The following is a 226,456-nucleotide window of genomic DNA, read 5'->3' on the forward strand; positions in this document are numbered from 1 at the left end:
GACCTTGTATCCGAGCTTGACGCAGCGCCGGTGAACGCGGCTGCAACGGCGGCCGAACGGGTCCTGCAGCGGATCGAAACGATCCTGTCCGCCGAAAGCGCCGAAGCGCTGCCCGAGACACTGAACGCGTCCCTAACCGAGCTGTCGGCCATCCTTGCCACGCTGCGGGAAGGCGGGGCCGCCGAAAACCTCACGGGCACGCTTGCCTCCGCAGATGCAGCGTTCTCGGCGCTTGAAGCTGCGGCCGAACAGGTACCCGCTATCGTGACACGCCTGAATTCCCTTGTTGGGTCGGTGCAGGAATTGGCTGGCAATTACAGCGATGATTCAAGCGTTTATCGCGAATTGCGCGCTGCGATTGCTGATATTTCGCAGGCTGCCGACGCGTTCCGTTCCCTTGCGCGCGCGATTGAGCGCAACCCAAATTCCATCATAACGGGGCGATAAGATGAAAGCTGCACGGATCATGACATTCTTCGTGCTGGTCCTTGCCGGATGTGGCGGCACGCCAGGGCGGCTATCGGTTCCGGCCGCGCCATCGGAGATGCAGGTGCGGGTGTCTGTGTCGTCTGTTGTCGTAGGGGAGATTTCTCTCCCGGAATACGCCAACGCATCCGAAGTGGTCCGCGAAACCGAAGTCGGCTTGATCGAGACGGTGCCGGACCTGATTTGGGCGGACGTACCGGAAGATGCGATGACCAATGCCCTGGTGCGGCACTTGTCGCAGATCACCAATGTGCCCGTCGCCCGTGCGCCGTGGCCGCTCAGCTCGTTTCCCGATGCGGAACTGACGGTCCGGACGGAGCGTATGTTGCTGCAAGCGGATGGGCAGCTACGGTTGAGTGGGCAATACGCGATTCGTCGTGATGACGGTCCATGGGCAGAGCGGATCGGGGATTTCGACCTGAGTGTGCCGGTGCGCGGTGACGATTTGCCAGCACTTGCCGATGCCCATGCGGTTGCGTGGCGCCAACTGGCCGAACAGATCGCCGGTCAGCTCTGACACTCGGCGCAATTCTGCGAAGCGATGCGGTCTATACACATGTTTTGCCTCAATCCCGGCCGCTTTCGCCTGCGAGAACAGCACACAGGGCGCGCGCGCCGGTCATGCGGGGTGCGCTGGCCTTTTACATTGTCAGTTTTGGCATCATTGCCCGGCAGTCCATCCAAGCTCACATTGCCGAAACACGGCCAAATATGCGGTTTTTTTGGAGTTTTGGCCGCGTCACACCCTTGGCTCAGAGCAAGAGTGGCGAAATCGGGGAAGGTTCCGGGGAACTCCGGGACCAACACCCTGCAACCTGTGCGAGAAATCTATTGACGTGACCAAACATCGGCTCCTACCAATTTTGACGCGCGGAAGACTTTGCCGCGTTGTGAAGACGAACAATGAGACAGCCCGGCTCAAAGACGGGGGTCGATAATGGGTCCGCCCGGGTTCGCCCATCGGACACCAACAGGAGAGAACACATGAAAAAGACAATTGCCGCGCTGCTGGCAGGCACCGCCACTCTGGCGAGCGGTCAGGCTGCTTTGGCCGACGGCCACATCGAAGAGATCACGGTTGCCTACTTCCTCGAATGGCCAATGCCGTTCCAGTTCGCCAAGGTGGAAGGCATGTACGAAGAGGCGATGGGTGTCTCGATCAACTGGGTTGCATTCGATACCGGCGTTGCGATGTCCGCCGCCATGGCATCGGGCGACGTGCACCTGTCCGTCAGCCAGGGTCTGCCGCCGTTCATCGTCGCAACCTCTGCGGGACAGGACCTTGAGCTGCTCGACGTGGCCGTTTCCTATGCAGACAATGACAATTGTGTTGTGGCCGAAGCGCTTGAGATCGACGCATCGAACGCCGGTGATCTGGCGGGACTGACCGTCGGTGTGCCGCTTGGCACCGCAGCGCACTACGGCTTTCTGGCCCAGATGAACCACTTCGGTGTGGACGTTGCCTCCATGAACGTCGTCGACATGGCGCCGCCCGATGGCGCGGCTGCATTTGCCCAGGGCGAGCTGGACATGGTCTGCGGCTGGGGCGGTGCGTTGCGCCGCATGCTGGAGAACGGGAACGTGCTTCTGACCGGTGCTGAGAAGACAGAGCTTGGCATCCTGGTGTTCGACGTGACCTCGGCGCCTGCGTCGTTCGTCGCTGAAAACCCCGAACTGGTTGAGCAGTTCCTGGCCGTTACCGCGGAAGCCAACGCCATGTGGGCGGCTGGTGATAATCGTGACGCGATGCTGGAAGTGATCGCAAACGACGCCGGTATGGACCTCGAAGCGACCGCCGAAACCATCGATACCTTTGTCTTCCCGACTGTGGACGAGCAGCTGTCCGAAGCATGGCTTGGCGGTAATGTCGGCGAGTTCATGGACGGCGTGGCCACCGTCTTCGCGGACGCAGGCTCGATCGACGGCACGCTCGACGATTACTCCGGCCTGGTGAACACCGCGCCGTTGCAGGCCGCCGCTCAGTAAGCGGACCTGGGTTAACACTGGCCCGCTGCGATACAAGTTTCGCGGCGGGCCTTTCCATATCCGCCGGGCCGAAAGATCGGCCCCCACGCGCCGGAGAACACCCCGCCGATGTCGGACCTTCTGATCAACAACATATCCATGCGCTTCGAGTTGCCGGATGGCGGCGCTGTGCAGGCGTTGGAGGATGTCAGCCTTAACCTGAAACAGGGGGAGTTAATGTCTGTCCTCGGCCCGTCAGGCTGCGGCAAGACAACCCTTTTGAACATCGTTGCGGGCTTTTTGGCCCCGACCGACGGCACGATCGAGATCAATGGCCACGCGGTCACCGGCCCCGCACCCGAGCGCGGTATGGTGTTCCAGAAGGGTGCTTTGTTCGAGTGGATGAGCGTGCGCAAGAACGTCGATTTCGGACCCCGGATGAAAGGGATGCCCGAAAAAGAGCGCCGAGAGACGACCGATCACCTGTTGGATGCGGTCGGTCTTCAGGAATTCAAGGACAAGGCCATCTACGAGTTGTCGGGCGGTATGCAGCAGCGTGTGGCCCTGGCCCGCTGTCTGGCAAATGATCCCGACGTGATCCTTATGGACGAGCCGCTGGGTGCGCTGGACGCATTGACCCGTGAAAAGATGCAGGGGCTGGTGCTCAAGCTGTGGAAAGAGACTGGCAAGACCATCATCTTGATCACGCACTCCGTGGAAGAGGCCCTGCTTCTGGGGCAGCGGCTTGTCGTCATGGCGCCGCGTCCGGGCCGCATTCATTCGGTCTACGATCTGCCGTTTGCCGAAGCCGGTGTCGGCAAGGACCTGCGTGAAGTCAAACTTCACCCCGAGTTCAATCCGACGCGGGAAAAGATCCTCTCCCTTATCTGGGAGATGGAAGAAGAAATCATGGGCCGGAAGGAGGGCTGAGGGATGATTGTACTCGCATTCTACGTAGCGCTCTTTGTGGGCTGCTTTTTTGTTGTGAAGCTGATCCGATCGCGGATGGATGCAGCTAAAGACTTCCGCTCGCTCAAGACCGTGACCTTCGGCGACGAAAGCGCGGTCGAGCCGGATCGCATCGCATCGGTTCTGTCCATCGTGTGCCTGTTCTTCATCTGGGGCGCGTTCACCAATTCGGCCCTCGTGCCGCTGCATGTGCCTGGGCCGTATTCCGGTGATACGCAATTCGAATACACCGCCGAAACCTCTGACGGTGAAATGGCCACCGCCACCGTTTTCGTGCGTGTCTATGGACGTGACGAGGATGAAGGTGACCCACCTGAGATTGACGCAGGCGAGGGCCTGGCCCTCAATGATGCGGCTTCTGCTGCGGCCTGGGGCTCGACCTTGGTGCGGGCGCCGCGCAATGACCCCGGCGCGGAGGGTGATGACGGCTACGGCATCGTCGCCATCAACGGGCAGCCGATCGCGGCCAGCGAAACCATGCGCGTGGACAATGGGCAAGTCACCCTGACAGCGCGCGGATCACTGAACTTCACGCCCGACGCAGGGATGCAGATGCAGCCGATCTGGCTACCTGCACCCGAAGCGATCTGGTTCCGCCTGAAGGAAATCTGGACGGACGGCTATCAAAACTCGACGCTGCTGGAGCATCTCTGGGCCTCGCTTTATCGCGTGCTTGGTGGCTTCTTCTTTGGTGCATTGGTGGGGATTCCGCTTGGCTATGCCATGGGCCTGAGCGGGTGGTTCCGCGGATGGTTCGACCCAATCGTCGAATTCATGCGACCTGTCCCGCCGCTTGCTCTTATTCCGCTGGTGATCATCTGGTTCGGCATTTTCGAGACGGGCAAGATCGTGCTCCTGTTCCTCGCCGCGCTATGGATCATGACGATTGCGGCCCGGGCCGGGGTGGCCGGTGTGAACATCTCCAAGATCCATGCAGCCTATTCGCTTGGGGCGTCGAAATGGCAGATCCTGCGCCATGTGATCGTGCCAAACTCTCTGCCCGAGATCTTCACCGGCGCGCGGGTTGCGATGGGCGTCTGTTGGGGCACGGTTGTGGCCGCCGAACTTGTTGCGGCGACGCAGGGTGCGGGCATGATGATCATCGCGGCCTCGCGCTTCCAGCTGACCGATATCGTGATCCTCGGGATCATTCTGATCGGCATCATCGGTTTCGGGATCGATATCCTGATGCGTGTGGCTGAAAACTGGCTGGTGCCTTGGAAAGGCAAAAGCTGATCTGACGCGCAATGCATCGCAAGCAAACGGCCCAAGCCCCGTCAAGGCTTGGGCCGTTTTCCGTTCAGGGGTAGTCCGGTTATCCCCGGCCCGCAACACTTGCATCGTAGCGATCAAGCTCCGCCTTCAGGTGCCGGCCGGTCAACGCATCGTTGCGGGCACAGAATTCGGCCCAGACCGCCCCGTGGGGCAGATCCTTGTGCTCTTCGGTGAGGATCATCCGCGCGGTGTTGTCCATTGCAGCCTCTGCCGATTTCAGCTCGGCCTGCGGCATCAAAAGCGCGCGCAGCAGCGCCTTTTGCATGTTGCGCGTCCCAAGAACCCACGCGGCGGTGCGGCTGATCGTGGCGTCGAAAAAGTCGAGGCCGATTCGCGTGCGCTCCAGCAGGTCGCTAAAGACAAGCTCTTGCGCCATGGATTGGATATCATCGTTGAGCAGGATCACGTGATCGCTGTCCCAACGCATCGGACGCGAAACATGGAGCAGGATTTCTTCCAGTGACAGGGCCACCGCGCTCAGTTTGTCGGCGACATTTTCCGTCGGGTGGAAATGCCCCATATCGAGACACAACAACGTCCCGCGCCGGATCGCGTAGCCGAGGTAGAACTCATGGCTGCCAACGGTGCAGGCCTCCACACCGATCCCGAACAATTTGCTTTCAACCGCGTCGCGCATATGGCCCGCGTCGTGGGTTTCGGACAGCATCGTGTCAAGGGACGTCTCAAGCCGTTGTCGCGCAGCCATGCGATCCACAGGGACGTCTTTGAACCCGTCGGGCACCCAGATGTTATTGACGCAGGCGCTGCGCAATTCGGCACCCATACGCGCGGCAATCTCGCGAGAGCGGCGGCCATGTTCGATCCAGAAGTCGCGGATGCCCCGATCGGGATGGCTGAGCGTGAGGTTATCGTCGGCCTTGGCGTGCGCAAAGAAGGTCGGGTTGAAATCCAGCCCAATGCCACTGTCGCGCGCCCAATCCACCCAAGGGGCGAAATGCGAAAATTCGATCTCGTCTCGGTCCGGTGTCGTGTCAGTGTCCATATACATCGCGTGCAGGTTCAGCCGGTGTCGCCCGGGGATCTGCCCATAGGCGAAGTCCAGATCCGCGCGCAGCTCATCTGGCGTGCGGGCCCGGCCAGGGTGGTTGCCGGTGGCCTGAATGCCGCCGCCCGAGGCGCCTGTTCGGGTTTCAAACCCCACCACGTCATCGCCTTGCCAGCAATGCATGGAGATCGGGATGCCGGACAGACGGTCGATGGCAGCGTCGGTGTCGACACCCCAATCGGCAAAGGCGGCTTTGGCGGAAGCGTATGTCATACCGGCCCCCTAGCGCGTGAACGCCTGGGCATTGCCCGCGTCGACATTGATGATGTTTCCGGTCGATTTGGCCGACAGGTCGGCGGCAAAGAAATACGCCGCTTCCGCGATATCCTCGGGCAAGACCGAGCGCTTCAGCATCGAACGGTTGCGGTACATCTCTTCTAGGCCCGCTTTGTCGGTGCCATAGGTCGAGGCGCGCTGATCCAGCCATTCGCCTTGCCAGATCTTCGATCCGCGCAAGACCGCGTCGGGATTGACGACGTTCACGCGAATGCCCACCTCCGCGCCCTCAAGTGCCAGACACCGCGCGAGGTGCAACTCGCTGGCTTTGGCCGTGCAATAGGCGGCCGCATTGGGGCTGGCGGCCAACGCATTCTTGGATCCGATGAAAACGACCGATCCGCCGATCTCTTGCGCCCGGAACAGTTTGAAGGCTTCGCGGCTGACGAGAAAATACCCCGTGGAGAGAATGTCGATGTTCTTCTGCCAAAGCGCGAGCGAAGTCTCCTCCACCGGCGCCGAGGAGGCGATCCCGGCGTTCGACACAAGAATGTCGATGCCACCATATTCCACGGACGCCGCGTGCATTGCCGCCGTGACAGCCGCCTCATCGGTGACGTTCATCGCAACCTTGCGCACGACATCGTCAGAGAATTGGTCGCTCAACACGTCGGACGCGCTGCCGAGCGCGTCTTCGTCGATATCGGCGAGAACCACGCAGGCCCCCTCGGCCAGATAGCGCGCCGCGGTGGCCATGCCGATCCCGCCCGCGCCGCCGGTCACCAGGGCCACGCGACCCGCAAGGGATTTCGGCTTGGGCATGCGTTGCAGCTTGGCCTCTTCCAGAAGCCAATATTCGATGTCGAAGGCTTCCTGCTCGGGCAGGCCTTGATATTCGCTGACGGCCGAGGCGCCGCGCATCACGTTAATGGCGTTGACGTAGAACTCGCCCGATATCCGGGCCGTGGCCTTGTCCTTGGCAAAGGTGATCATGCCGACCCCGGGTACCAGATACACGACCGCATTGGGGTCGCGGATGGCGGGACTATCGTCATGTTTGCACCGCTCGTAATAGGCGGCGTAATCGTCGCGATAGGCGGCGACCTGATCGGGCAGGGCGGCGAGAACCGCCTCGACATCCGGTGAGGCGGGGTCAAACGCCACGACGAGCGGACGGATTTTCGTGCGCAGGAAGTGGTCTGGGCAGGACGTTCCAAGTGCTGCCAGCGCCTCCATATTCGCCGAATTGACGAACTCCAGAACCGTATCGCTGTCTTCGAAATGGCCGACCATGTGCTGTTGGCCGGATACCATGCCGCGGATCGCGGGCATCAGGCGTGCGGCGATCGCGCGGCGGTCATCGGCGGGAAGGCTGCTGTGGACGGCACCACCGAATGCAGGCTGGCCGGCGGTCTTGTCGGCGAACCAATCCATGGCGCGCTGGATCACGTCGAGGGTCAACTCATAGCAAGCCTGCGCGTCGTCATCCCATGTAAACAGGCCGTGGCTTTCCAGAACCACACCCTTGGCATCGGGGTTTTCGACACAGAATTTCTCAAGCCACAGACCCAATTCATAGCCCGGCTTTTTCCAAGGCAGCCACCCGATTTCGTCACCGAAGATCTCTGCCGTCAGGGCCTTTGAATCCTTGGCGGCCGCGATGGCGATGATGGCATCGGGGTGCATGTGATCGACATGCGCGCGCGGCACGTAGGCGTGCAATGGCGTGTCGATGGAGGCCGCTCGGGCGTTCAGGTTGAAGGTGCAATGGGGCAGGTAGCCGACCATCTCATCCTCGAAGTCGACCCCGCGATAGATGCCTTTGAGCGCGCGCAGCTTTTCCATGTAGAGCGTCGCGAAGCCATCTATCTTGATCGAGCCAACATCGCCGCCCGATCCCTTGACCCACAACACGTCTACAGGCTTGCCGGTCAGCGGATCGGTTTCCGTCACCTTTGCAGAGGTGTTGCCGCCCCCGTAATTGGTTATGCGCTTGTCTGACCCCAGCAAATTCGAGCGATAAAGCAGCTTTTCCGGCTCCGACATGGTCGCGGCCTTGGCCGTATCCCACTTGTTCAAAAGGCGTGATTTTTCGGCGGTTTCCAACATGCGACCTCCCCGTTGGGCGTGTTCGCCCTGCATATGGTTCCCGCGTAAGTTGCGAATGAACTCTCCGAAAGTCAATCAAAAACAATCACAATCAATCATGCTGCGGTGCAGAATGATTGAATTTGACATTTAATGATTGACACATGTGCGAAATACAATTCACGATTGAGGAAAGCTGGGAGGATTCGATGCACGAGAAAGAACGCCACAACGTGATACTCAGCGCCGTGCAGGAACGGCCTGTTGTCACCGTGGCCGACATCTGTGCGATGACCGAAGCCTCCGAAGCCACGGTGCGCCGCGACATCAACACGTTGCACACGGAAAAACGCCTGCGCCGGGTGCGTGGGGGGGCAGAAGCGATTAAGCCGCCGCAATTCGTCGGGCTGGCTGGCCGCACGTTTGCAGTCAACGAAGCGCTGCGCAGTGCCGAGAAACACGCTATTGCCCGCGCGGCGGTCGATCTGTGCGAAGAGGGTGACGCGATCATCATCAACGGCGGCACGACCACATTTCAGATGGTCCATCCGCTGGCCACGCGCCGCATGCAGATCTTTACCAATTCGTTTCCGATTGCCGAGCACCTTCTCAAGCATTCCAAGAACACGATCATGCTTTCGGGGGGCGCGATTTACCGTGAGCAAAACATCATCCTGTCGCCCTTCGACAATGACGTGACGCGCAATTTCTGTGCACGCCGCATGTTCATGGGTGCGCAGGGTCTTGGGCCGCTCGGGTTGATGGAGGCCGACCCGCTGCTGATCCAGGCCGAAACCAAGTTGATCGGGCAGGCCGACGAACTCGTCGTGTTGGCCGACAGTTCAAAATTTGAAAACCGGTCGAGCCTGGTTTTGTGCCCGCTTGAACGGATCGATGTCGTCATCACCGACGATGGCATATCCGACCGCGCTGCGGCGATGCTGGAGGCGGCGGATATAAACGTACTCGTGGCGGGTGTAACAGCCCCCGCGCAGACCGGATCGGGCTGAAGCCTGGATCTATTGTTTGTCAAAAGGGAGGAACAAACATGAGCCTTACACGTAGAATTTTCGGAGGAACGGCACTTGCCGCCATGATGATGGCCGGTGGCGCGGCTTATGCGGACGGACACGAGCCGGTTCGCATCGCGCTTGTCGTCAAGGCGCTTGGCATCGGCTTCTTCGAGGCGGCCAATGAGGGCGCGATGGAAGCGGCCGATGAGCTTGGCAATGTCGAGATCATCTACACCGGCCCGACCTCGACCACGGCGGAAGGCCAGATCGAAGTCATCAACTCGCTGATCGCCCAGGGCGTGGATGCCATTGCCGTTTCGGCCAATGATCCCGACGCGCTGGTGCCGGTTCTGCAACGTGCCATGCAGCGCGGGATCACAGTAATCTCGTTCGACAGTGGCGTCGCGGAAGAAGGGCGGATGATGCACCTCGCACCGTCCTCCGACGCGTTGATCGGCCGCACGATCATCCAGCTTGCAGCAGATCATCTGCCCGATGGCGGACAGGTTGCCCTTTTGTCGGCAACGGCCACATCGACGAACCAGAACACATGGATCGCCGAGATGAACGCGGTGATGGGCGACTATCCCAACATCGAAGTGGTCGCGACTGTTTATGGCGATGATCTTGCGGACCGGTCTTATCGTGAAGCGGTTGGTCTGATGCAGACCTATCCCGATCTGGACGCCATCATCGCGCCGACCTCGGTCGGTATTGTTGCGGCGGCGCAGGCTGTGGTCGACCAGGATATGGTTGGTCAGGTCAACGTTACGGGTCTTGGCCTGCCGTCCGAGATGGCCGGTGCCATCGAAAGCGGCGCCTCGCAGAGCTTTGCGATCTGGAACCCGATCGATCTGGGCTATGCGGCGGCCATGCTTTCGTACAATATCGCAACCGGCGAAGCGACGGCGGAACCTGGTGCCAGCATCGGCATGGGACGCATGGGCGAGGTCGAGCTTGACGACACCACAACCGGTGCCATGGCCAATCCGTTCACCTACGACGCCTCCAACATCGAGCAGTTCCGCGAAATCTTCTGATCGCTGGGTCTCTCCCTGGTCCCGGCGCACGGCCTCGGCTGTGCGTCGGGACACTTTCTCCCAATTTGCAATCGGATGGTCCTGATGCAACAGCTCGCCCCAAGCCCGGATGCGGCGCACGATGTGCCTGTCCTTGAGCTTTCAGGGATCACAAAGACCTTTCCGGGCGTCAAAGCGCTCAACAATGTGTCGCTCGATCTTTACCCGGGGCAGGTCACAGCCCTTATCGGTGAAAATGGCGCCGGAAAGTCGACCATCGTGAAGGTGCTGACTGGCATCTATCAACCCGATGGTGGGGCGATCGAGGTCGACGGCGCGTCTGTGCAGTTCCGCTCCGCCGAGGCAGCGACCGCTGCAGGTATCACAGCGATCCACCAGGAAACCGTTCTGTTCGACGAGCTTTCTGTAGCCGAGAACATCTTTATAGGGCATGCGCCACGCGGGCGTTTTGGCCTGATCGACACCGCTGCCATGCATACAAAAGCGCGCGAGATCCTGGGCCGGATCGACGCCCCGTTTGACCCCTCTACGCCGCTCAAGGATCTGGGGATCGCGAGCAAACACCTTGTAGCCATCGCGCGCGCCCTGTCGGTCGATGCACGGGTGGTCATCATGGACGAGCCGACCGCGGCCCTTTCGCAAAAGGAGATCGAGGAGCTTTACGAGCTTGTCGACCGCCTGAAAGCCGAAGGGCGGGCGATCCTGTTCATCTCGCACAAGTTCGACGAAATTTTCCGCATAGCAGACCGCTACGTCGTCTTCCGTGATGGCGAACATGTGGGCGCGGGTCTCATGGCCGATGTGCGCGAGGGAGATCTCGTGCAGTTGATGGTCGGCCGCGCCGTCGATCAGATCTTTCCCGAACGCACCCATCAGGCTGGTGATGAAGTGCTACGGGTCGAACGGTATTGCCACCCCACCGAGTTTGACGGCATCAACCTGACCCTGAAGGCGGGAGAGATCCTTGGCTTCTACGGCCTTGTCGGGGCCGGGCGTTCGGAATTGATGCAGGCGATTTTCGGCATCACGACACCGTCCGCAGGCCAGATATTCATCGAAGGCGAGGCACGCAGCATCCGCTCGCCCGCTGACGCGATTTCCAATGGCATCGTTTATGTGCCCGAGGATCGCGGAAAGCAGGGCGCCATTCTGGGCCTGCCGATTTTCCAGAACGTCACGCTGCCCTCGCTTGGCCGGACCTCGCGCAACGGGTTTCTCAAACTCGCGCAGGAATTCACGCTGGCGCGGGAATACACCGAACGGCTGGAATTGCGCGCCGCCGCCCTCGATCAGAATGTCGGTAACCTGTCGGGCGGCAATCAGCAGAAAGTGGTGATCGCCAAATGGCTTGCCACGCAGCCGCGTGTGATCATCCTCGATGAGCCGACCAAGGGCATCGACATCGGATCGAAGGCGGCCGTGCACGCGTTCATGGCCGAGCTGGCTGCGCAGGGCTTGGCCGTCATTATGATCAGCTCGGAAATCCCCGAAATCCTGGGCATGTCGGACCGTGTCGTGGTTATGCGAGAAGGCTTGATCGCGGCAGAATTGTCACGCGATGAACTCAGCCCTGAGGCGCTCGTGCGTCATGCGGCGGGCATCGGAGGAGACCAGACATGATCTTGCGCATCCTGAAATCGCGCGAGGCACTTCTTATCGCGGTGATTGCCGCGCTTCTTGCTCTGATCGCAAGCAGGTTTCCGGCGTTCATTGAACCGACCAACCTTGTGAATGTGCTCACCGACACGTCGCCGCTTATCATTCTTGCGTTGGGGCAGGCGATTGTGATCCTCACCCGCTGCATCGACCTGTCCGTGGCCGCGAACCTTGCGCTTGTCGGCATGGTCTGCGCGATGCTGAACGTGGCCGTTCCGGGTCTTCCGATCCCGTTGATCATCCTGATCGCGCTGGGGCTTGGGGCTATTCTGGGGGCCTTCAACGGCATTCTGGTCTGGAAACTGGGCATTCCACCGATTGTGGTGACATTGGGCACGCTGACCATCTACCGAGGCCTAATATTTGTCATTTCAGATGGCGCCTGGGTCAACGCGCATGAGATGAGCGCGTCCTTCACCGGATTCCCTCGGGCCGAGATCCTCGGTCTTCCGATTCTGGCGTGGCTGGCGATCCTTGCCTCCATCGCCTTCCTTATCATCATCGCGCGCACCCCGCTTGGCCGGGCCTTCTATGCGGTCGGCGGCAACCCGCATGCGGCGGTCTATACCGGCATCAACGTGGGCAAGACGCAGTTCTGGGCCTTTGTTCTGTCGGGCACGCTGGCCGGGTTGACCGGCTATCTCTGGGTCGCGCGGTATTCGGTGGCTTATGTCGATATCGCCCGCGGCTTCGAGCTTGAGGTTGTGGCCGCCTGCGTGATCGGTGGGATCGCCATCGCAGGCGGCGCAGGCAGCATCCTGGGCGCCATCTTGGGCGCGCTGTTTCTCGGTATCATCAAGAACGCCTTGCCGGTCGTCGGCATCTCACCGTTCTGGCAATTGGCCATTTCCGGCGCGGCCATCGTGATTGCCGTGGCCTTCAACGCGCGGGCCGGACGGGCGAAGGGGCGTGTCATTCTGAAACGCGCCGAGGCGGAGGCCCTGACATGAATGAGACTGTGCGCAGCATTCCGGACCGGTTGGAAAACCCCGCGCTGAAAGCCTTCAAATCTTGGGAAACCCTGCTTCTGGCGGTGGCCATCGCGATCTTTATCACGAACTCCTTCCTGTCGCCGTATTTCCTGAATGCCTGGAACCTGAGCGATGCGACGTTCAACTTCACCGAAAAGGCCATGATCGCCTTTGCCATGGCGCTTCTGATCGTCGCCGGTGAGATTGATCTGTCCGTCGCCTCGATCATTGCGCTGGCTTCGACCGCGATGGGTTGGTCCCTGCAATTCGATCCAAGCGTCGTAACGCTGGTGCTTATCGGTCTTGGAACAGGCCTGTTGTGCGGTGCCTTCAACGGCGCACTCGTTACGGGGCTCGGCCTTCCGTCGATTGTCGTCACTATCGGCACGATGAGCCTGTTTCGCGGCATCTCTTATATCGTGCTGGGGGACCAGGGTTATCGCGGCTATCCCTCGGAGTTCAGCTTCTTTGGTCAGGGCTATGTCTGGTGGGTCATTTCGTTCGAGTTCGCCCTGTTCGCCGCATTGGCGGTGATCTACTACGTGCTGCTGCACCGCACGAATTTCGGGCGCACGGTTTATGCCATCGGCAACAACCCCACCGGCGCGCTGTTCTCGGGCATTCGCGTTGCGCGCGTGAAGTTCATCCTGTTCCTTCTCACCGGGCTGATGGCTGGTGTGGCCGCTGTTTGCCTAACGGCGCGACTGGGCTCGACCCGGCCCACAATCGCACTGGGATGGGAGTTGGAGATCGTCACCATGGTCGTTCTGGGCGGCGTTAACATTTTGGGTGGATCCGGCAGCATTCCCGGCGTTGTGATCGCGGCCTTCGTGATGGGGCTCGTGACCTTTGGCCTGGGCCTTTTGAACGTTCCGGGCATCGTAATGTCGATCTTCATCGGCGCGCTCTTGATCGGTGTGATCGCCTTGCCCCGACTTTGGGCGATGCGGAGGGGATAATGGAAAAGTTTGCGTTCAAGATGCAGTTGAACCCGGGCTGTGCCGAGGAATACATCAACCGCCATGATGAGATCTGGCCGGAATTGGTCACGCTCCTGCGTAAGGCCGGGGTGTCGGATTACTCGATTCATCTCGATGAAGAGACCGACATCCTCTTCGGGGTGCTTTGGCGCACCGATGATCATGGGATGGATACGTTGCCGGAGCATGAGGTGATGCAACGATGGTGGGCGCATATGGCTGATATCATGCAGACAGCGCCCGACAACGCCCCGGTGGCGAAACCGCTGCGGCCGATGTTCCACATGCCATGACCCACGTCGCCGTCATCGATATCGGCAAGACCAACGCCAAACTCGCGCTTGTCGACGGCGAAAGCCTCGAAGAGATTGCGGTCGTCACGCGGCCCAATACGGTGCTCGCCGGCCCGCCGTGGCCGCATTTCGATCTAGAGGGGCATTGGCGTTTCATGCTGGTGCACCTTTCGGCGTTTCAGCGTGAGTTTGGCGTCGATGCGATTTCGATCACCACCCATGGTGCGTCATGCGTGCTTCTGGACAAGGACGGCGGACTGGCCGCGTCGATGCTGGACTATGAGCATTCCGGGCCGGATGATCTGGGTGCGGATTACGATGCACGACGACCGCCCTTTGTCGAGACCGGCTCTCCTCGATTGGCGGGTGGGCTGAACGTCGGAGCGCAAATCGCGTGGATGTTTGCGCAGGAACCCGGGCTCAGGGACCGCACTGCGCAGGTGCTGACCTATCCGCAATACTGGGCTTACCGTCTAACCGGCGTCGCCTCGACCGAGCGGACATCGCTAGGGTGCCACACAGATCTTTGGCAGCCCGCCGAGGACAGACCTTCGTCACTGTCAGACCAGCTTGGCGTGACCGATAAGCTGGCACCGGTGCGTATGGCCTTCGATGTGTTGGGACCGGTCAAACCGGACATTGCCGCCGCAACCGGGTTGAAACCGGATACGCCAGTGACCTGCGGCATCCACGATTCCAATGCTTCGCTTCTGCCGCATCTTCTGGGACGGGCCGCACCGTTTTCGGTCGTTTCAAGCGGCACTTGGATCATCGCCATGGCCATCGGGGGCGCGGCGGTCGAGCTTGATCCCGAACGCGACACGCTGGTGAATGTGAATGCCCGTGGGGAGCCTGTGCCATCGGCGCGTTTCATGGGCGGGCGCGAATACGACACGCTGATCCAGGGCGCGCGCGTCTCGACGACAGATGCAGATCTGGATCATGTGTTGGCAACGCAGCTTTGGCTGACCCCGTCGGTCGCCGGCGATACTGGACCGTTTCGGGGACGCATCGCGCGGTGGAGCCCGTCGGAGCCTGCGGTCGGCTCCGCAGAGCGCGACGTTGCGGTGGCGTTCTACCTCGCGCTCATGACCCAAACCTGCCTTGAGCTGATTGGACATCGCGGCGCGATCATCGTGGAGGGGCCGTTTGCGCACAACGGCGTCTACCTCTCGATGCTGAGTGCGGCCAGCGGCTGTGACGTCATCGCGACCAGCACCGCAACCGGAACCAGTCAAGGCGCGGCGTTGCTGACGGATTGTACGCCACCGGGCCTTGAGAGTGATCCTTGGCTCGTTTCGGAGGATCTACGTGCTGCGATGGCGGGCTACGCCGCCGCCTGGCAAATGGCAGTCGCAAAAGGTCAATAGGCGTCCCGAGAGCACCCTTGTTAGTTACAAAAGCAACTGTTACCCCTGCCTGCGACAGGACGAGGGAGATTTGCCGTGAACGAACAATCGACGCCGCGCCCCATGGTGCAGGCCCCCAGCCACCCCGGCGCGCATGAGGGCTACATGCCGGGCTTCGGCAATGACTTTGAGACCGAAGCGCTGCCGGGTGCGCTGCCGCAAGGCATGAATTCACCTCAGAAGGTCAACTACGGCCTTTATGGCGAGCAATTGTCTGGCACCGCGTTCACCGACATTCGCCCGGAGCGCACCTGGTGTTACCGGATCCGGCCATCCGTCAAGCATTCCAAGCGCTACGAAAAGATCGACCTGCCGCTCTGGCGAAGTGCGCCGAATGTGGACCCGGATGTCGTGTCGCTTGGCCAGTATCGCTGGAACCCGGTCCCCCATTCCGACACGCCACTGACGTGGCTCACCGGGATGCGGACGATGACCACGGCGGGCGATGTGAACACGCAAGTCGGTATGGCCAGCCACGTCTACCTTGTGACGAGCTCGATGGTGGATGAGTATTTCTATTCTGCCGACAGTGAGCTTCTGGTGGTCCCGCAGGAAGGACGTTTGCGATTCTGCACGGAACTGGGGATCATCGATATCGAGCCGCAGAATATCGCGATCCTGCCCCGGGGGCTGGTGTACCGGGTCGAGCTGCTCGATGGCCCCGCACGTGGGTTCATCTGCGAGAATTACGGTGCCAAGTTCAACCTGCCGGGCCGTGGGCCCATCGGGGCCAATTGCATGGCCAACCCGCGCGATTTCAAGGCACCCGTCGCCGCCTTTGAGGACCGCGAAGTCCCTTCCACCGTGACAATCAAGTGGTGCGGGCAGTTCCATCGCACCGAGATCGGGCATTCGCCGCTCGACGTTGTCGCGTGGCACGGCAACTACGCTCCCTACAAATACGATCTGAAGACCTATTGCCCGGTCGGCGCGATCCTGTTCGATCATCCTGATCCGTCGATTTTCACCGTTTTGACCGCGCCATCGGGGCAGCCGGGCGTGGCCAATATCGATTTTGTCCTGTTCCGTGAGCGCTGGATGGTGGCCGAAGACACGTTCCGCCCACCATGGTATCACAAAAACATCATGTCGGAGATGATGGGCAACATTTACGGGCAATATGACGCCAAGCCGCAGGGCTTTGTTCCGGGTGGGGTGAGTTTGCACAACATGATGCTGCCCCATGGCCCCGATCGCGACGCGTTTGAAGGGGCGTCAAACGCCGATCTGAAGGCGGTGAAGCTCGACAACACCATGTCCTTCATGTTCGAGACCCGGTTTCCCCAGCATTTGACCCCGTTTGCCGCGAATGAGGCCCCATTGCAGGACGATTACATCGATTGCTGGGATAGCCTTGAGAAGAAATTCGACGGGACACCGGGCAAGAAATGACCCCAACCGCGTGGATTCTGATCGGCATCGCAATCGCCGTTTCCATCGCGTTTCCGGTGGCACTTGTGGTCATTGCGAAAGTGTTGAGCGGCGGGCGGTCGGGCAAGGAATCCGGCCAAGATGGTGGGGGGTAGTCCATGCCGCTGACCTTGTTCTCCTACTGGCGGTCCACGACGTCCTACCGCGTGCGTGCCGCCCTGAACCTCAAGGGCGTCGCCTACGAACAGGTTTCCGTAAACCTTCTACGGGGCGAGCAGCACGGCGATACCTACCGTGCCGTTAACCCCGGCTACGGCGTGCCAACGCTGATCCTCGAAGATGGCACAGCCCTGACCCAGAGCCTTGCGATTATCGATTTTCTCGATGCGACCTATCCCGATCCACCGATGCTGTCAGGGGATGCGCTGAACCGCGCGCGCCAATTGTCGGTGGCGCTTGTGGTGGCGACGGATATCCACCCGGTGAACAACCTGCGCGTGCTGTCTCAGCTTGAGGCCCGCTTCGGCGCCTGCGCCGATGCTAAACGCGATTGGATACAGCATTGGATGGCCGAAGGCTTCGCCACGCTTGAGGCGATGCTGCCCGACCGCGATGGCTTTGCCTTCGGTGATACGCCCGACCTCGCGGACCTCTGCATCGTGGCGCAATGTGTCAATGCGCATCGTTGGGGGCTGTCGCTTGCTCCTTATCCAAGGGTCGCAGATGTCGAAGCGGCCTGCCTCGCGGTGCCGCAGATCCAGGCCGCCGCCCCGGAAAACCAACCCGATGCCAACACCTGACCTCATTCAACAACTCCATTGTAGGCCCTCATGTCCGACCTGATCCGATCCTGGCTGCCCTCCGCCAACACCTCTGACACCGATTTCCCGGTCAACAACCTGCCCTACGGCGTGTTCTCCGTCGGGGATGGCGACCTGCGTTGCGGCGTCGCCTTGGGCGACCGGATCGTTGATGCGACCGGGTTGGAGGCGGCGGGGCATTTGCGTGCAGATCCGGCGGCGGATGTGCTCGACGCGCCGTATTGGAACGACTTCATGGAATTGGGACCGGAGGCCTGGGCCAGCTACCGCGCCGCCCTGACGGCTATGCTGGTCGACGGCGCAGATGACGCAGCGCAGGATACGATCATGACCTTTTCGGTCCAAAGGTCCGAAGCCACCCTGCATCTGCCGTTTCGTGTGTCCGAATTCACGGATTTCTACGCCGGTCGCCATCACGCGACCAATGTGGGCACGATGTTTCGCGGAGCGGAAAACGCGCTGCCTCCGAACTGGTTGCACATGCCCATCGGCTACAACGGGCGGGCCTCTTCGGTGGTGGTCTCGGGCACCGACATCCAGAGGTCCTGGGGGCAGGTGAAGGGACCGGGTGAAGACGCTCCGCGTTGGGCTCCGTCTGCCCGGTTCGATATAGAGCTTGAGATCGGAGCGCTTGTCGGGATGCCGTCAACCGGCCCGCTGAGCGTCGATCAGGCCTTCGCAAACATCTTCGGCTACGTTCTTCTCAACGATTGGTCAGCGCGCGATATTCAGGCTTGGGAATACCAACCGCTTGGCCCGTTTCAGGCCAAGGCCACGGCCACAACGATCAGCCCCTGGATTGTGACTGCTGAGGCGCTGGCAGCCTTTCGGACACCAACGCCGCTGCGCGAACGCCCGTTGTTGCCGCATCTGCGTGACACCGGGCCGATGAACCACAACATCGCCTTGTCGGTCCTGCTGAACGGGGACACGATTGCCCGGACCAATGCGAACGAGCTTTATTATTCCAGCGCGCAGCAGCTCGCCCATCACACCAGCTCTGGCTGCCCGATGCGGGCGGGCGATCTGCTTGGCACCGGCACGATCTCCGGCCCGGAAACGCATCAACGCGGCTCGCTTCTTGAGTTGAGCTGGGGCGGCAAGGAGCCGATCGAGACCTCCTCTGGCCCGCGCAGTTTCATCGAGGATGGCGATACTCTGACCCTGCACGGCGTCGCAAAGGGCAACGGCTACAGTATCGGCTTCGGCCCCTGCACCGGTAAGGTCTTGCCTGCCGCCAGCGATCCCTTCGCGACCTGACCCCTTTTATCTTGCCCAAACAACCTCAGCCGGAGGCTTGTTCAAGCCGCCAAAGGCACATCGATAAGGAAACGCACCATGGCCAAAGCCTTCGCATCCCAAGGCGACATGACCGAGAAGACAATCACCTTCGACGAGATCGGCGACGGCCTATACGCCTTCACCGCTGAAGGCGATCCCAACTCCGGCGTCATCATTGGCGATGACAGCGTCATGATCGTGGAGGCGCAGGCCACGCCCCGCCTCGCCCAAAAGGTTATCGACTGCGTGCGCACCGTCACAGACAAGCCGATCTCGCACCTCGTGCTAACCCATTATCACGCCGTCCGCGTGCTGGGTGCTTCCGCCTACGACGCCGACCAGATCATCATGTCCGATGCCGCGCGCGGCATGGTGATGGAACGCGGCCAGGAGGATTGGGACAGCGAATTCCAACGCTTCCCTCGCCTGTTTGAAGGGCATGAATCCATTCCCGGTCTGACCTATCCCACCACCACCTTTTCGGACAGCATCACCGTCTACCTCGGCTCCCGCCGCGTCGATATCGCTCACATCGGCCGCGCCCACACTGCGGGTGACGCCGTCATCCATGTGCCCGACGCCAATGTGCTGTTCACCGGTGACATCGTCGAGGACCACTCGGCGTGTTACTGCGGCGATGGCCACTTCGCCGACTGGGGCAACACCCTCGACAACATCGCGGCCTTCCAGCCTGACGCCATCGCACCGGGCCGGGGCGGCGCGCTGCTCGGAGAGGACGCCGTCGCCCGCGCCATCGCCTCCACCCGCGACTTCGTCGAAAGCACCTACCGCCCGGCTGCCCGCGTTGCTGCCAAAAACGGCACCCTAAAAGACGCTTGGGACGCGGTGCGCGAAGCCTGCGATCCCAAGTTCTCCGACTACGCCATCTACGAGCACTGCCTGCCGTTCAACGTCGCCCGAGCCTACGACGAGGCGCGAGGCATCACTCACCCCCGCATTTGGACCGACAAACGAGACATCGAGATGTGGGAGCAACTGCAGGGATGACCCTGTCGGAACACATTGCAAAGATGGCCACCGGAGAGTTTCTTGCAACAAGGACCACCGCAGAGATCCTTGCCTTTTCGATCCAAATGGTGGGGCTCGTTATATTGCTCCCCGCGATTGCCATATTCTGGGGCAGCGCCTTGCGGTGGATGTTCAAGACGGTGACGCATCCGGATTTTGGGCCGTCCTCGGTCTCCGGATCGCGGATTCCGATGGAACAGGGCAAAGTGCAATTGGCCCGCATTCGGGCAGGACGCGCAGCTCGCATCGCCAAATGGTCTGGCCTCGTCGGGATGGCCTTCATCATTGCGGGGGCCCTTATTATCGTCAATTTCACGGATGGAACGTATTGATATGGTCGGAGCTACCTACGCCCTTGCCCACAAACTGTACCCCTATGCCCCGGTCCCCGACCAACAGCGCGTGGCCCACCACCCGGTCATCATCATCGGCGGCGGCCCCATCGGCGTGGCCACGGGCCTTGACTTGGCGCAAAAAGGCACGCCTGCCCTGATCCTCGATGACCACGAGGGCGTCGGCCAAGGCTCCCGCGCGATCTGCTTCGCCAAACGCACGCTGGAAATCTCGGACCGCCTCGGAGCTGGATCCGCAATGGTGGACAAGGGCATCGTGTGGAACGTCGGCAAAGTGTTCCACGGCGATGAGAAGGTCTTCGAATTCAACCTTCTGCCCGAAGACGGCCACAAGAACCCCGCCTTCATCAACCTTCAGCAGCCCTACTTCGAGAAATTCCTGATCGACGCCCTGCGCCGGGCCGAAGATGCGGGTCAGCCGATTGAGATCCGAGGCCGGAATGTCGTGACTGGCCTGTCCCAAACCGAGACCCATGTGATCCTCGACATCGACACACCCGACGGTCCCTACAAGGCTACCGCCGATTACGTTATCGCCTGCGATGGGGCTCGCTCGCCCACCCGCGAACTGATGGGGCTGACCTTCGATGGACGCGTGTTTGAGGATAACTTCCTGATTGCAGACGTGCGGATGACGGCTGAATTCCCGACAGAGCGGTGGTTCTGGTTCGAGCCACCGTTTGAGGGTGCGGGTCAATCGGCGCTTCTGCACAAACAACCCGATGATGTCTGGCGCATCGATTTTCAGCTTGGCTGGGACATCGACCGCGACGCGGAGTTGAACGAAGGCCGCATTCGGGAGCGGATCGATGACTTCCTGCCCGATGGTACGGAGTATGAATTGGTCTGGACCTCGATCTACACGTTCCAATGTCGCCGAATGGATCGGTTCCGCCATGGTCGCGTGCTGTTTGCAGGTGACAGCGCGCATCAGGTCAGTCCTTTTGGTGCGCGCGGGGCGAATTCGGGCATGCAGGATGCCGACAACCTCGCCTGGAAGCTTGATCTTGTGCTCAAAGGCCTGGCCTCGGAGGCCTTGTTGGACACGTATCACGAAGAACGCGCCCACGGGGCGGACGAGAATATCCTGAACTCCACCCGCGCCACGGATTTCCTGACGCCGAAATCCGCGATCTCCAAGATCTTCCGCGACGCCGTTTTGACGCTTGCCCGCGATCATCCCTTTGCCCGGCCGATGGTCAATTCCGGGCGACTTTCGGTGCCCTGCACCTATGATGGCCTGTCGCTGAACACGTCCGACGAACTTCCCGGTGGACCGGTCCGGTCCCGACCCGGAAGCCCGTGCCCCGATGCTCCAGTGACGGACGGCTTTCTTCTAGATGATCTCAAGGGGCGCTTCACGCTTCTTGCCATCGATATGGACCTGCCCGCACACGCGGAATTACCCGGCATCCGCTTGAATACGATCCGCCTGAGTGGCGCGGGCGTCTCGTCCCTGCTGCGCGAGCGCTACCTTGGTGCCGCGCCCGGCGCTCTCTACCTCATCCGACCCGATCAGCATGTCGCCGCACGGTGGGAACGCGCGACATCGGAGCAGGTCCTTCAAGCCCTCAAAACTGCGATAGCCCAGACATGACGCTCAACACCGAACCGAACATCCCCGACGCGGATGGCTTCTATGACGAACTGCTCGCGGCCCATCATGGCCTTACGAAGGACCAATCCGATGCCCTGAACGCGCGGCTGATCCTGATCTTGGCAAATCATATCGGGGATCGTGACGTGCTGCGTACGGCTTTGAACGCGGCGCACGGTTGAAAGCGGCTATTGCCAAGCCCGTAGAATGCGGTCGACACTGCGCAGTGCGGACGTGACCTCAAGACTTGGACAGCCCCCGATGGGTATGCGTATCTTCTCTGACAAGAACCGGCCTGTGCATCTTGGACGACATCGGCTCGAAACCTGTGCAAGGATCGCGGTTGCGGACCTGTCCCAAGCCCCGCCGTTCTCGCCGCTGTCGTTTGCGCATGACCATCGTCCGGCGTCCATCGTAAACGCCATGCGCGACCATGCCGCGATGCTCGACGCGATCCGCGATGGGCTTATCAACAAGGCTGTTGCCGTCACGCCCGATGACGCGAACGAACGGGCCAACCACCTCAAGGCGTTTGGATATTTCTCGGACGCGTCGCTGGTCGGCACCTGTGTCTTGCCCGACGAAGCCTTGCTCGATCCGCCGTATCTCAACCCAGACATAGCGCGCTTGGCCGAGGATCTGCGCACGCGGCAGACCAAGACGCTGGCCTCGGGGATCGACCTGATCATGGCCGATCTGAAGGAGTCGATGGAGGCGCCGCCCACTACCATCGAAGGCCACACCCATGCGATCGTTTTTCTCTACGCCCATCCCCGCGCGCCGAAACCGGATGAGCCCGGAACCGATTGGATCGCCGATGCAATGGACCACCGCTCCTGCCTGCTCGCCGCGGAGACGGCAGTTGTCATCGCGAATTACCTGCGGGTTCTGGGGCATGACGCGCGCGCACACACCGCTTCGACTTCCGATGTCGATCTGAACTGTCTGGCGGTCGCTGCCGGTCTTGCGGTGCCTGGGCAGGGCGGTCTGATTGCACCGTTCATCGGGGCGGAGTTCGGCATCGCCGCAGTCACCACGTCCTATGTTATCGCGCCGGACCGCCCCCTTGATCCCGCCGCGGATATGCGGCTGGAGCCACGCCCCTATGCCAAGCGACGGTTCGTCGATGGGGCGCATTCGTTCGAGACCCTGAAACGCGTGGACGATCCAACCACCTTCATCGACGAGGCGCGCGTTCCGCGTGTTCCGAAACGCTCGGACATGTTCGCGCGGGCGCAATTCGGGGACATGGGCAAACCGATTCAGGATGGGGCGAAGGGCGGGTATTATGTCCGCAAATCGGCACCCTCAGCCGCGCAGCGTCGTGCCTTGGGGGCATTTGTTCTTCTACAAGATGGGGTAACCGCACCGGTCAAGCAGCGCCTTAACCCGCAGGACGCAGCCGAGCTCGTGAAGGCGACTAGCTACTTTCTTGGCGCTGACGCCGTGGGCCTCAGCCGCTGCCCGGATTGGACATGGTATTCCCATGATGCCGCAGGCGCGCCCATCGACCCGCCCCATGACAATGCAATCTCCATGATCATCGACCAGGGGTTCGAGACAATGGAGGGCGCATCCGGCGACGATTGGATCAGCGTGGCGCAAAGCATGCGCGCCTATTTGCGGTTCTCGCTATTGGGTGGTGTCATTGCGCGGCAGCTGCGCAACCTCGGTTACAAGGCCAAGGCCCATAGCGTGATAGATGGTGAAGTGCTGCAACCGCCGCTGCTTTTGCTGAGCGGCCTCGGAGAGGTCAGCCGGATCGGCGAGGTGATCCTGAACCCTTACCTTGGTCCACGGCTGAAATCCGGCGTTGTCACCACCGACCTTCCGTTGGCCCACGACAAGCCCATCGATTTCGGGCTGCAGAGCTTTTGCGAGGCGTGCAAGAAATGTGCCCGCGAATGCCCATCGGGTGCGATCACGGCGGGTCCGAAGTTGATGTTCAACGGCTATGAGATCTGGAAATCCGATAGTCAAAAATGCGCCACTTACCGGATCACAACCGAAGGTGGCGCGATGTGTGGACGTTGCATGAAGACCTGCCCATGGAACCTTGAAGGGGTCTTGGGCGACGCGGTGTTTCGCTGGACGGCGATGAATGTGCCCGGTACCGCGCCCGTGTTGGCGAAGTTGGACGACCTGATGAACCGCGGCGACCTTAACCCGGTCAAGAAGTGGTGGTGGGATCTGCAGATTGAAGAAGACGGCGGGTATCGTCCCACGAAAAAGCCGGTAAATGCGCGCGGTCTGGAGAAGGATCTCGACCTGCGCTACGAGGATCAAACGCTCGCCGTCTATCCCGCGCCGCTTGTCCCGCACCCTTATCCTTATCCCTACCATATGGACCGCGAAGCCGGGATCGAAGCCTATCAGCAGATGATCACTGCCGACGCCTACAAGGCCCGGTTGGCCCGCGGCGAAGACCCGGCTCACAAGACCCGCGGCTACGACGAAAGCCCGGTGTTGCGTGTTCAGATCACCAAGGCCCGGCAGACCGCGAATGATATCACGGTCTACGAATTCGCCAGCCTCGACGGTTCTGATCTTCCGGCCTGGGAGGCGGGCGCACATCTGGATATCGTCGTAGCACCCGAATTCCTGCGGCAATACTCGATGTCCGGGGATCCCGCCGACCGGTCCAGATACCAGATCGGCGTGCTGCGCGAAGCGAATGGTCGTGGCGGCTCCGCCCTCCTGCATCGCATTTTTAGTGAAGGCCGCAAGGTCTTTATCTCCAAACCCATCAACCATTTTCCACTCCATGAAGGCGCCACGATGACTTACCTTATGGGTGGTGGGATCGGGATCACCCCGATGATCGCAATGGCCCATCGCCTTTACGCCTTAGGCAAGCCGTTCGAGATGCATTATTCGGGCCGCAGTCGTGATGTGATGGGGTATCTGGAGGTCCTTGCGGATGTGGTTTGGCGCGACCGGGTGCACTTGCATGTCTCGTCAGAAGGCGCGCGTGCCGATCTGGCTCGGATCGTGCAATATCAAGACGGCGCGCATGTCTATGCCTGCGGAGCTGAGCCCTACATGGCTGCCGTGATGGAGGCGGCTGAGGCGGCGGAGTTCCCCGAGGACAATCGGCATCTGGAGTATTTCTCCGTGCCTGATCTGCCGGAGTATGAAAACCACGCCTTTCGGGTCAAGCTGCTGAAATCCGATCTGGAATTCACGGTACCAGAGGATAAGACCGTGGCCGATATGCTCGGCGTCCATGGCATTCACGTTGATCTGAAATGCTCCGATGGGATCTGCGGCGTGTGCAAGTGTGGCCTTGTCTCCGGTGAGGTGGAGCACCGCGATTTCGTACTGTCGAAAGCGCAGCGCGAGACGACAATGATCACCTGCCAATCCCGCGCTAAGTTGGCCGGTGATCTTATCGAATTGGACCTATGATCGCACGCGGCGAGCGGGTGACCTGACGATGGAACAACACCGTGTCGATTAAGGGACTTGGCCATTGAAATCACGCACCAAGGTTGCCGTCATTGGCGGCGGCATCGCAGGATGTTCCACACTCTACCACCTCACGCAGGAGAGGTGGTCCGATGTCGTTCTGATCGAGCGCGATGAGCTTACGTCCGGCACCACGTGGCATTCCGCGGCGCAGGTGACGAATTTCGGGATGACCCAGACGATGGTGGGGCTCAAAAGCCATTCCATCGCGCTCTACAAAAAACTCCGCGACGATCCCGACTATCCGGTTGGATACCATCACGGCGACGGGGGCATTCGTCTGGCCAATACCGAAGCGCAGATGCAGGCGTATCGGCATTTTTCCTCCATGGCACGCGGGATGGGTGTGGAGTTCGAGGTGATCGACGCCGAGGAATGCGCGCGCCGCCATCCGTTGATCTCCACCGAAAACCTTCTGGGCGGGCTTTGGGATGGCGAGGACGGCGATATTGACCCCGCGCAGCTTTGTCAGGCGTTGGCGTTTCACGCCCGCAAGGCAGGCGCCGAGGTCTATCGCAGCACCGATGTAACCGCCCTGACCCAGCATGGCGACGACACCTGGACCGTGCACACCAACAGGGGCGACATCGATGCCGATATCGTCGTGAACGCCTGCGGGTACCGGGTGAACGAGGTGGGCACGATGATGGGTGTGCAGCACCCGGTCGCCTCGATGGAACACCAGTATTTCGTTACCGAGGACATCCCCGCCATCGCCGAAGCCGGGCATCGGATGCCGCTTTTGCGCTGCCCGATCAGCGATTATTATTCGCGACAGGAAAAGGGCGGTTTGCTGGTCGGATTCTATGAACAGGATTGCAAGACCTGGGGGATGGACGGGATCAGCCCGGCGTTTTCCAACGATCTTTGCCCCGACGATCTGGACCGGGTGATGGACGTGTTGGAAGGCGCGTTTGAACGCATGCCTGCGCTGGCCGAGGTTGGGATCAAACGCATCGTGAACGGCCCGATCACCTACACGATCGATGGGGCACCGCTGGTCGGCCCGATCCCGGGCAAGCGCAATGCGTTTTGCATCATTGGTCTGCGCGCGGGCGTGGGCGAGGGCGGCGGGCATGGCTGGCTTCTGGCGCAGCAGATCGTGCATGGCGAGGCCTGCTACGACACTTGGGTGATCGACCCGCGCCGGTTCACCGGCCATGCGACGGTCGAGTTGACGGCGCTCAAGGCCATCGAAGATTACCAGAACGAATTCCGCTTCCATTTCCCGCACGAGCACCGCCCCGCCGGTCGCCCGGCCAAGACAACGCCACTCACCCCGGTGCTGGCCGCTGAGGGAGCTGAATTTACCGTGGTGAACGGTTGGGAGAGGGTCGATTACATCAAGCCGTCGCCCGAATTTCACCCGTCCCTGAGTTTCGATTTCGACGAGACCTTTGACCTGATCGCCGCCGAGGTTGCCAATGTCCAGACCAACGTAGGCCTGTGTGAGGTCAATGGCTTCAACCGGTTCGAGATCACCGGCACCGATCGCCATACGTTCCTTGATCGGCTGTGTTGCGGCACTGTGGCCAAACGCGCAGGCCGGGTCGGGCTTGGTTATCTGCTGAATGCGCACGGAATGCTGAAAACCGAGGCGACTTTTGCCAATCTTCCGGCCAGTGATCGGGGTCCCGAGCGGGTCTGGTACGGGTCTGCCGCCGCGGCGGAATTTCACGATATGGACTGGCTCTTGTCGCATCCTGGGGCAGATGAAGATGTGCAAATCCGATCCCTGACCAACGATCAGACCATCCTCGTGCTGGCTGGACCAAAGGCGCGCGACGTGCTCAGCGCTTGCGCGCGCGGCGATTGGTCGGCGCAGGCCTTCCCGTGGTTGAGCGTGCGCGAGGCCTTTGTCGGGTTTGCCCCCGCAACAATCATGGCGGTCAGCTTTTCCGGCGAACTGGCCTATGAAATCCACGTCCCAAATGCTTCGCTTTACCCGGCTTACCTTGCCTTGCGCGAGGCGGGGTCGTCCCATGGTCTGAAGCTGTTCGGGGCGCGCGCCGTGGATTCCATGCGGATGGAAAAGGGCTTTCTGCATTGGAAGGCCGATATCCTGACGGAATTCGACCCGTTCGAGACCGGGCTTTCGCGCTTCGTGAAGCTCGACAAGGGCGATTTCGTCGGGCGTGACGCCCTGCTGAAGCGGCGGGAAAACGGCCCCACCAAGCGGTTGGTCACGTTGGAGATCGCAACCGACCGGGCCCCGGCCCATGGCGGCGCGTCCCTGATGCGCGATGGCAGGGTCGTGGGCACGATCACGTCCGGGGATTGGGGGCATCGTGTCGGCAAGAACCTCGCCTACGCCTTCGTCGAACCGGAGCTGTCGAACGCGGGTACAGCCATTGAACTGGACCTCTGCGGTGAGATGGTACCTGCCACCGTGATCCCCGCCACGATCTATGACCCCAAGTTCAGATTGCTGCGCGCCTAGCTCGTCGCTGATCCGGCCAGCAAAACCTCCGTTTGCCATGTGCGGCACGCAGTTGCGAGCGGTGCTGGAAGGACGCGATCGGTGACAAATGTGTGCATGTCGGCCAGCGAACATATCCGCCCCGGTGCACTGCGTTGGAATTTCGAATGGTCCGCGACCAGGATCGGTGCGCGGGTCTGCGCGATGATCGCCTGGCTAACGCCGACTTCCTGAATGTCGTAATCCAACACGTCGCCGTCCGGGTCCAGCGCCGAGCACCCCATCACCGCAAAGTCGAACTTGAACCGCCGGATCGCATCGACCGTCATCGCACCGATCAAACCACCATCCCCGCGGCGCAACGTACCGCCGGTGACGATGACCTCGCAATCGGGGTTGCGGTCCAGGGTATGCGCGACGTTCATGTTGTTGGTCACCACAAGCAGGTTCTTATGCGTCAGAAGCTCGGCCGCGACGGCCTCGGTACTGGTGCCGATGTTCAGGAAAACCGAGCAATCATTGGGGATCTGCGCGGCACAAAGCCGTGCCATTGCGGCTTTCTCCTCGGCCAGAAACGCGCGCCGTTCGCCATAGGCCAGGTTCGTTGTCCCGGACGCCAATACCGCGCCGCCATGCACCCGGCTGAGGTGGCGCGCCTCGTCCAGATCGCTCAGGTCGCGGCGGATGGTCTGGACCGTCACGTCAAAATGCGCGGCCAGCCCTTCGACCGTCACCTTGCCCTCGCGCCGGGCGATGTCGAGGATCTCTGTTTGACGAAAACTGCTTTTCATACCTGCACTCCCACAAATGTTTTGGCGGATGAAAGGCCCTGCAGGCAAGGGCCATTCGCCCTTGACCTCGTCCGGGGCGATGCTGGACACCTGCGGGGTCGCCGCTGATATGGACCTGCCCATGACCGCCTCTCACCGCGCCTATACCGGAGCCCGCGTATTCGATGGCGAGCGCGTCTTTGACAGCCATGCCGTTGTTGTTGATGGCGGTCTGGTTGACGGGATTGTCGATGCCCGCGATGTGCCGTCCGGGATCGATGTAGTGGAACTGGACGGTGGCCTTCTCAGCCCCGGTTTCATTGATCTGCAGGTCAACGGCGGCGGCGGCGTGATGCTCAACGACGCGCCAAACGCGACTACTCTTCGCAGAATGGCGCAGGCGCATGGGTCGCTTGGTGTGACGTCGTTCCTTCCCACGTTGATCACCGACACGCCAGAGCAGATACGTGCCGCGATTGAGGCGGTTGAAACAGGCGGCGTGCCTGGCGTCGTGGGCCTGCATCTGGAAGGACCGCATCTGGACCCGGCCAAGAAAGGGGCCCATAGCGCGGCCCTGATCCGGCCCATGTCAGACGCGGATCTGGCGCTTTATCAGGAGGCCGCGCAGTGTCTGCCATACCTGATGCTGACCCTTGCGCCCGAGGCTGTCACGAAGGCCCAGATCGCGGCTCTTGTTGAGGCGGGCGTTCGCGTTTCACTGGGCCATTCCAACGCCAGTTTTGCGGACGGTCAGGCGGCAATCGCCGCGGGTGCGTCGATGGTCACGCATCTCTTTAACGCAATGAGCCAGTTGGGCAGCCGCGAACCCGGCCTCGTCGGCGCAGCATTTGCCAGCGGGGCCGTCTCCGCGGGGCTGATCGCAGACGGCGTCCATGTTCACCCCGCAAACGTGCGCGCGGCGCTCGCTGCGAAAAGCGGCCCTGGGCAGGTGTTTCTCGTGTCCGATGCCATGGCTGTTGCGGGCACCGATGTTACTTCCTTCACGCTCAATGACCGCACGATCCAGCGGCAGGATAACCGTCTGACACTTGAGGATGGCACGCTCGCGGGGGCAGACCTCGACTTGCTGACCGCGGTGCGCAACATTGTGGACTGGAAAGCGGCGCCGCTAGAGCAGAGCCTCGCCATGGCGACCTCCATCCCCGGAGACTTGTTGCCCCAGTCACCGGGCCGGATCAGGCCCTGCGCTTCGGCGGATATGATCCATCTGACCAGCGATTTGACCGAAATTCAGGGCGTCTGGCGGGCCGGGCGGGCGCTCGATTAACCGCCATCGACAACGCCGTCCTCCGCCCATACCGTCCGTCAAACTACGGACGTCGGGGGCTGCGATGGATTGGGACGAATTCGCCGAATGGGGCACTAAGATAAGCCAATGGGCGGCCGAGTATCACAAGACGCTCGCCGAGCGTCCTGTACGCGCTCAGACGCGCCCCGGTGACATCGCCTCGCAATTGCCAAAGGCACCGCCCGACGCGCCGGAAGGCATGGCGCGCATCCTTGATGATTTCGAACGCATTGCCATGCCGGGCATCACCCATTGGCAGCACCCGCGCTTTTTTGCTTATTTCCCCGCGAACGCGGCCCCTCCGTCGATGTTGGCGGAGTTTCTTGTGACCACCATCGCCGCGCAATGCATGCTGTGGCAGACCTCTCCGGCGGCGACGGAAATCGAAGGCGTGATGATCGATTGGCTGCGGCAGGCTTTGGACCTGCCGGACGCATTCACCGGCGTGATCCAGGACAGCGCGTCCTCTGCCACGTTATCGGCGGTCTTGACGATGCGCGAGCGGGCGACCGGGTTTACCGGCAACCGGGAGGGCCTGAACGCCAAGGGCAACCTGCGCATCTACTGCTCGGATCAGGTGCATTCCTCGATCGACCGCGCCTGTTGGGTCGCGGGGATCGGGCAGGACAATCTGGTGAAACTGCCCACGCGAGGCGCACACTACGCCATGGACGCGCAGGCGCTCGAGGCCGCCATCGCCGCCGACCGCGCTGCAGGCCATGTGCCCGCCGGGATCATCGCGGTCACGGGAGCGACCGGCATTGGGGCGTGCGATGATTTGGAGCCTGTCGCGGACATCGCCGAACGGGAAGGGCTTTACACCCACCTCGACGCCGCATGGGCCGGGGCAGCGATGATATGCCCCGAATATCACGCGCGCTTCTGGCCCGGGGTGGCGGGTTTCGAGAGCATCGTGTTCAACCCGCACAAATGGATGGGCGCTCAATTTGATTGCTCGGTCCAGTTCCTGCGTAACCCGCAGGCGCAATTGAATACCCTCAAGATCGAACCGGAATACCTCAAGACATCCGGCAGCCCCGTGACCAATTATTCGGAATGGACGATCCCGCTTGGCCGACGGTTCCGGGCGCTGAAACTCTGGTTCCTGATCCGTGCCTATGGGCTCGACGGATTGCGCGCGCGGATCCGCAACCATGTCGCCTGGGCGGAGGAGATTTGCGATGCGATCCGGGCGATGGACGGCTTCGAGATCGTGAGCGAGCCGATCCTGAGCCTGTTTTCCTTTCGCTGTCCCGGCGATGACGCGCGGCAGCAACGCCTTGTCGATGCACTCAATGATGACGGACGGATCTACCTGACGCAGGGCTTGCACGAAGGCCGCAAGGTGATCCGGTTTCAGGTCGGCCAATTCGACACGACCCGCGATCATGTGATGATGGCTGCCGACGTCATCGCAGAGGTCAATTCCACCCTCGCCTAACCGGGGCATCCTTGGCAGAGTGAGGCAAAACGGGGGACGCGATCATGACACTGACCTATGAGGCGCTGCAGGCGCAGATCCGCTCAGGCGCGGTGGATACGGTGCTGGTCTGCCTTGTGGACATGCAGGGCCGATTGATGGGCAAACGTTACCATGCCGAGGCGTTTCTCGACATTGCCGAAGGGGAAACCCATTGCTGCACCTACCTGCTCGCCACCGACCTCGCGATGGCCACACCCGATGGCTACGCGTCGTCGTCGTGGGAAAAGGGGTACGGAGACTACATCCTGCGGCCGGACCTTGGCACCTTGCGACCGGTTCCGTGGCTTGAGGGAACGGCGATGGTTCTGTGCGACGTGGTGGACCATCACACGCACGCGCCCGTACCCCACGCTCCGCGTGAGATGCTGAAACAGCAGATCGCGCGCGCGCAGGCGATGGGCCTAAGCCCGGTCATGGCGACGGAGCTGGAGTTTTTCCTGTTCCACGGCACCCATGATCAGATTGCGGATGGCGGCTTTCGCGACCTCAAACCGATCAGCCATTACAACGAGGATTACAATATCTTCCAGACCTCCAAGGAAGAGCCGGTGATGCGCCCGATCCGCAATCATCTGCGCGCCATGGGGGTGCCGGTGGAGGGCACGAAAGGCGAGGCCGAGGCGGGCCAGGAAGAGCTCAACATCCGCTACGCCGACGCGCTGGCTTGCGCCGATCATCACACGTTGGCCAAGCACGCGGTCAAGGAAATCGCGCATCAACAGGGGTTTGCGGCCACGTTCCTGCCCAAACTAAGCGCTGATACGGTTGGCTCTGCGGCGCATATCCATCAATCGCTGTTCCGAGATGGAGCCAACGCTTTCCACGATCCCGCCCACCCGCTTGGCAAATCCGCCTTGATGGACAGCTACATGGCCGGTCTCCTGAAATATGCGGGTGAGGCGACGTATTTCCTGGCCCCCTACATCAACAGCTACAAGCGGTTCGCGCCCGGCACCTTCGCGCCGACGCGTCTGGTCTGGTCCGTCGACAACCGCACCGCCGCGTTCCGCCTGGTCGGTGACGGAACAAAGGGAGTGCGCGTCGAATGCCGCATTCCGGGCGCCGATATGAACCCGTATCTTGGCCTCTCAGCGATGCTGGCTGCAGGCCTTGCTGGGATCGAAGAGGGGCTCTTGCTGCCTGAGGCGTTCAACGGCGATGCCTACGGGGATAAAGACGCGGCAGAAATCCCGCGCACCCTTCGCGAGGCGCGAGATGCGCTGCTCGGTTCGGATATGCTGCGCAACGCGATGGGCGCGGACGTGATCACCCATTATGCCCGTGCAGCGGAATGGGAGATCGAGGACTTCGTGCGCGCCGTCACCGATTACGAGATCAAGCGAGGCTTTGAGAAGGCATGAATTTTCAAGGAAACTGGTCCTATCCCACCGCTATCCGGTTTGGTGCGGGACGCATCGCTGAGCTGGCCAATACCTGCGCAGAAGCCGGGATCAAACGGCCTTTGCTGGTAACGGATCGTGGCTTGGCGAGCCTGCCGATCACTACGCAGGCGCTCGATGTGCTGGAGGCCGCAGGGCTTGGCCGGGCGGTTTTTGCAGATGTCGATCCGAACCCGAACGAACTCAACCTCGCCGCTGGGGTCGCGGCCTACCGCTCCGGCGACCACGATGGGGTGATCGCCTTTGGCGGTGGCTCGGGCCTCGATCTTGGCAAGATGGTCGCCTTCATGGCGGGGCAGGTCCGGCCCGTGTGGGATTTCGAGGATATCGGCGATTGGTGGACGCGCGCGGATGCCGATGCCATCGCCCCCATCGTGGCCGTACCGACCACCGCCGGGACCGGGTCAGAGGTCGGGCGCGCTTCGGTTCTGACCGACAGTCAGACCCATGAGAAGAAGATCATCTTCCACCCGAAGGTCCTTCCATCGGTGGTGATCTGCGACCCCGAACTGACCGTCGGCATGCCGCCTGCGATCACGGCGGGCACCGGCCTTGACGCGTTCGCCCATTGCGTCGAGGCGTTTTCCAGCCCGCACTACCACCCGATGAGCCAGGGCATCGCGCTGGAAGGGATGCGGTTGGTGATCAACAACCTGCCGCGCGCCTATTCCAATGGCGCGGATATCGAGGCGCGTGCGCAGATGATGAGTGCCGCCGCCATGGGCGCCACCGCGTTCCAAAAGGGGCTCGGCGCGATCCACGCTCTGAGCCACCCTGTCGGCGCGATCTTTGGCACGCACCATGGCACAACCAATGCCGTCTGCATGCCCGCGGTTCTTTCGCTTAATGCGCCCGCAATCCGCGACCGTTTTGACCGGGCTGCTGGCTACCTTGGGATGGTTGGGGGCTTCGACGGGTTCTGTGCCTTCGTACAAAGTTTCAACGACAGCCTCGGCATCCCGCGCCGCCTATCCGAACTGGGTGTTTCGGCGGACGCTATGGACGACCTGATCGCCGGTGCGTTGCGCGACCCGTCCTGCGCTGGGAACCCGGTCGAATTGACCGAGCCCAACTTGCGCGCCCTGTTTGAGGCTGTGATCTGAACCATGAAACTCATAGACCCCACGCATCCATTCTACAAACCCGCGTGGCGGCGCTATCTCATTGTCATCGTGTGTTTTGCATGGGCCACGTTCGAGATGAGCCAAGGCAACAGCATCTGGGCCTACCTGTTCGCGGGGGTCGGCGGTTTTCTCGCCTACCACCTGATTTTCGCCTTCCCGAAGGAGCCGCCCGACGGCGAGGCCGATTAAAGCGCCACTGGCTGCCCGGTCTGACACGATTGTGTCGCTGCATCGGCCAGGATCTGCGCTTGCAACCCGTCGCGGATCGACGGGGTTGGCGTCTCCCCCGCCGCGATCGCCGCGATGAAGGCCTTCATCTCGGCTGCATAGGCCGCCTCATAGCGCTCAAGGAAAAAATGCAACGTGGGCGAGCGTTTGAACCCCTCCGCCGTGGCGCTTTCCACTGAGGTCTCCAAGATGTTCTCCGCCCGCAGCATACCGCGTTCGCCGTGCACTTCGATCCGCTGATCGTAGCCATAGGCCGCCCGCCGCGAATTCGAGATTAGGCAGATGCGCCCCGATGCCGTGGTCAGCGTCACCGCCGCTGTATCGACGTCGCCCGCCTCGCCAATCTCCGGGTCCACCAGGCTTGATCCCACAGCATGCAGCGTGGTGAATTCCTCGCCCATCAAGAACCGTGCCATGTCAAAATCGTGGATCATCATGTCCCGAAACAGACCGCCGGAGGTCTTGATGTAGTCGATCGGCGGCGGCGACGGATCGCGTGAGGTGATCTGGATCAATTCGACCGCGCCGATCTCACCGGCCCCTAATCGCGCCTGCAGGGCGGCGAAGTTCGGATCGAAACGCCGGTTGAAGGCGGTAAAAAACGGCACGCCAGCCGCCTCGATCCCGGCCATCAGCGTGCGGATATTGTCGACGGACATGTCCACCGGCTTCTCGCAGAAAATCGCTTTGGACGCCTGCGTGGCGGCCTCGATCTGCGCGAAATGGGTGATGGTGGGCGTGCCGATCACTACCGCGTCGATATCATCCGCGCTCAGGATCGCGTCGGTTTCGCGCAGCTCCGCGCCGGTGGCATCGGCCATGGCCTGTGCAGCCTTCGGTATCGCGTCCGCGACCGCCACGATGCGGGCGATGTTGATCCCCTTCAGCGTGCGGGCATGGACCTGTCCGATGCGTCCGCATCCCAGCAAGCCAATTCTGATCATGCGCATGCCCTTCCCGAAGCGCCGGTGGACCGGATCGCCAACCGCGCCGCCTCCATCACCGGGTCATGTGTGTCTTTGAGGATCTGCACGCGGTCAAACCGGTCAGCATCCGCGTTGACCGCACTGCGCAAGGCCGCGCCAAACGCCATGCGCAGCTCGGTCCCGATGTTGAATTTGCAGATCGCCGATTCTGCGGCCAAAGCCAGCCTTTGCGCATGCGGTACGCCTGATCCGCCATGAACAACCAACGGCACGTCAGTTGCGGCCTCTATGGCGCGAATGCGCGCCTCATCCAGACCGCCCTCGTGATTTTGTTGCAGATGCACGTTGCCGACGCTGATCGCCATCGCATCCACGCCCGTCTCCGTCGCGAAACAAGCGGCTTCTTCGGGGTCGGTTCCTGCGCTGTCCTCTCCGCCGGAATAGCCGACAAAGCCGATCTCGCCCTCGGCGGAAATGCCGGCGGAATGGGCCAGTTTCACAACCGCGCGTGTTTGGGCGATGTTGTCTTTCAGCCGCAGGCGAGAGCCGTCGAACATCAACGAGGTGAACCCCGCCGCAAGCGCCTCTTCGCATTCGTCTATCGTGTAGCCGTGATCCAGATGCGCCACTACGGGGACGTCGACCTCGCTCGCCAAAACCCGGAACATCTTGGCAAGCACCGGCAAGGGCGTGTGCTCGCGACAGGACGGCCCCGCCTGCAGGATCACCGGCGCGCGCTCCGCCTGCGCGGCCATCGCATAGGCTCGCATGTCCTCCCATCCCAGGCAAACCAGCCCCGGAACCGCGTAGCCCCCGATCAAGGCGGGCTTTAAGACGTCGTGCAAGGTGGCCAGCGTCATTTGAACTTGGCCACCATGTCCATGATGCCAGGGATCGTATGCAATTGCTCGGCGTGGGTGGGTTGGAAGTATTGCTTCAGACTCCGTTGGGACAATCCGCCCAAGATCGTGAAATAGTACATTTCATACCCCGGCAAGGCACAGCAGGGATGATAGCCCTTGTCGATCAGAACCGTGGATCCGTCCATGATGTGATAGGCGTCGCCGGGCTTATTATCCTCGCGCTGCAGCATCTGCAGGCCCGAGCCGTAGTTTGGCTTGAAACGGAAGTTGTAGCATTCGTCGTGGCGGGTTTCATCAGGAAGCTGGTCGGTGTCGTGCTTATGTGACGGGAACCCCGACCACCCTCCGGCGCCCACCGTGAACAATTCAGAGACCAGCAGGCGCCCAACCCGGTCATGGTGGTTCGCGCCAAGAATATGCTTGATTTTGCGATGCGTCTTCGTGTCATCGCTGCCATATTGCACAAGGTCCAGATCATCTGCACGCACAGCGAACGGGCTTAGCGTTTCAGCGAATTTAGCGCCTGCGATGAAGGTTTCGGTATCGGTCTGCGCGGTGATGCGCGCGCCCGTTGCCGTTGGCACGTACACACCCTCCGGGTCCCCGTCCCAGACGTCCTTACCCCGATTGCCGATCTGGTCGAACGCCGTGCCATCCACCTCGACATCCACCGTTCCGGTCGCGGGCACAATGCAGGTCTCGTAGCCATCAAGCTTGTAGGCGAAATGTTCGCCAGCTTTCAGTTTTACAATGTTGAAATATGTCAGCGGCACATGCGCGTCGTCCACATCCACGATGGCCTTGTTCTTGTTGTCATGCGGGGCGATGTGCATCCTGCGTTCCTTTTCAGGCAGCTGTCGGGCCGGGGTGATCGGCCAAGAAGGCGTTCAAAGCGGCGGTGTCTGGCATGGCGGGCGCGCATCCGGACCGCGCCACCACCATCGACGCACAGGCAGAGCCGCGCAGCACCGCGTCCTTCAGTCTGCGCCCGTCCGCGAGCCCGGCCATCAACCCGGCCATGAAGCTATCCCCGGCGCCGGTCGGTTTCACCGCGTCGGCGGGGTAGATACCGGTTCTGATTTCTGCACCATCCGCGAAAGTCACCGCGCCATCAGCTCCCATTTTGTAAACCACGATGGCCGCTGTTGTCTGCGCCAGCGTGCGTGCCTTGGCCAGGCCCTTGTCGAGATCGCCCGCCATGAACCCGAATTCCTCGTCATTGCCGACGATCACGTCCGACTTGGCCCCCGCACGGGACAGGACATCGGCGGCAACCTCCGCGGAGGGCCAGGAATAGGGGCGGTAATCCACGTCGAAGATGATCGGAAGACCCGCCGCGCGAGCCAGTTCGAACGCCCGAAATGCCGCGCTCCGGGAGGGCTCGGCTGCAAACACCGTGCCTGCAGTGATCAACGCCGAAAACATGCCGTAGTCCACGGCCTCGACATCTGCACGCGACATCTGGAAATCCGCGGCATTGTTGCGATAGATCACCGATTGATGGTCTTCCACCCGGGTCTCGTAAACCGCAAGCGACGTGCGTTCCTCGCCCCGGATCGTGCGCACGTGGGTGCGGCCAACGCCGTAAGCGTCGAGTTGGTTCACGCAATAACGCCCGACTGCATCGTCGGATACGCAGGTCACGAGATCAGCCTTGAGCCCGAGCTTCACAAGCCCCGCGGCGATGTTCGCACTCGACCCGCCCATCGCAACATTCATCTGCGTTGCGTCTTCGGTCCGCGCGCGATCGACGGGCGACAAGTCCATGCCAACGCGCCCGATCACCACGAAACGTCCCTTCCGGATCCCGTCGATCACGCGGTTGCCCATCACATGCCCTGCCGCTGCTTAACGCGCTCGGCTTCCCATTCCGCGTGTTTTTCGCGGACGTTTGCGTTCTCTGAAACCTCTGCGGTTCCGACCTCCCACCAGGTGTGGCCCTCATTCGTCCAGCCTTCGTACGCATCGACCTTCATGACGATCACACTTGTCTTGTCGGAGGCCTTTGCGCGTTTGAATGCCTCGCCCAATTCCGTGGGATTTGCTACCGTAACGGCATCCGCGCCCATCGACCGCGCATGGGCTTCGAAATCGACGGCAAAGGGGTCTGGTACGGTTGGGCAGTCCTTTATCAGGTTGTTGAAACTCTCGTTGCCGGTGTTGTTTTGCAGCTTGTTGATCACCGCAAAGCCGCCATTGTCGAGCACAAGGATGATCAGTTTCTTCTGGGTCAGGACACTTGAATAGATGTCTGAATTCATCAATAGATAACTACCGTCTCCGGCAAAAACGATTGTATCGGCTGTGGACTCACGTTCGGTTTGTGCAATGCGTGCACCCCAGCCTCCGGCGATTTCATACCCCATGCAGCTGAATCCGAACTCTACGTCGACCGTGCCGATGTCGCGCGTGCGCCAATTGGCCGTGACTTCCGCGGGCAAGCCTCCGGCGGCCGTCACAATCCGGTCGCGCGTGTCGCAAAGGTCGTTCACAACGCCGATGGCCTGAGCGTATGAATTCGGTCTGTTGCCATGGGCGACGTTATCGGCAACGTAGCTGTCCCATGTCGCCCGCTCGGCCTTTGCATGTTCGGTCCAAGCGATCGGTGCGCGATACTCGTCCAGCGCCTGACTAAGGGCGCGAAGGCTCTCCCGCGCATCCCCGATCACGGGTCGCGACAAATGTTTCGTCGCATCGTGGCGGCCAACGTTCATCCCGATGATCTGCGCGTCCTTGGCGAAGGCGGTCCAAGAGCCGGTTGTGAAATCCTGCAACCGTGTGCCAACCGCCAGGATTACGTCGGCCTCTGCGGCGATCGTGTTGGCCGAGTTCGATCCGGTCACGCCCACCGGCCCGATGTTCAGCGCGTGTTCGGCCACCATGTTCGCGCGCCCTGCGATGGTTTCCACAACCGGGATCGCATGCGTCTCGGCAAATGTCGTCAACGCGGCCACCGCGCCCGAATACTGGACGCCGCCGCCCGCGATAATCATCGGACGTTTTGCCTGTGCCAGAAGGGCCATGGCCTCTGCGATCTCTGCTGCATCCGCGGCCTGCCGCCGAATGCGGTGCACGCGCCGGTCGAAAAACGACACTGGATAATCGTACGACCACCCCTGCAAATCTTGCGGCAAGCCAAGGAAGGCAGGGCCGCAATCCGCCGGATCGAGCATTGTGTTGAGCGCGGCCGGAAGCGATTGGATCACCTGCGCGGGATGTGTGATGCGATCCCAATAACGCGTCACGGCCTTGAATGCATCGTTCAGGCCAAGCGTTGGATTGCCGAAATGCTCCAACTGCTGCAACACCGGATCCGGCAAGCGGGTCAGAAACGTATCCCCGCACAACATCAAAATCGGCAAACGGTTGGCATGGGCGAGCGCCGACGCTGTCAGAAGGTTCGCGGTGCCTGGCCCCGCAGACGCGGTGCAAAACATGAATCGCTTGCGCAGGTGATATTTCGCATAGGCCGCCGCCGCGAAGCCCATGCTTTGTTCGTTTTGGCCACGATAAAGCGGCATTTCATCTTGAACCGGAAACAGGGCCTCGCCGAGGCAGGGCACATTGCCATGGCCAAATATCCCGAAACCACCGCCGCAAATCCGCGTCTCGACACCGTCAATCTCGATGAACTGGTTCATCAGATAGCGTACGATGGCTTGGGCAACGGTCAACCGAATGGTCTGGCCTTGAGCGGTCATGATCTCTCCCCATGTCCAGGCGCTGCCGGCTTTGGTCCGGTCGATGGCTATTGCGCCGCTTAGGCCATCAGGATACGTGTTTTGCAACCGGTTGCAACTAGGATCAGCGAGAGGGCAACATGGCGGAGATCGGGATCGGCCTGATCGGCGGTGGCTACATGGGCAAGGCCCACGCTGTGGCTATGGCCTCGGTCGGGGCGGTGTTCAACACAGGCCTGCGCCCTCGGCTTGAGATGATTGCGGCGGCGTCCGACCAATCGGCAGAACGCCACCGCGCGGCTTACGGCTTTGCGCGCGCGACGGGCGATTGGCGCAAACTGCTGGCCGATCCGGCCGTTGAAGCCATTGTGATCGCGTCCCCGCAGACGACGCATCGCGCCATTGCCGAGGCGGCCTTTGCGGCTGGGAAGCCGGTTTTTTGTGAGAAGCCACTGGGGGCATCAATCGAAGACGCGCGCGCGATGGTTGCGGCGGCAGAGGCCAGCGGGTTGGTGAACATGATCGGGTTCAACTACGTCCGCACGCCTGCGACGCAGTTTGTGCGACAGCTGCTGGCGGAGGGTGCCATTGGCGATGTGACGTGGTTTCGCGGCGAGCATACCGAAGACTTTCTGGCTGATCCGAACTTGCCCGTGACTTGGCGCACGCAGGGGCGGGCGAATGGCTGCATGGGTGATCTTGCGCCGCACATGATCAATTGCGCGTTGGCTTTGGTGGGCCCGATTGCGGAGGTTTCAGCCCGGATCGAGACAGTCCATGGCCAGCGCTCGGGCGGCGAGGTCGACAATGATGACCATGCTCAGCTGATGGTTGAGTTTGCGGGCGGGGCCATGGGGCACCTCTATTTCAGCCGCGTGGCGACTGGGCGAAAAATGGGCTATGCCTATGAAATACACGGCACAAAGGGATCCATCCGGTTCGATCAGGAGGATCAGAATGCGGTCCATCTCTATTGCGCGGAAGGGCCTGAAGCGACGCGGGGGTTCGTGAAAATCCTGACCGGGCCGGAGCATCCGGATTACCTGCCGTTTTGTCAGGGTCCGGGGCATGGCACGGGGTATCAGGATCAGATCATCATCGAGGCGCGCGACTTTCTTCAGGCCATCGAAAATGGGGAGGCCGTATGGCCGACGTTCAGAGATGGGCTGGATGTGGCTTGCGTCATCGACACCGCCTTCATCGCTGCCGAAACTGGTGGCTGGGTCTCTATCCCTCAGAATTGAAGAGGAAAATCATGACTATCCGTATCGGAAATGCACCCTGTTCCTGGGGTGTGGAATTCGCGGGCGATCCGCGCAATCCGGCCTGGCGCAGCGTTTTGAAAGACTGCGCTGCGGCGGGGTATACGGGGATCGAGCTGGGGCCGGTGGGCTTCATGCCGGAAGATCCGGTGGAACTGGGCGAGGCGTTGGCTGAGCATGAGTTGCACCTGATCGGCGGAGTTGTGTTTCGCCCGTTCCACGACCCTGAGGCTTGGGACGATGTCCTCGACGGTGCCGTGCGGACCTGCAAGGCTTTGGTCGCACATGGCGCGCAACACTTGGTATTGATCGACTCCATTTCACCACGCCGTGCCCCCACAGCGGGCCGCGCGGACGCCGCCGAGCAAATGCGCGCCTCCGAATGGACGGCGTATCGCGACCGGATCGCGCAGATCGCGCGAATGGGGTCGGAAGAATATGGCCTGACCGTGGGCATTCATGCCCATGCGGCCGGGTTCCTGGATTTCGAGCCCGAGCTTGACCGCCTTCTATCAGAAGTTTCCGAAGATATTCTTAAGATCTGCTTTGACACCGGGCACCATTCCTATGCCGGATTTGATCCCGTGGCCTTCATGGCGCGCAACATGGATCGGATTTCCTACATGCATTTCAAAGACATTGATCCCGTCGTTAAAGCGGATGTCATCGCAAAAGGGACAGGGTTCTATGAGGCCTGTGGCCAGGGGATTTTCTGCAATCTTGGTCAAGGGGACGTGCGGTTCGAGGCCGTGCGCAAGGTTTTGCTGGATCACGGGTTCGAAGGCTGGTGCACGGTGGAGCAGGATTGCGACCCGACGCTTGACGTGCGGCCCGTGGACGATGCGGTGGCGAACCGCAAATATTTGGAAAATATTGGCTTTTAAGGGAGGGAGGTGCGGGCCATGGCAATGTTGAATTGGGGTATGATCGGGGGCGGTGAGGGCTCTCAAATCGGGCCGGCGCATCGGTTGGGAGCGCAGGCGGATGGCAATTTTGTGTTGTCTGCCGGGGCTTTGGATCACGACGCCGTGGCGGGCAGGACCTATGCACAGCGACTTGGGGTCGCCGCGGACCGGGCCTATGGCGATTGGCGCGAGATGTTGGCGGGCGAAAAGGACCGTGAGGATCGGGTGGATTTGGTGACGGTAGCCACGCCGAATGCCACGCACTTCGAGATCGCCAAGGCATTTTTAGAAAGCGGTTTCAATGTCTTATGTGAAAAGCCAATGACGATGAGCGTGGAAGAAGGCGAGGAGATCGTGAAGATCGCGGAGGCGTCTGGCAAGATCTGCGCGGTCAATTATTGCTACTCGGCCTATCCGATGGTGCGGGAGATGAAGCACCTCGTAAGTAACGGGCATATCGGGAAAATCCGGCTTGTGGTGACGAATTTCTCGCATGGCCACCATGGTGATGCGGGGGACGCGGACAATCCACGGGTGCGCTGGCGCTATGATCCGGCGATGGCAGGGGTCTCCGGGCAGTTCGCGGATTGCGGCATTCATGCACTTCATATGGCCAGTTTCATCTCCGGTCAGGAGGTCACGGAATTGAGCGCGGATTTCGCCTCGACCATCGACAGCCGGGCTCTCGAAGACGATGCGATGGTGAACTTTCGCATGGACGGTGGCGCGGTCGGGCGGCTTTGGACAAGCTCTGTCGCGATCGGTCGGCAGCATGGGTTCGACATCCAAGTATTTGGAGAAACGGGAGGATTCCGCTGGGCCAGTGAGCAGCCGAACCAGGTGTATTACACGCCTGTGGGCGGGCGGACGCAGATCATGGAGAAGGGCGAAGCGGGCTTGAGCGATGAGGCGCAGCGGTTGAGCCGGGTGGCGATTGCGCATCCCGAAGGCTTCCCGCTGGCGGTGGCGAATATCTACGTCGACCTCGCCGCCGCGATCCGCAATGAGTCCAGTGGTCATTACCCAACAGCATTGGATGGATTGCGGTCGATGGCGGCGGTTTACGCGGCGGTGGCCTCGGCCGGGGAGCGTGGAAAATGGGTCGATGCCCGGCCGCCGATGCTCCGCGTGCAGGGGTAAATTTTCCTGTAGTTTTTCTGTAGTTTTTTTAGAGCTACCAAATCGCGCACGAATTCTGGTCCTTGCGTCAATTTTGGTGCGTCAGGGCACTGGGCGCAGGGTTCCGCGCTCGACCACGCGGCAAGGGAACAGCCGGGTTTCGGGGTGGCGCTTGGGATCTTCGACCGTGTCGACCACCAGGTCGATTGAGGCGCCAATGATTTCGGCCACCGGTTGTCGGATGGTGGTCAGGTTGATGTTTTGCCAACCCGACATCTGCATGTCGTTCAGGCCGATGATGCCGATGTCTTCGGGGCAGCGCAGCCCGGCCTCCTGCACGGCGGAGAGCGCGCCGATGGACAGAACATCGTCGCCGCAGAAATACGCCTGAGCCGGGGCCTGCATCAGGCGTTTGGTCATCTCGACCCGGCCCGCGTCGAAGGAATAAGCGGAGGCGTAGCTGACGGAGACGTCGATGTCGGGATGTTCGCGCATTGCGGCCATGAACCCGAGCGCGCGGTCCTGGGTTGAGGTGGCATTTTCGGGCCCGCCGAGAAAGGCCACGCGGCTGTAGCCGCGCGCGATCAGCGCCTCGCCGGCCATGCGCCCGCAGGCGACGTTGTCGATGCCCACGACATGGACCTGCGGCGCGGTGGTGAAGCGGCCGAAGGAGTTCACGACGGGAATGCCGGCGGCGCGATAGGCCTCGGCGAACGACGGCGGCAGGGTGGAGGAAGCGACGATGGCGCCGTCCACGGAATATTGCCGGAGCATACGGACGGAGGCGTCGGGGTCGGTTTCCTCGGTGGACAGGTTGACGAGGAGCGGGCGCAACCCGCGATCCTGCAAGCCACGGGTGAAGCGGTCGAAGACTTCGAGGAAAAGCGGGTTGTGGAAGTTGTTGGAGACCAGGCCGATGAGCTTGGTGCGCCCGGTCGTGAGGCTGGAGGCGAGCGCGTTGGGCGAATATCCGAGCGCATCGGCGGCACGTTCGACCTTGGCGCGGGTCTTGGACGACACGGAGGCGCCTTCGGTGAAGGTGCGCGAGACGGCGGAGGTCGAAACCCCGGCTTTTTCGGCCACGTCCTTGAGGGTCACACCCATCCTATTGCTTTCATTTGCAAGGAATTGCAGCCCGTTAGGGCCGGTTTGCTAACGAGACGTAAATCGCATTTTGCAACCGGTTGCAACGAATCTGAATCGTCGCTACGTTTTTTCCAAGGTGGGCGCGAGCGACCCGCCCCATGAATATTGGGAGGACATCATGAATAGATTTCTGAAGACGGTTGCCGCAGCCGCGTTGGTTGCCGCCACGCCGTTCGCAGCCATTGCCGACGGCCATCAGGGCGGCGAGCGTTACATTCTGGTCAGCCACGCGCCCGATAGCGACAGCTGGTGGAACACGATCCGCAACGCGTTGAGCCTTGCGGGCGAGCAGATGGGTGTCGAGGTCGAGTACCGCAACCCGCCGACCGGCGACATCGCCGATATGGCGCGCATCATCGAGCAGGCCGCAGCAAGTGGGCCGGACGGCATCATCACGACACTGGCCGATCCGACGGTTTTGAGCGACTCGATCTCTGCGGCCGTGGATGCGGGCATCGACGTGATCATCATGAACTCCGGCACGCCCGAGCAGGCCGCCGAAGTGGGCGCGTTGATGTATGTCGGCCAGCCGGAATACGACGCGGGCCTGGCCGCCGGTCAGCGCGCGGCGCGTGATGGCGTCACGAGCTTTCTTTGCGTGAACCACGTGATCTCGAACCCGGTTGTGGCCGAGCGGTGCCAGGGCTTTGCCGATGGGCTTGGCGTCGAGCTGGGCGAGAGCATGATCGACGCGGGCCAGGACCCGGCGGAGATCCAGAACCGGGTCATGGCGTATCTAAACGCGAACCCCGAAACCGACGGTATCCTGACGCTGGGGCCGACCAGTGCGGATCCGACGATCCTGGCGCTGGAAGAGATGGGGCTTGCGGGCGACATCTATTTCGGGACTTTCGATCTGGGCGAGAACATCGTGCAGGGCATCCGCGACGGTGTGATCGAATGGGGCATCGACCAACAGCCGTTCTTACAGGCGTATCTGCCGGTTGTCGTTCTGACCAATTATCACCGTTACGGCGTGCTGCCGGGCAACAACATCAACTCCGGCCCCGGTTTCATCACCGCCGATGGGCTTGAGATGGTCGAAGCCCTGGCGGGCGAATTCCGCTAAGGCGCGGCTGACCTGAGCTCACGGGCAAACGGGGCAGGCGGCGGCGACGCGGCCTGCCCTTTTTCAATCCGGCGACATCTTTTTCGACACGCATGACGACATGGAGAGACGGGACATGGCTGAGGCAGAGGGTGCCGCGGGGGGCACGGACGAACGGGTCAAGGAAATCGGAGGGCTGCGGTCATGGTTGATCCGGCCCGAATTGGGCGGGATCGTGGGCACCATCGCGGTGTTCGTATTTTTCGGAATTCTCGCGGGCGACAGCGGCATGTTCAACGCGCAGGGCATCATGAACTGGTCGGTCGTATCGGCGCAATTCATGATCATCGCGGTGGGCGCGTGTATGTTGATGGTGGCCGGTGAATTCGATCTTTCGGTGGGCTCGATGATCGGGTTCGCGGGCATTTCGATTGCGATGTTCGGCGTGGTCTGGGGCTTTCCGATGTGGATGGCGATCCTGATCACGTTTGCGATCTGCATCTCGATCGGGGCGCTGAATGGCTTGATCGTGGTGCGCACGGGATTGCCGAGTTTCATCGTGACGCTGGCGTTTTTGTTCATCTTGCGCGGCTTCACGATCTTCATCCCGCAGACGGTGGAAAGCCGGACGATCATCGGCGGCATCGAGGAGGCGGCGGAGGGGGATTGGCTGGCGTCGATCTTTGCCACGGACATCATGGGATGGCTGTTCGTGTGGCTGGCCGACATCGGCTGGGTCGACACGTTCACGCGCGGCAACCGCGAGGGCGAGCCGGTCATCAGCGGCATCCCGATGCTGATCATCTGGGCGTTGGTGCTGGTGGTGATCGGGCATCTGATCCTGACGCGGACGCGGTTCGGCAACTGGATCTTCGCGGCCGGCGGTGACGCGCAGGCGGCGCGTTATGTGGGCGTGCCGGTGGACCGGGTGAAGATCTGCATGTTCATGACGACGGCGTTTTGTTCGACGGTTTTCGCATGCTGCCAGGTGTTCGAGTTCGGCTCGGCGGCGGCGGACCGGGGCATCCTTAAGGAATTCGAGGCGATCATCGCGGTGGTCATCGGCGGCGCGCTTCTGACGGGGGGCTACGGCTCGGTCGTGGGGGCGGCGCTGGGGGCGTTGATCTTCGGCGTGGTGCAGCAGGGGCTGTTCTTCGCGGATGTGGAATCGAGCCTGTTCCGGGTGTTTCTGGGCGTGATCTTGTTGTTCGCGGTGATCCTGAACACCTACATCCGCCGCATCATCACGGGGGAGCGTTAACCATGTCGGATGTGTTGGTTCATATGGAAGAGATCACCAAGCATTTCGGGCCGGTGATCGCGCTCAACGGGGTGTCGTTCGACGTGAAGGCGGGGGAATGCCACTGCCTTCTGGGCGACAATGGCGCGGGGAAATCGACCTTCATCAAGACGATGTCGGGGGTGCATAAACCGACGTCGGGCAAGATCTTGTTCGAAGGGCGCGAGATGAATTTCTCGTCCCCGCGCGACGCGATGGAGGCGGGGATTGCGACGGTTTATCAAGACCTTGCGATGATCCCGCTGATGAGCGTCACGCGCAATTTCTGGATGGGGCGGGAGCCGAAGAAGGGTCTGTTCATCGATTTCGACAAGGCCAATTCCACGACGATGGCCGAGATGAAGAAGATGGGGATCAACCTGCGCTCGCCCGATCAGGCCGTGGGCACCCTTTCGGGAGGCGAGCGGCAGACGGTTGCGATAGCGCGCGCGGTCTATTTCGGGGCCAAGGTCCTGATCCTTGACGAGCCGACGAGCGCGCTTGGCGTGCGGCAGACGTCGAACGTTCTGGCGACCGTGGACAAGGTGCGCAAGAACGGCATCGGGGTGGTGTTCATCACCCACAACGTGCGCCACGCGATGGCGGTGGGCGACCGGTTCACAGTTCTTAACAGAGGTAAGACTTTGGGCACGGCGGCGCGTGGAGAGATCACGCCGGAGGACTTGCAGGATCTGATGGCCGGTGGTCAGGAAATGGCGCAGCTTGAAGGCTCGCTTGGCGGGACCGTCTGAGATGGCGATGGCGGGGGGGTGGTTCGGCGAAGGCGCTCTGGACGTGGAGGCGTTCCGCGCCTTGGTGGGGCAAACGCTCGACCCTGCCCGCGTGCCCCATGCGCGGCGGATCGAGGCCAACGTGCCGGTCTATGACGTGGGCATCGGCACGGCGGGGCCGGGCAACACGATCCTGAACGAATATGGTAAATGGGCCCTGATGCAGGAATGGATGTGGGTCCTGCGCGACGGGCCGGGGGCGTTGAAGATCGAGAACGCCTATGCCGATACGGGCGTGATCGACGCGGCCACCGAGATCTTTGACAAGATCATCGCGCAAGAGGCCGAGGCGGGCCTTGGCGGCGGGGATCATTTCGCCAAGCCCGGAACGAATGCGCGGATCTGGAACGCGTTGGAAAAGCTGTGCCGCGCCGATCCGGAGGTCTTCGCGCGCTACCACGGATGCGCGGCGATTGATGCGGTGTCGCAGGCCTGGGTCGGGCCGTGGTATCAGATGACCGCGCAGGTCAACGTCGTGCGACCTGGCGGTAAGGCGCAATCCGCGCATCGTGACTACCACCTTGGTTTCATGGACAAGGTCCATGCGGGCGAATTCCCGCCCCATATCCATGAGCTGTCCCCGATGCTGACTCTGCAAGGCGGTGTCGCCCATTGCGACGTTCCGGTGGAGGCCGGGCCCACGAAGCTGTTGCCATTTTCGCAAGGCTTTGTGCCGGGTTACATGGCATTTCACGAGGCGGCATTTGCCGAGGTGTTCGAAGACACCTTCGTGCAGGTGCCGTTGGCCAAGGGCGATTTGGTGTTCTTCAACCCGGCGCTGTTCCATGCGGCGGGCGACAACCGCACGCCGGGCGTGCAGCGCATGGTGAACCTGTTCCAGGTGTCGTCGTGCATGGGCCGCGCGATGGAGGTCGTGGACCGTGATGCGATGTGCCGGATGTTGTATCCTGTGGTGCAGCGGATGCAGGTTACGGGCGGATTTGCGCCCGGCGGCATGGACGCGGTGATCAATGCGGCGGCGGAGGGCTATGCCTTTCCCACCCATCTCGACAGTGATCCGCCCAAAGGGGGACGGGCGCCGGAATCGATGGTGTTCCTGTTCCGACGGGCGTTGGAGCGGGGCATGCTGCCGGAGCAGTTCGAGGCGGAAATGGACAAGCTGAAGGAGCGGCGCAGGGCATGAGTTTACTGGTGAAACCCGAGGGCACGCGGGGCCGTGTTCATGCGATCACGCCCGAACGCGCCGGGTGGGGGTATGTGGGTTTTGACGTCTGGCATCTGGCGCCGGGTGAGGTGGCGGAGGGATTTGAGGCGGGGCGCGAGGTGATCCTTGTGTTGGTTGAGGGGCGCGCGGTGGTCGAGGGCTTCGGCGAGATGGGCGTGCGGATGAGCGTGTGGGAAAAGACCCCGCCTGCCTGCGCCTATAGGCCGGGCGATTGGCAGGTCACGGCGGTCAGCGATTGCGTGCTCGCGGTGTGTTCCGCGCCGGGTACGAGCGCGCGGCCTGCGCAGGTGTTGGGGCCGGATGGGATCGAGATGGTGGAGCGGGGGCAGGGCACCAACCTGCGCCATATCCACAACATCGCGATGGAGGATCGTGACGTTGCCGACAGCCTTCTTGTAACAGAAGTTTTCACGCCTGCGGGCCATTGGAGCAGCTACGCGCCGCATCGCCATGACGAGGATGACTTCCCGCGCATCACCTATCTGGAGGAGACGTATTATCACCGGTTGAACCCGGGCACAGGGTTCGGGGTGCAGCGGGTGTTTACCGAGGACGGGACGCTCGACGAGACGATGGCGGTGAGCGACGGTGACGTGGTGTTGGTGCCCAAGGGGCATCATCCGTGTGGGACGCCTTACGGGGTTGAGATGTATTACCTCAACGTGATGGCGGGGCCGCGTCGGGCCTGGCGGTTCGAGGCGCACCCGGATTTCGCGCATCTGATGTGAGAATTGGTACGATCCGGGGCGTCGCTGCGGCGTTGCGGCCTTACGCCGTCTCGCGCAGGAGGCGGCGCAGAATCTTGCCGGACGGTGATTTGGGGATCGCGTCAACGAAACGGACCTCTGCGGGCACCTTGTAGCTGGCCAGCCGGTCGCGCAAGTAGTCCCCGATCGCCTCGTCCGTCATGGATGTATCCGCCGCCAGAACGATATGTGCCACAGGTCGTTCCCCGGCCTCCGCGTCGGCACGTCCTACGACCCCGGCATCGGCGATATCCGGATGGGTCAGAAGGACGGCCTCGATCTCGGCGGGCGCGACCTGAAAGCCGTTGACCTTGATCAGTTCCTTGAGACGGTCATGCAGGGTCACGTAGCCGTCGGCGTCGATGCTGGCCACGTCCCCCGTCTTGAGCCAGCCATCCGCGCTCAGCGTTTGGGCGTTGTCTTCGGGGCGGTTGAGATAGCCGTTCATCACATGCGGGCCGTGGACCCAAAGCTCGCCCGCGGCGTCGACGGGCTGGTCCGCGCCCGTCTCGGGATCCACGATCCGGACGGCGGAATTGGGAAAGGCGACGCCGACGGTGCCCGGCCGGTTGTTGTGCGGAAACTGACAGGTGGCGACAGTTGTGACCTCGGTCATGCCCCAGCCTTGCAGAACTGCACATCCAAGGCGATCGGTGACCGCTTGCGCGACCTCTTCTCCGAGCGGCGCAGCGCCGGAAACGATGGTGTCCACGCAGGACAGATCATGGGCGTCGACCAGCGGGTGCTTGGCGAGGCCCACGATGATGGGTGGCACGACGTAGAGCAACGGCATGCGGTGCTCTTCGATCAGCTCAAGGAACCGCGGCAGGTCAAAACGCGGCAGGGTCACGAGGCAGCCCTGCTGTGCCAGCGTGACATTGGCGACGACGGTGAGACCGAACATGTGAAAGAAAGGCAGGACCGCGATGGTGGTGGCTCCCGCCGCGATCGTAGGCATGGCCGCGACGCATTGATCGATATTCACCACGAGATTGCGGTGGGTCAGGCACACGCCTTTGGGCAGGCCAGTCGTGCCCGAGGAATAGGGCATCGCAACCACGGTCTTCTCCGGATCGATGGGGGCCTGGGCGGGCAGCGCATCGCCCATCAGAGCCTCAAGCGAGGTGGCGCCTGGCGCCTCTCCCATCACGATGATCTCGGACACGACTGTGCCCTCGGCGCCGGCTTGCGCGGTCTTATAGCACTCGGGCGAGGTGATCAGCAAAGTCGCGCCACTGTCCAAAAGCTGTCTGTTCAGCTCGGCGCCAGAGTAGCTGGGATTGACGGTGGTCACGGTTCCGCCCGCATAGGCCGTGCCGTGGAAGGCCGTCACCCAATCGATGCAGTTCGGTGCCATCAAGGCTGTCACAGTTCCCGCGCCCTGACCGCGCGCCGTCAATCCGCCCGCAAGCTTCCGGATACGATCCATAAGGTCGCGCCCGGTCACCGCCTGCTGCGTGATGCCGTCGATCATGACCCTCTTGTCCGCGCGTGCCTCCAACCCCTGAAACACCCGTTCGGTGACCGACAGGTTGAGTAGATCGACCGGGGGGAGAGGACTTTCGAAGCTCATGTGCATAGCCTTTGAATGGGGGCGCATTGGATTGGTTTTGCGAGCCTAGCAGGTTGTCGGAGCATGACACGGAAAAATCTTGCAACGTCGCGCGCGAAATGCATTTGCCGGTTGGGTCGCCGTTTAGGTGATCCTAAGGCTCGGCCTTGCATCGCAGCCCTTCGAGCCGAAAGCAGCAATTGTTTGATTGGGCTTAAAGCCGTCGGTCGCGGCGCAGGCTTGGTGCGGATGAGTGCCACCTTTGCGGCGCTGTGGTAGGGTTGGCGGATGATCAAGTTCTCGCAACCCTTTGTCGCGCTGCCCGTGCCGTCGGTTGTCGAAGCGCAGGGATGGTATCGGGATCGCCTGGGGTTCGAGGTGCGGTGGCACAATAAGGGTGGGCGCATCGGCGGCGTGCCCCATGGTGAGGCAGCGGTGTTCTTGCCGGAGATCGAGGGGGAAGATCCAGCGCAATGAAGTGTGGATCTTTTGCCCGGATGTGGATGTGGTCCATGCCGATCTGGTGGCGCGGGGGGCGCCGATGACCGGGCGGCTGGCCGATACTCCTTTGGGCCTGCGGCGGTTTACGGTGACCGATCTGGCCGGTCACCAATTGAATTTCTTCCACTATTTGTGAGGGGGCGGGAAGGGGGATTGGCCCCCGTTTACTGGCCCATGATGATGGCCATGATTTCGGCCTGCCGACCCATCATGCGGGCCTGCATTTCGGGGGCGAGGTCGGCCATGATCGCGGTGAACATCGGCTGGGTCTGCACCAGGATCGAGCGGCCCACGTCGGAGGAATAGAACTCTATCATGGCGCTGAGTTCCTCGGTGGTGAAGGTCTCGGACATGGCGTCGATCATCAGCGCCTCAAGCCGGGGTTGAAAGCCGGTCAGCTCTTCGGAGAGCAGGTTGCCGAGATCGGTCAATTGGCTCTCGGAGAGCTCGACGCCGGGGGGCAGGGTGGCGGCGATCTGCGCGGCGGAGGCCTCGGGCGAGAACATCGCGGCGGTCATTTCCTGCACGGCGGGAAGGGCGGCGTATTCGCGAGCGAGGTCTTCGGTCGATTGGGCCGTTGTGGTGAGGGGCGTGAGGGCGAGGGCAAGGGCAAAGGGAAGGGCGCGCATAGGGTCTGCTCCTGTAAGGGACGGGTTGAGGTTGCGCTTATAGGTGGGGTGCGCGGCGGGAATCGCAAAGGAAATTTTGCGGCAATATCGGGGCAGTGGGCGATGGGCAATGGACGGGGGGCGATGGACGGGGGCAATGGACGGGCGCGCGCCGTGGGGGCGGGAGGTTGCGTCAGGTGGGCGGCGAGAAGCGCAGCGACAGGCAGGACATGCCGCCGTCGAGTTTGGCGGCCTCGGAATTGCCGATCTCGACCACGTTGTAGCCCGCACGGTCGAGCGCCGCTGCGGTGCGCGGGAAGCCCGCGGGAAACAGCACCGCATCGTTGAAGCGGATGGCGTTGGCGGATGCGTCTTCACCGTCTTCGGTGTAGATCAGGTCGTAGCCGTCAAAGCAGCCGGAGGCGGCGAGGCGGCGGGTGGTGAGGATCGTGTCGGCATCCAGAAGGCTGCAATCGGTCTTGAAATGCAGAACGTCGGGGGGCGTTTGCAGCTCGCGCAGCGTGTATCCCCAATCGGAAACGATGGCGCGCAGTTCCCAGACGCCAGCGGCATCGGTACGGGCGGATTTGCCCACGAGGATCTCGCGTTCGGTGACAAGGATATCGCCGCCTTCGATATGGCCGGGGCCGGAGATCTGGCGCATGTGCGGACCGTAGGCGGCTTCGATCGCGGGGCGGATCGCGGCGGCCTCGCCCAGACGGCTTGGCGCGCCGGGGCGCATGATCACGGCGCCTTTCGGCAGGCAGAGGGCGGCGTCCTCAACAAAGGTGCTGTCGGGGAAGTCTTCGAGCGCATCGAGCAGGGTAACGTTCGCCCCGGTGGCGCGCAGGGCGGCGACGTAATCGGCATGGTGGGCGCGGAAGGTGGCGAGATCGGGCGCGCCGGTGTCGACCGCGCGCAGGCCATCGACGCTGCTGATCGAGGGGGTGCGGCAGATGGCGTGGGTGAAGGTGAAGGACGCGGCCATGGGCCTAGCGCTTGCCGTAGTAGAGGCCCACGACGTGTTCGGCCTCGGCGAAGAAGAGCCAGCGGGCGGTGGCGACACCTGCGACGTGGCTGAGGATCGCGACGAGGGCCAGCGCGTGGCTGAACGGCAGGAGAAGCAGGATCAGCACTGGCAGCACAAAGGCCAGCAGACCCGCGATGAGGCGGAGTTTGAGGCTATGTTTGCGGCCCACGACGTGGACGAATTCGCGCAGCAGGTAATTGGTGCCGGTATGGGGCGGCTCGAACGCGCTGACCGTGCCGATGCGGCCCAGACCGGTGGCGGTTTCCATATCGGTGCCGGAGCGCGCAAACGCCCCGTCGCCGATGATCCAGGTGGCCAGCGTGATGGCGCCTGCGAGGACGAGAAGGATGACGGCCAGCGTGATCTGACCGGCCAGAAGCGCGCCGCCCGCAAGCGACAGCGTCAGGAACTTCGCAGGCGTCCAAGGCATGTGCCAGCGCGGGACGGTCTTCATCTGCGCGTAGATCATCGAGGTGGTGAAGACGGTGCCGAGCGACAGCGCTGCGCCGAGGTAGCCCAGGGGTTGCCAGACGGCGGAGAAGAAGACGAGGCCCGCGCCGAAAAGCGCCATCACCAGAAGCGCCGCGACGGCGCAGATGCCTTCGCGCGACAGCCAGCTTGAGCGCCATTGGCTGAAGGCTTTCCACGCGCGTTCTGGGTGGCCGAGGTGGAAGGTGGAGGCCATCAGGCCGCCCACGGCCAGCACATAGCCGATCACGAAGAACCAAAATGCGGTCATGCCGGTAACATCTGGCAGGCCCAGACCCAGGAAGGTCAGGAGGCCGAAGCCGAGCCCCGAAAGCGTGGTGAAGATGATGACAGAGGGGGCGGGATGCATGTTACGCGCTCTTTCCAGGGATCTTGTCGAGGGCCTTGTCGAGCCAGCCGATGAAGCCACCGGGGTTTTCGGCCACGGGCTCCAGATAGGGGGCGAGGACGTCGAACTCGGGCAGGTCATCCTTGGGCCGCGGCGGCAGGTATTGGTTCACGGGCTTGGTGCCCTGTTCGGGCATCAGGTCGATGCCGCCGCGCTCGGCGCTCAGGCGCGAGACGTGGCTGTCGGGGTCGGCGAAATCGCCGAAATGGCGCGCGCCCGCCGGGCAAGTGCGCACGCAGGCCGGTTCGCGGTCTTCCTCGGGCAGGTTTTCATTATAGATGCGGTCGACGCAGAGGGTGCATTTCTTCATCACGCCTTCGTCCTGATCCAGCTCGCGCGCGCCGTAGGGGCAGGCCCACGCGCACAGACCGCAGCCGATGCAATCCTTTTCGTTGACCAAGACGATGCCGTCCTCTTCGCGCTTGTAGGACGCGCCGGTGGGGCAAACGGTGACGCAGGGGGCGTCTTCGCAATGCAGGCAGGACTTGGGGAAGTGGATGGTTTGCGCGGCGGGGTGCGGCTTGGCGGAGGTCGCGAGCGGTTGCACGGAATAGGAGTGCACACGGTTGAGGAAGGTGCCGGTTGGGTCGGCGCCGTAGGCGTCCTGATCCGAGAGCGGCGCGCCGTAATTCTCGGTGTTCCAGCCTTTACAGGAGATCACGCAGGCGTGGCAGCCGACGCAGGTGTCGAGGTCGATGACTAGGCCGAGTTTCTTTTTGGTCGAGGTGGGAAGCTGGGTCATGAGTGCGGCCTGGCTGAAAGGGGGGCATGGGGGCGCTGCCCCCGTCCTGCGGACCCCCCCGAGGTATTTGGAAAGCAAAGAGGGGCGGGTTGCGCGTTTGGAGTGTTCATTGGCCCACCTTCCAGGCGAGGTCTTTGGGGCCTTTGCCGACCGGGGATTTGATCGGCGGATGGCTGGGTTGGGATTCCGTTTGCGCAGGCGCTTTCTCGATGCGGACCTTGAGGTCGAACCATGCGGCCTGGCCGGTAATGGGATCGGAATTTGTCCAGCGGTGGCCATCGCCCTTGGGCGGCAGCAACTCGTGGATCAGGTGGTTCAAGAGGAATCCTTTGGTCGCTTCGGGGGCGTCTTTGTCGAGCGCCCAGGCGCCCTTGCGCTTGCCGATGGCGTTCCACGTCCAGACCGTCTTTTCGTTGAGCGCTGCCATCTCCATCACGGGCACGGTGATGGTGCCGTGGGGCGAGGTGACGCGGGCCCAGTCGCCGTCTTTCAGGTCGTTTTCGCGCATCAGTTTTGTGGGCAAATACAGCGGGTTGTGACCGTGTAGTTGCCGCAGCCAGGCGTTCTGCGTGCCCCAGGAATGGTACATCGCCATCGGGCGCTGCGTCAGCGCGGTGATCGGGTAGGCGTCGCCGTGGTTCGCAGGCGCGGGGTCGGACCAGAACGGCAGCGGGTCCATGTTTTCAGCGACTTGCGCGCGCAGATGTTCGGGCGGCTGGATCGGGCCATGGCCTTGCGCGGCACGACGGAATTTCTGCATTGGCTCTACATAGAGGGTGAACAGATAGGGTTGCGGCGCGTCGTAAAGGCCCATCTCGACGGCCCAATCCTGATAGGCGGTGTTCCAGGGCTTCATGTATTGCGCGCCGTCGGGGACGTGGCTGACGAAAAAGCCACCGTTCTCGATGTAGCGGTCAAGCTGGTTCGGGTTGGCTTCACCGCGGCCGTGCTGATCGCCATTGCCGCGCCAGCCCGCAAGCGGGCCAATGCCGGGGCGGCGGATGTGGTTGGTGATGTAATCGCCGTAATCGGCGTATTTCTGGGTGCCATCGTCGTTCACGAAGCCCGGCAGGCCAAGCCGCGCGCCCAGATCGCAAAGCGCCGATTGGAAGCCTTTGACATCGCGGTCAGGTTCCACCACCGGCCAGCGGATCGCATCGGCCAGGCCATCGGCCTCGCAGATCGGGCGGTCGAGCAGCGAGATACAATCGTGGCGCTCTAGGTAGGTCGTGTCGGGCAGGATCAGGTCGGCATAGGCCACCATTTCCGAGCTGTAGGCATCGGAATAGATGATATGCGGGATAACGTATTCGCCGGTTTCATCATCCTCGTCGGTGAGCATCTGCATGACGCCGGTCGTGTTCATCGACGAGTTCCACGACATGTTCGCCATATACATGAACAGCGTGTCGATCTTGTAGGGATCGCCGGCGTAGGCGTTGGAAATCACCATATGCATCAACCCGTGGGCGGACATCGGGTTTTCCCAAGTGTAGGCCTTGTCGATGCGCGCGGGCGTGCCGTCTTCGCGCAGCGCGAGGTCTTCGGGGCCGTGGGTGAAGCCCAGGTGCGGGCCGTCGAGCGGCTGGCCCGGCGTGACCTTGCAATGGGGCTTGGGGTGAATTTTCGACGGCTTGGGGTAGGGCGGCTTGAAGCGAAAGCCGCCGGGCGCCTCGACCGTGCCGAGCATGATCTGCAACACGTGCAGCGCGCGGGCGGTCTGGAACCCGTTGGCATGGGCCGAGATGCCGCGCATCGCGTGCATGGAGACCGGGCGCGCGGTCATGGTGTTGTGCGTTTCGCCGCGGAAATCGGTCCATTCGATGGGAAGCTCGAAGCTTTCCTCAAACGCCACGCGGGCCAGTTCGGCGGCGATGGCGCGGATGCGGCTGGCCTCGATCCCGCAGCGTTCTGCGACGGCCTCGGGGGCGTAGTCGTCGGAAAGATAGCGCTCGGCCATGTGGTGCAGAACGGGCTTGTGGCCGTCGGGGTGGGTGGCCGACAGGTCGGGCTGCACGCCCTTCGCATCGAAGGCGGTGGGCTTGCCGGTCTTGCGATCGATGACCAGTTCCTTGCCATCCTTGTCGCGGACCAAAAGGCCGGTGTCCTTGTTGACGAGCACCGGCGCATTGGTCCACCGCGCGAGGTAATCGAGGTCGATCTTGCCCGCCTTCATCAGGCAATGCACGAGGGCGAGAATGAACAAACCGTCCGTGCCGGGCGTGATGCCGACCCATTCATCGGCGACCGCGTTATAGCCGCTGCGAATAGGGTTAACGCCGATAACCTTTGCGCCGCGCGCCTTGATCTTGCCCAGACCCATCTTGATCGGGTTGCTGTCGTGGTCTTCCGCCACACCAAACAACATGAACAGCTTCGTGTGATCCCAATCGGGCTGACCGAATTCCCAGAACGCGCCGCCCATCGTGTAGATGCCGGCGGCGGCCATGTTGACCGAGCAGAAGCCGCCGTGGGCCGCATAGTTCGGCGTGCCGAAGTTTTGCGCCCAGAAGGAGGTAAAGCTTTGGCTTTGGTCGCGCCCGGTGAAGAAGGCGAGCTTTTCGGGGGCCTCTTCGCGGATCGGGCGCAGCCAGCTTTCCGCGATGTCATAGGCTTCGTCCCAGCTGATTTCCTCGAACTCGCCGGAGCCGCGCGGGCCGACGCGTTTCAGCGGCGCGCGCAGGCGGGAGGGCGCGTTGACCTGCATGATGCCGGCCGAGCCCTTGGCACAGAGCACACCCTTGTTCACGGGATGGTCGCGGTTGCCTTCGATATAGGCAACTTTTCCTTCTTTCATGTGCACGTTGATGCCGCAACGGCAGGCGCACATGTAGCAGGTGGTCTTGCGGATTTCGTCGGAGACCTTCGGGGACAGGTCCAATGTCGGTTGTGCCATGTGTTCCGTCCCCTTGATAGGTATGCGTGACCCTGCCTTATTCCGGCAGCGACTGGAATTGCCATACGGCCAAATCGCGCAGGCCTTATGGCCAAGCGTGGCCGCAAGTAATGAGACTTTGGGTCTCAAGTTGCAATGGCGCGATTTCGTCGATGGCGGGCAATGACCACGAGACCGAGATCGCGCTGGTGCGTGGGCAATTGCAGGCGGTGGACCGGCGGGTCGCAAGCCGGGGTTGCGCCGCGTGACAGCAAGCCGGGGTTGCGCGGCGTAAGGCCGGGCCGGAGCTGTGTGGTTCGAGAAATGGGTTCGGGCGTTGACAGGCGCCCGACCGATCGCAGACGCTGCGCCCAGATGTTGAAAGGGTCCAGCCGATGATGAGCCAGGAATTGAACGATCAGATCACGCGGGTCGGGCCGGGGACCGGTGCGGGGGCCGTCTTGCGGCAATACTGGCAACCGGCGGCGCTGAGCGATGAGTTGATGGGCGCGCGACCGGTCGTGCCGGTCCGCCTGATGGGCGAAGATCTGGTCCTGTTTCGCGATGAATCGGGCACGCTTGGCCTGATCGGGCGGCATTGCCCGCATCGCGGCGCGGATCTGGCCTATGGGCGGCTGGAGGACAACGGACTGCGGTGTCCGTTCCATGGCTGGCATTTCGATTGCACCGGGCAATGCGTGGAGCAACCCGGTGAGCCGGAGGGCTCGCGGATGCACGAGCAGATCAAGGCCGTGAGCTATCCGGTGCAGGAAAAGAACGGGATTATATGGACTTACATGGGCGAAGGCGACCCGCCGCCCTTCGCGCAGTTCGACTGTTTTCGCGCGCCCGAAACCCATGTGTTTGCCTTCAAGGGCCTGTGGGAATGCAATTGGTTGCAGGCAATGGAGGTGGGGATTGACCCCGCGCATGCGTCCTTCCTGCACCGGTTCTTGCAGGATGCAGACCCCGCCGACAGCTATGGCAAGCAGTTTCGGGACAAGGCGGGGAACACCGAGATCCCCATGACCAAGCTGCTGCGCGATTACCCGCGGCCCGAGATCAAGGTGGACGAGACGGAGTATGGCCTGAAGCTGACGGCGTTGCGGCACCTCGACGACGGGCGGACCCATGTGCGCGTGACAAACCAAGTCTTCCCGCAGGCGATTTGCATCCCGATGAGCCGCGAGATGACGATCACCCAATGGCACGTGCCTGTCGATGACGAGACCTGTTATTGGTATTCGATGTTCACCTCGTTCAAGGCGCCGGTGGACAAGGCCACGATGCGCGATCAGCGGTTGGCCGAGCATCGGTTGCCGGATTACGCGCCGCTGAAAAATGCGCGGAACAACTACGGCTACGACGCGGATGAACAGGCCGCGCAGACCTATACGGGCATGGGGCTCGACATCAATGTGCATGACCAATGGGCGGTCGAGTCGATGGGGCGGATCCAGGATCGGCGGTTCGAGCATCTGGGCAAGACCGACGTGGGCATCATCAAATATCGTCGCATGCTGCGCGCCGCGATTGCAGCGGTTGAGGCGGGCGAGGCGAGCGGGTTGAAGATGCAGAATGGTGGGACGGAGGCGATCAAGGGCCCGCTGTCGAACGACGCGATTGCGCCGGACGAGGATTGGCAAGCGGCCTCGGTTGCGGCGGATCTGGAGCGTCGGGGCCAGTGTCCGTGGGATGCAAGCGTTTGACGGCAGACGATATTCTCAAGCAGGTGGCCCGCGACGGGATCGAGACGATCCGCGTCGTCTTTCCTGATCCGCATGGGGTTCTGCGCGGCAAGACGGTGACGGCGCGCGCCCTGCCGGGGGTGTTGGCGGAGGGTCTGCGCGTGCCGTCGACCCTTTTGTTGAAGGACGTGTCGCACCGCACGGCATTCCCGGTCTGGGCGGATGAGGACGCGCCGATGCGGGGGGCATCGGATGTCACGCTGCGTCCCGATCCGTCGACGTTCCGCAAGATCCCATGGTCACCGCAGTCGGCAATGATGCACTGCGATGTCGAGAGCCCGTTTTGCGCACGCGGCATCCTGCGCCGCGGCGAGGAGGCGCTGGCCGAGAAGGGGCTGCGCGCGACGATGGGCGTGGAGATCGAGTTTCAGGTGTTCCGCGTGCTCGACCCGTCGCTGGCGCCAGAGCAATCGACGATGCCGGGCGCGCCGCCTCAGGTGGAGAATACGACGCAGGGTTATCAATACCTGACCGAGACGCGATACGCGGAGGTGGAGCCGATGCTTGACCGGTTGCGGCGCGGGGCGGAAGAGATGGGGATCGACGTGCGCTCGGTCGAGGTGGAGATGGGGCCGTCGCAATATGAGGTGACGTTTGCGCCGGGCCCGCCGTCGCAGGTGGCCGAACAAGCGGTCAATTTCCGCATGCTCGCCAAGGCGTTGAGCCATCGCCACGGGATGCTCGCCAGTTTCATGCCGAAGCCCGCGCTGCCCAATGCGGTGGCCAATGGCTGGCATATCCATCAAAGCCTGTCCCCGGACTTCAATGCGCCGCATTGGATCGCGGGGCTGCTGCGCCATGGTCCGGCCTGCGCGCTTCTGACCAATCCGACGGTCAATTCCTACAAGCGGTTCACCCCGTATCAACTGGCGCCGACGCGCGTGGGGTGGGCGCGGGACAACCGCGGCGCGATGGTGCGGGCGCTGGACGGGCGGGTGGAAAACCGGCTGCCGGATTCTGCGGCGAACCCCTATCTGGCGCTGGCCGCGCAATTGATCGCGGGGCTTGCAGGGTTGGACGCGGCGCAGGATCCGCCGCCGGAAATGGATGACCCCTATGGTGGGCCCGATGGCGGGGAGGCTCCGGCGCTTCCGGCGTCCCTTGGGGAAGCGATTGGGGCCTTTGCGGCATCGGAGACGTTGCGCGCGAGCCTGACGCCGGAGGTGCACGATTGGCTGATCCAGCTCAAGCGGCACGAATGGGACCGCTACCTTGCCCATATCTCGGATTGGGAACAGACGGAGTATTTTGCCAATCTTTAGAGCCGGGCCTCTGATATCCGCTTTCTGGATAGCACATGCCGAAATCGACCCTTGCGGTTATACCAAAGCGGGGCAAACTGAGCGGCGAGCGACTTTGTGACGGATATCGGGAGTGACACGATGGGACGGCTGGCGGCCTTCAATTTCAAAGCCTGGATCGACGACCATCGGCATCTTCTCAAGCCGCCGGTGGGCAACAAGATGGTGTTCGAGGACAGCGACATCATGGTCACGGTTGTGGGCGGGCCGAACAAGCGCACCGATTACCACGACGATCCGGTTGAGGAGTTCTTTTACCAGCTGGAAGGCGACATGGTGCTCAAGCTCTACGACGGCGACGAGTTCTATGACGTGCCGATCCGCGAGGGCGAGGTCTTTCTGCTGCCGCCGCATGTGCGTCACTCGCCGCAGCGCCCGATGGAGGGGTCCGTGGGCCTCGTGATCGAGCCGAAACGGCCCGAGGGGGCGGTGGATGCGATCGAATGGTATTGCTTCAATTGCGGCGCGCTGGTGCATCGCGCGGAGCTGCATCTGACGTCGATCGTTGATGATCTGCCACCGGTTTATGCGGCGTTCTACGCCTCGGAAGAGGCGCGGACCTGTGGCGCTTGCGGCGAGGTGCATCCTGGCAAGGAGCCGCCCGAGGGCTGGGTGACGCTTTGACGGGCAAAGCGTTGCGCGGCGGGCCGAAATCCGGCTAGGCTTTGCGCAAATGAACCAAAAACACGCCCCGGCGCGCAAGGGACCGCGGGCAAACAGGGAGAGATAACATGAAGCGTTTCAACGCATGGATGGCCTCTGCGGCCATGGTTGTAACCGGATTTGCCGGGGCCGCGCAGGCCGAAGATTTCCGCCTCGGCCTGATCACACCGCCGCCGCATGTCTGGACGCTGGCCGCCGAGGACTTCGGCGCGGCGCTGAACGAGGCATCGGGCGGCGCGCACACGGTGACGGTTTTCCCCGCGCGGCAATTGGGCAACGAGGCGGACATGTTGCAGCAGCTGCAATCGGGCGCGCTCGACATGGCGTTCATGACGGTGGCCGAGATTTCCAACCGCGCCACGGATTTTGGCGCCTTCTACCAGCCGTTCCTGGCCGATGACATGGCGCATGCGGCGCGCATCCTGCGCTCGGATGAGGCGCGGGCGATGCTGGATCAACTGCCCGGCGCGCTGGGTGTCGTGGGGCTTGGATACGGCTCGGCGGGGATGCGGCATATCCTGACGAGCGGCGGTGTCACGGACGCGGGCGGCCTTGCGGGCCAGAAGATCCGGATCACGCCGTTCGAGGCCAATCTCGACTTCTACAATGCGATTGGGGCCGCACCCACGCCGATGCCGCTTCCGGCGGTGTTTGATGCGTTGGCCAACGGGCAGGTCGACGGGATCGACATGGATGCCGAGTTGATCGTGCTGCTGCGCTACCACGAGCATGCTGACACGATGCTGCGCACCAATCACATGATGTTCCCGATGGTTGGGCTGGTCTCGGCGCGGGTCTGGGCCGGTCTGTCGGAGGAAGATCGCGCGCTGATTTCCGAGCATATGGGCGCGGCCGTCGACGGTGTTCTGAGCACCTATGTCGAGCGGGACAACGGCTGGCAGGACGAGATCCGCGGCTTTGACGTGACCTATATCGATGCCGACCGCGACTTTTTCGGCGATGCGGTGGCCGAATGGGAAGGCATCTGGGAAGAGCGCGCGGGCGAGGCGTTGGAAACGCTGCGTGGTGTCGCCGAAGCGACCCGTCAATAAGCGTTTCGCCCGGCAGTACGCGTGCTGCGGGGCTTAAGTCATTGATGTTAAAAAAAATCTCCAATGCTTGGGCACGTGTCGAATTGGCCGCCGCCGCCATTCTGGCGGTGGGGGTGATGGTGTTGATCCTGCTCAACGTCGTGACCCGGACGGCGGGCGCGCCGATCTACTGGGTGGATGAGGCGGCGATCTACACGATGGTGTGGATGACCTTCCTGGGCGCGTCGGCGGCGATTGCGATGCGCCAACAGGTGGCGATCACGATCCTGACCGATGTCCTGCCGTCCAGCGGACAGAGAGTGGCCGCGAAACTGGTCGATCTGGCGGTATTTGTCTTCGCGGTGGCGATGGTGTGGTTCTGCTGGCGCTGGTTCAACCCATGGGCGCTGGCGCGGAACGGCTTTGACGTGATGGCGTTCCAGGGATCCACGTTCAACTTCATCTACGCGGAACCGACGAGCACGCTTGGCCTGGAGAAATGGATCATCTGGCTGGTGATGCCGATCTTCTCGGGCGGCGTGTTGCTGCACGCGACGGCGCATCTTTTGAACTTTGCGCCGCCCAAGACCCAAGGGGCGGAGATCGCGACATGACGCCTGCGCTGTTTTTCGCGAAGCTGTTGCTGGCGGTTCCGGTGGCGGTGGTGCTGGCGCTGACGGCGATGTGGTACATCTGGGAAAGTGACAACACGATCCTCTACGACAGTTTCGCGCAGCGGATGTTTTCGGGCGTGGAGGCTTACGGATTGCTGGCCATTCCGCTGTTCATGCTGACGGGTGAGTTGATGAACGAGGGCGGCATGACGCGCCGGTTGATCAACGCGGCGCGGGTGTTTGTGGGCGGGTTTCGCGGCGGGCTGGCCTATATCAACCTGCTGGCGAACATGTTCATGGCAGCCATCGTCGGTTCGGCGGCGGCGCAGATCGCGGTGATGAGCCGTGCGATGGTGCCCGCGATGGAGGACGAGGGTTATGACCGTGGCTTCGCGGCGGCAACGACGGCGGCGGGGGGCTTGCTGGCGCCGGTGATCCCGCCCTCGATGTTGTTCGTGATCTACGGGGTTCTGGCGCAGGTGCCGATTGGCGACATGTTCCTGGCGGGGATCATTCCGGGCCTGATCCTGGCGGTGTGTTTCGCCATTGTGATCGCGCTGATCGGGTTGAAACAGCAGTTCCCCAAGGGCGATTGGTTAACCGCGTCGCAGGCCGGCAAGGCGCTGCTTTATGCGCTGCCTGCGATGCTGATCCCGGCGGCGATCATCGGGGGGATCATCGGTGGGGTTGCGACGCCCACGGAAAGTGCTGCGGTCGCAAGCGTTGTGGCATTTGCGCTGGGTTGGCTGCTTTATCGGGAGCTGGAGCCGCGAAAGCTGTTCGATATGTTCAAGCGCACGGCGATGAATGCGGCGTTGATCATCTTCATGATTGCGGCGGCGAATGTGTTCGGATGGGTGATCATCTACGAGGCCGTGCCGCAAAGGTTGGCCGAGCTGATCACCACGATCACGGAAAATCCGTTCCTGTTTCTGCTGATCGTTAACGTTGTTTTGCTGTTCGTCGGCATGGTGATCGACGGGATTGCCGCGATCATTCTGGTGACACCGATCCTGTTGCCGATTGCCATCGAAAGCTACGGGATCAGCCCGTACCAATTCGGGGTGGTGATCTCGCTCAACTTGGTGCTTGGGCTGCTGACGCCGCCGGTGGGCGTGGGGCTTTATATTGCGAGTGCGATGGGTGAGACGCCGACGGGTCGCATCTTGCGTCAGCTTTGGCCGTTCCTGATTGCTGTGGCGCTGGTTTTGATCCTGCTGAGCTATGCGCCGATCCTGTCAACGGCGCTGATTGGGTGAAGCGGTCCTAGCCTGCGGCGGCGCGGCGCAACATGGCTGCTTCCTCTTGCAGCGCCAAGAGGAACAGCAGGGCCGCGGGCGACATCTGATCCTCGCCGCGATAGGTCACGCCGACAGGGCCTGACCCGAAGGGCAGGGCGTAGTCCAGCCGGGCCAGAACGTTGGTCGCCATGTCGAGTGCGGCGACCGCGCGGGGCACGAGGCCGATCAGCTCACCAAAGCCCAGAAGTGTCCGATTGCTCAGGTAGTTGACGCTTTCGACGATCTTGGGTGGCTGGTATTGCCCGGCTTCGACGAAGACCTCGTCAATCTGCCGACGCAAGGTCGTCTCGGGCGGGGGCAGGACCCAGCCGAAGGGGCGCAGGTCGTCGAACTCCAGCCCCGGTCGCCCGGCCAGCGGATGCGCGCGGCTCACCACAAGCACGACCTCGTCCTCGATCAGCGGCACCTGGATCAGGCCCTTGCGGTGACGGTGGTGCGGCAGGCGGCCCACGACCATGTCGATCTCGCCCGATTGCACGCCGGGCATCAGCGCATCGTTGGTGCCCTCGATGATGCGGACCTGCAGGTTGGGCCGCTCGCCGATGACGCGCTGGATCGCCATTGGAACCAGCTGCGCGGCCCCGGCCAGCAGCGTGCCGACCACGATGCGCCCCGCGTTGCCTTCGGTGATGTCCTCCATCTCCTGCGCGGCGTTGGAAAGCTGCGCGAAAATCAGCTGCGCGGCCCGTATCAGGGCCTGACCCTGGGCGGTGGGCACGGCGCCGCGGTTGGTGCGCTCGAACAGGATGGTGTCGAAATCGGCCTCCAACTCCTTGATCATGCGGGTCGCGGCGGGTTGGCTGATGTTCTCTGCCTGCGCAGCGGCCTGGATGTTGCCAAGCTGGCCGACCGCGACCAGCAGGCTGAGTTGGCGCAGCTTCAGCCGCTGCAGCGCCCGGTTGTAAAGACGCCCCATCTCAGGCGAACCGGATCGGGGCGGCGGCCTGCGACAGCGCCGCGACTGCCGACATCGCCGCCAGCGCGGATGAGCGTGGATTGTCCGGCAGACTGGCCCCGGTGATGGAGAAATTCAGCGTCCCGAAGGCCCCTTCGGCGCGGATGTCATGGACGTTGCCGGGCGCGTCGGGATCGGCGATCAGCGCGACCTGCGTGGCGTCGAACCCGGCCCCGGCCAGCGCCACGGCGGCGGCGACATTGGCGTTTTTCGGATAGGCCAGCGCGGCGGCGCGCGCGGTGCCGGTGAAATGGGTGGCGGCCGTGGTCAGCCGGTCGAGATCAAGCCGATCCTCCGCCGGGGAGCCACGCCAACCTGCGGGCGGTTTGCGTCCGGTGTACGTCACCGCGCGCAGCCCGCCGATCGCGCCCGCCCGCAGCGCATCCAGCGCGCCGATGGCACCCGACGCCAGGTGCAGCTGTGCCATGCCATTACGCGCGGCGCCCTCCAACTCCACCCTCAGCGCGTCATCGGCCAGCGCCCCGAGCGACAGGGTCAACACGTCGATACCGAGGGCCAGAGCGGCGGGCCCGTGCTGCGCCAGACCGGCGTGGCCCGCGCAATCGATCAGGAGGTCAACCGGCGGAAGATCGGCCACATCCGCGACCGCCGCACCCTCGGCCTGCCGGAGCACGCGGGCCACCAGGTGCAGGTCAGGCCGCTGTGCCACGGCGGCGGTTACAAAGCCCGCGATGGCCCCTTTTCCGACAATCGCCAGCCGCATCCACACCCTCTCTGGATATACCAAAGTCTTCGCATAAAGGTATATTGCTATCCGAAAAGTGGATAGCGGGCAATGCAGATGCGAGTCGCCATTCCGATGGCTGCGTGGGACAAATGGGCGATGTTTGATGACGGCAATGCGAAAATCGGCAGTTCCCTGACCGACCGGAAGGCGCCTGCGCGGCTGCGCGGAGCGGGCTGTTTCGTGGCGGATGTGGCGTTGACGGCGCCCCTTCATCTGAATTTCGCGCGGGCCACGACGGCCTCGGGGTCTCTTGGCGCATTGGATCTTTCGGCGGCGCGGGCCGTGGCGGGCGTGCATGCGGTCCATACGGGGACGGACGTGTCGGGCCTGGGTGTCCTGAGCGTCAACGAGGTGATCCCGCTCAGCCGCGTGCCGGGATTTCCGCTTTTGGCACAGGGGCAGATCGGGGGATTGGGCCAGGCCGTCGCGGCAGTTCTGGGCGAGACGCCGATGGCCGCACGCGACGGGGCCGAGGCGGTGCAATGGGACGTGGACGAGACCGGTGCAGACGGGCCGGATCGGTCGGTTGTGGCCGAGAAAAACTGGCGCACCGGGGATCCGGAGGCGGCGTTTGATGCGGCGGCGCATGTGGTCGAAGCGACGATAACGCATCCGCGCCTGTTTCCCTCGCCGATGGAGACGCGCGGGATTGCGGTGGAGTACGCCGACGAGGCGCTGACAATCTGGTCGTCGAGCCAGACGCCGCACCGGGCGCGAACCGAGATTGCACAGATCCTGCGCATGGATGCAGGGCGGCTACGGGTGATCGCGCCGGATGTGGGCGGCGCGTTCGGGATGAAAGGCTCGGTCTATCCGGAGGAGGTTTTTGCAGTCTGGGCGGCGATGACGCATCGCCGCTCGGTGCGCTGGATCGCGAGCCGGGGCGAGGATATGCTCTCGGCCACGCAAGGGCGCGGCCTGCGCAGTCGCGGGCGTTTGGCGCTGTCGGGGGATGGGCGGTTCACGGCACTGGAGGCGTGGATCGAGGCACCGGTGGGTGCGTGGTTGCCGAATTCGGCGCTGATCCCGGCATGGAACGCGGCGCGCATCCTGCCGGGCCCCTATGACATCGAAAGCGTCGCGATCGAGACCCGCGCGGTGCCAATCGCGCCCGCACCGATGGGGATTTACCGCGGCGCGGGACGCCCGGAGGCGGCATGCCTGATGGAACGTCTGGTCGAGCGGGCGTCGACGCAATTGAAACGCTGCGCAGTCGATTTGAGGGTGCAGAATGTGTATCCCTCTGGCGCACTTCCCACGCGGACAGTGACCGGTAACCTTTTGGATTCCGGGGACTATCCGACGACCCTTTTGCGAGCGTCTGACCTGATTGGATATTCCGCCCTGCGCCGTGAGCAAAGCCAGGCCCGGACCAAGGGGCGGTTGTTCGGGGTCGGCGCGGCATTGTATCTGGAGCCGTCGGGCGAAGGGTTCGAGACCGCGCGGGTGACGTTGTGCACGGATGGCAGCCTGCATGTGGCCAGCGGATCGTCCAGCCAGGGTCACGGGCGCGAGACGGCCTATGCGCAGATCGCGGGCGAGTTGTTCGATCTGCCACCGGACCGGGTCACGGTGATCCAGGGCGACACGGAAACCTGCCCGCCCGGGATCGGGGCGGTCGCCTCTCGCGGGACGGCGATTGGCGGAAGTGCGGTCTTCACGGCTGCGGAACGGGTCCGGGCGCGCAGCCTGCGCGGCGATACGCTGCCGATCTGTGAAGAGGTGCGGTATCAGAACGAGGGCCAGGCGTGGGGGCACGGCCTTTATGTGGTGGTTGTCGAGATCGAGCGCGAGACCGGCGTGCCGCGGATCCTGAAGGCGGCCTGCCTTGACGACGCGGGCCGCTTGGTGAACCCGGCTTTCGTTAAGGGCCAGGTGCGCGGCGGGTTTGCGCAAGGCCTGGGCGAGGCGCTGATGGAACAGGTGGTCTATGATGCGGACGGCCAGCTTTTGACCGGATCGTTGATGGATTACGCCCTGCCGCGGGCCACGGACGTGCCGTCGATCGAGATCTTTGCGCAGGAAACGCCGACCCCGATGAATGCGTTGGGCGTGAAGGGGGTGGGCGAGGCCGGGACCATCGGCGCGCCGGCCGCGATCCTGAACGCGGTTCTTGATGCGCTGGGGCCGTTGGGGGTAACGCATCTGGACATGCCCTTGACGCCCTGCAAGATCTGGACGGCGATCCGCGACGCGGAGGAGAAAACCCCATGAAATACAGTCGACTGGACGCCAAGGACCATGCCCGCGCGCACATGCGCGGGATTTGGGCGGCGTGCTTGAACCCGTGGCGGCCCGATGGCCGGTTCGACGAGCCGGGCTTTCGCGCCAACATCCGCCACTGGGTGGATGATCTGAGCATTGCGGGGCTGTTCATCGCGGGCAAGCAGGGCGAATTTTTCGCGATGACGCTGGAGGAGCGGAAACGCAACATCGAAGTGGCGGTTGACGAATGCGACGGCGCGGCGGGCACGATCTTTTCGGCCAGTGACCAGAATTTCGAAACGGTTGTGGAGCTGGCGCGGCACGCGCAGGATTGCGGCGCGGATTACGTTGTGGTCCATGCGCCGGTGCTGCATTTCGTGACCGAGCCGGACGAGGTCCTATACCAGTATTACAAGGCGATCTGCGAACGCGTGGACATCGGCATCGCGATGTGGAGCCACCCCGACAGCGGCTATATGATGTCGCCGCAATTGTGCGCGCGGATTGCGGAATTGCCGAATATCGTGGCGATCAAATACTCGGTCCCGCGGCCGATGTATGCGGAATTGACCCGCCTGGCGGGCGACAAGATCCACGTCTCGACCGCGTCAGAGGCGGAGTGGCTGGACAATATCGAGGAGTTGGGCTGGCAGCTTTATCTGTGTTCCTCGCCGCCCTATCAGCTTCAGTCGAAGGTCGACCAGCGGATGAACGACTACACAAGCCTGGCGTTTGAGGGGCGGTTTGACGATGCCCGCGCAGTGCGCGACAGCCTTGATCCGGTGCGCGATGCGTTCAGGCGGACGAAACCGGCGGACAAGCCGCAGGCGCATGGGAAATACTGGCAGGAGCTTTTGGGGCAGGTTGGTGGTCCGGTACGCGCGCCGATGCTGAACCTGACGGAGGCCGAAAAGGCGGCCACGCGCGCGGCGTTCGAAGGCTGCGGCCTTCGGGTGTGATCCGCGCCGCGCCTTCTGCGGTCTGACAAATGTCCGCGCAGCTTAGCCGGTGAAGGCGGCGGCGTTGCGGCAATCGGCCGGTGGGGCGTCGAGGGTGTCGGTCTCGGACTGAAGCCGGGCACAGGCGTCTTGATCGGTGCATCCGGTGCAGGACAGGACCATCTGTTTGAACTGCGACGCGTGCGTGGGATCGGTCAGATCGTGGCCCGTGCGCGCGGCCATGCCTTTGACCAGATCGGTGCTGCGGTCGAATTTCTCGAAGAACATCGGGGACCTCTTGGAACGATTGCATGCGCATCGAATATGGCGTGTGGGGGCGCGGTGTGCCTTGATCTGAGTCAAGCGGGGGTGGGGGGGTCATGAGAGGGTTGATCCCCGGGCGTGGTCCGGCGCTTTATGGGGTCTGTGGGCCACGAGCGGGAGAGGCTGCGATGAACGACGCCGGTGACAGCGATATCTATGCCCTGAAGGCGACCGCGCGCCCCGAGATTGCGGCGCCTGATTTGCCGTACAAGCCGCCGCTGCCGCAGCATTTGAAGCCGCGGATCGGGGTGATCGGGACGGGCGGGATTTCCGGCGCGCATCTCGATGCCTATCGCACGGCGGGCTGGCAGGTGGCTGCGCTGTGGAACCGGACGCCTCAGAAGGCCGCGCAGAAGGCCGCAAAATACTGCCGCGACGCGCGGATCGAGGCGGATTGGCGGGCGATTTTGGACAATTCCGAGATCGACGTGGTGGATGTCACGCTGCATCCCGAACACCGGGTCGAGATCATCGAGGCGGCGCTGCGGGCGGGCAAGCATGTGCTGAGCCAGAAGCCTTTTGTGACCGATCTCGACACCGGGATGGACCTTGTGAAGCTGGCGCAGGATCGCGGTGTGAAGCTGGCCGTGAACCAGAACGCGCGGTGGGCGCCGTATTTTGCCTATATGCGCGAGGCGGCGCGCGCGGGCCTCATCGGGCAGGTTTTGTCGGTGCATGTGAATGTGCATTGGGACCACGGGTGGACGGCGGGTACGCCGTTTGACGGGATCGAGGATCTGATCCTGTACGATTTTGGCGTCCATTGGTTCGACTTTGTGAACTCCATCCTCGGCGACCGGGTCGAGGCCGTGTATGCCACGGCGCTGCGCGGCGCGGGGCAAGCCAACAAGGCGCCGCTTTTGGCGCAGGCGATGGTGCGGGCGGATGGCGCGCAGGCCTCGCTGGTGTTCGACGGCGCGATCGCGCATGGGCCGCGTGACACGACATTCGTGGGCGGCACGGCGGGCAGTGTGCAATCGGACGGGCCGGATCTTGGACAGCAGCGGGTGACGTTGAACACGCCGGACGGGGTTGCGCGCCCGGCGCTGGAGGGGGCGTGGTTCAACGACGGGTTCATCGGGACGATGGGGGAATTGCTCTGCGCCATCGAGGATGACCGCGAGCCGTTGAACGGGGCGGCGGAGAACCTGCGCAGTCTGGCGATGGCGTTTGCCGCGGTGCGGTCGCGGATCACGGGCAAGGAGGTGCGCGTGGGCGCTGCGCGGCGGCTGGAGAGCTAGGCGCGCGCCATGGCGAAGACGCGGAACTCGGCCACCTCTGCATCCGTTGGCCTGTGCCCGGTGAAATGCTCCAGAAAGCCCGGCAACCTCTCCATCCGGAGCGTCATGTCTTCGCGGAGTTCCAGCGCGTGATAGCCGATCTGCATGAAATAGAGGATACGGGCACGGATATCGGCCTCCTCCGGCGGGTAGTCATGGGCGCCGTACATCGCCTTGATCGCGTTGAGCCGGGCGGTGTCGGCGGCGTCGATCCGGGCGCGCACCGAAGCATCGCGGCGAGACCATTCGCGGATCGCGAAATCGAGATGGGCGTCGAATATTGTGTCATCCACGAAGCAGCGGAAGAAGTTGCACAACGCGCCGGTGATTGTAGCGGCGGGCAGGGCGCAATGGTGCAGGATGGGGGCGGTGTTGCGCGCCTCCCAATCGCTCAGCAGCGCGTCCAGAAGCTCGGCGCGGGAGCCGAAATAGCCATAAAAGCTTGAGCGCGAGACGCCGAGTTGTGTGGCCAGATCCAGGACTTTCACCTCACCCGCACCCTTGGCGATCAACACAAGGCGTGCCGCGTTCAGCCAATCGCCGCGTGTCACCTTCACATGGCCGCTCAACTGGTCTTTCGCGGGATCGTCGCGGTGCAAAACGGGGGTGGGACGCGGCATGATCAGCTTTCCGGTGGCGCGCCGCCCGCGGCGGTCAGTCGCGCGATTTTTGCGCTCAGTGCGGCGCGGCGGTCGGGGTCCACCTGCGGACGGGTCGGGTCGGCGACGATGCCTTGCCAGACGTCGCGCGCGCGGGTCGAGGCATCCTTGCCGCCGCGCTCGGTCCAGGTGCCGAAATTGGCGTAATCGTGTACGATGGGTTCGTAGAATTCGGTCTGGTAGCGGGCCATGGTTTGGGCCGCCGCAAAGAAATGCCCGCCCGGCGGCGTCTCGGCGATGGCATCTAGCCCGATCTCGGACTCGCCCGCCTGCGCGCCCGCGCAAAGCTCGGCCACCATGTTGAGCACCTCGGCGTCCGTCACGAGTTTTTCGTAGGACACGCTCAGCCCGCCTTCGAGCCACCCGGCGGAGTGGATCACGACCGTGGCCCCCGCCATCAGGCACCCCCAGAGGCCGAATTGGTTTTCGTTCGCGGCCTGCACATCGTTAAGGTTTGCCGCCGACCCCGCCGCCGAGCGCCACGGCAGGCCGATGAAGCGGGCCAATTGTCCGGCAGCGAGCGAGGCTTGAAAATGGGCGGGGGTGCCAAAGGCGGGCGCGCCGGATTTCATGTCGACGTTGGAGGTGAACGTGCCGTAGCAGACCGGCGCGCCGGGGCGGGCAAGCTGCGTCAGGGTGAGGGCCGCCAGGGCCTCCGCATGGGACAGCGTGATGGCACCTGCGACGGTGATCGGCGCCATCGCCCCCATAAGCGTGAACGGCGTGATGATGGAGACCTGCCCCGCACGCGCGAAGTCGATCAGGCCCTGCGCCATGGGGATGTCGAGGGTGCGGGGCGAGTTGGTGTTGACGATCGTGTAGCACTGCGGATTGGCGTGGAATTCGGCGTCGCTCAGGCCTCGAAAATCGCGCAGAAGCTCAAAGCTTTCCATGACTTGCGGGGTGCCGCGCGCAAAGATGAAGGGGAATTTGTCGGACTCGGTGAGTTGCGTTTCAAGCGTGAAGTAATGCCGGATGTTGGTCGCCACGTCCTGCGGCTCCACCAGCGGCGGGAGCATCTGGAACACGTCGAAGTGCTGTGTCAGCTGCACCAATTCGCGGAAATCGCGCGCGCAACCGGGCCTGCGCCCGCGGATTTCGTCGGTGGCATGGGGTGCGCCCGCGCCGGGTTGGAACACAAGGCTGCCAAGCTCCAGCACCACGTCGCGGTCGCGCGACCCGGCGCGCCCAAGGATCCGCGTGGGGGCGGTTTGCAGAGCCTGGGCCACGATCTCGCGCCCGATATGGACCATCTCGCCTTTGACTGTTGCGCCCGCCGCCCGGAACAACGCGGCCGCCTCAGGCAGCAAGACCTTAACGCCAAGGTCCTCCAACACGGTTAACGCGGCCTCATGCATCGCCTCGATCCGGTCGCCGGTAAAGACATCCATCGGTGGAAAAGGGTTCTTCAGCTGCCGGTAGTTTGTCACCCGCGCCGAGGGACGCGGGCCGTTGGCATTGCGGGCGCGGTTGCGCCCCCTTGAACCCTTTGTCATGTTCATCCCCGCATGGCCTGACCCTGCGGATCGTAGGGCGAAGGTGCGATGACCTTGGCGGCGCGTTCCACGCCCACGACATGGACCGAAAGGTCTGTGCCAACGCCTGCCGCATCGACGTTGACCATCGCCATGGCGAGCGATTTGCCAAGCGTGTGGCCGTAGCCGCCGGAGGTCACGAAGCCCACCATGTCGCCGTTCTGCCAGATCGGTTCATAGCCGATGGCGTCGCTGTCGCCGTCCGCGATTTCCAGCGTTACGAGCTTTTGCACAGGCCCGTTGCCGTCGCGCTCGGCCAAGGCTTTGTCCTTTCCGATGAACGACTTGTCCCAATCGATCCAACGGTCCATGCCGGTCTGCGCGGCGGTGTAGCCCATGGTGAATTCCGCCGACCAGATGCCGAAGGACTTCTCAAGCCGGGTGGACAGAAGCGCGTTGAAGCCGACCTCGCGGATGCCCTCGGACGCGCCCGCCTCCAACAGCATGCGGCGCAGGGTGATGTGGTCGCCGTAGCGGCAATTGATCTCGTAGCCCTTTTCGCCGGTGACGGACATGCGCGCGACGCGGGCCTGGATCAAGCCCACGTCCATTGGCGCACAGCCCATGAATGGCAGGGTCACACCGCCGGGCACGAGCGTGTCGATCACCGCCTTCGACTTCGGACCGGAAAGCGAGAAACCGCAGATCTCTTCGCCCAGATCGCGGACCTGCACACCGTCGGTGAGGTGGTCGTTGAACCACCGCATGTGCCACGCCCGCAAGTAGTAGGAGCCCATGATCCACCACGTGCCGTCGCCCCAGTTGAACAGCGTCAGATCCCCCATCAGCCGCCCCGAGGGGGCCAGCATCGGCGCCAGTTTCGCACGGCCCGGTTTGGGCAGTTTTGACGCCATCAGATTGTCGAGCCAAGCCTGAGCATTCGGGCCGGAGACCTCGAACCGCGAAAAGCCGGAGATGTCCAAAAGGCCCACGCCTTCGCGCACCGCGCGGCATTCCTCGGCCACGATGTCATGGGCGTTGGAGCGTTTAAGGGTCAGATTTTCCTCGAAATCTTCGGTCGGCGCGAAGTAGAGCGGAACCTCCAGATCCCACGATTGCCCCCACCGGCAGCCCGCCGCCGACATGTCGGAATAGGCCGGGGCGCGTTTGAGTGGACGGCCCGCGGGGAGTTGTTCGTTGGGGTAGGACATCACGAAGCGGCGGGAGTAGAATTGGCCGGTGGTCTGCCGGATATACTCGCGGTTTTCGGCGAATTTCCCGTAACGCGCGACGTCCATGCAATAGGTGTCGGCCTCGGTTTCGCCCTCGACCATCCATTCAGCCAGCGATTTGCCGACGCCGCCGCCCTGCAAGAAGCCCGCCATCACCGCGCAGGCGCACCAATAGCCTTTGACGCCCGGCACCGGCCCGACGAGGGGGTTGCCGTCGGGCGAGAAGGTGAAGGCGCCGTTGACCCAGGTTTTCACGCCAGTGTGCTGCAGCGCGGGGTAGCGCTCGAACCCTAAAATCAGTTCTTTTTCAATGCGATCGGTCTGTTCCTGGAACAGCTCCATGCCGTAATCCCAAGGCGCGCCATCCATGGCCCAATGCTCGTGCTCGACCTCGTAGATACCAAGCAGAAGGCCTTTCTGATCCTGCCGCATGTAGGTGAAACCTTCGAGGTCCACGGTCATCGGCACCTCGAAATCCAGCGCCTCCAGCTCGGGGATCGTGTCGGAGATCAGGTAATGGTGCTTGAGCGGCGAGACGGGGAGTTCGATGCCCGCCATCCGGCCCAGTTGCTTGGCCCAGAGACCGGCGGCGTTGACCACATGCTCGCAGGTGATTTTTCCTTTGTCCGTAATGACTTCCCAGCCGTCGGCGGTTTGGATCAGCTCCTCGACCTTGGTGTGTTCGTAATACTCCGCGCCGCGTTTTTTGGCAGCGATGGCGTAGGCGTGCACGGTGCCTGTGGTATCTACATACCCCTCCCGGTCGGCCCAGAGTGCGCCGAGGACGCCGTCGGTGGACATGATCGGGCAGGCGTCCTGCGCCTCTTGCGGGGTCATCAGGTGGCAATCGTGGATGCCGATGGATTGGAACGTGCGGTAGGCCGATTGCAGCCATTCCCAGCGCTCGGGCGTGCCCGCCAGCGTCAGGCCGCCGGTCATGTGCAGGCCGATGTTCTGGCCACTTTCGGCTTCGATTTCTGACAGCAAATCAATGGTATAGGCTTGAAGGGCGGCCATGTTCGGATCGGCGTTGAGCGCATGGATGCCGCCCGCCGCGTGCCAGCTTGACCCCGCCGTGAGGACCGAGCGTTCCAGCATCACGCAATCCGTCCAGCCCAGTTTCGCGAGGTGGTACAGCACCGATGAGCCGACGACGCCGCCTCCGATCACGACAACGCGGTAGTGGGATTTCATGGGGGGCCTCCGACGTGGGACAGGGTTCTGCTGAAAGACAGGTTGGGAAGGTTTGGACAGTACTGTCCAATTCATTTGCGACATCCGATGGGACGCCCCGCGACACGGCGTTCGCGCATGCATTTTCCTGTAGTTTTTCTGTCGTTTTTTCCGCGCTACCAAAATTCGCACAGAACGGGAGGCTTTGCCGAATTTCGTGCGTGCGTGCGCGATCTAGCTGCAGGGCGCGTCCGGCGCGGGCACCCCCGGGGAGACCCACAGGCGCAGATCCACGTCGCGGAAATTGGCGGAATTGGTGCCGACGATCTGCGTGACGCCGCGCACACCGGTCGGATCTGTGCCTTCGCGGGGAAGCCATGCGGCGCGGTCGTCCCCCCCGGCGAGATAGGCCAGCGCCGTGTCGCGCCTGTCGAGCCGGACGTTGCCGCCGAGAAGGAAGGCGGCGGAGGGTTCATGGTAATCGACCAGCGCAACGGGGCCGCGCAGGCAGCTGTGCCGTGCCATGGCTTGGGCCAGCTGCGGGGCGATCCAGAGATCGCGCGCGGCGGGCAGGCTGCCGGCGCTCAATGTCCAGCCCATCGCGATCCCCGCCATGGTTAACGCGGCGGTCCCGGGCAGGGGGCGCGCGGTCCAGAACGCGAAGAGCGCCAGCGCCCCTGCCAACAGCGTGATGACCGCGCCCGACAGGCTCGGCCAATGCAAGCCGGGGCCGTAGACAATCGGGAAAGCCACCATCAATCCCGCGAAGAGGATCGCGAAGAGGCCGAAGCCAAGGCTGCCGATCCACGCGGGCCAACCGCGAAAGACGCGCGCACCGTCGACCAACGACAGGAGCGCCGCCGCGCAGAGCATCATCAGCGCGGGATAGAGCGGGAGGGTGTAGTGGATCAGCTTCACCGGCACCGCTTCGAAAACGAGCCAGCCGGGGATCAGCCAACCCAAAATGAACGCTGTTTCGGGCGTGCGGCGGTTGCGCCAGCCGTGGATCAGGCCCAGTGGGATCAGCAGGGTCCAGGGCCAGAAGGTGAACCATGTCGTCAGAAGGTAGAGGCCCGGCGGGCTGCCGGAATGCTCGCCCCCGGCGGTGATCTTGTTGCTCAAGTCAGAGCCGACCGAGGCCTGCCAAAAGGCGCCGTCGGTCACCAGCGTGATGGCAATGAACCACGGCGCGGTGAGCAGGGCGAACCACGCCAGGCCGGGCAGGGGCCGCAGCCCGGCAAGCCAGCGCAGTGAGCGAGCCTGCCAGCCGCACCACAGCACCACGCCCACCACGGGAAGTGCGACCATCGGGCCTTTCAAAAGGAACCCCGCGGCCAGCGCGGTCCAGAAGATTAACGGCGTTAACCAGTCGCGCGCGCGCGTCAGCCCCACGCGGCCCAACGCCCCCATCGCGAGGATCACCGACAGAAGCAGCGCAGCGTCGGTTTTGGCGGTGCGCGCCTCGGAATGCAGCATGTAGATCGTGGCGCACATGACCGCGGCCAGCAACGCCGCGCGCCGGCCCACGACCGGGCGCGCGGCCCAGACAAGCGCCAGCGCCGACAGCACGCCCGCGATGTAGGAGGGCAGGCGGTGCACCCAGATCGGCGTCGTGCCGTCGCTGCCGGTGATCCAAATGGCGGCGGTTTGCAGCCAGTAGATCAGCGCGGGCTTGTTGTGGCGCGGCTGATCCAGAAGGCGGATGTCAATGAGGTCGCCAGTCTCGGCCATCTGCCGCGCGGCTTGCGCAAACCGCGCCTCGTCGCGATCCTGCACCGGCAGTTCGGCCAAGCCGATCCCGAAGCTGAGTATGGCCAGCAGCAGCAGGGCCAGCGGCGCCAACCGATGCCCGAGCAGTGCCGCCACCTCAGGGTTTCTCATGCGCCGCATCGGCGGCGGCGGCCTGCGCCTTGTCGGCCTTGGCGGCGCGCCGGATCAGCATCAGGTTGCGTGCGTAAACGATCACGCCGGTCGATTGGCCGAGGATGAAAACCGGGTCCGCGCGGTAGATGGCGTAGGCCAGCATCAACAGCCCGCCCGAGATCGACAGGTACCAAAACGCGATCGGCACGTAAGAGCGCCCGGCGCGTTCGGAGGCCAGCCATTGCACGATGAACCGCGAGGCGAAAATGGCCTGCGCCACAAAGCCGAGCGTCACCCACCAGAATTCGCCCCAGTAGTCGATGTTCAGAAAATCAAACAGCCATTCCTGCATGTTAGCGCCCCTCCGGCCGGTCGATGCGGGTGTCCGAGGGATGCACCTTGCGCCGCCGCCGGATCAGCCATGCGACCCCGAACAGGTCCGAGGCCCCGACGATGGCGCGGCCCAGATTGGTGTATTTCGAGGCCCCGGCAACGCGCGGTTTGTGGGCGACATCGACATGCGCGATGCCCCAGCCGTCGCGTTGGAACAGCGCGGGCAGGAAGCGGTGCATGTGGTTGAAATAGGGCAGCGCGAGATAGGCGTCGCGGCGATACGCCTTGAGCCCGCAACCGGTGTCGCGGGTGCCATCCTTCAGGAGCGCCTTGCGCAGGGTATTGGCGGCCCTGGAGGCGATCCGCTTGGCCGGCGGGTCGTCGCGTTTGACCCGCTGCCCGGCGACCAGACCCAGCGTGTCCGGCCCGTCGAGCAGGGGGGCGAGCAGGTTGGGAAGCTCGGCGGGCGGGTTTTGCCCGTCGCCATCAAGTGTGGCGATGATCGGTGCCCGGGCGGCGCGCACGGCGGCATGAACGGCGGCGGATTGGCCGGCGGGCTTCGGGTGCGTGACGATCGTCAGGTTGGCCTCGGGATGCGCGGCGCGAAAGGCACGCAGGGCCTGATCCGTGGCATCGGTCGAACCGTCATCGGTGACGCAGATCTCATACGGCCCCAGCGGCGTGGCGGCGGCCACACATTCCCCCAGCAGATGCGGCACGGTATCGGCCTCGTTGAGCATCGGGATCACGATGGCGAAACGCGGGGCGGGGGCGTCATGGGGCGGGGTCATCAGGCGTTCCTTCACGGTCCCGAGCGCTTTAGGCCAAAGCTGCCCGGCCCGGAAGGGGGTGTATGCGCGGCGGTGCGTCAGAGTGCGGAAAGCCGCGCTTCCTGTCTGGCGATGAGCGTGTCGATCTCGGCCATTGCCGCGGGCGTGAGGGTGGCGCCGGCCTTGCGCGCCGTCGGGTGGGCAATCGCGCCGCGTTTGGCGAGGATGTACTTGCGTGCCGCGAGGCCCAGGCCCGGCTGACATTCGTAGCGGACCAGCGGCAGATAGGCGTCGAACAGGTCGCGCGCGCGGTCGATTTCGCCGCTGTTACAAAGGCTTACCACATCGCGCATCATCTCGGGATAGGCGAAACCGGTCATCGCCCCGTCGACCCCGCGCAGCATTTCTTCCAGCAGGAATTGCCCGCCATTGCCGCACAGGATCGAGACCCGGCGCGCGCCCTCGGCCTCGGCCTGCCGCAGGTCGGTAATCTTTTCCAGGCCGGGCCAATCTTCGTGTTTGAGCATCACGCAATTGCCGCAGGTGTCGAAAATTGCGCGCAGGACGGGGGTGGGAATGTGGATTTTCGTGACCAGCGGGAAATCCTGCAAGACCCAGGGAATATCGCCAAGCCTTTGAGAAACCGCCTGAAAATAGGCGGTGATGGCGTCGTCACCGACCAAGGTGCCTTGCGGCGCGACCATCACGCCCGCCGCGCCATGGGCCATCGCGGTCTCGCTGGTGCGGATCACGGCCTCCATCTGCGGGGCGGAGACGCCGACGACCACCGGCAGGTCGGTGCGGGCGATCACGCGGGCGATCACGGCCTCGGATTCGTTACCGCTCAGCTCTCCGGCTTCGCCCATGATGCCCAGGATCGTCAGGCCCGTCGCGCCACGTTCGGCATAGAAATCGACCATCGTATCGATGCTGTCGAGGTCGAGCGACCCGTCCGGACGGAACGGTGTGGCGGCGATGGTGAAGACACCGGCGGCGGTTGCATCAAGCATCAGGTCTCTCCGACTTTGTGGAATTGTTTCAAAGCGATACGGGGCAGGGCCATGGCCACGGCGGCCTGGCAGGGTTCGACAACGGGCATGCTGAGCGCCTTTTCCAAGGGCATGCGAAACCGCGCCATCCCGGCGCAGCCCATGATCAACACGTCCGCACCATCCTCATCGCGCAGCACGCGACCCACCTCGATCATCCGGTTCAGCGTTTTGCCCGCATCGCTGAGGTCGTCCACATGCAGGCCGATGGCCCGGTCACCGGCCAGCCGGTCCAGCACACCCATCGCGCCGAGGCTGCGCAGGTGGCGGGGGATCGAGCCCGGCAATATCGCAATGATCCCAAAGCGTTGGCCAAGCGTCATCGCCGTCAGAACCGCACTTTCCTGGATGCCGAGCACCGGCTTCGACGTCTGATCGCGCAGCGCATGCAGACCCGGATCGCCAAAGCAGGCGATGACGAAACCGGCGGCGGATTCCTCGACTCGCGCGGCCAATTTCAAGGTCTGCAAGATGGTCCGATCCGCCTGTGCCTGACTTTCGATGCCCTGCGGACCCTGCGCATTGCCCATGCAGATGATCCGCCGCCCGAACTCCTGCAGCGGGCGCACGGCCTCTTCTATGCCAAGCGTCACGTTTTCCGACGCGTTCGGGTTGATGACATAGAGGTATCGTTTGTCGGCCACGTCACGCGCCCTCGCGCGTCGCAGTCTGGATTTCGACCTGATAGCCCTCGGGATCGTCGAATACGAAGGCGCGGATCCCGATCGCGTCATTCACGAACATTTCGCTCAGGTTTTCAACGCCTTGGCTCGCGATATACGCATACCACTCATCCACATCGGGGACTCGGATGCAGAATTGCACAGGCCGCGTTTCGGCCCATTTGTGCATCCCATGTGCCTCATCCACCAACCCGATATGCGCATCGTCGCAAACCCGCATGATCTTGGCCAGGCCCTGTTGGTCGATCACCAGCGGGAAGCCCATGACATCGCGATAAAACGCCTCTGCCCGGGCGAGGTCCTTGTAGTACAGGAACGTGATCGCCAATTCGTTCGGGGCCGCAGGGCGTTGGGGCGTCGTTTCGGTCATGTCGGGCTCCGGTTGATCCATCGGCCTCGGCCGGGTTCGGTGGTCAGCGCGCCGTCGGACACAATCCGGTCGCCACGCAGGAAAACGTCTACTGGCCAAATGCTTACGCTGCGGCCTTCATGTGGATTGTAGCCCACATTGTCATGCAGGTCATCGGCGCCGTAGGTGTGGCCACGCGTCGGATCCCACAGCACGATATCCGCATCCGCGCCGACGGCAAGCTGACCTTTGCCGGGCAGGCCATAGATTTCGGCAGCGCGGCTGGCGGTCAGGCGCGGAAATGCCGTTTCCGACATCGTGTCATGCCGCAACAAGGCGTCAAACACCAGCGGCTGACGCAGCTCAAGGCCGGGCTGACCATTAGCAATGTCAGGGAAGAGCGGGTTTGGCCCGGCGCTGAGTTTTCCTGTGGCATCAAAGCGATAGGGCGCATGGTCAGAGGAGATCAGGTCCAGGTTCCCATCGTGCAACGCCTCCCAAAGTGCGGTCTGATCGGCGGCGTCGCGCTGCGGTGGGGAACACATCCATTTCGCCCCTTCAACGCCCGGCTTATCCAGAACTTCGGCGGTCTGAAACAGGTAATGTGTGCAGGTTTCCGCAAAGATGGGCGCACCGCGACTACGGGCGGCGCGCACGGCGTCCAGCGCCTCGACGCAGGTCACGTGGAAGATCATGACGGGCGCGCGCAACCGTTCCGCCATCGCGCAGATCCGCGCCACGGCTTCGGATTCCGCAGCGCGCGGGCGCGCGCGCGCGTGGTGTTTGGGGCGTGTTTTTCCCTTGGAAAGCAGAGCATTGCGGGCGTCTTGCAGGATTTGATCGTCTTCTGCATGCACGCAGGTCAGCGCGCCGGCGCCACCCGCGATCGAAAGGATCCGCGCGATTTGGTCGTCGTTCAGCGCGATGTTGTAGGTCGTGAACACTTTGACCGAGCGATGACCCGCCGTAATGAGCGCGCGCAGATCATCCTCGAAATGTGGGGCGTCCGGGTCGGACAGAGTGAGGTGAAAGGCAAAGTCGATCATCGCTCCGCGCCGGGCGCGCTGCGTGTAATCCGCGACAACATCTTGTAGACGCTCGCCTTTTCCCTGTGCCGCGAAAGAGATGACGCTTGTTGTGCCGCCCATCGCGGCGGAACGTGTTGCCGTCTCGAACGTGTCGGCGTTCCAAAGCCCCATGCCCGAGCGTTGTTCGATATGCGCATGGGGATCGACGCCGCCCGGTGTGGCGATCAGGCCGTCGGCGGCGTGGGTGGGAAGCGTCGGATCAAGCTCAGGGGCAATGGCGGCAATGCGACCATCGCGCACCAGGATATCGCTGCGGTGACGCCCCGTCCCGTCAAGGATCTCCGCGCCGCGGATCGCAAAGGCCGATGTGCTTGCCATGGGTCGGAAGATGCGGGCCCGCGCGAGGCTTGGCAAGCGAATGCGGCCTGTCGGAGGGATGGCTTATGGATAAACCTGTGGATAAGTGACAATCGCCGAGAGGGTGATTTTCAAATAGTATACAATTTAGAACGCAAAATCGGTTTGAAGATGCCTCATGTGCAGCAAAACTTTGTGATTTGCGACATTGATCCCCAGCTAGGCTTCGATAAGTTTGCTCAGCCGCCCAACCATCTCATCGACAAGCGCGACACTGCCGCGCGTCTCGACATTCAGCCTCAGAAGCGGCTCCGTATTCGACGCGCGCAGGTTCAGGCGCCAGTGTTCAAAACTCAGGCTGAGCCCATCGGTGTCATCGCGCGCAATGGCATGGGGGGCGTATTCGGCCTCGACCCGCGCCATCACCGCCGCGGCGTCGGACACCTTGAAGTTGATCTCGCCCGACGACGGGAATGCGGCCATCCGTTCAGCGACCAGTTCCTTGAGCCCCTGTCCGCGCCGCCCCAGCAATTCGCACACCAAGAGCCAGGGGATCATGCCGCTGTCGCAGAAGACAAAGTCGCGGAAATAGTGGTGTGCGGACATCTCGCCACCATAGACCGCCTGTTTATCCCGCATGATCTGCTTGATATAGGAATGCCCACATTTCGAAAGGATGGCATCTCCGCCTGCCTCTTCCACTATATGTTGTGTGCTCCAAACCACGCGCGGGTCATGGACGATGCCTGCGCCGGGCTCCTTTGCCAAGAAGACCTCGGCCAGAAGTCCCACCACATATTCGCCCGGAATGAAGTTGCCCTCGGCGTCGAAGAAGAAGCAGCGATCGAAGTCACCGTCCCAGGCAACGGCAAGATCCGCACCGATCTCGCGCAGTTTTTCCGCCGTCGGGGGCTGATTCTCGGGGAGCATCGGGTTCGGGATGCCGTTTGGGAAGCTGCCGTCCGGGGCGTGATGCATGCGTGTGAAATCCCATGGCGAGCCCTTCGCCGCCAGTGCGTCCGCCATCGCGTCGAAGGTCGGCCCGGCCGCTCCGTTTCCGGCATTCACCAGAATTTTCAACGGCTTGTGGTCCGCAGTCGATGTGAAGCCCAACACGCATTCCACATAGGCCGCACGGGTGTCGGACGCATCGACGACGCGCCCGCCCTCGCGCTCCGGTGCGAAATCGCCGCTTTCAGCCAACGCCTTGATCTGCGCCATGTCGACGGCGCCGTCCAGCGGCGCGGATCCGGCTTTGACCATTTTAATTCCGTTGTATTCCATCGGGTTATGGGACGCTGTGACGCAAATCCCGCCGTCCGCAGATAGGTGCGACACCGCGAAATAGACCTCTTCGGTCCCGCAGAGCCCCAGATCCAGCACCTCGACCCCCGCGGCGCGCAGCCCGTCGATCGCGGCGTGGGCCAAGCCCTCTGACGACGGGCGCACGTCGCGACCGACGACCACCCGCTTGGTGTCCAAAACCTCTGCAAATGCGCGGCCCACGCGGGTGACATTGTCTTCGGTCAGGTCCTCGTCCAGGCGGCCACGGATGTCGTAGGCCTTGAAGAATGTCAGGGGGTTCGCAAGCGGGGTCATGGCGCGGTTCCTTGTTAAGTCGCCCCGATATAGGCCGACCCACCCCGCGATGGCCAGTCACTGCGATTGGCGCGGCGGCGCGGCACGCTATACTCCTGTCCAAACAGCAACACTTGCGGGGGCCGTGCGCGGAAAATGATCATCCTCAGCCCGGAAACAATCACCAACGCAGGCGCGCTTGAAACGCGGTCGCTGCCCAAGAAGATCATCGGCAGGGTGCAAATCCTGCCACGCGGCGCGAGCCTGGGCACTTGGGCGCGGCTGTTGGTTGAAATGCAATTCCTGCGCTACATGGTGGCATTGGTGCCGTTCTTGATACCAATCCTTGTGTCGCGCGAGCTGGCGCTGCCGATCACGCAGGCACCGTTGGCGATGATCCTCGTGATCGGAGTGATCGAATTGAAGGTCCTGCGCCTGTCCGACGCTGCGCGCGCGCGCCTCATGGACGATGCCGAGGCCGACCGCATTCTCGACGCCTTCGCCTTCCGCGCCAAGGGGGTGTTGCGCCGGATCGCCGCGCGGCGGGGCCTTGCGGAGGGGGAATTGCGCCTCGTGGCTGAGCAATCCGAACTGGCCCGCGTGCCGCCGCTGACCTTCGTTTCGGTGCAATCCGCGACCCCCTCAACGCATGTTGTGCCTCTCGAAAAGGCGGATCGTGAGATCCTGTCCGAGCTGTTTGATGCGGAGCTGAGTGAACGAGATCTGCATCGGGCTCAACTGCGAAAAGAACAGCATATTCAAGATGTTGCCATTGAAGCCACCGGCGTATCGGCGCATGCGCGCCTGGCCGCGTGGATGGATGCGCAAGCGGCGGAGGCCTGAACGGATGGCAATCAATGCGACACGGATTTCGGCGGGCGGCGCCCTGGAGGTTCTGCGCGCCGCCTGGGCCGCGCAGCAGGCGGGTGGAATGACCGCGTCGTGGATGTTGCATGGCCGCCCCGGCGTCGGGAAATCCGAGATTGTAGCCCAATTGGCCGCCGAAATTGACGCCGAATTGCATGATCTGCGCCTGACCACGATCGAACCACAGGACCTGCGCGGCCTGCCGTTTTATGACCATGAGGCGGGCAAGACAATCTGGTATCGGCCCGAGGATTTACCCGATGGCGACCGCCCCGCGGTCTTGTTTCTCGACGAATTGACCGCTGCCGCGCCATCGCTTCAGCCCACCGTCTACGGCCTTCTGCAAGAGCGCCGCGTCGGGCGTCATGTCTTGCCGCAAAACGTGCTGATCGTGGCCGCTGGCAACATGGTCGAAGACGGGGCCGTCGCCTATGAAATGGGCACCGCCCTGTCGGACCGGCTGGTTCACATGGTCGTGCAAGCCGATGTTGACGATTGGCTGCGCAATTACGCCGCGCGGGCCGGCGTGCACCCGAGCGTCGCCGCTTTTCTCAAGACCCGCCCCGATCTGTTCGAGACGACCGAGGCCGCGCTTCGCCGCGGCGACGCCATTGCCTGCACGCCACGCTCGTGGCAGCGGGTCAGCGATATCATGCACCAGACCCTGCCGCGCGCCACTTGTCAGGTGATGATTTCGGGCACGGTCGGCGAAGCTGCTGGTGCTGATTTTTTGTTGCTGGCCGAAGAGTTGGCGGCCTGCGTGCATGTGGATAAGATGCTCGCGACCGCACGGGAGGACCGCGCCGAGCTGTACCCCGACACGCTGCACGGTATCACTGCGCTTCTCTACGGATTGGTCGGCGCAGTTGACGCGCGCACCATGCCCGCCGCCATCGAAATCATGTCCGATCTGCGCAGCATCGACCGTGCTGGCCTGCCGGTGTCCGAACTGTCGACCTTCGGCTTCGAATTGCTGATCGGGCGCGCGATGGAGCAGGGTTGGCAGGCGGCCTTCGTCGGGTCCGAGGCCTTCGCGAGCTATCAGAAAGACCGCGCCGCCGCAGGCCTGCCATGAGCCGTGAGCACCGCGCATCCCGGGCCCTTGCGCATTTGGGTGAAGTGGATCCGGCGCTTGCGGTCCTGGCCCTTTGGTGTCGCCATCGCGATGGGGCTGGCGCCACAAAAACGCAAGGTGCATCCATATCTTACGGACCTACCTTCGCGAGCCTTGGGTTGGCGGAGCAGGTCGGCCTCGTGGCTCATCACGTCTTGCATGTGGCGTTGCAGCATTCGGATCGCAAGGCCGCATTGGCGGAGCGTCTTGGCACTCGATTTGACGGCGGCCTGTTCGATTTGGCCGCCGACGCGATCATCAACGAGACCTTGCAACTCGCCGGTCACGCCCTGCCACGCCCGGCCGTTCTGGTGACCGATCTGCTGTCCGAGATCGGCGAGCCGTCCCCCTCGGCCGTAGCGGCCTTGTCGGATTGGGATGCGGACAGGCTAGCCATGCTACTACACGCCGATCCACAACGCGCTGAAAAGGCGCGAGATTTTGGGGCCGCGCGGGGCTTTGTGCAGGATCTTGAACTGGGCGAGCCCGACAATGAGGGCACGCCGCAAACGGCCGCGGATTGGCGTGGGCAGATGCTGCGTGCGCTTGAGGCGGGGCGCAAGGCTGGCACGGGGATCGGACGTTTGGGCGCCATTCTGGCCGATCTGGCACCCCCGACCGTTCCCTGGGAGGTTGAATTGCGCGGTCTGCTGGCCAAGGCGCTGTCAGATGCGCCGCGCGTGTCGCATCGCCGCCCCGCCGGGCGCTGGGTGGCCATGGCCGCCGACGCGCAGGCGCGGGCAAGGCCCGAGCCGGTCTTCGAGCCGGGCCGCGCCCGTGACGGCACGCGGTCCAGAGTGGTCGTCGCGTTGGATACCTCGAGCTCTATTGACCCCTTGGTGCAGTCTCTGTTTTTCAATGAAATACAAGGGGTTAAACGCCGCAGTGGGGCCGAGGTTCATTTGCTGGCCTTCGACGAAGAGGTGTTCGAGACGCGCCGAATTGATGGGCTCCGACCACCGCTTGCCGGCCTTGAGCTGCGCAACGGTGGAGGCACCGATTTCGCACCCGTTTTTGCCACAGCCCGTGGGTTGGATCCGTCCGTGCTGGTACTGTTGACCGACCTCGACGCGCCGCCTCCTGATGCGCCACGCTTTCCGGTGATCTGGGCCGTGCCGGGGCGCGTTCCGGTTGAGGCCCCGTTCGGGCGCGTGCTCAGGCTCGGCGATTAACCCTATTCCGCGGCTCTTTGGACGGCCTCACTTTCGCGTTGCGCATTCCGCCAATCTGGTGCGACCCAGGGTGCCAGGTTTTCTGCGGGAAGGGCACGGCCAAGGATGTGATCGGCGGCTTTTTCGCCCACCATGATCGAGGGCGCATTCAGGTTTCCGTTTGGAATCAAAGGGAAAACCGAACTGTCGGCAAGACGCAGCCCATCGACACCAATCACTCGGTTTTGCGGATCGACCACCGCACCGGGATCATCGACCCGCCCCATCCGCGCCGTTCCGCACGGGTGGTAGGCCGATTCCGCATGCGCGCGGATCACCGCGTCCAGCGCCTCATCCGACTGGGCAGCTTCGCCCGGCGAGATCTCGTGATCGACAAAGCCCGCGATGGGATCGGTCTGGAATATTTCACGCGTCAAACGGATCGCGCGGCGGAAATCACGCCAATCCTGATCGGTGGACATGTAGTTGAAGCGGATGTGCGGCGCGTCGGTCGGATCGGCGCTGCGCAGGCGAATTTCGCCGCGGGACGGTGAGCGCATCGGCCCGACATGCGCCTGAAACCCATGTCCACCGGGCGGCTTTCTGCCATCGTAGCGAATTGCAATTGGAAGGAAATGATATTGAATATCAGGGTATTCGACGCCGTTCTTCGACCGGACGAAGCCACAGGCCTCGAAATTGTTGCTCGCCCCAAGGCCCGACTTCGTCAGCAACCATTGCGCCCCCACCAAAGCCTTTCCCCCAAGCGACCAATAGGGCGCAATCGAGACGGGCCTGGAGGCGGCGTATTGCACATAGAGCTCGAGGTGGTCTTGCAGGTTTTGCCCCACGCCAGATCGATCCGTGACCACGGAAATTCCGTTTTCCGCCAGATGCTTGGCAGGGCCAATTCCACTCATCATTAAAATTTTCGGCGAATTGATCGCACCGGCAGCCAGCACCACTTCGGCCCGCGCACGCAGGACCTGCCCGCTTGCCAGCCGCACTCCGGTCGCGCGCCCCTCTTGGATCACGATTTTCTCGACCAATCCGTGTACCAGGTCGCAATTCGGCCGCAGCAACGCAGGCTTGAGATAGGCGGACGCCGCGGACCAGCGTTTGCCTTGCCAAATGCTCATCTCAAACGCGCCGAAACCCTCTTGCCGGTGGCCATTGTAATCCTCGGTGACGCCATAGCCCGCTGCCGCGCCGGATGCGATAAAGGCTTGAAACAAGGGATTTTTGCGTGGCCCACGGGTGATATGCATGGGTCCGGCATGGCCGCGATAGGCCGGATCGCCCGCCTCGCCGTGCCAGGTTTCGGCCCGTTTGAAATAAGGCAGGACATCCGCATAGGACCACCCGTCCGCGCCCATCTCGGCCCATGTGTCGAAGTCGCGCGCATGGCCGCGTACGTAGATCATTCCGTTGATCGATGATGACCCCCCGATCACCTTGCCGCGCGGCACCGCCATGCGGCGGCCGTTCATATGCGGCTCGGGATCGGTCGCGTAACCCCAATCGTAGCGCCGCATCGACATTGGATAGGAGAGTGCCGCCGGCATGTTGATGAAGGGCCCCCAATCCGACCCGCCATGTTCGACCACCAGAACCGATTGCCCAGCCTCCGTTAACCTGAAGGCCATCGCGCAACCGGCTGATCCGGCGCCAACAATCACGTAGTCGGCTTCCATGGTGTTAACCATCAAAACGCCGCCTCCACCGGGGACATGCCGACATAGACGGTCTTGATCTGGCTGTAATGCTCGATCGCGGCCTTCGCGTTTTCCCGCCCCACGCCCGAGCCTTTCATGCCGCCAAACGGCACTTCCACAGGCGTCAGATTATACTGGTTGATCCAGACACTTCCGGCGTCAATCGCGTGCACCACGCGGTGTCCGCGGGTCAGATCGGCGGTGAAAACCGCCCCCGACAGGCCAAGATCGGTGTCATTGGCACGTGCGATGACTTCGGCCTCGGTCGCGAAGTCCAGAACCGCCATCACCGGCCCGAAAATCTCTTCGCGCGCGATGGTCATGTCGTCGGTCACATCGGCGAAAATCGTGGGTTCGATGAAGTATCCGGGCCGCTCGATCCGGTTGCCGCCGCAGATCAAGCGCGCACCCTCGGACACGCCTTTCTCGATGTAGGAACAAACGATTGAGAGTTGATCTTCACTGACCATCGGGCCAAAATTCGTGGCCTCATCGCGCGGATCTCCGATCGTCGCATTGGCCGTTCGTGCCGCCAATCGCTCCAGGAAAACGTCCCTGATCCCGCTCTGCACAAACACGCGCGTCCCGTTCGAGCAGACCTGCCCGGAGGCGTAGAAATTCGCGTTGATCGCCGCGGAGACCGCCGAGTCGACATCCGCATCGTCGAAAATGATCAGGGGCGACTTGCCGCCCAATTCCATCGTTGCATGCTTCATCTGCGCCGCCGCCGAGGCGTAGACCTTCTTGCCCGTCGGTGCCGAGCCGGTGAGCGACACTTTCGCGGTGCGCGGATCCTCGACCAACGTCTCGCCGACCGCGCCGGCCCCTTGCACCACGTTGAACACGCCCGGTGGCGCTCCGGCTTCCAGCAGGATTTCCGCTATTTTCAAAGCACATAGAGGCGTTTGTTCAGACGGTTTGAACACCATTGTGTTGCCGCAGGCCAGCGCCGGTGCGCCCTTCCATGCGGCGATTTGGGTGGGGTAATTCCACGCGCCGATGCCCACGCAGACCCCCAATGGCACCCGCATCGTGTAGGCCCAATCGCCGCCCAACGGCACGTGTTCGCCGGTCAAGGTCGCGGCCAGCCCGCCGAAGTATTCCAACGCATCGGCCGCGGAGGTCGCATCGGCGACCAGCGTTTCCTGCAAGGGTTTGCCGGTGTCGAGCGTCTCCAACGCGCTCAACTCACGGTTGCGGGCACGGATGAGATCGGCGGCGCGGCGCAACACGCGGCCACGTTCGACCGGCATCCAGTCGGCCCAGTCTTTCTGCGCCTCAAAGGCGGCGTTCAGGGCGGCTTCGATCACCGCGTCGGTCGCCGCGTGCACCAATGCGATCTCTTCCCCGGTTGCCGGGAAAATCACCGGCATGCGCGCGCCGCCTGCGTCTTCCAGATAGGCGCCGTTTACGAAATGCGAAGCGACAGGTTGCATCATTCCCCTCTCGGAAAGCGTTGATTTTCCTCAACTTCATTGAGGTCCATATGGTTGCGCATATAGCGGTTGGAGGCGTCGCGCAGCGGCTGGAAATCCCATGGGTAATGCGCGCCGTTGCGCAGGGCCTCGTAGACGACCCAGCGGCACGCCTGGCTTTGGCGGACCTCCGCATCGAAGCGTTCAAGGTCCCAGCGCGCCGCCGCCATCCTGCGAAACCGCTCCAGAACCTCGGCGCAGGCCGGATCTTCGGCGCGGTTTGTCAATTCCTTCGGGTCGGCCGCCAAATCGAACAATTGCTCGGGATCAATCGCGCAATTGGTGTATTTCCAACGCCCTTCACGCAGTGCGATCAGCGGCGAATGGGAGGCCTCCGCCGCGTATTCCATGGCCACCGGGCTGATCCGCGTGCCGCCGCGCCCCAACGGTGTCAGGCTTTCGCCCTCTGTCCACGGCACGACCTCGGACATGTCCACGCCGGCCAGGTCACACAGGGTCGGGCAGAGGTCGATGGTCGATACCGGCGCCTCGACCAATCCCGGCTCCATCCCCGGCGCGGCGATCATCAAAGGCACCCGAGCGGAACCTTCGTAGAACGTCATCTTGAACCACAATCCGCGCTCGCCCAGCATGTCGCCGTGGTCCGACACGAAGATCACCACCGCGTCCTGACGGGTGCGCTCCAACACGTCGAGGATCCCGCCGATCTTTTCGTCGAGGTAGGAGATATTGGCGAAATACGCCCGGCGCGCCCTGTTGATATCCTGTGGAGTAATGTCAAAAGATCGCCAGTCGTTGGCATCGAAAATCCGTTTCGAATGAGGGTCTTGCGCCTCATATCCCAAGTCGGCCACATCGGGCGAAAGGTACTCACACCCCTCATACAGATCCCAAAACCTTTGCCGTGCCACATAGGGGTCATGGGGGTGTGTGAAACTCACCGTCAGGCACCAGGGCCGGGCGTCATGGCCCCGCGACAGGTCATAGAGCTTCTGCTCCGCCTCAAACGCGACCGCGTCGTCGTATTCCATTTGATTGGTGATCTCGGCCACGCCCGCGCCCGTCACCGAGCCCATGTTGTGGTACCACCATTCGATCCGCTCGCCGGGTTTGCGGTAATCTGGCGTCCAGCCGAAATCGGCGGGGTAGATGTCGGTGGTCAGGCGCTCTTCGAACCCGTGCAGCTGATCGGGCCCTACGAAATGCATTTTGCCCGCCAGCGCTGTGTAATACCCCGCGCGGCGAAGGTGGTGCGCATAGGTCGGCAGGCTCGACGGAAATTCCGCCGCGTTGTCATAAACCCCGGTGCGCGAGGGCAGGAGGCCCGACATGAAACTCGCCCGCCCCGGCGCACAAAGCGGCGAGGCCGTGTAGGCATTGGCGAACCGCGTCGACCGCTCGGCCAGCGCGGCCAAGTTTGGCGCATGCAGCCACGGGGCAGGGCCGTCGGGAAATAGCGTGCCGTTCAACTGGTCGACCATCACGATCAGGATATTCGGTTTGCTCATGCCAGCACCCCGTCCAGATACGCCTCGACCATCGCAATCGCGCCGGGTGCATCGGGCGTCTCCGGTGCGCTGAGCGCATGAATATACAGCCCGTCGATCAAGGCCGCCGCCGTGCGCGCGGCCTCTTCCGGCCTTGCGCATAGGGGCCTGAGCGCATGGGTCAGGTTCGACACCAGCCGCCGCTGATACACCCGCAACAGCCGCGCCGCTTCGGGCTGCGCCTGCGCCATGACGTAGAAATTCAGCCACGCCGCCACCACGTCCTCGCGGAAATTCGACGCCCCGAAACTCGCGGCTACAATCGCACTGGCCCGCCCGCGTGGCGTGTCCGCATTGGCCAGCGCCGCGCGCGTTTCCGCCCCGAACTGCGCCAGAACCCGGCGCATCGCGGCCAGCAGCAGATCATCCTTCGAGCCGAAGTAATGATGCGCCAGCGCACTCGACACCCCCGCCGATTTCGCGATCTGCCCGACCGTCACATCAAGCGACCCGGCCCGCCCGATCTCGGCAATCGTGGCGTTGACAAGCGCGTCCTTCCGTATAGCCATCATACCTGTGCGGGGCATCGCGGACCTCTGGTTCACCTCTACAGCCCCAGAAATCGCATTTTAATTGACTGGTCAATCAACAAAACGGCCAGCAACAGGAGAGACCCCATGTCATTGCTCAAGAAAACCACCGTCAGCGCCCTCGCGCTTACCCTCACCACCGGGGCGGCCCTGGCCGATGCCCACGCCGAATGCGGCACCGTCACCTTCTCCGACGTCGGCTGGACCGACATCACCGCCACCACCGCCGCCACCACCACCGTGCTCGAAGCGCTGGGGTATGAGACCGAAATCCGCGTCCTGTCCGTCCCCGTCACCTACACCTCGCTTGCCGAAGGCGACGTCGACATCTTCCTCGGCAACTGGATGCCCACGATGGAGGCCGACATCGCCCCCTACCGCGACGCGGGCACCGTCGATACAGTCCGCGCCAACCTTGAAGGCGCGAAATATACGCTCGCCACCAACGCCGCAGGCGCCGCGCTCGGCATCACCGATTTCGGATCCATCGCCAATTTCGTCGATGAGCTGAACGGCGAGATCTACGGCATCGAGCCGGGAAATGACGGCAACCGCCTGATCATGGACATGATCGAAGCCGACGCCTTTGGCCTGTCCGAGTTCGAGGTTGTCGAAAGCTCCGAACAGGGCATGCTCGCGCAGGTCGAACGCCAGACCGACCGCGACCAACCCATCGTCTTCCTCGGCTGGGAGCCGCACCCGATGAACGCCAATTTCGAGCTGACCTACCTGGAAGGCGGCGACGATTGGTTCGGCCCCAACCTCGGGGGTGCGACCGTCTTCACCAACACCTCCGCAGGCTACGCCGAGGCCTGCCCGAACGTTGGTGCGCTTCTGGCGAACCTCGAATTCAGCCTCGCGATGGAGAACGAGATCATGGGCGCGATCCTCAATGACGGTGAAGACCCGGCGGACGCGGCAACCGCCTGGATGGCCGCCAACCCCGAGGCTGTGATGGCCTGGCTCGACGGCGTGACGACGATCGACGGCGGCGACGCGGCAGCGGCCGTTGGTGAAGCGCTGGGGCTGTAAGCGGCGCTAGGTGCTGAGAGAGTAGGGGAGGCCCCGCCCGGGTTGGGTGGGGCTTTTCTTTTGGCCAAACGCACCAAGTCGCACCACCCGTAGGGCAAGACTTGTCATGCCGTCCGCCCACCTACGAAACCCGCGCCGACCCCGTAGGATGGGTGAAACCCCGCCAGCACCCCACCGCAAGTCGATCCACCGACGGGCCCCGGTGCGGCGACCCGATGGTATTTCTGCAGCGGTTTATGGCAGCCCAGTTTGGATTCTGCCCAAGCGGAGAACCAAGCCCAACCAGATCGCCGTGGCGTATTGCCAGAGGCAAACTTGCGGTTTGACTGAGCGGCCCGGCGATGGAACTGCGCCTTCGACGCGTATCGGTCTTGGCGCTTCGTGTGTGCCCTATGGGGTGTGCGAGCTGATGGTAGTGAAAGATTGGGCAACACTACAAAAAGCAGAGTTCTCCTCCAACCCCCTAACAAACCCTTAAAAAATCACCCTTTCCCAACAAAACCAACACCTTAACCCCCTTGTGCACGCGTGCACAAACCCGCCCCACACCCAACCCCTTTCCATCCCGACCCGCTCGCGCCATGATCGGCCCGAGCAAGGGAAGGGGCCCCGCATCATGTCATGGCTAAGCGATCTGCGCGCCTGGTGGGCCGAGGACGGCATCGCCGAATGCACCTTCCCCAACGATCCCGACATCACCGGCCCGATCACCTTCCTGACCGAGTGCAAGCTGCGCATCGGCGACGCCGCCGAGGCCGTGTTCGACACCCTGCAAGCCAACCTCTCCGGCGTATTCGATGCCATTGCCGCCGGGCTCGAGCTCCTGATCGACGCCATCCTCGCGCTCCTCCAGCAGCCTCCCAACACCTCCTGGATCTCCGACATCCGCCTGCGTGACGCGGCCTTTCTCTATCCGCCCGACTGGCACCCTTTCGTCATTATCGCGCTGCTCACCGCGCTCGTCTGGCGCCTGCATCGTACCTGGAAAGTCGCCGCGCTTGTCGCATGCGGCTTCCTCTTCATCGTCAACCAAGGCTATTACGAGGAAACCACCGAAAGCCTCACCCTCGTGCTGTCGGCCTGTGTCGTGTGCATGGGCTTGGGCGTGCCCATCGGCATTGCGAGCGCCCACCGTCCGCGCCTTTACGCCTGGATGCGGCCCGTCCTCGACCTGATGCAGACGCTGCCGACGTTCGTCTACCTCATCCCCGCCATCGTCTTTTTCGGCATCGGCATGGTCCCCGGCCTCATCGCCACGGTCATCTTCGTGCTCCCCGCCCCGATCCGTCTTACGCATCTGGGCATCTCCTCCACCCCCACCGCGCTTCTGGAGGCCGCCGATGCCTTCGGCGCGACGGGCCGTCAAAAACTCTGGAAGGTCGAGCTGCCCTACGCCACGCCGCAGATCATGGCCGGCCTGAACCAGACCATCATGCTCTCGCTTTCGATGGTCGTGATCGCCGCCCTCGTCGGCGCCGACGGCCTCGGCGTACCTGTCGTGCGCGCCCTCAACCAGGTCAACACCGGCCTGGGCTTTGAATCCGGCTTCATCATCGTCGTGGTCGCCATCGTCCTCGACCGCGCGCTTCGGGTGCGCACTTGAAGGGCGCGTGTCATTGCGGCGCGGTCACGCTGGACGTGGAGCTCTCCGAGGGCCTCGCCACCGCGCGCCGCTGCGATTGCAGCTTCTGCCGGATGCGCGGCGCAGTCACCGTTTCCGCCCCGCGCGACGGCCTGCGGGTCGTGACCGGCGCGGAACACCTCGCGCTCTACCAATTCGGAACCCGGCGGGCGGAGCATTATTTCTGCCGCCTGTGTGGGATCTACACCCACCACCGCCGCTTCTCGAACCCGGATGAATACGGCGTGAATGTCGCTATCCTTGTGGGCCATTCCCCCTTCGATTTCGACACCATCCTCGTCCTGGACGGCCAAAACGATCCCGCCGGCACCTCCACGGAGCCGGTCGTGGGAACCCTCACCTACAAGGCGCACAAATGACCACCGCCGTCTCCTTCGAAAACGTCTGCATCATGTTCGGCCCACGCCCGGCGCCCGCGCTGAAGCTTGCCGACGATGGCAAGGACCGCGCCGAGATCCAACGCGAGACAGGCCATGTCCTCGGCGTGCATGAGTGCTCGCTCGATGTGGAATCGGGCGAAATTCTCGTCCTCATGGGCCTTTCGGGTTCAGGCAAATCCACCCTCCTGCGGGCGGTCAACGGCCTCAACCCCGTGGCGCGCGGCCGCGTGCAAGTTCACGACAAAGACTGGTCCTGCACCCTGCCCGGCACCACGGCGCAGGACCTGCGCCACCTGCGCCAAAACTGCGTCTCGATGGTGTTCCAGCAATTTGGCCTTCTGCCTTGGCGTTCGGTCCGCGAAAACGTAGGCTTGGGCCTTGAGCTGGCCGGGCAAGGCGCGGCGGAACGCGCGGCCAAGGTCGATGAACAACTCGCCCTCGTCGGGCTCAGCGACTGGGCAGATCGCAAAGTGGGCGAGCTATCGGGCGGCATGCAACAACGTGTGGGCCTGGCCCGCGCCTTTGTCACGCAAGCCCCGATCCTTCTGATGGATGAGCCGTTCTCCGCCCTTGATCCGCTGATCCGCACCAAGTTGCAGGACGAACTTCTCGATCTGCAACGCGACCTCAAGCGCACCATCATCTTCGTCAGTCACGACCTCGACGAGGCCTTCAAGATCGGCAACCGTATCGCCATTCTGGAGGGCGGGCGCATCGCGCAAATCGGCACCCCGCGACAGATCTTTTCGGAACCCGCCACCGATTATGTTGCGGATTTCGTCGCCAACATGAACCCGCTTGGCGTTCTGACCGCGCGCGATGTGATGCAGGACATCCCCACCGATCACGCGCGCATTTCGGCGGAAACCCCGATCCGTGATATCCTGAAACGCTTCGCCGAAACCTCGGCGCCCCTCTCGGTCGAACAGGACGGAGAGGTCATCGGTACCGTCACCCCCGACAGCCTGGCCGCCCGCCTCGGGGCCTGACCGCGCACGCAACTGCCAGACCGGGCACGGGTCCCTGCTTCCTTGTTTCAAAAATACTCAAAAATCCCTCACCGCTGCGTCAGCGCCGTCATCAGCCGTTCGAGGTGCCAATCCGTATCGCCCAATTGCGCGTCGATCATCACCAACCGCTTGGCAAAATGCGCCAGCGGATAGTCCCATGTGATCCCGATCCCACCATGCATCTGGATCGCCTCCTCCGAGACCTGCCGCGCGATTTGCCCCACCAGAAATTTCGCCTGCGCCGCGCGCTTGGCAAATTCCGGCCCCCCCTCTGCCGCGGCGGCAAGGATCACGATGGACCGCGCCTGTTCGATCTCGATGCCCAGATCAATCGCCCTGTGTTGCAGGGCCTGAAACGCGCCGATGGGCTGGCCGAATTGTTTGCGGGTCTTGAGGTAATCCACCAGCAGGCCTTGCACGATTTCCATCGCGCCCAAGGCCTCTGCACACAGCGCCAGCGCGCCCGCATCCAGTGCGTCTTCCAAGGCGCCACGGGCATCCGCCAAAACCAGTGTTCCGGGCGTGTCATCCAGAAACACCTCCGCCGCGGGCCCGCCATCGATCATGCCATAGCCTGTGACCTGCGCGTCCTCGGCCTTCACCTCGAACAGCGCCAGCTTGCCCTCCGACCACGCCGCAATCAAAAGCCGCGCCGCGCCCGCTCCGCCATACACCAAGGATTTCCGTCCCGTCAGGCGACCCGCCTGGGCGCGGGTTTCGATCCCGTCCAGATCGTAGGGCGCGTCCAATTCGCCGATCCCCACCGCGACCGGCTGCCCGTCCAGAACCGGCGCGACATCGCGCCCTGCCGCTGCGAGGAGTCGGAGGCCGAGAAGCATCGGCAACACCGGCTCCGGGCACAGCGCCCGGCCAAGCTGTTCAAACACAATGGATATGTCGAACCCCGTGCCACCCATGCCACCGGCCTCTTCGCACGCCAAAGCATAGAACACTCCAAGCTCCGTCAGCCCCGACCACGCCGCCTCCGAATGCCACGGTGCGGCATAGGCCAACTCCGCGCGCGCCGCGATTGGGCAGGCATCGGCCAGATATCGCGCCAAACTGTCCGCCAGCATCCGGCGATCATCGCTCGTTTCGAAATTCATCCGCGCATCATCCCCCCCGAAAAGCCAACTTACCCAGAATATTGCGCTGTATCTCGTTCGACCCGCCATAAATCGAGATCTTGCGGTTGTTGAAATACCCGCTCGCATTGTGCCCGTGGCCCTGCGGCGCAATCGCCAGATTATCCAGATCCTCCGACGGAAACGGGGCCGCCGCGGGGCCCAGGGCCCGGCGTGCCAGATCGTTCAGTTCCTGCCGGATTTCCGTGCCCTTGATCTTCAACATCGACGGCTCCGCGCCCAACTCGCCGCCCGAGGCCGCCTTCGACAACATGCGCAGGTTGGTGATCTTCACCGCCTCCAATTCCGCCTCTACTCGCGCCACGCGCGCGGCGAAAAGCGGGTTTTCGATCAAGGCCTTACCGCCTCGCTTCACCTGCCGGGCCAACGCCTTCACCTGTGCCAGCGCCTGCACCGAGAACCCCGTGCCCGCAATGTTCGTCCGTTCGTGTCCCAGCAGGTATTTCGCGATCGTCCACCCCATATTTTCCTCACCCACAAGGTTCGCGACGGGCACGCGCACGTCGGTGAAAAACACCTCGTTGACCTCATATCCCCCCTCGATCAAGCGGATTGGGCGCATCTCGATCCCAGGCGTGTCGAGGTCGATCAGAAGAAAGGAAATCCCTTCCTGCGGCTTGCCGTCAAACCCGGTGCGCACCAGACAAAAGATGCGGTTCGCGTATTGCCCCAGCGTGGTCCAGGTCTTCTGACCGTTCACCACGTAGACATCGCCGTCCGGATCCGCGCGGGTCTTCAGAGAAGCCAGATCCGACCCCGCGCCGGGTTCGGAATAGCCCTGACACCACCAATCGCGCCCATCCAGAATGCGCGGCAGATACTCGGCCTGCTGCGCGGGCGTGCCGAATTTCTGCAACACGGGCCCAAGCATCTTGGTGCCGAACGGGACAATGCGCGGCGCATTGAACTTGGCGCATTCCTCCTCGAAAATGTGCAAATGGATCGGGCCCCAATCCTGTCCGCCGTGGGCCTTGGGCCAGGTCCCGGCCAGCCAACCCCGGTCATTCAGGATGCCGTGCCAACGCTCCATATCCTCGCGCGTCGGGCCTTCGCCGCGACCAACGCGGTCGGCGATCTCGGTCGGCAGGGCCTCGGACAAAAACGCCCGTACCTCGGCCTGAAACGCCTGTTCTTCCGGAGAAAAATTCAGATCCATCGCACCCTCCCTTGGCTCGCAAGACAGGGTAGCACCGCGCCGCAAAAGCGCCAGCCCGATGGCGTGTTACATCGAAAAAGACGTCCCGCAGCCGCAGGAGGAGGTCGCATTGGGGTTCTCGATGGTGAACCGCGCGCCGATCAGCTCTTCGGTGAAATCGATCACCGCGTCGGCCAGAAACGGCAGTGAAACGCTGTCCACAACGACCTTCTGACCTTGTCCTTCAAGCACAAGGTCATCGTCGCCCGGCGCGTCCAGTTTGATCTCGTATTGAAATCCCGAGCAGCCGCCGCCCTCGACCGCGACGCGCAGGGCCTGCGGGATCTCGGCGGTGTCGTTGATCTCGGCGAGCCGCGCAAACGCGCGATCGGTTACTTTTGGGGGAACAGTCAGCATTCAGATCACCTGTCGCATTCAGCGTCCTGCAAATATATGAAAGGGCAGGGTCGGGGACAAGGCAGTGCCCGATGATGACGGAGGCAGACCCATGCGCGCGCGTTTCGCTTGCGACCCGATGGACACGCGCGGACGGCAGGTGGCCGAGGAAGAAAGCGCGCATCGCTCGCCATTTCAGCGTGACCGCGACCGGATCATCCATTCTTCGGCCTTCCGCCGCCTCAAGCACAAAACGCAGGTGTTCGTCGAGCACGAGGGGGATTATTTCCGCACCCGCCTGACCCATTCGCTTGAGGTCGCGCAGGTCGCCCGAACCATGGCCCGTGCCTTGGGGCTGGACGAGGATCTGACCGAAACCGTGGCCTTGGCCCACGACCTCGGCCACCCGCCCTTCGGCCATACCGGCGAGGATGCCTTGCAGGCGCTGATGGCGCCCCATGGCGGGTACGATCACAACGCGCAGGCGCTCAGGATCGTGACCCATCTGGAGCGTCACTATGCCGATTTCGACGGCCTCAACCTGACGTGGGAAACACTGGAAGGCATTGCCAAGCACAACGGTCCGGTTTTGCCGCCGCTGCCGTGGGCGTTGCAGACCTGTTGCACGGAGCTCGATCTTGAGCTTGCGACCCACGCCAGTGCCGAAGCCCAAGTCGCGGCGCTGGCCGATGATGTCGCCTACAACCACCATGACCTTCACGATGGACTGCGCGCGGAGCTGTTTTCCACCGATGAATTGGCCGAATTGCCGATCCTGCGGGAGTGTTTCGCGGCTGTGGACAAGCGCTATCCCGGGCTGAACTACTATCGCCGCCGGCACGAGGCGCTGCGGCGCTTCTTTGGCGTGCTGGTGGAAGACGTTCTGGCCTGCGCACGGGCGAGTCTTGCGGAAATCGATCCACAAAGCCCTGTGGATATCCGGTTGGCAGGTCGCCCGATTATCCGTTTTTCCAAGGGTTTGTTCGACGACCTCAAAGTCATTCGTAAATTTTTGTTCAAACGCATGTACCGCGCGCCGTCGGTTGTGGTCATGCGTAGGGAAGTCACCCAGGTGATCGAGGATCTGTTTCCGTTCTTCATGGCCAATCCCGACGAATTGCCCAAGCAATGGCGCAAGGATGTCGAAGAGATCGCGGGCAGCGAGACGGCGCTGGCACGGATCGTTTCGGATTACATCTCGGGCATGACCGACCGCTTTGCGTTGCAATGCCACCAACAGTTGATCGGTGGCGCGGATCACGGCACACTGCAAGGGCCCCTATAGCGCCCGCAAAGACGGCGCCCCATACCGGAGCCTGAGCATGCCCAACCCCTTTCGCCTCGCCGCGCCCATCGCGGCCTGCCTTACCTTCACGTCGCTGGCGCAAGCCTTCCCGCAGGACGGTCAATTCTACCTCGGATTCTCCTGCCCGGCGGGCGGCTTCACGCCCGGAACAGAGAGCACGGCCTCGCTGTCGTTCCCCACGCTGTGCCTGTTCGAGCAATGCTGTGATTTGTCGAACCCGATCAACATTCGTGATATGGACGAAACGTTTCTCTACGATGGGCAATGCAGCGCCGAGGGCATTGATTTCGAGGCGCGTTTGCTGGTTGGAGAGGCTTCCATCGACGGGATGGTCGTGGTTTTGAACAACAATGCCTACACCTACGCGCGCTGCGAGCCCTGACGCTTGGCACGCTGTCACACCCAAGATTGACGCCACAGGCCATGGTGATACACCCGCGTTGACCGTTTCAAGGACACCGCAATGACCCTGTTCGACCAGATCCGCGAGGCCGTTCTCGCCGCCATCGATACGCTTTCTGCCGAGGGGACGCTGCCCGCGGGGGTTGAGACCCGTGCGATCACGGTCGAGCCGCCCCGCGACGCGGCCCATGGCGACATGGCAACCAACGCCGCGATGGTGCTGGCAAAACCGGCGCAGATGAAACCGCGCGATATCGCAGAAGCGCTGGCCGCAAAGCTGGCCGAGGACGCGCGCATCGACACGGCCGAGGTCGCAGGGCCGGGCTTTCTGAACCTGCGGCTCGCCGCTTCTGTCTGGCAGGGTGTGGTCGGTGATGTCCTGCAATCCGGCGCCGCGTACGGGCGCTCGAAAAAAGGTGAAGGTCGCCGCGTAAACGTCGAATATGTCAGTGCAAATCCCACTGGCCCGTTGCATGTCGGTCACACTCGCGGCGCGGTCTTTGGCGACGCATTAGCCTCGCTTCTGGATGCGGCGGGCTTTGACGTCACCCGTGAATACTACATCAACGACGGCGGCGCGCAGGTCGATGTCCTCGCGCGGTCCGTCTATTTGCGCTATCTCGAAGCCCACGGGCAGGAGGTTGCGTTCGAGGATGGAACGTACCCCGGCGACTACCTTATCGAGGTCGGTCAGGCCCTCAAAGACAAGGTCGGCGATCAATTTGTCGACAAGGGCGAACAATTCTGGCTGGCCGAGATCCGTGAATTTGCCACCGAGTGCATGATGGATCTGATCCGTGCCGATCTGGCACGGCTCGGCGTCAAGATGGACGCTTTTTTCAGCGAAAAATCTCTCTACGGGACGGGCCGGATTGAAGAGGCGATCAACGATCTGCGCGACAAGGGCCTGATCTATGAAGGCGTGCTGGAGCCCCCGAAAGGCAAGACGCCCGAGGATTGGGAGCCGCGCGAACAGACGCTGTTCAAGTCGACCGAACATGGCGATGACGTGGATCGTCCGGTGATGAAATCCGACGGCTCCTGGACCTATTTCGCGCCGGACATCGCGTATCATTTCGATAAGGTTTCCAGAGGCTTCGACGAGCTTATTGATGTATTTGGGGCCGATCACGGCGGCTATGTCAAACGCATGAAGGCGGCGGTTTCGGCACTCTCGGATGGCAAAGTGCCGCTTGATGTGAAGCTGACGCAGCTGGTCAAACTGCGCCGTGGCGACGAAGAGCTGAAGATGTCGAAACGCGCGGGCACCTTCGTGACGCTGGCCGATGTGGTCGAGATGGTCGGCGCCGACGTGACCCGGTTCCACATGTTGACCCGCAAAAACGACGCGCCACTGGATTTTGACGTCGAGAAGGTGCGCGAACAATCCAAGGACAACCCGGTGTGGTACGTCCAATACGCCCATGCGCGCATTCATTCCGTGTTGCGCAAGGCGGCCGAGGCCGAGATGCAGCCCGACGCGGCGCAGCTTGCTTCGGTGTCGGATCCGGCGGAGCTTGCATTGGCCGCCAAGCTGGCCGAATTCCCCCGCATGATCGAAGCCGCAGCTCAAAGTCACGAGCCGCATCGCATTGCGTTTTACCTCTATGACCTCGCCTCCGACTTCCACGCGCTGTGGAACAAGGGCAACGCCGTGCCGCATCTGCGCTTCTTCCAAGAGGATGATCCATCGGCAACATCCGGGAAACTTTGCCTGATTTCCGCCGTGGCGATTGTTATTTCGAACGGCCTTGGTATCTTAGGCGTCAAGCCGGTCGAACAAATGTGAGGCAAAAGACCTCCTGCGCGCGCCGGTCGAGCAGTTGACATCGGGCCGTCCAAAGGCTCGGGCGAATGAGGCAGGTATGGCAGATATCCAATATTCCGGGGGGTATTCCCCCGATTCCGGTCAGAATTATTCCCATGACGAGACGCAGTCGGCGGCGGATGTCGGGCGCGTGACGCAATTGATCAACTGGGCCGCGGCGATCATCTCGATCGGTCTGGTTGTGGGCATGGCGATCTGGGCGTGGCAGCTCTTGATGCGCGACGTGACCGATGTTCCCGTGATCCGCGCTATGGAAGGCCCGATGCGCGTTGCCCCCGAAAATCCGGGCGGCGCAGTGGCCGAAAACCAGGGCCTTGCCGTCAATCGGCTGGCCGAAGGGGAAGAGGCTGCGCCGGTTCCCGATCAGCTGGTGCTTGCACCGCCGCCGATGGATTTTGACGACGTGCCCGAGTTGGAACAGGCGTTTGAAAGCGCGTCCGTTGCCACCCCCACGACCGCGGACGAGACACCAGAGGGGCCCGCAGTCGTGCTCGAAACGGAGGCCGAAGCCGCGGACCCGGGCGCAACTGACGATACCGAAGCGCTGATCCAGCGTCTGCTGGCCGAGGCGCAACCTCTTGAAGGCGTTGAAAATCCAGAGTTCACCAGCGCAGCTGACGCGCCATCGCCTGTGGCCCGGGCAGAGGTTATCCCGGTCTCCGTGCCCGGAGTGCGCCGGTCCCTGCGTCCGCAGATCCGCCCCGCTTCCCTGCAGGCCCGCGCCGAAGCCGTCGCTGCCGCAGCCCCCGCCGTCGCCGAGGTAGCGGACGATGCGCCCTTAAGTGCCGATGAATTCGAAATCGCCGCAACCGAACTGGAAACGGGCACCCGCCTGGTTCAGCTTGGTGCATTCGACACGCCCGACCTGGCCCGCGCGGAATGGGCAAGACTTGCGCAAACGCACCCGGATTTCTTCCTTGGCCGCGCCCGCGTGATCGAAGAAGCCGCCTCGGGTGGGCAGACGTTCTATCGCCTGCGCGCCCATGGGTTCGCGGATCTCTCCGCCTCGCGCCGGTTTTGTGCGGCACTCGTCGCGCAAGGGGCGGCCTGCATCCCGGTCACGGTCCGGTGACGCAAGCCGCAACGATCCTGGGCTGTGCCGGACCGACCCTGTTGCCGGAGGAGAAACGCTTCTTCTCCGAAGCGCAGCCGTGGGGCTTTATCCTGTTCACACGAAACATCAACGACCCCGCGCAAATCACTGCTTTGACTTCAGAATTGCGCAATGCGGTGGGGTGGGCGGCCCCCGTCCTGATCGACCAGGAGGGCGGGCGCGTGCAGCGCATGCGCGGGCCCTATTGGCGCGACTGGCACCCGCCGCTTGATATGGTGGCAAAGGCGTCCGATCCGGCGCGCGCGCTCTACCTGCGCTATCGCCTGATCGCCGAAGAATTGCGCGCCGTCGGCATTGACGTGCAATGCGGCCCGACCGCTGATGTCGCGCGCGATGCCACCCATGCCTTCCTGCAAAACCGCCTCTACGGCTTCGATCCGGACACCGTGATCGACCTGTCGAACGCGGTAGCCGAGGGCCTGACCGACGGTGGCATCCACCCGGTCGTCAAACATATCCCCGGCCATGGCGCGGCGACCGTCGACAGCCACCATGATCTGCCCCGCGTCAGCCTGGATCGCGACACGCTCGACGAGACGGATTTTGCCGTGTTCGAGCAGATGGATCACATCATGATGGGGATGACGGCCCATGTCGTTTTCGAAGAAATCGACCCCGAATTGCCCGCGACCTTGTCACCGAAGGTGATGAAAGTGATCCGTGAAGACATTGATTTCGATGGTCTTTTGATGACGGACGACCTGTCGATGGGCGCGCTTCCCGGCACAATTGGCGAGCGGGCCGCCGCCGCGCGCAAGGCCGGGTGCGACATGATCCTGCACTGCAATGGCGATCGCGCCGAGATGGAGCAGGTTTTGGAAAACTGCGGTCGGCTCAGCGGCGCCGCGCAGGCGCGCGCCGACACCGTGATTGCCCGCCGACCCGAGGTGCAACCGCTTGACATCCAAGCCGCCGAGGCGGACCTTTCAGCCCTTCTGGGCGGAGAGGTTTATGTCTGAAGCCGGGCAAACCGCAAACAGCGACAATTGGGATCAGGTGAGCGCGCGGCGAGAGGCCGAGGCGCTGATTGTCGATGTGGATGGCTTCGAGGGTCCGCTTGACCTGCTGCTCACGCTCAGCCGCACGCAGAAGGTGGATCTGCGCAAGATCTCGATCCTCGCGCTCACGGAGCAATACCTGGCGTTTATCGAACAGGCCCGCCAATTGCGCATTGAACTGGCCGCCGATTACCTTGTGATGGCGGCTTGGCTTGCGTTCCTGAAGTCGAAGTTGCTGTTGCCGCCGGAACCGGGTGAAGAAGGGCCGTCAGGCGAAGATCTCGCAGCGCATCTCGCCTTCCAACTCGAACGGCTGGCCGCGATGCGCGAATGTGCCGCCAAGTTGATGGCGCGCGACCGCCTTGGTCGCGACCGTTTCGTGCGCGGCGCCCCGCAAGCGATGACCACCAGCCGCAAGATCACATATACCGCCGGCCTTCTCGACCTCATGCAGGCCTATGCCCGCATCCGCACGAAGGACGATTTCCGCCCCTATGTGATGGACCGCGAGAAGGTTCTGACGATGGAGGAGGCGCTTGATCGGCTGCGCGGCATGGTCGGCTACATGGGCGAATGGGCCGATCTGATGTCATATTTGCCCGAGGGCTGGACGGGCGACGCGAAATCTCGCCGCTCGGCCACGGCGGCCAATTTTGCGGCCGCATTGGAGTTGACGAAGGCCGGAAAGGTTGAGATCCGCCAATCCGATACGTTTGAGCCGATCCAAATGCGCCGGAAGGACACATGACAGACAACGCGCCCGACAAGACCGAAGACAGCCTGTTCCGCGCACCGCCCCTGGCTGAGCAGGAGCGCATGATCGAGGCGTTGCTGTTTGCCTCCGCCGAGCCGGTCAGCTTGCCCGAGATGGAGGCGCGCATGCCGCACGGCTCCGATCCGGCCGAAGCCATGGTCCTACTGCGTAAACGCTACGAAGGGCGCGGGGTGCAGGTCGCCAAAATCGGCGATGCCTACGCCTTTCGCACCGCTGCCGATCTGGGGTTCCTCATGGCGCGTGAGCAGGTCGAACAGCGCAAGCTCAGCCGCGCCGCCGTCGAAACACTGGCCATCGTTGCCTATCACCAACCCGTCACCCGCGCCGAGATCGAAGAGATCCGCGGCGTGTCCGTCAGCCGCGGCACCGTCGATCAATTGATCGAGCTGGGGTGGATCAAATTCGGCCGCCGCCGCATGACGCCGGGCCGCCCGGTCACCTATGTCGTGACGCCCGAATTCCTCGACCACTTCGGGCTGGAAAACGCGCGCGATCTGCCGGGCCTCAAGGAATTGCGTGACGCGGGCCTTTTGGAAAGCCGCCCCCCCGATGCCGAAGGCGAAGACGGTACCGATCCGTCACGCGACCTCGACACCGATGACATGTTCGACGACGACGCCGAGGCGGCGCTGGACGATGGGCTGATCCACGACGACGACGCGCCTTAAGCCTTCTTTCATTCCCCGTTCGTTTTGCCAAAATTGTGCCCAAATGGTCGTATAATGGAGCGAACGGAAACAATTCGAACTGGGAAAGGGCACAAGATGGACCGTATATTGAACATGATCGTCCGCCGTGTGGTGGGGCGGGTGATTGGCCGCGTGGTGAACCGGGGCGTGGACGCTGGCATCGACGCGGCGACACGGCGCGGCGGTCCCCCGTCGCAGGGTCAGGCGGCGGGGCAGGCGGCGGCGCGTACCACCAAGGGGGCCTTGCGCATGGCGCGGCGGATTGGCCGGTTCTAGGCCCAAAGGTTAATTCCTCTCTTGGGTCCACCGCCAAAGCGCGGCAATGTGGGGGTGCTGCAATTCACAGGACACCACGCCCCATGTATCTTACCCGTTTCATCCTCAGCGCGGGGGCTTTGAGCCTCGCATCCGGTATGGCTGAGGCGCAATCCTATTCCTGTCCCGATTTCCGGGGCGCGGATGTGCGGATCACGTTGATCGAAGGCACCGACGCCGCCGTGGCGGAATTCATCGTACGGGCCGACAACCCCACCGGCGGGGCCGATCCCGTGACACTGCGCGAAGTGCGCGGCAGCGATGGGATCGCTTATGCGGGCGGGGATCTTTTGCTGCGTGGCAGCAAAGAGCTGCCGGAGTTGACCGCGGGCGATTTGGCTGTGACCTGCACCCTCGAAGGAGCGCAGACGGAACCCGCTCCCGCCGCGCAACCAGTCGAAACCCTAGAAGAGAACGAGGCTTCCGAAGCCCCGTCCGCCCCCCCGGCTGATACCCCCGCCGAGGACGTGACAGAAGGGGTGACCCCTGATCCCGTCGCGGACCCGGTCGCAGAAACAGCGCCCGACGCGCCCGAAGGCACCATCCCCGCGCTCTCTCTGGGTGGCAATCTGCGCGCCGGGCCCGGCACCGAATTCGAAGATGTCGGGGGGCTCGACGCGGGTACGGCGATCGCCCTGCAGTCGGACACCGGCGTGGCGTTCAACGGCTACAATTGGTGGCAGATCGTGCTTCCCAGCGGTGAAATCGCCTTCCAATGGGGCGGCGTCATCTGCGTGCCCGATGGCGGTGTCGCGGGGGTCGTCGCGGATGCGGATCTGTGCACACCCAACGCCCCCGCCGCCACGGCAGAGACCGCCCCCGCACCGCAAATCGTTAACAGCAACGGCATTCCCGCCCTCTCGCTTGGCGGCAACCTGCGCTCTGGCCCCGGTACGGCCTTTCCGGATATCGGCGATGCGGCGGCGGGCACCGAAATCACCCTCATCACCGACAGCGGCATCCCCTTCAACGGCTACAATTGGTGGGAAGTCGGGCTTCCGAATGGCGAGACGGCCTTTCATTGGGGCGGCGTGATTTGCGCACCGTCCGGCGGTGTGGCGGGCATTTTGGAAAGCTGCGAATAACGCGGCCCCCCATTCGCGGTTGCAGAGGGGCCACAGGTCACGCCCCTGTGCCACAATCTGGGCACCTGCGCCCAGATTTCGCCACATTTGCTCGCCAATCCTTTCTCAAGATCAAAAAAAACAGATCATGAGGCAGTATTATGGAGCGGATCGTTAGCAGCGTTTTGCGCTTTTTTTCCGCGGTGGATGCACCGCGTACGGATATCCACGTTAACCGGATCGCGATGGGCAGCAGCCATGATCGCGCGTTGGCGGCGTTCAAGGCCGATCAGGCTCGCATCGCCAGCAAGCAGGATGGTGCGACTTTCGTCACCAAGCGGACGGCGCAGAAGTAACTGCGACCTACGGAAATCCTTAAGGGCGCCCTTTGTGGCGCCTTTTTTATTTGCCAGCCGCCCCGATACAAGCAACCTTAACGCCGGTAACACTTGGGGAAGCCTATGCATTTCAAATCCTTACTGGTCGCCGCGGCGGCTCTGACCGCCCTGCCGTTCGCTGCGCAGGCCAACGTCAATTATCAATGTTCCTCCAATGTCGCGAGCGAACAGATCACCGCGACGCTGTTCGATGAAGAAGATGTGGTGGTCGTCTATTACGTGCAGGCCGCGACCGGGCTTGTGACCAATGAGATCCTCATGCGGCCCGCGCCTTCAGGAAGCGGGTTCCGCTATACCGGGCAGGGCCTTGATTTCATCGGGCGCGGCGACGAGGCGACCTTCACCGATGGCTCTGCATCGGTGTCGTGTTACGTGTCTTCCGTGGATGTCCCGGGCGGCGGGCAAGCGGGCGGCGGCGGCTATGATCCTCAGGTCGGGCCGTTTGCGGGCTTTTCCTTCGGCGGCAATTTGCGCGACGGGCCGGGAACAAACTTCCGCGATGTAGGCTCCACCTTCGAGGGTCAGCCACTGACCCTGCTCACCGACACCGGTCTCTTTTTCAACGGGTATTCGTGGTGGGTTGTGGTGCTGCAAAATGGGCAGCAGGCCTACCAATGGGGCGGCATCATCTGCGCGCCGGGCTATCAGCTTTCGGGTGTGTTCAACGAGGGCTGTTGATTGGCGTTTGAAAGGTTGGTTTTCAGTTAATACAAACTGAAAATACTTGGAAATCAATTTGTTAAGGCAGGGTAGCTCGCGTGCTACCCTGCCACGTTTCGAATAGAAAAGGGCGCCCCGCAAGGCGCCCTTTTCTGTTTCTCACGGCTGCGATCAGCAGCTGTAGTACATCTTGTATTCCATCGGGTGCGGCGTGTGCTCGTAGGCGTAAACCTCTTCCCACTTCAGGGCCGCGTAGCCGTCGATCTGGTCCTTCGTGAACACGTCGCCCTTCAGCAGGAACTCGTGATCGGCTTCCAGCTCGTCAAGCGCTTCGCGCAGACTTGCGCAAACGGTCGGGATACCGGCCAGCTCTTCAGGCGGCAGATCGTAGAGGTCCTTGTCGGACGGATCGCCGGGGTTGATCTTGTTCTGGATGCCGTCGAGGCCAGCCATCAGAAGGGCCGCGAAGCACAGGTAGGGGTTCGCCGCCGGATCGGGGAAACGGGCCTCCACGCGCTTGGCCTTCGGGCTTTCCGTCCACGGGATCCGCACGCAACCCGAGCGGTTGCGGGCCGAATAGGCGCGCAGAACGGGCGCCTCAAAGCCCGGGATCAGGCGCTTGTAGGAGTTGGTCGAGGGGTTCGTGAACGCGTTGAGCGCCTTGGCGTGCTTGAGAATGCCACCAATGAACCACAGCGCCTCGTCCGACAGATCGGCGTATTTGTCGCCCGCGAAAAGCGGCTTGCCGTCCTTCCAGATCGACATGTTCACATGCATGCCAGTGCCGTTGTCGCCCGCGATGGGCTTGGGCATGAACGTCGCCGACTTGCCGTATGCGTGGGCCACGTTGTGGATGATGTACTTGTACTTCTGAAGCTCGTCAGCCTGTTTGGTGAGGCTGTCGAAGATCAGGCCAAGCTCGTGCTGGCACGATGCCACTTCGTGGTGGTGCTTGTCGACCTTCATACCGATGCGCTTCATCGTCGAGAGCATCTCCGAGCGCAGGTCCTGACCTGCGTCGATCGGGTTCACGGGGAAGTAGCCGCCCTTGACGCCCGGACGGTGGCCCATGTTGCCCATCTCGTACTCGGTGTCGCCGTTCCAGGACGCGTCCTGGGCATCGACCTCGTAGGAGACCTTGTTGATTTCGACCGACATGCGCACATCGTCGAAGACGAAGAATTCCGCTTCGGGGCCACAGAAGAACTTGTCGCCGATACCGGATGAAATCAGATAAGCCTCTGCTTTCTCGGCGGTGCCGCGCGGATCGCGCTCATAGGCTTCGCCGGTGTCAGGCTCGACGATGGAGCAATGCAGGCAGATCGTCTTTTCGGCGTAGAACGGATCGACATAGGCGCTGCTGGTGTCGGGCATCAGCTTCATGTCGGAAGCCTCGATCCCTTTCCAACCGGCGATGGAGGAGCCGTCGAACATAAAGCCTTCTTCGAGGAAGTCCTCGTCAACCTGGTCCGACATAACGGTGACATGCTGCAGCTTGCCGCGCGGATCGGTGAAGCGGATATCAACGTAATCCGCATCCTCGTCCTTCACCATCTTCAGAAAATCTGCTGTGCTCATTCTGACCTTCCCTTGAGTTCAAATAGGCCCCGGTCGGGGGTGTTTCGTTGTTGTGTTCAGAGCGCGTCTTCGCCGGTTTCGCCGGTTCGGATGCGAATGGCCTGGCTGATGTCGGAAACAAAGATCTTGCCGTCGCCGATCTTGTCGGTCTTGGCCGCGTTGATGATGGTCTCGATCGCGGCGTCGGCCTGATCCTCGCTGAGAATGACCTCGATCTTCACCTTGGGCAGGAAATCGACCACGTATTCGGCACCGCGATAGAGTTCGGTGTGGCCCTTCTGACGCCCGAAGCCTTTGACCTCGGTGACGCTCAATCCCTGCACGCCGATTTCCTGGAGAGCTTCTTTCACTTCATCCAGTTTGAACGGTTTGATGATTGCTTCGATCTTTTTCATGGGCCGACTCCCCTCGCCATCCTACGGTTGTCCTGACACCATCTTGCGCGGGGGGCGTCCATGCAGCAGCGTGAGCAATGGCCAAACTTTGAGCAGAATCCGGTTGCGGCGACCACAAATTATGCAAAGCGCCAAAAAAATGGGCGAAAGTGAATCGGAGGGGCCATGCGCGTTCTGACTGCGCAGCAAATGCGAGACATCGAGTGCGACGCCATCACGTCGGGCCGTCACAGCGGTCTGGATTTGATGGAGCGTGCCGGGGCGGGCGTGGTGGAGCGGGTTTTGGCGCGCTGGCCGGATCTGGCCGTCGTGCCGCATCGTGCGGTTGTCCTTTGCGGGCCGGGCAACAACGGGGGCGATGGATATGTGATCGCGCGCCTGCTGTCCGAGCGCGGTTGGGAGGTCGACGTGCATGGCATGGGGCGGGTCGAGACGATGCCGCCCGACGCCGCCGAAAGCCGCCGCCGCTGGGAGGCCATCGGGCCGGTCGCGCCGTTGGACTCTGTCGCGGGGGAGGGGGCTGACCTGATCGTGGACGCCATCTTCGGGACGGGGCTAAGCCGTGGTTTTGCGCCGCTTGATCAGGTCGGCGCTTTGTTCCATGGCCTTTTCGCCGATGGGTTTTGGGGGCACGGGCAAGAGGTCGCGCCCCATGTCGTGGCAGTCGACATCCCCTCCGGTCTTGATGCCGATAGCGGCAAAGTCCTGTGGGTCGATGCCCAATGGTGCGGCGATGTTGCGGCGCATCTGACCGTGACGTTTCATCAGCCCAAGCTTGGCCATGTATTGGCGGACGGCCCGTTTTATTGCGGCGCGCTAGAGGTGGTCGATATCGGCTTGGCCGATCGGTCCTGCGGTGTGCCATTGGCACGGCTGCCGGATCCCATGCAAGCGGAGCCAAATTTGGGCAAGGGCCACGGCGCGCACAAGTTCGACCACGGCCACGCGCTTGTCGTGACTGGTGGAATGGGGCGCACCGGGGCCGCAAGGCTTGCCGCACGCGCCGCGCTCAGGGTCGGGGCGGGATTGGTGACCTTGGCTGCACCCGGGCCTGCGATAATGGAGTGCGCGGCGCAGATCACATCGCTGATGTTGCGCCGGTGCGATGGCGCGGAGGGTCTGACGGAAACGCTCGGGGACCGGCGGATGCGCGCGATATGCCTTGGACCGGGCCTTGGCACAGGAGCGGAAACGCGGGCGCTGGTGCACGCCGCGCTGCGGGTCGGCGCCGATGTCGGGCGTGGCTTGTCCGTTGTGCTCGATGCCGACGCCCTGTCCTGCTTCGCGGGGGCGGAGGCCGAGGTCATGCCGGAGTTGCGAAGCTGCGCGGTCATCACCCCCCATGGCGGAGAATTCGCACGCTTGTTCCCGGATCTGGCAGAGCGATTGGTGGCAAGGGTCAAGACGGGGCCCGCGTTTTCCAAGCTGGACGCCACGGTCGCAGCAGCACAGCGCGCGGGATGTGTGGTCGTGCTCAAAGGGCCGGACACAGTCATCGCCAGCCCCGACGGCAGAACCTGCATCCACGCGGCGGCGTATGACCGCGCCGCGCCGTGGCTTGCGACCGCGGGGTCGGGCGACGTTTTGGCTGGGATCATCACCGGGCTGCTGGCGCGTGGGCTCGACCCGTTTTGGGCGGCGCAGGCCGGCGTCTACCTGCATGTGGAAGCGGCCCGATTATTTGGACTGGGTCTGATCGCCGAGGATTTGCCGGATCTGCTGCCCGAGGTGTTGCGAAGAATTCTCCACGGCGAACACGGAAAAACGGCGCCCTGAGTAGGGGCGCCGTTTCCAGTTCCGTGGAATGTGGGCGGTCTGCAACGCCCGAACCACGGTTGAGCGCATCGGGGCGCTCCATCCTCTGCGGCGGTCTGTGTCCCGCCGATGCATCCCCACACGCAAACACCGTGCAGGTTTACCGGGCTAATGTGCCGAGGCTGCCACCATCGGCTTGTCTGCGGAGGCAAGCTCCAACCCGTCTGCATAGAGGATCTCTGGGGCACCGAAATATAGCGACAGCATGATCTGCTCGGCGCCGGTTTCGGTGCGAATGAATGTGCCATCGACCAGGCGCGCGGCGGGGATGGCGGCACAATCCGTGCCCCAAAGCGCCTGCGCGCGCCAATCGCGGACCAGCACACGCTGGTCAGGCATTATGATAATGTCGTTCGAGGGATGGCCGCCAAGCGCGCTCGCCGAGATGCGGATCCGCGTGCTGCCTGCGGGAAGAAGATGACGGGTGACCGCTTGCACAGCGCGCGCGCCGCGTCGTGTGATGATGCGGTCACCGGGAGTCAGAAACTCCACAGGCAGTGCGCCATCGAGGGTCAGGACCTGCGTCCCGGGCGCCAGGCCGGCGCCGCATTCGCTAAGGCCGCCGACCATCTGGCCAAAGGGCGATCCGGTTGCATCCGCCATGTCGAGACGCGCGCTTGCGATCGGGCACCGGGTGCCTTGGTGCGTTGCGCGAAGCGCGACGGCATCCGCAGGCGTCGGATAGGCCTTTTGGGGAGTGTTGTGCGCGGCGTTGATCATCTGTTGTCCTTGCAGGCCTTTTGGAAAAGTAGGCCCGTTAACCATCAAAGGTCGTGGAGGATTCGGGCATATTGTGGGCGAAAGCTGGTTGCCTTTAGGTAAATCATGCGGAGATTTTTGGCCTCGCCATGATCGGGCAGGCCTGCTACACGCGCCGCCGATGCGGGTGTGGCGGAATTGGTAGACGCACCAGATTTAGGTTCTGGCGCCGCGAGGCGTGGGGGTTCGAGTCCCTTCACCCGCACCACTTTTTTGGCCGACCGTCCTTCGGACTACCTGAGGCCGGAGTGCCGGTTCGCGGGCCACCATGCTTCGACCGCAGCCTTGTCCAGATGCGCGGCCAAGCCGATGCCGACCAGGCCCGGTTTTGCGCCGTCCTTTGCCGCAGTCACGTTGATCTGCTGGCCCACGACTTGCACCACCCACCGTTGTCCGCTCGCGTCCAGGACCACGCCTTTGACCCGGAATAGCCCGGTCGGGCGCGTGGCCAAAGCCTGCCGCAGGGCATGCAGATCACCCGCAAAGACCCCATCGCAGGCCCATGATGTGTGACTGGCGTGGGACTCGGGCGCGGTTTGCGGCGGGGTGTCGGTGACCAAGCTGAGGAGTGTGTCGGGGGCGGCGTCCCGGACCATCGGCGCGTCGGTGAGCGTTGCGATTGCCGCCGCGTGTCCCGCATCGGGCTCCTTGCTGACCCAGATCAAGTCGGCTTTTGCGATTTGCGCGGTCACTTGCGGGCCGATCAACGCGTCGCGGTGCAGATCGGCAAAGCTTTGTCCGTCCACCACGGTGACGATCCCGCCGTAGCGCAAATCCGGCTCGGCCAATGCCACGTTGGCGATGCGGGCCGGGTCGGACACGCCACTGGCCTCGATGATGAGATGATCCGGGCGCGACGCACGGTCCAGAACGTCGCCGATGGCCATGAACAGATCAGCGCCCATGGTGCAGCACACGCATCCGTTCGAAAGTGCGATCGTGTCCTCGTCGCGGGAGATGAGCAGGCTTTCGTCGATGTTGATGGCGCCGAAGTCATTCACCATAACCAGCAACTTCAATCCATGCGGCGCGGCGAGCAGCCGGTTGATCAACGTGGTCTTTCCCGCGCCCAGATACCCCGCAATCACTGTCATCGGCAGCGGCGTCACAGCAGATGGGTCCGCCCGCCCACCACGGTGCCAAGGACGGCAATGTCGTGCAAAGCGTCGGGCGCGACCTCGGTCGGATCTGTGGCAAGTACGGCGAAATCAGCGCGCTTCCCGACGGTGATCGAGCCAATTTCGGCGTCCATCTTGAGTGTCTGAGCCGCGCCAAGCGTGATCGCATGCAGCGCCTCGGGCACAGTGATCTTCTGTGCGGTGCCCAGGGTTCGGCCCGACATGGTGATGCGATTGACCGCGCACCAGGCGGTGAAGAGCGGGCCCATCGGCGTCACCGGCGCATCGGAATGGATGGCGACGGTCAGGCCCGCGTCGAGTGCCGAGCGCACGGCATCCATACGCTGCGCGCGGTCCTCTCCAATGGTCAGCGCGACGTGCTGATCGCCGAAATACCAGATGTGATTGGCGAATAGGTTAACGGATATCCCAAGTGCGGCGCAGCGGCGGAACTGATCCGCGTCCATCATCTGCCCGTGTTGCAGGACGTGGCGATGATCGGACCAGGCCGCCTTACGCATGGCCGCCTCCAGCGCGTCGATCACCACCTCGGAGGCCTCATCGCCATTGACGTGGATGTGCATCTGAACACCCGCCGCATGCAGCGCGGCACAGGTTTCGACGATCTGGTCGGGGGCCATGTTCCACAACCCATTGGGCTGCCCGCCGACATAGCCGGGCCATTTCACCCGCGCGGTCCAGCCCTGGATGGAGCCGTCGGTCATCAGCTTCACCGCGCCGAGCCGCAGCTTTTCGGTCGACCGCGCCCTGAGCGCCAATGCGCGCGCGGCCAGCGCATTTGGATCCCCCGTGGCCGCAAGGGCCGGGACGATGCGCAGCGGGAAGTTTGCCTCGCCTGTGACCGCGATCATGGTGTCCAGATCTTCGTCCTCCAGTTGCGAGAACAGGTCCGTCACCGTGGTCACACCGGCCCTGCGCGCGACCTCTCCATACGATCGGATCGCGCTTTCGCGTTGCGACAGAGCGCGGAAATCAATGCCCAAGCGGCGCATGATCGGGAACATCGCCGCCATTTCCTGCAACTCGCCTGTGGGCGTGCCGTCTTGGCCTTTCACGACGCCTTCGACATTCGTGCCGCCGTCGTATCCCGCCATCCCAAGTGCTGCGGAATTCACGCACATCAGGTGGAAATTGGAGAAGATGATTGCGATGGGCCGCTTGGTCGAAACGCGGTCCAGATGTGCCGCGCCGAGCCGTTCGCCGGGAAGGAAGATCGGGTCGAACCCCCAGCCGATCAGGGGCTGATCCGCGGGCAGGGTGGCCTCTACCTCCTGCAGGCGCGCGACGACCGCATCGAGTCTATCGAGCCCTTCCCAAAGCTTGCCTTGCGGGTCGATCCGGTCGTGATATCCCATATAGGCATAGTCCCAGATCGCGCCCGCCATCATGTGCGCGTGCCCCTCGACAAGGCCGGGCATCAGGACCGCATTGGCAAGGCTGTTGTCGTGGCGCGGCGCGCCCCAGGCGTCAGCGCAAGTGGCATCGCCCACCGCAAGGATGTGCCCGTCGCGCACGGCAACATGGGTCGCGTGGGGGCGGTTTGGGTCCATGGTGATGATCTTGCGGGCCTTAAAAACGGTAATATCGGACATGGAATGCCTCCCTTGCCGACAGGCCTAGCGCAATCGGCCGTGGGGGAGGAACCGATTTTTGCAGGGCGCGCCCGGGTTAATTCCGTTTGCGCAAACAAATCGTTAGGCGGTTACAAAATCCCGTGCCAAACTTTGATCAAAACGTAAGACCAAAAGGGAGAGTGCAAATGAGTTTCCACCTGAAAACAGCGGCCACGCTTGCCGCACTCGCGATGACGACGACCGCGGTCACGGCGCAGGACATCACGATGAACGTGGGCTTCGGCGCACCCGAAGACTCGCTCTACGGCCGGTTCGGCGCGATTTTCGAGGAGCTGGCCGAAGAATATACCGGCGGATCGGTCGATGTGCGGCTGCGCTGCTGCAACCAGATCGCGACCGAGGACGAAGGCTTCCGCGCGATGCAGCTTGGCACCGTCGATGGCTTTTTCATCACCGCCAACAACGTGTCGCCGCATTGGCCGCTGATGGATGTGACGGTGCTGCCCTACATCTTCCAGAACGAAGCGCATCTCGCGCGCGTGGTCGATGGTGAGGTCGGTGCCTTCATCCAGTCGCAGCTTCTGGAAGACACCGGCGTGCATCTGCTGGCCTTCGGTCCGGCGCTGTACCGCGACTTCTACAATTCCGTGCGTCCGGTCGAGACGATGGCCGATATGGACGGCTTGCGCATCCGCACGCCCAACAACGAGGTCATGCTGGCCACGTTCGAAGCCTTTGGCGCGAACCCGGTGCCGCTGGCATGGTCCGAGACGCCGACTGCGCTTCAGACCGGGACCGTCGATGGCGGTGACAACGGCACGTCGTTCATCCGCGACATGAGCTTCTATGAGTTCATGCCGAACCTCGTGATCCTCGAGCACTTCGTCTCGATGGCGCCGCTGTTTGCATCCTCGCCGTTCATGGAGCGTCTCAGCGACGAGCAGCGCGAGCAGATCATGCGTGCCGCCGCCGATGCCAGCGCCCAGTTCAGCGAAGAGGTCCGGACCGAGACCGAGGAAATCCGCACATGGCTCGTCGAGCAGGGCGGAATGACCCGCACCGACCCTGAGCGTGCCGACTTCATCGCCGCCGCACAGACCGTGCAGCAATCCGTAGCCGAAGAGCGTGGGCAGGAGTTCGTCGACCTCGTCAACATGATCAACGCCGCCGCCGAATAGGGCGCACAGGACGATCCTGCGGGGACCGCCTGCGATCGGCCCCCGCCTTATTTGACCTCACGCCGAAAGGGACAGGCGATGGTCGTGCTCAGATGGTTGGAAAAGCACTTTGAAGAGGCGCTGTGTTGCATTGCGCTGGTGGTTATCTCGGTGGCGGTGTTCTCGCAGGTGATCGCGCGCTACATCTTCGAAGTCGCGTTGCATTGGACGGAGGAAACCGCCGCGATTGCGATGGTTTGGGCGGTCTACATGGGCGCGTCGCTGTGTGTGCGCGAACGCTTCCACATCCGCATTCTGGTCGCCGTGCAGGCATTGCCCACGGGCCTTGGCCGGGTGGTGATCTTTCTGGCGGATATCGCCTGGGCGTTTTTCTGCGTCATCATGCTGGTCGTGTCATGGCAATACCTCACGGTGCTGTGGCAGTTCCCGTCGCGCTCGCCGTCGTTGCGGATCAACGAATTCTACCCTCAGACCATCCTCGTTATCGGCTATGCCTTCATGCTGCTGCGCCTGGCTCAGACCTATTTCCTTTGGTTCCGCGACGGGGCCGAGGGTTTGCCGGGGATGTTGGTGGAAGACGGCGACAAGCCGGATGAGGAGCATCTGTTTTGAACGAGCTTCTGATCCTTGGGTTGGTCTTCACCGTTCTGGTGGTGATGGGCGTGCCGCTGTTTGCCGCCGTTGGCCTGACCACAGCTTTGGCGCTGTTCCTGATCGAGATCCCCTACACCCTTCTGGCGCAGACCGGCTATTCGAGCCTTACGCCATTCCCGCTTCTGACCATCCCTTTGTTCGTCCTCGCCGGGCGATTGATGGAGGTCGGGGGCATGGCGAACCGGATGATCGGGATCGCCACGAAACTGGTCGGGGCCTATCGCGGGTCGATGGGCCTTGTGACGGTCTTTGCCTGCATGTTGTTCGGCGCGCTGTCGGGATCGGGGCCCGCCACAACGGCGGCCATCGGGTCGGCCACCGTGCCGGCGATGAAGAAGGACGGCTACGACGTGCCTTTTGCCGCGGCGATCACCGCAAGCGCGGGAGCATTGGGCAGCCTCATTCCGCCCTCGAACCTGATGATCATCTATGGCCTCGTGTCCGAGACCTCGATCCCGCGCCTGTTTCTTGCGGGCATCTTGCCGGGCTTTCTGGTGACCACGCTTTTGATGCTGACGACCTATATCATCGCGCGGCGGCGCGGCTATGGGGGCGGCGGTGATCCGTTCACATGGGGCCCGTTCCTGAGCGCCGCGTGGGAGGGCAAATGGTCCATCGGCGCGCCGGTCTTGATCTTGGGCGGCATCTACGGCGGGGTTTTCACCCCGACCGAAGCCGCGGGTGTGGCGGTTTTCTATGCGCTGTTCGTGGGGCTGTTCATCTATCGCGAATTGACGGTGAAGAAGGTCATCGAAGCGCTGCGGTTCACGGCCCTTTTGACCGGTATCCTGATCTTGCTGACGCCGACGCTGGCGTTCGGGCAATTGACCGCGTTTTACGATGTGCCGGCGGCGGTGCAGGCGGGGATCACGTCGATCACCACGAGCCCGTTTCTGGTGCTTCTGCTGATCGGGGTGTTCTACATCTTCATCGGCACGTTCATGGAAAGTCTGGCGCAGATCGTGCTGTTTACCGCCGTTTTCCTGCCGCTGGTCACGTCGCTTGGCATTGATCCGGTCCTGTTCGGCATCTTCACGGTCATCACTTGCGAGATCGGATTCCTGACCCCGCCGCTTGGTGCGAACCTGACCATCGCGTCGCGGATTTCGGCGATTTCGCTAGAGCGGATTTCGGTCGCCGTTCTGCCCTTCATCGGGGCCTATATCATCGGCATGATCATCATTATCCTGATCCCGGAACTGACACTGGCCTTGCCCAATTGGGTCTACGGCCCCGCATCTGTGAGATAGGCGTCCCATGTTCGACACGATCCTGAAGGGCGGAGAGGTTCATGACGGAACCGGCGCGCCGCCACGCATCGCCGATGTTGGGATCAAGGACGGAAAGATCGTTGAAGTCGGCGAGATCAACGCCGACGAAGGCGAGATCATCGACGTTTCGGGCCTGGCCGTCAGCCCCGGTTTCATCGACATGCACACCCATTCCGATTTCACCCTGATCGCCGATGGGCGCGCCGAAAGTCAGGTGCACCAAGGTGTGACGACCGAGGTAATCGGCCAATGCGGCATCTCCTGCGCGCCGGTGTGTTCGCATGCCGCGATCCGGCAGGTCAGCCCGTGGTTCACCGAAAAGGCCAAGCACCGCAAATGGCTTGGGTTTGGAGAATATCTCGACGTTCTCGATGACACCGGCCTTGGCGTGAATGTCGTGGCCTTCGTGGGTCACGGCACGATCCACCGGGCCGTTTTGGGCGATGAGATGCATGCGGGCGAGCCCGACGATGTGGCGGCCATGGCCAAGCTGGTCGATCAATGCATGGAAGAGGGGGCAGGCGGGTTCTCAAGCGGTCTGGAATACTTCCCCGGCATCCTTGCGGCCCCCGATCACCTTGTTCCGATGGTGGAGGTCGCCGCCAAATACGGGCGGCTTTACGCCACGCACGTACGCAACCGCGACACTGAATATGACCTTGGATTCACAGAGGCGATGAGCACGGCGCGGCAGGCCGGTGCACGGCTACAGATCAGCCATATCCAGCCCAAGTTCGGCGCGCCCGGCCATGCAATGGAGCATACGTTGGAGATGATCGACATCGCGCGGAGCCATGACGGCGACATCGCCTTTGACGTGATTCCGCACGATTGGAACCATACCTTGATGGCGGCGATCCTGCCCAAATGGGCGCAGGCGGGGTCCATCGACGATGTGCTCAAACGCCTGGCCGATCCGGACATGCGCGAGCGGATCAAGGCCAACCCCAAGCCCATGTGGCTCATCGTGAAGGCGCGGCAGTGGAAGGATATCGTTCTGTTGAACGCGACCCAAAACAAGGATCTGGTCGGGGCCGATTTCGAAGAGATCGGGCGCATGCGCGGGGTCGATCCCTATGATGCCGTGCTCGATATCCTGCTGGAGGAAGGCGATAACCTGATGGCGACGATGTGGTCGTCGAAAAGCTTCCGCAATTCGGATGTCGAATTGTGCCTGACCCAGCCTGAATGCGCGGTGATCTCGGACACGGTGGCCATCGCGAATGACGGCGTCCTGAGCGATCATGTCGGCTCGCTCAGCGGCTATGGGTGGGCGGCGCGGTTCTTGCAATATTACGTACGCGACCGGGGCATCCTCAGCCTTGCGGAGGGGCTGGCGAAGATCACTTCGATCCCCGCGCAACGCTTGGGACTAAAGAGGCGCGGCAAACTGCGGCCCGGCTATCACGCTGATATCTGTGTCTTCGATCCGGCCGCCATCGCCTCCAACGTCACGGCCCGAAATCCGCGCCGCTACGCATCGGGTATCGCGCATGTGCTGGTCAATGGTGCGCTGTCGATGCGCGATGGGCAGCGCACGCAGGTCAACACCGGCCGTGTCCTGCGCGAGTTCCAAAGCCAAGGATAACCGCCGCTGCGAAACGGGCGGACATCTTGTCGGATGTGAAAGGGGTTGTGTTGGCGATAGGGAGGAAAAGTGGCACGTCCTCAGGATGGGCTTCGTTCCGCAAATGGGCTGACCCAGCATGACGAAAGACGCAAAATCGGCACCAACCCTGGAAGATGTGGCGCGCCTTGCCTCGGTCTCGACGGCGACGGTATCGCGCAGCCTCAACTTCCCGGAACTCGTCTCGGATCAGACGCGCGAGCGGGTTCAAAATGCCGTGGACGAGTTGGGATATTCGCCGAACTTCGGGGCGCGCGCGATGGCGTCGCAACGCACGCGCACCATCGGGGCGATCATCCCCACGATGGAAAACGCGGTCTTCGCGCAGGGCATTCAGGCGTTCCAGGAAGAATTGGACGCCGACGGCTATACGCTGCTGGTTGCAAGCTCGGCCTATCGCACCGACCTCGAAGAGAAACAGATCCGCTCGTTGATTGCACGCGGTGCCGATGCGCTGTTGCTGATCGGGTTCAAAAGGGCCCCGGCGATCACCGCGTTCATCAAGGCGCGCAATGTGCCGACGTTGATCACCTGGGCGTTTGATCCGTCGCGTACCGATGCCACCATCGGGTTCGACAATCGCCATGCCATGCGCCGCCTGACGGAGGAAGTCTTGCGCCTTGGCCATCGCCGTGTCGCGTTCATTGCGGCCGATACCGATACCAACGATCGCGTTGCGGAACGCCTGCGCGGGGCCTCTGAGGCGATGCGTGAGGCCGGGTTGTCCGCCGATGATCTGGTGATTTATCGCACGCGTTACGGGATCGACACCGGGGCGGCGGGCTTTGCGTCGGTGATGGGCCAACCGGACCGCCCCTCGGTCGTCATGTGCGCCAATGACGTTCTGGCGGTTGGTGCCGTCAAACAGGCCCATGAGATGGGGCTGCGCGTGCCCGAAGACGTGTCGATCACCGGCTTCGACGACATCGAATTGGCGCATGTGACGACGCCCGAGATCGCGACGGTGCGGGTTCCGCATCGCGAAATGGGCCGCCGAGCGGCGCGGGCGCTGATTGCGTTGCTGGAGGATGGCACGGCGTTGGAAAGTCAGCATCTTGATACCGAACTGCGCCTGCGCGGCTCGCTCGGACCGGCGCCGAAGTCCTAGGTTTGCGTCCGGGCCCAGAGCGCAAGGGCCGCGCCCGGGCTCATGTCGCGCAGCACCAACAGGCCGATCATCCCCACATGCCCCACGATCAGGTGGCAGCCGGCCGACGCTCCCGCGCGCGGCAAGACAAGTGTTCCGTCGGTTTCCAATGCCCCGGCGAGCGAAAAGGCCTGATCAGTGATTTCAAGGAACAGATCGGTGATCTCGGGCAAAAGCGCGTCGATCGCGGCCTCGGACCCGGTCAATGGCGCGATCTCATCGCCGGCCATTGCAAAGCTTGCCTCCACCTCGGTGGGCGCGCTGTCGGCCACGGCTGCGATGCGGGTCTGAAAATCGTCGGAGGCAACTTGTGCAGGCGCGGGAGCCAGCCGCTCGATCAATGCGCTGGCGGCGATGCCGAGGCTGTCGAACGGGTCAGCGGTTTGCGCGCCCGTTGTTTGAAAGGCAGCAAAGGTGCCCGCGGGGCAGGTGGTCTTCAGGGCGTCGGCCACTGCGTCGCAATCCTCTGGCCCGAGGGCAAGGTTCCAGGGTGGCGCGCTGGGGGCGTTCTTCTCCATGCGGTGCAGACGGCGGTTGCGCAGGTAGAAGGTGAGGTGGACACCATCTTGCAACCGGGCCTCCATCCGTCGCGGCAGGATCGTACGGTTGATCGCATTGGTCAGCGCGGTGACCGGGGGCGCGGCGTGCGCCGGCTCGCCAATCATCGCCGTGGCATTCAATGTATCGCGAAGACGTGCCAGAGGGGTCATGCCGCAGCCTCCCAAGGTTCAATGCCCTGCGCGAGGGTGTCGAGCTGCGCGAGCATGATATCCACATCTGCGTCCGGCGACATCAGGCAGGTCAACGCCACGTTGCCCAAATGCGGCACCGCCCGAAACGCGCGGATCCCGTTTGGCGTCAGGAACAAGGCCCACGTGCGGCGGGTGGCGGACTGGGCCATGATCTCAAAGGCCGAAGTGCTTATCGCGTCCAGATATTCCTGCGGATAGGCCAACGCCCCATCCGCCGCCAGAACGGTGCGTGAACGGATGTCGCTCAGGACCAGCAGGGCGCAATCGGGATGCGCGGCGCGGAAATCGGGAAACGTGTTGGGTGTCATGGGTTGAGGCAATCAGATCAGGGCATTCGCGTCGGTCGTGCGGCGCCTGTGCTTGGGGACAGTGCCGAGTGTCGAGACACGGCGGGGATTGGTGATAAGCGGGCGGACGCAGGGCGCGCTCTCGTCGCGCGTGGGACGGTCGGGTTGCCGCGGCGGTGCCTTAAACGGTTCGGCATGGGTGCAGAGATCTTCCAGCGCCGTCATGACCTCCGACAAGCCTGAGGCCTCACATTGCTCGAGCGGGGCCTGCGCCGACAGCAGCGCCACCGGCAGCACGTGCCGGAACTGGTCCGCTGTCTCGGAGCGGACGCGCTGCAAAACCCGTTTGCGGTCTGTCGTGCTCACCTTGTCGATACGTGTCAGCAACAGCATGCTGCGGTGTTGCAGGGCGGCGGGCATGGCATCCCAGAGCGCGGCCTCCGATTGACGCCAGGCCTGCGTGGCAGGTGTGCACCAGATCGCGATATCAACCTGCGGCATGAGCCGGTCCCAGGTGTCTGGCGCCATGTTCGGGTCCGAGCTTCCCGGCATGTCGAACAGATCAAAGCGCGCGAGGATCGCGGCGTCCGACGCCACCTTCACGGCCTTGGTGCCCTCCACCGGGACCGAATGTGCCGCGTCCTCGGGCAGGGCTTCTTCGGTGTCGTCGTCCAGAATGCGCAGAGGAGCGGCATCCCCGAAGGTGTACCACAGCGGCGGCATCTGCGTTGCAGTGACCCGCACCGGAGATTGCGTGCGGCCCAACAACAGGTTGGCCAAGGTGCTTTTGCCTGCGGAAAACTCTCCCAGTAGGGCGACGCGCAGCGGGGCGTGGGATATGTGGGTCATGGTCGTCCCTCGTGCTGGTTCATCGGGAAATCTGTGAGGATGGAATGCGCCGCCGACAAGGCGTCGCTTTGGGCGGCTGAGGCGTGCACCTGATCGCGGCGCATCTGGTCGAGATCGGATGTCGTATGCGCGGCCAGCCCCATCAGCACATTGCACTGCTCGGCGACGAAGGTGTTCAAAACGGCGCGCAACGCATCGGCGTGGGGATAGGCATGATCGTCGGCCAAAGTGGCGGCCATGGGCGCCACTTCGGCCTCGATCAGCGAGCGGAATTCATCGGCATAGGCGGTGTAGTCGCGCTTGCGCCGCCACCATCGGCTCCACCAGCTGCCTTTGATGTCGAGCGCGATGGTTTGGCCCAACATCACGGGCACCGGAGCATCGGGCACGACTGGGGCCTCCAGCGCAAAGCCCGAATGGCTGAGGCCGAAGACCTCTTCGAATAGGGTCTGCAGGGCGGTGGAAGTGTCGGTGAAGACCTTTGCCGCGGCGCGGTGCGACTTGGCGCAAAAGACGTTGTAGCCTGATTTCAGCAGCAGGCGCAGGCCCGAGGGCTCATAGGTCCATTCGATATCCTCGCCATAGGATTCCAGATGTCGGACCAGCGCCGTGGTGGCACGGCTGGTAAAGGTTTCCTGCGCCTTGGCCAGCCGCAGATCGAGGTCTGCGGTCAGGGCGGCGCAGGTCTTTTCCAATTCGCGCCGCCCTTCCGCGGTGATCGCCTCGACCGATTTTGCAAGCGCTGCGGGGTCCACAGGGTCCAGGCGGCGTTCGACCTGACGGCGATCGGCGACGGCCTGTGCGGCCGCGATCGCGCCCGCGATGTTGCGCGCCGCAGAGGCCACGCGCGCCAGAACCGCTGCGCCTTCACCTGCGGTGATCCGCTCGGCCATCGCTCGGCCAAGCTCCGGGAGGCCCGAGAGCTCCCAGACCATGCGGGTGGTGTCCTTTTCCAGATCGCCAGTGTTGGCCTTGAACCGGGCCCAGTTCAACAACGCCTCGGCGCTGTCGCGGCCCATCCGGCCCAACTCTGCCGAGAGCGCAGCATTGGCCCATTGCGCGCTGCCGAAGAGGATTTCGGCCTCGGCCGGGATGCTCAGGGATTTCAGCGTCGCCTCGATGGAGGCGCGGATTTCCGGGATGTCGCGGGCAGGATCGGTCAATTCGTCGACCCGGTTCACGAAAATGATCACGTCGCGCGCGGGTACGTTGGCAATCAGCCGCACCAAGGCCAGGTCCACATTCGACAACGCTTGATGCGCCGAGAGGACCACGACGCAAAGCTTGCTGCCGCGGATGGCGTTCACGGTGATCTGCTCGCGCACCATGAACGTGTCGTTCACCCCGGGCGTGTCGCGCAGGCACAGCGATAGCGGCAGGGCCGGTTGGCAGATCGCAAGATCTGCGGCGCGGGTGATGTCGGCAAACCGCCCTTGACCCTCCGCGCCATCTTCCTCGTCGCCCAGGCAGACATAGCGCTGCACCAATTCGGCATCGACATAGCCGTAATCATGGGTCTGGCCGAGCAGCATCTCGAATTGCTCGCCCAGGCGCGCGCGGGCGGCGCTGCGCATGCTGTCCAATTGGCGGCGGACTTTTTCAAGCTCCTGATCGGCACCCGCGCGGCTCGCCAATTCACCGACCCGCCCACCGGTGGTCAGAAGGTTCGCCCATTGTGCATCAGTAAAGAACCGGAAGCGGGCCTTTTGATTGGCCTCACTGCGGCGCGGCGACAGGTGCATCGACGTCACGACCGAGGTCCACGGATTGATATCCGAGGGCAGCAGGCCAAGCTTGCCCGCCATCGCGTTGGCCAGCGAGGTCTTGCCCGCCTTCACCTGCCCGATCAGCGTGACCGACGGCTCGAAGCTGCGCAATTGCTGGCGTAGCGCGCGTATTTGCTCGGCATGATCCTTGCCGCCGGCGACCTGCAGGTGATCAAGCGCGGTTTCCAATCGGCTCAGGTCGCGCGCCAGCGGCGTGAGGCCGCGATAGGCCTGCGAAACAAGGGCCTGTTCCGGAGGCAGATTGTCGAATTCGGCGTCGTGTTTCATGCCGCTGCCCCCCGTCCAAGACGACACATGTCAAAGCTCTGGCGCAATTGATGCAGAAGCCCGGCCGCGTCTTCGACCTGATCCGGACCGGCCTCCATCTGAAGCAGCAGCACGAGGTCCGTCGCCTCTTCGATCATGTCGGTCATGTCGATGAATTCCGGCAGATCATCGGGCCAATCGGCGGCGCGGTCGCGCAGCGCCTCGGTGGTTTCCGCCACATGGGTCAGCGCGATCTGCGGCCAATCCGGCTCGGCCCCGGGATCGGTCCATGCGAGGTCTTCGGCCAGCGCCCGTGCACGGCGGGCCAGAAACAGCGTGGGCTCGGACAACACATCGCGCAGCCGGGCCAATTGCCCGTGGCTTCGGTCGAGGGGCGGCCGGGCGGTGGCATCCAACCGTGCCGGAACGCCCGCCTCCGACGCGGCCACATCTGCGTTCAAATGGCCGAGGCGATGCAACAAAACGTGGGCGGCATCGACATCTGCCATGCGTGCTTCATCAATGTCATCGCGCAACCGGTGCAGCAGGGCGTCGATGTCACCGGGCAGGGGCAATTGCATGTACCCGGCGAATTGGCGTCTGGCTTCATGGTGGGTCACGTCGGCGCTCGGCTGCGTCTCGACGAGATAGGCGCGGTGGGTCAACCGCTCGGGCGCATTGGCCCAGATCCGCGCGTCGACGACCGAGAAGCGCGGCGTGCACCAGACGGCGATATCCGTGCGTCGCGCGGCCCAGGACAGAGCCGGGCGGTGCATCGACGGGTTCGCCTCAAGCGACAGGGCCAGAAAGGACATCAGCCGCAACGCCTCAATCGGCGCATCGAGTTGCAGGAAAACCGGCGCCTCGGCCAGAAGATCGGAATCGGGCCAGCCGTCGCATGCAAGATGCGTGCCGTCCTCAAGCGTGGCGAGTGTCTGAACGCGCGCGCCATGACCCATTTCGATGGCAGAGGGCAGCGACAGGCCATCGGGCGCGATGTCGGTGCCCAGAATGCCGTAGACGATGGTGCGCAGATCGCCTTGCGCGGGCCCCATCAGGCAGACCCGCACCGGCTTGCGCAGCGCCTCGGCCAGATCTGCACAACGTGCCGCATCCCGGGACGGGAGGCGACCGGAGGCGACAAGGCTGTCCAGCTTCGCAAGGGTGTCGGTTGGGTCTACGGCTAGGGCCTGCATGGGTTATGATCCCTTTGGATCGATGTGAACGGTGGGCGCGACGGCGCGGCGCACGGCCTTAAACATCGCGGAGGAGGTCTGAAGCAGACTGCTTTGACGCTCGCGGCTTTTGGTGCGGACTGGACGGATTACCACCAGTGAGGTGTTGTCCTGCTCCGGGTCGTTGAGCGTTTCCAGCGCGTCGAGCAGGTCGCGCGCGATGGCGCGGCTTGACTCGTTTCGGGCGCGCAGCAGCAGCGCTTCGATGATTGGGTCGGGCAGAAATTGCAGCCCGTCGCTGGCCAGGATGAGGATGTCTTCGGGCTTGAGATCAAGCGGGGCCTCGGGGCAATCCACTTCGGCAATCGCGTCACCAGTCAGGGCCGCGGTCAGGCAATTGCGCTGCGGATGGGCGGCGGCCTCGGCCTCGGTGATGGAGCCGTTTGCGGCCATCAGATCAAGCTGCGGAGCCATCGAGTGGTCGGCGTTGAGACGCGCCAGGGTCTGGTTACGAAACAGGTAGAGGACCGAGTCCCCGACAGATGCCCAATGCACCGCGCCATCGGCCACATGGGCCGCCACCAAGGTGCCGCCCATTCCAGCGCGCTCGGGGTTCGACGTGACGCAGGCCTGCAGACCATCGTTGGCCCGGCTCACCGCGCGGCGCAGGGCCACCGGCGGCACGCTTCGGCGTGCAACCTCGTCCAGCGTCAGGGCGGCGAAGACCTCGGTCACGATGGCGCGGCTGGCCAGATCGCCACCGACATGCCCGCCCATGCCGTCCGACAGGATCGCAAAGCCATCGGGCGCGCCATCGGCAAACGCTACCGCCAGCGCATCTTCCTGTCGGGTGCGCGCGCCTTTGGCCAGGGCCGAGGCGACGTCGTATTCGAAGCTGTGGCTGTCATGCGTCATCGGCATCACCCCATGTGAAATCCGCTCCGCAGAACGCATGGAACCGCAGCGTCGTCTTGCCGATGCGGATGTCATCGCCATGGTCGAGCTTCTCGGTGGCCAGCACCGGCATCCCGTTGCGGCGCACAGCGTTGGCCTTGTTGCCATGGCCAAGGAAGAAACAGTTTTGCTCCGGATCGTACATGACCGAGGCGTGGCCACTGCGCGAAATGCTCTCGTCCCCGAAATCGAGGGAGACGTCCTGGTCCGTGCCGCGCCCGATGGTCGAGACATGGGTCGTCACGATAAAATGGGCGCCACGGCCCGGTCCATCGATCACCACCAGAAATCCGGCTGGATAGACTGGGCCTTTGGCGGCAGCGCCGGCAGGATCGGCAGTGACGTCTTCGGCGTGGAAGCCGATGATGCGTGTCTTTGCCCGGCTTGGCGCCGCATCGGCCAGCGGTGCGGGCGGTGTGACCGTTGCGGCCACCGGCGGCGTCGCGGCCGCGGGAGGGGCAGGGGCAGGTGCCGCGACAGGTGCCGCGGCCACGTGCGGCAACGGGCTGGGTGCAGCGCCCGCGGGAGCGTCGTCTTCCAGATCCCAGATCTGACGCTTCTGATCGGGTTCGGGCCGACTGACCACGATGCGTCGGGGCAGGGCGGGCGGCTCAACGTCAGGCGTCGCCTCTGGAGCCGGGCCATCGGTGGATCTTGGGGGGCGCATTCGCACGGCCACGTTGCGTAATCTGTTGATACTCATGCGTTTTCCTCTGCTCGGTCATCCCCGTTCACGGGTTTTGTTGCGGGCGCGGTTGGCTTGGCGAAAAGCGCCCGCCAACCGGATTTGATCGGAGCCGCCGGTTCAGGATCCGCATCTTGGGTCGGCTCCGGACGGTGGTACTTCAGTTGCATCCGCTCAATCGGCTCCAGGCGCGGCTTGCGCGGCCTGGCCGGTTGCAGCGCCGTGGGCGGCTGCGGGTCGGGGGCGTCGTCCAGCTCCGGATCAAGCGCGGACGCCTCCTCCTCCAGATGCAGCGGTACGATCCGCACGGCAGTCTGCGGCGAAGCCGGTTTCGGCTTGGCGGCCTCCGGGGCTTTTGGCGTGAAGTCGCGGAAGAAATCCCGCACCAGTTGCGACACCGTCTTGTCGAGGCTTTGATCGCGTTCGGCTTGCTGGATCAGCTTCTTTTGCCGCAGCCCCTCGTCCATCACCTCTTGCCAATGTTCGGCGTCGTTCAGGCGATCCCTCGGGAACAGCGCCAGACATTGCCAGATCGCGGCGACAAAAGCGACGTCATAGCCGTCGACCTTCGGCTGTTCGGGCAGGGGGTCGATTGCATCGCGCGCGGCGGCGCCCATGCGGGTCTGACTGCTGGGGGGAGCTGTGCCGGTGATTACATGGAAGAAAGTCGCGGCGAGCGCGTAGAGGTCGCTGGCATAGGTTTGCTCGCTTCCGGCAACGTAGAACTCCTGCGGTGAGTAACCGTCCTTTACTGTCTGAAGCTTCGACAGGACCCGGCTGACCCGTGTTGCGTCTTCGCGGGCTGCGCCAAAGTCGATCAGAACCGGCAGATTGTCATCGTCGATCAGAATATTGTCGGGCGAGATATCGCGGTGCAGGATGTCGTTGCGGTGAATATAGCTCAGCGCTTGCAACACCTGCGACAGCAACGCCTTGACGACCTCTGGCGTGAGACGGCCGGGCTCGTTTTCGATCAGGTCCAGAAGCGTGCGCCCTTCGACAAAATCCATCGCCATATAGGCGGTGCCGTTGTCGCGAAAATACTGATGGACGCCGACGATATAGGGGTGCTGCAGGCAGGCCAGCGCGCGCGCCTCTTTCTCGAACAGTTCCAGAATGGCGTCGAACTCGACCGCGTTGCCTTGACTGCGGACGCACACCGTCTGGTTCGAACGAAAGCACATCGCGCTTGGGAAGCATTCCTTTATCACCACGCGCCGGCCCAGGCTGTCGCGCGCCAGATAGGTGACGCCGAAGCCACCGGCGTTGAGGTAGCTGTCGATCCTGTACTGCCCACCACACAGGGTGGCGCCGGGGGGCAGCTCATCTCCCTGGGTGATGTGATCGGGTTCCATGGGTGCGATTGCCTGCTGGTTTCGAGCGCTCGGTCCCGGCCCATCCGGGGGCGCGCCTGTTGCGTCCAATTCGCGCTTGAAACGTGGCGGGAATGTGGCGAAGGGCTGGGCATCGCGGGCACAATAGCTGCAATTCCATTCGATTTTGGCGGGACCCAGAAACACTTTTGCGCGGTGTAAACCTATCGGATTGGCGACTCTCATGTCAGGTTTGGTTGACATGTATTCTGGTCAAGTGGCGGGATATCAGGGCCGCAAGACAGCCGATCTCGTGGCGTTTCTCGCCAATCGGTGCGTTGAATTTTGCAAAACGCTGCAAAGGCAAGGTCGACGAAGCAAGAATGAAAAACACACTTTATCAGGCACTTGGCAGCGGGTTGATTGCAGGTGAAAACAGTGCCTTCGCAGGGTCGGTGTACGGTGGTTAATGTAAGTCACACTTTACAGTTGACGTGTAAGTTTTGTGTGACATTCTTTGAGGTGATGGACCCGGATGCTTGACGAAATGTCATTGCCGCTGCGGGCTCGTCGCTCGCCGGTACGTGGGGCTTGCCCCTCGGACCAAATCTCGAAGTGAAGAGGAGAGGAACATCATGTCTGATGATCCGGATAAAGTCTGGCCCACGGGTCTGACCCTCAAAGAGGCGGAAGAGGTGCATAGCTACCTCATCGACGGCACGCGGGTGTTTGGGGGGATCGCTTTGGTCGCTCACTTCCTCGTGGCTGTTGCAACGCCTTGGCTGGGCTGACGGGAGCAAGATCGCATGAACAATTCAAAGATCTGGCTTGTCGTTAAGCCCACCGTCGGTATTCCGCTGTTTTTGTCAGCGGTCGCCGTCGGCTCTTTTGCGGTGCATGTCGCCGTTGTCAGCAATACCACCTGGGTGTCTGATTTCCTGTCTGGACAGGAACTTGGATCAGGCTCGGCGGCGCTGGAAACGGAAACGAATATCCTGCCTGCAAGTGCCGACGTCACACCTGACGCGCCAATGTATCTCGACGCCGCTGCCGATGATGGCATGACGGTGATCTTGCCCGACGGGCGGACAGCACGGCTTGTCATCGAAGACCCGGTGACGCTGGCCTCTGCGAGCGCATTGATACCAACTGACACGGCGCTGGACTAAGCGCCTTGTTCTTCACGACCGGGGGATAGAAGCGCGCGCCGCTTCTTGACCCGGCCCGGTCGCCATATTTTTCAGCGGCCAGCAGAAACGGGGCATCCGTGAGCGCCATACGTGACAATATCCTGCGCCGGATCACCACGATCACGCCGCGCTACCTGCCGTTTGCCGAAGTCGCCAGCGAAACGGCCCCCCTGTCACGCCTTCTGCGTCTTTCCCTGTTTCAGGTTTCCGTCGGCATGGCTCTTGTGCTGTTGGTCGGCACCCTCAACCGCGTGATGATCGTCGAACTTGGCGTGCCCGCATCACTCGTGGCGATCATGCTGGCCTTGCCACTGATTTTCGCGCCATTCCGCGCCTTGATCGGGTTCAAATCGGATCAACACCGCTCCGCGCTCGGCTGGCGACGCGTGCCCTACATCTGGAAGGGCACCATGCTGCAATTCGGCGGCTTCGCAATCATGCCCTTCGCGCTTCTGGTCCTGTCCGGCTACGATCAGGCCGCCGATGCGCCGCTCTGGATCGGGCGGGCCTCGGCGGCCCTCGCCTTCCTCTTGGTGGGGGCAGGTGTGCACACAGTGCAGACCGTCGGTCTGGCGCTGGCCACCGACCTTGTCCCCGCAGAAGATCAGCCAAAAGTCGTGGGACTGATGTATGTCATGCTGCTGGTCGGCATGATCGTAAGTGCGTTGATCTTCGGCTACCTTTTGTCGGACTACACTCCGGGCCGCCTTGTCCAGGTGGTGCAGGGGGCCGCGGTCACGACCATTGCGTTGAATCTGCTTGCCCTTTGGAAACAGGAGCCGCGCGACCGGGCGCGGGCGGCCAATCCGCCTCCGGTAGAGGCCTTCTCCGACGCCTGGGCCGTGTTCTCGGCCCGCGAAGGGACCATGCGGCTGCTTGTTGTGATCGCGCTCGGGACCATGGCCTACGGTATGGCCGAAGTGCTGTTGGAACCCTACGGCGGCGAGGTCCTTTCGATGTCGGTTGCCATGACGACGCGCCTGACCGCCGTGCTTGCCGCGGGTGGGCTCTTGGGTTTTGGGCTTGCCAGCCATGTGTTGCTACGCGGGGCGGCGCCATTGAACGTTGCGACGTTCGGGGCGGCCATCGGTGTGCCGGCCTTCATCGCCATTGCCATTGCCGCTCAGATGGGTGGCGTGACGCTCTTCACCGCAGGCACATTCGTGTCGGGCGTCGGTGCGGGGCTGTTCGGCCATGGGACGCTCACGGCCACGATGCGACGCGCGCCGCGTTCGCAGATCGGGCTGGCGCTCGGGGCCTGGGGTGCAGTGCAGGCCACCGCCGCCGGGATCGCCATCGCTGTCGGCGGGATCATTCGCGACGTCATTCTTGCCATGCCGGGAACCGTCGGTCCGGCTGCACCTTACATACCCGTTTTCCTGCTGGAAGCCGTCTTCCTATTGGCGGCTTTGTGCGTAATCTGGCGCTTGCATGCAAAAGCGCCTCGAAATCTGGGCCTTGAGCCCTAACATATGGATTTGGTAGTCTTGCATCTGCAAGACACCCGCGTCCGTTCAATTGGGGAGGCCCGCAGAAATGTCCACGATTGTCACCCGGCTTTACGAAGATCCGGCCAACGCCGATGCCGCTGTCGCAACGCTCAAAGCGGAGGGGTTTCCGGAAGATTGCATGAGCGTGGTTGAGCAACGCTCGCGTCGTTCGGCGCAAGACATGATCGAAGAGGCCGGTGTGCCCTCGGATGTCGCGCAGCAATACGCCCAACACCTGTCCGCCAATCGCGCCCTTCTGGTGGTGCGCGCGCCGTTCGTGCCGTTCGGTGCGGCCCGCCGCGCCATCGAGGTTGCCGATACCTATCCGGCCTTCGACGCCGGGGTCGCCAACGAGAACATCAACATCCCCGAAGAGCCCAACCCGGACCTCTTCCTGTCCATCCTGCCGTCGCATCGCCTGTTCCTGACCAACATGCTTGATGTGCGCAATGACTTGAAGCCGCGTGGTTTTTCGCGGGCATTCCGTATTCCTCTTCTGTCCGAGAAGCCCAAGAAGCGGATGCGCCCGGCAGTGATTGATCAGCGGTTCGGCGATTTCCTGTTCCCGCTTCTGGCGCGCAATCGCAAGATGACGAAGAGACATACGATCAACGCGTACTTCGCCGACTTTGCATTGCCCCACATCTGGCGGCGCAAGCCCAAGGCGCGTGTCGGCGCGTGGCGCTACACAACCTGAACCGCGGTTCGCAGCACCTCGGCCATGCCGCCCAACTGGTGGGCAAGGGGGCTGCTTTTACGCCAGATCATCCCGATGGTCCGTTTCGGTTTGCGCCTGCCGAACCGGGACACCGACACAGCGGCGGCGGGCGTTTCCACGGAAACCGCCATCTGCGGGATCAGCGTCACACCGATGCCCGCGCCGACCATTTGCACCAGGGTTGACAGGTTTGAACCATCCAGCCCTTCGCGTGGAAGCGGTGACCGGATGTTGCAAAATTCAAGCGCCTGATCACGAAAGCAATGGCCTTCCTCGAGCAACAACAACCGCATCTGGGCCAGCATTTCGACATCCGGCACCGGCTTTTCCGCGTCTGCGGCGGGGCGGATCAGGACGAATTCCTCCTCGTGAAGGGGCACCTCCGTCAGGCCGGATTCCGATACCGGCAGGGCCACGACTGCGCAATCCAGGCGGCCTGCGCGCAGATCCTCGATCAGCGTCGGGGTTAACGTCTCGCGGATGTGCAGGTCGATGTCCGTGTAGCTTTGGCTGAGAGCGCCGATGATGCGGGGCAAAAGGTAAGGGGCGATCGTCGGAATGATGCCCAGACGCAAGCGCCCGACCAAGCTGGTTTCCGCCGCGCGGGCCAATTCGCCAAGCTCATCCACATCGCGTAGGATCTTGCGTGCGCGCTCCAGAAAACGCTCCCCAAACCCTGTCAGGCGCACCTGTTTTCCGCCGCGCTCAAAGAGCGCCAACCCGAAATTGGCCTCAAGATCCTTGATCTGCATTGACAGTGCGGGCTGTGTCACCGCGCAGGCATCGGCGGCGCGTCCGAAGTGACCGTGGTGGGCCAAAGCCTCGACATAGCGCAATTGTTTGAGGGTAAGATTTATCATCAGGTGAACTTATCGCAGCAATCAGAAAATACAACTGTAGCTAATAGAGTTGGGCTGGTAAAAACGAGGCAATCGCGAGTCGCAAGACCGGTGTGCCGCGTGCCACCTCAACAGCCAGCAGGGAAGAATAAAATGATGGATGGAGCCCCGATTTCGACAGGCCGCTGCCCCGTGATGCACGGACCGGGCAAGCAACCCAGCGCCAGCACCGCAAATGAGCATTGGTGGCCGAACCAGCTCAACCTCAAACCGCTGAACGGCAATTCGCCGAAACTCGACCCGATGGGTGAAGCGTTTGATTACGCAAAGGAATTTCAGAAGCTCAATTTGGAGCAGGTCAAGGCCGACGTCAAAGCGCTGCTGACCGAAAGTCAGGATTGGTGGCCCGCGGATTACGGCCATTACGGCGGCTTGATGATCCGCCTTGCGTGGCACTCTGCCGGAACTTATCGCACCTATGACGGGCGCGGTGGCGCGGGCAATGGCACGCACCGGTTTGCGCCGCTGAACTCCTGGCCCGACAACGGCAATCTCGACAAGGCGCGCCGCCTTTTGTGGCCGATCAAAGAGAAGTACGGCAAGTCGCTGTCCTGGGCCGATCTGTTCATTCTGGCGGGCAACATGTCGCTTGAATCGATGGGCTTCAAAACCTTCGGCTTCGCCGGCGGACGTGAAGACGTATGGGAACCCGACGAGGACATTTACTGGGGGCCGGAAGCTGCGTGGCTTGGTGACGAGCGCTATTCCGGCGACCGCGATCTGGAAAACCCGCTGGCGGCGGTTCAGATGGGTCTGATCTACGTCAATCCCGAAGGTCCGAACGGGACCCCGGACCCGCTGGCCTCGGCCCATGATATCCGCGACACGTTTGCCCGGATGGCGATGAATGACGAAGAAACCGTAGCACTTGTCGCTGGGGGTCACACCTTCGGTAAGGCGCATGGCGCAGGCGATCCCGAACTGGTTGCAGCCGAGCCGGAAGGTGCGCCGTTGGAACAGCTTGGCCTTGGCTGGAAGAACGGCTTTGAATCCGGCAAAGGCATCCATGCCACGACCTCGGGGATCGAAGGCGCCTGGACGCCAAACCCGACGCAGTGGGACATGGGTTATTTTGATATGCTCTTCGGATACGAGTGGGAATTGACCAAGTCGCCCGCCGGCGCGCAGCAATGGCAACCCATCGATCTGAAAGAGGAAGATATGGCGCCCACTGCCGATGGGCAGGGTAAGACCCATATCATGATGACGACTGCGGACATGGCGATGCGCATGGACCCGGCCTATGAAAAGATCAGCCGCGATTTCCACGCCAACCCTGACAAATTCGCAGATGCGTTCGCGCGGGCTTGGTACAAGCTGACCCACCGCGATATGGGTCCGGTGGCGCGCTATCTGGGTCCGGATGTGCCAAGCGAGGAATTGCTGTGGCAGGACCCCGTTCCCGAAGGACCGACGTTGTCGGATGCCGACGTTGCAACGCTCAAGTCGCAGATCATGGACGCCGGTCTTTCGGTGCAGGAACTGGTGCGCGTGGCCTGGGGCTCGGCGGCGAGCTTCCGGGGCAGCGACAAGCGGGGCGGGGCCAATGGTGCGCGTATCCGCCTGGCGCCTGCCAAGGACTGGGAGGTCAACAACCCGGCGGAACTGTCCAAGGTTCTCAAGGCGTTGGAAGGTATCCAGGCCGGGTTCGGCAAGCCCGTTTCGATGGCGGATCTGATAGTTCTGGGCGGCGGTGCTGCGATTGAAGCGGCGGCGAAAGCGGGCGGCTACGACGTCACCGTGCCGTTCAATTCGGGCCGTGGGGATGCGTCGCAGGAGCAGACGGACGTGGAAGCCTACGACGTGTTGGAGCCCAAGTCGGACGCGTTCCGCAACTACCACGCGCCGTTCAGCTTGCGTGAGCCGGCAGATATGATGGTCGACAAGGCGCAGCTTCTGGGCCTGACCATGCCTCAGATGACGGTTCTGATGGGCGGCATGCGGGCGCTTGGGGCAACCCATGGCGACAGTAAACATGGGGTCCTGACCGACACACCCGGTGTGCTGAACAACAAGTTTTTCAAGAACTTGCTGAGCATGGACACGACCTGGACGCCGACGGATAGCGGTGTTCTGGAAGGGCGCGACGCCTCGGGCGCGTTGACCTGGACGGCGACCGTTGTGGACCTTGTATTCGGCTCCAACAGCCAGCTGCGCGCGGTTGCGGAGGTCTATGCCTGCAACGACGCGGACCGGAAAATGGTCGATGATTTCATCGCCGCTTGGGTTCAGGTCATGGAAAACGACCGCTTCGATCTGCATCGCTAAAGCGGATTGAACGTTTGAGATTGGGGGCGCGTCGGGAAACCGGCGCGCCCTTTTTTTATTTGGGCGGCGGGGCTTGGGCTAATGAAACAAGGGCGTTCAGCGGCGTTTGCCGCGATGGTAGGTCAAGGCCATGTCGTTGATATTCTGGAACACGGGTTCGGCAAACCGGGCCTTGGCAACTGCAAAAATGAGCCCGCGCTTGGTTAACAAGCGGGGCAAATGGTCGTGTGGTCAGGCGGATTTGATGGGGGAAGCGATCTGCATGGGCGCAGTGTAGCATGAGGCCTTGCAGGCGCTCAGGGTGTTTCGCGCAGGAAGTTTGGGATGCAGGCCTCGAGCCCTGCCGGCAGCACCAGCCAAGCGCCGGCGGCGTAGAGCTGCGCGGGGAGATTTTCCGTTTCGGAACCAAGGGTTAGAGAGATTGGCGAGCGGCCCGTTATGGCTATATCCGACGGCAATTGGCCGACCAGATCAGTGGGCGGGAAGGGCACGAAGGCGGCGGGCGCGTCGCCTCCAAGGCGCATGACCAGGGCGAGCACGCCGATCCAGGCCACGAAGACCACCGGAAGCGCGATCAGGAGGCGCTTCAACATGTGACCATCGGGGCAGAGATGGTCAGGGTTTGTCCGCGCCGCGCGGGGCCGCGAAACTGTGCCCATCTGGGCGCATCTGCGTCAGTAGTCATGAACATGCTCCAGCGTCAGGCCGCGATCCGCAAGGCTGCGCAGCGCCTCCGCGAGATCGGGGACGGGCACCAGAAACAGGTGCCGCGTGTCGCCGTAGCCCTGCCGGGGGAGGGATGCGAGCGCATCGTCGAAATCGGCCGTGTCGGAGAGGGCGGTAAACAAGATCTGATCATTGCCGGCCATGTCGCGGATCGTGGCACCCTGATCGGCCCATTCGGCGAGGATGCCGGTGAGCACGCGGTAGCGGGGTGTTTCGACCTCGACCCCGCCACCGGGGATCTCGCGCAGGATCGTGACGCCGGTGGTCGCTTCGATCTGGTCCGGCGTGAGGCCGGTGACAACCATCTGCAGGGTGAGATCGTCAAAGCCGGTGGCGGCGACGGCCTGCGCGATGACATCGGCATAGGAGGCGCGGGCGCGATGTTCCAGGCCGAGGGCGAGGCTGCGTTCGCGGTCGCGCAGGGCTTCGGTGGCGGCTGCGTCAAGCGCTGCGGCATCGGCGCGGAAATCGTACTGATACCAAGGGACCTGTTGCAGGAAGGCGGCGTAGCGGGCGGCCTGCTGCGCGGAGAGGTCATCGAGCGGGCTGTGGGCCGGGCCACGCGCGATTGTGGCGACGCGACCAATGGTTTCCTCATAAAGGCCCTTCATCAGCATCTCGACGGTGAAGGACACGCCGATGACATGGACGAGTTGCCGTGTTCCGCCGTCGATCTCGCCCAGATCGGCGGCGGCGCGGGTCAGCGTGCAGAGCGAGGACCAATAGCCGCCGATGGCGCGGATATAGCCGAAGTCGTGCGGATCGCCCGCGTCGATGAGTGTGGCGTAATCGTCATAGGCATGCACGATGTGCCATTCGGGATAGGTCAAGAGGGTGCGGATCTCGGGCCGGGCCTCGGCGCTGAGCGGGGTGGACGGGGTGGGCGTACCGGAGCCGCGGCACATGGTTTCGACATAGAGCGAGGGGGCCGCGAGGGTGAGCACCAGCATCAGGAGAAGCTGAAGCGTGCGTTTGAGGAGAGTGGCGAGGGGTTTCATACGCGGCGGCCCAGGGTGAGGCCCGCGCCAAGCGCGATGGCACCGAGCCCGATGTGCGGCGAGTTGGCGGCAAGGCGCAGGAAGGAGAATTCGGGCCCAAGGCTTTCGTTGGTGAAGATCGCGAAATCCAGAAAGCCCCAGCCGGTGAAGATGCCGAAGATGCCATCGGCGAGGTAGGCGGCCCCGAAGATCAGCAGGAACGTGCGGGCCGAGCGGTTGGAGATCAGCCCAGCGAGGAAGGCCCAGATCGCCGAGGCCAGGTGCAGCGCGTCGTCGAACGGGTCGAGTGCGAAGATGCCGAAGGCCAGGCCGCTGTCGTCGGTCAGGCCGGGAATGTAGTTGATTGCGGCCACCGCGAGGAGCACGGCGGCGTAGACGAGGCAGAGGCGGCGGATCAGGGACATGGGCGGTGGTCCTTATCGAAGCGGCGGGGTTTCGGGGTGGTTTGGGGTGGTTTGGGGGCGCTGCCCCCGTCCTGCGGACTCCCCCGGAGGATTTTTGAAACAAGGAAGGGCGGGGGCGTGTTGAGGCCGGGGTTGCGTCTGGGATCGGTGTCAGAGGGGGGCCATGTAGCTGTCCCAGAGGTTGTTGCGGAGAGTGAGATTCGGGTCGATCTCGCGTTTGAGGGCGGCAAGGTCGGTGGCGCGGGGGTATGCGCGGGTGAATTGATCCTGCGTCGCGTGGGGGCGGTAGGGCAGGTAGTAGCGCCCGCCGATGGCGAGGACGCGCTCGATCAGGGCCTGGGTCATGCGTCGGTGGTCGGCCTCGGCGCGGGCGGTCAGCTCCTGGGTGAAGGACATGACGGCGGCGATGGTCGGGCCGGGGGAGTGGGGCAGGAAGCTGTCGGTGTCGGCGTCGACGAAGCGCAGCGTGACGTTGAGGAATTCAACAAACGCGTCGGGGATCACGTCGCGGCAAGCCGCGAGGAAGCCGTCAAAGGCGTCGAAGGGAATGAAGTATTCGTGTAGGATATCGACGCGGGTCGGGTCTCGGTCATCGAGGGTGACGATGGGTTCGTTCATCAGGCTATTGCGCGTGCTGTCGCCGGCGAAGCGAGGGCCAAGCGCGGTTTCGACCCACCAGCGCCAGTCCTTCATGCCTTCGCGCCCGACCTGGCCACGGTAGAGGTAGGAAGCGGCGTGGGAGAGCCAGCCGCTTTCGGTGGCGGCGGGGATGTCGGATTGGTCGGGGGTGGGAGTGTAGGTGACCACGAGCGCCTCGTCGAAGAGGGTCTCGCGGGTGACGTTGAGCCGCCCGTAAGCCATGGGTTTGGTCGGGTCGTCCACGGCGGCGCGGAAGCGGGCGGGGAAATCGGCGGCGGCCATGGTCTCAAACGCCGGGGTGAGGCGTTGGTTGGGGACCATGTCGACGATCAGGTCGACGATCAGGCCGGTGAGGCCAAAGCCGCCCATTGCCATCTGGAAGAGTTGGGTGTTTTCCGTGCGTGACGCGGTGATGAGATCGCCGGAGGGCAGGACCATGCGGATCTCGCGGACGGTGGCGCCCATCGGGCCGTAGGGAACGGGCCAGCCGTGGGCGCCGACGGAGAACGTGGCGGCGACGCCGAAGTCGTGGTTCGACTGCATCACGGCGGGCGAGAAGCCGATAGGGTCGAGGGCTGCGATCACATCGCGCCAGCGCGCGCCGCCGTTCACGCGGTAGGTTCCGGCGGCGGTGTCGGGCTCTAACCAGGCGTCATCGACGGTGATCGCATGGCCGTAGCGGGGAATGGATTGCCCGCCCATTGAATGGCGCGCGGCGGAGACGCAGACGGGGCGGTCCTCGGACTGCGCGGCGGCGAGTTCGGTGCGGAAGGCCTCGATCAGGGCATCGCCGTGGGCGGCGGGGCGTTGGTGGATGTGGATCGGCGTTGCCATCAGTTCGGAGGCGTCGTTGAGGACGAGCCCCTCCGGACCGGTCCCGATGCGGGCGACGCCGTCCAATTGGCTGAGCCCCGGAGCCCAGGCGCGGCCCGCGAGGTAGCCACCCGCCGCCCCGGCACCGAGGAGGAGAGCGCGGCGGGTGAGTTTGGATGTGCTGGCCATGGGTGGATGCCTCGCTAGTGCCGGGCGCGCCGGGGTCCGCATGTCGATTTTTGAACGATGTTCATTTTCACCAAACACGTAGTGGATAATCCAGCGTGGCAGAAGGTAAGGAAATCCGGAAGCGGAGCGCGGGCCAGGGGACCAGCGGGGCAGGACGTGTTGCGGGACTTGTTGGAAGGGGGGGGAATCGGTCCGCGTTGGGCGGCCCGCTTAGGGTGTGTGACGACGATCGGGATCACTCGGCCGGGGTGCTGACGGTTTCCTCATGGGTGGTTGGCATGCCCGCCTTGAGGCGGCGACCGTCATTGTAAATCGCCTTGATCAGCGCCAGGCCCATCAGCACCATAACCAGGCTGAACGGGAGCGCGCCGATCACCATGGCGGTCTGGATCGCGCCAAGCCCGCCTGCGATGATCAAGCCGCCCACCACAAGCGCCAGGGCGATGCCCCAGAACAGGATATGCGGGCGGGCCTTGGGGCCCTCATCACCGGCGGCGTTGATCGTATTGATGATCAAAACGGCCGAGTCCGCCGATGTGACCAGGTAGGTCAGCAGCAGGATCACGACGATCACCGACATGAGCCACGCGAGGTTATCGCTGAGGATGACGGCGAGCATGGCAAAGAGCTGATCGGCTTGCCCGGCGCCGGTGATGGCACCTGCGGCGTCGCCGTTCAACTCCAGGTCGATGGCCGTGCCACCGACGATTGCGAACCAGATGAAACACATCAGCGCGGGCACGATCATTGCGCCAAGCACGTATTCACGCACCGTGCGCCCCTTGGAGATGCGCGCCAGGAACACGCCGACAAACGGCGCGAAGGCGATCCACCAGGCCCAGTAGAAGATGGTCCAGCCGCCCTGCCAACCGGACAATTGCGAAGCCTCGGACCCGTCGACACCGTCCGAGACCCAGACGGTAAAGATGTTGCCGGGGATCGACACGAGGTAATCGAAGATGCCGACGAAAAAGGCCTGCAGGCCGAAGAAGGTCGAGCCGAACACCAGGAAGAAGGCGAGGATGAAGAAACTGAGCCCCATGTTGATGTTGGAGAGCCACTTGATGCCTTTGCCGACGCCCGAAAGCGCGGAGAGGGTCGAGGCGCCCATGATCACCACAAGCGCCACGACGATGCCCATTGTCGAGGAACTGACCGTGCCATCGGCTGCGGTGGTCTGAAGCCAGTCGCCCACGCCGATGCGCACGAGGCCCGAGACGAATTGCTCGACCCCGAAGCCGAGCGTCTGCGAGACGCCAAGAACGGTGGCGACAACGGCCACGATATCGACGACATGGCCAAGCGTGCCTTCCATCGAACGTCCGAAGATCGGCACCAGCGCGGAGCGGATCGTCAGCGGCAGATTCCGGCGGTAGGCGTAGTAGCCAAGCGCCAGACCGACCACCGCGTAGGAGGCCCAGGCCGCGAGGCCCCAGTGGGTGAACGACCAGACATAGGCCGAGCGCACGCTTTCCGCGCTGGACCCGGCGGCAGCGCCCTGGATCACGTCGGGGTTGTTGGCCCAGTGATACATCGGTTCGGCGGTGGCGAAAGTCAGCATACCGATGCCGATGCCCGCGCCGAACATCATGGAAAACCAAGAGAAATTGGAAAACTCGGGCCGATCATCTTCGGACCCCATCTTGAGTCGCCCCGCCGTGGGCCAGAGGGCCAGCGCAATGCAGAGGATGACGAAAAACGCCATCACGTAGACATACCAGTAGTTGAACGAGGCCAGGATGATCGAGTTGATCGCGCCCAGAATGGTGCTTGCGGTGTAGGAGACGTTGCCATCGCCATCGACGAAGAGCGCCGAAGAGCCTTCGGCGGCGGGCCCGAAGGTCAGCGTATCGGGCGGCAAGAGGGCCCAGATGATCAGAAGGGCCACGATAAACTTGGCGGAAATCGCCACAGCCGTCGTGAAGCCTTTATAAAACCCGCTGTCTGCGGTTGGAATATCGAGGTCCGTGATGGGTGGCTGTACGGCCATTTTTTGTCTCCTCCCAAGGGTGACCGGTGGGTGCAGTTTGGTGGATGTGTCTGCACGACATTGGTCGTCTGCGACGGCAATGGGCGCTTGAACGGCACGCGCGCCCTTATTCCACAAGATGACTGGTGTTTCTTGCGCGTCATTGTTTCGTGTGAAGTCAACCGTAACGTGAAAATATCGGCTGGGTAAACGTGTTTTCCCGATCGGGACTGGGTTGAGGGCGGCGCACGCGTCTGAGCGTGGTCCGGTCCTGCGGCGGGTGTAGGGCAGCGCGGCCTTGCCAGACCGTGGGTGCGCGGTGACATTGGGGCGCGCGAGCGGAGGACATGAAGATGGCGGAACTCGACAAGGCATATGATGCGACCACGCCGGAGGCAGCGCAGGCGAAGTACAATGCCTGGGCCGATCGGTATGAGACCGAGTTGATGGCGGGCGGCTACCGGTTGCCGTGGATCATGGCGGCGGCGGTGGCGCGTTTTGTGCCGGTGGACGCGATGCCGATCCTGGATGCGGGATGCGGCGGCGGGTTGCAGATGGAGCCGTTGCATGCGCTTGGCTATCGCGGGGTGACGGGCCTTGATCTGTCGCCCGGCATGTTGGAGGTGGCGCGGGCCAAGGGAATCTATGACACGTTGGTGGAGGACGCTCTTGGCGGGGATTTGCCGTTCGAGACCGGGCAATTTGCGGCCACGATCAGTGCGGGCACGATCACGCCGGGCCATGCGCCGCCCGAAGCCTTTGACGATCTGATCCGGGTGACGCGCAAGGGCGGATGGTTGATCTATTCGATGCGCCACGATGCGGGGCAGGAGGCGGCGTATCTGGAGGCGACCCGGCGCTATGAGGCGGCGGGCGCGTGGCGTGAGGTCTACCGCACGCCGGTGTTCCAGACGATCCCGGTGGGCGCGCCGGAGGTGCGGAACGCGGTACATGTCTGCGAGGTTCTGGTGTGAATGCGCGCGATCAGGTCTGGAGCTATCCGCAAGGCGGGGCCGTGCCGGATCTGGCCGATGTGTTGCAGGCGGAAACGGTGGCAGAGCTGGTTGCCATTTCGGGCGCGACGCAGGATGCGGCTGTCCGCGCCATGGAGCGGCAGGAGAACCGTGCGCTTGCAGAGGCACGGCAGGTTTCCCAGGACCTGAAGGCCAAGGGGATCGATTTCGACGTCGGCCGGATGATGCGCCCCTCCTTGTGGGAGCGGCTTCAGGAAAGGTGGGATGCGTGGCGGGATGGTTTGTCTGATAGGGCCGCCCCGCCGCAGGCCGCAGCCGCCGAGCATCAACTGTTCGCGTTCGATCTGCCATTGGCCTACACGCTGCCACCCCGGTCGGTTTCGTTGGAGCACGAGGTGATTGATGCGGAGGTCGCGCGTTTTGCCGATGCGCTGGCTCGGCAGATCACTGCGCAACGGGGGCAGGGACCGGTTGCGGTGTCGGTGCCGCAGGACGTCCATGATGATCTGATGGAGGCGGACGAATGGTCGGAGGTGGCCACGATCGCCTTCGAGGCTGATACCGCGATCGGCTACTGGCCCCCGAACGGCCAGCCAGCATTGCTGTTGTCGGTGGTGCGGGAAGAACCCGAGCATGTGATCGAGGTCAAGCTTTTGGCCCATGGAGGCCCGGCGCATCGGCGGTTTGTGGCGGCATTGGAAGCGATTGGCGGTCGGGTTGGATGACGAGATGTCGGAAACAGGCGGGCCAATCGCGGCGTGCAGGGTGAGCGTTGCAGCGCATAACAAGGGACGGTCGCATGCAGGTGGGATTTATCGGATTGGGCGCGGTTGGCGGCAAGCTGGCAGGGTCGTTGGTGCGCAATGGGGTCGCGTTGCGGGTCCATGATCTGGACGGCGCGCTGGTGGCGGATTTCGAGACGCGGGGAGCGCAGGCCGGGGGCGATCCGGCGGCGATGATGCGCGATTGCGACGTGGTGATCACCTGCCTGCCCTCGCCTGCGGCGTCTGCGGCGGTGGTAGAGGCGATGTTGCCCGAGGTGCGCGCGGACAAGATCTGGATGGAGATGTCGACGACGGATGCGGCCGAGATCCTGCGCATCGCACCGATGATCGAGGCGCGCGGCGGGCAGGTGGCGGAATGCCCGGTCTCGGGCGGGTGCCACCGGGCGGATACGGGCAATATCTCGATCTACATGAGCGGCGAACGGGAGGTGTTCGACCGGGTCTTCCCGCTTTTGACGAAGATGGGTCGGCGGGTGCTGCATACGGGGCCGCTGGGGGCGGCGTCGACGTTGAAGGTGATGACGAATTACCTCGCGACGGGGCATTTGTTGATGCTGTGCGAGGCGTTGAGCGTGATGCGGGCGGCGGGGGTGGATATGGCCACGACCTATGAGGCGATTGCGGTCTCGTCGGGCAATTCCTTCGTGCATGAGACCGAAAGCCAGCTGATCCTGTCGGGATCGCGGGACGTGAATTTCACGCTCGATCTGATCCAGAAGGATGTGGGGTTGTTCCAAACGATTGCGGAGCGAAATGGCGTGCCGTTGGAGATCAGCCCGAAGATGATCGAGATGCTGACGCACGGGCAAGAGGTGCTGGGTGAGCGCGCGCAATCGGATCGGATGATCGAGCTTCTGGAGGCCGCCATGGGGCTGGATGTGCAGGCCGAAGGGTTCCCGCAGGACCTGGTCGATACGGAGCCGGAAGAGCCGGGATATGAGGTGTTTGTGCGCAATGTGCACGCGTGCACAAATTGATAAGTGCCTGTTTTCTATTTTAAAAGGCGATCTTTTTTGCGAAATTTTAACCCGCAAAATACCCCCCCGCCTTCAGGCGCGAAAGAAAAACGGCGACGGGCCCGCGACGCCGGGTTTGACGGCGAGAAACGCGCCCTCATGGGGATCTTCCAAGTCCGCATCACAGAGCGGGTTGGCGGCGGTGGTGACGGAGAGCGTGCGCAAATCGGGACCGCCGAAACAGCAGGCGGTGATGTTGGTGGCGGGCAGGTCGATCTGCTCCACCAGCGCGCGGTCCGGGGACAGGCGCAACACGCAGCCCCCCATGGCGTGCATTCCGCAAATCGCCCTGCGCGTCGATGCAGGAGACGTCGGGGACGCAGGGCTGCGTGAAAGGGGCGGGGATGTCGAGGTCGGGCAGGCCGTCGGGCGGCACGTCTCAATTTTCCGCCTTTGGCGAAGGGCCTGTATTCTCCGCTATTGTCCGGGGGGGGCAGTCGAGCGCGGAGCAGGTCGCGGCCAGCGTGTCGCCGAGATACATCATACCGCGCGCCGGGGGCTGCCGTTGGGGCCGATGCGGTCGAAGGCGCCAGAAGTTCGGTCCATGTCGCGCATGGTGCCGTCGGGATTGAGGTTGGTCTGCATGGTGCTGATCCAGAACGCACCACCGGGCCCACCATCCCCGGAAACCATCGTCACGATGAAAACCAGGCCGATCATGCACTCACATTAAGACTGGACCACCCAGGTGGGGCTGATCAGCGTTCACGGCCGCGCCGCCATCGACCATGATGGTTTGCAAAAAAGGTCATCTTTGGCGCACTGAAAAAGCCCGCTTCGCGTTCGTTGGGGGGGTGGTTGAAGACCCCAAGCGGGGGCGAGCTGTTCGATATAGCCGTCGCGCATGACGACGATCACGACCGAGGCGACACCTTGGGGGCGGGCCACGCGGCCCGCCGGGTGCATGGTGTAGAGCGTGTCTCAAACGGCGTCGGGGGTGGTTGCAAGGGCCGAACGGTTCCGGATGGAACTGGTCGACCAGGAGCCGGAGGAGCCGAGATGTGAGGTGTTGGCCGCGAACACTGTGCAGGTTTGCGCAGGCGGTGAGTTTCGGATCGTATTGAATGGAAGCAATGAGGTCGCCGACACATCAGATCTATTTCTGTAGACATGTATTTGCCGCATCGGCGGGGAGTTTCCCCTTGGCCCGGGGAACGCTGGCGTGAAAGGGTGCGCGGACACCCTTTCAACATCGAGGAGAGCGATAATGGGGATCGGAGATATGATCGGCGGCCTGATGGGCGGCGCGGGCGATGCCGGGATTGACGGCATTCTGGAGAAGCTGGGCGCGGCCGGGATTGACGCCTCGGCGCTTCAGGATCTGGACCTTGAAGCGGTGACTTCGCTTCTGGGGGAGAACGGGATCGACCTGTCGATGCTCGAAGGGCTGGGCATTTCGGTCGAGGATATCATCGCGAAGGTGACGGGGCAGGCGTGAGGCCGCCCTCTGTGGGCCTGGTCCGCAGATCCATGGGATCACGAAGGGCGCTTTCGAGCGCCCTTTTTTCGTGCGACGACCGCGTTAGGTTGCGGTGGGGAACCGGCGGAGGCGCGGATATGCGGCGGAAGAGACGGCGCGCGGCGGCCATGGCCTTGGGCGTGATGTTGAGCATGACGGGAGCGGCGGGAATGGCGCAGGTCTGGGAGACATTCGACGGGCCGGGTGCGGCGCAGTGGGATTACGTGGCCGACGGGGTGATGGGCGGCGTGTCGCGGGGCGGCGCGCGGCTGGAGGAGGGCGCGCTGCGCCTGACCGGGGAAGTCAGTACTGCGAACAACGGCGGGTTCATTCAGGTGCGGCGACGGTTTGACGGCGGCTGGCCGGAAGGGACGGACGGCCTTCGCCTTCGGGTGCGGGGCAATGGCGAGCGGTATTTCGTGTTCTTGCGGACCACGGGCCTGTCGCGGGTGTGGCAGTCGTATCGGGCGTCTTTCGTGACGACGGAAGACTGGAGCGAGGTGTCGTTGGCTTTGGCTGATTTCAGGCCGTCCCATGATGGCATGCGGGCGGTGTTCGCGCCGGGCGATGTGATCAGCATCGGGATCCTGGCCTATGGGCGGGATCACCGGGCCGATGTGAGCCTGCGCGAGATCAGCCTTTATTGATCGCGGACGCCGTTTTCGCAGGCGGCAAGGTGGGTATCGGAAACCCGGCAGAGAGGGTCGGTGGCGCAATCCCGGTGTCGCGCAGCGCGATGAGGGCGCAGCAGATCAGATTGCGGTATGGCGAGGGTCGCGACGCGATCATGTTGCCCTTCGGACAGGGTCAGGCAATCGCTGAGGTCGAATTGGACGCGCAGGAGATCGAATTGCGCCTGCATGTGCGTGGCCGGGTGGCTGAACGCCGGAAAGTGCCCCAGGGCGGTGGATATCGCTACGACGCTGGTTGTGTCGCGGTTCATCGCGGCGTTGATGTCTGGGGCGCGCGCGGGGTCGGTTTTGATGGAGCCGAATTGATCCCAATCCATGGAGCTCAGAGCCATCATCGCGCGGTATTCCGTGGGACAGTGCCGGTGGGCGATGTGGGACAAGGGGATGGTGTCGTCGGTGCCGGCATGGGCCGTGTGGGCCAGCATCGGCGAGGCGAAGAGGAGAAGAAGCAGGCGGTGCGCGGGTCGAATTGGCAGAAGATTTTGTCGCTTTTTGGCCGTTGGAGGGCCTATCGCCGTCATGGGGTCAGGCGGTTTTGCAGGACGCGGGCCATGCGGCGGTAGCCCGCGCGGTGGCGGTTTCTGAGGTGCATCGCAACGAAGACCGGCTGCGCGATGGTGGGGGCGCGGGCAACGGGGTGCGCGGTGCCATCGGCGATCAGGCTTTCGGCCATTTCCGACGGCAGATAGGTGGTGCCTTGCAGCGCGATCAAGAGGCCCCGCACGGCGGCGGCCTGTCCGCTTGAGACCGTGCCTTCCGAGAGGCCCGGCAGCAGTGTCGCGTGGGTTTGCGCGAAGGCGGGCGCGTAATTGGGCAGGATGTAATCGGTTGCTTTGACCTCCGCGAGGGTTTGGGCTTGCGTGGAGATCATCCGGTAGGGAATTTCGCCCATGCTTTCGAAATAGAGATCGGGCGAGGGACGCGGGGTGAAGACGACGCCGAGATCGAGCGCGCCTGCCTCCAGATCGCGGCACATCTGTCGGGAATAATCGCCGTCGACGTAGAAGCCACACTCGGGCAGCGCCGAGCGCAGCGCGGTGAGCCAGTCGCCCGCGTGGTTGTCGAGCAGGTCGTGCTGGATCCCGATCCGCAGCATGACGGCGGCGCCGTAGGGTTTGACGTCGGCCTGCGCATCGGCCCAGGCACGGCGCAGGACGCGGGCGTGGGTTTCGAACCGGAGCGCGGCGGTTGTGGGCTGCGTGCCCGAGCGGGAGCGCTCGAACAGGCGTTCGCCGAGGGCTTTTTCCAGCGCTTTGACGCGGCCCGAGATGGTCGATTGCGTGACGTTCAGGCGGTCGGCGGTGCGGTTGAACGAGCCGGTGTCGAGAAGGTCGAGGAAGGTTTCGATTTGGTCGATTTGCATGGCGTGGTTTCGGGGTTTCGTTTGGGATTGGGGGGCGCTGCCCCCGTCCTGCGGACTCCCCCGAGCTATTTTGGACCAATGGAAGGAGGGGTTGGAAAGGAAGCGGCGGGCAGGCCCCGGGCCTCGGGAGGGGTATTGGACAAGAGGAGGACGGTGGGGATGATGACGTGACTTGGGATAGAATTCTAATCGGTTTTTACGATTAAAACAGATGCGCGTGGCGAATTGAACTCTGTTTCGTGCGGCGTGATACTGCTGCGCAACAGGGTTTGTCGGCGCGCTGCGGGACAGTGGGCATCAGGGGAGAGAGACATGGCGGATTTGCCGAGCACTGCACGGGTTGTCATCATCGGAGGCGGGGTTGTCGGGACCTCGGGGCTTTATCATCTGGCGAAGGCCGGGTGGCGCGATTGTGTGCTTCTGGAAAAGAACGAGCTGACCGCGGGGTCAACCTGGCATGCGGCGGGGAATTGTCCGAATTTCTCCACGTCGTGGGCGGTTCTGAACATGCAGCGCTATTCGCTGGAGATGTATCGGACGCTGGCCGAAGATGTTGATTATCCGATGAATTATCATGTCACCGGATCGCTGCGGCTGGGCCATACGAAGGAACGCGCGCAGGAGTTCCAGCGGGTTTTGGGCATGTCTCAGTATCAGGGCATCGATATGCGGATGCTGTCGAATGACGAGGCCCGGGAGATGTACCCGTTCCTTGAGACCCATGATTTGAGCGGGATTCTGTATGATCCCTATGACGGCGACATCGACCCGGCGCAGTTGACACAGGCCATGGCCAAGGGGGCGCGCGATCTGGGGGCCACGATCATGCGGTTCTGCCCTGCGACCGGTGTGCGGCGCGAGAATGGCGAGTGGATCGTGGAGACTGCGCAGGGCGAGATCCGCTGTGAATATGTGGTGAATGCGGCGGGCTATTATGCGCAGCGCGTGGGCGAGTGGTTCAAGCCGCACGGCGGGCGCACGGTGCCGATGGTGGTGATGAGCCATCAGTATTTCCTGACCGAGGAGATCCCGGCGGTGAAGGATTGGACGGAGGCCAATGGGCGCAAGCTGCCGCTGATTCGGGATGTCGACAGCTCCTACTACCTGCGGCAGGACAAACACGGGTTGAACCTTGGGCCCTATGAGCGGAACTGCAAGGCGCATTGGGTGACGCCCGAGGATCCGATGCCGGAGGATTTTTCGTTCCAGCTGTACCCGGACGATCTGGACCGGCTGGAGTGGTATATCGAGGATGCGATGGCCCGGGTGCCGTTGTTGGGTGAGGGCGGCGTGGGCCGCAATATCAATGGCCCGATCCCGTATGCGCCGGATGGCCTGCCGATGGTGGGGCCGATGCCGGGGGTGGAGAACGCGTTCGAGGCGCATTCGTTTACCTTCGGGATCGTGCAGGGCGGCGGCGCGGGCAAGGTTCTGGCCGAGTGGATCACCGAAGGGCAGACCGAGTGGGACATGTGGGCCGTCGATCCGCGCCGCTACACCGATTACGCTGATCATTCCTATTGCCTGGACAAGGCGCTGGAGACCTATGGGCACGAATACGGGATGCATTTTCCGTGGAAAGCCTGGCCTGCGGGGCGCGACAAGAAGCTGTCGCCGAACCATGCGCGGGTTGTGGAACTGGGCGGCCAGATGGGAGCGTATGGCGGTTGGGAACGGGCCAATTGGTTTGCCAAGGACGGCGATGACACCTCGCTTGAGGCGACCGAGACCTGGGGCCGCGCGGGGCCGTGGGAGGTTCGGGTGCGCGCGGAATGCGAGGCGGTGCGAGACGGGGTTGGCGTTCTGGACCTGCCGGGCTTTTCACGCTTCAACCTGACCGGAGAGGGCGCGGCGGAGTGGCTGCGCGGTCGGATCGCAGGCGCGCTGCCGAAGGTGGGGCGGATGAACCTTGGATATTTCCCCGATCCGCGCGGACGCATCCTGACGGAGATGTCGCTGATCCGCCACGCGGAGGATCACTTCACGCTGATCACGGCGGCGCCCGCGCAGTGGCACGATTACGAGGTGCTGTGGCGTGATGGGCTGCCCGACGGGGTGAGCCTGACGGATCATACGACGGAATTTTCAGCGCTGATCGTGACGGGGCCAAAGGCGCGGGCGCTGTTTGAAGAGATCGGGACGGATGCGGATCTGTCGCTTGGGTGGTTGTCGCATCAAAGCGCCAATGTGGCGGGGCGACCGGCGTTCCTGGCGCGGGTGAGCTTTGCCGGTGAGTTGGGCTGGGAGGTGCACGCGGCCACGGGCGAGATGCCGGCGATCTATGAGGCGGTGATTGCGGCCGGGGCCACGCCGTTCGGGATGTTCGCGCTCAACGCGTTGCGCATCGAGAAAGGGTACCGGGCGTGGAAGGGCGATCTTTCGACGGATTACAGCCTGTTGGAGGGCGGGCTTGAGCGGTTCATCAAGTTCGACAAGCCGCAGGATTTCCCCGGCAAGGCGGCGCTTTTGTCGGAAAAGCAGCGCGGTGTAGCCAAACGCTTCGTGACCCTGAAGGTCGATGCGGGCGAGGCCGACGCGCCCTACATGTCGACGATCACCAAGGATGGCGCGGTCGTGGGTGAGACGACCAGCGGCGCCTGGGGCTACCGGGTTGGCCATTCGGTGGCGCTGGCGATGGTGACGGCGGAACATGGCGAACCGGGAACGGAGTTGGACGTGAATATCTACGGCGAGATTTGCAGGGCCGTGGTGCAGGGCGACGGGCCGCTATGGGATCCGCAGAACGAAAGGCTGCGGGCTTGAGCGGATCGCGTTTCATCGTTGAGTTGGACGGGACGGCCCCGCGCCCGCTAGAGGTGCGGCGCGCTGATATGACGATTATTATACAAGAAAAAGGTACGGTCCAGGCGGGGATCTGGCTGGAGGCCACGAAGCCGGGCATGACGCTGGATGATCGGGGCGTGGAGGGCTGGGAATGGCCGGTTGCCGTGAATGTCGATTTCGGCGATATCGGGCGGCCCGACGGGCAAGCGCGTTTCGCCCCCAAGACCCGGCCCGCAACGCCGCCGATCGACAGCGACGGCTTCATCTTTTGCAGCGATCACACCATGTTCACGGAACTGGACTGGCGGTTCGAGGCACGGGGTGGCGGTGCGTACCGCGTGTGGGTTACCTGCGCGTCTGCCCTCCACCGGGTCGAGGCGGAGGTGGATGCGACCGTTGGGTCCGTGACCCTGCACCGCTGGGGGACGGAAGACGTGGACCTGTTCGCGCGGCTGGTCGGCCCGGCATGGTCCTCGTTCCGGCGGCGTGACCGGCCCGATGGCGCGATCAACTGGCGGCTACCAAGGAGCATGCGGGCAGAATGAGTATCGAGGGAAAGTTCCGGTTTCAGATGGAAGACCTGCCCGAGCAGGTGCTGGATCTGGCACGGGCGGAGATCGTGATTTTCAAATCGGTCGGCAACAGCGACGCATTCGGCGTGAATGTCCAGCTTGAGGCTGAGGCGCGCACCGTCATGGCGCCGGACCCGGATTATCCAGAGGAGCCGCCGATAGACTACCGGATCGCGCCTGTGTTCTTCACCGAATGGTGGGATGTCGCGCAGGGTGATTTGCGCTCGCGCGGGTTGGATGCGCTGGACGGGTTGGGCTTCGAGGTCGACGCGACCCGTGCGGATCAGGCGCCCTATGTGCAGTCTCCGGCGGCGGTCTATCAGGACAGCTATGCAGGCCTCAACCGAGGCACGCTGACGCTCAGGCATCGGGGTGCAGGCGTTTACGACGCGCAGGCCCGGGGCGAGACGGAGTTCCGGTGGACCTTCGCGGTCGAGGCTGTGGCCCCCTTGGCACGGGTCGTCTTCCGCGCGGGCCTGACGGACGACGCGCGCGCGCCGTCGGATGCGGTGGCGCAGGAATTCGAGCGCCATTTCGACCCGGCTTTGTTCGCGGTCGAGTGGCTTCGGCGCGGGTCGGATGAGCACTTTTGGTACGATTATGTGGCGACGCCCCTCGGGAGCGGACAATGACGCAGAACGGAGGCCTGATTTGGCGCAGGTAACGATCCTCGACGGGGGGATGGGGCAGGAATTGATCGCACGCTCGGGGCAACCGGCGCAGCCGTTGTGGTCGACGCAGGTGATGTTGGACCGGCCCGGTCTGGTGGCCGAGGTGCATGACGATTACGTGGCGGCGGGTGCGCAGGTGGTTACGACCAATTCCTACGCGATCCACCGCGACCGGCTGCGCGGCGCGGCGTCGAACCATTACGCGGGCGCGGGCGTTGAATTGCCGGATCGCGAGGCGGAGTTCGAGGCGCTTCTGGGCCGCGCGCTCGATGAGGCCGAAGGGGTGCGGGGGCGGGCGCAGATCGCAGGCGCCATCGGGCCGCTCGGGGCCAGTTACCGCGCCGATTTGAACCCGCCTTACGAGGATGCCGTGGCGCTTTATGCGGAGGTGGCGAAGATCCTCGCCCCGCGCGCCGATATCCTGTTGTTCGAGACGATTGCATCCGTGGAAGCGGCACGTGCGTGCCTGGAGGCCGGGCGGCAGACGCTGCGGCCCGTGTGGCTGGCGCTGACGGTGGATGACGAGGACGGAACGCTTCTGCGCTCGGGCGAGACCTTGGCGGAGGCGATGGACGTGGCGCGCGATGCGGATGCGGTGCTGGCCAATTGCTCTGCGCCGGAAGTGATGCCGCCCGCGTTGGAGATCATCGGCACCGGTGGCGTGCCGTTCGGGGCCTATGCCAATGCGTTCACGCAGATCACCAAGGCGTTTCTGGCGGGCGGCACGACGGCCAGCGACCTGAGCGCGCGGCGCGATATGGGGCCCGCGGCCTACGCCGATCACGCGACGGCCTGGGTGGATATGGGGGCCACGATCATCGGGGGCTGTTGCGAAACCGGCCCGGCGCATATCGCGGAAATCGCGCGCAGGTTGGGCCGGTGAGTGCCCGCGCCGCCCGGTCCGGAGACAAGTCTCCGCGCCGCGTTGTGGCGCAACCCTGCCCCTCTTTGTTCCATCAAAATGCACTTTCCGGCGAAACGTCCCAAACGGGCGGAGCGGTGGGTTGGTACGGGCCGGATCATCATTGCGGGAGGCAGACATGAGCAGGACGGATCGACACGAGAGGTTCATGGCGCTGCACGGATCGGGATGTTTCGTGATGCCGAACCCCTGGGATGCTGGATCGGCGCGGATGATGGCGGCGATGGGGGCGGTGGCGCTGGCCACGTCTTCGGCGGCCCATGCCTTTACGTTGGGGCGGCCCGACATGGGCGGCGTAACCCGCGACGAGGCGTTGGCCCATGCCGAGGATATCGTGGCGTCCACCGGCCTTCCGGTGTCGGGCGATTTCGAAAACGGCTTTGGCGACACGCCCGAGGATGTCGCCGAAACGGTGCGGTTGGCGGCGGAGGTCGGCCTGTCGGGGTGCGGGATAGAGGACATGGCGTTCGGCGAGAGCGTCACGGCCTATGACTTTGAACTGGCCCTGGAAAAGATCCGCGCGGGCGTTGCAGCGGCGCGGTCTTTGGGCCGGCCTTTCGTGCTGACGGCACGGGCGGATGGGGTGATGAACGGGGTCTATGACCTGTCGCAAGGGATCCTGCGGTTGCAGGCCTTCGAGGCGGCGGGGGCCGATTGCCTTTACCTGCCGGTGCCACCCGGACAGGCCGAGCTGGCGCAGATCCTTGCGGCGGTGAAAGCGCCGTTGAACGTGCTGGCGGTTGGGCCGGTGCAGGATATGAGCCTTGGCACTCTGACGGGGCTGGGGGTGCGGCGGATTTCGTTGGGCAGTCAGATGGCGCGGCTCACCCATGCAGCGATCCGGGACGCGATGGCGGCGTTGCAGGCCGGGCATTTCACGCCGTTCAAGGCGGCGGCGCGGGGTGATGAGATTGATGCGCTTTTGAAGGGAGGGCGTGGCGATGGTTGAGGTCGAGATACGCAAGGGACGGCGCGGCGGCGGCCGGGCGGCACGGGTGGCGGCACGCGCGGCGGCCCTGCCCGAGGATCTGCAACCGATCCGGGCGGGCATGGAGGGCGGCACGCTCAAAGTGTTGAGCGATGGTCAGATCCGGCAAATCCACGAGGCTGCCTTGCAGGCGCTTGAGACCATCGGGCTGGCCGATGCGCCGCAATCGGGGATCAACATCTTGGTGAGTGCGGGCGCGACCCTTGGCGCGGATGGGCGGGTGCGATTTCCGCGTGCCTTGGTCGAGGACATGCTGGCGCATGCCAATCGCGCCGTCACCTTGCCCGCGCGCGACCCGCAATTTGACCTGCACCTGAGCGGCAACCGGGTGCATTACGGCACGGCGGGGGCGGCGGTGAATGTGGTAGAGGTCGAGACCAACGCCTACCGCCATTCCACGTCGCAGGACCTACATGATGCCGCGCGGATCACCCAAGCGCTTGAAAATGTGCATTTCTTTCAGCGCCCGATGGTGTGCCGGGATATCGCGGACAATCTGGAGATGGACCTGAACTCGGTCTACGCCTGTGTGGCGGGCACGCAAAAGCACATCGGGATGTCGTTCAGCGACCCGTCCCATGTGGCCCCCTGCATGGAGATGCTGCATGTGCTGGCGGGCGGCGAAGCGGCATGGCGCGCGCGGCCGTTCATCTCGAACACCAATTGCTTTGTGGTGCCGCCGATGAAATTCGCCACGGAAAGCTGCGAAACGATGGAACATTGCATCCGCGCGGGCATGCCGGTGCTGCTTTTGTCGGCGGGAATGGCGGGGGCGACGGCGCCGTCGACCATTGCGGGCGCGGTGGTGCAGGCGACGGCGGAGTGCTTGGCCGGATTGGTCTATGTGAACGCGATGGCGCCGGGGCATCCGGTGGTGTTCGGGACCTGGCCGTTCAACCTGGATTTGCGGACCGGGGCGATGTCGGTGGGATCGGGCGAGCAGGCGCTGCTGAGCGCGGCCTGCGCGCAGATGCATCAGTTCTATGGCGTGCCCGGTGGCGCGGCAGGCGGCGCAAGCGATGCCAAGATGCCCGACATGCAGGCCGGATGGGAACAGATGTGTTCCAATGTGATGGCGGGTCTGTCGGGGTTGAACATGGTCTATGAGGCGGCGGGGATGCATGCCTCGTTGCTGGGGTTTTGTTTGGAGAGCCTGATCCTGAGCGATGATCTGATCGGGCAGGCGCAACGCTGCGTGCGTGGGATCGAGGTCAATGACGAGACGTTGGCGCTCGATCAGATGGCAGAGGTCTGCATGGGCGGGCCGGGCCATTACCTTGGTACGGACCGGACGCTGGCGCTGATGCAATCGGATTTCGTTTATCCAAGGCTCGGCAATCGGATGAGCCCGAAGGAATGGGAAGAGGCGGATAAGCCCGACCTGATCGCGGGGGCGACGGCGCGCAAGCACGAGATATTGGCGCAGGCGCCCTGTCAGGTGGACCCGGTCACGGATGCGGCGGTGCGGGCGCGGTGGAAGATCTATTTCGGGTGAGGGTGCGGTCTGGGTTTGAGCGATGATCCCCGTGACTCCCTGTTCCCGGCCAACCCCAGGCCGGGCGTTGCATGCTTTTGGTGCAAAGATGACGCACATGCGCCAAGGGGCGTGCCGGGGCGTCGTGGCTGGGGCGTGTGGGCGGTTGGGCGCAATCGCGCAAGTGTTAATAGGGGGATTGACCCGGTAAGGCGGGTGAGGGAATTGACCAGTTGAGCCGGGTGATGGATGGATTTTGCCATGCGTATTGATGGGCTGCAATATTGTAACTGGTCACGCCGTATCTTTGAGCAGATGCGGGTGGGCGGCGTGGATGCGGTGCATGTCACGATTGCCTATCACGAGATGTTTCGCGAGACCGTTTTGCAGATCGAGCGCTGGAACCGGTTTTTCGAGGACCACGGGGATCTGATCATGCGGGCCGGGTCGGGTGACGACGTGCGCGCGGCGAAGGCGGCGGGCAAGACGGCGATCGTGTTCGGGGCGCAAAACCCGTCGCCGATCGAGGATGACATCGGCTTGGTCGAGATCCTGCATCAGCTTGGGCTGCGGTTCATGCAGTTGACCTATAACAACCAATCCCTGCTGGCGACGGGATGTTACGAGGCCGAGGATATGGGGCTGACGCGGATGGGCCGCGAGGTGGTGGCCGAGATGAACCGCGTAGGCTTGGTGGTGGACATGAGCCATTCGGCGGACCGCTCGACCATCGAGGCGGCGGAGGTCTCCGCGCGCCCGATTGCGATCACCCATGCCAACCCGTTCGATTGGCATCGCGCGCGTCGCAACAAGCGCCCGGAGGTGATCGAAGCGGTGGTTGCGGGCGGCGGGATGATGGGGTTTTCGCTTTATCCGCATCATTTGAAGGATGGAGGCGCCTGCACGCTTGATGCATTTTGCGGGATGATTGCGGATATGGCGGCGCGTTACGGTGTCGCGCATTTCGGCATCGGCAGCGATTTGTGCCAAGATCAGCCCGACAGCGTGGTGGAATGGATGCGCGTTGGACGGTGGACGAAGCGGATTGATTATGGCGAGGGCTCGGCCAGCGCGCCGGGTTTCCCACCACAGCCCGCGTGGTTCGAAACCAATGCGGATTTCCCGAAGCTGGAGGCGGGATTGCGCGCGGTGGGGTTTGATCAGGCTGGTGTGGAGGCGGTTATGGGGGGCAATTGGTTGCGTTTCTTTGACAAGAACTTCGGAGCGGCGGCATGAGTGTTCCAGCGCAGCAAAAGGTGGCGTTGCGCGACCCGCAGGTGGTGATGAACCTGAAGCGGTTGGGCGCATTCCATCAATCGCGCCTGAGCTTCATGCGGATCCTTCTGCGACGGATGAAGCGCGAGGGCTGGCGCGTGACATGTGCCGAATGGGCAGTGGATGCGACCGGCGTGGGCCATGCGGTGTATAGCGCGCAGGGGCCGGACCGGACCTATTCGCTGGTCGCGTTTGCGCATGATTTGCCGCCCGAGGCGCGCTCGGATCGGGTGATCGCGACGGCCTGGGACACGACATTTACCCTGTTCGATGGGGTGCCGGAGGCCGCAGATATCGAGCGGCTTCGCGCCAATGTGCCCTTGCAGGAGGCGGGTCGGATCACCGAGCGCGAGTTGACGTTGAGCCGCGCGAACCGGTCGGTGCGCCTGTGGGATCACGTGGTGCAGCGCCTGGCTGCGGGGCAGCAACTGGACCTGAGCCTGGTGGAGCAGGTCGGATATCTGATGCGGACCACGGCGGTTTATGGATCGGCCAAGTTCGGCGCGGCGGACCGGGCGCAGATCGAGGCGCGCCCCGAGCTGCGTGCGCCGTTTCAGGCCGAAATGCTGACCGTTTACCTGATCCGGGCGTTTGTGATGGATCTGGTGGAGCACATGGCGCGGGCGCAATCCGCCGATGCCGTGCCGCTTGATCCCGACGTGCGGCGGCGCTTTGGTATCGGGAATTCCACCGGCCTCGGCATGGCGCCGTTTGTGATGAACCACCCGCGCCTGATCCACAACTGGATCGCGGCGCGCGAATGGGCCTTGGCGGCGGTGCGCGGGGTGCGGCAGGCCTCCGAGGCTGAGGCCGCCAGTTTCCGGGCGCATGCGCGGCGCGCGGAGGTCAATGCGTTCGAATGGCAGTCCGAACATCCCATCCAGCAGGCCAAGCTTGCGGAATTGCGCGGCGATATGGCGGTTCTTCTGGGCGAATTGGCACAGTTCGACTTTGAGGCGCCTTATCCGTGGGATCGGTTGTGGCGATGGGGGGAGATGGCGTTGCGGCTGGAAGGGCAGGAGCAATTGGCAGCACTTCTTCTGGAGCCATACGGGGCGATTGTTGACACGGCGGCGGACCAGATGGCCGCCGACGAAAGCCCGATCCGCATCGACGGCGGCCGCGATGTGGCCGATTTGCGCCGATTGATCGAGCGGGTGCACCCACAGGCTTTGACCGTGGATTGGGACGCGCCGGAGGAGCAGGCGCGGGTGTGGTATGTCTCTGCCGAAAAGCTCGAGCCGCGGTTGGGCGAGCGGGCGGAGGGTGATGTGGAGCCCTATGCGCAGCCGCTCTGCCCGGCGCGCGATGCGGCGGCGTTGTATGCGGCATTGGACGGTGAAACAGGGCCGGTTGCGGGCTTTCTTCTGCGCCATCCCGAGCATCGCCATACCGTGCGGCGCCTGCAAATCGCCGAAACCCATGCCTACGCCGAGGTGCGCGACAACACGATCCACGCCGACATGGCCCCGATTGACTTGCTGCGCGCGAAGTTGAGCTTTTTTGGCGCGACGCGGTTCGATCCGCGGTCCGATCGCTGGCTGCGGATCACGATGTTTCAAAATGCACCTTTCCCCAAGGAGCTTTCAGAGGCCGATCCCGACGGGTGGTGTTACCCGGTGTCATGACCCACGATCTGTCCCTTGGCGAGTTGCAATCCCTGGCGCTGAAAGCCGCGCGGGGGACGGGGCGTCCGCATGGTTTGGCGGAAGAGGCGGCGTTTGGTGTGCGCTGGCTGACCGAGCGCGGGCACGATGGGGCCGGCGCGCTGGCGGCGTTGCTGTCGGAAACCGACGGTCGGCCGGAGGGCTGCTCGATTGGGCTTGGGACGGCGTTGTCGGATGCCGGGGCGGTGCCCGAGGGGCCGTTGGGGCCGGTCTACAGCCCGATGATGCTGCTGCCGTTTCTGGCACCGCTTTGTGCGAAAGATGCGGGGCTGTCGGTGACGGCGGGCGATGCGCGGCTTGCGCTGTCGCGTGAGGGCGGGATCGAAGGGCGCGCCTTGCCGCTTGGCTTGACGCAGGTTCATGTGGAGCCTTGCGCGCCGCCCGAGGCCGGTCCGTTGCACAGCCGCGCACGGGTTGAAGACGCGACCTTGCAGGTGCTGACGGCCTTCGCCTTTCGGACCTATGCGCCGGCCACCGACGAAAGCCGCGCGAAAGGCGCGGGCGCGGGCGTGTCGGACAACGACTAGACCGCTCTGAGGGGCGGGGCGGTGGCCAACTCCATCGGGTAGGGCAGGGTTTTCCGCCACTCGCCCTGCGCGCCAAAACTCTTCACGTTTGTCATTCATGTGCTACCAATCAAGGCGCGGCCCTGCGTGTCGCCCGCACGGGGTGGGCACGCACGCGGCGAGCAGGATGTGCGGCTTGCTGCGCGCACCGGTTCCTGGAAAGGATGACAATGGCCAAGAAACCCATCCTCACGGACGATGAGCTCGACGGCGGTTTGACGCCGGGTGACCCGGTTCCGCCACCGTTGCCCGGGACACCGCCGGATCGGCCCGGATCGGCCACGCGCATGATCACCGATCCCGAAACGGCACCGCCGCCGCCGCCGACACAGGCCGCGCCGCAGCAGGGGCGCGATGCCTCTGGCCATGCCCGGCCCAAGACCCGCATTCATGGCTACGGGGGAGAGGCTGCGCCCAGTGCGCCGGATCCCGCAGCTGCGCCCGCTTCGGTTGCGCCGGCGGTTCCGGTCGTCGGTTGGCTTGTCGTCACCGCAGGGCCGGGGCGCGGGGCGTCGGTGCCGCTGCACCAGGGCATGAGCGGCATCGGGCGCGATCCGGTCAACAGCGCGCAGGTCGATTTTGGCGACGACACGATCAGCCGCGAGGCCCATGCCTATGTCACCTATGATGACGAGGCGCGGCTGTTCTACCTGAGCCATGGGGGCAAGACGAACCTTGTGCGGCTCAACGGCACGCCGGTTCTGACGGTTGAAATGCTGGCCCATGGCGACACGATCCGCATTGGGGCCACGTCGCTGCGGTTCGTGGCCCTGTGCGGGCCCGATTTCGACTGGTCCGACGCATGAGCCTTGCATCGGGGGCGGACGGCGCGGGTGGCATCGGGTACGATGTGGCCACCGCGCTGTGGCAAGGCAAACGCCCCTACCAGGAAGACACGTTGCTGGCCGATTTTCACGGTGGGATGGACCGTGGGTTCGCCGTGCTGGCCGATGGGATGGGCGGCCATGCGGCGGGCGATCTGGCCAGTCGGTTGGTTGTGATCGACGCGGTCAGCCATTTGAAATTCCTGATGCATGATGGGACGGCGCTTGAGAAGAACCTGCAGGCGGAACTGAATTCGGCGATTGATACGGCCAATGATGTGCTCAAGGACCGGGCCGCGGAAGACCCGCATCTGCACGGGATGGGGGCGACGTTTCTGGCCACGGTCCTGTTCGAGGATCGCCTGTATTGGGCCTCGGTCGGGGACAGCCCGCTGTATCTCTGGCGCGAAGGGCAGTTGCGGCAGTTGAACGAAGACCATTCCATGGCCCCGATCATCGACCAGATGGCGAAATCGGGTGAGTTGACCGAGCAAGAGGCGGCATCCCACCCCGACCGCAACGCGCTGACCTCGGTTCTGATGGGGCGCAGTGTGAAGGCCAAGGACGTGCCGAAGACGGCCATGGTGCTTGATCTGGGCGATGTCCTGATCCAGGCGTCCGATGGCTTGCAATATCTCGATGACGAACAGATTTCCGCTGTTGTGTCCGATTTTGTGCATGGTGCGAGCAGCCGCGAGATCGCCGATGCGCTGATGGGCGCGCTGCACGATCTGGATGATCCGGTGCAGGACAATACCGCCGTGCTGGTGCTCCAACTGACCGAGCGCGCCGGGGATGGTGGCGGTGCCGGTGCAGTGTCTAAAGCGGCGGTGGCGGCGGAGGGCGCGCGGGCTGTGGCCCCCAGCGCCGAGGCTTCGGCGGGGAAAGCGGCTGCGCAGGCGCGACAGACGGTGCCGTCGGGGGGGCGTCGGTTTGTGGTTCCTGCGGTACTGCTTGGCGGCGCGGCGCTGGCCCTTGGGCTGATCCTCGCTTTGCCCGGAGAAAAGGACGCGCCCACACCGGATGTGGTGCAATCCGAACCCGCGGTGCCTGCAGACGCCGCGCCTGTTGTGGCGCAGGAGGCTGATGCCGTCGCCGGGCCGGAGCATGTGGCCGACAATCCCACGTCGGACATCGCACTTGATGCGTTGGAGGATGTTGGCACGGTGCAGGCCACGGAAACCGACGCGGCGGACACGGTAGACGCACCGCCGCAAAGCGATGGTCTGCGGATCTCCACGGAAGAAGGTGCTGTGTCCCTGACGGATGAGACGCTGAGCGATGATGCGCCTTCGGATGATGCGCAGCGTGAGGCGGCGCCCGCCGAACGCGCGATGACGCGGCCCGATCCGGGCGCGCCCCTTTCCAAGGCCGGGCCGCACAATGCGCGCCAGGAAATGCGCGGCGCGCCATGGAGCCAGGCGCAATGACAGTTTGACCCAAGATTGAGACGACGGGGACCAACACCAAGATGACCGAAGACGTCGAGCTTTCCATTCGCGATGCCGCCAGCGGGCAGGTTTTGCTGGCCACTGAAACCCTGCGCCTGCCGGTCGAGATCGGGCGTTTCGGCGCCGACAATGTGGGCCGGGTCAACGCCGGAGATGGGCGCGTTGTGCATTTCGGGGACGGCTTCGGCACGCTCTCGCGACAGCACCTGACGATCACCGCCGCCGCGGACGGGGGGCTTGTGGTCACGGATCTGTCGTCCAACGGCGTGGCGCAGATCGGGCAGGAGGGCTCGGCCCCCGTCGCGTTGGGGCGAGGCGGCACCGTTCGGATGGCCACCGGCGCGATGCGCGCGTTCGAGACGGTCGGCCTGCAAGTGACGATCTGTTCACCCAAGGCCGCGCAGGTCGATGCCATCGGCCAGCCCCTGCACCTGGTCTATGACAGCTCGTCCACCGGGCGGCTCAAGGCGCTGGATCTGGACGGGGTGTCGATTGCGCTGGTCGCTTCGGGCGGGTCGGAGGTGTTGATGCGCCGCCGCAAGGGCCGCGCGCGCGACGCGATGGCCGCGGCCCAGGCCGAGGGCGCGCAGGTGTTGGTGATGATCGGCCCCGATGGCGCGGGAGGGGTCGAGGCGATCTGTGGCCTGGGCGATGAGGTCAGCCACAATCGCCGCACGTTGGAGGCGGGCGAACAGGTGCCGCTGGATCATCTGGCGACGCTGGATATTCGCGGGCAGCTTTTGCGCATCATGTCCGCCGAAGAGGGCAAGGGCCTAAGCTGCACGAACGCCGCCTGCCGGCAGCTCAACCCCTATCTGCCGAGCGAAAATTGCCGCTATTGCGGGCAACGTCTGGGCGATGGAACGTCTTATTGGGTGCATTCGTAAGGATCTGATGATGATGAATTTTCCGGTCCGTTTCCGTGTTCGCCAGATCGGCATCGACGGCAATACAATTGGCGGCTCGCGCATTCTTTTGTGCGAAGAACCCGGTGCGTTTCTGGTGGGCAAAAGCGACGCGGCCGATGTGCCGCTGACCGGGGACGCGGTCAGTCGGTCGCATATGTCGCTGGTGCTGAGCGAGGCCGATGTGCGGGTGCGCGACGAGGGGTCGACCAACGGCACCTATGTCAACGGCACGCGGGTCGAAGAGCAGGTTCTGGAGGTCGGGGATCAAATCTCGATCCCGGGCTGGCTTCTGGAATTGCTGACCCCCGCGGAGAGCGCATCCAGTGCCACGCGCATCGCGGGCGTTGAGGTCGATGCCTCACTGGTCAGCCGTCTGGTGATCACCGACGACGATGCCCCGCCGCCTTCGCGCCGGACGTTCCCGGACATGGAATTCGGCGGGCAGGACACAGTGGGTATCGAGGCCTTGCGCGCCTCGGGCCATCCGGTCGAAGAGGTGAAATTCTGCGCCGTGGGCGGGGGCTTGGGCAGTTTCGTCTGGGTCGATCACCTGCGGTGTTACGGGATTTCCAGCAATGATATCAGGGCGATCGGGACCGAAGAGGTATGTTATCGCACCTATCAGCGCTACTGCAAGAACAGCCAGATACCCGACCATGAACGCCTGCGCTCCAACAGCCTGAGCCGTCCGGACAACATCTGGGGATTTCCCGGTTATGCCCTGCGAGAGGTCGGCAAGGGCATTGGTGTGAAGGGCATTTTTCAGGTGTTCGGTGAGCCGACTCTGTCCGAGAGTTATACGCCGCGCGCGGGCGACGTGTTCGACGGCCTCGACGTTGAGGCCAAGCGCATCGGCTGGCCCGATATGTTCGTCAAGGCGCAGGTGATGGGCCTGCGCAAGACGTCGGACGGGCGCTATGCGGTGGCCTACAAGCTGTGGGGCGGCGAGGCGCAGGGCGAGGCGCGCAACCGCTACATGATCGCGGATGTTGTCCACCTGGCCACTGGCTATCCGGCGACGCGGTTTGTCGATGATTTCCAGACGTTTATCACCACCCACCCCGACAGCCGCGCGCAGGTTGCCAACGCCTACGAGCCCCATGATCAGATGTATGTCGAGGCCGAGCGCCGCGGTGGCCCGGTGCAGGTCGTGGTGCGCGGACGCGGCATCGTGGCGTCACGCATCATCCAACGCCTGTTCGAGGCGCGCAAAAAGAACCCGCAGATCCGCATCCTGCATTCGATGCGCACGCCCCTTGGCCCGCGCGACGGCGCGGTGTTTCGCAAGGCGCGGCGGCTGGTGCGCAACAACGTCGAAATTCAGCCGTTCAACTGGCCGAAATCCTGTTGGGGTGGTGATTTGCGGGTGGAATACGAGCGGGCCGATGACGCGGCGCGCGGTGTCATGCTGAGCCAGCTTGGCGGGACAACGACCGCCGAACGCTCGGACTGGATCGCCATCGCCGAACGCGGTGCGGAGGAGGGGTGGTACAGGCCTGTTTATGGCACAATCAGCGACCTGCAACCGCTGCCGTCTCCGGGGCCGGACCAACCCGAGGGCGTGCAGGTGGCGATCAACACGGTCGAGGGCAATGAAGAGGTCCTGAACGCCGATTATCTTATTGATTGCACAGGGCTAATTGCCGACATCCGCCGCTCGCCGTTTTTGGCCGATCTGCTCGACACCTACCATTTGCCGCGCAACCATGCCTACCGGGCCAGCGACAGCGGGCCGCAGAAGGGCGGGGCCACGGGCCTGCGCTGCACCAATGATTTCGAGATCGAGGGGCTGCGCAACAACCATGGCCGGGTCTATGCCGCGGGCACCATCACGACCGGTGGGCCATACCTCGCCGTCGACAGCTTCCTCGGCCTGCAATATTCGGCGATAAGGTCCGTCGATCATCTTGTCACAGAACGCCTTCACAAAGTGCGCAACCTCGGGCCGCTGCGCTCGTTTGGGGGGTGGACGAAGTGGATGGTGGGCGCGCGCCCGTGAAGGAGAACACGCGATGATCCCGACCCTTTTCGGACGGCTGCAAACGCGGCTTTTCCTTTTTGTTTTCATTGGTATACCGGCCACGTTGGCCTTCGCTTTCATCCTGGCGGGGTGGAAGTGGGATTACGATATCGCGATGCCGTTCGTGCTGTTCCTGGTCACGATTACGGGTCTCGGCCTGCTGCTCGACCCGATCTATATTTTCATCCAGACGACCCGCTGGGACCGCGATTGGCCCTTTGCCTATCAATTCTTCTTTTCGTGGGTGGAATTTGGCGTGGTCTTCGCGCTGGCGCGGGCGGGATTGGTGCCGTGGCTACCGGTCGCGATAGACGGGCATACGCCGCCCTTGGTGGATTTTTCCAGCGCGGTGGCGATTGGATTGGCGAGTTTGCATTTCGCCTGCGTCTTCATCCCCTCGTTCCTCGCGCTGCTTGGGCCGTTGCAGGCGTTTTTCATCCGTTGGCGCTTCAAGGGCGGCCAATTCGGCAAGCTTTGATGGCCGCGCACTCTGCCATGACGCCGGTGATCAAGGCATGGATTCCGATCCATCTGCTACTGCTGGCGGGAGCCTATGCGCTGTTGTTTCGCGAAAGCGCGCTGACGTTCGACGTGTTGATGGGCCTTTGGTTTTTCTTTCCGGTCGGCATCATGGGCGCGATCATCGCCAATGCGACGGGCACAGGCGGCGGCGTGGTGTTCGTGCCGGTCTTCGCGGCCTTGCAGGACGGCGGCATCATGATTCCGCCGGAGTTGCTGCGCATCGCGTCGCTCAAGCCCGAGGAAAGCGTCGCGGTCAGCTTCACGATCCAGTGCTTCGGCATGTCCATCGGCGCGTTGACCTGGGCGCATGCAATCTTTGTGAAGGACGGCCTTGCATGGGATGAAAAGGTGTCGTCGCAGACCCTCGCCGCGCTGACCTTCGCGCCGCTGGCCACGGGAATTCCCGCGCTGCTTTTGACGCAGGCCTTTGTCGAGGTTGAGGGTGATCAACTGATCATCTGGTTCAAGTTCTTCTCGCTGGCCCTCGGTGTGACGTTGTTGATTTTCACCTGGGTCCAGCGCCGGCAGGCGGCGAAGGATCGCAAATTATGGGTCTCGCCGGGGGAGATCTGGGTTCTGATGGGCCTCGGCATTCTTGGCGGTGCGGTGACGGCGCTGTTTTCCGTCGGCATCGGAGAGTTTCTGGCCATCTACCTGATCTTGCGGCGGTTTCCCACGAAGGTCGCCATTGCGGTCGCGGTCTGGGTCAGCGTGGTCTGCGTGATCGCAGGGTTCTGGGATGGCTATTTCGGCGGGCTGGTGCGGTTGGAAATTGCGTTGATCGCGGTGCCCGGCGCTATAGTGGGCGGGTTTCTGGCGAAGGGGATCGCGTCGCTTCTGGGGTCGCTGTGGCTCAAGACGCTGGCGTCGATCTGGATCATCGCGTCGAGTGTATACCTGCTGGTGACGTGACGCGCGGGTTTGCAGCCCTCTGCCTGGCCGCTAGCCCGGTGGCTCGTTCAGTCGCAGCTCGACCAGCGCCTCGCAGGTCGTGTCGCCGTCCGCCGTGGCCAGCCACACCCGCAACGGTTGGTCGGTCTCGCCGGCGTCGCGGAACCGCAGCGCGCGGTCGATGCTGAGCGGGTCGGCGACTTGCCAGCTTTGCCCGAATTGCGCCACCACTTGCCCGTCGCAGCCCGAGCGTGCCAGCACATCCAGCGAGATCGGTTGCGCCGTGGCCAGGATCGTCGTCGCGAACGCGGGCTGCGGCGTAACGAAAAGCGGGCGATCTGCGGCGGCGATCAGTGCCGTCAACGCATTGGGCAGGACGGACCAGCATTCCGAGAGGTTCATCGCGCCGCCCGCCTGCACCGGGAAGAGCCGCGAGCGGCCCTGGAAATCGGGTGTGATGCCGGTGTCATCGCCAATTGCGCCAAGGGCGGAACAGGTGCCCGTATCCACGCGCGGGGCGGGTTGCGGCGGGGCCAGCGGCGCGATGTTCACGAGCGCGGGCGCCTCCTGCAAAAGCGGCTCGGACGGGGCGATGTCGCGGCGCAGGATGCGCGCTTGCGTCTCACCGGGGGAGCCCACGGCAAGGTGGCTGCCGTCGAAGCTGAAATAGCCCTGCACGGCGTCACCGAAATCATGCATGGCCTCGCCCGTGGCGACATCGACAAGGCGCGCGTTGCTGTCAGCCGTGGCGCCGATGAACAGCATCGTTCCATTCGAGGAGACCGACAAGAACGCGGTCTCTGCGCCTTCGGGCAGGACGCCAGTGCCGCGCACGTCCCGGGCCGTCAGGTCGAGGATTTCCCATCGGCTTGCATTGGCCCGCATGAAGTTGAGCCGATCCCCCGACAGACGGTAGGTCGTGTACGGGCCGTTGGACGCGAAACGGGCCAGTTCGCGCTGATCCAGGGCGTTGTCATAAAGGATCACCGTGCCGTCATTGCGCAGCACCAGAAGGCCTTGGTCCCCGCCCATCGGCGACATCGCTACAAATGGGCCCATCCGGTTTCCGGTGGTTTGCGTCAGGCGGCCGTCTACATCGAACAGGCGCACGAGGCTGGGGGTGACGATCGTGATCTCGTCGCGGGTTTCTGCGAAGGTCACGCGCACCGCCGTGCCGCCCGGCACAGAGGTCAGGATCTGCTCGGAGGGAGCGCCAAGGCTGGTGCTGGCCAGCTCGACCAACACGACATCAGTCTGCCCGCCGACGCCACCGCGGGTGTAGACGAAATGCGTTTCACTGCGGGAGATCGCGCGGTTGGCGGTGGTCACGGTGCTGGGGTCAAAGCGCAGGATTTCACGGCGCGCGGCGATGTCGTAAAGCCGGTTTGGTGTGCCGGGGCCGGTTGTGGCGATGGCGTATCCGCCGCCCATCGAAAAGCCCAGGCGCGTGATGTCATCGGGGATGCCACGGGCAAGATGCGCTGTGTAGCTGCCGGTGTTGCGGTCAAACAGCGCGATGCCGCCGGTGCTGTCGACCAGCCCGACGCTTGCATTGTCCCATGAGAACCGCGGCAACAGAGACAGCGTGCCGTTCGGTGCGCTCAGCATCGCGACGTCCGACAGGTAAAACGGCGCATCGCCCCGCGCGTCGGCCAACGCCTCTTGCAGGGCCGCGTTTTCGGCCTCTAGCCTGGCGACGCGCGTGCGCAGGCGGTCCAGCTCTGCAGGATCAGCGGCGCGTGTTTCGGCCGCCTGCAAATCCGTTTCAAGCTGCGCGCGGTCCGCTTCCGACTGCGTCAGCGCGGCCTCAAGACGGTCCATTTCCTGCTGCATTGCACCGGTCTGTGCGCCCGTGTCCTGCGCGGTGGCGAGCCGGGCCTCCAGCGCGGCGATGTCGGCTGCCGCCTCCGCCAATGCGGCCTCCGCCACGGTCAGGTCCCGGTCCACATCCGCCAGCGCGGCGGCGCGCGTGCGTTCGGAGGCCAGCGCCTGTTCCAGCCGCGCAATCTCGGCTGCGGCTGTGTCGAGCGTGGCAAGCTGCGCGCGGGCCTCGGCCAATTGTGCCTCAAGCGCTGTGATGCGGGTTTCGGAGGCGGCATTGTCCTCGGCGAGGTCGGCGGCGCGTTGGCTGGCCGCATCGCGGGCTGCGCGGGCATCTTCGAGGGCGGCTTGCGTGACGCTGAGGGTCTCGACATCGCGCTGCAATTCGGCCACTCGCGCCGCCGCCGCGTCGCGCGCCATCTGAGCGGCCTCCAGGTCCGCCATCGTGGCCGCCATGTCGCCATCGGTGGCCAGCAGGCGGGCCAGATTGTCATCCGCCTCCGTCAGGGCGGCCTGCAATCCGGCCAACTCGCCCTCCGCCTCGGTCAGTGCCGCCTCCAATCGGCCCATCTCGGCCATCATCTCATCCATACCCGGCGACAACCACGCGGGCTGCGCGACCCAGATGCCGCCGCCCATCGCAGTGGCAAGGAGCGCCCCGAGGAACGCGCCGCCGGCGAACCGTCCGCGTCGCGCGGGCGCTGCGGCCATTGCGGGGGTGTCGGCGGTCACCATCGTCGTGGGCGCATCGGCCAGGGCCACCAGCCATTCATCCGCGGTTTTCGGGCGCTCGTCCGGGGTCATCAGCAAGGCGCGGTCGATCAGGTGGAGGAGCCGCCCATCTTGTTCCGGGTACGCCCCGGCGATCGGTCGATAGGGGTCGGGTTGTCCGGTGGCGATGGCGCTGGCGCGCTCATCAGCGGCCACCGGCGCGGCGCCGGTGATCACATGGTGCAGCGTCGCGGCCAGTGCGTAGAGGTCCGAATGCGGCCCTTGCTGTGCGCCGGAGACATAGAATTCATGGGGGCTGTAGCCGTCCGTCACCACGCGGAAGGTCCCGGCCATCCGGCTGCGCGCCTGGGTCTCGGCGCGCGCGGCACCGAAATCGATCAACATCGGCATCCCGAACCGGTCGATGCGGATGTTTTGGGGTTTGATATCGCGGTGCAGCACGGATTGGTCGTGGATATAGGTCAGCGCCCCCAACAGATCGCGCGCCAGATCCAGCACGCGGTGCGGTGCCAATGCGGTGCCGGAGGCGACCATTTCCTCCTGCAGATCACGGCCATGGATGAAATCCATCGCCATATAGGCGGTGCCGTTTTCCTCGAACAAGGTCTGCACATGGACCACATTGGGGTGGCGCAAGCTGGCCAGCATCCGCGCCTCGCGCAGGAATTGGGCGCGCGCCGTCTCGAAATGCTCGGACGTGCCGGCAGAGGTGGCGCTGACGGTATGGGTCGCGGCCTGTCGCTGCGCGAGGCCGAGGGGGAAGCATTCCTTGACCGCCACATCCCGCCCCAGCGTATCACTGGCCAGATAGGTGATCCCGAAGCCACCCGAGGCGATCAGACGTTTGATCTCGTACTGACCGCCCAACAGGGTCCAGCCCGGCGGAAGCTCTCCGGCGGGCAATTGTTGCGTCACGGCGTCGGGGCCGCGCGGGTTGGGTGTGTCTTCGACCATGTCCAAGGCAGCATTGCGCGCGCGTCGCGCCCCTGTAAACGCATGAAATCCGTAAGCTGCGGGCAGGGCTTGCATTTCGTGACCGCCTGCGACACCTCAGGCGCGATGGCATTAACTCTTGCGGATAAGCTGAAAGGAGCCTGGACGGTGGTCCGGTGGCGCTACGATCATCGGCTCGATAGCGAGCTGGGTCTGTGGCAGGGGCGGCTGTTTGCGGCCTATAACGATCACGGCTTTCTGCGGCGGCGCTGGCGCAATGCGGGCGTAATCGCGCCGGGCGTTTTTCGCGGCAACCATCCCGATGCGCGGGCGCTGGCCGAATGGAAGGCGCGCGGCGTCGTAGAGGTCATCAGCCTGCGTCCGGCCCGGAAGACCGTGCATGCGTTCGAGGTGGAGGCCTGCGCCGCCTTGGGGTTGCGCCTGCGCAATGTGCCGTTGGCCGCGCGCTCGGCCCCGCAGCCCGAGCGGCTTTTGGAATTGCTGGACGTGTTCGACACGTTGAACCGGCCCGCCCTGATCCATTGCAAATCCGGCGCGGATCGCACGGGGCTTGCAGCGGCGATGTGGGCCATTCATGTCGAGGGGCGCGACGTCGCGGAGGCGCACCGCGCGCTTGGCCTGCGGCATCTGCACATCCGCTGGTCCAAGACCGGTGTGCTGGACCGGTTTCTGGAGGCTTATGCAGCGCGCCTTGCGGCGGGTCCGATCCCACTGCGCCGCTGGATTTCCGAAGAATACGACCCGGACGCGCTTTGATGCAGGTCGATACGGGGCAGGGCGCGTTGACGCCGCACCGATCGTCTCAGTTCAACCAGGTTTCAACCTCAAGCGTCGCGTCGCAGATCGCCCCGTCCGGCGTACCGACCCAGATGTCGATGCGACCTTCGATGGCGGTTTGTCCGGTTAGGTCCAGAAGTGGGCCGCCGGATTCGCCGCTGTTGGCATCGAAATGCCAGAGCGCGTCGTTGGTGTTGACCAGAAGCGTCGTGTCGCAGGGTGCCAGCACCTCCAATTGCAGCCGCCGGAACTGCGCCATTTCGGAGGTGTAGAGCGTGAAGTCGGGGATCTGATCGGTGAAGCCCGTGACGTTGAACGGCAAATCCGCGCAGCCGTCGAGGTTCACGGTGCCGCTGGCACGCAGGAGCACGGTCTGCGGCGTGTAGATATCGGTGCCGGTATAACTCAGCTCAGACCCCGGGACGGCCCACGAGGGGCAGATGCCCGGATCGCCTCCGGGGTTGGCGGCGGCGGGCGTATTCGGGCCGGGACTTGGCGTGGCGCTGTTGGCGCGCATCAGCTCGATCTCGGCGCGTGCCTCGCGCAATTCCATGGCGAGGCTGTTGGCCTCTGTCTCGGCGTCCGACAGGTTCTGCGCCATCCGCTCGAGATCGGCGCGCGCGCGTTCAACGTTGCGCAGCGCGGTGTCGCGCTCGGCCTCCAATGTGGCCAGAACCTCGGGATTGATCGTATCGCCGCCCGCTTCGATCGCGGCTTGAAGCGCGGCCAGCTCGGCGGCCAGGGATGCGGCACGGGCTTCTGTTTCGGCCTGATCCGCCGCTGCAGCCGCCTGCGCTTCGGCGAGCGCGGCTTCCAGATCGGCGACCTGTGCTTCCAGCGTCCGCTGCGCGAGCTGTGCGCCGTCTTGTTCGGTCAGGGCCTGATTCAACTGGTTGCGTAGCGTGATCGTGGTCTCGCTGTCGCCCTGTGCGGCGGCGTCGAGCTGCGCGCGCAGATCGGCGATGGTGTCGCCCAGTTCGTCGACACGCGCCTCGGCAAGTTCGCGGGCCTGCGTGGCATCGGACACCTCTGCCAGAAGGGTGGTGGTCTGTGTCTCCATCTCCGCAAGGCTCACTTCAAGACCATCGCGGGTCGCCATGACCTCGTCCAGCTGGCGCTGCATGTCGCCGTCATTGAGCGACGCGCCGGGCAGCGCGAGATAAGCCCCGCCGCCCAAAAGCGCCAGCAATCCGCCCCCCACCGCCGCGCCTTTCCAGAAGCCGGACGGGCGCGGCGGCGCGGGTGGGATTGTCGGTGCGGCGGTTGCGGCAGACGTAGGGGTGGCGGCAAGCGGTGCGGCTTCGACGATCCGGGTGGCGGTATCAGGGATCGCGGCGAACCACGCGGCGGCGTCGGCGGGCCGGTCCCTCAACGGACGCGAAAGCGCCCTGTCGATCAGCGCGAGCAGCCGCGGATCATGGCCCGGAAACCGCCCCGCGATCGGCTGGTATGGGTCGTCTTCCCCGTTCGAGACCTTTTGCGCGCGCTCATCGGCAGGCGCGGGAGCCGCACCCGTGATGCAATGGTGCAGCGTTGCGGCAAGCGAATAGAGGTCGCTCGCCGGGCCCTGCTCGGTGCCCGCGACATAGAATTCATTGGGCGAATACCCGTCCGAGACGACCCGAAACGTGCCCGCCGCACGCGATTGGGCCTTGGTCTCCTGCCGCGCCGCGCCGAAGTCGATGATCACGGGCGTGTCGAGTGGGTCGATGCGGATGTTGGCGGGCTTGATATCGCGGTGCAGCAAGCGTTCCTTGCCGCGCTCGGGCGCATCGCGGTGCAGGTAGTCGAGCGCATTGAGCAGCGTGCGCGTCAGTTCCATCACATAGGCCGGTGTCAGCTTTTGCGGCTCATGCTCGATCACGTGCTGAAGGTCGTGCCCCTCGACATAATCCATCGCCATGTAGGCGGTTCCGTTTTCCTCGAAGAGCGTCTGAACATGCACGATATTGGGATGGCGAAGGGTTGCCAGCGTGCGGGCCTCGCGCAGGAACAGGTTGCGGGCGGTCTCGAACGGCTCGGAGGTCGATGCACTGGCCGCAGAGACGGTGAAATCGCCAGCACGCAAGGCCAGACCGGCAGGAAAGCATTCCTTGATCGCCACTTTTCGATCGAGATTGTCGCGCGCCTCATAGGTGATGCCGAAGCCGCCCGCCGCGATCCGCCCCGTGACCCGGTACATGCCCGACGACAAGAGCGCGCCCACGGGCAATTCCCCCGCAGGTCCGTCGGGCAGCATCTTGGTTTTGCTGGGATCGTCACTCATGGTTTTGCGGTCCCGCCGTTGAGGGCGTGCACGGGCCGTTTCTGACGTGCGCGAAGGGGTCTCAGGGCCTGTTGGGGGAAGTATGGCGAAGGCGAAGGCACAAAGTAAACGTCCGGTTTGCCTGCATCGGTTGGCTCAGCCGCGCCTGTTCGCGCACGGGCCCAGACGCACTTACACCAAAAGCGCGATCAGCGCAGGCACCGCGACCGCCCCCACAAGCGCAAATTCCACCCATTTCATCGCCTGGCTCGCTTGCTGGCGTTGGGCGCGAAAGCCGCCGACGGGACGCTTGGGCGGGAGCGATTCGGCGATCAATACGCTAAATCCGCGCCGCGCCGCATCCTGTCGGGCGGCATTGGTGATACAGGTCAGCTTTCGCATGTACCCATCAAAGCAAGTGACACGGCGTTTGCCAAGCGTCACGCCCCCTTGCGGAGCGCGCTTTCGGGCCATAGAACGGCGCAAATTTTCACCCGACCTGAAAGGGGCCGGGCAATTCGCTTTGCCCCGCCGCCGCCAAGCCGTCACGAGGACAAACATGCAGATCACCGAAACCCTTTCCGAGGGCCTGAAGCGCGAATACCAGATCACCGTCACCGCCGATGATCTTGAAGCGCGCGTGAATTCCAAGCTGCAAGAGGCGCAGCCCGAGGTCGAGATGAAGGGCTTCCGCAAAGGCAAGGTCCCGATGCCGCTTCTCAAAAAGCAGTTCGGTCCGCGTCTGATGGGCGAAGCCATGCAGGAGTCGGTCGATGAAGCGATGCAGGGGCATCTGGACGAATCCGGTGACCGCCCGGCCATGCAGCCCGACGTCAAGATGACCAACGAGGATTGGAAGGAAGGCGACGATGTCGTGGTCGCCATGTCCTACGAGAAACTGCCCGAGATCCCTGACGTTGATTACAAGAAGCTCAAGCTTGAAAAGCTGGTCGTTAAGCCCGGCGATGACGAGATTGACGATGCGCTGAAGAACCTCGCCGAAAACGCGCAGAACTTTGCCACCAAGAAGGGCAAGGCCGCCGATGGCGATCAGGTCGTGTTCGATTTCGTGGGCACTGTGGACGGCGAAGCCTTCGACGGCGGCTCGGCAGAAGATTTCCCGCTGGTTCTGGGGTCCGGGCAGTTCATTCCCGGCTTCGAGGAGCAGCTTGTTGGTGTGAAGGCCAAGGACGAAAAAGACGTCGAAGTGTCTTTCCCCGAGGATTACCAGGCCGAGCATCTGGCCGGTAAGGCCGCCGTGTTCGCCTGCACGATCAAGGAGATCAAAAAGCCCGTCCCGGCCGAGGTCGATGATGAGCTGGCCAAGAAGTTCGGCGCCGAAGATCTTGACGCGTTGAAGGGGCAGATCACCGAGCGTCTGCAATCGGAATATGCCGGGGCCGCGCGCGCCGTGATGAAGCGCGGTCTGCTGGATCAGCTTGACGAGATCGTGTCGTTCGAATTGCCGCCGTCACTGGTGCAGGCCGAGGCGGATCAGATCGCCCACCAGCTGTGGCACGAGGAAAACCCCGATGTCGAAGGCCACGATCACGAGAAGGTCGAGCCGACCGATGAGCATGTGAAACTGGCCGAACGCCGCGTGAAGCTTGGGCTTTTGCTGGCCGAATTGGGTCAGAAGAATGATGTGCAGGTCACCGACGCCGAGATGACCCAGGCGATCATGACCCAGGCGCGCCAGTACCCCGGTCAGGAGCGCGCGTTCTTCGAGTTCATTCAGCAAAACCAGGCCGCGCAGCAGCAAGTCCGCGCGCCGCTGTTCGAAGACAAGGTCGTCGATTTTATCGGCGAGCTGGCGAAAGTCTCCGAGAAAGAGGTCTCCAAGGACGATCTCAAGGCTGCTGTGGACGCGCTCGAAGAAGAATAAGCCAAGCTGACGTTGCGGAAACAAAGCGCGCTGCCTCTTGGCGGCGCGTTTTTCTTTTGTGTACGCAGGTGTCCCATGGCCAAAGACATCTGGACAGACAGGAACGTGCAGCTGCGCGCACCGCGCCCCTCGGATATAGAGGTGCACCTGGGCCTGCCGTATTCGCGCGAGATTCACACGATGTATGGTGGCGATCCCGAGGTCCCTCCGACCCCCAGCCGTGAGCGTTCCGAGGGGTGGTATGCGTGGCTGTGCGATCATCCTTTTGCCCGTGTGATCGAGGTAGAAGGCCGTGTCGCGGGCGAGATCCGCCTGCATTCCCATGATCCCGAAACCCGCTCCGCCCGCCTTGCGGTGGGGCTGTTCGCGGAGGCCGATCTTGGCCGGGGGTACGGCCGCTGTGCGATCCAGCAGACGTTGTCGAGCGGGTTCGATTTGTTGCGGTTGGAGGCGATTGATCTGCGGGTACTGGCGTTCAACACACGTGCGATCCGCTGCTACACTGCTTGCGGGTTCGAGACGGTGGCCAGGTTGCCGCGCAGCCTGAAACTGGGCGATGTCTGGCATGATGACCTGCTGATGGAAATCACCGCCGCGCGGTTCCACGCCCTTCTGGCGCAGGCCACTTAACGCCAATCAGATCAATATCTTGGACGCCCCGGTTATCGGATAACGGGCGCCGGCGTTTGCATAACAGCGCGCGCCGCGGCGAGATTGGCCCAAGCGCCGATCAACGGTTCGCCGATTTAATACACGTCTTATTCATCTCACGTCTTTATTCGAGAGCCTGACCCATGTTGAAACCCGTCCTTTTTGCCCTTGTCGGATTGGCCGCGAGCGTGCCCGCAGCCTTCGCCGACACCACGCTTCCCCTGCTGCCGCGCCCGGACCTCGGGCGTGACTTCGATCCCTTGGCGATGCCCGCACCCGCGCAGGATGCGGTGGATCTTTGCAGTCGGTTCGGTGTCGCTTGCAGCATCCCGTTTGCCAGCCCGCGCGCAGATCTGGGCAATCTTGCGGAGTTGCTTCCGCCGGCTCAGGCTGACGCCGCCAAACGTTGGGCGCTTTATGCCGACGAATGGGCCCGGATCGCCGATCTTTACCGCGATGGCCCGCGTCCCGCTCTGCCTGCGCTGCCGCAGGTGCCGCGCACCCCCGATGGTCTTGGCTGGCGTCCGGATCGTATGTCCGACCTCGCAGACCTTCTGGACGATGTGCAAGCGCGACTGGCCCGGCCATCCGCGCCGCTTCAGGCCGTCCCGCATCGGGACCCGCTTTGGTCGCACCCCTTTACGATCCGACCCTTCGACCCGCCAACGATCCTGCCCGTTCCGCGCCCGCAGCACCGCGGCCCCTCCATCCTCATCGTGCCGCAACAGTGAGAACGCCGCCGCCTCGCCGCGTTTCTGCGGGGCAGCGCGCCCATCTGAAACCATTTGAAAACAATCGAGTAGACCCCATGACCCTTAGATTTCCTCTCACCGCCACACTTCTTGTCACCCTTGCCGCCCCGGCCTTGGCCCAGGACATCTCCGACATGCTCAACCCGCGCGACATGATCGCCGAGATGGGCCTCGGCGAGATCGTGCAGCGTCCCGGCACCGCGGTGATCCGCTCCGCCCCCTACGCACCCGTGGCCGAAATCGCAGCCCTGCCGCGCGATGGGGCCGTCCTGCGCTCGCCGCGTCCGGTCCTGCGCCCCTCGGTCCGTGCCACCCATGCGCCCGCGCCGCCCCCCGCCTTCGATACCTCAGGCCTGCTGGCCACGATGGAGGACGCCGCCGCGCAATCCCCGGCAGGCGGCAACACATTGGTGATCGCGGGCGGCGACGCTTTGACCGTCTCCGGGGCGAATACATCCGTCATCCGTGCCGAAGCGCCTGCGCCGCGCCTGACCCTGTGGCAGCGTATCTTTGGTCGCTAAGAGCCGCATGCGTCCAGTATGGTGCCCGCGCCCAGTTCGTTCTGGGCGTGGTCCCGTTTTGCCTCGTAAATTTCGCCCTGCGAGAAACCATTTGGTGAAAAATAGGCGCTCCGCTAACGTCTTGGTTGCAACTTTCGGGTCAGGGTTTCCTCCGTTTGGCAGCGCCCGGACCGACGTTACGTTGACCAAACACCACGATTGAATTTGGTGGGCCGCGTCCCCTTCACCGGCCCCCACCCACTGGAAGGATCCCCCCAATGCGTCTGATGACCGCAAGTGCGATCGCATTGATGGCCATGGGCGGCGCCGCTCTGGCCTGCCCGAATTCTCAACTCGCGCGCAGCAGCTTTGCCTATGATGGCGCGCAGATTGCCAATGGCCTGGACTTCAACGTCCAGGCGCAGGGCGGCTTCACGCTAGACCAATGCGGGCTTGGAACGCTTGGGTTCGGGCAATTCGCCGCCGTGCCGGATGTGACGCTTGAGCTGAGCAATATGGTTGGGCGTGAGTTGGAGCTGTTCGTCAATTCGAGCTGCGATCCTGCGATGCTGGTCTACGATGCCAATGGGCAATGGTTCTTCAACGATGATAACGAGGGCCTCCAACCTGGAATGCGCCTGGCCTCCGGCGCAGCGAACGGGCGCGTCGATGTCTGGATCGGAACCTATTCCGGCGGCGGTTGCCCTGCGACCTTGACGGTGCGCTCCGTGGGCTCAGCGCCCGCGCCGCAACCGGTTCCGGTGCCCCAGCCCGCCTTGGCCTGTCCCACTTGGGAAGTGCCCGGACCCGCGCTGCAGTTCAGCGCCAACCAGATCGTGCAACCCCTCAGCTACATCGCCCAGGCCACCGGCGGCACCAATGTCGGTGCCTGTCCCGGCGTCGAGGGTGGCGGAACCGCCAGCCAGGTGCCGCAATTCTCGGTCACGTTGTCAGAGATGCAGGGCCATATCCTGACCCTGCGCGCCAATGCGGAATGCGACTCAACGCTGTTGGTAAACGGCGCGGACACCACGTGGTATTACAATGACGACGGGCAAGGGAACCTGCAGCCGGAGCTGACCATCACCGAACAAGCGGCGCTGAACGGGCGGATCGACGTCTGGGTCGGCACGTTCTCGGGCGAAACCTGCGCCGGTACGTTCACCTTGCAAGCCGTTCCTGTGGCGCAGCCGGCGCCGCAACCGGCCCCGGTTCCGGTCCCTGCGCCGACACCGACGCCCGCGCCTGTACCGACACCAACGCCTGCGCCCGCACCGGCTCCCGCACCGGCCCCGGCGCCAGCTGCAGCACCCGATCCGACGCAAACGGGCGGCTGCCCGACCACGGCGCTTGAAGGCACACCGGTTGTCCTTGACGGGCAGGAACTCTACTCCCCCGACAGCTTTGCCGTTCAGGCGGGGGGCGTGACCGCGCTGAGCAGTTGCTCGGGCCTGCCCGGTGCAGGTGTGATCAACGCGCGGCCCCATTATAGCTTCCAGCTTTCGGGCATGGAGACCTACGGCCGCCTTGAGGTTGAGGTCAGCAGTGACTGCGACACCACGCTTTTGATGCATGATGCGCAGGGCAATTGGCACTTCGATGACGATTCCGGCGGTGGCAATCAGCCCGAGTTGAACCTGACCGATACGGCCGCCCTGAACGGTCGCGTCGATATCTGGGTCGGCACGTTCGGCACCGAAACCGCTTGTGAGGCCGAGATCGAGATGGAGACGTGGAACTTCTGATCCGACCCCATATCACGCGTCGCACCGGCCGGTGGGTTGGGGCGCGCGCACGTTCGCCCATGGCCGCAAGTTTGGACGATGCCTTCAGTGAATATTTGGTGGGCTCGCGCCACTTGAAACCCGAAGTTAGTACTTTGGCCCATATTTCGGCCCACAAATACCAGAGTCCGCGATGTCTATAAGGCATCGATCAACACCCGGAGTATTCCAATATGAAAAAGCTTATTGCCGCCGCCGGCCTGCTTCTTGGCACCACGGGCCTTGCCGCCGCGTGCCCCGACTACGGCTATCAGGGTCAGCAGACGGGCTATGCAACCGGTCAGGATCTGTACCTGCCCAACAGTTACAACACGACCGCTGGCGGGACCTACGACCTGTATGCCTGTGGCTTCACAAATGCGGGCAATTTCACCATTGCGCCAAATTTCGAGTTCCGCCTTGATGGGATGGAAGCCTACGGACGGCTGGAGATCCGTGTTCAGGGCAATTGCGACACCGTGCTTTTGGTCAACGATTCCAACGGCAACTGGACGTGGAATGACGACAGTTACGGGTTGAACCCGGCGATCAATTTCAGCGGCCCGCGCTCGGGTGTCTACGACATCTGGGTCGGCACGTTTGGCGGTGCGTCTTGCGCTGCGACGTTGACGATGGAAACCTGGTAGGGCCGTCCGTCGATCGTATTGTCGCCGACACAGGCGCGCCATGTGGGCGCGTCGTCTTGCGTTTCGGGTACGGGCCGCATGTCAGGTGTGATGTGAACGACACGTCGCCTTCCGTCAGCGCGCAGGCGTAAGGCGGAGCAGGCGGCCCGGATCATCGTCGATCACGATCAGGATCGCGCCGTCTTCATCCACCGCCACGTCACGCACTCGTCCGCCGGGCCGGAAACGTTCTTCGCCCACAACCATATCGCCGTCCATATCCAACCGAACCAGCGCGCGGCCTGCCAACGCACCCAGCAGGAGGTCGCCCTGCCACTCGGCGAACATGTCGCCTTCGTAGAAGATCATGTCCGACGGGGCGATGGACGGGTCCCAGAAATAGCGCGGCTCCTCATAATCCGGCGCATGGGCCTGCTGCCCGGTGCCGACATCCGTGCCGTTGTAGTTCACGCCATAGCTGACCTCGGGCCAGCCGTAATTCGCGCCAGGCCGGACGATATTCAACTCATCCCCGCCCGCGGGGCCATGTTCCAGGGTCCAGAGAATGTCGGTTCCCGGTTGCACCGCCGCCCCTTGGATATTGCGGTGACCGTAGCTCAGCACACCGGGCTGCGCGCGTTCAATGATCGGATCCTGCGCGGGCGTGCCGTCGGGTTGGATCTGGATCGTGACCCCGTAGGTCGCCCGCACCGGGTTCTGGGCCAATGTGCGGTTTTCGGGCGTGAAGCGATCGCCGGTGGTCACCAGAAGCGCGCCGTCCGGCGTCACGATCACGCGGCTGCCGAAATGGGCGGGCACGATGGAGGCGGGGGTTTGCCGCCACAACTCGGTCACCTCGGTGAGAGCGGCGTGATCTTCCGACAGAACGGCGCTGGCCACGGCGGTGGCCGAGGCCGCGATGCCGTCGCGTGCGGAATAGGTGAGGTAGAGCGTGCGGTTGTCCGCGAAATCAGGTGAAAGCGCTACGTCCAGAAGCCCACCTTGCTGCACCGCGCGGACCGCCGGGACGCCGTCGATCTCCGGCCCGACCTGCCCGTCGCGCGTGATATGGCGCAGGGTTCCGCCGCGTTCCGTGACGACATAACCCGCGCCATCGGGCAAGACGGCGACGGCCCAGGGGCGGGCGAGGGTGTCGGTGATGACCTCGCTTTCGAGGCGCAGGCCGGAGGTGATCTCGGGGGCGTCGGTCTGTTCGGGGAAGGCGGGGATGGTGTCGGGCAGGTTGGGGGTGCCGTCGTCAACCGGTGCCTGGGCGAGGGCGGGGACGGTGAAGAGGAGGAAGGGCAGGGCGCGGAACGTCAGGCGGAACATGGGGGCCTCATTGTGTGATGCTGTGTGCAAACACATAGGGCACTTGTGGTCTTTGGGGAGTGGTGATGCGTGTTTGCTCAAGGTTGAGAAAGGGTGTTAAATTATTGAAATATATTGAAAATCGGAAAACCGTTAAAGTTTAGATGACCATGTTTTGAAGGGGCGGCATCGTCCATTGAACCTGCGGCTGAGGGATTTGCTGGTTCGAGCCCACATCTACCTGTCAGACACGGCGCAAGAACAGGTTGCCGCGTTGGGACAATTCCGTTTTCCAGTCAGCCGGATGTTTGGATACAACCATCCCGAAGTCTTCGATGTTCGAGACTTCGTCCGCGATCAAAAGCCATCCTTGCTGCTTACGTGGTCAAGCATCGTCTTGAGCGTCGAGAGGCGCGCTTGCCTTGGCAGCATGTGCAATGTGCGATCAATCAAAACGATATCGAATGATCCATCCGGCTCGTAGGCGGCCACGTCAGCGACGACACCCTCGATAGACAGATTTTCCCGTGCAGCCACGTCTTTGAGGTCGCGAATGCCATTTCTTGAGATATCCACTCCGACGACGCGATGTCCCTTTCTGGCAATAAAGATTGCATCGCGACCTTGCCCACATCCAACATCCAAAACTAGGACATCTTGCTGCTCAAGCCGGTCAAAGAAGTCGACGAAAATGGAGGTCGGTTCCCCCAATGCGTCGCGTGTTTCGCCATACAGCTCATCGTAATCATAGGTCATGGGATCAGCGTTAGTAGATTGGTCATCATATGGCTAAGTGAAATATTCCGTGAACAGTAGCTTCGTCCGCAGAGCCGACCTTCCCGCTTTGCTCCCGTGGGCAATAGCGGATACCTCCGTCGCCGAAGAAAAAGGCCGCCCCGGATTGGAGCGGCCTTTGATTTTTTGCGCGAAGAGCCGGGAGGCTCCAAGAGGGGCTTATTGCTCTTCCGTGTCCTCGGCGGGCGCCTCGTCGGAGCCTTCCTCGGCGGGGGCGTCGTCGCCTTCCAGATCGTCGAGTTGCGCGGCGCCGATGTCATCAAACAGCTCTGCGATCTCGAATTCGGCCTGTGCCTCTTCCTCAGCCGCCAGTTCCTGGATCGACTTGCCCGACGCCTGCAATTCGGCCTCCTCGGGGGAACGCGCGACGTTGAGTTGGATGGTCACCTCAACCTCGGGATGCAGCTTGACCGTTACGTCATGCAGGCCCAGGTCCTTGATCGGTGCAATCAGGGCAACCTGTTTGCGGTCGACCGAGAAGCCTTCTTCGGTGGCGGCTTCGGCGGCGTCACGGGTGGTGACGGAGCCGTAGAGCGAACCCGAGTCGGAGGCCGAGCGGATCACAATGAACTGCTGTCCATCGAGCTTTTCGCCAAGGCTTTCGGCTTCTTTCTTCGATTCCAGATTGCGGGCTTCAAGCTGCGCTTTCTGGTTCTCGAACGTGGCGAGATTGGTTTCATTGGCGCGCAGCGCCTTTTTCTGCGGCAAGAGGTAGTTGCGCGCGTAGCCTTCCTTGACGGAGACCACTTCGCCCATCTGACCCAGCTTGGCCACACGTTCCAGCAGGATAACGTCCATTGTCAGCGTCTCCTTACTTAACGGCGTAGGGCAGCAGGGCGAGGAACCGTGCGCGCTTGATCGCCTTGGCGAGCTTGCGCTGGTTCTTGGCACCTACGGCGGTGATGCGGGAGGGGACGATCTTGCCACGCTCAGAGATGTAACGCTGAAGCAGGCGCGTGTCCTTGTAGTCGATTTTCGGCGCATTGTCGCCCTCGAACGGGTCGGTCTTGCGGCGGCGGAAAAACGGTTTTGAAGCCATTGGAATATCACTCCTTAAGAATCAGCGGCGCTCGCGGCGGCCGTCGCGCTCATCGCGCTTCTGCATCTGGATCGAGGGGCCCTCGTCGTGGGCATCGACCTTGACGGTCAGCACGCGCATCACATCGTCATGCAGGCGCATCAGGCGCTCCATTTCCTGCACGGCATCCGACGGGGCGTCGGTGCGGATGTAGGAATAATGGCCCTTGCGGTTCTTGTTGATCTTGTAGGCCATGGTCTTCACACCCCAATATTCGGTGTCGACCACAGTGCCGCCATTGTCTTTCAGGATGGTTCCGAAGTGCTCGTTGAGGGCTTCGGCTTGCGTGTTGGACAGGTCCTGACGCGCAATCATCACATGCTCGTAAAGAGGCATGAGTTCTCCAGTTCGATTTTCAGGGCGCATTTCAAAGGCCGGGCAAGTGTCGCCTCGCCCCCGGCCACGAGGGATAACGCCGTTCAAGTTGGTCACGACGAGGCGATGCGCGCGTATAGGCGTCTGCGGCTGTAGTGTCCAGCCCGCTTGGGACGCTCGGGTGGCGGCAGCCTGGGGTGCCGCAACTGGCATCGGTTCATCTACAGCGGTGCGGATTGTTTCGAAACCGGGCGCGCCCGTCATCCGGTTTTCCCGTTTGCGCCCCAATTCCACCATGAAGTGCTGGCATCACATGCGGCGGAAAACTTCGTCCTTGAGGGCGGCAGTGTAGAGTTTGGCCACAGCAGGTGGCCCATGTTGATAGGATTGGAGGCCAAAGGTGTTCCACCCGTTTTGGACAAGTGACAGAGCCGCGGTGACGGTCGATTACGTGGTCGTGATGGCGGCGCTGGTCGGGGTCGGCGTGTGGATGGTCGAGACCACCAACAGCGATCTGTCGGAGCATTCATCCAATATCCGTGGCGAGATGCAGGGCGGGATGTTCGAGACCGCATGGGACAACGAACTGGCCGTGCTTCCCGATACGGAAGCAGGTGAGCAATGCAACGGCGCGGATACCTGCGGCACCGGCGGCGGCGGCACGACGGGCGGCGGCAGCACGGGCGGCGGTGGAACTACGGGCGGCGGCGGCACGACCGGTGGCGGCACGACTGATCCTGATCCTGATCCTGATCCCAACCCTGATCCTGATCCCGATCCAACGCCGGATCCTGATCCGGCGCCTGATCCTGATCCTGATCCGACACCGGATCCCGACCCCGATCCCGATCCGGCGGATCCCAACGATCCGGGTCCGGGCGGAAACAACGATCCGTTCCCACCCCCGGCGACCGGTCAGGTGGCCGGTTGCCCGAGCACCGATTTCAACGGCCAACCCTTGGTGTCGGATGGATCGGATTTCGGCAGATCCTACGACCACACCACGGTGCATAGCGGATTCACAAATCTGCAAGGCTGCAATGGCATGCCCAACCGGCGTGGTTACTTCGATGCGAACCCGACCTATACGTTCTATCTGAGCGATATGGAGCAATTCAACGAAGTGCAGTTCCTGGTCGAGGCGTCGAATTGCCAAAACGGTGACACCACGTTGTTGATCCGCGATGCGGCCGGGACGGTACACTTCAACGATGACTACACCAGCAGGAACTTGAGGTCGCGGTTGCGCCTATCGAATACCGCAGATCTGAATGGTCGGGTTGATGTCTGGATCGGTGGCTACAACCCCGGCTCGTGCACATCCCGGTTGAATGTGAGGCCGCGCTGAGCCAGCCCCAGCAGTGACACGCGCTTTAGACGGCGCCTCGGAAACGGGGCGCCGTCTTGCGTTGCGCGAGCGGCGCGCGTGTTGTAGCCCGTCGTGCAATAAAAAGGACCAGCAGGAGCGCCGACATGACCCGCGCATTCGTTTTTCCCGGCCAAGGGGCCCAGACCATTGGAATGGGACGTGATCTTGCGGAGGCTTACCCGGAGGCGCGCGCCGTTTTCGACGAGGTGGATGCAGCCTTGGGGGAGAAGCTTTCCGGGCTGATCTGGGAGGGAGAGATCGAGACGCTGACGTTGACGCGCAACGCGCAGCCCGCACTGATGGCGGCGTCGCTGGCGGCGATGGCCGCTTTGAAGGCAGAAGGGGTCGCGGTGACGGCCGCGGATTTCGTGGCGGGGCATTCGCTTGGGGAATATTCGGCGCTCTGTGCGGCGGGCGCGTTGAGCCTTGCGGACACGGCACGCCTGTTGCGGCTGCGCGGGGAAGCGATGCAGGCGGCGGTTCCGGCTGGTGAAGGCGCAATGGCCGCGATCCTCGGGCTCGATTTCGACACGGTGAGCGAAGTGGCGGTGGAGGCCGCGCAGGGTCAAGTGTGCGAGGCGGCCAACGACAATGACCCGGCGCAGGTTGTTCTGTCGGGCCACACGGCGGCAGTGGAGCGTGCGGCGGAGATCGCCAAGGCGCGCGGTGCGAAACGGGCCCTTTTGTTGCCGGTCTCGGCGCCGTTCCATTGCGCATTGATGCAACCCGCCGCCGATGTGATGGCCGACGCGTTGAGCCGCGTGGATCTGTCTGCGCCGGTGACGCCACTGGTTGGAAATGTGATCGCGCGGGCCGAGAGCTCGGCCATGATCATTCGTAACAACCTGGTGGATCAGGTCACGGGGCGCGTGCGCTGGCGCGAAAGCGTGGCGTGGATGGCCGCCGAAGGGGTGACGGACTTCTACGAGGTCGGTGCGGGCAAGGCGCTCTCGGGTATGATCAAGCGGATCGAGCGCAGTGCCACGACCGCCCCGGTGGGCAAGCCGGATGACGTGCGCGCGGCGGCGGCGGCGATCAACGGATAGAACCGGCGCGGATCTACGACCGTGACAAGGGAAGGGAACTGACATGAGCGATCTAACGGGTAAAGCGGCGCTGGTGACGGGTGCATCGGGTGGCATCGGCGCGGCGATCGCGCGGGCCTTGCATGCGCAGGGCGCGACGGTTGGCCTGTCTGGCACCCGGGTCGAGCCGCTGGAAAGCCTGGCGGCGGAGCTGGGCGGGCGGGTCCATGTGCTGCCGTGCAACCTCAGTGACGCCGACGCGGTGGACGCATTGCCGAAAGAGGCGGCCGCGGTGATGGGATCGCTGGATATCCTGGTCAACAACGCAGGCATCACGCGTGACAACCTGTTCATGCGGATGTCAGATGAAGAATGGCAGAGCGTTCTGGATGTGAACCTGACGTCGACCATGCGGCTGTGCCGGGGGGCATTGCGGGGCATGATGAAGGCGCGCTGGGGCCGGATCATCAACATCTCGAGCGTGGTCGGGGCCACTGGCAATCCGGGGCAGGGCAATTACGCGGCCTCAAAGGCCGGGATGGTGGGGATGTCGAAATCGCTGGCCTATGAGGTGGCGAGTCGCGGGATCACGGTGAACTGCGTGGCGCCTGGGTTCATCGAGACGGCGATGACCGAGAAGCTGACCGACGAACAGAAATCCAAGATTCTGACGCAAATCCCGGCGGGTCGGATGGGCACGCCCGAGGAAATCGCGGCAGCAACGGCGTTTTTGGCAAGTGCCGAGGCGGGTTACCTTACGGGAACGACGCTGCATGTGAACGGTGGTATGGCGATGCTGTAACGCGGTTTCCGCTGCGTAACAAAGCGGCGCGCAAGGCATGGACATGGGCGAAACATATGCTATAGGCGGCGCGAGAATGGCCGGGGGGCTTTGTCCACCGGTTGGGCCTGACCACCTGTTGGGTGTGTCTTTCGGCACTATGAGCGGCCGATATGGCTGTACTGAAACAAGGGCGCGCCCCAGGTGGGGTTCAACCCTGAAAGACCATGAGGACCTGAAAATGAGCGACATCGCAGACCGCGTGAAAAAGATCGTTGTTGAGCACCTGAGCGTTGAAGAAGACAAGGTGACCGAGGCCGCGTCGTTCATCGACGATCTTGGCGCGGATTCGCTCGACACGGTCGAGTTGGTCATGGCGTTCGAGGAAGAGTTCGGCATCGAGATCCCCGATGATGCGGCGGAAACGATCCAGACCTTCGGCGACGCGGTGAAGTTCATCAAAGAAGCCCAGTAAGGTCTTCAAGATCACGATTTGGCGGCGGCACGGAACCATCCGGCCGCCGCTTTTTCGTTTGAAAGGGGCGGGCGCAGGTCGTTGAGCCGTGCCTTTCACAAGATCGCGCAAGGCGGGGCTTTGCCGGTGGCGTCAGCGGGGATTGCGCCCCGATGGCGGTTTCCGGTATCTGGGGCGCAACGAAAATCGCGGGGGCAGAAACATGCGTCGAGTGGTTGTGACAGGTTTGGGGCTGGTGACGCCCCTGGCATGTGGTGTCGAAGCAACGTGGAGCCGGATTCTGGCCGGACAATCGGGCGCCGGGCCGATCACACGGTTTGACCCCGAAGGCTTCGGGACGACCTATGCCTGCGAAATCCCGCATGGCGATGGATCGGATGGCACCTTCAATGCCGACGATTGGATGGAGCCGAAGGAACAGCGCAAGGTCGATGATTTCATTCTGTACGGTGTCGCGGCGGCGGATCAGGCGATTGCCGACGCGGGCTGGACACCGGAAGAAACCGAAAGCCTTGAGCGCACCGGGTGCCTCATCGGGGCGGGGATCGGCGGATTGTCGTCGATTGCCGATACGTCGATCGTGTTGAACGAGCGTGGGCCACGGCGGGTGTCGCCGTTCTTTGTGCCTGGCGCATTGATCAACCTGATCTCGGGTCAGGTCTCGATCCGCTATGGCTACAAGGGGCCGAACCATTCGGTGGTGACGGCGTGTTCGACAGGGGCGCATGCCATCGGGGATGCGGCGCGGTTGATCGCGCTGGATGATGCCGATGTGATGATCGCGGGCGGGGCGGAGAGCCCGATCTGCGCCATCGGAATTGCCGGGTTCAATGCGTGCAAGGCTTTGAGCACCAAGCGCGCCGATGACCCAACGGCGGCCAGCCGTCCGTGGGATGCCGATAGCGATGGGTTCGTGATGGGCGAAGGCGCGGGCATGGTTGTTCTGGAAGAATATGAACATGCCAAGGCGCGCGGTGCTAAGATTTATGCCGAAATTCTGGGCTATGGCCTGTCGGGCGATGCGTATCACATCACCGCGCCGCCGCCCGACCATGAGGGCGCGGAACGGGCGATGCGCGCGGCGTTGAAACGGGCCGGGTTGCAGCCGTCGGACATTGACTACGTGAATGCGCATGGCACCTCGACGATGGCCGATACGATCGAGCTGGGTGCGGTGGAGCGGCTGATGGGGGATCATGCGAAGAACCTGCGCATGTCGTCGACCAAATCGATGACGGGGCATTTGTTGGGTGCGGCTGGTGCGATTGAGGCTATTTTCTCGATCCTGGCGATCCGGGACAATGTGGCCCCGCCGACGATCAACCTTGATACCCCCGCTGCCGAGACGCAGATCAACCTGTGTGCCAATGCCAAGCAGGAGGGGAAGATCCGCATCGCGCAATCCAATTCCTTCGGGTTTGGGGGCACCAATGCCTGCCTGATCATGGGCGAGGTGGAGTAAACCGCCATGTGGAAACACATCGCCGCCAACGGCATGTCCTTTCTGATCGTGGCATTGATTGCGGCGGCGGCAGCGCTTGGCTGGGGGCGGAGCCAGTGGGATACGAGCGGGCCGCTGGAGACAGCGGCGTTTTTCGAGGTGGAGCAGGGCGATACGCTGCGCGGGGTGTCCGAGCGGTTGGAGGAGGCCGGGGTTATCCGGTCGGCGGCCATTTTTCGTGTCGGCGTTCGCGCATTGGATCGATCCGGCGATCTTCGGTTCGGCAATTACGAAATCCCGGCCTCGGCGACGATGGATGAGGTGCTGGATATCGTGACCGCCGGTGGGCCCTCGTCGTTTCGCTATCGCGCGACCTATGTGTTGCGGAATTCGGGCACCGGTCAGTTGCGCCTGAGCGAGCGGGTGCCGGGCACGGGCGAGGTCGAAGAGATCGTGCGCTTTTCCTATGAGGAAGGTGTTCCGGAGGCCTATTCCGAGTTGGTCGAAGCGGAAGTTCCGATGATTTACCGGCTTGTGATCCCCGAAGGACTGACGAGTTGGCAGGTGGTGCAGGGGCTTTTGGCGGCGGATTTCCTGAGTGGTGAGGTGCCCGATATTCCGGCGGAAGGCACATTGGCGCCGGCCACGATCGAGGTCAGCCGGGGCGAAGACCGTCTGGAATTGATTGCCGAGATGCGCGACGCGCAGGAGCAGATCCTTGCGGAGGCCTGGGAGAACCGGGCGGAGGATCTGCCGATCAGTACGCCGGAAGAGGCGTTGATCCTTGCATCGATCATCGAAAAAGAGACCAGCGTCGCTGAAGAGCGGGGTCTGGTGGCGTCGGTGTTTACCAACCGTTTGAATGTCGGCATGCGCCTGCAGACGGACCCGACGGTGATCTACGGGGTCACCAACGGGCGCGGGATTCTCGGGCGTGGCCTGCGGCAATCGGAGCTGCGCGGCGAGACGCCCTGGAACACCTATGTGATCGACGGCTTGCCGCCGACCCCGATTGCAAACCCCGGCGCGGACGCCATCAACGCGGCGCTGAACCCCGATGACAGCGAGTACATCTTCTTCGTGGCGGATGGCACGGGCGGCCACGCCTTCTCGGTGACGCTCGAAGAGCACAACCGCAATGTTGCGCGGTGGCGCGAGATCGAAGCGGAACGCAACAACGGGAATTAATGGCGCGGACCGGGCCATTGCGGGCGTCAACCAGCGGTTACGTCTGATCAACGGCGCCCTCGGGTTGCAGTCGTGCCGGGATAGCGCGAGGCTCGTGCAGGTTTGATTTTCCAATTCGGTGACCTGCGCGCGGCGTAGTACACGGTTTGGCGCGCCGTGTGCCCCTTGATTTTCAGGGAAAATCAGCGCGTCGGTTAATTTTTTCTTAGCGCGCGTTGGTGGCGTTAACCGTTTGAAAAGACAAAACTTCTTGACCCATCGAGCGCTCCATGGCACCTCTTTAGGCAAGCTGGAATATGTGGGTCAACGGCCCGGAGGCACCCCCTCCGAGGTCGTTTTTTTGTGCCGTGTGAGCCGGGGTCGCAAGACACCGTCGGGACAAGAATAACCACCTGCATGCTGCTCGTGCCCGAGGGACTTTCGAGGACACGGGGACAACACTATGGAACATACAACCGAAACGACAACTCCGGAAACGGAACGCAGTGAGCTGTTTGCAGAGCAAGCGCAGGATGCCTTCGACACGGCAGTCGAAGTTCTGCGCGAGAGCTGTGCGAAGCTCAAGGCCGAACCGTGGGTAGGAGACGATGATGTCAGCAAGGCCGTTCGTCAAATGAACGGCGCGTATCTGCTGGCGATGAATATGCGGGAGAAGGCCAATGAGGCAGGAAGCAAACGGTTCGGAAATAGCGGCGCTGGCCAACTCGACCTCGGGGACGCCAGATCTGAAATCAGCCTCCGGCTTGCTTGCCTCCGCGACGCCGGAGCAGGAGCAGGCGTTTCTGGAGAGCCTCAGTGACAATGCCCTTGCGGCGCTGCCCTGGCTTTTTGAGTTCTGGGCCTTGCCGCACCAATTGCCGCCGGAAGGGGATTGGACGACCTGGGTTGTCATGGGCGGACGGGGCGCGGGCAAGACCCGCGCAGGTGCCGAGTGGGTCCGGTCGATGGTGGAGGGCGACACGTCCGAAGCCCCCGGCCGGGCCCGGCGCGTGGCCTTGGTGGGGGAAACCTATGATCAGGCGCTGGCGGTGATGGTGAAGGGGGAGAGTGGGTTGATTGCCTGCTCTCCGCCCGACAGGGTTCCGCGTTGGGTGTCGGGCGAGCGGATGCTGGTCTGGCCCAATGGCGCGGAGGCCCGGCTTTATTCGGCGCATGACCCAGAGGCACTTCGGGGCCCGCAATTCGATCTGGCGTGGTCGGATGAGCTGGCGAAATGGCCCAAGGCGCAGGAGACGTGGGATATGCTGCAATTCGGTCTGCGGCTGGGCAAACACCCGCAGCAGATCGTAACGACGACGCCGCGAAATGTGAGCGTTTTGAAGGAGTTGCTGGCGCGTCAGGATGTGGCGCATACCCATGCACCGACGGAGGCGAATCGTGCGTATCTGGCGGATTCGTTCCTGACGGAGGTGCGGGCGCGCTACGGCGATCAGCGGCTGGGCCGGCAGGAATTGGACGGCGTCCTTCTGGACGATGTCGAGAACGCGCTGTGGACGCGGGCCGGGATTGACGCGCAGCGCGTGCACGAATTGCCCGACCGGATGCGGGTGATCGTTGCGGTTGATCCGCCGGTGACGGGCCACAAGGGCTCGGATGCTTGCGGGATCGTTGTGGTCGGGATCGTCGAGGCCGGTGATCCGAACCGATGGGAAGCCGTGGTGATCGAGGATTGCTCGGTTCAGGGTGTCTCGCCGAAGCAATGGGCGGAGGTCGCCGTTGCAGCCTATCATCGCCACGGCGCAAGCCGGATGGTGGGCGAGGTGAACCAGGGCGGGCAATTGGTGACGGACACTGTTCGCCTGGTCGATCCAGCGATCAACTTCCGCGAGGTTCGGGCCTCGGTTGGCAAGGTCGCGCGGGCCGAACCGGTGGCGGCGCTCTACGAACAGGGGCGCATTCGCCACCTGGGTGTATTGTCGGAGTTGGAAGACGAAATGTGCAAGATGGCGTTGACGGGGTACGAGGGCCAAGGCTCTCCGGACCGGGTCGATGCGTTGGTCTGGGCGCTGCATGAGGGGATGATCGCGCCTGCGAAGCAGCGCCTGAACCCCGGTATTCGCAACCTTTGAAATTTGGGCAATCGCCCCGTGGTCCGGCCAGCCGGATCTACAGTCGTGTGCTTTAAGGAGAGGCTCATATGGTATTGGGTTTCTTGAAGAAATCACCCGTGAACGTGCCCGAGGTCAAAGCCTCTGCCAGCGCGAAAGTGGCGGTTTGGGGCGCGTCCTCGGGCCGTGTGGTTTGGAGCCCGCGCGATGCGGGCTCCCTGACGAAGAACGGTTTTCTGGGCAATCCGGTCGGCTACCGGGCGGTGAAGATCATCTCAGAGGCCGCGGCGTCCTTGCCGGTGATCTGCAAGGACGCAGAGCGGCGCTATGACACGCATCCGGCGCTGATGCTTTTGTCGCGACCCAACGGCGGGCAGACGCGGGCGGACCTTCTGGAGGCGGCGTTTGCGCAGCTGATGCTGTCGGGCAATGCCTATGTGGAGGCGGTTCAGCCCGAGGTCGGGTATCCGGCGGAGTTGCATGTGTTGCGCTCGGAACGGATGAGCCTGATCCCCGGTGCGGATGGCTGGCCCAAGGCGTATGATTACACGGTCGGCACCCGCAAGCACCGCTTCCCGGCGGAATTGATCTGCCATATCCGCAACTTCCACCCGCAAGATGATCACCACGGCCTTGCACCGATCCAGGCGGCGGCGACAGCCATTGATGTCCACAACGCGTCGGCACGGTGGGCGAAGGGGTTGCTCGACAATGCGGCACGGCCTTCGGGTGCCATTGTTTACAATGGGTTGGAGGGCGCTGGCACGATGAGCCAGGACCAATTCGACCGCCTTCAGATGGAATTGGAAAGCCACCATCAGGGCGCGCGCAATGCGGGTCGGCCGATGCTTCTGGAAGGCGGCCTGGATTGGAAACCGATGGGCTTTTCGCCGTCGGATATGGAGTTTCAGAAGACCAAGGAGGCGGCCGCGCGCGACATCGCGTTGGCCTTTGGCGTGCCGCCGATGTTGTTGGGCATTCCGGGTGACGCGACCTACGCCAACTACGCCGAGGCGAACCGGGCCTTTTATCGGCTGACGGTTCTGCCCTTGGCGAGCCGGGTCTGGGCGTCGTTGTCGCATTGGGTGTCGGGACTGGCGGGCGACGTCATCGAGATCACGCCTGACCTTGACGGGGTGCCGGCCCTGGCGGCTGAACGCGAGGCGGCGTGGCGGCGCGTTTCGGAGGCCAGCTTCCTCACGGACGGTGAAAAGCGCCGGATGTTGGGGCTGCCGGAAAAGCCCGATGAGTGAGGCCAAGGACATCGGCGGATCTCGCTACCTGTACGCGCCATTCGATGCGGCCAATGCCAAGATCGAAGCGAACGAGCGCGTCATGCAGGAACGATGGGCCGCGCTGACCTTTCGGCTTGAAGGCATTGAGATGGCGCTGACGCGTTTGGAAAAACGCCTGTGGTTGGCGGTTTTCGGCGTCGTCTCAGTGATCATGGCGCAGGGTATCAATCAACTCTTGAACCTCAACATCGGCGGATAGGAGCCTGACATGCAGGGATATTCAGACAGCGGCCTGGAGGTAAAATTCCACCGCTTCAACGATGAGCTGACCTTGGGCGAGGACCATGTGATCGAAGGCTATGCTTCGTTCTTTGGCTCTGTCGACCAAGGTGGTGATGTCGTACAGCCCGGGGCCTACAAGGGGTCCTTGGCCTCTGGCCGCGCAGTCAAGATGCTTTGGCAGCATGATCCGCGCGAGCCCATCGGCATCTGGGACGAGGTTCGAGAAGACACGAAAGGGCTCTACGTCAAGGGCCGCTTGCTGGAGGATGTGGCGCGCGCGCGTGAAGCGGCGGCGCTGACCCGGGCGGGCGCGATTGACGGTCTATCCATCGGCTACCGAACGGTGAAGGCGAGCAAAGACGACAGGGGCCGGAGGCTCCTGAACGAGGTGGAACTTTGGGAGGTCTCGCTTGTGACCTTTCCAATGCTTCCCGAGGCGCGTGTCGGATCCCATGAGGGCAAGTCCGAGGCGTTGCACGACCTGGCGCAGGTGTTCAACGACGCCCGCCGCACCCTGGCGGCGCGCAAGGCCCGCTGATCGAGAGGGCCAGCAGGCCCAAATTCAACCAGAAGGGAATTCTCATGACCGAGACCCATGACGGGGGCGCGGACCGCGCCCCCATGGCTGAAGTCAAGACCGCGATCGGCGGATTCTTGAGTGAATTCAACCAATTTCAAGACGACATGAATGCAAAGCTTCAAAAGCAGGAAGAGCGTATCACGATGCTGAATACCAAAACGAACACCTTCGCACGTCCGGCTCTGTCGACCGAGATCGACGGCCAAGCGCCCCACAAACTGGCGCTGAAGACCTACCTTCAGTGTGGCGATGATGACGGCCTGCGTGGCCTGGAGCTTGAAGGCAAGGCGATGAACACCGCCGTGAATGCCGAAGGCGGCTACCTTGTCGACCCGCAGACTTCCGAGATGATCCAGTCGGTGCTGCGGTCTTCCTCTTCGCTTCGTTCGGTTGCCAATGTCGTTCAGGTCGAAGCGTCTTCGTTCGACGTATTGATCGACTCCGCCGATACCGGCGCAGGTTGGGCCGATGAGGTCGCCAGCACTGGCGAAACGGATACGCCGCAGATCGAGCGTATTTCGATCGCCTTGCACGAGCTGTCGGCCCTGCCCAAGGCATCGCAGCGGCTGCTGGATGACAGCGCATTCGACATCGAGGGCTGGCTTGCCGGTCGCATCGCCGACAAGTTCGCCCGCGCCGAAGCCGACAGCTTCGTCAACGGTGACGGGTCGGGCAAGCCCACGGGCATGTTGAGCCATCCGACCGTCGACAACGACAGCTGGAGCTGGGGCAACCTGGGTTACGTCGCCACCGGGACGGACGGTGATTTTGACGCAACCAACGCGTCCGATGCGATTGTGGACCTGGTGTATTCGTTGGGCGCCCAATACCGCGCCAATGCGACCTTCGTGATGAATTCGAAGACCGCTGGCGCCGTGCGCAAGATGAAGGATGCCGACGGCCGTTTCTTGTGGTCCGATGGTCTTGCGGCTGGTGAGCCTGCTCGGCTGATGGGGTATCCGGTTCTGATTGCCGAAGACATGCCGGACATCGCGACCGACGCGATGGCGATTGCTTTTGGTGATTTCGGTTCGGGCTACACCATCGCGGAACGCCCCGATCTGCGCGTGCTGCGCGACCCGTTCTCGGCCAAGCCCCACGTTCTGTTCTATGCCACCAAGCGCGTTGGCGGTGATGTGACGGACTTCGGTGCGATCAAGCTGATGAAATTCGGCACCTCCTGATCGAGGTCTGACCCAATCCGACCCGGCGTGTAATCCGGGTCGGACGGGGCGTGGAACGCGGGCCTTTGCGGGTCCAGCTGCGCGTCTCTCCGCATGAGCAGCGCGGAGGTCGGCGCCACGCCCCAACAACTTTCCACCAAACTTTACCCGGAGAATTCAACATGATGATGGTCGAATTGACCTCCGTGCCTGCCGCCGTCTTGCCGATTGATGCGCTGTCGGAGCACCTGCGCCTGTCCTCCTGGTTCGCGGATGACGGCAGCCAGAATGCGCAATTGGAAAGCTGCCTGCGTTCGGCGCTTGCAGCGATTGAAGCGAGGATTGGGAAGGCCTTGTTCCAGCGCCAATTCGTATTGACGCTGCTGGGGTGGTCGAGTGAGGGCAGTCATGCCCTGCCGATTGCACCGGTGGCGCAGATTGACTCGATCACGATGATCGCGCGCGATGGAACAGCGCAAACCATCGACGCCGATAGCTATGCTGTTCAGCCCGATGGGCATCGCCCGCGTCTGGTGGCGACCCGCGGGAGCCTTCCTTCACCTGGTATTGGTGGGTCACTTGAAATGACATTCACCGCCGGCTTCAGTGCGGATTGGGACGGCGTGCCAGCAGATCTGAAGCATGGACTGCTGGCCTTGGCGGCGGAGTTTTACAATTTGCAGGCCCATGCGCCGCGGCAGATGTCCCCACATGTTATGGGTCTGATCGAGCCGTATCGGCAGCTGCGTCTTGGGGCATCGGCATGAAGGTTCCTCAGATCAATCGAAAGCTGATCCTCGAAGCGCCGGGGCGCGTGGACGACGGTGCGGGCGGGTTTTCAGAGACCTGGGCGCCGCTTGGTATCATCTGGGGTGAAGTGTTGGCCCGTGGGTCGGGCCGTGAGGCGGAGGCGTCGGAGCTCAAGCTCAAGGTCACCGTTCGTGCGGCTCCGCAAGGGGCCCCGAGCCGTCCGCGCGCGGACATGCGGTTTCGCGATGGTGAACGGATCTATCACATCGAAGCGGTGACCGAGGCCGAAGCGGCCGGGCACTACCTGGTGTGTTTCGTCAAAGAGGAGGTTGGCGCATGAGCTATGCCGCAACAGCCGCCCTGCAGGCTGCCGTCTACAGCGCGTTGGTCGCCGATGCGGAGGTCTCGGGTATGGCAGATGGCGCGATTTACGACGCATTGCCTGCGGGACCAGTGCCGTCGACCTACATCCGCCTCGGTGCCGAGCGGGTGCGCGATGCGTCGGATAAAACTGGGTCGGGCGCGGTGCATGATTTCCCAGTCACGATTGTGACGGATGCCGCCGGATACCATGCGGCCAAGCAGATCGCAGCCGCCATTTCGGACGCTTTGATCGATGCCGATTTGAGCCTCACGCGCGGCTCGTTGACGGCATTGAATTTCCTTCGGGCGCGGGCCCGTCGGGTCGCGGACACGCGCGAAATCGAGGTCTGGTTTCGTGCCCGGATCGATACGAGCGACGCCTGAAGGTCGACTCGCAACTCATTGACAATACTGGAGAAGCCCAATGACGGCACAAAGCGGTAAGGATCTTCTTGTGAAGGTCGACATGGATGGAAATGGCGTATTCGAGACGATGGCGGGCCTGCGTGCCAGTCGCCTTTCGTTCAATTCCGAAAGCGTGGATGTGACCAGCCTGGAATCTACCGGAGGATGGCGTGAGCTGCTGCGCGGTGGTGGTGTGAAATCAGCCGCGATCAGCGGTTCGGGCATCTTCCGCGACAGCTCCACCGACGAGCGGGCGCGCGACATCTTCTTTCAGGGCGAAATGCCCGACTTTCAGGTTGTCATACCCGATTTCGGGGTGGTGGAAGGCGCGTTTCAGATCACGTCCATCGAATATGCGGGCACACATGACGGCGAGGCGACCTACGAGGTCTCCATGGCGTCTGCGGGCGCGCTGACGTTCACCGCGGCCTAAGCCATGGCCAACCCATGGACCGGGGAGGTGGCGTTGGTTGTCGATGGCCAGCGCCATGTGGCGAAATTGACCCTTGGCGCATTGGCCGAATTGGAAGCGCGCCTTGGGGCCGGTTCCTTGACTGAAATGGTCAGTCGGTTCGAAGGCGAGGCGCTGAAGTCGGCGGATGTGCTGGCCTTGGTCTGTGCGGGCCTGCGCGGAGGAGGCTGGCAGGGTGATCTCGAAGATCTTCTCCACGCCGAGATTGAAGGGGGCGTTCTAGAGGCCGCGAGGGTTGCTGCACGGCTTCTGATGCTGGCCTTCCGGCCACAGCAATGAGCGGCGCAAAGGGCTTTGACTGGCCCGCGTTGATGCGTGTGGCGTTCCACGGCCTTGGATTGAACCCCGCCGAGTTTTGGGCGCTGACCCCGTCGGAATTTCTGATCTTGCTCGGCCCCGAGAGCGGGGCCGCGCCTTTGCGGCGTGATGCGTTTGAAGCACATTTAGCGCGCTTCCCTGACACGAAGGACGAGGATGGACATGACAGAGATGGATGACACGCTTGGTCGGTTTGACAGCGAAATTGCCGAATTGGAACAAAGCCTTGCAGGGGCGACCTCGATGGCGGCAGCGTTTCAGGGCGAGCTGCGCGAGATGCAGGGCGCGATGCTTTACACGGGTCGCGAAGTAAACTCGATGAGCCGCGCGATTGGCGGCGGGCTGCGAAGAGCATTTGATGGTGTGGTCTTTGACGGTATGCGACTGTCGGATGCCTTGCGCAGTGTGGCAACCTCGATGGTCGATGCCGCTTACAATACCGCGATGCGACCCGTTCAAGGTGCGTTGGGTTCGGCGATTTCGAACGGCATGAACGGACTTTTGAGCGGTATTCTTCCGTTTGAGAATGGCGGTGCGATCAGCCAGGGGCGGGTGATGCCCTTCGCGCGGGGCGGTGTGGTCAGCGGGCCGACGACCTTTCCGATGCGTGGGGGCACTGGTCTGATGGGGGAAGCCGGGCCGGAGGCGATCATGCCGTTGCGTCGCGGTGCGGACGGCAAATTGGGGGTGGCTGCTGCCGGTGGTGGCGGTTCCGTGAGCGTCACCATGAACATCACAACGCCTGATGTGCAGGGATTCCGACGCTCCTCGAGCCAGGTCGCCGCTGAAATGCAGCGTGCCTTGGCCCGCGGCCAGCGCAATCGTTGAGGGAGAAAGAACATGGGATTTCATGAGGTTCGCTTTCCCACCAACCTGAGCTTCGGATCGGTTGGCGGGCCTGAACGACGCACGGATGTGGTGGCTCTGACCAACGGCCACGAAGAACGCAATACGCCCTGGGCGCATTCGCGCCGGCGCTATGATGCGGGCGTCGCGATGCGCTCTCTCGACGATATTTCCGTGCTGATCGACTTTTTTGAGGCACGGCGCGGACAGCTTCATGGTTTCCGCTGGAAGGATTGGTCGGATTTCAAAACGACGAAACCCTCTGGCACGCCAGGCTTCCGTGATCAGGTGATCGGAATGGGGGATGGTGAAACGAAAACGTTTCAGCTTAAGAAAAACTATCAATCCGGCCCAAACACCTATGAAAGACCGATTTCGAAACCGGTGGAGGGCACAGTGCTGGCCGGTGTGTCCGTCGATGAGCAGATCGCGGGCGTGCATTTTGATGTCGATTACGCCAGCGGCGAGATCACCTTTGTGGATGCGCCACCTGCGGACGCCGAAGTAACGGCAGGGTTTGAATTCGACGTGCCGGTACGGTTCGACACCGACAGCATCCAGACATCCGTATCCTCTTTTCAAGCCGGTGAGGTGCCGAATGTGCCGATCGTGGAGATCCGGATATGAGCGTTCAAGCCCTTGATGAGCATCTGGAGTCCGGCACCACGGCCATTTCGAGGTGTTGGCGTGTGACGCGTTCGGATGGGAGGAGCTACGGCTTCACAGATCACGATTGCGACCTTGAATTTGAGGGTACGATGTTTCGTGCGGGCACCGGGCTCAGCGCAGCGGCGCTCAGCCAGACGACGGGCCTTTCGGTGGACAACACCGAGGCCGTAGGGGCGTTGAGCGATGCTTCGATCACGGAAGAGGACATCTTTGCGGGCCGGTTTGACGGGGCGGAGGTCGAGGCATGGTTGGTGCAATGGGATGAGCCCGAGAACCGGGTGCTGCAATTCCGTGGCTCATTTGGCGAGATCACACGGGCAAATGGCGGTTTTTCAGCCGAATTGCGTGGACTTGCCGAGAGGTTAAACGTCCCCACTGGACGCGTGTTCCAACGGTCGTGTCCCGCGGTCTTGGGGGATGCCGATTGCGGATTTGACCTGAATCAGCCTGGTTATGTGACCGAGGCGCAGATCACCACGACAGATGGGCGGATGTTCACCTTTGACGGGCTCACCGGGTTCACGCCGCGGTGGTTCGAGCGCGGGCAAATGCGTGTGCTTACCGGCGTGGCGGAGGGGTTGTCCGGAGCGGTGAAGCTGGACCGTGTCAACGGCACACTTCGTACCGTCGAGCTGTGGGATACCCTTCGGGCGGACGTGGCCGCTGGCGATATGGTCCGACTGGCCGCGGGGTGCGACAAACGCATGTCGAGCTGTCGGCTGAAGTTTGACAACCTGATGAATTATCGTGGTTTCCCGGACATCCCGGACGAGGATTGGCAGATGGCGCATCCGACACGAATGTCGGCCCGTGACGGAAGTTCGCGGCGATGAGCACGGTTGTCGACACCGCCCGGACCTGGCTTGGCACGCCCTACGTCCATCAGGCGTCGTGCAAGGGCGCGGGCTGCGATTGCCTGGGCCTTCTTTTGGGGGTCTGGCGTGAGATACATGGCCCGCTGCCCGCGCCTGTTCCGGCCTACACCAACGATTGGTCGGAAGTGTCGGGGGAGGAGCGCCTGCTGGAAGCGGCGCGTGCGCATCTGCTTGAGAAGCCCCGGGGTGAAGCCGCGCTGGGTGACGTCGTGATCTTTCGGATGCGCGCAAGTGCAGTGGCCAAACATGTGGGTATCCAGTCGGAAGTCGGCCCAATCCCGCGATTTATCCACGCTTATTCCGGGCGTGACGTCACGGAGAGCGTCCTGACCCGCCCTTGGGCACGACGCGTGGCAGCGCGGTTCTCGTTTCCGCCCCCCACACAAGACGCGGCTTCGGCCAAGTAAAGGACCCAACCGATGGCAACCATCCTTCTTTCCGCCGCGGGCGCCGCGGTGGGTGGCCTCGTGCAGGCCCCCATTCTGGGCATGACCGGGGCCGTTCTTGGCCGTGCCGCTGGCGCGACCCTTGGCCGGGTGATCGATCAGAGACTTCTGGGCACCGGAAGCGCTCCGGTCGAGACCGGGCGCACTGACCGGCTGCGCATTACCGGCGCCGGGGAAGGTGCCCCGATTGCGGCGCTTTACGGGCGTATGCGTCTGGGTGGGCACGTAATTTGGTCGACGCAATTTCTGGAGCAGCAAACCACGACCGGCGGCGGTAAAGGCGCACCTCCCAAGCCGAAGACCACCACCTATTCCTATTCCATCAGCCTTGCTGTCGCCCTTTGCGAAGGTGAGATTTCGCGTGTTGGCCGCGTTTGGGCGGATGGTGTGGAGATCGACCGTGAGAGCGTGACCTGGAGGCTCTACAAGGGATCGGACGATCAGCTTCCTGATCCATTGATGGAGGCGATCGAGGGCGAAGGAGAAGTGCCGGCGTATCGCGGCACCGCATATGTCGTGTTCGAAGATCTTGACCTGACTGCGTTCGGCAACCGCGTGCCGCAATTCGCCTTTGAAGTGGTCCGCGCGGCCAAACCTGCCGCGCCGCATGTTCCGTCCGCAGCCGAAGCAGTTCAGGCGCTGGCTCTGATGCCCGGCACTGGCGAATATGCCCTGGCGACCACGCCGGTTGCGATGCGCTACGGCTTGGCTCGTGGCGAGGCGGTGAACGTCAGCGCCGAGGGTGGAACCACGGATTTCGTGCAGTCGCTTGAACAGGCGCGGGAAACCCTTCCGAACCTGAAGTCGTTTTCGTTGATCTATTCGTGGTTTGGCGACGATTTGCGTGCAGGCAAATGCAGTGTACAGCCCAAGGTCGAGCAACGTGAGGTGGATGGCCAACCGATGCCCTGGAGGTCGGGTGGCATAGGTCGTGCGTCGGCGGAGGTCATCGCGCGTGTGGACGATCGGCCGATTTACGGTGGAACGCCCGCCGATGCGTCTGTGATTGAGGCGATCCGTGCGATTGTCGATGGTGGCCAACAAGTGACGCTTTACCCCTTTCTTCTGATGGAGCAGTTGGAGGGCAACGGCTTGCCCGACCCATGGGGTGCGGCGGAGCAACCGGTCCTCCCCTGGCGCGGACGGATCACGGGAGATCTCGCGCCTGGCAAGGCGGGCTCACCGGATGGGACGGAAGCGAACCGATTGGCGGTTGAGGCGTTCTTCGGCAATGTCACGGCGTCGGACTTTGGCGTGTCGTCGAACGCTGTGAGCTACTCGGGCCCGAGCGAATGGACATATTCGCGTTTCATTCTGCACGCTGCTGCCCTTTGTGCTGCTGCCGGTGGGGTCGAGGCATTTTGCATCGGTTCCGAGATGCGTGGCCTGACACAGATGCGCGATGAAAATGGCTTCCCGGCTGTTGATCACCTGATTGCATTGGCCGCCGAAGTGCGCGCTCTGCTGCCTGACACCAAGATCACCTATGCAGCCGATTGGTCGGAGTATTTCGGCTACCAGCCGCAGGATGGGACGGGCGATGTTTTCTTCCATCTCGATGCGTTGTGGGCAAATGAAAACATCGATGTCATCGCAATCGACAATTACGTACCCTTGTCCGATTGGCGCGACGGGACAGATCATCTGGATCATGCGCAGGGGCCGATCCATGCGCTGGATCATCTCAAGAGCCAGATCGAGGGCGGAGAGGGCTACGATTATTACTATTCCGGGCCGGAGGCGCGCGCGGCGCAGCGGCGTGAGCCGATCACCGACGGACAGGGCACGCCATGGATCTATCGTTACAAGGATCTGCGCAATTGGTGGTCCAATGAACATGTCGACCGGTTTGACCCGGTTCTTCGCAATGAGCTAGCCGACGGACGCCGGCCCGACCGCTGGTCGGAGGGTGCCGGTGCTACGTCGACCGCCGAGACCGGCGCCTATGGGCGGTATCTAACGGATCCGGTGCGTGTTGCGAGCGGTGGCAACGTGGATGCGCAGATCACTGCGCCGGGCACGTATGCGGTGGAGCTTGGCCAACGCTACGAGGCGCGGCTGGTGTTCCAATTGGGGTCATCGGCGGCTTATCGTGCGGGTTTCAACGGACCGGCAGGCTCGGTGATTGTCGAGGCGACGGGCGGCAATGTGAGCCCGCATTTTGCCGCTTCAGGGGCGATTGTTCACGAGCATGACGTCTTCACTAACGGTGATGGCATCACCGAACTGCGGCTGGTATTCGAATTCGACGCGGACGGATACATTTCGGGCCAGTTTGGACCCCTCAGCGCCACGGCTGGTGAAGATGTCATTTTGTACGGTCTCACCCTGACGCCGTATCCTTACCGCGCCACGGAATGGGTCCCGCAATCCAAGCCTGTCTGGTTTACGGAGTTCGGCTGTGCCGCCATCGACAAGGCCACAAACCAGCCGAACAAATTCCTCGACCCCAAGTCTTCGGAAAGCGACATTCCCCGCTTCTCCAATGGACGGCGCGACGACCTGATCCAGGCGCAATACCTACGTGCGGTCATGGATTATTGGGCGGAAGAGGGGCGAAATCCGAAATCTGATCAATATGATGGTCCAATGCTCGATCTGGGCAGGGCGCACGCCTGGGCATGGGATGCGCGGCCTTGGCCCGCGTTTCCGAACACGCTGAGCCTGTGGAGTGATGGTGCAAACTGGACCCGAGGTCATTGGCTGACGGGACGGCTGGATGCGCAGCCGCTTGAACTGGTCGTGGCAGACATTTGCGAGCGGGCGGGCCTCACGCATTACGATGTTTCGGCACTTCATGGCTTGGTCCGTGGTCATGTATCGGCTCAAACCGAAACAGCGCGCGCGCGGCTTCAATCGTTGATGATGGCCTATGGGTTTCAAGCGGTGGAGCGGGATGGGACGCTTGTGTTCCTCCCCATGCCGGACGTTCCTTCCAAAGTGGTCACCGCAGCCGATACCGCGCGTGATGACGACGGGGAAGGGGGCTTTACCCGGATCCGGGCGCCTGAGGCGGAAACGGTCGGGCGGCTTCGCATCGGCTTTGCCGAAGCGGAAAGTAACTATGGTGATAAGGTCGCAGAAGCCGTGTTCCCGGGCGACGGGGCTGATCAGGTGAATGATGTGGATCTGCCGCTGGCGCTGACTGGCGCAGAAGGGCAGGGGATGGCCGAACGGTGGTTGGCGGAAGGGCGCGTGGCGCAAGACACGTTGCGCTTCGCGTTGCCGCCCTCGGACCGCGCGTTGGGCGCGGGCGCTTTGGTGGCCACGGAAGATGGCCACACGTGGCGTGTGGACCGGGTGGAAGATCGCGGGTATCGCCAGATCGAGGCGTCCCGGGTCGAGCCATCGACGGCCATCCCCTCGGATGATGTGGAAGACGCCGTGCGGGTGGAACCGTTCGTGCCGCCGCTGCCGGTCACGCCTGTGTTCATGGATTTGCCGCTGCTGACCGGGGATGAGGTCGAACATGCCCCACATCTGGCCGTGGCCGCGAACCCTTGGCCCGGGAGTGCCGCGGTTTATTCCGCGCCTGGCAGCGATGGCTTCACGCTCAACAAGATCGTGGAGCAATCGGCAATTATTGGTACGTTGCAAACCCCTCTTTTCAAACAGAAACCCGGACTTTGGGATCGTGCAGGTGCCCTGCGGGTTGAGCTTGAATCCGGCGCACTGTCATCGACCGAAATGGCTTCCGTTCTGGCGGGGGCCAACGCTGCGGCGATCGGGTCCGGCCAGGATGATGTATGGGAAGTGGTCCAGTTCTCCCAAGCCACGTTGATCGGGCCCGGCACATGGGACATCGCAATGCGCCTGCGGGGGCAACTCGGCACGGATGCGGTCATGCCGGAGATCTGGCCCGAAGGGTCTGTTTTTGTGCTGTTGGATGCCGCGGTTGGTCAGGTGGATCTACCAAGCTCGGCGCGTGGGCTGGTGCGCACCTGGCGTGTGGGGCCGTCCCGGCGGGCTGTGGATGACGGCAGCTACACCGAACAAACTGTTGCATTTCAAGGCAATGGCCTGCGCCCCTACAGCCCGGTTCACCTGCGGGCGCCGCGAGCGGGAAGCGAACGGCAGATCAATTGGATCCGCCGCTCGCGCATTGATGCGGACAGTTGGGACGGTACGGACGTGCCGCTTGGAGAGGCGTCCGAGCAGTACATCCTGCGGGTTCTGGATGCTGGCGCAATCCGGCGTGAAGAGATCCTGACCACGACCGCGTTCACCTACACCGATGCGATGCGGGCCGCCGACGGCACGCAAAACAGCTACTTCATCGAGGTTGCCCAAGTCTCCGAACGGTTCGGAGCCGGGCCATTTGCAAGGACCGAAATCAATGAATGAGACCGCAAATCTGGCCCTTCCACTGTTGGCCCCCGCCCAGGCGCAAAAGCATGTGACGGTGAACGAGGCCCTGGTCCGTCTCGACGGCATCACGCAATTGCGCCTGTCCTCCGTGACCGAGACCACGCCGCCCGCTGCCATCGAAGGGTTGGCCTATGGCGTGCCGTCGGGCGCCGTGAATGACTGGGCCGGACAAGAGGGCAACGTTGCCTTGGCCTCCGGCGGCGGATGGGTGTTTGTCGCGCCGTCGCGCGGCTGGCAGGCGGTTGTGCTGGATGCTGGGGCCTTGGCGATTTTTGACGGGGCCGCGTGGCGGGTTGGGGCCGTGACAATGACGCCCCATGGCGCGTCGCTTGCGATGCGCTCGGTCGAACTCGACGTGACCCTGAGTGCCGGAAGCAGCGTCACCACACCCGTCCTTTTTCCTGCACGCTCAATTGCGTATGGTGTCACGGGCCGGGTCATCACGACGATCACCGGGGCCGCCACCAGCTGGGATCTTGGTGTGACGGACGAGTTGCAGCGGTTTGGGTCGGGCCTTGGTCTTGCACAGAACTCCTGGGTCAACGGGCCAGGCGCGCCGCAGGTTTTCTGGTCGCCCACAGCACTTGAGATCACGGCGCAGGGCGGTAACTTCGCGGGTGGCGCGATCCGGCTTGTGGCGCATTACGCAGAGCTGATGCTGCCGGATCCAATCTGAAGTGTAAGCTGAGCTGACATCTCTGACGATTTCGTTGCATGGACCTTTGCCCGCCTCTGCCCTATTCTGGGCAGGACGGTAGGCAAAGGAGGCCAGCCATGGCCCGCACGCAATCCCATGTGAGCGAACTTGATCCGGTCTGGCGCCGGATCACCGACGAGGCATCAAGCGCCATCGCCGACGAGCCATTGCTCGGCGGGCTGGTGCATGCCTGCGTGCTCCACCACCCCACATTGGAAAACGCCCTCGCGTACCGCGTGGCGCAGAAACTCGCGTCTTCCGAGATGTCCGAGCAATTGCTGCGTGAGATCGCAGACGAGGCCTTTGCCTCCGATCCGACCCTCGGTGCGCAGGTGCGTGCCGATATCGTGGCCGTTTTCGATCGCGACCCGGCCTGCCATCGGTTCTTGCAACCGTTGATGTATTTCAAAGGGTTCCAGGCCATCACCGCCTATCGTGTCGGCCATTGGTTATGGCGGACGGGGCGGCGCGACCTCGCCTATTTCATCCAAATGCGCGTCTCCGAAGTTTTCGGCGTGGACATCCATCCCGGCGCCCAGGTGGGTCAGGGGATCATGATCGACCACGCCCATTCCGTCGTCATCGGCGAAACTGCGATCGTGGGCGACAACGTTTCCATGCTGCATTCCGTGACGCTTGGCGGGACAGGCAAGGAAGAGGAAGACCGCCACCCGAAAATCGGCAACGGAGTCCTGATCGGGGCGGGCGCGAAGGTGCTTGGCAATATCGAAGTTGGCCATTGCTCGCGCATTGCAGCCGGATCTGTTGTCTTGGAGGCCGTTCCGCCGATGAAGACCGTCGCAGGCGTTCCCGCAAAGATCGTAGGAGAGGCGGGCTGTGCGCAGCCGTCGTTGACCATGGATCATCTGTTCGGCGGTGCCACGCAGGAGCTCTGACGACATCCCTCTAAATGAAATGACAAAAGCCGCGGATCGCTCCGCGGCTTTTTCGCGTTTTTGGCCCGTTTTTATCCCGCCCGCGCCTGCCGTTTGCGCTCGTGGGGGTCCAGATACCGCTTGCGCAGGCGCACGGCAGCGGGCGTCACTTCGACCAGTTCATCGTCATCGATATAGGCAATCGCCTGCTCCAGCGACATCGTCACCGGCGTGGTCAGTTTCACGGCCTCATCCGTGCCGGACGCACGAACGTTCGTGAGCTTCTTGCCTTTGAGCGGGTTCACTTCCAGGTCGTTGTCGCGGGAATGCTCACCGATGATCATGCCGGTATAGACCGGTTCCTGCGCACCGATGAACATCTTGCCGCGATCTTCCAGGTTCCACAGTGCGAACGCCACCGACGTGCCGTTTTCCATCGAGATCAGAACCCCCTGACGGCGGCCCGGGATCGGCCCCTTGTGAGGCGACCATTCGTGGAACACCCGGTTCAAAACGCCAGTGCCGCGCGTGTCGGTCAGGAACTCGCCGTGATACCCGATCAGGCCCCTTGAAGGCACATGCGCGATGATCCGCGTCTTACCCGCGCCGGCGGGTTTCATCTCTGCCAGCTCGCCCTTGCGCGCGCCGGTCAGCTTTTCGATCACCGCGCCGGAATAATCGTCATCGACGTCGATCGTGACCTCTTCGATCGGCTCGCAGCGCACGCCATCGATCTCGCGGAACAGGACCTGCGGGCGCGAAATGGAAAGCTCGAAGCCCTCGCGCCGCATGTTTTCGATCAGAACGCCCATCTGCAATTCGCCACGTCCGGCAACCTCGAACGCCTCACCGCCCGGCGTGTCGGAGATCTTGATCGCGACGTTGCTCTCTGCCTCTTTCATCAGGCGCTCGCGGATCACGCGGCTTTGCACCTTCTTGCCGTCCCGGCCCGCAAGCGGGCTGTCGTTGATCCCGAAGGTCACCGTAATCGTAGGCGGATCAATGGGTTGTGCTTCCAGCGGGTCATCCACGGCCAGCGCACAGATCGTGTCGGCCACGGTCGATTTCGACATCCCCGCAAGGCTCACGATGTCACCGGCCAGCGCCTCGTCGATGTCCTGCTGCGCAAGGCCACGGAACGCCTGAATGCGGGTCACGCGGAACTGCTCGACCTTTTCGCCAAGGCGCGACAAGGTCTGAACCGTTTGCCCCACCTTCAGCCGCCCGGATTCCACCCGCCCCGTCAGCAGCCGCCCCACAAAGGCGTCCGCGCCGAGGGTCGTGGCCAGCATGCGGAAATCCTCGTCCTGGCGTGCGATCTGCTTGGGCGGCGCGACGTGGTTCACAATCAGGTTGAACAGCGCCGAAAGATCCTTGCGCGGGCCGTCCAGGTCGTGATCGGCCCAACCGGACCGGCCGGAGGCATACATGTGCGGGAAGTCGAGCTGATCTTCGTTGGCGTCAAGATTTGCAAACAGATCAAACACTTCGTCCAGCGCGCGGTCCGGCTCCGCGTCTGGTTTGTCGACCTTGTTGAGCACCACGATGGGCCGCAGTCCCAGCGCCAGCGCCTTCGAGGTCACGAATTTCGTCTGCGGCATCGGGCCTTCGGCAGCATCCACCAGCAACACAACCCCATCGACCATCGACAGGATGCGCTCGACCTCACCGCCGAAATCGGCGTGGCCGGGCGTGTCGACGATGTTGATCCGCGTGCCCTTCCATTCGACCGAGGTGGGCTTGGCGAAAATGGTGATGCCGCGCTCGCGCTCCAGGTCATTGCTGTCCATCGCGCGTTCGGCCACGGCCTGGTTTTCGCGGAACGCGCCCGATTGCTTGAGGAGTTCGTCCACCAGCGTGGTCTTGCCGTGGTCAACGTGCGCGATGATCGCGATATTGCGGAGGTCCATGGGACGGGCTTTCGTTTGAAGAACGTGGGTTGCGGTGGCGTTTGCCCGCCTGCGCGTCCGGGCGCAATCGGAATTCCACGCATTCCGCCGGGAAAACCGCGTTTTCCAGCCGCACTGTCGGATCGGGCGGGTGTGGCCTTTGCCAATCCCTGACCGTGCAACCCGCCTAGCTGGTCTTGCGCAGGCGGATCACCACGTCGACCTTCGCGATCTCGTAGCCCTCGGGGACCGAGGGGAGCGTCTTGATCTCCAGTTCCGCCGCCGGCGCATCCGTCAGGTCGCCATCTTCTTCCAGGTAGAAATGCGGGTGATCGTCGATGCGCGTGTCAAAATAGCTGCGCGAGCCGTCGACCGTGACTTCCTGCATCAGGCCCGCGTCGCAAAACGCGCGCAGGGTGTTATAGACCGTCGCAAGCGACACCCGGTCGCCGGTGCCAAGCACTGCCTCATGCAGACCTTCGGCCGTCACGTGCCGATCCTGCCCGTCGCCCACCAGCAAAGACGCCAGCGCAAGCCGCTGCCGGGTGGGGCGCAACGCGGACTGGCCGAGCCAGCTTTTTGAGCGTTCAAGGACTTCGGGGGTCATGATCCCGGGGCTTTCGATCGTTTCAGCTTTATATATGGCGCAATGGACGCGGTTTGCAAAGGTCTGCTGGCGGCGATGCATTTTTGTGCAGGGACGGCCGCCCGAGCCACCCTTGCACCTGAAATGAGGCGAGTGTTAGACGGTGAGACGCCTGCGGGCGGCAACGACCAAATGACCGGGGGGCACATGGCCGACTATCCGACGAGCTTCGACAAGGACGATCTGCTGCGCTGCGCGCGGGGTGAGCTGTTTGGTCCGGGCAATGCGCAACTGCCCGAACCGCCGATGCTGATGATGGACCGGATCACCGACATTTCAGGCGACGGTGGCGCGCACGGCAAGGGCCACGTCCTGGCCGAGTTCGACATCACGCCCGAGCTGTGGTTTTTTGATTGCCACTTTCCCGGCAACCCGATTATGCCGGGCTGCCTCGGCCTCGACGGGTTGTGGCAGCTGACCGGTTTCAACCTCGGCTGGCGCGGCTGGATGGGGCGCGGCTACGCGCTTGGCGTGGGCGAGGTGAAGCTGAAAGGCATGGTGCGGCCCGACCGCATGATGCTGACGTACAAGATCGATTTCACCAAGGCGATCCAGACCCGGCGCCTGACCATGGGCGTGGCCGACGGCATCGTCGAGGCCGACGGCGAGGTGATCTACGAGGTCAAGGACATGAAGGTGGCGCTGAGCGAGAGTTGAGGGGCGACGATGTCCTATGCGCGTTCGATCTTCTTAACCGTTTTGCTGATGGGCACGAGTTTCGGGGTCGCAGCGCAGCAAAACCCTGCAGTGAATAGGTTTTTCGGTTTTGAGGCCGTGTTGTTGCCACTTGCGATCAAATGGCAATGCGGCGGCGATCGCGAAAACGACTTGGCACAGCTCGACGCGATGGGTTCCGCGTATCCCGAAGATGCGGAAGGCGCAGGCCTTCCCGTGGCTATTGAGGCCATGCAGGGCGTCTCGGGCATTTCGGAATTGATCGAGCGGGAACTCACACCTGATCAGACAGAAATCCTCTGCGCGGGGGCACTTCCCCTGCACCTTGATTGGATGACGCCGGAGATCTGGTCCGCAGATTCCCACCTGATGGCAACAGAAATTGAGCAGATCTCGCGGAGCTTCGTTGAAATTGCGGGATCGTTATGAGATCTGCGGGAACCTACCTCCGCGGCCACTGGCAACTCCTGGCGATCACGGCCATCGTCTTCGCCCTCTGGTCCACGCCCGTGGTCCTGCCGCTCAAATTCCTCGTCGTCTATTTCCACGAACTCTCCCACGCGCTGATGGCGATCCTGACTGGGGGCTCGGTCGAAAGCCTCTCGGTCAACTTCCAGCAGGGTGGCGAGGTCTGGACCCGGGGCGGATCGCGGGTCTTGACGCTGACGGCGGGGTATCTCGGTTCGCTCCTGATTGGTGTTGCGCTTCTACTTGTCGCCTTGCGTGGGCGGATGGACAAACTCGTGCTCGGTGGCATTGGAGGCGTGATGTTGCTGACGCTGCTTCTCTATGTGCGTGACATCCCCGCGCTTGTGATCTGCGGGCTGACGGGGGCCGCCCTGATCGCGGCGTCGCGCTATTTCAGCGCGCAGATCTGTGATCTGATCCTGCGGGTCATTGGCCTGAGCAGCCTGATCTACGTGCCCTACGATATCTGGGACGACACCATCCGCCGTTCATACCTGCGCTCGGATGCACGCATGTTGGCCGAGGAAATCGGCGGGACCACCTTGATGTGGGGCGGGCTCTGGTTCGTCATCAGCCTTTGCGTCATCTTCTGGTGCCTTACCCGAGGGTTGGGCCGCGACAGCAATCTGCATTTCCGGACCCGTGGCTAACGGGTTGCACCGCAGGGCGGCGCGGGCCTAGATACGGGCGCAAACGTCAAGGAGGTTTGCATGGGTCGCACCGGAGGTCTGCAATGAAACGTGTCGTCGTGACGGGATTGGGGATCGTCTCACCCATCGGGAACAATGCCGAAGAGGTCGAGTCCAGCTTGCGCGCGGGCCGGTCCGGGATCGAGGCCTCGCCCGAGATGGCCGAGCATGGCTTCCGTAGCCAGATCGCCGGTACGCTCAAGATCGACACGTCCGAGCATGTCGACAAACGCGCGCTGCGGTTCATGGGGCCGGGCGCGGCCTATGCCCATATCGCGATGGGGCAGGCGATTGCCGATGCGGGCCTGAGTGAGGCGGATGTCGTGAACGAACGCACCGGCCTTGTGGCGGGCTCCGGCGGGCCGTCGACTTCTGCGATGTTCGCCGCCCATCAGACCGTACTCAAGACTGGCGCGACCAAGAGGATCGGGCCCTTCGCGGTGCCCAAGTGCATGTCGTCCACGATCTCGGCCAACCTCGCGACGGCCTACAAGATCAAGGGGATCAACTATTCGATCACCTCGGCCTGTTCCACGAGCCTGCACTGTATCGGCAATGCGGCCGAGCAGATCATGATGGGCAAGCAGGACGTGATGTTCGCGGGCGGCGCGGAAGAACTCGACTGGACGCTGTCGTGCCTGTTCGACGCGATGGGGGCGATGAGCTCCAAGTTCAACGACACGCCCGAGCGCGCCTCCCGCGCGTTCGATGCGGATCGCGATGGCTTTGTCATTGGCGGTGGCGGCGCAATCCTTGTGCTGGAAGAGATGGAGCGCGCCGTGGCGCGCGGCGCGAAGATCTACGCCGAAGTCACCGGCTTTGCGGCAACCTCGGACGGGCACGACATGGTCGCCCCCTCGGGTGAGGGCGGCGAGCGCGCCATGCGCCTGGCGCTGCAAACCCTGCCGGAGGATCGGAAGATCGGCTATATCAACGCCCACGGAACCTCTACGCCCGTAGGCGATGTGGGCGAGGTCGAGGCCGTGCGCCGCGTGTTTGGCGACGGATCCACACCTCCTATTTCCTCGACAAAAAGCATGACAGGTCACGCGCAAGGGGCCGCGGGCGCGCTTGAAGCGGCGTTCTGCCTTCTGATGCTCGATGGTGATTTCATCACGCCGTCGATCAATGTCGAAACGCTCGATCCGGCGCTCAAGCCGGAAGAAATCGCAACGGCCTATGTCCAGAACGCGGGCCTTGACAGTGTGATGACCAATTCCTTCGGGTTCGGGGGCACCAACGGCTCCATGATCCTGAGCCGGTTCGAGAAGTGAGGCTGCGAGATGGCTGATTTGATGAAGGGCAAGCGCGGCCTTGTGATGGGCGTCGCCAATGATCGCTCGATCGCTTGGGGCATCGCCAAGGCGCTCCATGCGGAGGGCGCGGAATTGGCGTTTTCCTATCAGGGAGAGGCATTCGGCAAGCGGGTGGCGCCGCTCGCGGCCTCGCTCGACAGCGACTTTCTCGTCGATGTGGACGTCAATGATGACGCCAGCATGGACGCCTGTTTCGCGGCCCTCAAAGACCGCTGGGGCAGTCTTGATTTCGTCGTCCACGCCATCGCCTATTCCGACAAGGGCGAACTGACCGGGCGGTTTACCAACACGACGCGCGCCAATTTCAAGAACTCGCTCACGATCAGCTGCTATTCCTTCATCGACGTCTCACGCCGCGCGGCGGAGTTGATGCCCCATGGCGGCACGCTTTTGACGCTGACGTATCAGGGCTCGAACCGGGTGACGCCGTTTTACAACGTCATGGGAGTGGCCAAGGCGGCGCTTGAGGCGTCGGTGCGGTACCTGGCCAATGACCTCGGTCCGCAGGGCATCCGCGTGAATGCGATCTCGCCGGGCCCGATGAAAACGCTGGCTGGTGCCGCGATTGGCGGCGCGCGCAAGACGTTCAAGGCGACGGAGGCCAACGCGCCGCTGCGCTGCAACGCGACGCTTGAAGCGGTTGGCGGGACGGCGGTCTATCTGGCGTCGGATTACGGCGCTTGCACCACCGGCGAGATCGTGACCGTGGATGGCGGTTTCCATGTGTTGAGCATGCCGCAGCCCGAGAACCTCTGATCCGATTGCGCGCCTTCGGCGCAGGTTCATTTCCCGCGCGTCGGCGCTTGCGCGCCTTTGGCTTGGGGCGCAGGGGGCGCTCCCCCCTTACGCGACTTTCCCGTTGGAAAAGTCGCTGACCCCGGAGGTTTTTCTGGCAAGATGAAAGGCCGTTGCCGCGCTTTGCACGCCGTGTCAGGCTGATGCGCGGGAGGGCCGATGATGGCGCAATTCGAGGTCTGTGTGTTCGATGCCTATGGCACATTGTTTGATGTCGCGGCGGCGGCGCGGTCTCTGGCCGAAGTGCCGGGGCGCGATGGTTTCGCGGCCGTTTGGCAGCAGGTGGCCGCCGATTGGCGTGCGAAACAGCTCGCCTATTCCTGGCTGCGCGCGGTGGCGCGGGATCATTGCGATTTCTGGCAGGTGACGCAGGACAGCCTGGATTGGGCGTTGGAGCGCTCGGGTCTCGGCGCGGATGCCGATTTGCGGGAGGCTTTGCTTGGCCTTTATTGGCAATTGGCGGCCTATCCGGAGGTCCCGTCCATGTTGGCGGCGCTCAAGCGCGGTGGTTTGCAAACGGCGATCCTGTCGAACGGGTCGCCCGAGATGTTGCAGGGGGCTGTGGACAGTGCCGGGATCGATGGCGATCTAGATGCGGTGTTGAGCGTAGAGAAGGTCGGCACCTTCAAGCCGGATGCGCGCGTCTATGACATGGTCGGCAAGCGGTTCGCATGCGCGCCGATTGAGGTGTTGTTCGTGTCGTCCAATGGCTGGGATGCGGCGTTTGCCGCGGCCTATGGGTTCGACACGTTGTGGGTGAACCGCGCGGGGGAGCCGGTGGACCGTTTGGGCGCGCAGCCCGGGCGGGTCGCGAGGGACCTGACCGGTGTGGCGCAGATTGCGGGAGTAGCGTGATGGATTTTGTGACGGCAGCCGATGGCGTAAAGCTGGCCTATGATGACCAAGGGCAGGGGGCCGCGCTTTTGTGCTTGCCGGGGCTCACGCGCAATATGGACGATTTTGAACCCGTGCTGGCCGCTTACAATGACCGCGCGCGGGTCATACGGATGGATTTTCGCGGGCGCGGTGCGTCGGATCATGCGGATTTTGCCACCTACACGCCGATGCAGGAAGCGCAGGATGTGGTCGTGCTTCTGGACCATCTCGGCCTCGACAAGGTTTGCATCCTTGGCACATCGCGCGGCGGATTGGTTGCGTTGATGCTGGCCGTGACGGCACGCGCGCGGTTGTCTGGGGTGATTTTCAACGACATCGGTCCCGACATCATGGGCGAGGGCCTATCGGCGATCATGGATTACATCGGCAAACCGCCCGCCTTTGCCACGTTGGCGGAGGCGGCGACGGCCATGCCCGAAGCTTACGGGCGCGCGTTTCGCGACGTGCCTGCCGCGACCTGGGCCGATTTCGTGCGCCGGATCTGGCGCGAGGACGCGGAGGGGCTGCACCTGCGCTATGATCCGAAACTGCGCGATGCGGTCGCGCCCGCCTTCGCGCCTGATTTCAAGGCACCGGATTTGTGGCCGCTGTTCGACGCGCTGGACGGGCTGCCGCTCGGGCTGATCCGGGGCGCAAATTCCAACCTCCTGGCGTGCGAGACGGCGTCCGAGATGCGGCGGCGGCGGCCCGATATGGCCTTTGTCGATCTGGCGGATCGCGGCCATGTGCCGTTCCTCGACGAGCCGGGCGCGCAGGCCGTGATCGACACAGTTCTGGACCAAATCGCATGACCGCTATCGCCGACATCGAAGCCGCAGCGCAACGTGGCAAGGGCATCGTGCGGCGCACGCCGTTGCTGTCGTCGCCTTTCCTCGACGAAATCGCGGGGCGGCGGGTGTTTCTGAAGGCTGAGGTGCTGCAACACACCGGTTCGTTCAAATTCCGCGGCGGCTGGTCGGCGCTCTCGGCGATGGAGCCGGAGCTGCGCACGCGCGGCGTCTTGGCGTTTTCGTCGGGTAACCATGCGCAGGGCGTGGCGCTTGCGGCGCGAATGCATGGCGTGCCAGCGGTGATCCTGATGCCCGGCGATGCGCCCGCGTTGAAGATCGACAACACCCGCGCGCTTGGTGCCGAGGTGGTGTTTTATGATCGCGCCGGTGGGGAAAGCCGCGAAGAGATCGGCGCAGCCCTGCGCGATGAGCGTGGGCTGACGCTGGTGAAACCCTTCGATGAACCGATGGTCATCGCCGGGCAGGGGACCTGCGGCCTCGAAATCGCCGAACAGGCGGCAGAGGCTGGCGTGAGCGCGGCCACCGTGCTGACCTGCTGTGGCGGCGGCGGATTGACGGCGGGGATCGCGACTGCGCTGGCCGATCGCGCGCCGGGCATGGTGGTGCGCCCGGTCGAACCCGAGGGCTTCGATGATGTGGCCCGCTCGCTGGCATCGGGGGAAATTGTGGCCAACACAGGCCCCGAGGTCGGCCTGTGCGATGCGATCATCACGCGCGCGCCGGGGCATATGACCTTCCCGATCATGGCCACGCATTGCGGCCCGGGCATCGTCGTGACCGACGCGGAGGCGAAATCCGCCATGCGCCACGCCGCGAACTGCCTGAAACTGGTGGTGGAGCCGGGCGGTGCGGTGGCGCTGGCGGCGGCGCTATACCATGGCGCGGTGCTGGCCGATGGGCCGGTGATCGCGACGTTGTCGGGCGGAAACGTGGACGCGGCGCTTTACGCGCAGATCCTTGCGGAGGCCTAAGCCGCGTCCTTGGCGGGCGCCAGGCCCCGGTGCGTGGTTGCAAAGATCGCAAACGCCAGCCCCATCAGGATCGCCGCCACAAGAAACGGCGCGCCGGGCAGGAACGGATCGGCGCCATCGCGGGTGAACCAGAAGAACGCCTGCGTCATCATCACCGGGCTCAGGATCATCGACAATGACGAGATCGAGGACAACACACCTTGCAATTCGCCCTGCTGGTCCGCGCCTGCCGCACGGCTCATGACCCCTTGCATCGCCGGGGCGACAAGCGCGCCGCAGGCCGAGATTGGTATCAGCACCCAAATCATCCAGGCCTGGCCGACAAGCCCATAAAGCACCAGGCACGCCGTGTTCAGGATCAGGCCGAAATAGACCGCCCGCACCTCCCCCAACCGCGCCAGGACCGGGCGGATCAACCCACCCTGCACGATGGCAATCGACACCCCGTAAATGGCCAGCGAAAAGCCCACCATGCCGGTGCTCCACCCGAATGCGGCCTGCGTGTAATAGGCCCAGATTGCCGGATAGACGAAATTCGCGGTCTGGTAGGCCAACATCACGCACAGCAGAAACACGATACCCGGCAGTTTGCCGATCATGATCAACCCGCCGATCGGATTGGCGCGCAGGATCTGGAACGGGCGGCGGCGATCTTGCGGCAGGCTTTCGGGCAAAACGAAGTAGCCAAAGGCGAAATTCGCGGCGGCCAGGCAAGCGGCGGCGATGAACGGCGCGCGCGGATCAAGCCCGCCCAGAAGGCCGCCCACCAACGGGCCAAGGATGAAGCCCATTCCGAACCCCGCCGAGATCAGGCCGAAGTTCTGCGCGCGTTTCTCGGGCGGTGAAATGTCGGCCATATAGGCCAGCCCGGTGGCATGGGTGCCCGCCGCGATGCCCGCGATGATGCGCCCGATCAACAACAGCCAGATCGTACCCGCAACGCTCATCACCATGTAATCCAACGCCAGAACCGCCATGGAAATCAACAGGATAGGCCGCCGTCCAAAGCGGTCCGACAGGTTGCCAAGCGCGGGCGCACACAGAAATTGCATCACCGCATAGGCAAAGGACAGAACCCCGCCCCAGGCCGCCGCCTGTGCCAGCGTGCCGCCGCGCACCTCCGCGATCAGGTCCGGCATCACCGGCAGGATCAGGCCAATACCCATCGCGTCGATGGTGACAGTGATCAGGATGAAGAGGGTTGGAAGGCGCATCGGGCTCTCGCGGGGGTCGTGTCAACTTAGATTGACACACACGAGGCGGCAAGAGGCATTACACCGGCGCTAAAGCACCGCGCGGGCGGCGGCGGCAAAGGCGCGCGCCTCCTGCGGGGCTTGGCCCAGATCGGCCCCCTCGCGCAGCGCGACATCGGGATAGGCGCGCGCCACAAGATCGGGCAGGGCGGTGCCGCTGTCGATGGCCTCCCGCATCAGCCGTTTGATCTCCGCCTGCGCGGTCGGACGCCCCAGCGACGGGGCCAGCGCGAAAGACAGCGCTTCGGCATGCAGCGTGCCATGGCCTGCGTCGATCCGCGCCGCCATCACGGCGCGTTCCGGGGTCAGCGCGTCGAGCGTTTCGACCATGAGGGCTGCGGACCGCGCCGCCGCCATCGCCAGCGGCGGCAGCGACAGCCATTCGGCAAACCACGCCGCACCGTCGCGCGCCTCGCCGTGGGGTTGGGAAAGAACGGCCAGTTGCGCAGGCGCGAAGCGGGCCAGCGCGACCAACACCGAAGCCGCCACCGGGTTCTGCTTCTGCGGCATGGTCGAAGAGCTCCCGGCACCCGAGAGCCGCAGCTCGCCGATGTCGGATCGCGCGCCGGTCAACACATCCTGGCCAAGCTTTCCCGTGCATGAAGAAACATCCGCAAGCCATTGGGAAAGCTCAAGGATGCGGCTGCGATCTGTATGCCAGCTCGCGCCCGGATCGGCCAGGCCCAAGGCCTCCGCCAAGCCCGCACGCAGGGCTGCAGGGTCGTCACCCAACCGGCTCGATGTACCCGCCGCGCCGCTTAACGACACCGCCAGCACACGGCCGCGCAACGCCGCCAATCGCTCCAAAAGCCGCAACACCGGCCACCCCCATGCCGCCACCTGCGCCCCAAAACTCGACGGCACCGCCGCCTGCCCATAGGTCCGTGCGACTTGCGGCGTGTCGGCTTCCGCCTCGGCCAGGTCCGCCAATCGGTCGAGCGCCGCCTTCAGCCGCCCCTCGATCAGCGACAGAACCTGCCGCATCCGCAGTATCAGGGCCGTGTCCTGAATATCCTGGCTCGTCGCGCCCCAATGTAGATATTGCCCATGTTCGGGCGCATCCAACGCTTTGCGAAACGCGGCGACAAGCTCCGGGATCACCACGCCATTGGCTCCGCCCAACCCGTCCGGATCGATCTGCACCTCCATCGCCGCGCGATGCAAAAACGCGCCCGAGACCTGCGGGATCCCCCCGGCCTCGCCCTGCAGCTTGGCAAGTGTCCCCAACACCAACATCATCGCGCGCACCTCGGCCGTGTCGGTGAACAGCCGCGCCACCTCCCCATCGCCGAAAAGGTGCCGGTGCATGGCGCTGTCGAAGGGCGATACACTCATGGCAAATGTCCGATATCCTTGAGAAACCCGGACAGAAGCGCCGCATAATCCTCGGGTCTTTCCACGCAGGGCAAATGCCCCACGCCGCGCATCAATTCGTACCGCGCCCCGGGAATCAGATCGGCCAGATCGCGCACCATGTCCGGCGGTGTGGCCCCGTCGCGGTCGCCCGCAATCACCAACGCAGGCAGGCGCAACGCCGATGTCGTGCTGTAGAAATCGCTGCCCGCAATCGCCGCGCTGCAGCCCGCGTACCCCTCCTCTGGGCAGGTCTCGACCATCCGCCGCCACGGCGATGCGGCGTCCGAGGCCCGGAAACCGGGCGAAAACCATCGCTGGATGATCGCGTCGGCCATCGACGGCAGGCCGCCCGCGCGCACGGTCGCAACCCGCTCGTCCCACATCTCCCGCGTGCCGATCTTGAACCCGGTGTTCGACAAAACCACCGCCCGGATCAGATCGAGCCGCTTGGCCGCCAGCCCCTGTGCGATCAGCCCACCAATCGACAGCCCCACAAAGACCGCATCGCGCACCTCCAAGGCCTCCATCACCCGCTCCGCATCTCGCACCAGCGCGCCCATCGCGTAGGGCGCGGGCGGGCATGTCGATAGGCCATGACCACGCTTGTCATACCGGATCAGGCGTAGGCCCCGCGGCAGGTTCCCAATCACACCGTCCCACAGGCGCAGATCCGTCCCCAGCGAATTGGCAAAGACCACCGCCGGGCCGTCCGCGGGGCCATCGACCTGCACATGCAGGCGCACATCATCGAAACTCAGCACATCCATGACCCCATCTCCGACATTCGCCCCCCCGCGCGCAAGCCTTTCCCGCACCCGATCACTTCACGGCAAGGTCGCAGACAAACCTCCGCGTGACGCGTTCCTGCCCGCTTGCACCCGGCCCCCGCGCGATGGTTAAGTCACGAAAAACCGGGAGGGGCCGATGCCCAAGGAAATCCGCGCCGCTGTTTGTCACACCCATGGCGAGCCGCTGAAAATCGAAACACTCCACCTGCGCGACCCCGGTCCGGGGGAGATCGAGGTCAGCCTCGATGCCGTGGCGATCTGCCATTCCGACATTTCCTATATGGAAGGCGCCTGGGGCGGCGATCTGCCGGCGGTCTATGGTCACGAAGCGGCGGGCCGTGTGACCGCGCTGGGGCAGGGCGTCACGAGCCTCGCGCTCGGCGACCGGGTCATCGTGACACTGGCGAAATCCTGCGGAAGCTGCGCCTCCTGCGCCTCCGCGCAGCCGATGTATTGCTCGGGCAATGCGCCCGAGGCGCCGGTGCTGACCCGCACCGACGGCCGCGCCGTGACCAAGGCAATGAATTGCGGCGCGTTTGCCGAAAAGGTTGTCGTCGATCCCAGCCAGACTGCCCCCATCGGCGACAATATCGGCTCCGAAGTGGCCTGCCTTCTGGCCTGCGGTGTGCCCACGGGCGTGGGTGCCGCGATCAACACGGCTCAGGTCCGCCCCGGCGACCGGGTCGTCGTGATCGGCGCGGGCGGCGTCGGGCTTAACGCGATCCAGGGCGCGCGCATTGCGGGCGCGGCGCGGATCGTCGCTATGGACCTTGAGGAAAAGAAACTCGCCGACGCGCTTGAATTCGGCGCAACCGACACGCTTCTGGCCTCCGACCCCAAGCCCCACAAGGCGCTCAAGACGATCCTCGGCGGCCACCTCGCGGATCACGTCTTCGTCTCCGTCGGCGCCATCCCCGCCTATGAACAGGCCCTGCGCCTGCTGGCCCCGCGCGGCACCGCCTATGCCGTCGGCATGCCGCACACCGGCGACACGACCCCCTATGAGCCGGTCATTTTCGCGGCCACCGGGCAGGGCATTCGCGGCTCCTATCTCGGTGAAATCGTCCTCAAACGCGACATTCCCTGGATGGTCGACCTGCATGCCCAGGGCCGCCTGAAACTCGACGAGTTGGTCTCGCGCACCTGGAGCTTCGATCAGATCAACGAGGCCATCGCCGACACCAACACCGGTCAGGCCCGGCGCAATGTGATCGTGTTCTGAACGCCAACCGGCCTTCGCTCCCCTTCTTCCAATGGTCCGAAATACCTCGGGGGGATTGGGGGGCTGGCCCCCCAATGGACCATCTGCCATGAAGCTCGACGCCCTGGAAATCTTCCCTGTCGCCCCGCCGCCGCCCGGCTGGGGCGGACGCTATTGGCTGATCGTGCGCGTGCGCACGGCCTGCGGCATGACCGGCTTGGGCGAGGTGTACGCCGCCGGCGTCGGCCCGCAGGCGATGGAGGCGGTCATCACCGACGTCTTCGCGCGCCACATGCACGGCCAGTCTCCCGAAGACATCGAATTGATGTCGCGCCGAGCACAATCCTCGGGCTTCACGCAACGCCCCGACCCGACCGTCTTCGGGGCGTTTTCCGGGCTCGAAATGGCCTGCTGGGACATCCTCGGGAAGGCCCGCGACCGCCCGGTCTGGGCGCTTCTGGGCGGGCGTATGAACGACCGCCTGCGCGCCTACACCTACCTCTATCCCGATGCGCATCACGACCCGACCGGTTTCTGGGTGGATCCCGACGCCGCCGCCGAGGCCGCCGCCGCCCGCGTGGCCGAGGGCTGGACGGCGGTGAAATTCGACCCCGCCGGGCCCTATACCATGCGCGGCGGGCACATGCCCGCACTGTCCGACATCGACCTCTCGGCGCGGTTCTGCAAGGCCATCCGTGCCGCCGTCGGCACGCGCGCCGACCTGCTGTTCGGCACCCATGGCCAATTTATCCCCGGCGGCGCGATTCGGCTTGCCAAAGCCATCGAGCCGCATGATCCGCTGTGGTTCGAAGAGCCGATCCCGCCCGACAATCTGCCCGGTCTGGCCGAGGTCGTCGCGCAGACCTCCATCCCCGTGGCCACCGGCGAGCGGCTGACCACCAAGGGCGAATTTGCCCTCGCACTGCGCTACGGCGCGCGGATCCTGCAACCGGCTCTGGGCCGCGCGGGCGGGATTTGGGAGGGCAAGAAAATCGCCACGCTGGCCGAAGCCGCGGGCGCGCAACTGGCCCCGCATCTCTACGCCGGGCCGGTGGAATGGGCCGCCAATGTGCATCTCGGCGTCAGCTGCGCCAACCTGTTGATGGTCGAAGCCATCGAGACGCCCTTCCATGACGCGCTGGTCTCCGGTCGCCCCAAGGTCGAAGGCGGCTTCCTGGCGGCCCCCGAAACCCCCGGCCTCGGGATCACGCTCAACGAGGATCTGGCCCGCGCCAATCGCTACACCGGCGACCGGCTGCACCTGGAGATGCAGGATGCGCCGTGCGACTGGCAAAACGGCAACGCCTTCGCTGGGGGCAGCGCGGATTAGGGTGAGCGGGGGGCTGAATGCGCCCGCCTGTCACCCCAAAGCCCTTCGAGACAAACCTGAGACATCAGATTGTCTCGGAACGTGCGCACCATCGAACCGTCGCGGGCCAGATATCGCGGGCCAACCGTCGCGGGCGCTTCGATTTGATATGCTGAAACAGGTTCAAACCGAAATGCCTTAGCGTGCGCGCTCCTGTTCATAGCGCAACCGGGCGATCTCCTCGTTCTTGGTCGAGGCCTTGAGCGCTTCCAGCTCCTCGCTCACATAATCCAGATGCGCCATCACCGCCGCCTTTGCGGCCGCCGGTTCGCGGCTCTGAATGCCGTCATTGATCGCCCGGTGCTGGTCCAACAACATGTCGCGCGTCGTGCGGTTCTTGAACATCTGCTGTCGGTTGTAAAACACGCCTTGGCGCAACAAGTCAAAGCTGGCCCGCATCATATGCAGCAAGATCACATTGTGACTGGCCTCGATGATGGCCAGGTGAAATTCCGCATCCAACTCCGCCTCATCGGACGGATTGCGCTTGCGATGGGCCACTTCCATCTTCTGCAGGATCGTATCGATCACCTTCAGATCGGTGTCCGAGCCATGCATGGCCGCGCGTTCCGCCGCGATACCTTCGAGGTCCTTGCGAAAGTCGATGTAGTCGAAAATCGCATCCTCGTGTGAGCCCAAAAGCTCCACCAATGCGGGCGAAAACGCCGAGCCGAGCACATCGGCCACATAGATGCCCGCGCCCGCCCGTGTCGCCAACAGGCCGCGCGCCTGCAGATCGGCAATCGCCTCGCGAAGGCTGGGGCGCGATACCCCAAGCCGCTCGCTCAATTCCCGCTCCGACGGCAGCCTGTCACCGGGCCGCAAGATGCCGCGCAGCACAAGCTTTTCGATCTGCTTGACGACGGAATGCGAAAGCTTCTCCGCCTCGATCCGTTGAAACGGCATGGTGCCCTCCTGAACTGGTCAAATGGTATTACCACTTGTCCATCCATGTCCATCGTCGTTCTGGGGAGGGCCGACACGAAAAAGGCCCGCACACGGACGATCGTGGCGGGCCTTTCAATCGGGTAGAGCGACCGCTTAGCGGGGCCGGATGATCACCTCGACGCGGCGGTTCTGCTGACGTCCTTCCGGGGTCAGGTTCGTGGCGACCGGATCATCCTCGCCGCGCCCGAGCGAGCGGACCCGGAACGGCGCCACACCGGCCTCAAGCAAGACGCCCGCGACCGCTTGCGCACGGCGGGTCGACAGGTCCTGATTGTAACCGGCCGAGCCGGTGTTGTCGGTGTGGCCTTCGACGATCACATCGGTGTTGGGGTATTGGTTCAGGTTGCTGGCCAGGGCCCGCAGATCCGATTGAAGACCGGCGCGAATGGCAGCGGAATCGATGTCGAACAGGATGCCCTCGGGCATCGTCACGATCAATTCCGAGCCGGTGTTTTCGATCAGGATCTGGCTGTTGTTGAGCGAGCCACGCAGGTCTTGCGCCTGCCGATCCAGCGCGTTGCCGATGGCCCCGCCCGCAGCCGCGCCAACGGCGGCCCCCAGGATGGCGTTGCGCCCCTGGTTGTCGTCATCGGCCGTGGCACCCAAGAAGCCGCCCAGAATGCCGCCGATCACCGCGCCGTCGCGGGTGCGGTTCGCGTTCGGATCCGCTGTAAGCGGCGCGTTGCTGACGCAGCCAGAGAGCGCAAGGGCGCCCGCGCTGGCCAGAAGAAGAGGTTTGATAAGATATGCCATGTCTTGCCTTTGCTTGCCGTTTCCCCCGTTTCCCGTGGGGCTTTGGCCGCCCTTATAGCCGAGCGTGCGCCGCGCGATAAGGGGGAAATCGGGCCATGGCTGCCCATGAGCGAGCCGGTGCTCAGGCGGCGCCATCCTCCGTCTTGGCCGCTTCCCAGGCCAGCATCGCGCGTTTGACCGGCAGGCCCCAATGGTAGCCGCCAAGCCCGCCGGACTTGCGCAGCGCGCGGTGGCAGGGGATCAGCCAGCTGATCGGATTACGCCCCACCGCGGTGCCCACGGCGCGCATTGCGCGGGGTTTGCCAATGGCGCCCGCGATCTCGGAATAAGTGGTGACGTGGCCGGTGGGGATGGACAAAAGCGCCTCCCAGACCTTGATCTGGAACGGGGCGCCGATCAGGGCAAGCTGCACGTCGCCGCCCGCGCCGAACGCCGCGTCGGCCAGGGGTTTGATGGCGGTCGCGTCCTCCACATAGGTCGCGTTGGGCCAACGGCCGCGCAGATCGGCCATCGCGGGCTCGGGGCCGGTCTCGGACGCAAAGCCGATGCCGCAGATGCCCTTGTCGGTCGCCATCACCAGCGCCGGGCCGAACGGGCTGTCAAACCAGCCCCAGCGGATCGTCAGCCCCCCGCCGCCCGAGGCATAGGTGCCGGGGCTCATGGCTTCCCACCGGATGAACAGATCATGCAACCGCCCGCCCGAGGTCAGGCCCGTCTCGCCTACGGTGTCGAGCACGGTGAAGCGGTCGGCCAGAAGGCGGCGCGCGTGGTCGAGGGTCAGGTATTGCTGATAGCGTTTCGGGCTGACACCGACCCAGCCCGAAAAGGTGCGCTGAAAATGCGCCGGGCTCATATGCAGCGCGCGGGCCAGATCGTCGAGCGATTGATGCGGATCGGCGTCGATCAGGTCGAGCGCGCGGCGCATCACCTCGAAGTGGTAGCTGCCGCCAGGCTCGGTGCGAGCGGGGTCATTGGGGGCGGTTTCCAGGGGGGCGTGATTGGTCATGGGCGCATCTCCTTGGACGGCAATCTAGGCGGTGCAAAGGCACGGCGCGACCCGGAAGCTGCGGTTCTGTTTGCGCCCGGGATAGCACGCGTGCTACCGGGGATTAAGTAATTGAAAACATTAAAAATAGGAAAGCCTGTACGAAATATCAGGACTTTGGAGGCGACCCCGGCAAGTTCAACCTGTGCCAATCAGGGGCCCTTCGGCGTGGATTTCGGGGCTTTGCGGCGGCGGGGTGAGGGTGCAGGCAAACCCGCCCCGCGGCAGAGCCTTCACCTCGCGCGCGGTCAGGCACAGGCGCGCGGTCTGCCGGTGGCCCGCCGCGAGCGCGCGGGCGAGACGGGGTGGTGGCGCGGTTTCGCGCAACTCCATCTGCGCGCCGAGATAAAGGCTTTCCAGACCGACCCCGTCCCCGCTCAGAACCTCGTGACGATCCAAAAGCAGATGGTGGTAAGCCTCGTCGCGATGCATCCCATCCTCGGATACGCCGGGCCAGCCAAGCAGGAACTTGGCGGCCACGAACACCTCTTGCACACCGAACAGCTGCGCGATGACGGGGCCGGACAGTTGAATGCGATGTTGTGGCGAAACCCGCAAGCTCCCGGCGGGGCTTGCGGGGCCAAGCGCGCCGGGCCCAATCCGGATCGGCCTGGGAAAACCCGGCCGATCGCTGCACGGATATCGGCCGCGCCACCGCACCGCTTGCCAGCCATTGTCTTGCGTCCACAGATCATGACCGACGGTGATCCAATCCACCGGCATTATCCCGTCGCGGGTCAAAAGCATCGTGCCGGAGACGAAGCAGGGCGCGGATGGCTGCCCCTGCGCGACGCTGTTGTTTTCGTAATAGCTGTGTGGATCGTCATAGGAACTGGCGCCCATAAACGGATAGCTGGAGCCCGGTGTCAGCGTTTCGGAGGTAGAATATCCATAACGGACGTTGTCCACTTCGATCCGATCGACATAGCCCGTGTTCGTGTTGCCATCGGCGCTGACGTTGATTGCGGCATACATCGGCACGGCAATGATGCCGGAGGCCACGACATTGCCGCTCATATCCGTGATGACGGCGGTCTGGTTGCCGTCGCCGCTGGAGTCCATGGTCGCATCATCATCCGTCACGGTGACGACCAGGTTGTGCACATTCGGATCATAATTCGCTATCAGGTCGAACGTGTCGGTGGCCGAATTGTAGTACAAGGCCTGTGGCGAGATGATCTGAAAGCTGTAGGTCATGGGAAACGGTGCGGGCGGGCCTTGTGCAACGGGACGCCGCTTGGGATAGGGGTAAACACCTAAGATCTGGTGAACCGGGCTTGCCGCCCCCGCCATCCCGCGCCAAAAGAGCCCATGGCAAAAGCGCAAAAACCCCTCGATTACCGCACGATCCACGAGATCTTCACCCGCTTTCGTGACGCGGAAGACCACCCGGAGGGAGAGTTGCACCACGTCAACGCCTATACGCTGGTGGTCGCCGTCGCACTCTCGGCGCAGGCGACGGATGCGGGTGTGAACAAGGCCACGGCGGGGCTGTTCAAGATCGCGGACACGCCCGAGAAAATGCTGACCCTGGGCGAACCGGGCGTGATCGAACACATCAAGACCATCGGTCTGTTCCGCAACAAGGCGAAAAATGTCATCAAGTTGAGCCAAATTCTCGTCGATGAATATGACGGCGTTGTCCCGTCCTCCCGCGCGGCGCTGCAAAGCCTGCCCGGCGTCGGGCGCAAGACCGCGAATGTGGTGCTCAACATGTGGTGGAAGCACCCGGCGCAGGCCGTGGACACGCATATTTTCCGCGTCGGCAACCGCACCCGGATCGCGCCTGGCAAGGATGTGGACGCGGTCGAGCGGCAGATCGAAGACAATATTCCGGCAGAATTTCAACTGCATGCGCATCACTGGCTGATCCTGCATGGCCGCTACATCTGCGTGGCTCGCAAGCCGAAATGCGCCGCCTGCCTGATCCGCGACCTGTGCCCGTTCGAAGACAAGACCGCCTGAAACCGGCCCCCGACGGCATCCGTACTGGCTCCCTCCAAAAGCGCGCCCCGCTGGCCAGACGCCGCATCTTCATCTTGCCAAAAAAACCTCGGGGGAGTCCGAAGGACGGGGGCAGCGCCCCCTCACCGCACGCCCCTTACGCAATCCCCCAACACCCTTGAGAGCCGCCATCCAAGCCACTAGACACCCATCAAACCATCCCCAACAGGACCCCGCACATGACCCAGACCTACGACCTTGTCGGCATCGGCAATGCGATTGTCGACGTGATCAGCCATGGTGACGACAGCTTCCTCGACAACATGGGGATCGAAAAAGGGATCATGCAATTGGTCGAACGCGAGCGCGCCGAGATCCTCTATGGCGCGATGCAGGACCGGGTGCAGACCCCGGGCGGGTCGGTCGCCAACACGGTCGCGGGCGCGGGGACGCTGGGCCTGAAGACGGCGTTTCTGGGCAAGGTGAAGGACGACGCGCTGGGCCGGTTCTACGCCAGCGGCATGGTGGACGAGGGCATCGCGTTTCCCAATCCGCCGGTCTCGGGCGATGTGCCGCCGACGTCGCGCTCGATGATTTTCGTCTCGCCCGATGGCGAGCGGTCGATGAACACCTACCTCGGCGCGGGCGCGGATTTTGATGAAGACGACGTGGATGTGGCCGTTGCGGGTGCGGCGCGGTTCCTGTTCCTTGAAGGCTACCTCTACGACAAGGACGCGGGCAAACGCGCCTTCACCGCCGCCGCGCAGGCCTGCCACAAGGGCGGCGGCAAGGCGGGGATTTCCCTGTCGGATCCGTTCTGCGTCGACCGCCACCGCGATGATTTCCGCCGCCTGATCGCGGAAGAGATGGAGATCACCCTGGGCAACGAAGACGAATGGCTGTCGCTATATCAGACCGACGATCTGGACGCTGCCCTGCGCCAGGCGGCCGAGGTTTGCGAAACGGTCGTCTGCACGCGCTCGGGCGATCCGGTGGTGGCGCTCCACTGCGGCGCGCGGGTCGAGGTGCCGGTGACCCGCGTGACGCCCGTGGATGCGACCGGGGCGGGCGACCAATTCGCCGCCGGTATGCTTTACGGCATGGCGACGGGCCAGACGATGGAGCGGGCCGCGCGGATGGGCGTGGCCGCCGCCGCCGAGGTCATCGCCCATGTCGGACCGCGCCCGAAACGCCCGCTCAAGGCGGTGTTCGCGGAAGCGGGCCTGATCTGAAGGGGCCGCGCGGGTGGGGGATGCCTTCGACGGTGTGATGGTCGGCAACGGGTCGTTGGCGCTGTTGCTGATCGGGCTCGTCTTCAAGCTCACGGGGTTTGCGGTGCGCGACGAATTGCGCCTGCGTACGCTGGTGGTGTGCGGCTTCATCTGCGACGCGGGCTATTACCTGTTCCGCGCCGATCCGATCGTGCCTTCGGTGGTCTCCAACATCGCGCTTCTGGGGATCAACGTGGTGCTGATCGCGGCGATCCTGCTGGAGCGCACGACCTGGCGCATGACGCCGGATGACCGCGAGGTCTTCGGACTGTTTCCGACGCTCACGCCGGGGCAGTTTCGCCGCTTGCGCAAGATGATGGCCCGCGAACAGGCCGCGCCGGGGGCCGTGCTGACGCGCGAAGGGGCAGGGGTCGGGGACTTGATGCTGGTCTTCACCTCCGAACTCCACATCGCGAAACAGGGGCAGAGCTTTCCGATCGCGGGCCCCGCGTTTGTGGGCGAGATCGCGTTTCTCACCGGCCAGACCTCCAGTGCCACGGTCAGCCTGCCCCATGGCGGTACGGTGCTGCGCATGGATGCGGCGGCGCTGAAGCGGCGCATGGCCCGCTCGCCCGCGCTCAACAATGCGATGGTGGCGCTCTTCGGGCGCGAGCTGGCGCGCAAACTGGCCTATTCGGCGCCCATGGATGCGGCCGCCCCCTGATCCGTCCGCCCCTCGGCCTTTGCCCGGTTTGATGCGTCCAGCTTGCGCTGCGCCTCGATCTGCAAGGCGCCCGCCACCGCCAGCGCGAAATCGTGATCGGCCTGCAATTCCCGGATAAGGGCCGCACGCGGAAGGCTGAAGATATGCGCCTCTTGCGCGATCTCCACATCCGCCGTCGCCTCCGCGCCGTGCATGATCGTGACCTCCCCGATCAACGCGCCGGTTCCCAGATGCGTCATCGTTGCCCCATGTGCACTGACCCGCGCCTGCCCGCTGCCGAGATAGATCAACTCACGCACCGGCTGGCCCTGCCGCGTCAGGACAGTGCCCGGGCTGACCGTCTGCCACCGCCCCAGCCGCAGCAACTTGCGCGCCAGATGCGGGGGCAGGGTGGTAAAATGGCGGCCGAGCAGGACCCGCTCGGCCTCGGTGAACCGCGCGCTGCTGCGCTCCCAGGCCATCCGCGCCAGGCCGATGATCGACAGCGTGATCCACGACACCTGGATCAGCAGCGAGGACATGTTGAATGCCTCCATCAACGAGAAGAGAACGAAACTGGCCGCCAGCAAGTTGAGGATCGTGTAAACCGGTGAAGAGCCGCGCAAAAATCCAAGCTGCAACGCGCCGTAGGCGGTCAGGTACAGGATGACCCCCAGCAGGCCAAACGCCGTCCAGATCGTAAGGTCCATGGCTGCTTGTCCTCTGCAGCGGAAAAGGGGCGCGCGTGCCTCCCGCAATCTCGCGCGCAACACCGCGCCCTGTCAAACGCATAAACGACAGGCGAAGGGTTTGCGACGACAGGAAAATTCGGCCAATGTCGCGCGACAGACCCGCCCGACCCGGAGACCGCGCGTGCCCCAATCCGACCCGCATATCCCCCTTGCCCTGCGCGAAAAGGCCGCCCCGTGCCGCGGCTGAGCCTGGCGCTGGGTCTGTTGGTGACGCTGGCGATGGTCGTGCTGACGGCGTTTCCGCCGCCGATCCTCGACCGGGCGCGCGATGCGATCTTTGACGGCT

General features: G+C 63.4%; 219 protein-coding genes and 1 tRNA gene (2 of these 220 only partly in view). 143 read left to right on the top strand and 77 right to left on the bottom strand.

Going from position 1 to position 226,456, the window contains the following annotated elements; translation table 11 throughout:
* The 5 genes from V8J83_RS00240 to V8J83_RS00260 form a co-directional block, all read left to right on the top strand.
* A protein-coding gene (locus tag V8J83_RS00240; protein WP_339982138.1) for a PqiB family protein crosses the window boundary here: on the top strand, nucleotides 1-447 show its 3' portion. Its footprint begins 1,629 nt before the window's first position; only the last 447 of its 2,076 coding nucleotides appear in the window; its start codon lies off the left edge, out of view; the stop codon is at nucleotides 445-447.
* Between the two features lies 1 nt (nucleotide 448).
* Nucleotides 449-1,003: a PqiC family protein gene (locus V8J83_RS00245; protein ID WP_339982140.1), complete on the top strand. Its 555-nt coding sequence runs from the start codon at nucleotides 449-451 to the stop codon at nucleotides 1,001-1,003.
* A gap of 467 nt (nucleotides 1,004-1,470) precedes the next feature.
* On the top strand, nucleotides 1,471-2,472 hold the full coding sequence (locus tag V8J83_RS00250; protein WP_339982142.1) for a taurine ABC transporter substrate-binding protein: 1,002 nt from the start codon (nucleotides 1,471-1,473) through the stop codon (nucleotides 2,470-2,472).
* Between the two features lie 108 nt (nucleotides 2,473-2,580).
* Nucleotides 2,581-3,381 carry a taurine ABC transporter ATP-binding protein gene (locus tag V8J83_RS00255; protein WP_339982144.1) on the top strand — a complete coding sequence of 267 codons (801 nt, stop codon included), beginning with the start codon at nucleotides 2,581-2,583 and terminating at the stop codon, nucleotides 3,379-3,381.
* Nucleotides 3,382-3,384: 3 nt separating this feature from the next.
* Entirely contained in the window at nucleotides 3,385-4,656 is a 1,272-nt protein-coding gene (locus V8J83_RS00260; RefSeq protein WP_339982145.1) for an ABC transporter permease, read from the top strand.
* A gap of 79 nt (nucleotides 4,657-4,735) precedes the next feature.
* On the opposite strand, the gene V8J83_RS00265 is transcribed toward V8J83_RS00260, so the two are convergent.
* Both V8J83_RS00265 and V8J83_RS00270 read right to left on the bottom strand, forming a co-directional pair.
* On the bottom strand, nucleotides 4,736-5,974 hold the full coding sequence (locus tag V8J83_RS00265; RefSeq protein ID WP_339982148.1) for an L-rhamnose isomerase: 1,239 nt from the start codon (nucleotides 5,972-5,974) through the stop codon (nucleotides 4,736-4,738).
* A gap of 9 nt (nucleotides 5,975-5,983) precedes the next feature.
* On the bottom strand, nucleotides 5,984-8,086 hold the full coding sequence (locus V8J83_RS00270; RefSeq protein WP_339982150.1) for a bifunctional rhamnulose-1-phosphate aldolase/short-chain dehydrogenase: 2,103 nt from the start codon (nucleotides 8,084-8,086) through the stop codon (nucleotides 5,984-5,986).
* A 188-nt stretch (nucleotides 8,087-8,274) separates the two neighbouring features.
* Here V8J83_RS00270 and V8J83_RS00275 point away from each other — a divergent pair, with 188 nt between their 5' ends.
* From V8J83_RS00275 to V8J83_RS00355, 17 genes are all read left to right on the top strand, one after another.
* A complete protein-coding gene (locus V8J83_RS00275; RefSeq protein ID WP_339982152.1) occupies nucleotides 8,275-9,075 on the top strand; it encodes a DeoR/GlpR family DNA-binding transcription regulator in 801 nt (266 codons plus the stop codon).
* Between the two features lie 38 nt (nucleotides 9,076-9,113).
* A complete protein-coding gene (gene rhaS / locus V8J83_RS00280) occupies nucleotides 9,114-10,118 on the top strand; it encodes a rhamnose ABC transporter substrate-binding protein (RefSeq protein WP_339982154.1) in 1,005 nt (334 codons plus the stop codon).
* An 84-nt stretch (nucleotides 10,119-10,202) separates the two neighbouring features.
* A complete protein-coding gene (locus V8J83_RS00285; RefSeq protein ID WP_339982156.1) occupies nucleotides 10,203-11,738 on the top strand; it encodes a sugar ABC transporter ATP-binding protein in 1,536 nt (511 codons plus the stop codon).
* The gene (locus V8J83_RS00290) at nucleotides 11,735-12,724 is read left to right on the top strand and encodes an ABC transporter permease (protein ID WP_339982158.1); all 990 of its coding nucleotides are present in this window, start codon (nucleotides 11,735-11,737) and stop codon (nucleotides 12,722-12,724) included. The genes V8J83_RS00285 and V8J83_RS00290 overlap by 4 nt, the downstream gene beginning before the upstream one ends.
* The gene (locus V8J83_RS00295; protein ID WP_339982161.1) at nucleotides 12,721-13,704 is read left to right on the top strand and encodes an ABC transporter permease; all 984 of its coding nucleotides are present in this window, start codon (nucleotides 12,721-12,723) and stop codon (nucleotides 13,702-13,704) included. Before V8J83_RS00290 ends, V8J83_RS00295 begins: the two co-directional genes overlap by 4 nt.
* Nucleotides 13,704-14,018, top strand: coding sequence for an L-rhamnose mutarotase (gene rhaM / locus V8J83_RS00300; RefSeq protein ID WP_339982164.1), 315 nt, complete (start codon nucleotides 13,704-13,706; stop codon nucleotides 14,016-14,018). The genes V8J83_RS00295 and rhaM overlap by 1 nt, the downstream gene beginning before the upstream one ends.
* The gene (locus V8J83_RS00305) at nucleotides 14,015-15,388 is read left to right on the top strand and encodes an FGGY-family carbohydrate kinase (RefSeq protein WP_339982166.1); all 1,374 of its coding nucleotides are present in this window, start codon (nucleotides 14,015-14,017) and stop codon (nucleotides 15,386-15,388) included. The genes rhaM and V8J83_RS00305 overlap by 4 nt, the downstream gene beginning before the upstream one ends.
* A gap of 102 nt (nucleotides 15,389-15,490) precedes the next feature.
* Nucleotides 15,491-16,819 (top strand): homogentisate 1,2-dioxygenase, encoded by a 1,329-nt coding sequence (hmgA, locus tag V8J83_RS00310; protein ID WP_339985914.1) that lies wholly within the window; start codon nucleotides 15,491-15,493, stop codon nucleotides 16,817-16,819.
* Nucleotides 16,816-16,953, top strand: a complete 138-nt coding sequence (locus V8J83_RS00315; RefSeq protein WP_339982168.1) for a hypothetical protein — start codon at nucleotides 16,816-16,818, stop codon at nucleotides 16,951-16,953. The genes hmgA and V8J83_RS00315 overlap by 4 nt, the downstream gene beginning before the upstream one ends.
* Nucleotides 16,954-16,956: 3 nt before the next feature.
* Nucleotides 16,957-17,598 carry a maleylacetoacetate isomerase gene (gene maiA, locus V8J83_RS00320; RefSeq protein WP_339982170.1) on the top strand — a complete coding sequence of 214 codons (642 nt, stop codon included), beginning with the start codon at nucleotides 16,957-16,959 and terminating at the stop codon, nucleotides 17,596-17,598.
* 30 nt (nucleotides 17,599-17,628) lie between these two features.
* Nucleotides 17,629-18,879 carry a fumarylacetoacetase gene (fahA, locus tag V8J83_RS00325; RefSeq protein ID WP_339982173.1) on the top strand — a complete coding sequence of 417 codons (1,251 nt, stop codon included), beginning with the start codon at nucleotides 17,629-17,631 and terminating at the stop codon, nucleotides 18,877-18,879.
* A gap of 78 nt (nucleotides 18,880-18,957) precedes the next feature.
* Nucleotides 18,958-19,908 carry an MBL fold metallo-hydrolase gene (locus V8J83_RS00330; RefSeq protein WP_339982175.1) on the top strand — a complete coding sequence of 317 codons (951 nt, stop codon included), beginning with the start codon at nucleotides 18,958-18,960 and terminating at the stop codon, nucleotides 19,906-19,908.
* Nucleotides 19,909-20,057: 149 nt separating this feature from the next.
* The gene (locus tag V8J83_RS00335; RefSeq protein ID WP_339982177.1) at nucleotides 20,058-20,261 is read left to right on the top strand and encodes a hypothetical protein; all 204 of its coding nucleotides are present in this window, start codon (nucleotides 20,058-20,060) and stop codon (nucleotides 20,259-20,261) included.
* 1 nt (nucleotide 20,262) lies between these two features.
* Nucleotides 20,263-21,879 carry an FAD-dependent oxidoreductase gene (locus V8J83_RS00340; protein ID WP_339985916.1) on the top strand — a complete coding sequence of 539 codons (1,617 nt, stop codon included), beginning with the start codon at nucleotides 20,263-20,265 and terminating at the stop codon, nucleotides 21,877-21,879.
* A complete protein-coding gene (locus V8J83_RS00345; RefSeq protein WP_339982179.1) occupies nucleotides 21,876-22,061 on the top strand; it encodes a DUF2783 domain-containing protein in 186 nt (61 codons plus the stop codon). Before V8J83_RS00340 ends, V8J83_RS00345 begins: the two co-directional genes overlap by 4 nt.
* Nucleotides 22,062-22,140: 79 nt before the next feature.
* A complete protein-coding gene (locus V8J83_RS00350; protein WP_339982181.1) occupies nucleotides 22,141-25,287 on the top strand; it encodes a reductive dehalogenase in 3,147 nt (1,048 codons plus the stop codon).
* 64 nt (nucleotides 25,288-25,351) lie between these two features.
* Nucleotides 25,352-27,787 carry a GcvT family protein gene (locus V8J83_RS00355; protein WP_339982183.1) on the top strand — a complete coding sequence of 812 codons (2,436 nt, stop codon included), beginning with the start codon at nucleotides 25,352-25,354 and terminating at the stop codon, nucleotides 27,785-27,787.
* On the opposite strand, the gene V8J83_RS00360 is transcribed toward V8J83_RS00355, so the two are convergent.
* Nucleotides 27,784-28,557 carry a DeoR/GlpR family DNA-binding transcription regulator gene (locus V8J83_RS00360; protein WP_339982185.1) on the bottom strand — a complete coding sequence of 258 codons (774 nt, stop codon included), beginning with the start codon at nucleotides 28,555-28,557 and terminating at the stop codon, nucleotides 27,784-27,786. The genes V8J83_RS00355 and V8J83_RS00360 overlap by 4 nt on opposite strands.
* Before the next feature lie 121 nt (nucleotides 28,558-28,678).
* On the opposite strand from V8J83_RS00360, the gene nagA reads away from it, so the two are divergent.
* The 5 genes from nagA to V8J83_RS00385 all read left to right on the top strand — a co-directional run bounded on the left by nagA (nucleotide 28,679) and on the right by V8J83_RS00385 (nucleotide 34,041).
* Nucleotides 28,679-29,824, top strand: a complete 1,146-nt coding sequence (gene nagA, locus V8J83_RS00365) for an N-acetylglucosamine-6-phosphate deacetylase (RefSeq protein ID WP_339985918.1) — start codon at nucleotides 28,679-28,681, stop codon at nucleotides 29,822-29,824.
* Nucleotides 29,825-29,888: 64 nt separating this feature from the next.
* Nucleotides 29,889-31,286 (top strand): pyridoxal phosphate-dependent decarboxylase family protein, encoded by a 1,398-nt coding sequence (locus V8J83_RS00370; RefSeq protein WP_339982187.1) that lies wholly within the window; start codon nucleotides 29,889-29,891, stop codon nucleotides 31,284-31,286.
* Nucleotides 31,287-31,330: 44 nt separating this feature from the next.
* Nucleotides 31,331-32,689, top strand: coding sequence for a glutamine synthetase family protein (locus V8J83_RS00375; protein WP_339982189.1), 1,359 nt, complete (start codon nucleotides 31,331-31,333; stop codon nucleotides 32,687-32,689).
* Nucleotides 32,686-33,831, top strand: a complete 1,146-nt coding sequence (locus tag V8J83_RS00380) for an iron-containing alcohol dehydrogenase (protein WP_339982192.1) — start codon at nucleotides 32,686-32,688, stop codon at nucleotides 33,829-33,831. The genes V8J83_RS00375 and V8J83_RS00380 overlap by 4 nt, the downstream gene beginning before the upstream one ends.
* 3 nt (nucleotides 33,832-33,834) lie before the next feature.
* A complete protein-coding gene (locus tag V8J83_RS00385) occupies nucleotides 33,835-34,041 on the top strand; it encodes a hypothetical protein (RefSeq protein ID WP_339982195.1) in 207 nt (68 codons plus the stop codon).
* On the opposite strand, the gene iolG is transcribed toward V8J83_RS00385, so the two are convergent.
* Genes iolG through iolD form a run of 5 tightly spaced genes read right to left on the bottom strand, consistent with a single transcriptional unit; the run spans nucleotide 34,038 to nucleotide 39,570 of the window.
* Entirely contained in the window at nucleotides 34,038-35,024 is a 987-nt protein-coding gene (gene iolG, locus V8J83_RS00390; protein ID WP_339982197.1) for an inositol 2-dehydrogenase, read from the bottom strand. The genes V8J83_RS00385 and iolG overlap by 4 nt on opposite strands.
* Nucleotides 35,021-35,866: a class II fructose-bisphosphate aldolase gene (locus tag V8J83_RS00395; RefSeq protein WP_339982200.1), complete on the bottom strand. Its 846-nt coding sequence runs from the start codon at nucleotides 35,864-35,866 to the stop codon at nucleotides 35,021-35,023. Before V8J83_RS00395 ends, iolG begins: the two co-directional genes overlap by 4 nt.
* The gene (locus V8J83_RS00400; protein ID WP_339982202.1) at nucleotides 35,863-36,702 is read right to left on the bottom strand and encodes a 5-deoxy-glucuronate isomerase; all 840 of its coding nucleotides are present in this window, start codon (nucleotides 36,700-36,702) and stop codon (nucleotides 35,863-35,865) included. The genes V8J83_RS00395 and V8J83_RS00400 overlap by 4 nt, the downstream gene beginning before the upstream one ends.
* 13 nt (nucleotides 36,703-36,715) lie before the next feature.
* Complete coding sequence (gene iolC, locus V8J83_RS00405) at nucleotides 36,716-37,699, bottom strand: 5-dehydro-2-deoxygluconokinase (RefSeq protein WP_339982205.1); 984 nt, start codon at nucleotides 37,697-37,699, stop codon at nucleotides 36,716-36,718.
* Complete coding sequence (gene iolD / locus V8J83_RS00410; protein WP_339982207.1) at nucleotides 37,699-39,570, bottom strand: 3D-(3,5/4)-trihydroxycyclohexane-1,2-dione acylhydrolase (decyclizing); 1,872 nt, start codon at nucleotides 39,568-39,570, stop codon at nucleotides 37,699-37,701. The genes iolC and iolD overlap by 1 nt, the downstream gene beginning before the upstream one ends.
* Before the next feature lie 119 nt (nucleotides 39,571-39,689).
* On the opposite strand from iolD, the gene V8J83_RS00415 reads away from it, so the two are divergent.
* From V8J83_RS00415 to V8J83_RS00425, 3 genes are read left to right on the top strand one after another with little or no spacing between them, the layout of a single operon-like run.
* Nucleotides 39,690-40,793: a Gfo/Idh/MocA family protein gene (locus V8J83_RS00415; RefSeq protein WP_339982209.1), complete on the top strand. Its 1,104-nt coding sequence runs from the start codon at nucleotides 39,690-39,692 to the stop codon at nucleotides 40,791-40,793.
* A gap of 11 nt (nucleotides 40,794-40,804) precedes the next feature.
* Nucleotides 40,805-41,695, top strand: a complete 891-nt coding sequence (locus V8J83_RS00420) for a sugar phosphate isomerase/epimerase family protein (protein ID WP_339982211.1) — start codon at nucleotides 40,805-40,807, stop codon at nucleotides 41,693-41,695.
* Nucleotides 41,696-41,713: 18 nt separating this feature from the next.
* A complete protein-coding gene (locus tag V8J83_RS00425) occupies nucleotides 41,714-42,856 on the top strand; it encodes a Gfo/Idh/MocA family protein (RefSeq protein ID WP_339982213.1) in 1,143 nt (380 codons plus the stop codon).
* A gap of 81 nt (nucleotides 42,857-42,937) precedes the next feature.
* Here the strand turns inward: V8J83_RS00425 and V8J83_RS00430 are convergent, their stop codons facing one another.
* Nucleotides 42,938-43,939 carry a LacI family DNA-binding transcriptional regulator gene (locus V8J83_RS00430; RefSeq protein WP_339982215.1) on the bottom strand — a complete coding sequence of 334 codons (1,002 nt, stop codon included), beginning with the start codon at nucleotides 43,937-43,939 and terminating at the stop codon, nucleotides 42,938-42,940.
* 160 nt (nucleotides 43,940-44,099) lie between these two features.
* Between V8J83_RS00430 and V8J83_RS00435 the strand changes: the two genes are divergently transcribed.
* The 5 genes from V8J83_RS00435 (at nucleotide 44,100) to iolB (ending at nucleotide 49,013) form a co-directional block, all read left to right on the top strand.
* Complete coding sequence (locus V8J83_RS00435) at nucleotides 44,100-45,050, top strand: sugar ABC transporter substrate-binding protein (protein WP_339982218.1); 951 nt, start codon at nucleotides 44,100-44,102, stop codon at nucleotides 45,048-45,050.
* Between the two features lie 115 nt (nucleotides 45,051-45,165).
* Nucleotides 45,166-46,290: an ABC transporter permease gene (locus V8J83_RS00440; protein WP_339982221.1), complete on the top strand. Its 1,125-nt coding sequence runs from the start codon at nucleotides 45,166-45,168 to the stop codon at nucleotides 46,288-46,290.
* 2 nt (nucleotides 46,291-46,292) lie between these two features.
* Nucleotides 46,293-47,060, top strand: a complete 768-nt coding sequence (locus V8J83_RS00445; protein ID WP_339982224.1) for an ATP-binding cassette domain-containing protein — start codon at nucleotides 46,293-46,295, stop codon at nucleotides 47,058-47,060.
* Nucleotide 47,061: 1 nt separating this feature from the next.
* Nucleotides 47,062-48,243 (top strand): phytanoyl-CoA dioxygenase family protein, encoded by a 1,182-nt coding sequence (locus V8J83_RS00450; protein ID WP_339982232.1) that lies wholly within the window; start codon nucleotides 47,062-47,064, stop codon nucleotides 48,241-48,243.
* Nucleotides 48,240-49,013 carry a 5-deoxy-glucuronate isomerase gene (iolB, locus tag V8J83_RS00455; protein ID WP_339982235.1) on the top strand — a complete coding sequence of 258 codons (774 nt, stop codon included), beginning with the start codon at nucleotides 48,240-48,242 and terminating at the stop codon, nucleotides 49,011-49,013. Before V8J83_RS00450 ends, iolB begins: the two co-directional genes overlap by 4 nt.
* Before the next feature lie 40 nt (nucleotides 49,014-49,053).
* Here the strand turns inward: iolB and V8J83_RS00460 are convergent, their stop codons facing one another.
* A complete protein-coding gene (locus V8J83_RS00460; RefSeq protein WP_339982238.1) occupies nucleotides 49,054-50,604 on the bottom strand; it encodes an acyl--CoA ligase in 1,551 nt (516 codons plus the stop codon).
* A 267-nt stretch (nucleotides 50,605-50,871) separates the two neighbouring features.
* On the opposite strand from V8J83_RS00460, the gene V8J83_RS00465 reads away from it, so the two are divergent.
* Together V8J83_RS00465 and V8J83_RS00470 are read left to right on the top strand one after the other, a co-directional pair.
* Complete coding sequence (locus V8J83_RS00465) at nucleotides 50,872-51,060, top strand: VOC family protein (protein ID WP_339982241.1); 189 nt, start codon at nucleotides 50,872-50,874, stop codon at nucleotides 51,058-51,060.
* A 1-nt stretch (nucleotide 51,061) separates the two neighbouring features.
* Entirely contained in the window at nucleotides 51,062-51,220 is a 159-nt protein-coding gene (locus V8J83_RS00470; RefSeq protein WP_339982243.1) for a hypothetical protein, read from the top strand.
* Between the two features lie 28 nt (nucleotides 51,221-51,248).
* On the opposite strand, the gene V8J83_RS00475 is transcribed toward V8J83_RS00470, so the two are convergent.
* From V8J83_RS00475 to V8J83_RS00495, 5 genes are all read right to left on the bottom strand, one after another.
* Nucleotides 51,249-51,713 (bottom strand): DUF2059 domain-containing protein, encoded by a 465-nt coding sequence (locus tag V8J83_RS00475; protein WP_339982245.1) that lies wholly within the window; start codon nucleotides 51,711-51,713, stop codon nucleotides 51,249-51,251.
* Between the two features lie 172 nt (nucleotides 51,714-51,885).
* Nucleotides 51,886-52,680, bottom strand: a complete 795-nt coding sequence (locus V8J83_RS00480) for a dimethylarginine dimethylaminohydrolase family protein (protein WP_339982248.1) — start codon at nucleotides 52,678-52,680, stop codon at nucleotides 51,886-51,888.
* A 4-nt stretch (nucleotides 52,681-52,684) separates the two neighbouring features.
* The gene (locus V8J83_RS00485; RefSeq protein WP_339982250.1) at nucleotides 52,685-53,560 is read right to left on the bottom strand and encodes a dimethyl sulfoxide reductase anchor subunit family protein; all 876 of its coding nucleotides are present in this window, start codon (nucleotides 53,558-53,560) and stop codon (nucleotides 52,685-52,687) included.
* Between the two features lies 1 nt (nucleotide 53,561).
* Nucleotides 53,562-54,341, bottom strand: a complete 780-nt coding sequence (locus V8J83_RS00490) for a 4Fe-4S dicluster domain-containing protein (protein ID WP_339982252.1) — start codon at nucleotides 54,339-54,341, stop codon at nucleotides 53,562-53,564.
* 106 nt (nucleotides 54,342-54,447) lie between these two features.
* Nucleotides 54,448-57,237 carry a molybdopterin oxidoreductase family protein gene (locus tag V8J83_RS00495; RefSeq protein WP_339982253.1) on the bottom strand — a complete coding sequence of 930 codons (2,790 nt, stop codon included), beginning with the start codon at nucleotides 57,235-57,237 and terminating at the stop codon, nucleotides 54,448-54,450.
* Nucleotides 57,238-57,347: 110 nt separating this feature from the next.
* Between V8J83_RS00495 and V8J83_RS00500 the strand changes: the two genes are divergently transcribed.
* The 7 genes from V8J83_RS00500 to V8J83_RS00530 all read left to right on the top strand — a co-directional run bounded on the left by V8J83_RS00500 (nucleotide 57,348) and on the right by V8J83_RS00530 (nucleotide 63,832).
* Nucleotides 57,348-57,485 (top strand): hypothetical protein, encoded by a 138-nt coding sequence (locus V8J83_RS00500; RefSeq protein ID WP_339982255.1) that lies wholly within the window; start codon nucleotides 57,348-57,350, stop codon nucleotides 57,483-57,485.
* A 129-nt stretch (nucleotides 57,486-57,614) separates the two neighbouring features.
* On the top strand, nucleotides 57,615-58,925 hold the full coding sequence (locus tag V8J83_RS00505) for an aromatic ring-hydroxylating dioxygenase subunit alpha (protein WP_439649744.1): 1,311 nt from the start codon (nucleotides 57,615-57,617) through the stop codon (nucleotides 58,923-58,925).
* A complete protein-coding gene (locus V8J83_RS00510) occupies nucleotides 58,922-60,226 on the top strand; it encodes a glutamine synthetase family protein (RefSeq protein ID WP_339982262.1) in 1,305 nt (434 codons plus the stop codon). The genes V8J83_RS00505 and V8J83_RS00510 overlap by 4 nt, the downstream gene beginning before the upstream one ends.
* Before the next feature lie 120 nt (nucleotides 60,227-60,346).
* The gene (locus V8J83_RS00515) at nucleotides 60,347-60,889 is read left to right on the top strand and encodes a 3-hydroxyanthranilate 3,4-dioxygenase (RefSeq protein WP_339985920.1); all 543 of its coding nucleotides are present in this window, start codon (nucleotides 60,347-60,349) and stop codon (nucleotides 60,887-60,889) included.
* Nucleotides 60,890-60,996: 107 nt separating this feature from the next.
* On the top strand, nucleotides 60,997-61,980 hold the full coding sequence (locus V8J83_RS00520; RefSeq protein WP_339982265.1) for a TRAP transporter substrate-binding protein: 984 nt from the start codon (nucleotides 60,997-60,999) through the stop codon (nucleotides 61,978-61,980).
* A 44-nt stretch (nucleotides 61,981-62,024) separates the two neighbouring features.
* A complete protein-coding gene (locus V8J83_RS00525; protein ID WP_339982268.1) occupies nucleotides 62,025-62,573 on the top strand; it encodes a TRAP transporter small permease in 549 nt (182 codons plus the stop codon).
* On the top strand, nucleotides 62,570-63,832 hold the full coding sequence (locus V8J83_RS00530; RefSeq protein WP_339982271.1) for a TRAP transporter large permease: 1,263 nt from the start codon (nucleotides 62,570-62,572) through the stop codon (nucleotides 63,830-63,832). The genes V8J83_RS00525 and V8J83_RS00530 overlap by 4 nt, the downstream gene beginning before the upstream one ends.
* 7 nt (nucleotides 63,833-63,839) lie before the next feature.
* Here the strand turns inward: V8J83_RS00530 and V8J83_RS00535 are convergent, their stop codons facing one another.
* Nucleotides 63,840-64,790, bottom strand: a complete 951-nt coding sequence (locus V8J83_RS00535; RefSeq protein ID WP_339982274.1) for a LysR substrate-binding domain-containing protein — start codon at nucleotides 64,788-64,790, stop codon at nucleotides 63,840-63,842.
* A 1-nt stretch (nucleotide 64,791) separates the two neighbouring features.
* Nucleotides 64,792-65,553: an aspartate dehydrogenase gene (locus V8J83_RS00540; protein ID WP_339982277.1), complete on the bottom strand. Its 762-nt coding sequence runs from the start codon at nucleotides 65,551-65,553 to the stop codon at nucleotides 64,792-64,794.
* Between the two features lie 72 nt (nucleotides 65,554-65,625).
* On the opposite strand from V8J83_RS00540, the gene V8J83_RS00545 reads away from it, so the two are divergent.
* Nucleotides 65,626-67,791: a xanthine dehydrogenase family protein molybdopterin-binding subunit gene (locus tag V8J83_RS00545; RefSeq protein WP_339982280.1), complete on the top strand. Its 2,166-nt coding sequence runs from the start codon at nucleotides 65,626-65,628 to the stop codon at nucleotides 67,789-67,791.
* Complete coding sequence (locus V8J83_RS00550) at nucleotides 67,788-68,741, top strand: dihydrodipicolinate synthase family protein (RefSeq protein ID WP_339982283.1); 954 nt, start codon at nucleotides 67,788-67,790, stop codon at nucleotides 68,739-68,741. Before V8J83_RS00545 ends, V8J83_RS00550 begins: the two co-directional genes overlap by 4 nt.
* A gap of 42 nt (nucleotides 68,742-68,783) precedes the next feature.
* Here V8J83_RS00550 and V8J83_RS00555 read toward each other — a convergent pair whose 3' ends face one another.
* A complete protein-coding gene (locus tag V8J83_RS00555) occupies nucleotides 68,784-69,008 on the bottom strand; it encodes a DUF6455 family protein (protein ID WP_339982286.1) in 225 nt (74 codons plus the stop codon).
* A gap of 164 nt (nucleotides 69,009-69,172) precedes the next feature.
* On the opposite strand from V8J83_RS00555, the gene V8J83_RS00560 reads away from it, so the two are divergent.
* On the top strand, nucleotides 69,173-70,285 hold the full coding sequence (locus V8J83_RS00560) for a Gfo/Idh/MocA family protein (RefSeq protein ID WP_339982289.1): 1,113 nt from the start codon (nucleotides 69,173-69,175) through the stop codon (nucleotides 70,283-70,285).
* Here V8J83_RS00560 and V8J83_RS00565 read toward each other — a convergent pair.
* The 11 genes from V8J83_RS00565 to V8J83_RS00615 form a co-directional block, all read right to left on the bottom strand.
* Entirely contained in the window at nucleotides 70,282-70,944 is a 663-nt protein-coding gene (locus V8J83_RS00565; RefSeq protein ID WP_339982292.1) for a TetR/AcrR family transcriptional regulator, read from the bottom strand. The genes V8J83_RS00560 and V8J83_RS00565 overlap by 4 nt on opposite strands.
* 2 nt (nucleotides 70,945-70,946) lie before the next feature.
* Nucleotides 70,947-72,479, bottom strand: coding sequence for a trimethylamine methyltransferase family protein (locus V8J83_RS00570; protein ID WP_339982295.1), 1,533 nt, complete (start codon nucleotides 72,477-72,479; stop codon nucleotides 70,947-70,949).
* A gap of 2 nt (nucleotides 72,480-72,481) precedes the next feature.
* Nucleotides 72,482-74,884 carry a GcvT family protein gene (locus tag V8J83_RS00575; protein ID WP_339982297.1) on the bottom strand — a complete coding sequence of 801 codons (2,403 nt, stop codon included), beginning with the start codon at nucleotides 74,882-74,884 and terminating at the stop codon, nucleotides 72,482-72,484.
* A gap of 213 nt (nucleotides 74,885-75,097) precedes the next feature.
* The gene (locus V8J83_RS00580) at nucleotides 75,098-76,744 is read right to left on the bottom strand and encodes an ArnT family glycosyltransferase (protein WP_339982299.1); all 1,647 of its coding nucleotides are present in this window, start codon (nucleotides 76,742-76,744) and stop codon (nucleotides 75,098-75,100) included.
* Complete coding sequence (locus V8J83_RS00585) at nucleotides 76,731-77,078, bottom strand: lipid-A-disaccharide synthase N-terminal domain-containing protein (RefSeq protein WP_339982301.1); 348 nt, start codon at nucleotides 77,076-77,078, stop codon at nucleotides 76,731-76,733. Before V8J83_RS00585 ends, V8J83_RS00580 begins: the two co-directional genes overlap by 14 nt.
* A 1-nt stretch (nucleotide 77,079) precedes the next feature.
* Nucleotides 77,080-77,850 (bottom strand): glycosyltransferase family 2 protein, encoded by a 771-nt coding sequence (locus V8J83_RS00590; protein ID WP_339982303.1) that lies wholly within the window; start codon nucleotides 77,848-77,850, stop codon nucleotides 77,080-77,082.
* 77 nt (nucleotides 77,851-77,927) lie between these two features.
* Nucleotides 77,928-78,839, bottom strand: coding sequence for a dihydrodipicolinate synthase family protein (locus V8J83_RS00595; RefSeq protein WP_339982305.1), 912 nt, complete (start codon nucleotides 78,837-78,839; stop codon nucleotides 77,928-77,930).
* Complete coding sequence (locus tag V8J83_RS00600) at nucleotides 78,839-79,522, bottom strand: aspartate/glutamate racemase family protein (protein WP_339982308.1); 684 nt, start codon at nucleotides 79,520-79,522, stop codon at nucleotides 78,839-78,841. The genes V8J83_RS00595 and V8J83_RS00600 overlap by 1 nt, the downstream gene beginning before the upstream one ends.
* A gap of 1 nt (nucleotide 79,523) precedes the next feature.
* Nucleotides 79,524-79,931, bottom strand: a complete 408-nt coding sequence (locus tag V8J83_RS00605) for a VOC family protein (protein WP_339982311.1) — start codon at nucleotides 79,929-79,931, stop codon at nucleotides 79,524-79,526.
* Nucleotides 79,928-81,316, bottom strand: a complete 1,389-nt coding sequence (gene hydA, locus V8J83_RS00610) for a dihydropyrimidinase (protein ID WP_339982314.1) — start codon at nucleotides 81,314-81,316, stop codon at nucleotides 79,928-79,930. Before hydA ends, V8J83_RS00605 begins: the two co-directional genes overlap by 4 nt.
* 198 nt (nucleotides 81,317-81,514) lie before the next feature.
* Nucleotides 81,515-82,894, bottom strand: coding sequence for a phosphohexomutase domain-containing protein (locus V8J83_RS00615; RefSeq protein WP_339982317.1), 1,380 nt, complete (start codon nucleotides 82,892-82,894; stop codon nucleotides 81,515-81,517).
* A 135-nt stretch (nucleotides 82,895-83,029) separates the two neighbouring features.
* Between V8J83_RS00615 and V8J83_RS00620 the strand changes: the two genes are divergently transcribed.
* Genes V8J83_RS00620 through V8J83_RS00630 form a run of 3 tightly spaced genes read left to right on the top strand, consistent with a single transcriptional unit; the run spans nucleotide 83,030 to nucleotide 86,026 of the window.
* Nucleotides 83,030-83,716 (top strand): hypothetical protein, encoded by a 687-nt coding sequence (locus tag V8J83_RS00620; protein WP_339982319.1) that lies wholly within the window; start codon nucleotides 83,030-83,032, stop codon nucleotides 83,714-83,716.
* Between the two features lie 4 nt (nucleotides 83,717-83,720).
* A complete protein-coding gene (locus V8J83_RS00625; RefSeq protein WP_339982321.1) occupies nucleotides 83,721-84,815 on the top strand; it encodes an AAA family ATPase in 1,095 nt (364 codons plus the stop codon).
* Nucleotides 84,812-86,026, top strand: a complete 1,215-nt coding sequence (locus V8J83_RS00630; RefSeq protein WP_339982323.1) for a vWA domain-containing protein — start codon at nucleotides 84,812-84,814, stop codon at nucleotides 86,024-86,026. The genes V8J83_RS00625 and V8J83_RS00630 overlap by 4 nt, the downstream gene beginning before the upstream one ends.
* A 2-nt stretch (nucleotides 86,027-86,028) precedes the next feature.
* On the opposite strand, the gene betA is transcribed toward V8J83_RS00630, so the two are convergent.
* Genes betA through betI form a run of 4 tightly spaced genes read right to left on the bottom strand, consistent with a single transcriptional unit; the run spans nucleotide 86,029 to nucleotide 91,230 of the window.
* Nucleotides 86,029-87,699, bottom strand: coding sequence for a choline dehydrogenase (betA, locus tag V8J83_RS00635; RefSeq protein WP_339985922.1), 1,671 nt, complete (start codon nucleotides 87,697-87,699; stop codon nucleotides 86,029-86,031).
* 11 nt (nucleotides 87,700-87,710) lie between these two features.
* Nucleotides 87,711-89,156, bottom strand: a complete 1,446-nt coding sequence (gene betB / locus V8J83_RS00640; RefSeq protein ID WP_339982326.1) for a betaine-aldehyde dehydrogenase — start codon at nucleotides 89,154-89,156, stop codon at nucleotides 87,711-87,713.
* The gene (betC, locus tag V8J83_RS00645; protein WP_339982329.1) at nucleotides 89,156-90,664 is read right to left on the bottom strand and encodes a choline-sulfatase; all 1,509 of its coding nucleotides are present in this window, start codon (nucleotides 90,662-90,664) and stop codon (nucleotides 89,156-89,158) included. The genes betB and betC overlap by 1 nt, the downstream gene beginning before the upstream one ends.
* On the bottom strand, nucleotides 90,661-91,230 hold the full coding sequence (gene betI / locus V8J83_RS00650) for a choline-binding transcriptional repressor BetI (protein ID WP_339982331.1): 570 nt from the start codon (nucleotides 91,228-91,230) through the stop codon (nucleotides 90,661-90,663). Before betI ends, betC begins: the two co-directional genes overlap by 4 nt.
* Before the next feature lie 90 nt (nucleotides 91,231-91,320).
* Here betI and choX point away from each other — a divergent pair, with 90 nt between their 5' ends.
* From choX to choV, 4 genes are all read left to right on the top strand, one after another.
* Nucleotides 91,321-92,265 carry a choline ABC transporter substrate-binding protein gene (choX, locus tag V8J83_RS00655; protein ID WP_339982333.1) on the top strand — a complete coding sequence of 315 codons (945 nt, stop codon included), beginning with the start codon at nucleotides 91,321-91,323 and terminating at the stop codon, nucleotides 92,263-92,265.
* A 706-nt stretch (nucleotides 92,266-92,971) separates the two neighbouring features.
* Nucleotides 92,972-93,868, top strand: coding sequence for a choline ABC transporter permease subunit (gene choW, locus V8J83_RS00660; RefSeq protein ID WP_339985924.1), 897 nt, complete (start codon nucleotides 92,972-92,974; stop codon nucleotides 93,866-93,868).
* Complete coding sequence (locus tag V8J83_RS00665) at nucleotides 93,865-94,266, top strand: GFA family protein (RefSeq protein ID WP_339982335.1); 402 nt, start codon at nucleotides 93,865-93,867, stop codon at nucleotides 94,264-94,266. Before choW ends, V8J83_RS00665 begins: the two co-directional genes overlap by 4 nt.
* A complete protein-coding gene (gene choV / locus V8J83_RS00670; protein WP_339982338.1) occupies nucleotides 94,263-95,276 on the top strand; it encodes a choline ABC transporter ATP-binding protein in 1,014 nt (337 codons plus the stop codon). The genes V8J83_RS00665 and choV overlap by 4 nt, the downstream gene beginning before the upstream one ends.
* Before the next feature lie 68 nt (nucleotides 95,277-95,344).
* Here choV and V8J83_RS00675 read toward each other — a convergent pair whose 3' ends face one another.
* The 3 genes from V8J83_RS00675 to V8J83_RS00685 form a co-directional block, all read right to left on the bottom strand.
* Nucleotides 95,345-96,403 carry an acyl-CoA dehydrogenase family protein gene (locus V8J83_RS00675; protein ID WP_339982340.1) on the bottom strand — a complete coding sequence of 353 codons (1,059 nt, stop codon included), beginning with the start codon at nucleotides 96,401-96,403 and terminating at the stop codon, nucleotides 95,345-95,347.
* Between the two features lie 7 nt (nucleotides 96,404-96,410).
* Nucleotides 96,411-97,598 carry an acyl-CoA dehydrogenase family protein gene (locus tag V8J83_RS00680; protein ID WP_339982343.1) on the bottom strand — a complete coding sequence of 396 codons (1,188 nt, stop codon included), beginning with the start codon at nucleotides 97,596-97,598 and terminating at the stop codon, nucleotides 96,411-96,413.
* 66 nt (nucleotides 97,599-97,664) lie between these two features.
* Entirely contained in the window at nucleotides 97,665-97,991 is a 327-nt protein-coding gene (locus V8J83_RS00685; protein ID WP_339985926.1) for a HesB/IscA family protein, read from the bottom strand.
* Nucleotides 97,992-98,085: 94 nt separating this feature from the next.
* Between V8J83_RS00685 and V8J83_RS00690 the strand changes: the two genes are divergently transcribed.
* From V8J83_RS00690 to V8J83_RS00740, 11 genes are all read left to right on the top strand, one after another.
* Nucleotides 98,086-99,258 (top strand): deoxyguanosinetriphosphate triphosphohydrolase, encoded by a 1,173-nt coding sequence (locus V8J83_RS00690; RefSeq protein WP_339982345.1) that lies wholly within the window; start codon nucleotides 98,086-98,088, stop codon nucleotides 99,256-99,258.
* Between the two features lie 37 nt (nucleotides 99,259-99,295).
* Entirely contained in the window at nucleotides 99,296-99,661 is a 366-nt protein-coding gene (locus V8J83_RS00695) for a hypothetical protein (protein ID WP_339982348.1), read from the top strand.
* A gap of 81 nt (nucleotides 99,662-99,742) precedes the next feature.
* On the top strand, nucleotides 99,743-101,470 hold the full coding sequence (gene argS, locus V8J83_RS00700; protein ID WP_339982351.1) for an arginine--tRNA ligase: 1,728 nt from the start codon (nucleotides 99,743-99,745) through the stop codon (nucleotides 101,468-101,470).
* Between the two features lie 76 nt (nucleotides 101,471-101,546).
* Entirely contained in the window at nucleotides 101,547-102,581 is a 1,035-nt protein-coding gene (locus V8J83_RS00705; protein ID WP_339982354.1) for an SPOR domain-containing protein, read from the top strand.
* A complete protein-coding gene (nagZ, locus tag V8J83_RS00710) occupies nucleotides 102,578-103,582 on the top strand; it encodes a beta-N-acetylhexosaminidase (protein ID WP_339982356.1) in 1,005 nt (334 codons plus the stop codon). Before V8J83_RS00705 ends, nagZ begins: the two co-directional genes overlap by 4 nt.
* A complete protein-coding gene (locus V8J83_RS00715) occupies nucleotides 103,575-104,369 on the top strand; it encodes a segregation and condensation protein A (protein ID WP_339982357.1) in 795 nt (264 codons plus the stop codon). The genes nagZ and V8J83_RS00715 overlap by 8 nt, the downstream gene beginning before the upstream one ends.
* Nucleotides 104,366-105,064 (top strand): SMC-Scp complex subunit ScpB, encoded by a 699-nt coding sequence (gene scpB / locus V8J83_RS00720; protein ID WP_339982360.1) that lies wholly within the window; start codon nucleotides 104,366-104,368, stop codon nucleotides 105,062-105,064. The genes V8J83_RS00715 and scpB overlap by 4 nt, the downstream gene beginning before the upstream one ends.
* Nucleotides 105,065-105,160: 96 nt before the next feature.
* Complete coding sequence (locus tag V8J83_RS00725; RefSeq protein ID WP_339982364.1) at nucleotides 105,161-105,361, top strand: hypothetical protein; 201 nt, start codon at nucleotides 105,161-105,163, stop codon at nucleotides 105,359-105,361.
* 83 nt (nucleotides 105,362-105,444) lie between these two features.
* Nucleotides 105,445-106,485 (top strand): SH3 domain-containing protein, encoded by a 1,041-nt coding sequence (locus V8J83_RS00730; protein WP_339982367.1) that lies wholly within the window; start codon nucleotides 105,445-105,447, stop codon nucleotides 106,483-106,485.
* Nucleotides 106,486-106,625: 140 nt separating this feature from the next.
* Nucleotides 106,626-106,820, top strand: a complete 195-nt coding sequence (locus V8J83_RS00735) for a hypothetical protein (RefSeq protein WP_339982370.1) — start codon at nucleotides 106,626-106,628, stop codon at nucleotides 106,818-106,820.
* A gap of 105 nt (nucleotides 106,821-106,925) precedes the next feature.
* On the top strand, nucleotides 106,926-107,540 hold the full coding sequence (locus V8J83_RS00740; RefSeq protein WP_339982373.1) for an MliC family protein: 615 nt from the start codon (nucleotides 106,926-106,928) through the stop codon (nucleotides 107,538-107,540).
* A 153-nt stretch (nucleotides 107,541-107,693) separates the two neighbouring features.
* Here V8J83_RS00740 and glnA read toward each other — a convergent pair whose 3' ends face one another.
* Both glnA and V8J83_RS00750 read right to left on the bottom strand, forming a co-directional pair.
* Entirely contained in the window at nucleotides 107,694-109,100 is a 1,407-nt protein-coding gene (gene glnA / locus V8J83_RS00745; RefSeq protein WP_339982375.1) for a type I glutamate--ammonia ligase, read from the bottom strand.
* Between the two features lie 56 nt (nucleotides 109,101-109,156).
* A complete protein-coding gene (locus V8J83_RS00750) occupies nucleotides 109,157-109,495 on the bottom strand; it encodes a P-II family nitrogen regulator (RefSeq protein WP_339982377.1) in 339 nt (112 codons plus the stop codon).
* A 165-nt stretch (nucleotides 109,496-109,660) separates the two neighbouring features.
* Between V8J83_RS00750 and V8J83_RS00755 the strand changes: the two genes are divergently transcribed.
* Nucleotides 109,661-111,271, top strand: coding sequence for an NAD(P)H-hydrate dehydratase (locus tag V8J83_RS00755; RefSeq protein WP_339982379.1), 1,611 nt, complete (start codon nucleotides 109,661-109,663; stop codon nucleotides 111,269-111,271).
* Between the two features lie 147 nt (nucleotides 111,272-111,418).
* Here V8J83_RS00755 and V8J83_RS00760 read toward each other — a convergent pair whose 3' ends face one another.
* A complete protein-coding gene (locus tag V8J83_RS00760) occupies nucleotides 111,419-112,030 on the bottom strand; it encodes a Hint domain-containing protein (RefSeq protein ID WP_339982381.1) in 612 nt (203 codons plus the stop codon).
* 162 nt (nucleotides 112,031-112,192) lie between these two features.
* On the opposite strand from V8J83_RS00760, the gene V8J83_RS00765 reads away from it, so the two are divergent.
* Nucleotides 112,193-112,277: transfer RNA gene (locus tag V8J83_RS00765), tRNA-Leu, on the top strand.
* A gap of 25 nt (nucleotides 112,278-112,302) precedes the next feature.
* Here the strand turns inward: V8J83_RS00765 and V8J83_RS00770 are convergent.
* Nucleotides 112,303-113,178 carry a CobW family GTP-binding protein gene (locus V8J83_RS00770; protein ID WP_339982383.1) on the bottom strand — a complete coding sequence of 292 codons (876 nt, stop codon included), beginning with the start codon at nucleotides 113,176-113,178 and terminating at the stop codon, nucleotides 112,303-112,305.
* On the bottom strand, nucleotides 113,175-114,800 hold the full coding sequence (locus tag V8J83_RS00775) for an amidohydrolase (RefSeq protein WP_339982384.1): 1,626 nt from the start codon (nucleotides 114,798-114,800) through the stop codon (nucleotides 113,175-113,177). Before V8J83_RS00775 ends, V8J83_RS00770 begins: the two co-directional genes overlap by 4 nt.
* Before the next feature lie 167 nt (nucleotides 114,801-114,967).
* On the opposite strand from V8J83_RS00775, the gene V8J83_RS00780 reads away from it, so the two are divergent.
* The 5 genes from V8J83_RS00780 (at nucleotide 114,968) to V8J83_RS00800 (ending at nucleotide 120,620) form a co-directional block, all read left to right on the top strand.
* A complete protein-coding gene (locus tag V8J83_RS00780; protein ID WP_339982386.1) occupies nucleotides 114,968-115,960 on the top strand; it encodes a TRAP transporter substrate-binding protein in 993 nt (330 codons plus the stop codon).
* Nucleotides 115,961-116,038: 78 nt separating this feature from the next.
* Nucleotides 116,039-116,572 carry a TRAP transporter small permease gene (locus V8J83_RS00785; RefSeq protein ID WP_339982388.1) on the top strand — a complete coding sequence of 178 codons (534 nt, stop codon included), beginning with the start codon at nucleotides 116,039-116,041 and terminating at the stop codon, nucleotides 116,570-116,572.
* Nucleotides 116,569-117,864 carry a TRAP transporter large permease gene (locus V8J83_RS00790; protein ID WP_339982390.1) on the top strand — a complete coding sequence of 432 codons (1,296 nt, stop codon included), beginning with the start codon at nucleotides 116,569-116,571 and terminating at the stop codon, nucleotides 117,862-117,864. Before V8J83_RS00785 ends, V8J83_RS00790 begins: the two co-directional genes overlap by 4 nt.
* A 7-nt stretch (nucleotides 117,865-117,871) precedes the next feature.
* Complete coding sequence (locus tag V8J83_RS00795; protein WP_339982392.1) at nucleotides 117,872-119,473, top strand: N-acyl-D-amino-acid deacylase family protein; 1,602 nt, start codon at nucleotides 117,872-117,874, stop codon at nucleotides 119,471-119,473.
* A gap of 118 nt (nucleotides 119,474-119,591) precedes the next feature.
* Nucleotides 119,592-120,620, top strand: a complete 1,029-nt coding sequence (locus V8J83_RS00800) for a LacI family DNA-binding transcriptional regulator (protein ID WP_339982394.1) — start codon at nucleotides 119,592-119,594, stop codon at nucleotides 120,618-120,620.
* On the opposite strand, the gene V8J83_RS00805 is transcribed toward V8J83_RS00800, so the two are convergent.
* The 8 genes from V8J83_RS00805 to V8J83_RS00840 are packed head-to-tail and all read right to left on the bottom strand — an operon-like array spanning nucleotide 120,617 to nucleotide 128,749.
* On the bottom strand, nucleotides 120,617-121,369 hold the full coding sequence (locus V8J83_RS00805) for a hypothetical protein (RefSeq protein WP_339982397.1): 753 nt from the start codon (nucleotides 121,367-121,369) through the stop codon (nucleotides 120,617-120,619). The genes V8J83_RS00800 and V8J83_RS00805 overlap by 4 nt on opposite strands.
* Entirely contained in the window at nucleotides 121,366-121,719 is a 354-nt protein-coding gene (locus V8J83_RS00810) for a hypothetical protein (protein WP_339982399.1), read from the bottom strand. Before V8J83_RS00810 ends, V8J83_RS00805 begins: the two co-directional genes overlap by 4 nt.
* A gap of 12 nt (nucleotides 121,720-121,731) precedes the next feature.
* Nucleotides 121,732-122,547, bottom strand: coding sequence for a P-loop NTPase family protein (locus V8J83_RS00815; RefSeq protein WP_339982401.1), 816 nt, complete (start codon nucleotides 122,545-122,547; stop codon nucleotides 121,732-121,734).
* The gene (locus tag V8J83_RS00820; protein ID WP_339982404.1) at nucleotides 122,544-124,601 is read right to left on the bottom strand and encodes a dynamin family protein; all 2,058 of its coding nucleotides are present in this window, start codon (nucleotides 124,599-124,601) and stop codon (nucleotides 122,544-122,546) included. The genes V8J83_RS00815 and V8J83_RS00820 overlap by 4 nt, the downstream gene beginning before the upstream one ends.
* The gene (locus V8J83_RS00825) at nucleotides 124,598-125,776 is read right to left on the bottom strand and encodes a hypothetical protein (RefSeq protein ID WP_339982406.1); all 1,179 of its coding nucleotides are present in this window, start codon (nucleotides 125,774-125,776) and stop codon (nucleotides 124,598-124,600) included. Before V8J83_RS00825 ends, V8J83_RS00820 begins: the two co-directional genes overlap by 4 nt.
* Before the next feature lie 3 nt (nucleotides 125,777-125,779).
* Complete coding sequence (locus V8J83_RS00830) at nucleotides 125,780-126,670, bottom strand: PP2C family protein-serine/threonine phosphatase (RefSeq protein ID WP_339982408.1); 891 nt, start codon at nucleotides 126,668-126,670, stop codon at nucleotides 125,780-125,782.
* Entirely contained in the window at nucleotides 126,660-127,412 is a 753-nt protein-coding gene (locus tag V8J83_RS00835; protein WP_339982410.1) for an FHA domain-containing protein, read from the bottom strand. Before V8J83_RS00835 ends, V8J83_RS00830 begins: the two co-directional genes overlap by 11 nt.
* Complete coding sequence (locus tag V8J83_RS00840; protein WP_339982412.1) at nucleotides 127,409-128,749, bottom strand: serine/threonine-protein kinase; 1,341 nt, start codon at nucleotides 128,747-128,749, stop codon at nucleotides 127,409-127,411. The genes V8J83_RS00835 and V8J83_RS00840 overlap by 4 nt, the downstream gene beginning before the upstream one ends.
* A 593-nt stretch (nucleotides 128,750-129,342) precedes the next feature.
* Here V8J83_RS00840 and pufB point away from each other — a divergent pair.
* The 4 genes from pufB (at nucleotide 129,343) to V8J83_RS00860 (ending at nucleotide 132,084) form a co-directional block, all read left to right on the top strand.
* Nucleotides 129,343-129,498 (top strand): light-harvesting antenna LH1, beta subunit, encoded by a 156-nt coding sequence (pufB, locus tag V8J83_RS00845; RefSeq protein ID WP_339982414.1) that lies wholly within the window; start codon nucleotides 129,343-129,345, stop codon nucleotides 129,496-129,498.
* A gap of 15 nt (nucleotides 129,499-129,513) precedes the next feature.
* A complete protein-coding gene (locus tag V8J83_RS00850; RefSeq protein WP_339982419.1) occupies nucleotides 129,514-129,876 on the top strand; it encodes a light-harvesting protein in 363 nt (120 codons plus the stop codon).
* Nucleotides 129,877-129,974: 98 nt separating this feature from the next.
* A complete protein-coding gene (locus V8J83_RS00855) occupies nucleotides 129,975-131,366 on the top strand; it encodes a PucC family protein (RefSeq protein WP_339982421.1) in 1,392 nt (463 codons plus the stop codon).
* Nucleotides 131,367-131,433: 67 nt separating this feature from the next.
* Nucleotides 131,434-132,084 carry a hypothetical protein gene (locus V8J83_RS00860; protein WP_339982424.1) on the top strand — a complete coding sequence of 217 codons (651 nt, stop codon included), beginning with the start codon at nucleotides 131,434-131,436 and terminating at the stop codon, nucleotides 132,082-132,084.
* Here the strand turns inward: V8J83_RS00860 and V8J83_RS00865 are convergent.
* Nucleotides 132,072-132,965 (bottom strand): hydrogen peroxide-inducible genes activator, encoded by an 894-nt coding sequence (locus V8J83_RS00865; protein ID WP_339982426.1) that lies wholly within the window; start codon nucleotides 132,963-132,965, stop codon nucleotides 132,072-132,074. The genes V8J83_RS00860 and V8J83_RS00865 overlap by 13 nt on opposite strands.
* A gap of 135 nt (nucleotides 132,966-133,100) precedes the next feature.
* Here V8J83_RS00865 and katG point away from each other — a divergent pair, with 135 nt between their 5' ends.
* Nucleotides 133,101-135,272, top strand: a complete 2,172-nt coding sequence (gene katG, locus V8J83_RS00870; RefSeq protein WP_339985928.1) for a catalase/peroxidase HPI — start codon at nucleotides 133,101-133,103, stop codon at nucleotides 135,270-135,272.
* Nucleotides 135,273-135,568: 296 nt separating this feature from the next.
* On the opposite strand, the gene V8J83_RS00875 is transcribed toward katG, so the two are convergent.
* The 5 genes from V8J83_RS00875 to V8J83_RS00895 form a co-directional block, all read right to left on the bottom strand.
* A complete protein-coding gene (locus tag V8J83_RS00875; RefSeq protein ID WP_339982429.1) occupies nucleotides 135,569-135,865 on the bottom strand; it encodes a hypothetical protein in 297 nt (98 codons plus the stop codon).
* 81 nt (nucleotides 135,866-135,946) lie between these two features.
* Nucleotides 135,947-136,996, bottom strand: coding sequence for a hypothetical protein (locus tag V8J83_RS00880; RefSeq protein ID WP_339982432.1), 1,050 nt, complete (start codon nucleotides 136,994-136,996; stop codon nucleotides 135,947-135,949).
* The gene (locus V8J83_RS00885; RefSeq protein WP_339982435.1) at nucleotides 136,993-137,400 is read right to left on the bottom strand and encodes a DUF4383 domain-containing protein; all 408 of its coding nucleotides are present in this window, start codon (nucleotides 137,398-137,400) and stop codon (nucleotides 136,993-136,995) included. Before V8J83_RS00885 ends, V8J83_RS00880 begins: the two co-directional genes overlap by 4 nt.
* 150 nt (nucleotides 137,401-137,550) lie before the next feature.
* The gene (locus V8J83_RS00890) at nucleotides 137,551-139,041 is read right to left on the bottom strand and encodes an FAD-binding oxidoreductase (protein ID WP_339982437.1); all 1,491 of its coding nucleotides are present in this window, start codon (nucleotides 139,039-139,041) and stop codon (nucleotides 137,551-137,553) included.
* A gap of 235 nt (nucleotides 139,042-139,276) precedes the next feature.
* Nucleotides 139,277-141,031 (bottom strand): BCCT family transporter, encoded by a 1,755-nt coding sequence (locus V8J83_RS00895; RefSeq protein ID WP_339982440.1) that lies wholly within the window; start codon nucleotides 141,029-141,031, stop codon nucleotides 139,277-139,279.
* Nucleotides 141,032-141,363: 332 nt separating this feature from the next.
* On the opposite strand from V8J83_RS00895, the gene V8J83_RS00900 reads away from it, so the two are divergent.
* The 3 genes from V8J83_RS00900 (at nucleotide 141,364) to V8J83_RS00910 (ending at nucleotide 143,746) form a co-directional block, all read left to right on the top strand.
* The gene (locus V8J83_RS00900; RefSeq protein ID WP_339982442.1) at nucleotides 141,364-141,984 is read left to right on the top strand and encodes a class I SAM-dependent DNA methyltransferase; all 621 of its coding nucleotides are present in this window, start codon (nucleotides 141,364-141,366) and stop codon (nucleotides 141,982-141,984) included.
* Entirely contained in the window at nucleotides 141,981-142,709 is a 729-nt protein-coding gene (locus V8J83_RS00905; protein ID WP_339982444.1) for a hypothetical protein, read from the top strand. Before V8J83_RS00900 ends, V8J83_RS00905 begins: the two co-directional genes overlap by 4 nt.
* 74 nt (nucleotides 142,710-142,783) lie before the next feature.
* The gene (locus V8J83_RS00910; protein WP_339982447.1) at nucleotides 142,784-143,746 is read left to right on the top strand and encodes an NAD(P)-dependent oxidoreductase; all 963 of its coding nucleotides are present in this window, start codon (nucleotides 142,784-142,786) and stop codon (nucleotides 143,744-143,746) included.
* Between the two features lie 72 nt (nucleotides 143,747-143,818).
* Here V8J83_RS00910 and V8J83_RS00915 read toward each other — a convergent pair whose 3' ends face one another.
* Nucleotides 143,819-144,061, bottom strand: coding sequence for an SMP-30/gluconolactonase/LRE family protein (locus V8J83_RS00915; RefSeq protein WP_339982450.1), 243 nt, complete (start codon nucleotides 144,059-144,061; stop codon nucleotides 143,819-143,821).
* A gap of 204 nt (nucleotides 144,062-144,265) precedes the next feature.
* Entirely contained in the window at nucleotides 144,266-144,445 is a 180-nt protein-coding gene (locus tag V8J83_RS00920) for a hypothetical protein (protein ID WP_339982452.1), read from the bottom strand.
* Between the two features lie 547 nt (nucleotides 144,446-144,992).
* On the opposite strand from V8J83_RS00920, the gene V8J83_RS00925 reads away from it, so the two are divergent.
* Together V8J83_RS00925 and V8J83_RS00930 are read left to right on the top strand one after the other, a co-directional pair.
* Nucleotides 144,993-145,223 carry a hypothetical protein gene (locus V8J83_RS00925; protein WP_339982455.1) on the top strand — a complete coding sequence of 77 codons (231 nt, stop codon included), beginning with the start codon at nucleotides 144,993-144,995 and terminating at the stop codon, nucleotides 145,221-145,223.
* Between the two features lie 119 nt (nucleotides 145,224-145,342).
* Complete coding sequence (locus V8J83_RS00930) at nucleotides 145,343-145,891, top strand: CIA30 family protein (RefSeq protein ID WP_339982457.1); 549 nt, start codon at nucleotides 145,343-145,345, stop codon at nucleotides 145,889-145,891.
* On the opposite strand, the gene V8J83_RS00935 is transcribed toward V8J83_RS00930, so the two are convergent.
* Entirely contained in the window at nucleotides 145,885-146,361 is a 477-nt protein-coding gene (locus V8J83_RS00935) for a hypothetical protein (protein ID WP_339982459.1), read from the bottom strand. The genes V8J83_RS00930 and V8J83_RS00935 overlap by 7 nt on opposite strands.
* A 92-nt stretch (nucleotides 146,362-146,453) precedes the next feature.
* Complete coding sequence (locus V8J83_RS00940) at nucleotides 146,454-147,299, bottom strand: LysR family transcriptional regulator (protein WP_339982461.1); 846 nt, start codon at nucleotides 147,297-147,299, stop codon at nucleotides 146,454-146,456.
* A gap of 312 nt (nucleotides 147,300-147,611) precedes the next feature.
* On the opposite strand from V8J83_RS00940, the gene V8J83_RS00945 reads away from it, so the two are divergent.
* From V8J83_RS00945 to V8J83_RS01015, 15 genes are all read left to right on the top strand, one after another.
* A complete protein-coding gene (locus tag V8J83_RS00945; protein WP_339982463.1) occupies nucleotides 147,612-150,062 on the top strand; it encodes a GcvT family protein in 2,451 nt (816 codons plus the stop codon).
* Nucleotides 150,059-150,628, top strand: a complete 570-nt coding sequence (locus tag V8J83_RS00950; protein ID WP_339982465.1) for a hypothetical protein — start codon at nucleotides 150,059-150,061, stop codon at nucleotides 150,626-150,628. The genes V8J83_RS00945 and V8J83_RS00950 overlap by 4 nt, the downstream gene beginning before the upstream one ends.
* On the top strand, nucleotides 150,625-151,287 hold the full coding sequence (locus V8J83_RS00955) for a hypothetical protein (RefSeq protein WP_339982468.1): 663 nt from the start codon (nucleotides 150,625-150,627) through the stop codon (nucleotides 151,285-151,287). The genes V8J83_RS00950 and V8J83_RS00955 overlap by 4 nt, the downstream gene beginning before the upstream one ends.
* A gap of 19 nt (nucleotides 151,288-151,306) precedes the next feature.
* Nucleotides 151,307-152,209: a homocysteine S-methyltransferase family protein gene (locus V8J83_RS00960; protein WP_339982471.1), complete on the top strand. Its 903-nt coding sequence runs from the start codon at nucleotides 151,307-151,309 to the stop codon at nucleotides 152,207-152,209.
* A gap of 157 nt (nucleotides 152,210-152,366) precedes the next feature.
* Nucleotides 152,367-153,197: an isocitrate lyase/PEP mutase family protein gene (locus tag V8J83_RS00965; protein ID WP_339982473.1), complete on the top strand. Its 831-nt coding sequence runs from the start codon at nucleotides 152,367-152,369 to the stop codon at nucleotides 153,195-153,197.
* Entirely contained in the window at nucleotides 153,190-154,731 is a 1,542-nt protein-coding gene (locus V8J83_RS00970; RefSeq protein ID WP_339982475.1) for a trimethylamine methyltransferase family protein, read from the top strand. Before V8J83_RS00965 ends, V8J83_RS00970 begins: the two co-directional genes overlap by 8 nt.
* A 240-nt stretch (nucleotides 154,732-154,971) precedes the next feature.
* Nucleotides 154,972-155,946 carry a membrane dipeptidase gene (locus V8J83_RS00975; protein WP_339982477.1) on the top strand — a complete coding sequence of 325 codons (975 nt, stop codon included), beginning with the start codon at nucleotides 154,972-154,974 and terminating at the stop codon, nucleotides 155,944-155,946.
* Nucleotides 155,943-157,613 (top strand): hypothetical protein, encoded by a 1,671-nt coding sequence (locus V8J83_RS00980; RefSeq protein WP_339982479.1) that lies wholly within the window; start codon nucleotides 155,943-155,945, stop codon nucleotides 157,611-157,613. Before V8J83_RS00975 ends, V8J83_RS00980 begins: the two co-directional genes overlap by 4 nt.
* Nucleotides 157,610-158,179 (top strand): DUF3726 domain-containing protein, encoded by a 570-nt coding sequence (locus V8J83_RS00985; protein WP_339982481.1) that lies wholly within the window; start codon nucleotides 157,610-157,612, stop codon nucleotides 158,177-158,179. The genes V8J83_RS00980 and V8J83_RS00985 overlap by 4 nt, the downstream gene beginning before the upstream one ends.
* A 209-nt stretch (nucleotides 158,180-158,388) precedes the next feature.
* Entirely contained in the window at nucleotides 158,389-159,024 is a 636-nt protein-coding gene (locus tag V8J83_RS00990) for an FHA domain-containing protein (RefSeq protein ID WP_339982483.1), read from the top strand.
* Nucleotides 159,021-160,472: a PP2C family protein-serine/threonine phosphatase gene (locus V8J83_RS00995; protein ID WP_339982486.1), complete on the top strand. Its 1,452-nt coding sequence runs from the start codon at nucleotides 159,021-159,023 to the stop codon at nucleotides 160,470-160,472. The genes V8J83_RS00990 and V8J83_RS00995 overlap by 4 nt, the downstream gene beginning before the upstream one ends.
* A 41-nt stretch (nucleotides 160,473-160,513) precedes the next feature.
* A complete protein-coding gene (locus V8J83_RS01000) occupies nucleotides 160,514-161,380 on the top strand; it encodes a hypothetical protein (RefSeq protein WP_339982489.1) in 867 nt (288 codons plus the stop codon).
* Complete coding sequence (locus V8J83_RS01005) at nucleotides 161,352-163,400, top strand: FHA domain-containing protein (RefSeq protein ID WP_339982492.1); 2,049 nt, start codon at nucleotides 161,352-161,354, stop codon at nucleotides 163,398-163,400. The genes V8J83_RS01000 and V8J83_RS01005 overlap by 29 nt, the downstream gene beginning before the upstream one ends.
* A 13-nt stretch (nucleotides 163,401-163,413) precedes the next feature.
* The gene (locus V8J83_RS01010; RefSeq protein WP_339982495.1) at nucleotides 163,414-163,899 is read left to right on the top strand and encodes a hypothetical protein; all 486 of its coding nucleotides are present in this window, start codon (nucleotides 163,414-163,416) and stop codon (nucleotides 163,897-163,899) included.
* Complete coding sequence (locus V8J83_RS01015) at nucleotides 163,899-164,855, top strand: TSUP family transporter (protein WP_339982498.1); 957 nt, start codon at nucleotides 163,899-163,901, stop codon at nucleotides 164,853-164,855. The genes V8J83_RS01010 and V8J83_RS01015 overlap by 1 nt, the downstream gene beginning before the upstream one ends.
* A 30-nt stretch (nucleotides 164,856-164,885) precedes the next feature.
* Here V8J83_RS01015 and V8J83_RS01020 read toward each other — a convergent pair whose 3' ends face one another.
* Nucleotides 164,886-168,341 carry a protein kinase domain-containing protein gene (locus V8J83_RS01020; RefSeq protein WP_339982501.1) on the bottom strand — a complete coding sequence of 1,152 codons (3,456 nt, stop codon included), beginning with the start codon at nucleotides 168,339-168,341 and terminating at the stop codon, nucleotides 164,886-164,888.
* A gap of 105 nt (nucleotides 168,342-168,446) precedes the next feature.
* Here V8J83_RS01020 and V8J83_RS01025 point away from each other — a divergent pair, with 105 nt between their 5' ends.
* The gene (locus V8J83_RS01025; protein WP_339982504.1) at nucleotides 168,447-169,097 is read left to right on the top strand and encodes a fused DSP-PTPase phosphatase/NAD kinase-like protein; all 651 of its coding nucleotides are present in this window, start codon (nucleotides 168,447-168,449) and stop codon (nucleotides 169,095-169,097) included.
* A 46-nt stretch (nucleotides 169,098-169,143) separates the two neighbouring features.
* Here the strand turns inward: V8J83_RS01025 and V8J83_RS01030 are convergent, their stop codons facing one another.
* Together V8J83_RS01030 and V8J83_RS01035 are read right to left on the bottom strand one after the other, a co-directional pair.
* Entirely contained in the window at nucleotides 169,144-171,384 is a 2,241-nt protein-coding gene (locus V8J83_RS01030; RefSeq protein ID WP_339982507.1) for a protein kinase domain-containing protein, read from the bottom strand.
* 171 nt (nucleotides 171,385-171,555) lie between these two features.
* Nucleotides 171,556-171,765: a hypothetical protein gene (locus V8J83_RS01035; RefSeq protein WP_339982510.1), complete on the bottom strand. Its 210-nt coding sequence runs from the start codon at nucleotides 171,763-171,765 to the stop codon at nucleotides 171,556-171,558.
* A gap of 157 nt (nucleotides 171,766-171,922) precedes the next feature.
* Here V8J83_RS01035 and tig point away from each other — a divergent pair, with 157 nt between their 5' ends.
* The 6 genes from tig (at nucleotide 171,923) to V8J83_RS01065 (ending at nucleotide 177,561) form a co-directional block, all read left to right on the top strand.
* The gene (tig, locus tag V8J83_RS01040) at nucleotides 171,923-173,248 is read left to right on the top strand and encodes a trigger factor (RefSeq protein WP_339982513.1); all 1,326 of its coding nucleotides are present in this window, start codon (nucleotides 171,923-171,925) and stop codon (nucleotides 173,246-173,248) included.
* 75 nt (nucleotides 173,249-173,323) lie between these two features.
* On the top strand, nucleotides 173,324-173,878 hold the full coding sequence (locus V8J83_RS01045; protein ID WP_339982516.1) for a GNAT family N-acetyltransferase: 555 nt from the start codon (nucleotides 173,324-173,326) through the stop codon (nucleotides 173,876-173,878).
* Between the two features lie 164 nt (nucleotides 173,879-174,042).
* Nucleotides 174,043-174,630, top strand: a complete 588-nt coding sequence (locus tag V8J83_RS01050) for a hypothetical protein (RefSeq protein WP_339982519.1) — start codon at nucleotides 174,043-174,045, stop codon at nucleotides 174,628-174,630.
* A 77-nt stretch (nucleotides 174,631-174,707) separates the two neighbouring features.
* Nucleotides 174,708-175,172, top strand: coding sequence for a hypothetical protein (locus tag V8J83_RS01055; RefSeq protein ID WP_339982522.1), 465 nt, complete (start codon nucleotides 174,708-174,710; stop codon nucleotides 175,170-175,172).
* A 257-nt stretch (nucleotides 175,173-175,429) separates the two neighbouring features.
* A complete protein-coding gene (locus V8J83_RS01060; RefSeq protein ID WP_339982525.1) occupies nucleotides 175,430-176,896 on the top strand; it encodes a hypothetical protein in 1,467 nt (488 codons plus the stop codon).
* 212 nt (nucleotides 176,897-177,108) lie between these two features.
* Entirely contained in the window at nucleotides 177,109-177,561 is a 453-nt protein-coding gene (locus V8J83_RS01065) for a hypothetical protein (RefSeq protein ID WP_339982528.1), read from the top strand.
* Nucleotides 177,562-177,675: 114 nt separating this feature from the next.
* Here V8J83_RS01065 and V8J83_RS01070 read toward each other — a convergent pair whose 3' ends face one another.
* From V8J83_RS01070 to rpsF, 5 genes are all read right to left on the bottom strand, one after another.
* On the bottom strand, nucleotides 177,676-178,872 hold the full coding sequence (locus V8J83_RS01070) for a PQQ-dependent sugar dehydrogenase (protein ID WP_339982531.1): 1,197 nt from the start codon (nucleotides 178,870-178,872) through the stop codon (nucleotides 177,676-177,678).
* 336 nt (nucleotides 178,873-179,208) lie between these two features.
* Nucleotides 179,209-179,607, bottom strand: coding sequence for a class I SAM-dependent methyltransferase (locus V8J83_RS01075; protein ID WP_339982534.1), 399 nt, complete (start codon nucleotides 179,605-179,607; stop codon nucleotides 179,209-179,211).
* Nucleotides 179,608-179,805: 198 nt separating this feature from the next.
* The gene (gene rplI / locus V8J83_RS01080; RefSeq protein ID WP_339982537.1) at nucleotides 179,806-180,444 is read right to left on the bottom strand and encodes a 50S ribosomal protein L9; all 639 of its coding nucleotides are present in this window, start codon (nucleotides 180,442-180,444) and stop codon (nucleotides 179,806-179,808) included.
* A gap of 13 nt (nucleotides 180,445-180,457) precedes the next feature.
* Entirely contained in the window at nucleotides 180,458-180,685 is a 228-nt protein-coding gene (gene rpsR / locus V8J83_RS01085) for a 30S ribosomal protein S18 (protein ID WP_339982540.1), read from the bottom strand.
* A gap of 21 nt (nucleotides 180,686-180,706) precedes the next feature.
* On the bottom strand, nucleotides 180,707-181,060 hold the full coding sequence (rpsF, locus tag V8J83_RS01090; protein WP_339982543.1) for a 30S ribosomal protein S6: 354 nt from the start codon (nucleotides 181,058-181,060) through the stop codon (nucleotides 180,707-180,709).
* Between the two features lie 379 nt (nucleotides 181,061-181,439).
* Here rpsF and V8J83_RS01095 point away from each other — a divergent pair, with 379 nt between their 5' ends.
* The 25 genes from V8J83_RS01095 (at nucleotide 181,440) to cysE (ending at nucleotide 203,731) form a co-directional block, all read left to right on the top strand.
* A complete protein-coding gene (locus V8J83_RS01095; RefSeq protein ID WP_339982546.1) occupies nucleotides 181,440-182,387 on the top strand; it encodes a hypothetical protein in 948 nt (315 codons plus the stop codon).
* A 125-nt stretch (nucleotides 182,388-182,512) separates the two neighbouring features.
* Nucleotides 182,513-183,454, top strand: a complete 942-nt coding sequence (gene fabD / locus V8J83_RS01100) for an ACP S-malonyltransferase (protein ID WP_339982550.1) — start codon at nucleotides 182,513-182,515, stop codon at nucleotides 183,452-183,454.
* A gap of 43 nt (nucleotides 183,455-183,497) precedes the next feature.
* Nucleotides 183,498-184,235, top strand: coding sequence for a 3-oxoacyl-ACP reductase FabG (gene fabG / locus V8J83_RS01105; protein WP_339982553.1), 738 nt, complete (start codon nucleotides 183,498-183,500; stop codon nucleotides 184,233-184,235).
* 220 nt (nucleotides 184,236-184,455) lie between these two features.
* Entirely contained in the window at nucleotides 184,456-184,689 is a 234-nt protein-coding gene (locus V8J83_RS01110) for an acyl carrier protein (protein ID WP_339982556.1), read from the top strand.
* Nucleotides 184,690-184,891: 202 nt separating this feature from the next.
* Entirely contained in the window at nucleotides 184,892-186,151 is a 1,260-nt protein-coding gene (gene fabF, locus V8J83_RS01115) for a beta-ketoacyl-ACP synthase II (protein WP_339982559.1), read from the top strand.
* A gap of 6 nt (nucleotides 186,152-186,157) precedes the next feature.
* Nucleotides 186,158-187,318 (top strand): endolytic transglycosylase MltG, encoded by a 1,161-nt coding sequence (gene mltG / locus V8J83_RS01120; protein WP_339982562.1) that lies wholly within the window; start codon nucleotides 186,158-186,160, stop codon nucleotides 187,316-187,318.
* Between the two features lie 442 nt (nucleotides 187,319-187,760).
* The gene (locus V8J83_RS01125; protein ID WP_339982565.1) at nucleotides 187,761-188,117 is read left to right on the top strand and encodes a hypothetical protein; all 357 of its coding nucleotides are present in this window, start codon (nucleotides 187,761-187,763) and stop codon (nucleotides 188,115-188,117) included.
* Nucleotides 188,044-189,387, top strand: coding sequence for a DNA-packaging protein (locus V8J83_RS01130; protein ID WP_339985930.1), 1,344 nt, complete (start codon nucleotides 188,044-188,046; stop codon nucleotides 189,385-189,387). The genes V8J83_RS01125 and V8J83_RS01130 overlap by 74 nt, the downstream gene beginning before the upstream one ends.
* A gap of 68 nt (nucleotides 189,388-189,455) precedes the next feature.
* Entirely contained in the window at nucleotides 189,456-190,619 is a 1,164-nt protein-coding gene (locus V8J83_RS01135) for a phage portal protein (protein ID WP_339982568.1), read from the top strand.
* Entirely contained in the window at nucleotides 190,612-190,860 is a 249-nt protein-coding gene (locus V8J83_RS01140) for a GTA head formation protein, RCAP_rcc01685 family (protein ID WP_339982571.1), read from the top strand. Before V8J83_RS01135 ends, V8J83_RS01140 begins: the two co-directional genes overlap by 8 nt.
* Nucleotides 190,861-190,869: 9 nt before the next feature.
* Nucleotides 190,870-191,421: an HK97 family phage prohead protease gene (locus tag V8J83_RS01145; RefSeq protein WP_339982574.1), complete on the top strand. Its 552-nt coding sequence runs from the start codon at nucleotides 190,870-190,872 to the stop codon at nucleotides 191,419-191,421.
* Nucleotides 191,422-191,465: 44 nt separating this feature from the next.
* Nucleotides 191,466-192,647, top strand: coding sequence for a phage major capsid protein (locus V8J83_RS01150; RefSeq protein ID WP_339982577.1), 1,182 nt, complete (start codon nucleotides 191,466-191,468; stop codon nucleotides 192,645-192,647).
* 161 nt (nucleotides 192,648-192,808) lie between these two features.
* Entirely contained in the window at nucleotides 192,809-193,393 is a 585-nt protein-coding gene (locus V8J83_RS01155) for a head-tail connector protein (protein ID WP_339982580.1), read from the top strand.
* A complete protein-coding gene (locus V8J83_RS01160; protein WP_339982583.1) occupies nucleotides 193,390-193,716 on the top strand; it encodes a head-tail adaptor protein in 327 nt (108 codons plus the stop codon). Before V8J83_RS01155 ends, V8J83_RS01160 begins: the two co-directional genes overlap by 4 nt.
* Nucleotides 193,713-194,123: a DUF3168 domain-containing protein gene (locus tag V8J83_RS01165; RefSeq protein WP_339982586.1), complete on the top strand. Its 411-nt coding sequence runs from the start codon at nucleotides 193,713-193,715 to the stop codon at nucleotides 194,121-194,123. Before V8J83_RS01160 ends, V8J83_RS01165 begins: the two co-directional genes overlap by 4 nt.
* Before the next feature lie 40 nt (nucleotides 194,124-194,163).
* The gene (locus tag V8J83_RS01170; RefSeq protein WP_339982588.1) at nucleotides 194,164-194,577 is read left to right on the top strand and encodes a phage major tail protein, TP901-1 family; all 414 of its coding nucleotides are present in this window, start codon (nucleotides 194,164-194,166) and stop codon (nucleotides 194,575-194,577) included.
* Nucleotides 194,578-194,580: 3 nt separating this feature from the next.
* On the top strand, nucleotides 194,581-194,895 hold the full coding sequence (locus V8J83_RS01175) for a gene transfer agent family protein (RefSeq protein WP_339982591.1): 315 nt from the start codon (nucleotides 194,581-194,583) through the stop codon (nucleotides 194,893-194,895).
* Complete coding sequence (locus tag V8J83_RS01180; protein WP_339982594.1) at nucleotides 194,892-195,113, top strand: rcc01693 family protein; 222 nt, start codon at nucleotides 194,892-194,894, stop codon at nucleotides 195,111-195,113. Before V8J83_RS01175 ends, V8J83_RS01180 begins: the two co-directional genes overlap by 4 nt.
* The gene (locus V8J83_RS01185; protein ID WP_339982597.1) at nucleotides 195,097-195,762 is read left to right on the top strand and encodes an RcGTA-type gene transfer agent tail tape measure protein; all 666 of its coding nucleotides are present in this window, start codon (nucleotides 195,097-195,099) and stop codon (nucleotides 195,760-195,762) included. The genes V8J83_RS01180 and V8J83_RS01185 overlap by 17 nt, the downstream gene beginning before the upstream one ends.
* 12 nt (nucleotides 195,763-195,774) lie before the next feature.
* A complete protein-coding gene (locus V8J83_RS01190) occupies nucleotides 195,775-196,407 on the top strand; it encodes a phage distal tail protein, Rcc01695 family (protein WP_339982600.1) in 633 nt (210 codons plus the stop codon).
* Nucleotides 196,404-197,282, top strand: a complete 879-nt coding sequence (locus V8J83_RS01195; RefSeq protein ID WP_339982602.1) for a phage/gene transfer agent baseplate hub protein — start codon at nucleotides 196,404-196,406, stop codon at nucleotides 197,280-197,282. The genes V8J83_RS01190 and V8J83_RS01195 overlap by 4 nt, the downstream gene beginning before the upstream one ends.
* Entirely contained in the window at nucleotides 197,279-197,731 is a 453-nt protein-coding gene (locus V8J83_RS01200; RefSeq protein WP_339982604.1) for a C40 family peptidase, read from the top strand. The genes V8J83_RS01195 and V8J83_RS01200 overlap by 4 nt, the downstream gene beginning before the upstream one ends.
* A gap of 12 nt (nucleotides 197,732-197,743) precedes the next feature.
* A complete protein-coding gene (locus V8J83_RS01205) occupies nucleotides 197,744-202,114 on the top strand; it encodes a baseplate multidomain protein megatron (RefSeq protein ID WP_339982606.1) in 4,371 nt (1,456 codons plus the stop codon).
* Complete coding sequence (locus V8J83_RS01210) at nucleotides 202,107-202,814, top strand: DUF2793 domain-containing protein (protein ID WP_339982608.1); 708 nt, start codon at nucleotides 202,107-202,109, stop codon at nucleotides 202,812-202,814. Before V8J83_RS01205 ends, V8J83_RS01210 begins: the two co-directional genes overlap by 8 nt.
* A gap of 98 nt (nucleotides 202,815-202,912) precedes the next feature.
* Complete coding sequence (gene cysE / locus V8J83_RS01215; protein WP_339982610.1) at nucleotides 202,913-203,731, top strand: serine O-acetyltransferase; 819 nt, start codon at nucleotides 202,913-202,915, stop codon at nucleotides 203,729-203,731.
* A gap of 71 nt (nucleotides 203,732-203,802) precedes the next feature.
* Here the strand turns inward: cysE and typA are convergent, their stop codons facing one another.
* Nucleotides 203,803-205,620: a translational GTPase TypA gene (typA, locus tag V8J83_RS01220; RefSeq protein ID WP_339982612.1), complete on the bottom strand. Its 1,818-nt coding sequence runs from the start codon at nucleotides 205,618-205,620 to the stop codon at nucleotides 203,803-203,805.
* A gap of 166 nt (nucleotides 205,621-205,786) precedes the next feature.
* Complete coding sequence (gene irrA, locus V8J83_RS01225) at nucleotides 205,787-206,206, bottom strand: iron response transcriptional regulator IrrA (protein WP_339982614.1); 420 nt, start codon at nucleotides 206,204-206,206, stop codon at nucleotides 205,787-205,789.
* 186 nt (nucleotides 206,207-206,392) lie between these two features.
* Here irrA and fabA point away from each other — a divergent pair, with 186 nt between their 5' ends.
* The 8 genes from fabA (at nucleotide 206,393) to V8J83_RS01265 (ending at nucleotide 212,847) form a co-directional block, all read left to right on the top strand.
* Entirely contained in the window at nucleotides 206,393-206,902 is a 510-nt protein-coding gene (gene fabA, locus V8J83_RS01230) for a bifunctional 3-hydroxydecanoyl-ACP dehydratase/trans-2-decenoyl-ACP isomerase (protein ID WP_339982616.1), read from the top strand.
* A gap of 9 nt (nucleotides 206,903-206,911) precedes the next feature.
* Nucleotides 206,912-207,349 carry a hypothetical protein gene (locus V8J83_RS01235; RefSeq protein ID WP_339982618.1) on the top strand — a complete coding sequence of 146 codons (438 nt, stop codon included), beginning with the start codon at nucleotides 206,912-206,914 and terminating at the stop codon, nucleotides 207,347-207,349.
* Entirely contained in the window at nucleotides 207,346-208,038 is a 693-nt protein-coding gene (locus V8J83_RS01240) for a M50 family metallopeptidase (RefSeq protein WP_339982621.1), read from the top strand. The genes V8J83_RS01235 and V8J83_RS01240 overlap by 4 nt, the downstream gene beginning before the upstream one ends.
* 83 nt (nucleotides 208,039-208,121) lie before the next feature.
* Nucleotides 208,122-209,351, top strand: coding sequence for a beta-ketoacyl-ACP synthase II (locus tag V8J83_RS01245; RefSeq protein ID WP_339982623.1), 1,230 nt, complete (start codon nucleotides 208,122-208,124; stop codon nucleotides 209,349-209,351).
* 9 nt (nucleotides 209,352-209,360) lie between these two features.
* A complete protein-coding gene (locus V8J83_RS01250; RefSeq protein WP_339982626.1) occupies nucleotides 209,361-210,149 on the top strand; it encodes an enoyl-ACP reductase FabI in 789 nt (262 codons plus the stop codon).
* A gap of 198 nt (nucleotides 210,150-210,347) precedes the next feature.
* On the top strand, nucleotides 210,348-211,043 hold the full coding sequence (locus V8J83_RS01255; protein WP_339982629.1) for a haloacid dehalogenase type II: 696 nt from the start codon (nucleotides 210,348-210,350) through the stop codon (nucleotides 211,041-211,043).
* Nucleotides 211,043-211,876: an alpha/beta fold hydrolase gene (locus V8J83_RS01260; RefSeq protein ID WP_339982631.1), complete on the top strand. Its 834-nt coding sequence runs from the start codon at nucleotides 211,043-211,045 to the stop codon at nucleotides 211,874-211,876. Before V8J83_RS01255 ends, V8J83_RS01260 begins: the two co-directional genes overlap by 1 nt.
* A complete protein-coding gene (locus V8J83_RS01265; RefSeq protein WP_339982633.1) occupies nucleotides 211,873-212,847 on the top strand; it encodes a threonine ammonia-lyase in 975 nt (324 codons plus the stop codon). Before V8J83_RS01260 ends, V8J83_RS01265 begins: the two co-directional genes overlap by 4 nt.
* Here V8J83_RS01265 and V8J83_RS01270 read toward each other — a convergent pair.
* From V8J83_RS01270 to pcaD, 3 genes are all read right to left on the bottom strand, one after another.
* The gene (locus tag V8J83_RS01270) at nucleotides 212,844-214,061 is read right to left on the bottom strand and encodes a TCR/Tet family MFS transporter (protein WP_339982635.1); all 1,218 of its coding nucleotides are present in this window, start codon (nucleotides 214,059-214,061) and stop codon (nucleotides 212,844-212,846) included. The genes V8J83_RS01265 and V8J83_RS01270 overlap by 4 nt on opposite strands.
* A gap of 69 nt (nucleotides 214,062-214,130) precedes the next feature.
* The gene (locus V8J83_RS01275; protein WP_339982637.1) at nucleotides 214,131-215,435 is read right to left on the bottom strand and encodes a lyase family protein; all 1,305 of its coding nucleotides are present in this window, start codon (nucleotides 215,433-215,435) and stop codon (nucleotides 214,131-214,133) included.
* Complete coding sequence (gene pcaD / locus V8J83_RS01280) at nucleotides 215,432-216,223, bottom strand: 3-oxoadipate enol-lactonase (RefSeq protein ID WP_339982639.1); 792 nt, start codon at nucleotides 216,221-216,223, stop codon at nucleotides 215,432-215,434. The genes V8J83_RS01275 and pcaD overlap by 4 nt, the downstream gene beginning before the upstream one ends.
* A 157-nt stretch (nucleotides 216,224-216,380) precedes the next feature.
* Between pcaD and V8J83_RS01285 the strand changes: the two genes are divergently transcribed.
* Both V8J83_RS01285 and V8J83_RS01290 read left to right on the top strand, forming a co-directional pair.
* Nucleotides 216,381-217,466: a Zn-dependent alcohol dehydrogenase gene (locus tag V8J83_RS01285; RefSeq protein WP_339982640.1), complete on the top strand. Its 1,086-nt coding sequence runs from the start codon at nucleotides 216,381-216,383 to the stop codon at nucleotides 217,464-217,466.
* An 88-nt stretch (nucleotides 217,467-217,554) separates the two neighbouring features.
* Nucleotides 217,555-218,775 (top strand): mandelate racemase/muconate lactonizing enzyme family protein, encoded by a 1,221-nt coding sequence (locus V8J83_RS01290; protein ID WP_339982642.1) that lies wholly within the window; start codon nucleotides 217,555-217,557, stop codon nucleotides 218,773-218,775.
* Between the two features lie 177 nt (nucleotides 218,776-218,952).
* Here V8J83_RS01290 and V8J83_RS01295 read toward each other — a convergent pair whose 3' ends face one another.
* From V8J83_RS01295 to V8J83_RS01310, 4 genes are all read right to left on the bottom strand, one after another.
* A complete protein-coding gene (locus V8J83_RS01295) occupies nucleotides 218,953-219,720 on the bottom strand; it encodes a FadR/GntR family transcriptional regulator (protein WP_339982644.1) in 768 nt (255 codons plus the stop codon).
* 135 nt (nucleotides 219,721-219,855) lie between these two features.
* Nucleotides 219,856-220,515, bottom strand: a complete 660-nt coding sequence (locus V8J83_RS01300) for a YiaD family glycine zipper/OmpA-like lipoprotein (protein ID WP_339982646.1) — start codon at nucleotides 220,513-220,515, stop codon at nucleotides 219,856-219,858.
* Nucleotides 220,516-220,636: 121 nt separating this feature from the next.
* On the bottom strand, nucleotides 220,637-221,521 hold the full coding sequence (locus V8J83_RS01305; RefSeq protein ID WP_439649745.1) for a methylated-DNA--[protein]-cysteine S-methyltransferase: 885 nt from the start codon (nucleotides 221,519-221,521) through the stop codon (nucleotides 220,637-220,639).
* Between the two features lie 177 nt (nucleotides 221,522-221,698).
* The gene (locus V8J83_RS01310) at nucleotides 221,699-222,757 is read right to left on the bottom strand and encodes a Hint domain-containing protein (RefSeq protein WP_339982648.1); all 1,059 of its coding nucleotides are present in this window, start codon (nucleotides 222,755-222,757) and stop codon (nucleotides 221,699-221,701) included.
* Between the two features lie 114 nt (nucleotides 222,758-222,871).
* On the opposite strand from V8J83_RS01310, the gene nth reads away from it, so the two are divergent.
* The 3 genes from nth to V8J83_RS01325 all read left to right on the top strand — a co-directional run bounded on the left by nth (nucleotide 222,872) and on the right by V8J83_RS01325 (nucleotide 225,439).
* Nucleotides 222,872-223,525, top strand: coding sequence for an endonuclease III (gene nth / locus V8J83_RS01315; RefSeq protein WP_339982651.1), 654 nt, complete (start codon nucleotides 222,872-222,874; stop codon nucleotides 223,523-223,525).
* A gap of 218 nt (nucleotides 223,526-223,743) precedes the next feature.
* Entirely contained in the window at nucleotides 223,744-224,736 is a 993-nt protein-coding gene (locus V8J83_RS01320) for an adenosine kinase (protein WP_339982652.1), read from the top strand.
* A gap of 13 nt (nucleotides 224,737-224,749) precedes the next feature.
* A complete protein-coding gene (locus tag V8J83_RS01325; protein WP_339982653.1) occupies nucleotides 224,750-225,439 on the top strand; it encodes a cyclic nucleotide-binding domain-containing protein in 690 nt (229 codons plus the stop codon).
* Here V8J83_RS01325 and V8J83_RS01330 read toward each other — a convergent pair.
* A complete protein-coding gene (locus tag V8J83_RS01330; RefSeq protein WP_339982654.1) occupies nucleotides 225,406-226,128 on the bottom strand; it encodes a Crp/Fnr family transcriptional regulator in 723 nt (240 codons plus the stop codon). The genes V8J83_RS01325 and V8J83_RS01330 overlap by 34 nt on opposite strands.
* Before the next feature lie 216 nt (nucleotides 226,129-226,344).
* Here V8J83_RS01330 and V8J83_RS01335 point away from each other — a divergent pair, with 216 nt between their 5' ends.
* A protein-coding gene (locus V8J83_RS01335; protein ID WP_339982656.1) for a CHASE2 domain-containing protein crosses the window boundary here: on the top strand, nucleotides 226,345-226,456 show its 5' portion. 2,084 nt of this gene lie beyond the right edge of the window; the window shows 112 of its 2,196 coding nt (coding positions 1-112); its start codon is at nucleotides 226,345-226,347; its stop codon lies off the right edge, out of view.

The sequence above is a fragment of the Gymnodinialimonas ulvae genome (genome assembly GCF_037543845.1).
Taxonomy (GTDB): Bacteria; Pseudomonadota; Alphaproteobacteria; order Rhodobacterales; family Rhodobacteraceae; genus Gymnodinialimonas; species Gymnodinialimonas ulvae.

Coding starts and splice junctions, on each gene's coding strand:
- V8J83_RS00245 (WP_339982140.1), top strand. CDS start 449: ATGAAAGCTGCACGGATCATGACATTCTTCGTGCTGGTCCTTGCCGGA.
- V8J83_RS00250 (WP_339982142.1), top strand. CDS start 1,471: ATGAAAAAGACAATTGCCGCGCTGCTGGCAGGCACCGCCACTCTGGCG.
- V8J83_RS00255 (WP_339982144.1), top strand. CDS start 2,581: ATGTCGGACCTTCTGATCAACAACATATCCATGCGCTTCGAGTTGCCG.
- V8J83_RS00260 (WP_339982145.1), top strand. CDS start 3,385: ATGATTGTACTCGCATTCTACGTAGCGCTCTTTGTGGGCTGCTTTTTT.
- V8J83_RS00265 (WP_339982148.1), bottom strand. CDS start 5,974: ATGACATACGCTTCCGCCAAAGCCGCCTTTGCCGATTGGGGTGTCGAC.
- V8J83_RS00270 (WP_339982150.1), bottom strand. CDS start 8,086: ATGTTGGAAACCGCCGAAAAATCACGCCTTTTGAACAAGTGGGATACG.
- V8J83_RS00275 (WP_339982152.1), top strand. CDS start 8,275: ATGCACGAGAAAGAACGCCACAACGTGATACTCAGCGCCGTGCAGGAA.
- rhaS (WP_339982154.1), top strand. CDS start 9,114: ATGAGCCTTACACGTAGAATTTTCGGAGGAACGGCACTTGCCGCCATG.
- V8J83_RS00285 (WP_339982156.1), top strand. CDS start 10,203: ATGCAACAGCTCGCCCCAAGCCCGGATGCGGCGCACGATGTGCCTGTC.
- V8J83_RS00290 (WP_339982158.1), top strand. CDS start 11,735: ATGATCTTGCGCATCCTGAAATCGCGCGAGGCACTTCTTATCGCGGTG.
- V8J83_RS00295 (WP_339982161.1), top strand. CDS start 12,721: ATGAATGAGACTGTGCGCAGCATTCCGGACCGGTTGGAAAACCCCGCG.
- rhaM (WP_339982164.1), top strand. CDS start 13,704: ATGGAAAAGTTTGCGTTCAAGATGCAGTTGAACCCGGGCTGTGCCGAG.
- V8J83_RS00305 (WP_339982166.1), top strand. CDS start 14,015: ATGACCCACGTCGCCGTCATCGATATCGGCAAGACCAACGCCAAACTC.
- hmgA (WP_339985914.1), top strand. CDS start 15,491: ATGGTGCAGGCCCCCAGCCACCCCGGCGCGCATGAGGGCTACATGCCG.
- V8J83_RS00315 (WP_339982168.1), top strand. CDS start 16,816: ATGACCCCAACCGCGTGGATTCTGATCGGCATCGCAATCGCCGTTTCC.
- maiA (WP_339982170.1), top strand. CDS start 16,957: ATGCCGCTGACCTTGTTCTCCTACTGGCGGTCCACGACGTCCTACCGC.
- fahA (WP_339982173.1), top strand. CDS start 17,629: ATGTCCGACCTGATCCGATCCTGGCTGCCCTCCGCCAACACCTCTGAC.
- V8J83_RS00330 (WP_339982175.1), top strand. CDS start 18,958: ATGGCCAAAGCCTTCGCATCCCAAGGCGACATGACCGAGAAGACAATC.
- V8J83_RS00335 (WP_339982177.1), top strand. CDS start 20,058: ATGTTCAAGACGGTGACGCATCCGGATTTTGGGCCGTCCTCGGTCTCC.
- V8J83_RS00340 (WP_339985916.1), top strand. CDS start 20,263: ATGGTCGGAGCTACCTACGCCCTTGCCCACAAACTGTACCCCTATGCC.
- V8J83_RS00345 (WP_339982179.1), top strand. CDS start 21,876: ATGACGCTCAACACCGAACCGAACATCCCCGACGCGGATGGCTTCTAT.
- V8J83_RS00350 (WP_339982181.1), top strand. CDS start 22,141: ATGGGTATGCGTATCTTCTCTGACAAGAACCGGCCTGTGCATCTTGGA.
- V8J83_RS00360 (WP_339982185.1), bottom strand. CDS start 28,557: ATGAAAAGCAGTTTTCGTCAAACAGAGATCCTCGACATCGCCCGGCGC.
- nagA (WP_339985918.1), top strand. CDS start 28,679: ATGACCGCCTCTCACCGCGCCTATACCGGAGCCCGCGTATTCGATGGC.
- V8J83_RS00370 (WP_339982187.1), top strand. CDS start 29,889: ATGGATTGGGACGAATTCGCCGAATGGGGCACTAAGATAAGCCAATGG.
- V8J83_RS00375 (WP_339982189.1), top strand. CDS start 31,331: ATGACACTGACCTATGAGGCGCTGCAGGCGCAGATCCGCTCAGGCGCG.
- V8J83_RS00380 (WP_339982192.1), top strand. CDS start 32,686: ATGAATTTTCAAGGAAACTGGTCCTATCCCACCGCTATCCGGTTTGGT.
- V8J83_RS00385 (WP_339982195.1), top strand. CDS start 33,835: ATGAAACTCATAGACCCCACGCATCCATTCTACAAACCCGCGTGGCGG.
- iolG (WP_339982197.1), bottom strand. CDS start 35,024: ATGATCAGAATTGGCTTGCTGGGATGCGGACGCATCGGACAGGTCCAT.
- V8J83_RS00395 (WP_339982200.1), bottom strand. CDS start 35,866: ATGACGCTGGCCACCTTGCACGACGTCTTAAAGCCCGCCTTGATCGGG.
- V8J83_RS00400 (WP_339982202.1), bottom strand. CDS start 36,702: ATGCACATCGCCCCGCATGACAACAAGAACAAGGCCATCGTGGATGTG.
- iolC (WP_339982205.1), bottom strand. CDS start 37,699: ATGGGCAACCGCGTGATCGACGGGATCCGGAAGGGACGTTTCGTGGTG.
- iolD (WP_339982207.1), bottom strand. CDS start 39,570: ATGACCGCTCAAGGCCAGACCATTCGGTTGACCGTTGCCCAAGCCATC.
- V8J83_RS00415 (WP_339982209.1), top strand. CDS start 39,690: ATGGCGGAGATCGGGATCGGCCTGATCGGCGGTGGCTACATGGGCAAG.
- V8J83_RS00420 (WP_339982211.1), top strand. CDS start 40,805: ATGACTATCCGTATCGGAAATGCACCCTGTTCCTGGGGTGTGGAATTC.
- V8J83_RS00425 (WP_339982213.1), top strand. CDS start 41,714: ATGGCAATGTTGAATTGGGGTATGATCGGGGGCGGTGAGGGCTCTCAA.
- V8J83_RS00430 (WP_339982215.1), bottom strand. CDS start 43,939: ATGGGTGTGACCCTCAAGGACGTGGCCGAAAAAGCCGGGGTTTCGACC.
- V8J83_RS00435 (WP_339982218.1), top strand. CDS start 44,100: ATGAATAGATTTCTGAAGACGGTTGCCGCAGCCGCGTTGGTTGCCGCC.
- V8J83_RS00440 (WP_339982221.1), top strand. CDS start 45,166: ATGGCTGAGGCAGAGGGTGCCGCGGGGGGCACGGACGAACGGGTCAAG.
- V8J83_RS00445 (WP_339982224.1), top strand. CDS start 46,293: ATGTCGGATGTGTTGGTTCATATGGAAGAGATCACCAAGCATTTCGGG.
- V8J83_RS00450 (WP_339982232.1), top strand. CDS start 47,062: ATGGCGATGGCGGGGGGGTGGTTCGGCGAAGGCGCTCTGGACGTGGAG.
- iolB (WP_339982235.1), top strand. CDS start 48,240: ATGAGTTTACTGGTGAAACCCGAGGGCACGCGGGGCCGTGTTCATGCG.
- V8J83_RS00460 (WP_339982238.1), bottom strand. CDS start 50,604: ATGAGCTTCGAAAGTCCTCTCCCCCCGGTCGATCTACTCAACCTGTCG.
- V8J83_RS00465 (WP_339982241.1), top strand. CDS start 50,872: ATGATCAAGTTCTCGCAACCCTTTGTCGCGCTGCCCGTGCCGTCGGTT.
- V8J83_RS00475 (WP_339982245.1), bottom strand. CDS start 51,713: ATGCGCGCCCTTCCCTTTGCCCTTGCCCTCGCCCTCACGCCCCTCACC.
- V8J83_RS00480 (WP_339982248.1), bottom strand. CDS start 52,680: ATGGCCGCGTCCTTCACCTTCACCCACGCCATCTGCCGCACCCCCTCG.
- V8J83_RS00485 (WP_339982250.1), bottom strand. CDS start 53,560: ATGCATCCCGCCCCCTCTGTCATCATCTTCACCACGCTTTCGGGGCTC.
- V8J83_RS00490 (WP_339982252.1), bottom strand. CDS start 54,341: ATGACCCAGCTTCCCACCTCGACCAAAAAGAAACTCGGCCTAGTCATC.
- V8J83_RS00495 (WP_339982253.1), bottom strand. CDS start 57,237: ATGGCACAACCGACATTGGACCTGTCCCCGAAGGTCTCCGACGAAATC.
- V8J83_RS00500 (WP_339982255.1), top strand. CDS start 57,348: ATGAGACTTTGGGTCTCAAGTTGCAATGGCGCGATTTCGTCGATGGCG.
- V8J83_RS00505 (WP_439649744.1), top strand. CDS start 57,615: ATGAGCCAGGAATTGAACGATCAGATCACGCGGGTCGGGCCGGGGACC.
- V8J83_RS00515 (WP_339985920.1), top strand. CDS start 60,347: ATGGGACGGCTGGCGGCCTTCAATTTCAAAGCCTGGATCGACGACCAT.
- V8J83_RS00520 (WP_339982265.1), top strand. CDS start 60,997: ATGAAGCGTTTCAACGCATGGATGGCCTCTGCGGCCATGGTTGTAACC.
- V8J83_RS00525 (WP_339982268.1), top strand. CDS start 62,025: ATGTTAAAAAAAATCTCCAATGCTTGGGCACGTGTCGAATTGGCCGCC.
- V8J83_RS00530 (WP_339982271.1), top strand. CDS start 62,570: ATGACGCCTGCGCTGTTTTTCGCGAAGCTGTTGCTGGCGGTTCCGGTG.
- V8J83_RS00535 (WP_339982274.1), bottom strand. CDS start 64,790: ATGGGGCGTCTTTACAACCGGGCGCTGCAGCGGCTGAAGCTGCGCCAA.
- V8J83_RS00540 (WP_339982277.1), bottom strand. CDS start 65,553: ATGCGGCTGGCGATTGTCGGAAAAGGGGCCATCGCGGGCTTTGTAACC.
- V8J83_RS00545 (WP_339982280.1), top strand. CDS start 65,626: ATGCAGATGCGAGTCGCCATTCCGATGGCTGCGTGGGACAAATGGGCG.
- V8J83_RS00550 (WP_339982283.1), top strand. CDS start 67,788: ATGAAATACAGTCGACTGGACGCCAAGGACCATGCCCGCGCGCACATG.
- V8J83_RS00555 (WP_339982286.1), bottom strand. CDS start 69,008: ATGTTCTTCGAGAAATTCGACCGCAGCACCGATCTGGTCAAAGGCATG.
- V8J83_RS00560 (WP_339982289.1), top strand. CDS start 69,173: ATGAACGACGCCGGTGACAGCGATATCTATGCCCTGAAGGCGACCGCG.
- V8J83_RS00565 (WP_339982292.1), bottom strand. CDS start 70,944: ATGCCGCGTCCCACCCCCGTTTTGCACCGCGACGATCCCGCGAAAGAC.
- V8J83_RS00570 (WP_339982295.1), bottom strand. CDS start 72,479: ATGACAAAGGGTTCAAGGGGGCGCAACCGCGCCCGCAATGCCAACGGC.
- V8J83_RS00575 (WP_339982297.1), bottom strand. CDS start 74,884: ATGAAATCCCACTACCGCGTTGTCGTGATCGGAGGCGGCGTCGTCGGC.
- V8J83_RS00580 (WP_339982299.1), bottom strand. CDS start 76,744: ATGAGAAACCCTGAGGTGGCGGCACTGCTCGGGCATCGGTTGGCGCCG.
- V8J83_RS00585 (WP_339982301.1), bottom strand. CDS start 77,078: ATGCAGGAATGGCTGTTTGATTTTCTGAACATCGACTACTGGGGCGAA.
- V8J83_RS00590 (WP_339982303.1), bottom strand. CDS start 77,850: ATGACCCCGCCCCATGACGCCCCCGCCCCGCGTTTCGCCATCGTGATC.
- V8J83_RS00595 (WP_339982305.1), bottom strand. CDS start 78,839: ATGCTTGATGCAACCGCCGCCGGTGTCTTCACCATCGCCGCCACACCG.
- V8J83_RS00605 (WP_339982311.1), bottom strand. CDS start 79,931: ATGACCGAAACGACGCCCCAACGCCCTGCGGCCCCGAACGAATTGGCG.
- hydA (WP_339982314.1), bottom strand. CDS start 81,316: ATGGCAAGCACATCGGCCTTTGCGATCCGCGGCGCGGAGATCCTTGAC.
- V8J83_RS00615 (WP_339982317.1), bottom strand. CDS start 82,894: ATGACCCCGCTTGCGAACCCCCTGACATTCTTCAAGGCCTACGACATC.
- V8J83_RS00620 (WP_339982319.1), top strand. CDS start 83,030: ATGATCATCCTCAGCCCGGAAACAATCACCAACGCAGGCGCGCTTGAA.
- V8J83_RS00625 (WP_339982321.1), top strand. CDS start 83,721: ATGGCAATCAATGCGACACGGATTTCGGCGGGCGGCGCCCTGGAGGTT.
- V8J83_RS00630 (WP_339982323.1), top strand. CDS start 84,812: ATGAGCCGTGAGCACCGCGCATCCCGGGCCCTTGCGCATTTGGGTGAA.
- betA (WP_339985922.1), bottom strand. CDS start 87,699: ATGGAAGCCGACTACGTGATTGTTGGCGCCGGATCAGCCGGTTGCGCG.
- betB (WP_339982326.1), bottom strand. CDS start 89,156: ATGCAACCTGTCGCTTCGCATTTCGTAAACGGCGCCTATCTGGAAGAC.
- betC (WP_339982329.1), bottom strand. CDS start 90,664: ATGAGCAAACCGAATATCCTGATCGTGATGGTCGACCAGTTGAACGGC.
- betI (WP_339982331.1), bottom strand. CDS start 91,230: ATGCCCCGCACAGGTATGATGGCTATACGGAAGGACGCGCTTGTCAAC.
- choX (WP_339982333.1), top strand. CDS start 91,321: ATGTCATTGCTCAAGAAAACCACCGTCAGCGCCCTCGCGCTTACCCTC.
- choV (WP_339982338.1), top strand. CDS start 94,263: ATGACCACCGCCGTCTCCTTCGAAAACGTCTGCATCATGTTCGGCCCA.
- V8J83_RS00675 (WP_339982340.1), bottom strand. CDS start 96,403: ATGAATTTCGAAACGAGCGATGATCGCCGGATGCTGGCGGACAGTTTG.
- V8J83_RS00680 (WP_339982343.1), bottom strand. CDS start 97,598: ATGGATCTGAATTTTTCTCCGGAAGAACAGGCGTTTCAGGCCGAGGTA.
- V8J83_RS00690 (WP_339982345.1), top strand. CDS start 98,086: ATGCGCGCGCGTTTCGCTTGCGACCCGATGGACACGCGCGGACGGCAG.
- V8J83_RS00695 (WP_339982348.1), top strand. CDS start 99,296: ATGCCCAACCCCTTTCGCCTCGCCGCGCCCATCGCGGCCTGCCTTACC.
- argS (WP_339982351.1), top strand. CDS start 99,743: ATGACCCTGTTCGACCAGATCCGCGAGGCCGTTCTCGCCGCCATCGAT.
- V8J83_RS00705 (WP_339982354.1), top strand. CDS start 101,547: ATGGCAGATATCCAATATTCCGGGGGGTATTCCCCCGATTCCGGTCAG.
- V8J83_RS00715 (WP_339982357.1), top strand. CDS start 103,575: ATGTCTGAAGCCGGGCAAACCGCAAACAGCGACAATTGGGATCAGGTG.
- scpB (WP_339982360.1), top strand. CDS start 104,366: ATGACAGACAACGCGCCCGACAAGACCGAAGACAGCCTGTTCCGCGCA.
- V8J83_RS00725 (WP_339982364.1), top strand. CDS start 105,161: ATGGACCGTATATTGAACATGATCGTCCGCCGTGTGGTGGGGCGGGTG.
- V8J83_RS00730 (WP_339982367.1), top strand. CDS start 105,445: ATGTATCTTACCCGTTTCATCCTCAGCGCGGGGGCTTTGAGCCTCGCA.
- V8J83_RS00735 (WP_339982370.1), top strand. CDS start 106,626: ATGGAGCGGATCGTTAGCAGCGTTTTGCGCTTTTTTTCCGCGGTGGAT.
- V8J83_RS00740 (WP_339982373.1), top strand. CDS start 106,926: ATGCATTTCAAATCCTTACTGGTCGCCGCGGCGGCTCTGACCGCCCTG.
- glnA (WP_339982375.1), bottom strand. CDS start 109,100: ATGAGCACAGCAGATTTTCTGAAGATGGTGAAGGACGAGGATGCGGAT.
- V8J83_RS00750 (WP_339982377.1), bottom strand. CDS start 109,495: ATGAAAAAGATCGAAGCAATCATCAAACCGTTCAAACTGGATGAAGTG.
- V8J83_RS00755 (WP_339982379.1), top strand. CDS start 109,661: ATGCGCGTTCTGACTGCGCAGCAAATGCGAGACATCGAGTGCGACGCC.
- V8J83_RS00760 (WP_339982381.1), bottom strand. CDS start 112,030: ATGATCAACGCCGCGCACAACACTCCCCAAAAGGCCTATCCGACGCCT.
- V8J83_RS00775 (WP_339982384.1), bottom strand. CDS start 114,800: ATGTCCGATATTACCGTTTTTAAGGCCCGCAAGATCATCACCATGGAC.
- V8J83_RS00780 (WP_339982386.1), top strand. CDS start 114,968: ATGAGTTTCCACCTGAAAACAGCGGCCACGCTTGCCGCACTCGCGATG.
- V8J83_RS00785 (WP_339982388.1), top strand. CDS start 116,039: ATGGTCGTGCTCAGATGGTTGGAAAAGCACTTTGAAGAGGCGCTGTGT.
- V8J83_RS00795 (WP_339982392.1), top strand. CDS start 117,872: ATGTTCGACACGATCCTGAAGGGCGGAGAGGTTCATGACGGAACCGGC.
- V8J83_RS00800 (WP_339982394.1), top strand. CDS start 119,592: ATGACGAAAGACGCAAAATCGGCACCAACCCTGGAAGATGTGGCGCGC.
- V8J83_RS00805 (WP_339982397.1), bottom strand. CDS start 121,369: ATGACCCCTCTGGCACGTCTTCGCGATACATTGAATGCCACGGCGATG.
- V8J83_RS00810 (WP_339982399.1), bottom strand. CDS start 121,719: ATGACACCCAACACGTTTCCCGATTTCCGCGCCGCGCATCCCGATTGC.
- V8J83_RS00815 (WP_339982401.1), bottom strand. CDS start 122,547: ATGACCCACATATCCCACGCCCCGCTGCGCGTCGCCCTACTGGGAGAG.
- V8J83_RS00820 (WP_339982404.1), bottom strand. CDS start 124,601: ATGAAACACGACGCCGAATTCGACAATCTGCCTCCGGAACAGGCCCTT.
- V8J83_RS00825 (WP_339982406.1), bottom strand. CDS start 125,776: ATGCAGGCCCTAGCCGTAGACCCAACCGACACCCTTGCGAAGCTGGAC.
- V8J83_RS00830 (WP_339982408.1), bottom strand. CDS start 126,670: ATGACGCATGACAGCCACAGCTTCGAATACGACGTCGCCTCGGCCCTG.
- V8J83_RS00835 (WP_339982410.1), bottom strand. CDS start 127,412: ATGAGTATCAACAGATTACGCAACGTGGCCGTGCGAATGCGCCCCCCA.
- V8J83_RS00840 (WP_339982412.1), bottom strand. CDS start 128,749: ATGGAACCCGATCACATCACCCAGGGAGATGAGCTGCCCCCCGGCGCC.
- pufB (WP_339982414.1), top strand. CDS start 129,343: ATGTCTGATGATCCGGATAAAGTCTGGCCCACGGGTCTGACCCTCAAA.
- V8J83_RS00850 (WP_339982419.1), top strand. CDS start 129,514: ATGAACAATTCAAAGATCTGGCTTGTCGTTAAGCCCACCGTCGGTATT.
- V8J83_RS00860 (WP_339982424.1), top strand. CDS start 131,434: ATGTCCACGATTGTCACCCGGCTTTACGAAGATCCGGCCAACGCCGAT.
- V8J83_RS00865 (WP_339982426.1), bottom strand. CDS start 132,965: ATGATAAATCTTACCCTCAAACAATTGCGCTATGTCGAGGCTTTGGCC.
- katG (WP_339985928.1), top strand. CDS start 133,101: ATGGATGGAGCCCCGATTTCGACAGGCCGCTGCCCCGTGATGCACGGA.
- V8J83_RS00875 (WP_339982429.1), bottom strand. CDS start 135,865: ATGTTGAAGCGCCTCCTGATCGCGCTTCCGGTGGTCTTCGTGGCCTGG.
- V8J83_RS00880 (WP_339982432.1), bottom strand. CDS start 136,996: ATGAAACCCCTCGCCACTCTCCTCAAACGCACGCTTCAGCTTCTCCTG.
- V8J83_RS00885 (WP_339982435.1), bottom strand. CDS start 137,400: ATGTCCCTGATCCGCCGCCTCTGCCTCGTCTACGCCGCCGTGCTCCTC.
- V8J83_RS00890 (WP_339982437.1), bottom strand. CDS start 139,041: ATGGCCAGCACATCCAAACTCACCCGCCGCGCTCTCCTCCTCGGTGCC.
- V8J83_RS00895 (WP_339982440.1), bottom strand. CDS start 141,031: ATGGCCGTACAGCCACCCATCACGGACCTCGATATTCCAACCGCAGAC.
- V8J83_RS00900 (WP_339982442.1), top strand. CDS start 141,364: ATGGCGGAACTCGACAAGGCATATGATGCGACCACGCCGGAGGCAGCG.
- V8J83_RS00910 (WP_339982447.1), top strand. CDS start 142,784: ATGCAGGTGGGATTTATCGGATTGGGCGCGGTTGGCGGCAAGCTGGCA.
- V8J83_RS00915 (WP_339982450.1), bottom strand. CDS start 144,061: ATGCACGCCATGGGGGGCTGCGTGTTGCGCCTGTCCCCGGACCGCGCG.
- V8J83_RS00920 (WP_339982452.1), bottom strand. CDS start 144,445: ATGATCGGCCTGGTTTTCATCGTGACGATGGTTTCCGGGGATGGTGGG.
- V8J83_RS00925 (WP_339982455.1), top strand. CDS start 144,993: ATGGGGATCGGAGATATGATCGGCGGCCTGATGGGCGGCGCGGGCGAT.
- V8J83_RS00930 (WP_339982457.1), top strand. CDS start 145,343: ATGCGGCGGAAGAGACGGCGCGCGGCGGCCATGGCCTTGGGCGTGATG.
- V8J83_RS00935 (WP_339982459.1), bottom strand. CDS start 146,361: ATGCTGGCCCACACGGCCCATGCCGGCACCGACGACACCATCCCCTTG.
- V8J83_RS00940 (WP_339982461.1), bottom strand. CDS start 147,299: ATGCAAATCGACCAAATCGAAACCTTCCTCGACCTTCTCGACACCGGC.
- V8J83_RS00945 (WP_339982463.1), top strand. CDS start 147,612: ATGGCGGATTTGCCGAGCACTGCACGGGTTGTCATCATCGGAGGCGGG.
- V8J83_RS00955 (WP_339982468.1), top strand. CDS start 150,625: ATGAGTATCGAGGGAAAGTTCCGGTTTCAGATGGAAGACCTGCCCGAG.
- V8J83_RS00965 (WP_339982473.1), top strand. CDS start 152,367: ATGAGCAGGACGGATCGACACGAGAGGTTCATGGCGCTGCACGGATCG.
- V8J83_RS00970 (WP_339982475.1), top strand. CDS start 153,190: ATGGTTGAGGTCGAGATACGCAAGGGACGGCGCGGCGGCGGCCGGGCG.
- V8J83_RS00975 (WP_339982477.1), top strand. CDS start 154,972: ATGCGTATTGATGGGCTGCAATATTGTAACTGGTCACGCCGTATCTTT.
- V8J83_RS00980 (WP_339982479.1), top strand. CDS start 155,943: ATGAGTGTTCCAGCGCAGCAAAAGGTGGCGTTGCGCGACCCGCAGGTG.
- V8J83_RS00985 (WP_339982481.1), top strand. CDS start 157,610: ATGACCCACGATCTGTCCCTTGGCGAGTTGCAATCCCTGGCGCTGAAA.
- V8J83_RS00990 (WP_339982483.1), top strand. CDS start 158,389: ATGGCCAAGAAACCCATCCTCACGGACGATGAGCTCGACGGCGGTTTG.
- V8J83_RS00995 (WP_339982486.1), top strand. CDS start 159,021: ATGAGCCTTGCATCGGGGGCGGACGGCGCGGGTGGCATCGGGTACGAT.
- V8J83_RS01000 (WP_339982489.1), top strand. CDS start 160,514: ATGACCGAAGACGTCGAGCTTTCCATTCGCGATGCCGCCAGCGGGCAG.
- V8J83_RS01005 (WP_339982492.1), top strand. CDS start 161,352: ATGGAACGTCTTATTGGGTGCATTCGTAAGGATCTGATGATGATGAAT.
- V8J83_RS01010 (WP_339982495.1), top strand. CDS start 163,414: ATGATCCCGACCCTTTTCGGACGGCTGCAAACGCGGCTTTTCCTTTTT.
- V8J83_RS01015 (WP_339982498.1), top strand. CDS start 163,899: ATGGCCGCGCACTCTGCCATGACGCCGGTGATCAAGGCATGGATTCCG.
- V8J83_RS01020 (WP_339982501.1), bottom strand. CDS start 168,341: ATGGTCGAAGACACACCCAACCCGCGCGGCCCCGACGCCGTGACGCAA.
- V8J83_RS01025 (WP_339982504.1), top strand. CDS start 168,447: ATGGCATTAACTCTTGCGGATAAGCTGAAAGGAGCCTGGACGGTGGTC.
- V8J83_RS01030 (WP_339982507.1), bottom strand. CDS start 171,384: ATGAGTGACGATCCCAGCAAAACCAAGATGCTGCCCGACGGACCTGCG.
- V8J83_RS01035 (WP_339982510.1), bottom strand. CDS start 171,765: ATGCGAAAGCTGACCTGTATCACCAATGCCGCCCGACAGGATGCGGCG.
- tig (WP_339982513.1), top strand. CDS start 171,923: ATGCAGATCACCGAAACCCTTTCCGAGGGCCTGAAGCGCGAATACCAG.
- V8J83_RS01045 (WP_339982516.1), top strand. CDS start 173,324: ATGGCCAAAGACATCTGGACAGACAGGAACGTGCAGCTGCGCGCACCG.
- V8J83_RS01050 (WP_339982519.1), top strand. CDS start 174,043: ATGTTGAAACCCGTCCTTTTTGCCCTTGTCGGATTGGCCGCGAGCGTG.
- V8J83_RS01055 (WP_339982522.1), top strand. CDS start 174,708: ATGACCCTTAGATTTCCTCTCACCGCCACACTTCTTGTCACCCTTGCC.
- V8J83_RS01060 (WP_339982525.1), top strand. CDS start 175,430: ATGCGTCTGATGACCGCAAGTGCGATCGCATTGATGGCCATGGGCGGC.
- V8J83_RS01065 (WP_339982528.1), top strand. CDS start 177,109: ATGAAAAAGCTTATTGCCGCCGCCGGCCTGCTTCTTGGCACCACGGGC.
- V8J83_RS01070 (WP_339982531.1), bottom strand. CDS start 178,872: ATGTTCCGCCTGACGTTCCGCGCCCTGCCCTTCCTCCTCTTCACCGTC.
- V8J83_RS01075 (WP_339982534.1), bottom strand. CDS start 179,607: ATGACCTATGATTACGATGAGCTGTATGGCGAAACACGCGACGCATTG.
- rplI (WP_339982537.1), bottom strand. CDS start 180,444: ATGGACGTTATCCTGCTGGAACGTGTGGCCAAGCTGGGTCAGATGGGC.
- rpsR (WP_339982540.1), bottom strand. CDS start 180,685: ATGGCTTCAAAACCGTTTTTCCGCCGCCGCAAGACCGACCCGTTCGAG.
- rpsF (WP_339982543.1), bottom strand. CDS start 181,060: ATGCCTCTTTACGAGCATGTGATGATTGCGCGTCAGGACCTGTCCAAC.
- fabD (WP_339982550.1), top strand. CDS start 182,513: ATGACCCGCGCATTCGTTTTTCCCGGCCAAGGGGCCCAGACCATTGGA.
- fabG (WP_339982553.1), top strand. CDS start 183,498: ATGAGCGATCTAACGGGTAAAGCGGCGCTGGTGACGGGTGCATCGGGT.
- V8J83_RS01110 (WP_339982556.1), top strand. CDS start 184,456: ATGAGCGACATCGCAGACCGCGTGAAAAAGATCGTTGTTGAGCACCTG.
- fabF (WP_339982559.1), top strand. CDS start 184,892: ATGCGTCGAGTGGTTGTGACAGGTTTGGGGCTGGTGACGCCCCTGGCA.
- mltG (WP_339982562.1), top strand. CDS start 186,158: ATGTGGAAACACATCGCCGCCAACGGCATGTCCTTTCTGATCGTGGCA.
- V8J83_RS01125 (WP_339982565.1), top strand. CDS start 187,761: ATGGAACATACAACCGAAACGACAACTCCGGAAACGGAACGCAGTGAG.
- V8J83_RS01135 (WP_339982568.1), top strand. CDS start 189,456: ATGGTATTGGGTTTCTTGAAGAAATCACCCGTGAACGTGCCCGAGGTC.
- V8J83_RS01140 (WP_339982571.1), top strand. CDS start 190,612: ATGAGTGAGGCCAAGGACATCGGCGGATCTCGCTACCTGTACGCGCCA.
- V8J83_RS01145 (WP_339982574.1), top strand. CDS start 190,870: ATGCAGGGATATTCAGACAGCGGCCTGGAGGTAAAATTCCACCGCTTC.
- V8J83_RS01150 (WP_339982577.1), top strand. CDS start 191,466: ATGACCGAGACCCATGACGGGGGCGCGGACCGCGCCCCCATGGCTGAA.
- V8J83_RS01155 (WP_339982580.1), top strand. CDS start 192,809: ATGATGATGGTCGAATTGACCTCCGTGCCTGCCGCCGTCTTGCCGATT.
- V8J83_RS01160 (WP_339982583.1), top strand. CDS start 193,390: ATGAAGGTTCCTCAGATCAATCGAAAGCTGATCCTCGAAGCGCCGGGG.
- V8J83_RS01165 (WP_339982586.1), top strand. CDS start 193,713: ATGAGCTATGCCGCAACAGCCGCCCTGCAGGCTGCCGTCTACAGCGCG.
- V8J83_RS01170 (WP_339982588.1), top strand. CDS start 194,164: ATGACGGCACAAAGCGGTAAGGATCTTCTTGTGAAGGTCGACATGGAT.
- V8J83_RS01175 (WP_339982591.1), top strand. CDS start 194,581: ATGGCCAACCCATGGACCGGGGAGGTGGCGTTGGTTGTCGATGGCCAG.
- V8J83_RS01180 (WP_339982594.1), top strand. CDS start 194,892: ATGAGCGGCGCAAAGGGCTTTGACTGGCCCGCGTTGATGCGTGTGGCG.
- V8J83_RS01185 (WP_339982597.1), top strand. CDS start 195,097: ATGACAGAGATGGATGACACGCTTGGTCGGTTTGACAGCGAAATTGCC.
- V8J83_RS01190 (WP_339982600.1), top strand. CDS start 195,775: ATGGGATTTCATGAGGTTCGCTTTCCCACCAACCTGAGCTTCGGATCG.
- V8J83_RS01195 (WP_339982602.1), top strand. CDS start 196,404: ATGAGCGTTCAAGCCCTTGATGAGCATCTGGAGTCCGGCACCACGGCC.
- V8J83_RS01200 (WP_339982604.1), top strand. CDS start 197,279: ATGAGCACGGTTGTCGACACCGCCCGGACCTGGCTTGGCACGCCCTAC.
- V8J83_RS01205 (WP_339982606.1), top strand. CDS start 197,744: ATGGCAACCATCCTTCTTTCCGCCGCGGGCGCCGCGGTGGGTGGCCTC.
- V8J83_RS01210 (WP_339982608.1), top strand. CDS start 202,107: ATGAATGAGACCGCAAATCTGGCCCTTCCACTGTTGGCCCCCGCCCAG.
- cysE (WP_339982610.1), top strand. CDS start 202,913: ATGGCCCGCACGCAATCCCATGTGAGCGAACTTGATCCGGTCTGGCGC.
- typA (WP_339982612.1), bottom strand. CDS start 205,620: ATGGACCTCCGCAATATCGCGATCATCGCGCACGTTGACCACGGCAAG.
- irrA (WP_339982614.1), bottom strand. CDS start 206,206: ATGACCCCCGAAGTCCTTGAACGCTCAAAAAGCTGGCTCGGCCAGTCC.
- fabA (WP_339982616.1), top strand. CDS start 206,393: ATGGCCGACTATCCGACGAGCTTCGACAAGGACGATCTGCTGCGCTGC.
- V8J83_RS01235 (WP_339982618.1), top strand. CDS start 206,912: ATGTCCTATGCGCGTTCGATCTTCTTAACCGTTTTGCTGATGGGCACG.
- V8J83_RS01240 (WP_339982621.1), top strand. CDS start 207,346: ATGAGATCTGCGGGAACCTACCTCCGCGGCCACTGGCAACTCCTGGCG.
- V8J83_RS01245 (WP_339982623.1), top strand. CDS start 208,122: ATGAAACGTGTCGTCGTGACGGGATTGGGGATCGTCTCACCCATCGGG.
- V8J83_RS01250 (WP_339982626.1), top strand. CDS start 209,361: ATGGCTGATTTGATGAAGGGCAAGCGCGGCCTTGTGATGGGCGTCGCC.
- V8J83_RS01255 (WP_339982629.1), top strand. CDS start 210,348: ATGATGGCGCAATTCGAGGTCTGTGTGTTCGATGCCTATGGCACATTG.
- V8J83_RS01260 (WP_339982631.1), top strand. CDS start 211,043: ATGGATTTTGTGACGGCAGCCGATGGCGTAAAGCTGGCCTATGATGAC.
- V8J83_RS01265 (WP_339982633.1), top strand. CDS start 211,873: ATGACCGCTATCGCCGACATCGAAGCCGCAGCGCAACGTGGCAAGGGC.
- V8J83_RS01270 (WP_339982635.1), bottom strand. CDS start 214,061: ATGCGCCTTCCAACCCTCTTCATCCTGATCACTGTCACCATCGACGCG.
- V8J83_RS01275 (WP_339982637.1), bottom strand. CDS start 215,435: ATGAGTGTATCGCCCTTCGACAGCGCCATGCACCGGCACCTTTTCGGC.
- pcaD (WP_339982639.1), bottom strand. CDS start 216,223: ATGGATGTGCTGAGTTTCGATGATGTGCGCCTGCATGTGCAGGTCGAT.
- V8J83_RS01285 (WP_339982640.1), top strand. CDS start 216,381: ATGCCCAAGGAAATCCGCGCCGCTGTTTGTCACACCCATGGCGAGCCG.
- V8J83_RS01290 (WP_339982642.1), top strand. CDS start 217,555: ATGAAGCTCGACGCCCTGGAAATCTTCCCTGTCGCCCCGCCGCCGCCC.
- V8J83_RS01295 (WP_339982644.1), bottom strand. CDS start 219,720: ATGCCGTTTCAACGGATCGAGGCGGAGAAGCTTTCGCATTCCGTCGTC.
- V8J83_RS01300 (WP_339982646.1), bottom strand. CDS start 220,515: ATGGCATATCTTATCAAACCTCTTCTTCTGGCCAGCGCGGGCGCCCTT.
- V8J83_RS01305 (WP_439649745.1), bottom strand. CDS start 221,521: ATGACCAATCACGCCCCCCTGGAAACCGCCCCCAATGACCCCGCTCGC.
- V8J83_RS01310 (WP_339982648.1), bottom strand. CDS start 222,757: ATGACCTACAGCTTTCAGATCATCTCGCCACAGGCCTTGTACTACAAT.
- nth (WP_339982651.1), top strand. CDS start 222,872: ATGGCAAAAGCGCAAAAACCCCTCGATTACCGCACGATCCACGAGATC.
- V8J83_RS01320 (WP_339982652.1), top strand. CDS start 223,744: ATGACCCAGACCTACGACCTTGTCGGCATCGGCAATGCGATTGTCGAC.
- V8J83_RS01330 (WP_339982654.1), bottom strand. CDS start 226,128: ATGGACCTTACGATCTGGACGGCGTTTGGCCTGCTGGGGGTCATCCTG.